The following is a 226153-nucleotide window of genomic DNA, read 5'->3' on the forward strand; positions in this document are numbered from 1 at the left end:
CGGGTCGTGGCCGCGTGGGTCGAGCACCAGGTGGCCCAGTGCGGCTATTGCCAGTCTGGCCAGGTGATGGCGGCGACCGCGCTGCTCAAGCACACGCCAAGGCCCAGCGACGAGCAGATCGACGCCGCGATGGTCAACCTCTGCCGCTGCGGCACCTACAACGCCATTCATGCCGCCATGCATGACCTGGCCCAAGGGGGTAAGGCCTGATGAAGACGCGCATCGACACCCCTGAAGACCTGCTGCACCTGCCCGTGGGCGAAACCGTCAACCTGTCCCGCCGACGCTTTCTCGCCGGCACCGCCGTGGGTGCGCTGGTACTGGGTTTCGGCCTGCCACTGGGGTCGGCCCGTGTGCAGGCCGCCGCCGCGACCACCGAGCGTGGCACCCAGGTGCCTGCCTTCCTGGAGATCCGCCCGGACAACACCGTGCGCCTGCTCAGCCCGTTCATGGAGGGCGGCCAGGGGACCTACACCTCGATGGCGCAGATCGTCGGCGAAGAACTGGATGCCGACCCGGCCACCTTCCTGGTCGAGAGTGCACCGCCCGGCGAGGCCTACGTGGTCATGGAGAACGGCATGCGCATCACCGGAGGCAGCATGTCAGTACGCATGAGCTACCCGACCATGCGCCGCCTCGGCGCCCTGGCCCGGAACATGTTGCTGCAGACCGGCGCCGAGCACTTCGGCGTGCCGCTGGGTGAGCTCTCCACCGAGCCCGGCAAGGTGGTCCATGCCGCCTCGGGCCGTACCATCAGCTATGGCGAACTGGCCGAGCGCGCCATGGACCTGCCCGTGCCGGACCCGGCCACCGTCAAGCTGCGCGACCCCAGCCAGTTCCGCTGGATCGGCAAGCCGGTCAAGCGCGTCGATGCCTACGACAAGTCCACCGGCAAGGCCCAGTACAGCATCGACATCAAGGTCGACGGCATGCTGCATGCCGCCGTGCAGCACGCACCGCGCCTGGGCATGACCGTCGGCGGCCTGCGCAACGCAGCGCAGGTCAAGGCCATGAAGGGCGTGCATTCGGTGCACCAGTTGCCAGGCGCGGTGGCGGTGGTCGCCGAACGCTGGTGGCATGCCAAACGCGCAGCAGAGGCGCTGCAGGTCGACTGGCAGGAGCCGGGCCCGGACTCGAAGGTGCGGCCGATGCCCAAGGACTTTTCCAGCGACGCCTGGCGCGAGCACCTGGCCGCCCAGCCCGGCCCAGGGCGCGACGACGAGAAGGAAGGCGATGTGGCTGCTGCCCTGGCCAGCGCCAAGACCACGGTCGAGGCCACCTACCATAACCAGTACCTCAACCATGCCCAGCTGGAGCCACCGTCAGCGACGGCACGCTTCAACCCTGACGGCTCGCTGGAGGTCTGGCTGCCCAACCAGGCGCCAGACATGTTCCGCGACGACATCGCCAAGCGCACCGGGCTCGAGCCTGCGCGGATCACCCTGCACTCGCCCTTGCTGGGGGGCTTCTTCGGCCGGCATTTTCTTTACGACTCGGCCAATCCCTACCCGCAGGCGATCACGCTGGCCAAGGCGGTCGGCCGCCCGGTCAAGGTGATCTGGAGCCGCGAGGAGGAGTTCTTGCGCGATGTCCTGCGCCCCATGGCCGTGGTCAAGTTCCGCGCCGGGCTGGATGACAAAGGCCTGCCGGTGGCCCTGGAAGCCGTGAGCGCCACCGAAGGCCCTACCGAAGCCATCGCCGGCAAGCAGGGCGAGAAACTCGACCCCAGTGCGCTCGAAGGGCTGGCGGGCAAGGCCTATGCCATCGCCAACAAGCGCATCGCCCAGGTCTACGTCAAAGGGCCTGCCATGCTCGGCTACTGGCGCTCCGTGGGTAACTCCTTGAACGACTTCTTCTACGAGGCCTTTCTCGACGAATTGGCCGACAAAGGCGGTCACGACCCCTTCGAGCTGCGCCTGCACCTACTGCGCGACAACCCGCGCCTGAGCGACCTGCTGCAGGCGGTCGGCGAGCTGTCCGGGGGCTGGAAACGCGGCCCGTTCACCGCCGAGGACGGCAGCAAGCGCGCCCGTGGCGTGGCCATGGCCTCGCCGTTCGGCTCGGAGGCGGCGGTGATCGCCGAGGTGTCGATCGACGACGGCCAGGTCAAGGTCCACGACATCTGGCAGGCGATCGATCCGGGCAGCATCGTCAACCCAGCGATCATCGAGGCCCAGGTCAACGGGGCCGTGGCCCTGGGCCTGTCGCAAGCGCTGCTGGAGGAAGCGGTGTGGCGCGATGGCATGCCGCGGGCACGCAACTACGACCAGTACCCGATCCTGCCGCCGTCGCGCATGGCCCGGGTGCATGTGCGTATCGTCGAGAGCGGCGCGAAGATGGGCGGCATCGGCGAACCGCCGCTGCCAGCGGTGGCGCCCGCCGTGGCCAATGCGGTGGCGCAACTGACCGGCCAGCGTATTCGCAGCATACCGCTGAGCCGCCATACGTTCGGCTGACGCGCTGGACGATCGCTGATGCGCAAGATCCGCTGGCAGGCCGCGCAAGCCAGCACAGACACCATAGAGGCTTCGCGACACCCATGGAAAGCATCGACCTGCTCGTACTGCGCACCACCCGCGACTGGCTCGCCGCTGGCGAGCGCGTCCTGCTGGCCACCGTTGCCCGCACCTGGGGCTCGTCGCCACGGCCTGTCGGCTCGATGATGGCGCTGCGCAGCGATGGGCGCGTGGTGGGCAGCGTGTCCGGTGGTTGCATCGAGGACGATCTCATCCACCGCCACACCACGGCCTATGGCGGGCCCGGCATGCACGGCGACCTGCCGCAGGTGGTCCGCTATGGTGTCAGCGCCGACGAGGCCCATCGCTTCGGCCTGCCCTGCGGCGGTACGCTGGAGCTGGTCCTGGAGTTCCAGCCGGCCGTGGACAGCCTGGACGAACTCCTCGCCAGCCTCGACACGGGCAACCTGGTACGCCGCGAACTGGACCTGGCCAATGGCGAAGTCAGCCTCACCCCGACCCCGGTTCCAGACCAGTTCAGCTTCGACGGACAGCGCATGGTCAATACGCTCGGCCCAGGGTATCGCATGCTGCTGATCGGTGCCGGTGCGCTGGCCGAGTACCTGGCGACCATGGCCCTGTTCAACGGTTTCAACGTGTCGGTCTGCGATCCCCGCCCCGAACACCAGGCCGGCTGGCACCTGCCGGGCGTCGAGCAGATCGTCGGCATGCCAGATGACGTGGTCAGGGCCTTCGTCCCGGACCAGCGCACCTGCATCATCGCCCTCAGCCACGACCCCAAGCTCGACGACCTCGCCCTGCTCGAAGCCCTGCACAGCCCGGCGTTCTACATTGGCGCGATTGGCTCGCGGCGCAACAGCCAGCTGCGCCGCGAGCGCCTGATCGAGCATTTCGGCGAAACCGAGGCGTCGCTCAAGCGCCTGCATGGCCCTATCGGCATCTACATCGGCAGCAAGACACCGGCCGAGATCGCGGTCAGCGTCATGGCCGAAGTCCTTGCCAGCAAGAATGCCGTCGCCCTGCCCGGTGAAATCAGCGTGTCCAGGGCCAAGCGCGCCAGGGAGCGCCAGGTGCTGACGACCTAGCGAATGCCGGTCAGTTAACTTTCAGCCGGCATTTTTGGGGCCGCTTCGCGCCCCATCGCCGGCAAGCCCCACAAGGTTCGGCGCCAGTCATGAGTTGAGCGCTGTCCCTGTGGGAGCGGCTTCGGCAAGTCCGCGTGCTTCCCGTTGCCATTGAGGTCGGCCATGTCGATGGCCAGCGGCAACATCGCGGCGAAGGCATGGGCCGCCTCGGTATCGGCCAAGGTAATGGCAAAGCGGCGTTCGCCGCCGGTCATCCACATGGGTGATTCCTTGGTAATCTCGGGCATTGCCCCCGCCAGCGGGGCTCAGGCGACCTTGGGCGCTGGCGCGCGCGAGGTCAGGAAGGTCAGCAAAGCCGCAAGCAGCAGCACGGCCGCACTCACGACGAAGGTGCTCTGGTAGCCGCTGGCATCGAACAATACGCCGCCCATGGTAGACCCCAGGGCAATGGCCAGCTGGATGACCGCGACCATCAGCCCGCCGCCAGCCTCGGCATTGTGGGGCATGGCCTTGGCGATCCAACTCCACCAGCCCACCGGCGCCGAGGTCGCTATCAGGCCCCACAGGCCCAGCAGCGCCACGACCGCCGCAGCCCAGCCACCGAGTGGAATCAGCGTCAATGCAATGGCCGCCATCACCACTGGAATGACCATCAGCGTCCCGTACAGGCCGCGCCGCAGGACGCTGCCGATCAACAGGGTCCCGATGAAACCGGCGACGCCGATCACCAACAGGATGAGCGACAAGGTGGACACGCCGACCTGCGTCACCTTCTCGAGGAACGGCCGCACATAGGTGAACAAGGCGAACTGGCCCATGAAAAAGGCACCGCAAGCAGCCATGCCCAATGCCACGGCCCGGTTCTTGAGCACCGTGAAGACATTGCTCGCAGCCGACGGGCGCTGCGGGACCTGCATGGCCGGTAGGCTCACCCATTGCCAGACCAGGGCAATCGCCGCCACCGGCACCAGGCAGAAGAACGCACCACGCCAGCCCATGATCGACCCCAAGTAGCTACCCAGCGGCGCCGCGATCACCGTGGCCAGCGCATTGCCGCCGTTGAAGATCGCCAGGGCACGCGGCACCTGGTGGGGCGACACCAGGCGCATGGCCGTTGCCGCCGACAGGGACCAGAAGCCACCGATGACCACACCGATGAGCGCACGGCCGACCATATAGACCAGGTAGTTCGGCGCCAGCGCGACGACGGCACCCGACAGGGCCATCACCCCGGTCAGCAGCAGCAACAACGTCTTGCGGTTCATGCCGCCGGCCAACGCGGAGATCGACAGGCTGGTCAACACGGCGAACACGCCGGAGATGGCGATACCTTGCCCGGCCATCCCCTCCGTGACCTGGAGATCGGCCGCGATTGGCGTCAGCAGGCTGACGGGCATGAACTCGGAGGCGATCAGCGCGAACACGCACAGCGACATCGCGAAGACACCGCTCCAATGGGCAATGGGTGCCTGCGTCTGGTCGTTTGAGGATAGGGTTCTCTCGATGTTTTCAGTCATCTGCTACAGCTGGAATAGTCAGGAAAAAGGAGCCCGGTGATGGCAGGCGTTGGAAATGGTGGAACATGCCGGGCCCCATTACTAGCTAATGAATGCTTAAAGGGGATATAAGACCTACTAATCAGTCAAGTGTGGGACGCAGCAGCCATGGTCAGACGAAACCTCAACGATCTGTTGTCATTCGTGACCGTTGCCCGGGAAGGCAGTTTCACCCGCGCCGCCTCGCTGCTGGGCGTGACCCAGTCCGCCCTGAGCCAGGCAATCAGCGGGCTGGAAGCGAGGCTGGACATCCGCCTGCTCACCCGCACCACGCGCAGCGTGTCGCCTACGGCAGCCGGCGAGCGCCTGTTGAAGGCGATTGGTCATCGCTTCGACGAAATCGAAGCAGAGCTCGACGAGTTGACCGAGATGCGAGACAAGCCTGCAGGTACCGTGCGGATCACCTGTGGCGAGCATATTCTGCGCACCTACCTGCTTCCCAAGCTCACGCCCCTCTTGCGCGAGTACCCCGACATCAAGATGGAGTTCGACATCAACTACGGCTTTCGCGATATCGTTGCCGACCGTTTCGACGCGGGCGTGCGCCTGGGCGATACCATCGACAAGGACATGATCGCGGTTCCCATCGGCCCACCCTTGCGCATGGCCGCTGCAGCCTCCCCGGCGTACTTTGAAAGTCGCCCCGTTCCCAAGACCCCACGCGACCTGCTCAAGCACAGCTGCATCAACCAGCGCATGCAGTCGGCAGGTGGGCTGTACGTCTGGGAGTTCGAGCGGCGTGGCCAGCCGTTGAATGTGCGGGTGGATGGCCAACTGGTATTCAACACCTCGCCCAGCATGGTGGATGCTGCATTGGCAGGCCTGGGCATCGCGTTTCTTCCCGAGGAGGAATTCGCCCCGCACCTGGAGGATGGCCGTCTGGTTCGCGTACTGGAAGACTGGTGCGCGCCGTTCCCGGGTTATCACTTGTATTACCCGAGTCGTCGGCAGCCATCCCATGCGTTTACCTTGGTCGTCAATGCACTGCGTATGTGACAGGCCGCTTTTGAAGGCAGAGGATGCATACCGATGCAGCGGCCATTGGCGCTACAAGAAGTAATGCACACTCTGCAGGGCAGTGAAAAGAAAGCGATTGCAGCCACCAACGTGACTTAGGCGGTAGGGCGACTACCTACAACCCAGAAACGAAAAAGCCCCGCAGATCTTAATCTGTGGGGCTTCTCTATGTATGGCGGAGAGATAGGGATTTGAACCCTAGGTACCCGCGAAGGTACAACGGATTTCGAATCCGTCCCGTTCGACCACTCCGGCATCTCTCCAGTGGCGCGCATCATACCAGCGATTTCGCGAAAGGCAAACCCTTCTTTGAAAAAATTCGCGTGGTATCAGGCGCTTGCGTGCGCGTAGCGCTTAGAGCGGCACGCCCAGGCGCTGGGCCACTTCTTCGTAGGCTTCGATGACACCACCGAGGCCCTGGCGGAAGCGGTCCTTGTCCATCTTCTTGCGGGTTTCCTTGTCCCACAGGCGGCAGCCGTCGGGGCTGAACTCGTCGCCCAGGACGATCTGGCCGTGGAACAGGCCGAATTCCAGCTTGAAGTCGACCAGCAGCAGGCCGGCGTCGTCGAACAGCTTGCTCAGCACTTCGTTGACCTTCAGCGACAGCTGCTTCATGGTCGCCAGTTGCTCGGCGGTGCCCCAGCCGAAGGCGATCACGTGGGATTCGTTGATGAAGGGGTCGCCTTTCTCGTCGTTCTTGAGGAACAGTTCGAAGGTCGAAGGCTCGAGCTTGATGCCTTCCTCGACGCCCAGGCGCTTGACCAGGCTGCCAGCGGCATAGTTACGCACCACGCACTCGACCGGGATCATGTCCAGCTTCTTGACCAGGCTCTCGTTGTCGCCCAGCAGCTTGTCGAACTGGGTCGGGATGCCGGCTGCTTCGAGCTTCTGCATGATGAAGGCATTGAACTTGTTGTTCACCATGCCCTTGCGGTCGAGTTGTTCGATGCGCTTGCCGTCGAACGCCGAGGTGTCGTTACGGAACAGCAGGATCAAGCGGTCGGCGTCGTCGGTCTTGTAAACCGATTTGGCCTTGCCGCGGTAGAGTTCTTCGCGTTTTTCCATGATGGGCTCCGCTTGCTTGAGTGGGTGGGCTAGGCGATTTCACGCCAGTCGAGCCCGTGTTCCTGGTTCGCCACCTGGAGCCAGTCCGGGTCGCACCCCAGGGTGTCGACGAAGCACTGGCGGGCCAGTTGTGGCCGGTTGTTCTTGCTGCTGAGGTGGGCCAGCACCAGGTGCTGCAGGTGTTGCCAGCCCAACTCGGCCACCAGGCTGGCGGCCTGGTGGTTGTTCAAATGTCCCTGGCTGCCGCCGACCCGTTGCTTCAGGAAGTACGGGTAATGTCCGCGGGCCAGCATGTCACGGCAGTGGTTGGCTTCGATCAGCAGTGCATCCAGGCCTTGGTAGCGGTCCAGCAGGCGCCCGTCGTAGGAGCCCAGGTCGGTGAGCATGCCGAAGCGCCGACGCCCGTCGCTGAGCACATATTGCAGCGGCTCGAACGCATCGTGCTCGACCCGCGCCGCGCTGACCTGCAGGTCGCCGATGCACAGGTTGTCGCCACAACCGAGAAAACCGGCCACCTCCACCGGCTTGCGCATGCCGCGCAAGGTACCCTGGCTGAGGTAGACCGGTACATTGTAGCGCCGTGCCAGCAATCCGACGCCATGCACGTGGTCGGCATGTTCGTGGGTCACCAGCACGGCGCTCAGTTGCGTCGCCGATACGCCGAGCAGCGCCAGGCGCCGCTCGGTCTCGCGCAAGGAAAAACCGCAATCGACCAGGATGAAGGTATCACCACTGGCGATCAGCGTGCCGTTTCCCTGGCTGCCGCTTCCAAGTACCGCGAAGCGCACTTAGCCCAGGTGGTCCTGGATCATGCTCAGCACGCGGCGAGCCACATCGGCCGGGGCCACGGTGTTGATGTCCTTCTCGACAGTGACCTGGACGCTCTCGGCGACCTTGCTCAGGCGCACCTGGTAGCGTTCGGCGCGGGCTTCACGCTCTTCCTGGGTCGGCGCGCTGCCGAACAGGCGGCTGAAGAAGCCAGGCTCGTTCTGCTTGTCGTCGGGCTTCTCGGACAGGTTGATGTAGTAGAGGCCCAAGCTGCGGTTGATGTCCTCGACCCGCCATTCGCCCTGCTCCAGGGCACGGCCCACGCTGGACCAGGCGCGGTCCAGGTCGGCGCCCAGGTACAGCACCGGGTTGCCGCTGCCGTCCTCGCTCAGGCTGACACGGCTCGGCGCGTCGAAGTCGCGGGCGGCCAGCAGCGAGACCGAACCGCCCTTCTCGGCGCTGCGGTTCATGCTGGCCAGCATTTCGTCGACCAGCAACGCATCGGCACCGGTGTTGGTGGAGCTGGACGGGAAGTCGGGCTCGGCAGTGCTGCCAGCCGGACGCTCGACACTGACGATGTAGACCTCGGAGGTATTGCGCTGCACGCCAGGCTCCATGCGCACACGGACGCGCACTTCACTGTCACCGCTGCTGGCGGTGCTGGCCAGGCGCTGGCCGAGGGAGGCGGACAGCTCGTCGAAACGCTGCCAGGTGGTATTGAATTCACCGGTCTGCGGACGCTCCTCGGCGATGCGGAAGCCGTTGTCCTCGAAGAACTGGTGGGCCACCGGCCAGACTTCGGCAGGCGAGCGCTGGGCCAGTACCCAGCGGCTGTTGCCGCTGCGCTGCAGGCTGAAGTCGCTGACCTCGGCGGCGGTCGACAGCGGCTGCGGCCGGGGTACCTCGAACTCGCCGGTGACGCGGTCGTCGGCGACGTTGCGCGGGATCGGCAGCAGCGGGTCGAGACGCTTGACGTTGCTGGCGTCCGGCGGCAGTTGCATCGGCGCGGTCGGGTGCGCCTGCAGGTAATCGCTGCCGCGGTCGCGGAAATAGCCATCCTCGCCCCACAGCCAGCCGCAACCGCTGGTGCTGGAGATGATCAGGGCGAGGGTGGAAAGGCCAACCAGTCGCTTCATGCGGTGTACTTCCTCGATTAAACCAGCACGCCGGACTGGCGCAGGGCCTGGCGGACAACGTCGTGGCAGGATTCGCTCAGCCAGGTCAGCGGCAGGCGGATGCCCGGTTGCATCAGGCCCATCTCGACGAGCGCCCACTTCACCGGGATCGGGTTGGCCTCGCAGAACAGGTGCTTGTGCAGTGGCATGAGTTTTTCGTTGATCGCGCGGGCCTTCTCGGCATTGCCCGCAAGGGCGGCCTCGCACAGGTCGGCCATTTCGCGCGGGGCGACGTTGGCGGTGACGGAGATGTTGCCCTTGCCGCCCAGCAGGATCAGCTCGACGGCGGTCGGGTCGTCGCCGGACATGACGATGAAGTCGTCGCTCACGCCCTCGAGGATCGCCTTGGCGCGGGCCAGGTCGCCGGTGGCTTCCTTGATGCCGATGATGTTCGGCACCTTCGACAGGCGGATCACGGTCTCGGCCTGCATGTCGCAGGAGGTGCGGCCGGGCACGTTGTAGAGGATCTGCGGGATGTCGACGGCTTCGGCGATGTGCTTGAAGTGCTGGTACAGGCCTTCCTGGGTCGGCTTGTTGTAGTACGGCACGACGAGCAGGCAAGCGTCGGCGCCAGCGTTCTTGGCGTTCTGGGTCAGGTGGACGGCTTCGGTGGTGGAGTTGGCGCCGGTGCCGGCGATGACCGGGATACGGCCATTGACGCGCTTGACCACGAATTCGATGACCGCGATGTGCTCCTCGACGTCGAGGGTGGCCGACTCGCCGGTGGTGCCGACGGCGACGATCGCATGGGTGCCTTTTTCCAGGTGGAAGTCTACAAGTTTGCCGAGGCTGTCCCAATCAAGACGCCCTTGTGCATCCATGGGTGTGACCAATGCCACCATACTGCCCGCAATCATGTAACTGCTCCTGCCGGAAAAAGAGAGCCGTAATGGTACTGGCGCCATCGGCCTTGCACAAGCGAAGCAGGCGGGCGGAGCATTCCCCTTCGCGCCGCTTTTCGCTACCCTTGATCCTTTGATCGGTGCAACGCGGCCCGCCGGGCCGTCGACGGTGCTCCCCGCCAGCGTCCACGACCGCCAAGCCGGCTCCTGGCCCTGGCGCAACCGGAGGCTTGTCCCCGTCCTGCGCCGACCGCTCATCGCTTTAGGAATGCTGCATGTCCACCCCCACCGTCCGCGAACAATTCCTCGTCATCAGCGCCCTGGGCCCCAACCCCATGGAGCTGGCCAATGTCCTGAGCCGTGCCGCCTTCGACAATCGTTGCGCGGTGGTCACCTCGCGCCTGACCCGCCACGGCGAGACCAGCGCCCTGGTGCTGCAGGTCGGCGGCAGCTGGGACGCCCTGGCGCGCCTGGAGACAGCCCTGCCGAGCCTGGGTAAAAAGCACGGCCTGACCCTCGACGTGGTACGCAGCGCCGACCAGGAGGTCCGCCCGCAAGCCCTGCCCTACGTGGCCTATGTCAGCGCGGCCTATCGCCCGGACATCGTCAGCGAGCTGTGCCAGTTCTTCCTCGACCACCGCGTCGAGCTGGAAAGCATGACCTGCGACACCTACCTGGCACCGCAGACCGGCAGCAGCATGCTCAATGCCCAGTTCACCGTGATCCTGCCGGCCGGCACGCAAATCAGCTGGCTGCGCGACCAGTTCCTCGACTTCGCCGACGCCCTGAACCTGGACGCGCTGATCGAACCCTGGCGCCCACAGAACCCCATGTAAGGAAGCTCCCATGGCCGTAGCACTCGACCAACCCGTTGCCGATTTTCAGGCCCAGGCCACCAGCGGCCAGGCCGTCAGCCTTTCTGCCCTCAAGGGCCAGCAGGTGGTGCTGTATTTCTACCCCAAGGACAGTACCCCCGGCTGCACCACCGAGGGCCAGGGTTTCCGCGACCATCACGAGGCGTTCAAGGCCGCCAACACCGTGGTGTTCGGTGTGTCCCGCGATGGCATCAAATCCCACGAGAACTTCAAGGCCAAGCAGGGCTTTACCTTCGAGCTGATCAGCGACAAGGACGAGGCGCTGTGCCAGCTGTTCGACGTGATCAAGCTCAAGAAGCTCTACGGCAAGGAATACATGGGCGTGGACCGCAGCACCTTCCTGATCGACAAGGACGGTGTGCTGCGCCAGGAATGGCGCGGCGTGAAGGTCCCCGGCCATGTCGAAGCCGTACTGGCGGCAGCCCAGGCCCTGAACCAGCGCTAGGGCCGAGCTGCAAGCTACAAGTAAAGCGGCGTCAACGCGATCTGCTTTTACTTGCAGCTTGCGGCTTGTAGCGTGCAGCTAGAGCATCGGCGCGACCGAGGGCTCCTGCCGCGGCCAGGCATCGAGCACGGCCTTGAACAGGGTCGCCAGCGGGATGGCGAAGAAGATCCCCCAGAAGCCCCACAATCCGCCGAACAGCAGCACCGCGCAAATGATCGCCACCGGGTGCAGGCTGACCGCCTCGGAGAACAGCAGCGGCACCAGCACGTTGCCATCCAGCGCCTGGATGATCGCGTACACCATCATCAGGTAGATGAACTCATCGCCCCAGCCCCACTGGAACAGCGCGATCAAGGTCACCGGCACGGTCACCACCACCGCGCCCACGTAGGGCACCACCACCGACAGCCCCACCAGCAGCGCCAGCAAGGCGGCATAGTTGAGGCCCAGGCTGATGAAGGCGATATAGGTGGCGATACCACAGATCAGTATCTCGATGCCCTTGCCGCGGATGTAGTTGGCGATCTGCCGGTTCATCTCGTCCCCCACCCGGTTCAGCAAGGTGCGCTCGCGGGGCAGGTAACCGCTGACCCAGCGGGCGATCAGCTCGCGGTCCTTGAGGAAGAAGAACACCAGGATCGGCACCAGCACCAGGTAGATCATCGCATTGACCAGCAAGGGCAGGCTCGACAGGGAGAACGTCAGGGCCCACTGGCCGAACTTGCCGATCTCGCCGCGCACCGACTCGATGGCGCGCAGCACCTGCTCGTCGGACACCAGGTGCGGGTAGCGCTCCGGTAGCAACAGCAGCAGCGACTGCCACTTGCCGAGCATGCCCGGCAGCTCGTTGAACAAGGTGATCAACTGGTGCCAGAGCAACGGCACCAGCACCAGCAGGAATACCGCCAACGCGCCCATGAACAGGGCGAACACCAGCCATACCGCCAGCCGGGTCGGCACCTTCAGGCGCTCCAAAGCATTGACCAGCCCCTGCATGAGGAACGCCAACACCATCCCGGCCAGGACCGGCGCGAGCATGCCACCCAGGGTCAGCACAGCAGTGAAGGCCAGGAACAGCAGGACCGCCAGCACCACTGCCTCCTCATCGGAGAAGTAGCGCTGCATCCAGTCACGAAGCACTTTGAACATTGACGATCCTTGGGAAAAGACTCAGGCCTTGCGCAGCCAGTAGGTGTAGACGCCCGCCTCGGCCGTTTCACGCAGCAGCGTATGACCGGCAAGCTGGGCAAAGGTGCGGAAGTCGCGCTGGGAGCCGGCATCGGTGGCGACCACCTTGAGCACCGCGCCGCTGGCCAGGCGGTTGAGCTCCATCTTCGCCTTGAGCAGCGGCAGGGGGCAATTCAGGCCGCTGGCGTCGAGTTCGGCGTCGCAGGTCGGGGTGTCGCTCATCGAGGGTTTCTCCAAGGGCATGGCGGGGCAATCCGCTAGGATAGCGCCACTGGTCGTCAACGTGCGAGCCGGCTACAGTAGAGCTCTTTGACCGACGCGAGCTTCGTGCATGAATCTACTGCGCCCTACCCTGTTGACGCTGGCCTGCCTGATGGCCCTTCCCGGCCATGCCGACGACCTGCCGTCACTGGGTGACGCCAGTTCCGCGATCGTTTCGCCACAGCAGGAGCATCAACTGGGCCGGGCCTGGCTGAGTCTGCTGCGCGGCCAGGTCAACCAGTTGAACGACCCCCAGCTCAAGGACTACGTCGAGACCAGCGTCTACAAGCTAGCCGAAACCAGCCAGCTGCAGGACCGGCGCCTGGAATTCATCCTCATCGACAGCCGCGAGCTCAACGCCTTCGCCGCGCCCGGCGGCATCGTCGGGGTCAACGGCGGCCTGTTCCTCAACGCCCAGACCGAGGGCGAGTACGCCTCGGTGCTGGCCCACGAACTGGCGCACTTGTCCCAGCGCCACTTCGCCCGCGGCGTCGAGGCCCAGCAGCGCATGCAGTTGCCGATGATGGCAGCGCTGCTGGCCGGTATCGTGCTGGCGGCAGGGGGCGGGGGCGATGCCGGCATCGGCGTGATCGCCGGAACCCAGGCGGCGGCCATCCAGGAGCAGCGGCGCTTCTCCCGGCAGAACGAGCAGGAAGCCGACCGCATCGGCATCCAGAACCTGGAGCGTGCCGGGTATGACCCACGCAACATGCCGACCATGTTCGAGCGCCTGGCCCGCCAGTATCGCTACGACGCCAAGCCACCGGAATTCCTCCTTACCCACCCGGTCACCGAGTCGCGTATCGCCGACACCCGCAACCGTGCCGAGCAGGCGCCCAAGGGGGGCATCGAGGACAGCCAGCGCTACCAGTTGATCCGCGCCCGCGTGGCACTGATCTACGAAGGCACGCCGGGCCTGGCGGCCAAGCGCTTCCGCGCCCAGCTCGATGAGAATCCGAACATGGATGCGGCGCGCTATGGCCTGGCGATCGCCCAGATCAAAGGCGGCCGGCTCAACGAAGCGCGGGAGAACCTCAAGCCCCTGCTGGCCAAGGCGCCCAATGACCTCACCTACAACCTGGCGCAGATCGATCTGGAGATCACCAACAACCGCCTGACTGATGCCCAACAACGTGTCGAGCGGCTGCGTGCGCTGTACCCGAGCAGCTACCCGCTGCAGCAGGTGCGCGCCGACCTGCTGGTCAAGCAGAACCGTCCGGCCGAGGCGGAGAAGGTGCTGGACAGCCTGGTCAAGAGCCGCCCCTATGACCCGGACGTGTGGTACGACATCGCCGAGGTGCGCGGTCTGTCTGGCAACACCATCGGCCTGCACCGGGCCCGGGCCGAGTACTTCACCCTGGTGGGCGACTTCGACCAGGCCATCCAGCAACTGGATTACGCCAAACGCCGCGCAGGCGGCAACTTCCCGCTGGCCTCGCAGATCGATGCGCGCCAGCGGGAGATCCTCGAGCAGCAGCGGATGGTCAAGGAGATGATGCGCTAAGGTGTAGCGCGTGTTCAGCCGCCATTTGGGGCTGCCTTGCAGCCCCTTGCCTCACGCGTTGCCGGATAGCTTAAGCCGTGCCGCCTGGGTGAAGTCGAGCATACGGTTGAGCGGCTTGATCGCCTTGGGGATGAGCGCCGGATCGACGAAGATCTCGTTGCTGCCCTTGCGCAGGCAATCCAAGGTGCGCTCCAAGGTGTTCATGGCCATCCACGGGCAATGGGCGCAACTGCGGCAGGCGGCGCCATTGCCGGCGGTGGGGGCCTCGACGAATTCCTTGTCCGGGCACAACTGCTGCATCTTGTAGAAGATGCCACGGTCGGTGGCGACGATGAAGGTCTTGTTCGGCAGGGTCTGGGCAGCCTTGATCAACTGGCTGGTGGAGCCCACCGCGTCGGCCAGTTCGATCACCGACTCAGGCGACTCGGGATGGACCAGGATCGCCGCGTCCGGGTACAGCGCCTTCATGTCCGCCAGCTGGCGCGACTTGAATTCTTCGTGGACGATGCAAGCGCCATCCCAGAGCAGCATGTCGGCACCGGTCTGCTTCTGGATGTAGCGGCCCAGGTGCTGGTCCGGGCCCCAGATGATGGTTTCGCCGTTGTCCATGAGGCTCTCGACGATCTCCAGCGCGCAACTGGAAGTCACCACCCAGTCGGCCCGCGCCTTCACCGCTGCCGAGGTGTTGGCATACACCACCACGGTACGCTCCGGATGCTGGTCACAGAAGGCCGAGAACTCTTCCACCGGGCACCCCAGGTCAAGGGAGCAGGTGGCGTCCAGGGTCGGCATCAGCACACGCTTTTCCGGGGTGAGGATCTTCGCCGTCTCGCCCATGAAGCGCACCCCCGCGACCACCACGGTGCTGGCCGAGTGGTTCTTGCCGAAACGGGCCATCTCCAGCGAGTCGGATACGCAGCCACCGGTCTCCTCGGCCAGTGCCTGGATCACCGGGTCGCAGTAGTAGTGGGCGACCAGAACGGCATTCTGGGCCTTGAGTTCGGCAGCGATGGCCGCACGGTATTCGGCCTCCTGCTCGGGCGTCAGCGGATTGGGCTGCTTGGCATCAAGATGGGCTTGAACCAACAGGCGTTCGGAAATCTGGGTCATGATCGCTGGACCTGCGGGCGCATGTGCGCGTCAATCGAGTGTAACACCCGGCCCTGGCAGATCGGCTAACAGGTGCCGGATGGCCAGGCGGGCCATCGCGGCCCATCTGCGGGCACGGATTATTATCGGACGCCGAAGGCTACAGACAATCGAGACAATTCAAAAGCGCTTTTTACCGGGCGAGTGGGTCAGGGCAATCTTCCTGGTCTATTCGTGGCGGTTCGGCGCCTCGACAGGCCTGCTCCCACAAACTGGCGCTGTTTTGTCATCAGCGCTGTGTGGGAGCGGCCTTGTGTCGCTAAAAGGGCGCAGAACACCACCGGGGGTATCAGCCCTGCGGCGCCAACGCAGCCAGGTGGGCATTGAGAAGCATGGCGAACTCCTCGACGGTCATCTTCCGGCCGTTGAAATCGACCATGCCATCGGCATAGTGCAGGCTCGATACCACATCGTCGCCCTCGACCGTGGCCATGCCGCTCTGCAGCGCCATCATGCCGACCATTTCGCCCGCCTGGCTGGACTGCCGGGCGATGAACTGGGCATCGGTCTGGCCCTCGAGCAGCGCCTGCAGGGTCGCCAGGTCGCCGATCATCGGCTTGGACAGTGTCAGCTTGCCCTGCAAGCGGGTGACCAATTGCTTGCCCAACTGCTCAGGCGGCAAGTCGAAGGACGTGGGGCTGGCCAAGTCGACCGCCAGGTTGAAACGGCTCTCGCCATTGGCTGTCTTGAACGACAGGTTCTCCAGGGCCAACTGTGGCTTGGCGGCGAGCATCTTCTGCAGATCGGCCTGGACCTTGGCCTGCTCCTGGGCAGTCATGTCGAGCGACGGCAGGGGCTCACCCTGGGCGGCAGCCTGCTGCACCTGCGGCATCTTGGTCTGGTACCAGGCGAGCAGCGCTTGCATGGCCGGGATATCCAGGGACTTCATGGTCCAGACCATCTCCCCGCTGCCCACGGCACGGCCGGCATAAGTGATATCGGCGACCTTGTATTCCAGGCGGCCGGACAGCTTGTCCTGGCCTTCGGCGTCGTAGCGGTTGTTCTGCTCCAGCCCCTTGAGCACCAGTACATCCTGCTGCGGCCCGAGGGTGACCTGGGTCTCGGCCAGGGCCAGGTCGAGGTTGCCCACGTAGATCATGTCGTGGCCGATCCCGGCCAGGTCACCATCGACCTTGAAGCCGTTGAGCAGGAACTTGATCGGCGGATGCTCGTCACCGGCCAGGTTCATCTCCAGCCTGTCAGCGTGACCGTCGATCTTCACCACCTTGCCGTCGCGATCGCCACGCAGCAGCAGTTGCATGCCAGAGAAGTCGAGGGTGCTGCCGTTCTCCTCGCTGAGCTTGAGTGGCGCCAGGCGGATGTCGCTCTCGATGCCGCCGCCATAGCCCAGGCTGACCTGGCCGGCCAATGGTGTCTTGTCGCCAGCGGCAGTGAACCAGGCTGCGGTGAAGTCGTCCTTCTCCAGCACGCTGTTGCTGGTGGCCATGACCGGCATCAGCTTCAGGGCCTTGATCCGCGACCAGGGAAACGGGCCGTGCTCGATCTGGTCAACGATACCGAGATCGAAGTTCAGCGGCTCGCCCTCGCCCAGCCAGACATCCTTGGCCTTGAGCCGGTAGTGCGCGGTACTGGTGAAAAAGCGCTGCTCGAGCGAGGCCAGTTCGAGGGTCATGCTGCCACCGGTGCCGGCCATGGTCTTTTGCAACTGCTCGTTGCCACGGGCGACGGAGCGCTCCAGTTCCGCGGGCAGGTGCGTGCCGGTGTACCAGGCGCCAGCAGTGGTTGCGACGGCGATGACAACGGCCAGGCCGGAAAGAATGCCTACTGATTTCTTCATGAATAGAACCGATTGCTGTCCATAAGGGCGGGATGCGTGGCACAGGGCGCGACGCGGTGCACCAAGATTACCATTGTCCGCAGCACGGGCGGCGGCCCTGCCTGGGAAATTGCACCTTGCGTCGCAATCGTTAATTTTTTTGAACGCAAAAATCTATATAAATCACCTTTTACATGCAAAAACCCCTAATTAAATCGTTAAACACACCGATAATTTTCTGTAAAAGTAATAATTTGTCGTATTACACTTGACACATAGACACCTTTCGTTTTTTATTTTTCCCACCCAGCTCCGCGCCCAACATAACGAAGAAGAACAGCGCTGCCATGACCCCCATCCGCCCCTGCCCTCACGCGCCACCTCCTACGTTGACCCCCTGCCAGCCCTGATACAGGCAAACCCGCCGCGCCAGCTCCCGCTCCTACAAGAAAGGTGAACAACATGGAGCCCACCCGCTCGCCCTTGCCGCGCCCGTCACCCGCCGCAGAAGGTGATCCCCGGCGGCTGTTCGCCCGCCTGCACCCGCGCCACAAGACGCCGGCAGTGAATATCGTCGTGGTTGGCGTGCTATACCTGACCTGGCTGACAAAGGCCTTCCGGGTAGCGCCACCGAGCTATATCGCCGAATGAGACCCTGCCGACAATGCCCGCGCCAGAGCGCGGGCGTTGTCTTCGATCGAGAAGGAAAGCCCCATGCCCCTGCGCCGCCTCTCCATCCAATGGAAGATCACCCTCCTCGCCGGCCTGTGCCTGGTGGCCATCGTCGCCCTGCTGGTGGCCACGTCGCTGACCCAGGCCCGGCGTAGTGCGGTGCAGGTCTTCCAAGCCAACACCGAGCTACTCGACCATGGTGCCCGCCTGCGCCTGCAGGCCCACGCCGAGACCCAGGCCCTGCGCATCGAGCGCTACTTCATGGATGCCTATCAGTACGGCAACGGCTTCGCCCGCCTGGTGCAGGTACTCAAGGCGCATGGCAATACCGACCTGCGCAGCGAACTGGTCACCCAGGCGCGCGCCGCACTGGCCGCGAACCCGGAGCTGATCGGCCTGTACCTGGTATTCCAACCCGACGCCCTGGACCAGCAGGACGCCCGCTTCATCGGCCAGGACGCACTGGGCAGCAACGACAGCGGCCGCTTCTCGCTGTACTGGTCGCAACCCCGCCCCGGCACCCTGGAGGCCGAGGCCATGCCCGAATCGATGCTCGCCGATACCAGCCCCGCCGCCAACGGCTCGCCCTACAACCGCTGGCTGACCTGCCCCCAGGAAACGGCCAGGGCCTGCGTGCTCGACCCGTATTTCGACGAGGTCAACGGCCACCAGGTACTGATGACCAGCATCGCCCTGCCCTTGCTGGAGGGTGGCAAGGTGATCGGCGTGGTCGGCCTGGACATCGGCCTGGACAACCTGCAGCAATTGAGCCTGGCCGGTCGCCAGGAACTGTTCGACGGCCGGGGAGAGGTCAGTATCGTCAGCCCCACAGGCCTGCTGGCCGGGCACAGCCGCGACAATACGCAATTGAGCAAGCCGCTGGAGCAGGCCTTCGACGACCGCTCCCTGGCCGACACCCTGCGCACCGGCCAGGCGCTGGAGCGCCTGGATGACGGCCTGATGCACATCTCCCGGCCATTCGCGCCGATCCCCGACGCAGCGCCCTGGCAGGTGCTGCTGGAACTCCCGGAGTCCGTGCTGCAGGCGCCAGCCATCGCCCTCAACCAGCGCCTGGACGCGCACAACCAACAGGCCAACCTCACCAGCCTGCTGATCGGCCTGGCCGCCGCCGTGCTCGGGCTGTTGCTGGTCTGGCTGACCGCCCGGGGCGTGACCCGGCCGATTCTCGCCGTGGCCGAGCGCCTGCGCGACATCGCCAGCGGCGAAGGCGACCTGACCCGGCGCCTGGACTATGCCAGGGACGACGAACTGGGCCAGTTGAGCGCGTGGTTCAACCGCTTCCTCGACAAGCTCCAGCCGGTGATCGCCCAGGTCAAGGGCTCGCTGCAGGAAGCCCGCGGCACCGCCGACCAGTCTGCCGCCATCGCCAGCCAGACCAGCAGCGGCATGCAACAGCAGCAGCGGGAGATCGAGCAAGTAGCCACCGCCGCCAACGAGATGAGCGCCACCGCCCACGACGTCGCCCATAACGCGGCCCAGGCGGCCCAAGCCGCGCGCGGTGCCGACCAGGCCACGCGCGAGGGCCTGGAACTGGTCGCCGCCACCCGCCAGGCCATCGACCGGCTGGCGGACGACATGGACACGGCCATGGGCCAGGCCCGTTCGCTGGCAGGGCGTAGCGAGCAGATCGGCTCGGTGCTCGAGGTGATCCGGACCATCGCCGAGCAGACCAACCTGCTGGCGCTCAACGCCGCCATCGAGGCTGCCCGTGCAGGCGAAGCCGGCCGTGGCTTCGCCGTGGTCGCCGACGAAGTGCGCAGCCTGGCCCAACGTACCCAGGTCTCGGTGGAGGAGATCCGCCAGGTGATCGAAGGCCTGCAACAAGGTACCCATGACGTGGTCGGCGCCATGAACGAGAGCCAGCGCCAGGCTCAGGACAGCGCCACGCGAATGGAACAGGCCCTGCCCGCCCTGCAGCGTATCGGCGAGGCGGTGGCGGTGATCAGCGACATGAACCTGCAGATCGCTTCGGCCGCCGAGGAACAGAGCGCCGTGGCCGAGGAGGTCAACCGCAACGTGGCTGGCATCCGCGACGTGACCGAGTCGCTGTCTGGCCAGGCGGACGAGTCGGCACGGATCAGCCAGGCACTGAACCGCCTGGCCAACCAGCAACAGGCATTGATGGAACAGTTTCGCGTCTAGCCTGTAGCGGCCCATTCGCGGACAAGCCCGCTTCCACAGGCTCGGTACCGCTCTCAGGAACGGCGCGGTCTGCGTGGGAGCGGGCTTGCCCGCGAATGGACCAGTACAAGCACCCCGGCACCACCTGAATGAGCCCGATCATGGAAACACCGAGCAAAACCCCACTCTTCGACCTGAATAGCGAACAGGGCCTGCTACGCATGTCCATCGCCGTGACCCTGTTCATCGCCAGCATCGGCATCGCTTTCGGTCTGGCCTCGGGCTCGTTCTCGATCATTTTCGACGGCGTGTATTCGCTGGTCGACGCCAGCATGAGCGGCCTGTCCCTGGTGGTGGTCAGGTTGATCACCGCCCACGCCAGGGCCACGCAGCTCTCACGCAAGCTGCGCGAACGCTTCACCATGGGGTTCTGGCACCTGGAGCGGTCCTGGCACTCAATGGCATCCTGCTCACTGGCGTGGCCATCTATGCCTTGATCAACGCCGTCAGCAGCCTGCTCGAAGGCGGCCGTGACCTGGAATTCGGCGTGGCGCTGGTCTATGCGCTGGTCACCGTCGCCGCCTGCGTGGCCATCGCCATCGTCGGGGCCCGCGCCAACCGTGGGATCGGCTCTGACTTCGTGCGCATGGACGTCAAGGGCTGGGCGATGTCGGCCAGCATCACCGCCGCGCTACTGGTCGCCTTCTGTTTCGGCTATGCGGTGCAGGGCACGAAGTGGCAATGGCTCTCGCCGTACATCGACCCAGCCGTGCTGGCCCTGGTCTGCCTGGTCATCATCCCGCTGCCGATGTCGGTGGTGCGCTAGGCGCTGGCGGACATGTTCCTGGTGACCCCGAGCGACCTGAAGCAGCATGTCGACGAAGTCGCCCAGACCTTCGTCAGCCGGCACGGCCTGCAATCCTATCGTGCCTATGTCGCCAAGGTCGGACGCTCGCGGGAGATCGAACTGTACTTCATCGTACCGGCCACCCTGGCAGCCAGGACGATCGCCGAGTGGGACGCCCTGCGCGACGAGATCGGCGCGGCCATCGGCGGCGAAGGGCCGGATCGCTGGCTCACGGTGGTGTTCACCGGCGACCCGGAATGGGCCGAGTAGAACACCGGCAATCGCGAGCGGCTTGCGGGGAGCACGGGCCTCACCGTACAGGCCCATCCGTTCTTCGACAGGGAAAATATTTCAGTTGCCATTTTGGGGCTGCGTTGCAGCCCCCCCCCCCGAGAAAGATCAAATGGACCTGGAATCGGGGAACACAATACAGCAGCCATCACCCGCCGCATGAGCCCAAACCATTGATTTTTCTGAAGCAGAAATGAAATAGCCCACCATGATAGGTGGGCTATTTCATATATATGGTGGGTCGTGAAGGACTCGAACCTTCGACCAATTGGTTAAAAGCCAACTGCTCTACCAACTGAGCTAACGACCCGTTGGATGGCGCGTATAATACTGATTTCTAACGGGAAATCAACACCCCATCGCAACTTTTTTCAAAAATAGTTCGTCGGATCCTCGACACCGGCCGCCTTGAAGCCTTCGGCGCGCAGGCGGCAGCTGTCGCATTTGCCGCAAGCGCGGCCCTGATCGTCGGCCTGGTAGCAGGAAACCGTAAGACTGTAGTCCACGCCACGGGCGATACCGGCCTGGATGATCTGCGCCTTGCTCAAGTTCTGCAGCGGTGCCTGGATACGGAAGCCCTGCCCCTCGACCCCGGCCTTGGTCGCCAGGTTGGCCATGCGCTCGAAAGCCTCGACGAATTCCGGGCGGCAGTCCGGGTAACCGGAGTAGTCCACGGCGTTGACACCGATGAAAATGTCACGGGCCTCCAGCACCTCTGCCCAGCCCAGGGCCAGGGACAGGAACACCGTGTTGCGGGCCGGCACGTAGGTCACCGGGATGCCGTCGCCCGGCGCCTCGGGCACGTCGATGCTGCTGTCGGTCAGGGCCGAACCACCGATACCGTTGAGGTTCAGACCGATCACCTTGTGCTCGATCACGCCCAGGTCACGGGCGACCCGAGCCGCGGCGTCGAGTTCGGCGCGATGGCGCTGACCGTAGTCGAAACTCATGGTGTAGCAGCTGTAGCCTTCGGCCTTGGCCATGGCCACCACAGTGGCCGAGTCCAGGCCACCGGAAAGCAGGATTACCGCGCGTTTTTCTGTCATGTCTTTTTCTCCTGTCAGCGGCCCGGCTCGTCATTCCACAGCAGCTTGTGCAACTGCAACTGGAAGCGCACGGGCAGGTTGTCGGCGACGATCCAGTCGGCAAGCGCCGTGGCATCGACCTGGTGATGGCTGGGCGAGAACAGCACCTCGCCGGCCCGCTGGTCGAGGTTGTACTGGATCAGCTTCGATACCGCCCAGTCGTAGTCCTCGCGGGAACAGATGACGAACTTGACCTGGTCGTTGCGCGTCAGGTGCTCGATGTTCTCGTAGCGGTTGCGGTGCGCCTCCTCGGAGCCGGGCGTCTTGAGATCGACCACACGGCTCACGCGGCTATCGACCCGGGAGATGTCCAGGGCACCGCTGGTTTCCAGCGATACCTCGTAGCCGGCATCGCACAGCTGCTCGAGCAAGGGCAGCGCGTTGGGCTGGGCCAGCGGTTCGCCGCCGGTGACGCAGACGTAGCGTGGCCGGAAACCGGCCACCTGCTCGAGAATGGAGTCGAGGGTGCGAATGCTGCCGCCACTGAAGGCATAGGCACTGTCGCAGTACTGGCAGCGCAGGGGACAGCCGGTCAGGCGCACGAAAACGGTGGGCAGCCCAGCCGTTCGCGTTTCACCCTGCAAAGAGTAAAAGACTTCGGTGATGCGTAATGTGTCTTGCATGGTCGCCACGGGCGTGACAGCTGAACAGGCCATCCGCCTCCGTCAGGCACTGTCGCGGACTCGACATGGCGTTATCCGCGGCAGCGTGTTTACGTAAAAGGGCCAAGATTCTAACGAAAAAACCCGCGACGAGCGCGGGTTTCTTTCGAACGGCGATGCTCAGAGCTTCTGCAGGTCGCGCTGGGCCAGTTGCGCGGCGGAGGTGCCGGGGTACTGGGTGATGACCTGCTGGAGGATGCCCTTGACCTTGTCGGTGTGGCCGAGGCGACGTTCGACATCGGCCAGCTTGTACAGCGAGTCAGGCACCTTGCTGTGCTTGGGGTACAGCTGGCTGACCTTGGCGAAGGCCTGGCCGGCGCCTTGCAGGTCGCCTTTGGCCAGGTTCACCTCGCCGAGCCAGTACTGGGCGTTGCCGGCGTACTGGCTGTTGGGGTACTTGCGCAGGAAGGCGTTGAAGGCCTGGCTGGCCTTGTCGAAGTCCTTCTGCTTGATCAGGTCGAAAGCCGCGTCGTAGTAGAGCTTCTCTTTCGCCGGATCACCTGGTTCGCTGCTGGCGGCCGGTTGTTGGGCGGCGGCGCCAGCGGCAGCACCGGCGGCGGCACCCGGTGCGCCGCCAGTGGAGGAATTCTCGGGAGTCGCGGCAGGTGCGACACCACTGTTGATGCGACGGTCCAGATCCTGGTAGCGCTCCAGGTTCTCCTGCTTCATGCGGGCCACATCGTTCTGCAGCTCTTCGATGATGCCCTGCTGGCGGGAAATCTGGTCCTGCATCTGCTGCAGCTGCATGAACAGCTGGCCCTGTGCAGAGGCGGGAGTCGAAGCCCCCACCCCGGCATAGGCGCCGCTCGTGCCATAACCCGCAGGCGGATAGCCGCCCGCGTTGTCATCTACTACGGGAACCGCAGCCCATGCCGAAAGCGGCAGGCTGAGTGCGAGGACGGTTACAGCACGACGGCACATACGCATGGCAAATTACTTGCGCAGCTCTACGCGACGGTTCTGAGCCCAGGACTGCTCGTCGTGGCCGGTGGCAACCGGACGCTCTTCACCGTAGGAAACCAGTTCCAGCTGGGCAGGGGAAACGCCCTGCAGGACCAGGTAGCGCTGAACGGCCTTGGCACGACGCTCACCCAGAGCCATGTTGTACTCGCGGGTGCCGCGCTCGTCGGTGTTGCCTTCCAGGACAACGCGGTTGCCGTTGGCTTTCAGGTCCTTGGCGTGAACGTCCAGGGCGCGCATGGCTTCCGGCTTCAGGTCCGAGCTGTCGTATTCGAAGTAGAAGGTGGTGATTGCGCGCAGGGCGGCTTCTTCGCTCAGGCTGCCATCGACAGCACCGGTGTTGGCGCCGTAGCCAGCGTTCGGGTCGACAGCACCTTCGCCAGAATCGTCACCGCCCTTGGAGGAGCAACCTACAGCCACGGCCATGGCCAGGGCCAGCGCAGCGAATTTACCAAACTTCAGCATTTCCATCGTGAAACTCCTAATGAAACCCCAGTGTGTTAAGCAAAAATGTTACGCCGCAATCAGTTCAGGTAAGGGGACCAGGACGGTTCTCTGACTTCGCCTTGAGCGGTGGGAAGTGGGAGCCTCACGCGTCCATTGAGCGAGACGAGCATCAAGACTCCCCGGCCCTGCTGGCGGGTGGCGTAGATTAGCATGGTGCCGTTTGGCGCAACAGTGGGGGACTCGTCGAGACTGGTCTCGGACAGAATCTTTACACTTCCGCGCTGCAGGTCCTGGGCCGCCACCTTGAAGTTGGTGAAACCCTGCTGGCGATGGATCATCACCAGGGTCTTCTCGTCCGCCGAAAGTTTCGGGTTGGCGTTGTAGTTACCCACGAAGGTCACGCGCTCGGCACCACCGCCACTGACCGACGTCTTGTAGATCTGCGGCTTGCCGCCACGGTCGGAGGTGAAGTACAGGGTGTTGCCATCCTTGCCCCAGAACGGCTCGGTGTTGATGCCCGGGCCGGCGGTGACGCGGCTGATCTGGCGCGAGGCCACGTTCATCACGTAGATGTCCGGGTTGCCGTCCTTGGACAGCACGAACGCCAGGCGCGAACCGTCAGGCGACCAGGCCGGGGCACCATTGAGGCCCTCGAAGTTGGTGACCTGCTCGCGGCGGCCGGTGTCGATGTGCTGGATGAAGATGCGCGGCCGGCGCTGTTCGAACGACACGTAGGCGATGCGCTTGCCATCCGGGGCGAAACGCGGCGACAGGATCGGCTCGCGGGACTGCAGCAGGGTCACTGCACGGGCACCGTCGTAGTCCGAGCGCTGCAGGGTGTAGCGGGTGTTGTTGGTGGAGAAGCGCTCGGCGGTCACATACAGCATGCGGGTGGAGAACGCCCCCTTGATGCCGGTGAGCTTCTCGAACGACTGGTCGGCGATGTAGTGGGCCATGTCGCGCAACTGGTCGACACCGCCGGCGACGCTGCCGGTCAGCACTTGCTGCTCGGTGGCGACGTTGAACAGGGCGTACTGCACCTGCAGGCGGCCACCGGCCGGCACGATGTTGCCGACCATCACGTACTGGGCGCCCAGGGCCTTCCAGTCGCGGAAGATCACTTCGCTGGCCTGGGTCGGCTGGCTGATCATGTTCTGCCGTGGAATCGGCGCGTAGTAGCCAGAGTTGCGCAGGTCGTTGCCGATGATCTCGGCCATGTCTTCCGGTAGCACGCTACCGCCCTGCAGGCCGAACGGCACCACCGCGATAGGCGTTGCCCGGTCGCTGCCGCTGGTGACCAGGATGTTCTTTTCCTCTGCCACGGCCATGCCTGCCACGCAGCAGAGCATGACCAGCAGTCCTCGAAGGAGTTTAATCACAACGATAGATCCTCAGGTGTAAATGTCATCTTGAATGAACGATACGGATTGAACTCGTTCGGCTTCAAGCCCTGCATCTCGGTCAGTCGACCAATGTTCCTCACTGCCGCCACCGCCGAACTGTCGAACGGGCCGTCGCCGCTTGAGCGGGACACGCTGACGTTGGTGATGGTGCCATCCGGCAGCATGTTGATCTGCAGGACTACCGTCATGCCCCTGCGTGCGGATGGCGGACGCGCCCAACCTTCGGCCGCGCGCATGCGGATCAGGTCGTCGAAATCGCCGGCCACCTGGTCGCCCTGCTCGTCGGCCAGCGCCTGCTGCCGCTCGGTGGTGTCGGACAGAAGCTCGGCCAGGGCCTGTGCCTTCTTGTCCTCGGCCGCCTTGCGAGCCGCTTCCTGTGCCTTTTTCTTCTGGGCTTCTGCCGCGGCCTTCTTCTTGGCCTCTTCAGCTGCCTTTTTCTTCGCTTCCTCGGCCGCCGCTTTCTTCTTGGCGTCCTCGGCCGCTTTCTTCTTGGCTTCTTCGGCGGCCTTTTTCTTGGCCTCCTCGGCAGCCTTCTTCTTTTCTTCCTCGGCTTTCTTCTTGGCGATGTCGGCCTGCTGCTTCTCGGCGGCCTTCTTCGCCTCCTCGGCCTTCTTGGCTTCGGCGGCCTTCGCCGCTTCCTCGGCCTTCTTCGCCTCGGCGGCCTCACGGGCCTGCTCGGCCTTTTGAGCAGCCTCAGCTTTCTTTTGTTCCGCGGCCTTCACGGCCTCCTGCTCGACCTTCTTCTGCTCCAGCTGTTCGACTTCGGTCTGGCGCGAGGCGGTTTTCTTCGCCTCCCCGGCAATCTTCTGATTGGTCTGGGTGGTCGCCTGGCTCTTGGACTTGAGCTGGTAGAGCGTGGCCTGGACGATGGGCTTGGAGGGCGGCAGCTCAGGCGTCATGGCAAAGCTGACGAACAGCATGGCGAACACCAGCACATGCAGGCCGATGGCCCAGACACTGGGCCAGAAGTAGCTTTCCGAGGCGGATGGCTCTCGCTGTTGCATCAGGGCGCCTCGGTAATCAGGCCAACGTTTCCGACACCGGCCTTCTGCAACCCGCCCATGGCGCCCATGACAGCACCGTAGTCGACAGCCTTGTCGCCACGGATGAAGACCTGGGTCTGCTTGCCCTGGTCACGGCCGGCGGCAATGATCTTGGTCACGGCGTCGGTCATTTCCGGCAAGGTCATGGCCTTGTCCATCTGCTTGTCGGTATCGACTTCGCTGCCGAGGTTCCAGTAGTAGGTCTTGTCGGCCTTGATCGAAATGGTCAGGATCTGAACGTTGTTGTCCTGCGGCAAGGCTTCGCTGGAAACCTTGGGCAGGTCCACCTTCACGCCCTGGTTGAGCATGGGGGCGGTCACCATGAAGATGACCAGCAGCACCAGCATCACATCGATGTAGGGCACCACGTTCATCTCGGCGACCGGCTTGCGTTTGTGGCGAACTCGGGCCATGGGCTTCTACCTGATCACTCTTCGCTGGTGTGCACTTTGCGGTGCAGGATCGCCTGGAACTCGTCGGCGAACGTGTAGTAACGGCCGATCAGCACTTCACTGCGCGCGGAGAAGCGGTTGTAGGCGATGACCGCCGGGATCGCGGCGAACAGGCCGATCGCGGTGGCGATCAGGGCCTCGGCGATGCCCGGTGCGACGGTGGCGAGGGTGGCCTGTTGGGCACTGGCCAGGCCGCGGAAGGAGTTCATGATGCCCCAGACGGTACCGAACAGGCCGATGTACGGGCTGGTGGAGCCGACGGTGGCGAGGAACGGCAGGCTCTGCTCGAGCTTCTCTTCCTCACGGGAAATGGCCACGCGCATGGCACGGCCCACGCCTTCCATCACCGCATCCGGATCGACGCCAGGTTGCTGGCGCAGGCGCGAAAACTCCTTGAAGCCGGCCCGGAAGACCTGCTCGACGCCCGAATCCGGATCGGGGTTGCTGCCGGCCTGGCGGTACAGCTTGGACAGGTCGATACCCGACCAGAAGCGCTCCTCGAAGGTATCCAGCGCACGACGACCGGCGCGCAGCATGTTGCTGCGCTGGAAGATCATGATCCATGAGGTGACCGAGGCTGCCACCAGGGTCAGCATCACCAGCTGCACCACGATGCTGGCATTGCTGACCAGACTCCACATGGAGGTATGGTCGACGACGTTAGCTTCCACGCTTATTCTCCTGCGTTCGATTGAGTACCCGTGCCGTCCGCCAGGAAGGCGTCGCGCAGTTCTGGGGGTATGGCCCGGGGTTTGAAAGTGTCGGCGCGCACGGCGGCCACCAGGAACTGCCCTTCGCAGAGCAGCACTTCATCCTTTTCCCGCCAGACCTGCTGCACGAAGCGCAGGCTGGCGCGATTCAATTCAAGCACTTGCGCGGTCACCCGCAGCGTATCGTCCAGGCGTGCCGGCGCGTGGTAGCGCGCTTCGCTGGAATGGACCACGAACAACAGGTTCTGGCCGGCCAGTTCGGCCTGGGAGAAGCCCAGGTGGCGCAGCCGTTCGGTACGCGCTCGCTCCATGAATTTCAGGTAGTTGACGTAATACACCACGCCACCTGCGTCGGTGTCCTCGTAATAGACGCGACAGCGGTGTGCGAACGGTTCCAGGCCATTTTGCGCGCGCATACTCTAGTGCTTACTCCTCAGCTTGCCAATCCGCCCCGGCAACTGTTTTTTCATCGATAATGTCGTATTGCCAGCAGGCCAATGGCATGCCAGCGGTAGGACCACGAAAAACCCGATTCGATCTGTCATTCATCGCCCGGGTCGGAAAAATCTCCACCCTCGGCCAGGCGTCCGGGAATGTTCAGGCCGAAGTGCAGGTAGGCGTGCCGGGTGACCACACGGCCACGGGGTGTGCGCATGATGTAGCCCTGCTGGATCAAGTACGGCTCGAGCACGTCCTCGATGGTATGGCGCTCCTCGCTGATGGCTGCGGCCAGGCTGTCGACCCCCACCGGGCCGCCATCGAACTTCTCGATCATGGTCAGCAGCAGGCGCCGGTCGGAATGGTCGAAGCCGCGCTCGTCCACGTCCAGCAGGTTCAACGCCATGTCGGCCACTGCCTTGGTGATCTGCCCCTTGCCACGCACCTCGGCGTAATCGCGTACACGGCGCAGCAGGCGGTTGGCGATCCGCGGGGTACCGCGGGCGCGGCGGGCGATCTCGAAGGCGCCCTGCTCTTCGATCGGCAGGCCGAGGATGTTGCCGGAACGGCTGACGATGGTGGCCAGGTCGGCGTTGTTGTAGAACTCCAGGCGCTGGACGATGCCGAAGCGGTCGCGCAGCGGGTTGGTCAGCATGCCCGCCCGGGTGGTGGCGCCGACCAGGGTGAAAGGCGGCAGGTCGAGCTTGATCGAACGCGCCGCCGGCCCCTCGCCGATCATGATGTCCAGCTGGAAGTCCTCCATGGCTGGGTACAGCACCTCCTCGACCACCGGCGACAGGCGATGGATCTCGTCGATGAACAGCACGTCATGGGGTTCGAGGTTGGTCAGCAGGGCTGCCAGGTCGCCAGGGCGCTCGAGGATCGGCCCCGATGTGCTCTTGATCGACACGCCCATCTCTTGGGCGATGATGTTGGCCAGGGTGGTCTTGCCCAGCCCGGGCGGGCCGAAGATCAGGGTGTGGTCGAGGGACTCGCCACGGGCGCGGGCGGCCTGGATGAACAGCGCCATCTGCTCGCGCACCACCGGTTGGCCGATGTACTCCTCCAGGCGCAACGGACGGATCGCCCGATCCTGGACTTCCTCGCGGTCACGCCCGCTGGCGGCGATCAGTCGGTCGGCTTCGATCACTTGGCGATCATCCCTTTGAGGCTACGGCGGATCAGCTCTTCGCTGCTCAGGCTGGCCTTGCCTTCGATGGCCGAGACGGCCTTGCTCGCTTCCTGGGGCTTGTAGCCCAGGGAGATCAGCGCACTGACCGCATCGGCCTCGGCGTTGGAGAGACTGGACACCGGCAGCGGGCCGTCGGCGACCAGGGTGAACATGGCCGGCGAGGTTTCCCAGGCCTTGAAGCGGTCCTTGAGCTCGACCAGCAGACGCTCGGCGGTCTTCTTGCCGACACCAGGCACGCGCACCAGCGCCGAGGTGTCCTGGGCCTGGACGCAACGCACCAACTCATCGGCCTCCAGGCCCGACATCAGGGCCAGGGCCAGCTTGGGCCCCACGCCGTTGAGCCGGATCAGCTCACGGAACAGCTCGCGCTCGCGCTTTTCGAAGAAGCCATACAGCAGATGGGCATCCTCGCGCACCACCAGATGGGTATGCAGGGTCACCGTCTCGCCCACCTTGGGCAAGCGATACAGGGTCGTCATGGGGACTTCCAGCTCGTAGCCCAGGCCATTGACATCGACTATCAGGTGCGGCGGCTGCTTTTCCGCCAGGGTGCCGCGCAAACGTCCAATCACGTTCCGATCCTTCCTCTCGGGCGCCGGTCGGCGACCGGACAACCCTATCAGCAAATGCAACGGGTGAACGCTTCACCCGGACAAAATGTGTATCAGGGCATGAAGCCGCTACAGACGCAAGCGCCCGCCGCGTCGTCGCGCCGTGGCCAGGCCGTGGGGCACCAGGCTGGAACGGGTGTGGGCATGACACAGGGCGATGGCCAGGGCGTCGGAGGCATCGACCTGCGGCTTCTGGGTCAGCTTGAGCAAGTGCATGACCATCAGCATCACCTGCTCCTTGTTGGCACCGCCGGTGCCGGCCACTGCCTGCTTGACCTGGCTGGCGCTGTATTCGGCGATCTCCAGCCCCTCTTCCACCGCCGCGACGATGGCCGCGCCCCGGGCTTGACCGAGCTTGAGCGCCGAATCGGCGTTGCGCGCCATGAACACCCGCTCGATGCCCATGGTCACAGGACCATGCAGGCGAATGATCTCACGCACGCCACGAAACACGATCTGCAGCCGCTCCTGCAGCTCGCCGCCACCGGTGCGGATGCAGCCCGACGCCACGTACTCGCAGCCATGCCCGACCTGGCGCACCACGCCGTAGCCGGTAATGCGCGAGCCGGGGTCGATACCAAGAATCAAAGTCATAAGGCCTGCAATGCCGGGGAAATAGGGAAGCCAGGGCTTCGGGAATGGCCAGGGCCCGTCGCTGTCAGTGCTGAGCCTGTACGGGCAGGTCAGGCGGTGCTGGGTCTTGGGGCTGACCGGGACGCCAGGCCGCCGCGAAGGGTCAGCAAGAACGCCTGGCATCCACGCGGCTGGCCCGTGCCTTCCCGACCACCTTAGCCGAGTTTTTCCATGATCTCGTCGGAAATCTCGGCATTGGAGTGGACGTTCTGCACGTCATCCAGGTCTTCGAGCATATCGATCAGCCTGAGCACCTTCTCGGCGCCGTCCTGGTCCAGCTCGGCGGTGGTGCTCGGCTGCATCACGATCTCGGCGTCGGAGCTCTTGTAGCCGGCCTCTTCCAGTGCGCTGCGCACGGCGTAGAAGTCCTGGAACGAGGTGAAGACCTCGAACGAGCCGTCGTCATTGGCCACCACGTCCTCGGCGCCAGCCTCCAGGGCCGCCTCCATCAACGCGTCCTCCTCAAGGCCCAGTTCGGCGGCAAAGCTGATCTGCCCCTTGCGCTCGAACAGGTAGGCCACGGAGCCGTCGGTGCCCAGGTTGCCGCCACACTTGGTGAAGGCGTGGCGCACTGCCGCCGCGGTACGGTTGCGGTTGTCGGTCATGGCCTCGACCATGATCGCCACGCCGCCGGGGCCGTAACCTTCGTAGGTCAGTTCCTCGACATTGTCGTTCTCGGCGGTCCCGGCGCCGCGAGCGATGGCGCGATCGATGACGTCGCGGCTCATGTTGGCGCTCAGGGCCTTGTCCTGGGCCAGGCGCAGACGCGGGTTGGACGCCGGGTCAGGGCCGCCCTGCTTGGCGGCGACGGTCAGTTCGCGGATCCATTTGGTGAAGATCTTGCCTCTCTTGGCATCCTGGCGCCCCTTGCGGTGCTTGATGTTCGCCCATTTGGAATGACCAGCCATATCGACTCCGAATCCTTGAAACACAAACAGGTTCCGCCCCGGAGGGCGGAACACGAGAAATCCTGCGCAAAAGCGCAAGGGCACCCGTCGAGGGTGCCCGGGGTCCGCTTACTCGACCTTGGTCTGCTCGCGCAGGCGGATGTGCAGCTCGCGCAGGGCCTTGGCATCCACCATGCCAGGAGCCTGGGTCATGACGCAGGCAGCGCTCTGGGTTTTCGGGAAGGCGATCACTTCACGGATCGACTGGGCGCCGGTCATCAGCATGACCAGGCGGTCCAGGCCAAAGGCCAGGCCACCATGGGGCGGCGCACCGAATTTCAGGGCGTCGAGCAGGAAGCCGAACTTCTCCTGCTGCTCGTCGGCGTCGATGCCCAACAGACGGAAGACCGCCTGCTGCATTTCCTTGCGGTGGATACGGATAGAACCGCCACCCAGCTCGGTGCCGTTGAGCACCATGTCGTAGGCACGCGACAAGGCGGCGGCCGGGTTGGCCTCCAGCTCCTCGGGGGTGCACTTGGGCGCGGTGAACGGGTGGTGCAGGGCAGTGAAGCTGCCGTCGTCGTTCTCTTCGAACATCGGGAAGTCGACGACCCACAGCGGTGCCCATTCGCAGGTCAGCAGCTCGAAGTCGTGGCCCAGGCGGATACGCAGCGCACCCAGGGCCTCGCTGACGATCTTGGCCTTGTCGGCGCCGAAGAACACGATATCGCCATCGACCGCACCGACGCGATCGAGGATCACGTTCAGGTTGGCCTCGGGGATGTTCTTGACGATCGGCGACTGCAGGCCCTCGACGCCCTTGGCGCGCTCGTTGACCTTGATGTAGGCCAGGCCCTTGGCACCGTAGATACCGACGAACTTGGTGTATTCGTCGATGCGGCTGCGCGGCATGCTGGCACCGCCCGGCAGGCGCAGGGCGGTGACGCGGCACTTCGGATCGTTGGCCGGGCCGGCGAAGACCTTGAACTCGACGTCCTTGAGCTGGTCGGCGACGTCGACCAGTTCCAGCGGGATGCGCAGGTCAGGCTTGTCGGAGCCGTAGCGGCGCATGGCCTCCTCGAAGGTCATGTGCGGGAACTCGCCGAACTCCAGGTCCAGCACTTCCTTGAACAGCTTGCGGATCATGCCCTCGGTCAGGCCCATGATCTCGGCTTCGTCGAGGAAGCTGGTCTCGATGTCGATCTGGGTGAATTCCGGCTGGCGGTCGGCACGCAGGTCTTCGTCGCGGAAACACTTGGCGATCTGGTAGTAGCGGTCGAAGCCGGCGACCATCAGCAGCTGCTTGAACAGTTGCGGCGACTGCGGCAGGGCGAAGAAGCTGCCGGCGTGGGTACGGCTCGGCACCAGGTAGTCACGCGCGCCTTCCGGGGTGGCGCGGGTCAGGATCGGCGTCTCGACGTCGAGGAAGCCGTTGTCGTCCAGGTAGCGGCGGATGCTGCTGGTGATACGCGAACGCAGGCGCAGCTTGTCGGCCATTTCCGGGCGACGCAGGTCGATGAAGCGGTAGCGCAGGCGGGTTTCCTCGCCCACGTCGGAATATTCGTTGAGCGGGAAGGGAGGCGTCTCGGCCTCGTTGAGCACCTTCAGCTCGTAGCCCAGCACCTCGATGGCACCGGAGGCCATGTTCGGGTTGACCGCACCGGCCGGACGCAGGCGCACCTTGCCGGTGACCTGCACCACGTATTCGCTGCGCACGCGATCGGCAGCGGCGAAGGTCTCGGCGCGATCCGGGTCGAAGACGACCTGGGCCATGCCTTCGCGGTCACGGATATCGAGGAAGATCACCCCGCCGTGGTCGCGGCGACGATGGACCCAGCCGCAAAGGGTGACTTCCTGGCCGTCCAGGCGCTCGTTCAGTTGGCCGCAATAATGGCTGCGCATCATGATGGTGGTTTCGCTTCTCGTGATTCGTGTATTCGGTGGAGGTCTTGGCCGCCCAAGGGGCTAATACTGCAAGACCTGGTCACAGCAATTCAACTCAGTCGGCCTTGTCGCCGCCTGCCAGATTCTTTTTCGCCCCGGTCTTGAAGTCGGTCTCGTACCAGCCGGTGCCGCTCAGTCGAAAGCCTGGCACCGACAACAGTTTCTTCAGTGCCGGCGCCTGGCATGCCGGGCAATCGGTCAGCGGCGCGGCGCTGATCTTCTGCAACACCTCGAGCCGGTGATCGCAGGATGCACATTGATAGTCATACAGGGGCATGGGTGTCTCTCGTCAACCACAACAACGCTGGCTGCCGGGGCAGCAAAAAGCGGGATTATATATGGTTAACGAGAGCAGTGCAGCCCGCCCGCGATCAGCGCACACTGGGCGGATCGAGCAACCAGGCGACGCAGATGACGCGGACCAGCCCGCTGAAGTTCCTCGCCCCGCCGTGGCGCAGGTGGACCTCGCGATCCACGTACGACAACACGGCGCTGACCGTGCAGCGATTGGCCTCGGCGATACGCTCCAGGATCCGCCAGTAGACCGCCTCCAGGCGCAGGCAGGTGGCCAGGCCGTTGAGCCGTACGGAGCGAGAGACCGGCCGCACCTGCATCATGTCGAAATCAGCCCTGAATGGGTCCATACAGTGCTTGTCTGGCCATTTTCCTGGGCGAACGCTCCGCTTGCCGCTCTGTAACAGGTTCTCCACCGCATCACTCCATCGCCATGGGACATGGCCTTAATGAAGCGCCGGCAAGCCCTCGCAAAGCAGCGGCAAAACCTTCCCCGCGCACCATGAAAAAGCCCGGATCCAGCGACTGGATCCGGGCTTGCACAGCGTTCGGGGCCGGGAGGACGATCACTTGCCGTCGAGCAGCACCCGCAGCATCCATGCCGTTTTTTCATGCACCTGCATACGCTGGGTCAGCAGGTCGGCGGTCGGTTCGTCGCTGACCTTGTCCACCACCGGGAAGATACTGCGTGCCGTGCGCACCACTGCTTCCTGCCCCTGGACCAGCTGGCGGATCATCTCTTCTGCCGGCGGCACACCCTCCTCCTCTTCGATCGAGGAGTGGCGTGCGTAGAACGCATAGGAGCCCGGCGCCGGGAAACCCAACGCCCGGATGCGCTCGGCGATCGAGTCGACGGCCAGGGCCAGTTCGTTGTACTGCTCCTCGAACATCAGGTGCAGGGTACGAAACGAAGGGCCAGTGACGTTCCAATGGAAGTTATGGGTTTTCAGATACAGCACGTAGGTATCCGACAACAGGCGGGAAAGCCCTTCGACGATGGACTTGCGATCTTCTTCACTGATACCGATATCGATTGCCATGACGCTCCCCTTTCCATAAGGCTTGATCATCAAGCGGGCACGAAACACTGTATCAGACTCGTCCGATCCTGCATGTGACCCAAGGCAACACATCGCCCGGTAGTTTGAGAAGCCACTGTCTTTGCGGTTAAATAGCAGGGTGCCACCCGTGCGGACTGTCATTGCCGGGTGCATAGGCTGGCCAGCCGCGTGATCGCGCCCTATACCTCATGCGCACCGCGCGGCCAGCTCTTCCTGTGATCGGCCTTATCAACGTGAGCCAACCCAAATGTTCAAGATCGTCCACCTGGTGACGGGCGTTGCGGCTTTGCTGCTATCGCTCATACCCAGCCTGAAAACCGATGCGACACCCTTCCTGCAGCAACCCGAAGCCGTCTACCTGGCCTTGCTCGGCCTGCTCAACCTGCTCCTGGCGCCCGTGCTGCCGCTCTACTACAAAGGCGCTCGCCAGCAACTGCAATACGCGGCCTGCGCCCTGCTGGTAGTGGCGGTGATCCTGCAGACCGTCACGCTCCTGGCGCGCCCGGAACTGGGCGACATCCCCGCCCTGCTCTGCGCCACGCTGGCCGTGGCCCTGCACCTGGGCGCGGGCTTTGCCCGCAGCACCCGGAAGGCCCGCGCAAGCCAGGGCACCGTGCAAGAGGGCGGCCGGCGCGATACCGGCACCGTCAAGTGGTTCAACACCTCCAAGGGCTTCGGCTTCATCTCCCGTGACAGCGGCGACGATATCTTCGTGCACTTTCGCGCCATCCGCGGCGAAGGGCATCGCGTGCTCGTCGAAGGCCAGCGCGTGGAGTTCTCGGTGATGCACCGGGACAAGGGCCTGCAGGCCGAAGACGTGGTCGCGGTCTCCCGCCGCTGATCCCTCGCGGCCCTGGCGCAGCGGCCTCCCGCCGCACCAGGGCCGACGCCTCCTCAATAATGCGGCGGCGGTGGTTCCTCGCCTTCCTCACCGACCTGTCCGACCATCTCCTCGTAACGCTCGATCAGTTCGGTCATCTGCAATTGCAGGCGCTCGATCACCCGGCCCTGCTCGACCAGCACATCGTTGAGCGCCTGGATGGTGTCGTCCTGGAACGCCTGGCGGCTTTCCAGCTCGATGATTCGCGACTCCAGTGACATAACCTCATACCTCCTTGAAGTCATCGCTCAAGACCGCCCGCAAACGCTGGCGTACCGCCTCGACCTGTTCGTCGGTGTAGGCCACGGCCGGCTGCCGCCCCCAGACCGGAGCCGGCCAGGCAGCATCGTCGCGACGGCGCACGATCACATGCACGTGCAACTGGCTGACCACATTGCCCAGGGTCGCCACGTTCATCTTGTCGGCGGCGAAGCTGTCCTTGAGCGTCTCGGCCAGGTAGGTGGTTTCCTTCCAGAGCTGGCGCTGGTCGGCCTCGTCCAGCTGGAACAGCTCACTGACATCGGCACGCCGTGGCACCAGGATGAACCAGGGATAGTTGGCATCCTTGCTGAGCAGCAGGCGGCACAATGGAAAATCCCCCAATACCAGGGAATCCTGCTGCAGACGTGAATCCATGACGAACACGACGAACCTCCTCGAGACCAACAGCCCAGCGAATGCGGGCAACATGGCTAAAGGATACCCTGCTTCGCCCAGGCAAGCATGCAATCGCCTCACATGCCCAGGCGCGGTAACACAGCGCTACTTTTCGCACCAAAATGAGGCCTTGGCGTGAAACAAGCCACATTTCTCCCCACTTGGACCACTCAGGATGAACAGTCGCCGGTAACACATTGACTTTCATGGCAGCTCTTTCGCATCACACCTTGCTCGATCCTGGCACACCATCAGACAGCCATTCCCCCGTGTTTGCGGCGGTTTTCCGACCAATCGCCAGGCAAATGTGAAAATTTCATGAATCGGCGGCAATTTTGAGCACGCTTGTTGCATTCCTTTCCGACCAAGTCGGCACGCCACCTGCACGGCAGATGGACGCGACAAATAACAACAGCGATATGGACACCCCAGGGAGTTTCACCAACCGACCGATGTTTACACATTTGTTACGGCTGCGAGAAACAGCGCTGGCGTTGTGCGTCCCAAGAAAAAAGGGACGTGATTTGCGACATGGAAAACACTAATTGCGACAGGGGAAAAAAGTTAGCGAAAGATTGTTTTCCCCATATCGCCAAGAACAGTCAGCGTGATATACATTTTCGCCGACATAACAAGAAAGAGCTGCCCCTATAACTAAAAAACCAGGGTGCAGCGGTACTCTTCCTAAAAACCAAAGGAGCAAATCACGATGCGCGTGATGAAGTGGAGCATGATCGCCCTGGCCGTTGCGGCAGGGACCTCGCAGTTGGCCGTGGCCTCTTCGCAGGATGAATCCAAGGGTTTCATTGAAGACAGCAAGCTGAACGTCAAGACCCGTATGCTGTATTTCAGCCGTGACTTCCGTAACAACCCCAGCGGCACCCAGAGCCGCGTGGAAGAAACCGGCCTTGGCTTCCTCGGCACCTTCGAGTCCGGCTTCACCCAAGGCACCATCGGCGTCGGTGTCGATGCCATCGGCATGCTCGGCCTGAAACTCGACAGCGGCAAGGGCCGCGCCGGTACCGGCCTGTTCCCGGAGGGCTCCGATGGACGCTCCCAGGATGACTACTCCGAAGGCGGTGCTGCGGTCAAGTTCCGTATCTCCGATACCGTCCTGAAAGTCGGCAACCAGTTCACCGAACTTCCGGTCTTTGCAACCGACGACAGCCGCTTGCTGCCAGAGGTTGCCGAAGGCGCATTGATCACCTCAAACGAGATCTCGGGCCTGACGCTGCATGCTGGCCGTTTCACTGGCATGAACGCCCAGGAGCAAACCCATCATGACAGCCTGCACCTGAAGGAGGCCAAGGTATTCGGTGGTACCTACGCCTTCAGCGACAACCTGAGCACCAGCCTGTACTACTCCAAGGTCGAGGACTACTGGCGCAAGTACTACGCCAACATCAACTGGGCATTGCCGATCGCCGACAACCAAGGCCTGACGTTCGACTTCAACATCTATGACACCAAGAGCGATGGCGCTGGCTTGCAGCGTGCCGCCAAGGATGACGAAACCAAACTCGACAACCGCGCGTTCAGCCTGTCCGGCGCCTACAACATCGGCGCTCATACCTTCACCCTGGCCTTCCAGCGCGTGACTGGTGACGGTGACTACGGCTACGGCGTCGACGGTGGCGGTACCGTGTTCCTGGCCAACTCCATCGCCCGCTCCGACTTCAACGCTGAAGACGAGAAGTCCTGGCAGGCCCGCTACGACCTGAACTTCGCCGAATACGGCATTCCAGGCCTGAGCTTCATGACCCGCTATGCCCGTGGTACCGGCGCCAACACCGCCACCACCAACAACGGCAAAGAGTGGGAGCGCGACATCGACATCAAGTACGTCCTGCAGGAAGGCCCGGCCAAAGACCTGAGCTTCCGTATCCGCCAGGCCACCTACCGCTCCAGCGATGGCGTCTACTACGGCTCCCCATCCCTGGACGAGCTGCGCCTGATCGTCGAGTACCCGCTGAGCATCCTGTAAGCCTGGCTTGCAGTGCCCTGCACTTGAAGAAGCCCGGCGATCGCGCCGGGCTTTTTCTTGGCTGACACCCTTCAAGGCCTGCTGCATTCTGTACGGAGATAAACCATCCCCGTACAATGCGGGGTCATTTCAACGTCTTAGGCAATCGACACGGCTCACCATGCGCACCAGTCAATATTTGCTCGCCACCCAGAAAGAAACCCCCGCCGACGCGGTGGTCATCAGCCATCAGCTCATGCTGCGTGCCGGCATGATCCGCAAGCTGGCCTCGGGCCTGTACACCTGGCTGCCGATGGGCCTGCGGGTGATGCGCAAGGTCGAGGCCGTGGTACGCGAAGAGATGAACGCCGCCGGCGCTCTGGAAGTGCTGATGCCGAGCATCCAGCCCGCCGAGCTATGGCAGGAATCCGGCCGCTGGGAACAGTACGGCCCGGAGCTGCTGCGCCTGAAGGACCGCCATGACCGCGACTTCTGCGTAGGCCCGACCCACGAAGAGGTGATCACCGACCTGGCGCGCAACGAGCTGTCCAGCTACAAGCAACTGCCGCTCAACCTGTACCAGATCCAGACCAAGTTCCGTGACGAGATCCGTCCGCGCTTCGGCCTGATGCGCGGCCGCGAGTTCATCATGAAGGACGCCTACTCCTTCCATGCCGACCAGGCTTCCCTGCAGGAAACCTACGACCGCATGCACCAGGCGTACACCAACATCTTCACCCGCCTGGGCCTGGACTTCCGCCCGGTGCAGGCCGACACCGGCTCCATCGGCGGCAGCTACTCCCATGAGTTCCATGTCCTGGCCGAGTCCGGCGAAGACGATGTGATCTTCAGCGACAGCTCCGACTACGCGGCCAACATCGAGAAGGCCGAGGCCATCCCGCGCGAAACCGTGCGCCCGGCCCCCACCGAGGAGCTGCGCCTGGTCGACACGCCGGACGCCAAGACCATCGCCCAACTGGTCGAGAACTACGGCCTGCCGATCGAGAAGACCGTCAAGACCCTGATCGTGCGCGGTGCCGAGGAAGGCAAGCTGGTCGCCCTGATCGTGCGCGGCGATCACGAACTGAACGAGATCAAGGCCGCCAAGCTCGAGCAGGTCGCCGACCCACTGGTGATGGCTACCGACGCCGAGCTGCGTGCCGCCATCGGTGCCGGCGCAGGCTCCCTGGGCCCGCTGAACCTGCCGCTGGAGTGCATCATCGACCGCTCGGTCGCCCTGATGAGCGACTTCGGCATCGGCGCCAACATCGACGACAAGCACTACTTCGGCGTCAACTGGGAACGCGACCTGCCGGTCCCGCAGGTCGCCGACCTGCGCAACGTGGTCGAAGGCGACCCGAGCCCGGACGGCCAGGGCACCCTGGTGATCAAGCGCGGCATCGAAGTCGGCCACATCTTCCAGCTCGGCACCAAGTACAGCGAAGCGCTCAAGTGCCAGGTACTGGGCGAGAGCGGCAAGCCGGTCACCCTGTCCATGGGCTGCTACGGTATCGGCGTATCCCGCGTGGTCGCCGCGGCCATCGAGCAAAGCCATGACGACAAGGGCATCATCTGGAACGACGCCCTGGCGCCCTTCCACATCGCCCTGGTACCGCTGCGCTACGAGACCGAAGCCGTGCGCGAGGCCACCGACAAGCTGTACGCCGAGCTGACCGCTGCCGGTTACGAGGTACTGCTGGACGACCGCGACAAGAAGACCAGCCCCGGCATCAAGTTCGCCGACATGGAACTGATCGGCATCCCGCACCGCATCGTGGTCAGCGACCGCGGCCTGGCCGACGGCAACCTGGAGTACAAGCATCGCACCGAGCAGGATGCCCAGCCCGTACCGCTCGCCGAGGTGCTGACCTTCCTGCAAGCCCGCGTCCGTCGCTGATAGCCAATGCCCGAGTGAACATGTCCAAGCGAAGTACCTTTACCCTGGGGGGCGCCGCACTCTGCGGCGCCCTGCTCGTCAGCGGCTGCGCCAACCAGATGTCCCAGCGCAGCGAACATGAGGAGCGCGTCGAGCGCAAGTTGCTCGAACACACGCTGCAGATCGACGTCGGCGAGCCGAAGGTGATGGCGCTTCCCCAGCGGCGCGTGCGGGTTCACGAGCAGAAGCGCTTCGAGGTCACCGAGTTCGAGGTCACCCGTCGCTACGACCGCTACACGCCCTACCAGCCCTGGCGGGAAATCTACGAGATCCCCCTGGGCGCGGTGGCCGTGGTCGCCGGGGTCGGTGCCAACGTGGTCAACGTGTTCACCCTGGGCAACCTGCCACACAGCGTCACCCACGACTGGCTCGACTACGGCGTGGCCGGGCTCAACCCTTTCATGAACGTACAGTCCAACGGCCGTGCCCAGCAGAACCTGGCCGGCATCAGCGAAGTACAGAAAGGCAAGCGCGAGGAGTACACCAGCCTGCCGTGGAGCGAGCGACTGGTCGAGGTCAAGGCCGGCAAGCTGACCCATGAGCTGACCACTGACCGCAACGGCGTCTTGCGCCTGAATCTGCTCGACAGCCCGTTCTCCGAACAGAACCTCAGCCATATCGGCACCCTGCACCTGCAGGTCGTCGACGAGGACAACGGCGTGCGCGGCGATGCCAGCCTGCTGGTCAGCGGTAACCTGCGCAGCAAGCTGCTGGAAGCCCATGACCTGATCTTCGATGACCTGGAGGACGACGATGTCGGCCAATGGGTCCACCGGGTCAAGCGCCTGTCGGAGCTGGGCCTGGAAGAGGAAGCCAGCGAGCTGGAACAGAGCCTGATCGAGCTGACCCGCAACGATCCGGAGCTGCAGCAGGAATTTCTGCATACGCTGACCAAGGACACCGGGCGACTGGTGGCCGATCCAGGCGTGCATTAAATCTGCTGGGCCTTGTTGGGCTGCTTTGCAGCCCCAGGATCACAAAGCCAGAAGATGAGCGCACTACTACAGAAGCTGAGGCGGAAAAAGCTCCAACTGCTCATGGGTACCCCGCAAGTCGCGCAGCCGCACCCCCACCCCCAGCAACCGCACCGGTTTGCCGCCCCGGGCAAAGGCCTGGCTGAGCAACTGTCGGTAGCTCTCCAGGTCACGCCCTGCCCCTGCCTGCTCCAATGTGGTCTGGCTGAAGTCGTGGAACTTGACCTTGACGAAGGGCTTTTCCGGCTTGTAGCTGCTGTCCATGCGCGCGACCCGCTCGTTCAGGCTGTCCAGCAACCGGGGTAGTTTCTCCAGGCAACTCGACAGGTCCGGCAGATCCGTATCGTAGGTATTTTCCACACTGACCGACTGACGCCGGCTGTCGTTCTGCACGAGCCGCTCGTCGATGCCCCGTGCCAGGCCCCACAGACGCTCGCCGAAACTGCCGAACTCACGCACCAGGGTCAGGCGCGGCCATTCGCGCAGCGTCAGGCAGGTGTCGATGCCAAGGCGCGCCAGCTTGTCTGCCGTGACCTTGCCCACGCCATGCAGCCTGGCGACCGGCAAGGCGGCGACAAAATCCTCCACCTGCGCCGGCGTGATGACGAACAACCCATCGGGTTTGCGCCAGTCGCTGGCGATCTTGGCCAGGAACTTGTTCGGCGCCACGCCGGCCGAGACGGTGATGTGCAACTGCTGCGCGACGCGCCGGCGTATGTCTTGGGCGATCCGCGTGGCACTGCCGGCGAACCACTGGCTGTCGCTGACATCCAGGTAGGCCTCGTCCAGCGACAATGGCTCTATCAACTCGGTGTAGTCACGGAAGATCGCCTGGATTTCGCGGGACGCTTCGCGGTAGGCCTCGAAGCGCGGCTTGACGATCAACAAATCGGGGCACAGCTTGAGCGCATGCCGGGACGACATGGCCGATCGCACCCCATAGGCCCTCGCCTCATAGTTGCAAGTGGCAATCACCCCACGCTGCTCCGGCGCCCCGCCGACCGCCATCGGGCGGCCAGCCAAACGCGGGTCGTCACGCATCTCGATGGCGGCATAGAAGCAATCGCAGTCGATATGGATGATCTTGCGCAAGGACATGGATGGCCGTCAGCACTGTAAATTCATACAGATATTACTCCACTGGATGGAGACAGGACAGCCCACGGACAGGGTCAACGGGAAAACCACCGACAAACGCCATACAAGCCCCGCCATTACTGAGCCGCAGCCCATATGGAAGCGCTAAGGGATTGAACGAAAAAGGATTTTTTCCATAAATCGCTTGACACAGAGAAGGATATCCGTAGAATTCATTTCAACAGGCGCGGGATGGAGCAGCCTGGTAGCTCGTCGGGCTCATAACCCGAAGGTCGTCGGTTCAAATCCGGCTCCCGCAACCAGATTCAGAAAAAGGCCACTGTCGATACAGTGGCCTTTTTCATTGCCTGCGGAAAATTCCAACGAAAAATCAACGATTAACGCTTGACAGCCGTTCGGAAAACCGTAGAATGCGCAACCACTGACGCGGGATGGAGCAGCCTGGTAGCTCGTCGGGCTCATAACCCGAAGGTCGTCGGTTCAAATCCGGCTCCCGCAACCATATTCGTCAGAACAAACCCCGCCTGTTTACAACAGTGCGGGGTTTGTTGCTTTTACACCTCCAGCTATCCCCCCTGCCCGCCCTCTTCCACTACCCGGCCCGCTTGACTGGATGAACTATCTTTAACCGTGCCGAGCGGCTGAAAGCGACTTCACCCGGAGTAACATTCGGATACGTTTTCCGAAGAGACTTTCACTTGGCCGCACCTCTCCCCTACCTCGCGCGGCACGCCCGAGGTTATCCATGACCGCCCACCCTTCCGAGTCCCGGGCACCGCTAGACGAAGAGCCGCCCCGAGCGCAACCACTGCCCTGGCGGGAGCGACTGATGCGCTATCGCCAGCCCCTCGGCCTGGCCCTGACCCTGCTGCTGTTCGCCCTGGCCCTGGTCGCCTGCCGGCACTTGCTGAGCGAACTGGACCTCTACGCATTGCGCGATGCCGTGCTCAGCGTCCCGCCCCCCTCCTTGCTCGGCGCCCTGCTGGCCGCGATAGTCGGGTTCGTGATCCTGCTCGGCTACGAATGGTCGGCCAGCCGCTACGCCGGGGTACGACTGCCCGGTCGCACCCTGGCACTGGGCGGGTTCAGCGCCTTCGCCATCGGCAACGCCATTGGCCTGTCGATGCTCTCCGGCGGTTCGGTGCGCTATCGCCTGTATGCCCGCCATGGTCTCGGGGCTGTCGAAGTCGCCCGCATGACGGCGTTCGCCAGCCTGTCGCTCGGCTGTGCCCTGCCACCGTTGGCGGCACTGGCCAGCCTCGGCGACCTGCCGGCTGCGGCCAATGCCCTGCACATACCGCCTGTACTGCTGGCCAGCCTCTCCCTGGCGGTGCTGGCGCTCAGCGCCGCGCTGGTGATCGGCCTGTACCGTCGGCGCCTGGACGAACAGCCCCTGGCCGACACTCTGCGGGTACGACTCGGCCGGCGCACCCTGCGCCTGCCGGGCGCTCGGCTGGCGGCCCTGCAATTGCTGATCACCGCCCTGGACGTCATCGCCGCCGCCACCGTGCTCTACCTGCTGCTGCCCGAAACGCCGCCCTTCGCGGTCTTCGTCCTGGTCTACCTGCTGGCGCTGGCGGCTGGGGTGCTCAGCCACGTGCCAGGCGGTGTGGGGGTGTTCGAGGCCATTCTCCTGGCTGCCTTCGCCAACCCGCTGGGTGCCGCGCCGCTGGCTGCAGCCCTGCTGCTGTACCGCCTGATCTACGTGGTCCTGCCATTGCTGCTGGCCTGCGTGCTGCTGCTGGCCAACGAGGCCCGGCGCCTGCGAGCCGCGCGCCAGGCGATCAGGGCGGCCTCGGGGCTGGCCGCGCCAGTGCTGGCGATCCTGGTGTTCCTTTCCGGGGTGGTCCTGCTGTTCTCGGGGGCCACCCCGGAAATCGACACCCGTCTGGAGCACATGGGCTTCCTGGTACCCCATCGGCTGATCGACGCCTCGCACTTCGGCGCCAGCCTGATTGGCGTGCTGTGCCTGCTGCTGGCCCAGGGGCTGCGGCGACGCCTGTCCGCCGCCTGGCTGCTGACCACGGTCTTGCTGCTGATGGGCGCGCTGTTGTCGCTGCTCAAGGGTTTCGATTGGGAAGAGGCCGGCATCCTGACGTTCACGGCGGCCCTGCTGGCGATGTTCCGTCGCGCCTTCTACCGCCCCAGCCGCCTGCTGGAGCCGCCATACTCGCCGGTGTACCTGATGGCCAGCACCTGCGTGGTCGGCGCCTCGGTCTGGCTGCTGCTGTTCGCCTACCAGGATGTGCCCTACCGTCACGAACTGTGGTGGCAATTCACCCTGGACGCCGACGCCCCTCGCGGCCTGCGCGCGGCCATGGGCAGTGCCGTGCTATTGGTGATCGTCGCCCTGACCTGGCTGCTGCGTACCGCAAGGCCGGTGATCCACCTGCCGGACGCAGCAGAGCTGCAGCGCGCCAAGCGCATCCTGCTGGCCTCGGATCAGCCCGACGGCGGCCTGGCACTCAGCGGCGACAAGGCGCTGCTGTTCCACCCCAGCGACAGCGCCTTCCTCATGTATGCCCGGCGCGGCCGCAGCCTGGTCGCCCTGTACGACCCGATCGGCCCCGCCCAAGAACGCGCCGAGATGATCTGGCAGTTCCGCGACCTGTGCGACCTGCACCATGCCCGCCCGGTGTTCTACCAGGTGCGCGCGCAGAACCTGCCGTTCTACATGGACATCGGCCTGACCGCCCTCAAGCTCGGCGAGGAGGCCCAGGTCGACCTGCGGCGCTTCGACCTGGAGGCCAAGGGCAAGGAGATGAAAGACCTGCGCTACACCTGGAACCGTGGCACTCGCGACGGCCTGGCCCTGGAGATCCACGCGCCCGGCCAGGCCCCGCTGGACGAGTTGCAGCAGATCTCGGACGCCTGGCTGGAGGGTAAGCACGTGCGCGAGAAAGGCTTCTCCCTGGGCCGTTTCAGCCCCGCGTACCTGCAGCATTTCCGCATCGCCCTGGTGCGTTTCCAGGGCCGCCCGGTGGCCTTCGCCAACCTGCTGGAAACCCACGGTAACGCACTGGCCAGCCTGGACCTGATGCGTGCCCACCCGCAAGCGCCCAAGCTGACCATGGAGTTCATGATGATCGGCCTGATCCTGCACTACAAACGCCACGGCCATGCCCGCTTCAGCCTGGGGATGGTCCCGCTTGCCGGGCTGCAGCCCCGGCGTGGCGCGCCCCTGACCCAGCGCCTGGGCTCGATGGTGTTCCAACGCGGCGAGCAGCTCTACAACTTCCAGGGCCTGCGACGCTTCAAGGACAAGTTCCAGCCCGACTGGGAACCCCGCTACATGGCCGTGCCGGCCGGGCTCGACCCGCTGGTGGCATTGGCCGACACCGCTGCCCTGATCGCAGGCGGCCTGACTGGACTGGTGAAACGCTGATGACCCGACGCTACTGGCTGTACGTATTGATTCCCCTGCTCCTGGCCCTGCTGGCAGGCACCATGGTCTTCTGGCTCTGGGCCCGACCGACGCCAGCGGCGCATCTGCAACACCTGGCCCTGGCCGACGGCAGCAGCCTGCTGCGCGCCACCCCAGGCGTACAGGCCAAGGCCCGGGTCGCCATTGGCGTGCCCCAGGGCCAGGCCCTGAGCGACAAGCAACTGCTGGACCTGAGCCAGGCCGGTGCAGCCCAGCTGGTCCAGGTGACCCTGCCGCCGGCCGACTGCACCAGACAACGACAGGCACTCGAGCAGGCCATCGCGCAGCTGTCGGGCAAGCCGACGCTGGTTGCCGGCATCGGGCCGGGCGCCGCCCAGGCCTGGCGCTGGCTGGCCGGCCAGGCCGACGACACGGCACGCGCCATCTCCGTGGATTTCAGCATGGACCAGCCCGGCTGCCAGGCGCTGCCGAAATCCGCCGCCCATGGCCACTGGCAGGTGGCCTGGAACGACAACCCGGACGACGCCAGCGCCGCCTTCGTCCGCAGCCAGGCCAACGCCGAAACCAGCATCAGCGACTACGACATTCACCTGCCCGAGGTGCTCAGGGCCCAACTGGCCCAGGCCCTGGTCGGTCGTGACGGCAACGTCCCGAACCTGCCAGTGGTGGAGGTCCCGGCCGGCCAGGCCAGCGACACCGTCACCCTGTTCCTCTCCGGCGATGGCGGCTGGCGTGACCTGGACCGCGATGTGGCTGGCGAGATGGCCAAGCTCGGCTACCCGGTGGTCGGCATCGACACCCTACGCTACTACTGGCAGCACAAGACCCCGGAGCAGAGTGCCGCCGACCTGTCCGCGCTGATGCAGCACTACCGACAGAAATGGGGCACCAAACGCTTCGAGCTCACCGGCTATTCCTTCGGTGCCGACGTGCTGCCAGCGATCTACAACCGCCTCCCGGCGCAAGACCAGCAGCGCATCGACGCGGTGATCCTGCTGGCGTTCGCCCGCAGCGGCAGTTTCGAGATCGAGGTCGAGGGCTGGCTGGGCAAGGAGGGCCAGGAAGCGCCGACCGGGCCGGAGATGGCCAGGTTGCCGGCAGCGAAGGTGGTGTGCGTCTATGGCGTGGAAGAAGCCCACGAGAGCGGCTGCACCGACAAGACCGCCGTCGGTGAGCGCCTGGAGCTGCCCGGTGGCCATCACTTCGACGAGAACTACCCGGCGCTGGCCAAGCGCCTGATCGGCGCGATCGATGCGCGCCAGGGCAAGACCAGCATGGCCGCGCAGCCGTGAAGGCATGGGTGTATGCCCGTCAGGTAAGCGGCCCCAAGTGATCGGTTCGGCCCCGGCAGCGCTTGCCCCCGAAGGGGTAGCGAAGCACGACGCAGCGTTCGTCGCTTTTGTGCTGGTCAAGCGACCTTGCGCTCGCTAGAATTGCGCACTTTTTGATCAGAGGCGCCACAAGCGTCCATCAGGACCGCCCCCGTCACCGGCTGGGCGGCCTGCATTCAATACCGAGGTTAGCCATGTCCACCACTCCCGCCACTCCCAAGGTAGGATTCGTTTCCCTGGGCTGTCCGAAGGCCCTGGTCGATTCCGAACGCATCCTGACCCAGCTGCGCATGGAAGGCTATGAAGTCGTGCCCACCTACGAGGATGCCGACGTGGTGGTGGTCAACACCTGCGGCTTCATCGACAGCGCCAAGGCCGAGTCTCTCGAAGTGATCGGCGAGGCGATCAAGGAAAACGGCAAGGTCATCGTCACCGGCTGCATGGGCGTCGAGGAAGGCAACATCCGCGAAGTGCACCCCAGCGTGCTGTCGGTGAGCGGCCCGCAGCAGTACGAACAGGTGGTCAGTGCCGTCCATGAAGTGGTACCTCCACGCCAGGACCACAACCCGCTGATCGACCTGGTACCGCCCCAGGGCGTCAAGCTGACCCCGCGTCACTACGCCTACCTGAAGATCTCCGAAGGCTGCAACCACAGCTGCAGCTTCTGCATCATTCCGTCCATGCGCGGCAAGCTGGTCAGCCGCCCGGTCGGCGAAGTGCTGAGCGAGGCCGAACGCCTGGTCAAGGCCGGGGTCAAGGAGATCCTGGTGATCTCCCAGGACACCAGCGCCTATGGCGTCGACGTCAAGTACAAGACCGATTTCTGGAACGGCCGCCCGGTCAAGACCCGCATGCTCGAGCTGTGCGAGGCCTTGAGCAGCCTCGGCGCCTGGGTGCGCCTGCACTACGTCTACCCGTACCCGAACGTCGATGACGTGATCCCGCTGATGGCCGCCGGCAAGATCCTGCCGTACCTGGACATCCCCTTCCAGCACGCCAGCCCCAAGGTGCTCAAGGCCATGAAACGCCCGGCCTTCGAGGACCGCACCCTGGCCCGCATCAAGAAATGGCGCGAGCAGTGCCCGGAACTGGTGATCCGCTCGACCTTCATCGTCGGCTTCCCCGGTGAGACCGAGGAAGACTTCCAGTACCTGCTCGACTGGCTGACCGAAGCCCAGCTCGACCGCGTCGGCTGCTTCCAGTACTCGCCGGTCGAAGGGGCCCCGGCCAATGACCTGGGCCTGGAGGAAGTGCCGGACGCCATCAAGCAGGAACGCTGGGATCGCTTCATGGCGCACCAGCAGGCCATCAGCGCCGCGCGCCTGCAACTGCGCATCGGCAAGGAAATCGAGGTGCTGATCGACGAGGTCGAAGAGCAGGGCTCGGTCGGGCGTAGCTTCTTCGATGCCCCGGAAATCGACGGCAGCGTGTTCATCGATGGCAACCACGGTTTCAAGCCGGGGGACAAGGTGCGTTGCCGGGTGGTCGATGCCGACGAGTACGACATGTGGGCAGAGCCGGTCTGAAGCCAGATGTCAGGGCTGCCTTGCAGCCCATCGCGCCCCGTCCACTGGCGGGGCATTTTTTTGCATCTATGTTGTGAGGGAGACGGCCCGTTCGCGGGTACCGGAACGTCCCCCATGGAGGATCACGACATGCCGCCGGCACTGACGCTGCGAACCCCACACCTGAGCGACTACCCGGAGCTGGTCCGGGTCTGGGAGGCGTCGGTGCGCGCTACCCACGACTTCCTTCCCGAGTCCTACATCCTGTTGCTGCGCGAGCACGTGCTGCGCCAGTACCTCGATGCGGTGATGCTGATCTGCTGCAAGGACGGCAACGGACATATCCTTGGTTTCGCCGGTGTGGCCAACGGCCGGGTGGACATGCTCTTCGTCGCTCCCGAGCACCGCGGGCAGGGAGTCGGCAAGCGTCTGCTGCGCTATGCCATCGACGAGTTGAATGCCGAGCGCCTGGACGTCAACGAGCAGAACCCCCAGGCACTGGGCTTCTACCTGCACGAAGGCTTCGAAGTGACCGGACGCTCGGCCACCGACGGCTTGGGCCAACCCTATCCCCTGCTTCACATGAGGCTTATTCGTACAAACTCCTAGGGCTTGTTCCGAAGAGACAGTGCGCTTTCTCCGAAATGGCGCAGATTCCCAGCCCCAAGGTCGCCCGGGCGGGTACAATGGCAGCCTTTCCCTGCCCTCTTGCGAATCGTCTCCATGTCCGAACCCGTGCGCCTGTCCAAACGCCTCATCGAGCAGCTCGGCTGCTCCCGCCGCGAGGCCGAGTTGTACATCGAAGGCGGCTGGGTCACGGTCGACGGCGTAGTGATCGAGCAGCCCCAGTTCAAGGTCCTGTCTCAGCGGGTCGAACTGCTACCGGGCGCCCGTGCCGAGCCCCTGGCCCCGGTCACCCTGCTGCTCAACCAGCCCGCCGGGCTGGATGCCGAAGCAGGTCGGGCCAGCCTGGGCATGGCCACCCTCAGCGCGTCCCATGGCCAGCCGGTGCGGCCGCTGCATGGCCATTTCACCCGGCTGTCCTGCGTCGCCCCCTTGCAGACCGGCGCCAGCGGCCTGCAGCTGTACACCCATGACTGGCGGGTAACGCGCAAGATCGACGCCGACTTGCATCGGCTGGAACAGGAATACATCGTCCAGGTCGACGGCGAGGCCTCCACCGAGGCCTTGCAACGCCTGGCCCGCGGCATCACCCGGGGCGGCCGTGAGCTACCACGGGCCAAGGCCAGCTGGCAGAACGAAAACCACCTGCGCCTGGTCCTGAAGAACCCCTTGCCCGGGCAGGTCGACGCGCTCTGCACCAGCCTCGGCCTGACCGTGCTGGGCATGCGCCGCATCCGCCTCGGCGGAGTATCCATGGGCAAGCTGCCCCTGGGCCAGTGGCGCTACCTGGCCGTCAACGAACGTTTCTAACGGACCACAGGCAATACCGCCACGCCAGCTCCGGCGTGGCACCTGAACAGGATCACCCAGCATGAACCACAACGATGTCCTGCGCAGCCTGCGCTACATGCTCAAGGTCAGCGATGCCCAGATGGCCGAGATCATCGGGCTGACCGGCCTCGAAGTCTCCGCCGAGACGGTCGCCAGCTACCTGAAGAAAGAAGAGGAGCCCGGCTACGTGCGTTGCCCCGAGCGGGTCATGGCGCATTTTCTCGATGGCCTGGTGATCCACCGCCGCGGTCGTGACGACAGCCGCCCTCCTCAGCCGATCGAGGTGCCGGTGAGCAACAACACCATCCTCAAGAAGCTGCGGGTGGCCTTCGAGCTCAAGGAAGAAGACCTGCACGCAGTGCTCAAGGCGGCCAACTTCCCCGTGTCCAAGCCCGAGCTCAGCGCCCTGTTCCGCAAGGTCGGCCATGACAACTACCGCCCTTGCGGCGACCAGTTGCTGCGCAATTTCCTCAAGGGCCTGACCCTGCGCGTGCGTGGCTGAACGACCATGCAGCATACGGTTTCGCCGGTCGGTATCGTGCGCTCCTGCTTCAAGGAGAAGTTCGCCATCCCCCGCCAGCCTCGCCTGGCGCCAGCGGCACGCGGCGTACTGGAACTGTTGCCGCCGTTCGACCAGGGCGATGCGGTGGCGGGGCTGGAACAGGTGAGCCATATCTGGCTGCTGTTCCTGTTCCACCAGGCACTGGAAGACAAGCCCCGCCTGAAAGTGCGCCCGCCCCGCCTGGGTGGCAACAAGAGCATGGGGGTGTTCGCCACCCGCGCCACCCACAGGCCCAACGGCATCGGCCAGTCGGTAGTGCGCCTGGAGGGCGTCGAGCCCGGGCGCCTGCTGCTTTCGGGGATCGACCTGCTCGATGGCACGCCGGTGCTGGACATCAAGCCCTATGTACCCTATGCCGACAGCATCGCCGAGGCCAGCAACCAGATGGCCGACGACGCGCCAGAAGCGATCGGCGTGATCTGGAGCGACAGCGCCCTACCCCAGGCCAAGGCGCATGCCTTGCGCCTTGGCGAGCCGCTGGTGGAGTTGATCGAGCAATGCCTGAGCCAGGATCCGCGGCCGGCCTACCAGGTGCCGCCGGTGGAGCGGGTGTATGGGGTGAAGTTCTGGGATGTACAGGTGCGCTGGCACTACCCGCGGCCTGGGCAGATCCGTGTGCTGGAAGTGGTGCAGGATCGCTGAGTTTTTCGGCGCCAGCGGCGACCCAAAGGCAGAATAAAAAAACGCAGGCCAAAACCAAGGCCTGCGTTTTTTTGCATTCGCCTTACTTCTCGACGAAGGCACGCTCGATCAGGTAGTCACCCGGCTCGCGCATGCGCGGGGAGATCTTCAGGCCGAAGCTGTCGAGGACCTCGCTGGTCTCATCGAGCATGCTCGGGCTGCCGCAGATCATCGCACGGTCGTCCTGCGGATTGATCGGAGGCAGGCCGATGTCGCTGAACAGCTTGCCGCTGCGCATCAGGTCGGTCAGGCGGCCCTGGTTCTCGAACGGCTCACGGGTCACGGTCGGGTAGTAGATCAGCTTGTCGCGCACCGCGTCGCCGAAGAACTCGTTCTGCGGCAAGTGCTCGGTGATGAACTCACGGTAGGCCACCTCGTTGACGTAGCGCACGCCGTGGACCAGGATCACCTTTTCGAAACGCTCGTAGGTTTCCGGGTCCTGGATCACGCTCATGAACGGTGCCAGGCCGGTACCGGTGCTCAGCAGGTACAGGTGCTTGCCCGGGTTCAGGTCGTCGAGGACCAGGGTACCGGTGGGCTTCTTGCTGATGATGATCTCGTCGCCTTCCTTCAGGTGCTGCAGCTGGGAGGTCAGCGGGCCATCCGGCACCTTGATGCTGAAGAACTCCAGGTGCTCTTCCCAGTTCGGCGAAGCGATGGAATAGGCGCGCATGAGCGGACGGCCATTGGGCTGTTGCAGGCCGATCATCACGAACTGACCGTTCTCAAAGCGCAGGCCCGGATCGCGGGTGCACTTGAAGCTGAACAGGGTGTCGTTCCAGTGATGCACACTGAGGACACGTTCGTGGTTCATGTTGCTCATCTAAGGGGCTCCTGAAGAAAGACGCAGCGCGGACCAAGCGCGCAGTTGCGCGATAGTTTAGGGGCAGCGACAATATCTGTTAAATGAATTATCAAGATATGTCTTATCGGTTATATAGATATGCGATTCACCCTACGCCAGCTCCAGGTCTTCGTTGCCGTGGCCCAGCACCAGAGCGTGTCGCGAGCGGCCAGCGTGCTGGCGTTGTCGCAATCGGCCGCTAGCACCTCGATCACCGAACTGGAGCGCCAATCCAGTTGCCAGCTGTTCGATCGCGCCGGCAAGCGGCTGAGCCTCAACGCCCTGGGCCATCAATTGCTGCCCCAGGCCGTCGCCCTGCTCGACCAGGCCAAGGAAATCGAAGACCTGCTCAATGGCAAGTCAGGCTTCGGCTCGCTCTCGGTCGGCGCCACCCTGACCATCGGCAACTACCTGGCCACCCTGCTGATCGGCAGTTTCATGCAGGGCCACCCGGAGAGCCAGGTCAAGCTCCATGTGCAGAACACCGCACATATCGTGCAACAAGTCGCGCACTACGAAATTGACCTGGGTCTGATCGAGGGCGATTGCAACCACCCGGACCTTGAAGTGCAGCCCTGGGTAGAAGATGAGCTGGTGGTGTTCTGCGCGCCCCAGCATCCCCTGGCCAAGGTCGGCCGGGCAGACGTCGAGACGCTCTCCCATGAGGCGTGGATCCTCCGCGAACAGGGCTCCGGCACGCGCCTGACCTTCGACCAGGCCATGCGCCACCACCGCGCCAACCTCGACATCCGCCTGGAGCTGGAGCACACCGAGGCGATCAAGCGCGCCGTGGAGTCAGGCCTGGGCATCGGCTGCATCTCGCGCCTGGCGCTGCGCGACGCCTTCCGCCGCGGCAGCCTGGTGGCGGTGGAAACCCCCGAGCTGGACCTGGCGCGACAGTTCTACTTCATCTGGCACAAGCAGAAGTACCAGACCTCGGCCATGCGCGAATTCCTCGACCTGTGCCGCAGTTTCACGGCGGGGGTCAGGCGCAGCGACGAGATCGTCCTGCCGCCCATCGCCTGATCACAACAGGATCACGCCCCAGACCAACGCCACCATGCCCAAGGCCACCAGTTGCGCGGCGCTGCCCATGTCTTTGGCATTCTTGGACAGCGGGTGGCGATCCAGGGAAATGCGGTCGATGGCGGCCTCGACCGCCGAATTGAGCAGCTCGACGATCAGCCCCAGCAAGCAGACGGCAATGAGGATCGCCCGCTCCGCGCGGCTGACCGGCAACCAGAAGGCCAGCGGGATCAACAGCACGTTGAGCAGCACCAGTTGCCGGAAGGCGGCCTCGCCCTTGAAGGCGGCACGCAGGCCGTCCAGCGAATAGCCGGCAGCGTTGAGGATACGTTTGAGGCCGGTCTGGCCCTTGAATGGCGACATGGAGAGTCACTTCACCGGTAAAAGGCCAGCAGACTAGTCCAGCCCAGGTCAAAAAAGCGTGAATACACGGGGACTTAGCCGCCTGAGACCGACTCGAGCTGCTGGAGCAGCAACGCTGCCTGGGTCCGGGTGCGTACACCCAGCTTGCGGAAGATAGCGGTCACGTGGGCCTTGATGGTTGCCTCCGAGACATTCAGTTCGTAGGCGATCTGCTTGTTCAGCAGCCCCTCGCAGACCATGGTCAGGACCCTGAACTGCTGCGGCGTCAGGCTCGCCAGGCCTTCACTGGCCGCCTTGGCCTCGGCCGACACGTCGACCTTGTCGAAAGCCTGCGGCGGCCACCAGACGTCGCCGTCGAGGACCTTCTTCACCGCGTCCTGGATCACCTCTAGGTTGCTCGACTTGGGAATGAAGCCACTGGCGCCGAACTCGCGGGACTTGACCACCACGGCCGCCTCTTCCTGGGCCGAGACCATCACCACCGGAATCTGCGGGTACTGCCCGCGCAGCAGGACCAGGCCGGAGAAGCCATAGGCGCCAGGCATGTTCAGGTCCAGCAGGACCAGGTCCCAATCGGCCTTCTCGTTCAGGCGGACTTCCAGCTCGGCGATGCTCGCCACCTCGACCAGGCGTACATCCGCCCCCAAGCCGAGGGTAACGGCCTGGCGCAGGGCGCTGCGAAACAGTGGGTGGTCATCGGCAATCAGGATTTCGTATGTGGCCATCGATCTATGGATCCTGTTCTGTGCCAGGCGCAGGAAGGGATAAAAAGCAGTGCCTGGCGGGCAACTCAAGGCGCGAACGGCAGGGCCGCCGGCCGTGACGGCGCGGCGAAGTCCTGGGTAACGGCATCTTCGTCATGCCCGAATCGGCGCCAAGGATGCCGAGCACGGTCCGGGCGGTCAAGCCAATTGCCCGGTCGCCCCCGCCCCCAGGCTGTCAGCCCCGACAGTATGAACCAATCCGCCCCGCCTGCCCCTTGGACTATAGGAAGGTATGCAAACGCTGGTGGATGTCGTCCTGCAGGTCGAGCGGCAGGTGCCGCTTGGCGCTGAGGTAGTGCAGGCTGAACACGTCCAGATAGGCATCCAGCGCCTGGGCGGCGTGCTGGTCGCCCGCCAGTTCCAGGCACATCGCCGCCACTTCGGCGGTGCAGAAATGGTCGTCGCGCTTGGAGCGGCGCAGGCGGTAGCGGGACATCTGCTCGGCCTGCAGGCTCAATACCGGGAAACGGTCCAGGTACGGACTCTTGCGAAACATCTTGCGCGCTTCGGTCCAAGTGGCGTCGAGCAGGATGAACAGCGGCCGCTTGCCCGGCTCGCACTGTACATCGCCCACTACCCGCTGCGGGGCGACGAACTCGCCCGGGAAGACAATATAGGGCTGCCACTGGGGCTGCTCGAGCAGCGCCAGCAAGCGTTGGTCGACCTCGGTGCGCTGCCAGCCGAACGCCGAGGTGTCCTCGACCAGGTCGGCGATCAGCCAGCCGGTATTGGTCGGCTTGAGCGGCTCGGTGTCGTGCATCAGCAGGCACACGCCCGAGTTGGCCTGCACCCTGGGCTTCAAGGCACACAGGCAGTGACTGGCGATGACCCGGCAATCCGGGCAGCGGACCGCACGCGAGCCGCGGGCGATGAAGGGTTTGTTGCTGCGGGCCAGGCGTTCGGCGCGCAAGCGCGCTACCGCATGGCTCATGCTTGCAAGCCTCTGGACAGGGAAGGAATGGACACTGCGACGACTCGGCGGGAAACAAAGCGCCAGTCTACCAGAGGCCGAGCCATTTGCCGTGCAGAGCGGCAATCCGGTCCCTTATAATCGCCACCTGGCACAGATGCGCCGTCATGGAACGCAGCCCGCCGGCGCAGGTCAAAGTGCCAGTTATCGAACCAGGAGAGATTCATGCCGCGCCTTATCATCCCGACACTGAGCCTGCTGCTCGCCCTGCCCTTGGCGGCCCAGGCGGCTTCCAAGCAGGAATACGAGCTGAACCAGATGCTGGAGAAGGTTGCCAAGGAAAGCAGTGTCGGCACACCGCGCGCGATCAACGAAGACATCCTCGACCAGGGTTACACCGTCGAGAAGGGCAAGGCGTTGATCAACCACCTGAGCGTGCGCGAAAGCCATGCTGCGCAGATGCGCGCCAATCCGGAGCAGGTGCGCAGCCAGCTGGGTGACAGCGTGTGCCGTAACACGGGGTTCCGCCAGTTGATGTCCAAGGGGGCGGTGATGGTCTACCGCTTCACCGTCTACAAGACCAACCAGCCGGTCATGGACCAGGCCTTCGATGCCGCCAGCTGCGTGGCCGGCAACAAGAGGAAGTAACTCAGGCGATCCGACCGTTGTCATTGGCGCGCCGCTGTTCTTCATCGGCGCGCAGCTCGGCCAGCAGGGCCTGGAGGTAGCGTGAATGTCGCTCTGCTCCTTCCAGCCTGCGCCGGCATTCGGCCTCCAGGCTCAGGTGATTGGCCCGGGCCGCATTCTCCAGCAGCTGGTACAGCCGCCCGTCCACCTCGATGACCAGCCGACGCATACTGCCACCTCCTGCATCGAGACCTTTTCGCACTCCCAGTTAACCAAAGCCCCACGGTAGTTGGATCCCTTCCGACCAGTGGTCAGGGCGACGCAGGTGCCGAAGGTAAGCGCCGTGGTGTCGTGCACACCTTCCCCGGCACGATCAGGTGCCAGGGTCTAGATTGATAGCGAATACCCGTACATTTTCCGGCGTGCGAGGAGACGTCGAGGACGCGGTATGCTGGCCCTGGGACAACGACAACATGATGGACTTCCTACCACTGCACCATGGCCTTGAAGGCCTACTGCAATGCTCGGGATGCACACTCGAGCCACAGCAGCCGGCGACACACGCAGTGTCGCGATCGGAGCACGCCATCGGCCCGGTCAAGAGGTGTTGCTGCAGAAGGAGACGTTGAATGCCTTACCAACCGAACGAACTCTTGTTCAACCATTTCAGGGACAACGGCATCGACCTGAGCAAGATCGAGGAGCAATTGCAACTGGTCGCGCCGAACAGCCCCAACCTGCCGCTTTACCGCGACATGATGCTGACCATCCTGCGCATGGCCCACGACGACAGCAATCGCTGGAACGCCAAGATCACCCTGCAAGCCCTGCGCGAACTGGACCATTCCTTCCGTACCCTGGAGCGCTACAAAGGCCGGCGCAAGGTCACCGTGTTCGGCTCGGCCCGTACGCCCCTGGAACATCCGATGTACGCCTTGGCACGGGAGCTGGGCGCAACCCTGGCACGTTCCGACCTGATGGTCATCACCGGTGCCGGCGGCGGCATCATGGCGGCGGCCCACGAAGGCGCGGGCACAGAACACAGCCTGGGCTTCAACATCACCCTGCCGTTCGAGCAGCATGCCAATGCCACTGTCGACGGTACCGACAAGCTGCTGCCCTTCCATTTCTTCTTCATCCGCAAGCTGTTCTTCGTCAAGGAAGCCGATGCCCTGGTGCTCTGCCCAGGCGGCTTCGGCACCCTGGACGAGGCGCTGGAGGTGCTGACCCTGATCCAGACCGGCAAGAGTCCTCTGGTACCGGTGGTACTGCTGGATTCGCCGGGCGGCACCTTCTGGCGCGATGCACTGGATTTCATCAGCCGCCAGTTGGAAGAGAACCGCTACATCCTGCCCAGCGACCTGAAGCTGCTGCGCCTGGTGCACAGCGCCGACGAAGCGGTGGAGGAAATCAACCAATTCTACAGCAACTACCACTCCAGCCGCTGGCTGAAGAACCAGTTCGTGATCCGCATGCACCATCCGCTCAGCGAGGCTGCACTCTACGATATCCAGGAAGGCTTCGCCGACCTGCGCCTGAGCGGCAAATACCACCAGCAGCCTGACAGTGGGATCGAACACGAGGTGGGTAATTTCAGCCACCTGACGCGGCTGACCTTCGCCTTCAATGGCCGCGACCAGGGGCGCCTGCGTGAGCTGGTGGACTTCATCAATGTTCCGGAAAACTGGGCCAAACCCCAGCCAATGCATACGACCCAGCGCGCCAGGGAGGCCTTGAAAGTCAGTTGAGCCAGCAGGCTAATCGTCGAAACCTCGGCCGCTGAGCAGGCGGCCGATCATCTCCATGGAAAAGCCACGGTAGGCGAGGAATCGGGTCTGCTGGGCCCGGCTGCGGGGATCATGGGGACGCTGCCCGGCGAACTTGCGCTGCCAGACATCCTGCAACCGGGCTGCCCAGTCCACCCCACTTTCACGCAGGGCCTGGTCGATATCGCCACGGTTCAGGCCACGCTGGCCAAGTTCCTCGCGAATACGCGCGGGGCCATAGCCGGCATTGGAACGATGGGAAATGAAGCTCTCGAGGTAGCGGGCTTCACTGAGCAGCCCTTCTTCGGCAAGCCGATCGAGCGCCTGCTCGATCAGCTCATCCGGTGCGCCACGCTGACGCAACTTGCGTGTCAGCTCGACGCGACCATGCTCGCGACGAGCGAGTAGGTCCATGGCGGTCCGCCGGACGGCGACGGGGGTGTCGAGTACGGCGGACATAGGGCCAATCAATAACCGGCGTCGGCGTCAGCCATGTCGTCGGCATCGGCTTCGGCAGCAGCGGCCTTGCCAGCAGCGGCGACGGCACCGGCGTTGAGCAGCTTCTCGCGGATCTGCTTCTCGATCTCGGCGGCGATGGCCGGATTCTCTTGCAGGTACTTGGCAGCGTTGGCCTTGCCCTGGCCGATCTTATTGCCCTGGTAGCTGTACCAGGCACCGGATTTTTCCACCAGGCCCTGGGACACGCCCAAGTCGATGATCTCGCCGTTGCGGTAGATGCCCTTGCCATAGAGGATCTGGAACTCGGCCTGACGGAACGGAGGCGAGACCTTGTTCTTGACGATCTTGACGCGGGTTTCGCTGCCCACCACTTCGTCGCCTTCCTTGACCGCACCGGTACGGCGGATGTCCAGGCGCACCGAGGCATAGAACTTCAGGGCGTTACCGCCGGTGGTGGTTTCCGGGCTACCGAACATCACGCCGATCTTCATGCGGATCTGGTTGATGAAGATGACCAGGCAGTTGGCGTTCTTGATGTTACCGGTGATCTTGCGCAGCGCCTGGGACATCAGGCGGGCCTGCAGGCCCACGTGCATGTCGCCCATCTCGCCTTCGATCTCGGCCTTGGGTACCAGGGCCGCCACGGAGTCGACGATGATCACGTCCACGGCGTTGGAACGCACCAGCATGTCGGTGATTTCCAGGGCCTGCTCGCCGGTGTCCGGCTGAGATACCAGCAGGTCGTCGACATTGACGCCCAACTTGCCGGCGTACTCGGGGTCGAGGGCGTGTTCGGCGTCGACGAAGGCGCAAGTGGCGCCGTGCTTCTGGGCTTCGGCGATGACCGACAGGGTCAGGGTGGTTTTACCCGAGGATTCCGGACCGTAGATCTCGACGATACGGCCTTTCGGCAGACCGCCAATGCCCAGGGCGATGTCCAGGCCCAGGGAACCGGTGGAGATGGCCGGGATGGCCTGGCGCTCGTGGTCGCCCATGCGCATGACCGCGCCCTTGCCGAATTGGCGTTCGATCTGACCCAGGGCCGCAGCCAAGGCGCGCTTCTTGTTGTCGTCCATTGAAATCCTCACGTGATCGACTGGCCCTGATCGGCCGGAATAACTGTATAAGTAGCCAGTATTATTCCACAGCGGTGCGTTCGAGCAAACCCCCAGTCGACAATTACTCCGCGCCAAGCTGTAACAAGCCGTCTAACGCGGCGATCACCGTCTGTCGGCGTACCGCTTCGCGGTCGCCATCGAAGTGCCGGCGCTCGCTGGTCACGTGCTCACCATCGGCCCAGGCCAGCCACACGGTACCCACCGGCTTTGCCGGCGAGCCGCCGTCGGGCCCGGCCACACCACTGACCGCCACGGCGAAGCGCGCCCCACTGGCGGCCTGGGCGCCGCGGACCATGGCTTCGACCACTTCCTGGCTGACCGCCCCGACCTGGGCGAACAGCGCCTCGGGTACGCCCAACTGGCGGGTCTTCTGGGCATTGGAATAGGTCACGTAGCCGGCCTCGAACCAGGCCGAACTGCCGGGAATACGGGTGATCGCCTCGGCGATGCCGCCGCCGGTGCAGGATTCGGCGGTGCTCACCTGGGCATTGAAGCGCCGCAGGTGTTCGCCCAGACGGGTGGAGAGAACGGTGATCGGGTCCATGGCGGGCTCCTTGAAGACTGCGCATTACCCTACCACCCTGGCCTCCCCAGGCAAGGGTTCGCCCCTCAGTGGGTAGCGGACGATCTCGCGCAAGCGTCACCTGCCGGCTCCATGGCCTTCCCTCTATGGTTCGTCAGCCTGGGACGCCTCACGCAACCCCAGCCGCCTGGCCACCCAGCGCTCGTAGAACCCAATGACTACATCGGCTCCCGACATGGCGGTCATGCAGCCGAAGGCGCAGGCGGTCCAGGTCGACACGCCGCTGGCGTAGAGCAACATCACCGCCGAAACCCCGCACACCATGCAAGCTCCAGAGCGCAACGCCAACCGCCGCACCAGCGACCAGCCGCGCGCACCGGCCTTGTCGGCTCGCCACATCTCGCCGCAAAGACCACCCACCACCGCCAGGACGATTACCAGCCAGAGCGGGAGCTCCAGCAACACCTGCTGCTCGTTCGCCACTGTCCTGCCTCCTTTGCAAGGCCCATCGGCATTGCCCACGGGCCGGTTGTGTTTCGAACTCGGCGTAACGACGCCTGGCCTGTAGCCGAGGCAATTCCCCCAGCGGTCGAGCCCCATGTAACAACCGATGTCAGCTGATGCGAAACAAATCTATGCATTAACGCATATACAGTCAATGCATTTCATCATATTTACAGGCGCGATATCGGCCCCCCTGGAGACGAAAAACCCGCCGAGGCGGGTTTTCAGGAAGTGGGAGGGAGTCAGCGGGCGTACATGCCCCACCAGAATACATGGCCGAGCAGGCTGATCTGCTCCTCCTGCATCTGCTGGAAACTGTAGTCCTCATCGGGGTGTTCGTCGCGGTTGAAGCTGCGCAGGCGGATGCCCGTTGGCAGGCGATAGACCTGCTTCACGCGCAACTGGCCGTTGTGGTTGATGGCATAGAGGTCGCCATCGATGATGTCGCCGATCGCGCACCTGCCGGTGTTGACCCCCACCGTGGCGCCATCACGCAACACCGGCAGCATGCTGTTGCCCCGCACCGTCACGCACTTGGCCTGGTCGAACTGCACGCCGTTGTGGCGCAGGCTGCGCTTGCCGAAGCGCAAGCGGGCCTTCTCGCTTTCCTCGATGACGAATCTCCCTGACCCTGCTGCCAACTCGACCTCACGAAGAAAAGGAACGGACACCTCGTCATCCTCGACAGGGGTCTCGTCGTCCCACAGGCGAATGTCGCTCAATTGCGCATGGCCATGGATCGGCAGCGCTGGCGCACGGGGCTCGCCCAGTTCGGCACGACCACGCAACTGATCGGTGCTCACGCCGAAGTAGCTGGCGATCTTCGACACATGCCTGTCGGACGGATCGACGATCTTCTCGCTGAGGATGCGCGACAAGGTGGATTGAGGGACGCCCGTGCGCCGGTGCAGCTCCGTCGGTGACAGGCCGTGGCGGTCGAGCAGTGCTCTGAGTACGGTGGCTACGTTGCGTTTTTGCATACCATGCATGATGGATGCGCTGCCGGGCAAATGCAATCCATGCAGGCGATTTCCCGCCTCGCACCCCACAACCGGAGAATTCCCTGTACGCTCGGTACCCGATGCCGTCCCAGGAAGAGAGGACAAGAACAACAATGATCGGCTTTACCTTCCGTCAACTCGAATACTTCGTGGCTACCGCCGAACAAGGCAGCGTCAGCGCCGCAGCGCGAGCCAAGCATATCTCGCAACCCTCGGTGTCGCTGGCGATCTCCCAGCTCGAGGCGATCCTTGGCGAGAAGCTGTTCCTGCGCCAGGCCAGCCGTGGCCTGGAACTGAGCCCGGCGGGGCGCCAGTTGCTCGAGCAGGCCCGCGAGATCCTGGCCATGGCGGCAGGCATAGGTAGCGCCGGAGACGAGCCGCAAGTGCTGCGAGGCAACCTGAGCCTGATCTGCTTCCAGGACCTCGGCCCCTGGTACGCGCCGCGCCTGCTCAGCGGCTTTCGCCAGCGCCACCCGGACGTCGCCATCACCCTGCTCGAGACCGACCTGGCCGGGGTCAACCGGCGCCTGAACGATGGCAAGGCGGAATTGGCGCTGACCTACGACGTGGGCCTCGATCCACAGGTCGAGCGGCGAGTGCTGGCGCAAGTGGCGCCCTACGCCCTGCTACCGGCCGATCATCCCTTGGCCCGCCAGGAGCAGGTGTCGTTGGCCGACCTGGCCGAGGAATGCCTGATTCTCGAAGACATCGCCAGAACCCGCGAGTACTTCCTCTCGCTGTTCTGGGCCCATGACCTGCAACCACGCTCCCAGCAGTTGACCCAGACCTTCGAGATGCAGCGTGGGCTGGTCGCCCATGGCTATGGCGTGGCGTTGTCGTGCACCCGACCGGCGGGAGACCAGAGCTACGATGGCCGGCCACTGGCGTGCCGGCCCTTGCGCGAGGCGGTCAGCCCGCAGTCGGTGGTGCTGGCGCAATCCGGCGCCATGCGCCCCTCGCCTGCGGCCCAGGCATTCCTGCGCTGGGCCAGCGAGCTGTTCGCGATCTAAGGCCTGTATGGCTGATGCCTGCAGGCTACGCCTTCATGCGCTGGCTGGCGCCGGGCGTGGCTGGCGCGCACCCCACAGCCAGTAACCCAGGGACAACAGGGCCAGCCAGCCAAGCCCGACGTACATGGCCATGCGGGTGTCCGGGAACCAGCCCAGCACGACGAAGATGAACAGCATGAACACGATGGCGCAGGCCGGGCCGACCGGCCACAGCGGCACCGGGAAGTCCAGGGCGGCGACCTCTTCGCGGCTCATGCCACGGCGCATGGCCACCTGGGAAAGCAGGATCATCAGCCAGACCCAGACGATGGAGAAGGTCACCACGGCGGCGAGCACCAGGAACAGGTTCTCAGGCACCAGGTAGTTGAGCACCACCCCCAGCAGCAGGGCGACGCCCATCACCAGCACGGTCATCCAGGGCACGCCGAAGCGCGACAGACGGGCGAAACCAGCGGGTGCCTGGCCGTTCTGGGCCATGCCGTACATCATGCGTCCGGCGCTGAAGATATCGCTGTTGATCGCCGACACCGCCGCCGAGATCACCACGATGTTGAGCAGGGTCGCCGCCGACTCGATGCCCAGGCCGCTGAAGATCTGCACGAAGGGGCTGCCTTGGCTGCCGATGTTGGTCCAGGGATAGATGGCCATCAGCACCAGCAGGGTCAACACATAGAACAGCAGGATACGCAGCGGCACCGAATTGATCGCCTTGGGCAGCACACGCTTGGGGTCCTTGGCCTCGCCGGCGGTGATGCCGATCATCTCGACGCCACCGAAGGCGAACATCACCACGGTGAACGAGGCGATCATCCCGCCGACGCCATTGGGGAAGAACCCGCCATGGCTCCACAGGTTGGAAAACCCTGTCACCGCCTCGGCGCCATTGCCCAGCTGGATGCCGAACAGCAGTACCGCGCCGCCGGCCAGGATCATCGCGACGATGGCCGTGACCTTGAGCAACGACAGCCAGAACTCCATCTCGCCGAACACCTTGACGCTGCACAGGTTCAGCGCGCCGATGAAACAGACGATGCCCAGCACCCAGATCCAGCGCGGCGTATCGGGGAACCACAGGCCCATGTAGACACCGAAGGCCGTGACGTCGGCCAGGCACACCACCAGCATGGAGAACGCATAGCTCCAGCCGGTGAGAAAGCCCAGGTAGCGGCCCAGGTACTGGCTGGTGTACAGCCCGAAGGAACCGGACACCGGGTTGCGTACCGCCATTTCGCCGAGGGCACGCATCATCATGTAGATGGCCGCGCCACCGATCAGGTAGGCCAACAGTACCGATGGCCCGGCCAGCTTGATCGCCGACGCCGAGCCGTAGAACAGCCCGGTGCCGATCGCCGACCCCAACGCCATGAAGCGGATATGCCGGGTGCTCAGGCCCCGTCGCAGGTTGTTGTGCTCGTTCATCCCAGGAGCTCCTCATTGTTCTTGTTCTTGGCCGGCAGCGCGGGCTGCCGTGGAAGGCGTCACGCAAGGCCCGGAAACCGCAGGGCGCAGGGCTATTAACCGGCCAATCGGGAGGCAAGACAACAAGGCGGGGCATACAGAATAGCTATAGTGGCGAATAGGAATTCTGTGATTTACCCAGCCCTCTCCGGCACCCGATGCTGGTGCCACGACCACAACGAGAGGGTTGCCCCGTGAATCCCCATATCGAAGATTTCCAGCGTGATGGCGCAGTGATCCTGCGCGGTGTCTTCAAGGACTGGGTCGAACGCCTGCGCGAAGGCTTCGAGCAGAACCTGGCCGAACCCAGCGCCTTCGCCATCGAGAACGTCGACGCCGGCGAGGGCGGACGGTTCTTCGAGGACTACTGCAACTGGCAGCGCATTCCCGCCTTCACGGACTTCGTGATCAACTCCCCCGCGGCAGCGCTGGCCGGCGAACTGATGGGCGCGCAGCAGGTGCAGGTATTCCACGACCACATCCTGGTCAAGGAGCCCGGCACCGCCAAGCCCACCCCTTGGCACCAGGACCTGCCCTACTACTGCGTCGACGGCCTGCAGACCGCCAGTTACTGGATCCCCCTGGACCCGGTCACCCGGCAAAACACCCTGAGCGTGGTGCTCGGCTCGCATCGCTGGCCCAAGCCGGTGCGTCCCAAGCGCTGGGCCAGCAACCAGGACTTCTACGGCGCCACCGATGCCGACGGCCAGAACCTGTTCATGGACATGCCCGACGTGGAGAACGGCGAATACCAGATCCTCTCGCCGGAGCTGGAGCCTGGCGACGCCATCGTCTTCGACTTCCGCACCGTGCACGGCGCAGCGGGCAACGCCGGGACGGGCAGGCGACGGGCGTTCTCCACCCGCTTCCTGGGGGATGACGTGCGCTATGTACAGCGCCCGGGCCGCACCTCGCCGCCCTTCCCCGGTATCGGCCTTACCGATGGCGAGCGCATGCGCGAGGACTGGTTCCCGGTGGTATGGAAGCGAGGCTGAAGTCTGCTACGGGGTCAGGCTGCAGGTGGTGGATGCCAGGTCTGGCCCTACCTGGCGACGAGGATGCTTTTCTCGTTGCCATCCGCCGCCTGATCCTGATTAGGTGCATAAAAGAAATCCCTGTGCGATCGATGCCCCAGCCCAGGCTGAGGCATTCGCTTTCTTGCCAGGCAGATGGACGCACGCCTGGGTTTCCCGTGCTGAAATTGGCGCTCCCGTGGTAACCTCCCTACCCTGCAAGGCAGCGGAGATAATCCCTCCCGCCATCAGCATCATCGTTGCCTGATGAACCGGCTGAACCCATCATCGTGAAGGGCAATATCGCCTTCGATGCAAAGCCCCAAATTTGCCCCACACATTTGAGACAAGCTTCATAAGCCCTTGATGAACAAAGCAATTTCAGATTTTTCCGCACATACCCCGATGATGCAGCAGTAGCATTAAAATTCGAGTGCAGGCCGCCAGACATGCGGCCTACACTATTTCCACGTCTAATACTTTTTCTCAAGTTTCGTCCGTTTTCGCCCAGTAATGGCAAGGGCCATCAGCGCTGTTTTAGACGCCTCCCCCGACACTCTGCCAACCTTCAATCCCGCCCCCGAAAACAATGTCTAGCCGCAATCTAGTGGCGAACCAAATCCTGATGCCCCAGCGCGTACAACTGATAGTCCGTCACGGCCTGATACAGCGACTCTGCCAGCAGCCGTAGGCGCTCGACCTCCTCCGACGCCGCACCAGAGTCCTCGGCTTCGTGATACCGACGCAACGCATCGATCGCCTGCTGCATTAGCGGTTCGCCGGCGAGAATCATTCCTTCCAAGGTGCGCTTCACGGGTGACTGCTCCGTCCAGACGGTCTGGGGAGTATAGGCTGCGGCATGCGCTCTCAGCGGCCTAAGCTGCTCTCATGCCTAATCAGCTACCGGTGCAGCCACCCCCAACACCACCCGCCTCCTAACGTCCTACGAAACCTCTCCCCCGTGATGGATTGGACATAGCTTCCTCGCAGGCCATTATTTACAAGGGCTGCAGCCGACGGCTTTAATTACTAGTACCACTTTTGTACCAATCGAGACACCGTCATTGCAGGATTCTGCTCGGGAGACCTACACTCCACTCTGATCAAGCAACAGCCGCTAGCCCTTTCAGGGCATTGCTTGAATTCTGACCTGAACCTCTACGCCCGCGGCTGATATCAACCCCTCCGAAGGCACGGGATACCTATGGACGAACAAGCCAAAGCATTGCAAGAGGTTGCAAAGACAACCAGTCAGGCTATCGAGGCCGCTCGGGAAGTAGGAGGTTTTATCTCAAAGTTCATTTCCGGCTCTCTTGAGCAAGGACTTGGAATTTTTGAAGACAAATTAAAATACCTTCGCTGGGAGCGCTCCATTCGATTAGCGCAAAGGGCCGAGGAACTAATGGCCCAAGCGGGGCTTACAACTCCCAGCCGTCCTGTTCCTCTGAAGCTCATGCTCCCGTTGCTGCAGGGAGCCACACTGGAGGAAGACGACGATATCCAAGATCGGTGGGCCGCGCTGCTCGTGAATGCAGCAAACGAAAACTTCGATGGCGAGATACGACGCTCCTATACAGTGATACTAGAGCAGCTGACTAGTCTTGATGCTCGCGTGCTAGACGCAATTTACTCACTATCCTTCGAGGACAGTCAACACACGGGCGTAATTACAAGCGACCTACCTGATCAAGCGCGAATAGCAGAGGACTCCACAACAGAGTCTGCCCCTCCCGGACGAGAGGTACTGCTATCTCTCAGTAATCTCGCTCGCTTGGGCTGCATAACTCCAGCACTCACCTGGGGTGGCGGGGAAAGTTATAATCGAATAAATCCAACCATAGCAGGAAAGGCATTTGTGGACGCCTGCCGCATATCCCCTCTGTAGACCATGCACAGGCTAAGCCTAGGGCAGATGAACTGCACACCCCGATTGTGCTGCAGCAAGAACGAGAAAATGCGCCCAAGCCCTATAAATATAGGGCTTGGGCGCTTCTGGAATTCAACTGAGTGACTGATCTATTGCGGGTTGAACTTCAGCGCCAAAAGCTGCCAACTGCGCGGATCCGCATCACTCCCAGACTTGTATTGAATCGTGCAATCGTACCAATTGCGCAACTGGGCGCCATAAGAATTTTGTGCGTCCACATAGGAGCGGACCAAATACTTCTGATCACCCAGCGACCTAGTACCACCCGCCGCTTTATCCCATGGAAAATCCGCACTCTTGGGCGCCTTTAGCGATTGCTCAACGTAGTTTCCGCAGATGATAGCCGCCACGTCTGATCGGTCCTTGTTCTTCTCAGCCTCAGCCCTTTCTACCTCCCGCCTGGCCTTTTCGGCTGCATCTTGCTCATCGCGAAGACGCTGCGCCTCGACTCGAGCCTGGAGTTGCTCAGCACTAGGCTCCGGCATTAACACCCCAGCAAACACCGCAAATGCCACAAACCCAGCAATCGCGCCCACCAGGTTCGCAGCGAATAGACCCATCTTCTTTCTACGTCGCACGATCAGTACCCAGACGCCAATCCACAGCGCAAAGCCGACCAGCGAAATTACTCCTTCCACTTCAATTGCTCCTTTGTCGAAAGTGGCAAAATGCTACCGCAACAAGATGGCTCACAGGAAGGATGGCCGGGCTGGATGTTGGCGCATCCACCCGGCTCGCCTCTTTATTACTTGGTGACTTCACGCACGTAGGCCTGGCAGGCCTGCAATGCGATCAGCCCCCGGTCGCCTTCGTCGGTGATGGCGACAATTCGTTGAGCATGCGCTCGGTCAAGTTCGGCACGTACGGCTCCATGAACCAGGCTTCCGGCGCCGGTGGCTTCTCGCAGCCCACCGTCACAACCCTGGGCGACAAGGGATCCGGCGTCGAGAAGGACTGACAGCCGCAGGTCAGCAGTAGCAAGCCTGTCACGCAAGCGAGCCTGAGTTTGTTGAGCATCGTTCATCTCCTTCCAGTGTGCCTGGTTCTGTTCCTGCAGGCGGGCTTCCAGGGCGCGACGGGCGCCCTGCTGTTCTGCCAGCTGATCGAGCGCCGCCGCAGCGGCCTCCTCACGCTCACGGCTGTGATCGCGGTCCTTTGCCGCCAGCTGGCGGCCGTAGTCCGCCGCCTGGTCGGCGAGCTGCTTGCCGTAGGTGTTGGCCTGCCACAACCAGGCGCCACGCCCACCCAGGGCCAAGCCCAGCAGCAGCGCCAGGCAGGCCAGACGCCAATCCAGCGCCCTCACTGCAGCACCTGTAGCGCTCGCTGGTAGAGCGCCTTGCGATCCTCCAGGCCGTTGGTACCGCCATTGATGCGCTTCGTGATGGCCAGGAAGTCGGCCTTGTCGGCCAAGCTGTTGAGGCCGTTCTTGTGCCAGTACCAGCCAGCCGACATCGCGGCGTACACCGGGTGCTCGAGCAGCTCAGGCGTGCTGAGCAGGCGACTGTCACCGAACAGCGCTTCGCTGCAGGCTTCGTAGTTGGCCCGCCCAGTGACCTGGATCAGGCCGCGACCTCGATACTTCTGACCATCACCGTCGGCCTCGGGCGTGTTGCCCAGGCGCTGGGCCAGGCGGCCGGTGTCGTACTTCGACAGGTACTTGTCGTTGCCCAGCTCACGCACGTACAGGAGCTGGCCCGACTCATGGCCGACCTGGGCAATGAACGCTGCCATCCGCAAGCGAGTGACGATGCCGTACTTGCCCATCGCAGCGTTGAGGCCAGGAACAAAAACGCCGGCTTGGCGGCCGGCGTTGGGAAGGATCTGCTGCAGCTGTTGAATCGTGATAGACATGCTTGCTCCGATTAAAGAGCCCGCATCACAGGAAATGCGGGCACAAAAAAGCCGCTCTAGGCGGCCCGGGGTGGCACGTGACCGAGGATCACACGGCAATGTTGAGTCGAGCCATGCGCCGACGCATCAACGCCGCTACCTGAGCCAACTCGTCATCAGTCAGCGCAACTGAGTAGATCGCCACCGCCGAGATATCAACCTCACCCGCATAGCCGGTGGTGGCGCTACCAATACGAAACAGCGTGTCAGCAAGGACGCGTCCCCGATTGTTAGCGCCGTTGAATACAGAATTCTTGGTGAAGTTCAAATTCTGGTTGAACTCACCAGACTTCGCCCGAAGCGCACGAATAGCCCAGTTGGTCGCGAAATCACTAGTGTCCGTCACAGGTGATGAAGTTTGCCCGCCAGCGGCATTATCACGGGTGGCGGCAGCCACCATTCGCGAGCTGACGGCATACACGCTTGCACCGTAGGAGTTACCCGTATAACCCGGCGTTGCCGCGTTACCGATGTAGTTGCTGACCAACATCACACCATCGGCCGTATCGGTTGGCTCCACAACAGCACGCCCCACAGTAATAATGGTCAACTCATCGGAGTCAGGCACCTTGGTTTTGAGATAGTTAGTCAAGCCCTTGAAGCGACCATGGGTCGGGTACGCCACCGGAGCACCGACCATTTCGGCATCAGCTTTGCCGATGGCGCGGTTGAAGGTGAAGCGCGAAGCATCGGTGTCGAAGGTGAACCAGGCTTCGAGACCACGTGTCACCGGCGGAACAACCTTAGTGTTCCAGGGAGCGATAGCGTCATTTGCAATCAGTTTCAGGCCCATAACTGTATTCCTTGTTCAGATGAGGTTGAGTGCTGCCGCCGCCACATAAGGAGCGAAGGCTTTGTAGAGATTGATGCGCGCTGCACCGATGGGATGAATGGCGTCGCTCCAATTGATATCGCGGAAACCATCAAGACCCGTCTGGCCGGCCGGATAGGCATAGCCGCCTTCAGGATCGGTCATGGCCCAGAGTGGCGCGATGACCAACTTGCTATCGCCACGGTCAGCTGCGGACTGCTGGATGGCCCGCAACATGGGCAAGTACTTCCGAAGCCACTGCTCGTTGCGGAAGCTCTCGTAGGCAGTACCCGGGAACGTTCGAATGATCTTTGCGTTTGGCCAGGCCGAACGAATCTGGTTGTGCATTAACGTGTCGTTGGCGAGTACAACGTCATAAATCGAACCGGCTGCACGGTCGCGCACGTCATTGGTCCCCAACGCATTGATGACGATGTCAGGCGTCGGCAATGCAAAACGCGCCTGGTAGAAAGCAGGGTCGAACACATAGCCATTACGGACGATATCTGCAGAGTCTGACTCCACGGCCGCACGCAGGAATGGATTGCGTGGCCACTTATCAGGCTTCGACATGCTCTGGTAGGCGGCCTCTTCTCCAGGCTGAACCACAATGACTCGGTCAGTGATGGCATTGGTGAAGTCACCCGTTTCCCAGCCCTCCCGCGCCTCGCCCAGTTCACCGCTGGTGTCATTGGCAGTATTGGACTTCGCCGAGCCCGGCAGGGTACCAATAAAGGTGGGTGCGAAGCCGAGCAGCTCCAGGAACTGCCTCAAGAACTGTCCGCCCTGACGGTTTGCGATACTGTCACCAATGATCAAAATCTTGACCGGCACCACCGGGTTCTGGACCGGGACATTGACCAGCTTCAACGGCATGATCCTGGACGTGCTGTCGACGCTCCGCTCCCGCAGCTTGAGCACGGCTGCAGCCCCGAAACGGGCAGCGCTCAACTTGAGACACTCGCCGGACTCAATCGCATCGGTGGTCGTACTGGCCACATTGGCCAGCACCTCATCAGCACGCGTACGCTCAGGAATCATGTTTCGCACGTAAACGGGCGTATCGTAGATCTCAGCGGTTGCGATGGTTGGCGCAAACATCAACCCGCTGGCAAATGGTGACAAGGGCTGCTCCGAGGCCTCCCCGGCTTGCTCCAGAAGACTGGGCATCAGCAGCGCCCCTTCTCCATCCACCGAAAACAAGCCAGGAAGGTCAGTGGCTTGAATCTCAAGCGGGCCGACAATGGTTCGCCGATCATCCGAATACAGGGTTACCGCCCCTTCACCATCACCGATCACCGTGGCATTGCTGTCACCCCGAATATCGAACGCCGGAGTGCTAAACCGTTTGTCGGTTAACTCCACCATCCGCGCTTCTTGATCACCATCCGCGATGAACAACAACTCTTGCTCGACCGCAGTGGTGACCACTTGCGACAGCATCTTGCCGATAGCATCCAGGGCCTGAACAGACGGATAGGTCTTGATCAGCAAGGCTGTTCCGTTGCTGTTACGGTACAGGTTGATGTACTGGGTGCTTTGCTCGGATGGCACACTGAAGTAGCCGCCATTGACCGACGCGGCGAGCCCCTGGGCGATCGTTGCGTACACCATGGCACCAGCCATCTGGACAGCAACATCCTCGAGTGCAGCGGCTACCTTTTTCTGCGACAGCACCGCCTGCTTAGCCAGTGAGGGCACCAAGCCCGACTCAGTTAGCACATCGGTTTGCTCATCGCCGTGGGCAACCTGATGCTGGATAGCTGCAACAGCTGTGGCTTTCGCCGCCGCTTCCGACAACTGGCCAGCGTAGGCCTCCATCGATACAACGTCTGTCATTCATGCCTCCCAGGCACAAAAAACCCGCCGAAGCGGGTTGGTGTTGGAATAGGTCACGCGGTACGCCGCCACATGTGCACAGCTAGATAGGGCGGCATGTTGTTGTGCGCCTGACTACCGCCGGTCGATCCTGATGGCGGGTTGGTCGCCACCTGGCTAGTCATGTCATCACCAGAGGTGTATTCACCCGACGGCCCGGCGGTGACGCCTTGCGGGACGGTATGGTCGTGCTCCGGCATTTCGGCAATGGTCAATACATGGCCGTACTCACCGCCGGTGCTGCCGAGGGCAAACGCCCTTTCCTCGCCTCGGGCATCAGTCCCGCTACCGGCACTAATCAGCATGCGACCAGTCCCCAAGGCCGCCCAGGTGCCGAATCCCAGCAGCGTGGCCGGGTTGGTGGCAACGCTCGCGTTCATGTAGATCGAACCCACGGGGTACACCACTGCCAGCATCGAGGGCTTGTTGCCAGTGTGGTATGGCGCATGAGCGCCATCGATGACCAGGCTGCCATCGCCTCTCAGGCGCAGCACCTCCGCACCATCGACCACCAGCACCAGGGCCGAGCCGTCTGCGTCGGTCCCACCGACAGCGTACAAGCCCGTATCACCGTCACCGGAAAAGCCATAGCCGACCTCGCTGGCATTGCCGGCTGCCGGCAACCCCTTGGCCGTTCGTACGCCTTTGGTGGCCCGGAGAAGGCCCGTCAAGGTACCGCCCGACAAGGGCAGGTATGCCCCGATCATCTTGACGATCGCCTGTTTGAGCTGGTCTTCCTGCTCGGCATCCAGCTCGATGCCCGCCGCCAGAACAACATGGGCAATCTCTTCCTGGACCATGTTCAGCCACTCGGCCTTGAGCGGTGTCGGCGGCACACCACCGACAACACTGCCGTAGCGAAAGCGGCCAAGCGCTGCGACCAGGTCCGTCCAGCTTGAAATACGCTGCATAACTAATCCCCGAGGCCGGCCACAGCGGCCGGCATCACGTAATGAACCGCATGGAAAAATTGATCGATGTTGGCGGCGATTCCCTCCAACTCGGCGCGCCCGAAGCCGATCTCAACGTCGGTGTATTCCGGTGCTTCCAGGCGCAGGCGGCACTCCATGGCAGCCGCCTCGGGCGTGCCGTAGGCATCCAAGGGGGCCGACGCCAGCCATGCCCAAGACCACCCGGAGCCATAGAGAAAATCGCCGGTGACGGTCGGCCCTACCCTTGCGGGACGGAACTCCTCGATCGTTACCGTCACGCCGGCCTGCGCGGCCAACCGACGGTAATAGGCCACCTGCGGCGCGCCCGAGGCAGTCAGCTTGTCCAACACGGCCTGCCGGCGCTGGGCCAGGGTTTGCGAGCCCGGCACGGTGCAGGCATCTGGCAAGCCTAGATAGTCCTCCCAGTCAGTCAGCAGCGCGCTGACCGTCGCCGGGTTCATCTCCAGTTGCAGACCATCCAGGGCCTGGTCGACCCGGGCCAGTTCGGGCGCCAGGCTGGCCAGCAGCTGCGCCCAGTCCGCCTGCAGCTCAGGGTCGAATGCTGGACCTGGCGGCAGCAGATCGCGCAAACCCTCGCGGTAATCGTCCTCAGTCATAGCCATGTGATTCCCCCCAGCACAGCCACCTGGTTGGCCGCCACCACCACATCCTCGGTCGGCGCATCCAGCCGGTGGTCGGTCTCACCCGGCGCGTTGCTGATCGCCGCACGGATGTGACTCAACGGAATGACAGAATCAGAACCGCCTTCGTCGCTGATCAGGCCCGCCAGGGCTTTCCCCACGGCCTGGCGCACGGCCGTAGTGTCCGGGGTCAGTTTGATGCGCAGGTCCACAGCAAGGCGCTGCGCAGCGAACACATAGACCTCGCTGGTCACCGGCCGCTTGCGCTCCAGGTAGGCTTGCACCTCGGTCACCTTCGCGGCGCTCGGGAAGATGTCGGCGTCACCGTCACAGACGAAGGTCAGACCGAACGTGCCCGGGCCCATCCATCGCGGCAGCGCCCAGGCTCGGGTCACACCCGGCACCTCCAACGCCCACTCCACGAAATCGGCCGCGTTACCCACCTTGCTTGGGTTCTTGAAGGCCGCCCGCACCCTCGCACGCAGCGCCTCGATCTCCTCTTGATCGGTGCCGCCGACAATGCCGTCGGCGCCGATGGTGGCGGTGGGGTTCACCCCCAGGACTGGCTTGACCGCAGTCAACTGCCCGCCTTCAATGTTGCCGCTCGGCCCCGCCATTTCCGCCACCAGCTGCAGCTGGGCAGCGCCATCAACCAGCGTGGCGCCCACCTTGACCACATAGCGGCGACCATCACCGGCTTGGTATACCGTCCCGGCATCTACCAGGAAGCCGCTGGACCCGGTGACCGTGGCCACACCAGTGGCAGCCACGGCAGGCTTGCGGCCGTCTTCCAGGCGCCAATCCGCCCAGCGCAACAGCTGCTCTTCATCGCAGGTGGCCGGGTGTGCCTGCTTGGCCACCCAGCTCTGATAACCGAACAGCTGGAACACCGCCCCGCTGAGCGCACGAGCGGCAACCTTGGCGTCCGAGCGACGCAACGCATCCGGAGCGTTGCGTTCGAAGTCGGCCTCGGTGCGCGTGATCAGCGCCGGTAACGTCGGGATTTCATATGGCATTGATCAAGCTCCACGTATCTTCAAACGCCAGCTGCAGGGTTTCGCCGTTGGCCTCAGTCAGCAGTACCTGCAGGTTGACCCGCTCGTTGCCTTGCCGCTCGACCGTTACCGTAACGGAGGTAACAATCTCGTCGTCGGTCAGCCAGCGCAGTGCCTCCTCTGCATATTCCCGGGCATCGCGCAGCGTGCTCGGGGTAATCGAGCGCCGCCGCAGTAACCACAGCCGGGAGCCGATCTGATCGCCTGCCACGGTCGGCGCACAATCCCCCCACCAACCCTGGCGGTCGGCATCATCGACCGGATCGTCAGCACCGGCCCGCCGCCAACTGAACAGGCTGATGGTCACAGCCCGGCGCAACAGGGCCTCACGACTCATCCAGCACCCCCCACCGGCTTGTTGCTGCTGGCCTCGCCACGCATCACGCCATCATGCACATGCTCGATCTGGCTGATGCCGGCGGCCACCTGATCGCCGACCGACTCGATGCGACCGTTGGTGCGGATCACCGGTGTGTTGAACTCCACAGCCGCTTCGGCGTTGACCTTGAACGTGGCCGTGTCGACCTCGACCACCCGGCCGCGTTTGAAGTGCAGCCGATCGCCTTCGTCGGTGTACAAGGCCACTTCGCCCGGCTTGAGGCTCTGCAGGCGAAAACGGCGGTCAGACACCATGATCACCACCCCGTGACTGCGATCGCCGATAAACCCGGCCAGGGCCTCGGCGCCGTCCTTGGGGCAGGAGGTGAAGCCGTAGGGCTCCAGGTGCTCCACGTCGTCTTTCACCTCGCCAGCCGTGATACGCAACTGCAGGCTCTGCAGCTTGCGCGCCGAGTTGGCCAGCACCACCACACCACGGGCCAGCACGCCCGCTATTGGATTTCTCATGGTTTGTAGTCCGCTGGAATGAGGTATTCGAAGTTGTCTGTTTTCTTGCCTTTCTTGAGCTTGCGCCGCTCGTAAGCGTCGTTCGGCTCGGGCAGGAAGCCGTCAGGCGGGGCTACGGTCATCCGGGTCAAGGTGCCCTCCTCGCCCAGCTCGTAACTGATCTCGCTGATCAGCATGTCGCGATCCAGGCCGATCAGCGGATCCACCACGCGCACAATCATGTTGTGCCGCCACAGCTCGCCGCTGCTCTGCCGCCAGCCTTGCACCACGTAGTTGATTGCCAGGGCGCGACTGATGGCGTTGGCCCGCTCCCACTCCACGCGATCACGCGCCATCTTGGTGGTCATCTGGCCCGACTGGTGAATCACCTTGACTCGCCGGCGCGTCACCCGCTCATCCTTCACGCTGGCCTGCACTTCAGTCGCGGCCGTACCGAATGAGTCGTCGGTACCACTGCGCTGACCGCGGCTGATGTACTCGGAAAACACGTTGGAGAAGTCCAGGGCGGTATCCCCGTCGAGGATGTTCTTGCCCAGCTCCAGCTTGTCCACCGCACGCCCCGCCGTGCCCGGACTGGCGATGACCAGGCGACCGCTGCCGTCATCGGTACTGAACAGCCGCGAAAGGGTCAGCAACCGGTCGATACTCTCGAAAGCGGTTTCGCCCGGCTCGATGGTGTGATCGTCGAGCCCCAGGGTGATAGCGGCCTCATTGACGACCTTGATTCCGTACTCACCTGCCAGAGCCTCCACGATCTTCTGCACACTCTGGCCGCGCCATTGCCCCGGCGAATTGATCGCCGCACAGTCCACCAGGTCAGCCGTTTTCGAACGACCGGCAATGCTCAAGGTGATCGACCTGGCGTCGTAGCGGATCGGCGTACTGAACACGTAACCGGTCAGCAGCAGGTCACGCCCTATCCACACCTCGACCAAGTCGCCCTGGCGGATCCGCACTGGCACATCACCGCCGCCCGGCCACTTCCAAGTGATCGACACACTGAAATCCCGCGCCTGCCGCTCGAGGCCCGCGCTGATACTGACGTCTTTCCAACCGGCGTAGTCGTGCCCGCCAGCGCTCAGGGTGACGGTATTATCTGGCTCCATGGCTTAACTCTTGGCGACTTGCAGTTCAGTGGCGGGCACGAAGCCCGGGTGGCGAATCGCATTGCGCGAGACGATCTCGGCGCTGCGCAGTGCGTCGCCGTACAGCCGGTGCGCCAGAACCAGCGACGAGACCGTGGTCCGTGGCTGATAGGGACGCAGCCAGACACCGCTACGCGCCACCTCGGTCAGGTGTCGATCCAGGGCCAAGCGGGCATCACTGAGCACGCCGAAGTGCTCCGGCAGGCTATCCCCCGCAATGGCCCACATCGCTTCGCTGATGGCGTCACGGAGCGCCAGAATGTCATCAGCCACTGGCACTCCGGTATCCATGACGCTACCCGCCTCGACGGTTGAACCATCCTGCTCGAGCTGGACGCTCAGCGCAGCCGGCTGATCAACGCTTTGCACGCTGGCCACCGGGACTTCCACCATGTCCAGCAGCAAGTCCACCAGGGCTGCGTCCTGGACCAAGCCGATGACGGCCGCCTGGATCGCCGCGACTTCTGGATCATCAGCAACCGGCGGCTCGGCCGACAGCGCGGAAATGGCCCGTGCCCTGGAGCGTGACGACTGCAGCGAACCACTGGACCCGTAGCCGCTGAACCAGCGCTCCACGCTGGCTATGTCACTCAGCAGGCTGGCTGCCAAGGCGCCTGGAGCGTTGATGACCGATTGCACCAGGGCGCCGAGGTCACCGGCCAGCGAGGTCAGCGGCTTGAGGAAGTTGATAGCGAAGGCATAGGCGCTGGAAAGGGCCCGGCGCACGGCATTGACCCGCTGCCGGGCCAGGTCCACCTTCGCCATTGCTGCATCAAAGCGCGCCTTGGCCGACTCCAGCAGCGTCGGTACATGGGCCGCCAGTTGCCGCCGGGTGTTCACCCGCTGCACTGGGAACATCAGCATGCCGTCGATGAACGTCAGGTTGAAACGCACCATCCCAAGCTCGTTTCGGGCATGCGCGATGTCGCAATCACCGGCGGTCACCGTCAGACGGCCGAACCAGGGGTGCACCAGCTCGCCCGGGCCGGGCTGGTCCAGCGCAGCCAGCAGGCGGTCGCGCTGGCTGATGAAGTCAGCGCCAATGATGAAGCCGACAAACTTGTACTCACGCGTGCGCCGGCCCATGTCTTCGACCAGAGGCTGGTCCCGCTTGGGGTATTCGTGCAACTGGGTACGCCGGCCAACCGGCACACTGTCGCTGTCCACCCAGAACGGCACGCCGCGAAACGATGCTTCGCGGCGCAGATCGCGCCATTCACTCATTGGTACCTCCCATTGTCCTGCGACCAACCTTCGGCGTCATCGTGACGCCGGGCTGGCTGCTCTTCGTCGACTCCACCCGCAGGCCCGGCGGCGGGTTGTCGAAGGTGAAACGCATCTCGCCCTCTAGCTGGGCCTTGCTGGCCAACGCCGACTGGCGCAGCAAGGCCCCCGGCTCCGGCAACTGCCCCGGCGCCTGCAACAGCGTGCCCGGGTTGATGCCGAACTGCCTCGCGTTGTGCTCTTGCCGGTTCCGCGCCGCCGTGCCGGCCCCGGCCAGCACCAGTTCACCGCTACCGCCACCGGCGCCGGCGTTACGCTGCCGCTGTTCCTCTGCCATGCGCTGCACGCGCCCGGTCAGGCCTTCGCCCTCCTCACCGCCGAACAGCTTGAGGATCGGTTGCAGGTAAGGGCTGACCCGCTCCCACAGGTTCTTGAACCAGCCGACGATGGGCTCCCAGTTCTTGACGATCTGCACCAACGGGTTCCAGGCGAACAGGCTCTTCATGAACTCCATGAAAGGCGTGCTATAGGCCTTGATCAGTTCCCACAGAGCACTGAAGAACGGCCCGACCTTCTCCCAGTTGGCGACGATAAGGCCGGCCGCAGCAGCGATGCCGACGGCGATCAGGCCCACCGGGGTTGCCGCGAAGGCCACACCCAGTACTCGGGTCGCCACCGTGGCGGCAAACACCGCTGCGCGCAGGGCGGTAAAGGCCGCCCCGGCGATGACGATGCCGCGTACCAGGTGCGGGTTGTCGCTGATCATCTGCGCCACCTGGGAGATCCAAGGACGCAGCTGATCGAGCACCGCGTTGATACCTGGCAGCAGGGCATTGCCGATGGCACGACCCACGCTGTCGACCCCGTTACGCAATAGCTGCAGATTGTTGGCCGTGGTGGCCGCCCGAGCGGCGTATTCCTGTTCCATGGAGCCGGCAAACTTACGGCTATCACTGACCTTGTCCAGGTTGCTGCGCAACAGTTCCAGGTTGGTCAGCAGCGGGGTGATAGCCCCGATGGACTCGGTGCCGAACAGCTCGGCCAACAGCGCCGGCCGCTTCGCCGCATCGACCTGGGCGATACGCTTGAGCAGATCCAGGGTCGTGCCCTGGGCGTCTTTCTGCATGTTTTCGGCGACCGTCTTGGCATCCAGGCGCAGCGACTTGTAGGCCTGCGCCTGGGCCTTGGTGGCCGCTGTGCCCTTGGTCAGGGCCAGCATGAAGTTCTTGATGCCAGTGGCCGCCACATCCTGCTTGACGCCCACACCGGCCATGGTCGCGCCGATAGCCGCAATCTGCGCCGAAGACAGACCGGCGACCTCGCCCAAGGCACCGACCTCGGTCACGATGCCGGAAATCTGCTTGGTGTTGGCCGGGCCCGTGTTGCCCAGGTAGTTGATGCGGTCGGCCAGGCCGACCACTTCATCTTGGCTCATACGGAACGCCGTACGCCACTTGGCCATCATTTCGCCGCTTTCGTCGGCGGTCTGGTCAAAGGCAATACCCATTTTCACTGCAGCCTCGGCAAAGCCCAGCAGCTCATCCTTGGCAATACCCGACTGGCCACCGGCCGCAACGATCTTGGCGATATCCGTCGCCGCCATCGGCAGCCGTTCGGACAGGCGCCCGATGTCGTCGCCCATCTCCTTGAACTGCTGTGGCGTGTCGAAGTCCACCACCTTGCGCACGTCGGCCATCTGCGACTCGAAGTCGATGGCCGCCCGAGCACCGGCAATGAAGGGAGCCGCCATAGCCCCGCCGGTGACAATGTCGCTCCAGCCGATCTTGCCGAGGCCAGTGCTTTCCAGGCTCTTGCGGAAGGTCGCAATGTTCTTGCGTACCCCACGTAGCGTCGGTGACAGCTTATCGACACCGGTGATCAGCGCCTTGAGCTGAAACTTGTCAGCCATCCTCCCCCCTCAGCGTTTCCGCGATGCGCTGGCTGTGCATGGTGGCTTCCAGAATGACGTCCAAAGTCCGACCCATTACCTGCTCGGGATCGGACTTCCAGAACCACGCCAGGTCGTATGCGGCTGCAATCAAGCCGTCAACGTCGCTGACGCCGGCGTCAAGAAAAAACCGGCGACAATCCAGGCCAGGTTGTTCAGGTCCGACAGGTCCAACTGATTAACCGAGGAGGACGGGATCGCTGCGCACACGGCGATGTACTTGGCCGCCACATCCATGTCGAGCGTCACCGCTTCGTCCTTGTCCATCTTGTAAGGCAGCGCCTTGATGTTGCGCACCTCCTGAACTGTCGGGCGTCGCACCTCCAGTTCAGCGACCTCTTCGCCGTGCGCCTGGATCGGTACCGACAGCTTGACGACTTCTTTCATTGCCATCCCCCCTTGGTGCCTTCCCACTTGAGATCGATGGTGCCGTCGTCGCCCTTGGCGGCGGGCTCATCCACGACGTAACCACCGGACAGCACGTAGGTGCGACCATTGGCAAAGTCGACAGTCACGGTCGCATCAGTCGCGGCCATGATTTGTGCGATCGGCAAGTCGGGATCATCGACTACGGTCACTGCGACATAAGGCACCAGGTCTTCTTCCTTAAAATAGCCTGGCGCAACCGATTCGCGTTTTTTGTCACTGAGCGGCGCCTCGGCCCCGCCAGTCACGGTGAACTGGGTACCGTCTGCCTTGATATAGACAGTACCCGCAACTTTCTTGCCCATGGGCGTCTCCTACAAAAAAGCCCGCACTGGGCGGGCTCTGGTGGATCGATTGGTTACACCGGGTACTGCAGACGGAACTGGTACTGCAGCGCGAACACACGCAGCTGGTTCACCAGGTCCGGCGGGTACAACACGTCCAGTCGGTTCGGATTAGTGCTCGAGCGCTCCACCACCAGGTACTGGGCGAAGGCATCGGCGTTCTCGACAATGCCCAGCAGCTCCAGCGCCTGATAGCCGGCAATCAGTTCGGCGCGGATGACCTTCGGCGTGACGATGGCCTGGCCGGCGCCGAATCGGGTACCGTCGTTGGCCAGCTTATGACGGCCGTATTTGCTGGTGACCCGCGCCTTAAGGCTGTTGATGACATACGCCGACTGGTGCAGCGTTTCGCTGTCCAGGAAGGAGTTGTCGGGCTGCCCCAAGGCGTTTTCTCGATAGGTCGTGATGCCCCGCTCGATGCGCTGAACGCCACCGGTGGAGTAGGCCGTGGCGATACCATGGCTCAACAACGACTGCCGCTCGGGCTGAATGAAGCGCTCGCCAGCCGGCGCCGGCGTGATACCAGTCAGCTCGCCGGTTTGCGTAGGCAGCGCCGGGTCCGCCGAAATGAATACAGCGGTGCGCGCCGCATAAGCAGCAGCTTGACGCCACACCGGATCCGGGCAGGCCCTCTCGAAGCCATACACCGTGACGTGCGGATCGTTGCGCGAATCGCCCAACGCCACCAGCTCACCCAGGGTGCCGCGCTTGGCCGAGTACACATGACCGTACAACTGCCGCGCCCAGCTCCAGCGACCGCTGCTGTCATCCATGAAGGCTTGCCAGGCATCCAGCGATGCGGCATCGGCCCAAGGCGCACAGATGAACTCGAACGGCTCATCGCCCAGCGCCGCCAGGGCTTGCGCCACGTCTGGCGTACCCACCCCACCGGCCATCGGCGTGACAGTCACCGTCAGCCCGGCCGGGGTGAATTCGCCACCATTGCGCCCCTGGCGGTTCAGCTCCAGCTGGATGTCGTTGCCGCTCAGGCCCGACCAGCGACAGGTCAGCGTGACCTCTCCAGCCTCTGTGATCGCCGCCACAGACAAGCCGGCGGCATTGACGGCCGCCGCCAGGGCGGTCGCCGCTTCGGCTGCCGTGGCGCCGCTGACCACCGTGGCGCGCACGCGTTGGCCGGCCACGTACAGGTTGAGCTGCCCGCCTGCCGTCGCCGCGCCGGCGATGGTCAGCTTGCCGCTGGCCTGGGTCCCGGTAGCCTTGATCGGCAGACACCAGACCTCGCCCATCGGATCGCTGCGCCGCCAAGTGTCGTACATCTCGGCGAGCATCGAGCCCACGCCGCCGATGCTCTTAGCCAAGCTCAGGCTCGACACCAGGGTCAGCTTGCCGATTTCATCGGCCTCGGCATCATCGTTGACCTGGCCAACGATCAGGCGCTGCAAGCTGCCGGCGGCGCTGTTGGCCTGGCTGTTGTCGACCTCGGCATAGAACAGCGGGACCCTGATGTCGCTGGGGATGCTATTGAAACTGACGGCCATTACTCAGCGCTCCCAGTGTCAGTGGTTTTCGTTTTCGCCTTGACCTTGCTTGGCTCGGCGGGTTTCCGGTCGGTCACGTCGCCGTCACGCAGGCGGCGCAACCAGTACGCGTCTCGGGGCACGGCACGCCCGTCGGGGCCCAGCGTGCCGCCTAGCTCCGGGTCGGGCACGGTGCGGCCCTCGACCGGGTAAACGGTGATTCGAGTCATGGGGGGGTCACTCTTGCGAAAGTTCGGTGGAAAAATGCACTTCTACCCGGCCATCCGGGCCAGGCGCTGTGTGGTTGGGGTCTTTCGGGTCCAGGCTGTCAAAGTTGAAGTCGATGCCCCGTAGCGGCGGCAGGCCGTCCAACTTGTACTCTTGCCAGGTTTCGGCGGGGTCACCCGCCCTGCTGCGGCCGATCTGGCTTTCCGCTTCGAAGCCATAGCGGTACACCACTTTCGCCCGGTCGATCACCATCAAGCTGCCGCCGACATAGGTGATCGGTTCGTGATCATCCGACTCCAGGCCGACCAGGGCCCGGAACAGCTCAGCACGCAGGTCATGCAGCACGTCCACCGCCTGCTGCCCACGTTCATCGCGGGTCTGCAGGACCAACACCACGTCGAACTGGTCGACAAGCGTCTGCCGCGCTTTGTTCTGAGCGAGGTTTTCACCCGCTTCGTCACCAGTGCAGATCACATAGCACGCCGGCGTGACCATCTTGGCCGATGCCATCACGGCATCCATGTCGATGCCGCCGGCAACCCGACCGCCCAGCGAAGGGCAGTGGCGTTTCAAGTGTTCAATCAAGGGGGACAATCGCATAGCTCAACCTCCCAGCGCCCGAGCGAAGGCCGCCTTCAGGATCCGCTGCACATCCGCTCGGCTGTCCTCGAGCGCATCGGCCATGTAGTTGGCTCGCGGCGTGATCCGCCACCCGCCAGAGGCACGCAGGGCAATCAGCTTTGCCCGGGCGCCGCGCCGGCGACGCTTCCCCGGACCAAGGCCGCGGACCCGGGCACCTCGCTTCACCCCGTAGTTCAGATAGGCGGGGTAGTACTCCTTCATTCCACTGGTCTTCTGCGGCGCGATACGCACCAAGAATCCCGACCGGGATAGCTTGACCCGAATGGAATGCACCAGTTCTCCCGTACGGTTTACCGGGTAGTCGCTCGCTCCCCGGGACAGCGCAATCGCTAACTGCGCACGGGCTGCCACCAGGCGGCCCGACTTGCGCATACCCGCACGCACCTTGCGCTTGTCGAAGAAGTCCTTGGGCAGGTCATCGAAGCCATCAATATGCAGGTACGGCTGCACGCTCAAGCTAGTAGCCATAGATCCCTCCACCCTGCTCAGCGGCCAGGCCCAGCTCCTCGACCTCCAGCACCAGAAATCGGCGGTTACTCAGATCACTGGACCGGCGCACGCGATAGACAATCTCGTTGCCCCGGTACTTCGCGACCACTTCGTGGGACTCGGTGATGCCCGGACGGAAACGCAGCGTTACACGGTGCGTGACCACTGCACCGGACTGCACAGAGCCGCTGTAAACAGCACTGCCGACAGGCTGGATCTTGGCCCAGCAGTCGAATTCACCTTCGTATTCGGAATCGAGACCAACACCGTCGCCCTGGGGAAGGTCGCGCCGAAGCCGCAGTCGAACGCGGCGGTTTAGCTCCCCCGAGGCAGGCTCTTTAAGGATCATGGCTAGAACCTCGGCGGAACGGTGATGTCCGCCAGCAGATGATCGAGGTAGGTGCCAGGAAGCGGTGACAAGGACTGCCCCACCACCATGACACCCCGATGGGTGAAAGCCGTTTCAGCGGCCATCAGCAACCAGCTGAGTACACCCGGGTGCGCCTCCAGGTCCGTACCGGCGCGGTAACGGATCCGCAAACGCCCCTCGGGACGGCCTGCCGGGAACTCCAGGTAACTCTCCTTGCCCCCCAGGTGAAGCACCACTTGCCCTTCGTAGGGCGTCACCTGCCCGGCGTCTCCCAGCACCACCACGGACTCGACGGCAACCACCTGGCCAACGTCCAGCGAATGGCCCGACGGATACGCCGCCGGCCAGTCCTCCTCGTAGATCGCTTCACGAATCGCCGCCCCCGTCCTCGATTCGCCCTGGGCGGTCACCCCAGGGATGATGATCTGGTCGATCAGCTCAGGCTGCAGGTCTTCTGGTTCAGCCCGGCATTGAAAGGCCACCTGCTCCAACGTCAGCACGGGCGCCCCCGTGTAGGCTATGCGGCGAGCCATCAGGGTTTTTCTTCGTCGTCATTTGGATCGGTGTTGTTCGGACCCGAATCCGGTGGCGGCTCCGTCGATGGGCCGGACTGGGCGGGCCCTTTCGCCGCCGGGGCCGCCTTGCCCTTACCACCACCGGACTTGCCAGCTTTCTTGCCTTCGTACAGCTCAGCGCGACCACCATCGATCAACGACTGCGCCACGCCTTCCTCGAAACCCGCCACTTCGCCCTTGCCATAGCCACGCCAAGAGCCAGTGAACACAACAATTACCTTTGCCATAACGTCCATCCAGTTGAGCGGCCCCGGACCATCCGGGGCCGGGGATTACATGCCTGCGCCCCACTTCACGGCGACCGCTACCACGATGCTTTCGACGTGACGCGGGCCGAAGTCATGCTTCGCGATCACGCGCAGCAGGGTCTGGTCACGCTGGAAGGCACTGATCACCTCGCCCTGAGCATCCTTGTAGGAAGCCTCGTTGCTGAAGCTCAGGGTGAGGTCCATGTCTTCACCGATCATGCAGTCGGCGAAGTTGACGAAGTAGATCTCGGTTTCGTCGCCATCGACGCCGAGGTTCACCGGGATCTGGTTACTGAGGCCCACCGGGTAGCCCTTGAGCATGCCCTGATCGATTTCGGGGTACGCCTTATTGCCATTACCGTCACGCAGCGCCTGCAACCAACGCAACACACGTGGCGCCATCAGCCAGCCGCACGACTTCATCATCACGTTCGCCGTTTCCAGGCGCAGCATCATGCTGCCCAGGAACAGGTCGATCTTTTCCAGCGTCAGGCCATCGACCACAGGCGCCGTCAGGACGTTGAAAGGCAGCGCCCAGTGCCGCATACCTTTGGGCATTGAGCCAGAGCCATCAGCCCGGATGAAATGCAGATCTTCCGACAGGCCCATGCTCACAGTCAGGTCATTGAGCACCAGGCTATCGACGCGTGGGTTCACCCCGCTCATGGCCAACAGGTCGTTGGAAATCGGCACGATGGCGGCAGCCTTTTTCGCCGACAGCTTGGTGTCAGCGAAGGTCATGCCTGTGATCGAGATATCGGTATCGCTACCGATGTACGTCACCACGGTGTTGCCAGTGATACGCGGCTGGGTCAGGTTGCCGTTGTTCAGCGGCAGGCTGGTGACGCCCATCTTGCGGACGATGGACACTGGGCGAAGCGACTCGATGACTTCGGTCGCGAAGTTTTGCGGCACCAGCACACCGCCAGCACCCGGGGTTACGACGCTCAACGCCATGTGGACATCAGCGGGGAAACCGCCGTCCTTCGCCATCTGAGCGGCCGTCTGCTGGTTCCCCTGGGCAGACGCCAGCAACCGCGCCATCTGCGCCATGCCGGTACCAGGCTTGGCTTGTTCGCTGAACGGGCCGGAAATGCGGCCTTGTGGCGGGCTGATCGCACCCTGAGCCGACTCGTTGACCGGTACCGCGCTGGCAGCAGCCAACTGCTCGGCCGATTCTGCGCGCTTGATCTTGGCCGTCAGGTCGTTGATCTGCGTTTCCAGGCTGGTGAACTGCTGCAGTTGCTCAACACTCAAGCTACCGCCTTCAGCCTCGATCTTGGCCAGGGCCTGCACCTGGGCGACCAGGCCGGCGCGCTCGTTACGCATTTGAAGTACAAGGGACATGCTGCCTCCTGGGCATAAAAAAACCCGCACTGGGCGGGTCGAGATTCAGTTGATGCGGCTGGGTCAGGCGAACGCCTGCATCGCTAACGCTGCTGCCCGCACGCTGATGCGGCTCGACTGGCGTGTTGCGCGGTTCTGCGCAACAGCCCGCGACAACTCGTCAACGGTGTGCTGGGGGCTCTGCAGGCGGTCAGCCAGCCCCGCATTGATTGCCGTCTGACCGCGATACAACGCGGCCTCGGTGGCGATCACTTTGGCGACCGGCAGTCCGCGATACTCGGCAACAGCATTGACGAACATCTGGTAGCTCTCCTGCACCAGTTCATTGAGGAAGGCCAGCGACTGCTCGGTGATGGGCTCATGCGGCGAGAGGTCGTTCTTGTGCGCCCCGGCATACACCGTGGTCACCTTCACGCCCATCCCCTCCTCCATCTTCGAGCGGTCCATGTGGCTGGCAATCACGCCGATGGAGCCAACACCGCTAGTGCGACTCACCACCAGTTCGCTACACGCCGAACCGATCAGATAGCCACCGCTGTACGCCATGAAGTTGACCAGGCCGGTGATGGGCTTCTGCGCGGTCATCGCCCGGATGTCCTCGGCCAGCTCGAAAGCCCCCACGGCAGAACCGCCTGGGCTGTCGATATCCAGCACGATGTGCTCGACCAGCGGATCAGCCACAGCGCGCTGCAGCTGGGAGCGCAGCCCTTCGTAACTGGTCATGGTCTCGCAGGCGTTGAGGTGACTCCCGCGACTGACCAACAAGCCGCTGACCGGGACAACCTCGATCCCGGTCTGGGCAATCGCGTTGCGACGCTGCTCGTCCGCGAACGCCACGCGGTCGACGGGATCGTCATCCTTCCAGAGCTGGGCCGAGCTGCCGCCAAGGTTGATGATGTTGAGGCTCATGGTCTGGTTGGCCCAGCGCACGCCCAGGTCGAGCATGTCCGGTGTCACCAGGAGGGGTTGATTGAACAGCAGGCTGGATGCCCGCAGATGACGCTTACTCATTGGGCAAGGATCCTCCCGATCTCGGCGTGCTGCAGCTCCAACTGGGCGCGCACGGTGGGGTTGTTCAGGTCGGGCTGTTTGCCCGCGTCGACCATGTTGAGCGGCTGTAGGTAGATATCCCCCCCCTGCACGGGCGGCATGTTCTCCAGGCGCCGGATGTCGTTCACGCTCAGCCAGCCCCACTGGCGACCGATGGCGTAGGCCTCATAGCGACTCTTCTGGTCGCCACGCAGCAGGCCGGACAGGTTGAACTCGATGAAGTAATCCCGCCGATCCTTCGCCAGCAGGAAGTCGCGCATCATCGCCTGCTCATGGCGCTTCACCCAGGGCAGCAAGGCGAACACCACAAACTGGATCATCAACTGCTCAAGGGTGTTGTAGTTCGACTTCTCCAGGTCGTTCACCATGGGCAGCGGGATCTTGTAGATCCGCGCAATGTCCAGGCCGGTCAGCTTCATGATGCCGACGATCTCGGCATCGACGTTGGTCATCGACACTGGTTTGAAGGTCATGCCCTCCTGCAGCAGGGCGACTTTCTTGGCATTGTCCATTCCGCCGAACTTCTGCCCCCATTGGTCGACGATCTTGTCGATGGCCCCCTGGTCCTTGATCGCCGGAGCCTCACGGGGGCGCTCGATCACACCGGACACGGCCACGCCGTTGGCAAAACTTTTGCCCGTGTACTGGCGTACCGCCTGAGTCAGCCCAATCGCGTCAGCGTGCAACTCAATGGGCGACAGCCCAACGTAGGGATTGGTACCGAACCAGCGAACGTGGTGCACCATCCGCATCGGCACTGCCTCGGCGGTGCCGATTCTGTAGTACGGCAGCAGGTCAGCCCCCTTGAGTACCTGCACCTGGTCGTTTTTGAGAGACCAGAGGGCCGTAACATTGCCGTCTTCCCGACGCTCGATGAGGCTGAAGGAATTACCCCGCAGGCCCGCCGCGCCCTGGTGCCGTTCCATGTATTCGCAGGGCGTCTGGAACGGATTGGGCTGATAGCGCAGCACGTCGTACAACGGGTGATTGATCGCCGACTCCCGCTGCCCTTTCTCCTTGCGCTGATACAGCTCCAGCGGCAGTTGCGCTACCGTCTCTGCCAGCAAGGTCACGCAGTTCTGCAGGATGGGCAAGGCAAGCGCGGTTTCTGGCGTTACCGCTACGCCCGCAGAACTTCGACCGCGCCCCAGATGACCACGCCAGAAACCGCCGTCCGGGTTGGTCAATGTGCCCGCGCCCGAGGCGCGTAAGCTGGAAAAGAACATGGTCAGCCCCCTTCCCTAGCCACTTGGCGCTTCGCCAGACTCGTTGCTGCCAGACTCGCCGCCGCCTGATCGGCCAGCTTGGCCCAGACCAACAGCCCCACCCCCGCGACGATGAATGCGGCAGGTCGATGCACCATCCAGACACCCGCGACCAGCAGCGCGAAGCCCAGCAGGCCCGCCACCCAGGACGCAATTACCAACTTCATATACCTACCCCTTCGTCGTAAACCGACGTGCCTGATGCCTCGGAAATGTCACTGCTGATGCCCACCGCCATCACGGCGGCGACGATGCCGTCGATACGGCCCGTGGCCTTGGATTTGTCGACCTTCCGGTTGTTGGCGGGGTCGAACACGATCACCGCGTTGCCCGCGTTCCAGGTCATCACGGGGTTGTCATCGTGCAGCAGGGTCTCGACCACCTCGGTGGCCGTGTCGACTTCAGCCACGACCTCATAGTCGGCCGGGTCCAGCTCAATGACGTCGGCCGGCTCGACCTTGCGGCCCAGCAGGCGCCGCTCGAACTCATCCACAGCCGGCCCCATGTCCTTGAAGCCCTGGCCGAAGGGTTTGAGCTCGGGCAACGTGATGCCGTTGTCGTTCATCAACTGCAACAGATCCTCGATCCGCCAGCGGTCGTAGGCTATCCGTCGCACGTCGAAGTAATCACAGATGGTCTGCAGGCGCCGGAGCACATGCAGCTTGCTGATCGCCCGTCCTGGTGTGGTCTCCAGATGGCGCTCCTTGACCCATTGCGGGTACGGCACGCGGTCGCGCTTTTCCCGGCCCGACAGGTCATCGTCAGGGATCCAGAAGTACGACAGCGAGCGCCAGTGCGGGTCGGATGGTATCGGACTGAACATCAGCACGAACGCGGTCAGGTCCGTGGTACTGGAAAGGTCGAGTCCACCAACGCATGGTCGGTTGCGCAGAACGCGCATCGGTACCCGTTCGGCAGCACCGCGCCAGATCTCCCAGGACAACCAAGGCGATGTCGCCTGGGTCCACTCGCAGAAGTTCAGGCGCCTGACCACAGCCTCTTTCGCCGGCAGCCCTCTGGCCTCGGCCACCTGCTCCCGCAGGTATTTGCGGCCCGGGATGCCATCGGTCTGGCCCTCCAGGATGAAGTCCAGCGAGGGGTTCACCTTCGGCCAGCACGACTCATCCTTGAACGGGTCATCACCCTTGTCCAGCGAGCAGATGAAGGCGAAGAACGCATCGTTCTCCTCCTTGCCCTCGCAGATCCGCACGCCCAGGTCGTGATACTGACCACACACCGAGCCCTTGTCGGAGCCGCTGTTGGTGATCATCACGATCAATGCACGGCGCCGGAACTTGGTACCAGCCCGCATCATGTTCACCGCGCTTGCCGTCTTGTGCTCGTGCAGCTCATCGATCAGCGCCACATGGGGCCGAGGGCCGGACTGGCCATCGTCGGAGCTGATCGGACGGAAGAAGCTGTTGGTCTTGGGATAGAACAGGTTCCAGACCTTCTCATCGCGTCCCGACTGCACCAGGCGCGCAGCGAGATGTGGCGCCATGTTCACCATCGCGACCGCGTCACGGAACAAGATCTGTGCTTGGTCCTTCTTCGTGGCGGCGGCGTACACCTCCGCACGCTGCTCGTCATCGGCGACAAGGCCATACAGGCCGATCCCGGCGACCAAGGGCGACTTACCCGAGCCCTTGGCGGTTTCGATATACGCCTGGCGAAACCGGCGATACCCATCATCGGTGTACCAGCCAAACAGGCTGCCGACGATGAACGCCTGCCACGGCGCAAGGCGGAACGGCAACCCCTCGAAGTCGCCGCCGTTCAAACGCAGCACATCCTCGAAAAAACCAATGGCACGCTGGGCCGCGTCGGCGTTCCAGATCAGCCCACGCTCATGCCCCTTTTCCAGATCCAGCAGATGGCGCCGCGCAGCGTTGCGAACAGCTGGCCCGGCGATGATTGAGCCGGCCAGCACCCTGTCAGCGAAGCCCTTTACCCGGCAGTCAGCTGAAATACTTTGCGGCAGCGTCTTGTCCTGCATTGGGGAACAATTCTCCTTGCCCAGCCGGGGCGGCGGCTCTCATGTTCCGGCGCGCCAGGGGAGACAACCCGAACTGTGCACCGGCAGCGTTGGCACGCTTCTCGGCGTCGTTGGCCAGCTGCCGCAGCACGTGGGTCTGCTGGGCGCCGGTCTTGAAGGTCTGAACCTCGCCGCCCAGGCCGTCCTGCGACCCAGCATTGCGCTCAGCGATCAACCGCTGGAAGCGCAGCCAGTCGCCGTAGGCCTGGCAGTATGTGGCGAGCGCCATCTGGTCGAGCCGCGAAACCCACCCCAGCGCCAACAGCGCCTCGGTGATCCGGGTCCACTCGGCGGCTGCGTCGCCGGTGAGGAAATCCGGCATGGGCGGTACACCCACCGGTACCGCAGGATCTTTGATTTCGTTCATCAGCTGCGCGGGCGAGAGCTTGCTGCGATTGCCGTTGAGCAGGTGCACCGATGCGGGCAGAGATGGTCGCCCGGAGTTACCGTTTCCAGCCATGGAAACCTCCTATTCGCATACCCCCCCCTCCCCATTTTTCCCGGTTTTGCACAGAGAGGGGGGCATGCGGTCAACGAGTGAGTCGGGAAAAAGTTTTTAACCCCCCCTACCCCAGCAGGACAGGGCGGGCGCGGCACCTGGGTCAGCGCCTGTTCCAGTGATGATTCGGATCGAGCGGCAGGCCGGAGGCATCGCAGCCCGCAATCCGCCCGCTGCGCTCCAGGCGCTGCTTCACCGAGTCGTGGCACAACTTGCACAGCGGCTGCCAGTTGTCCTGGTCCCAGAACAACTTCCAGGCAACACGCAGTTTCTCGGGATCGCCGCTTTCCTTCGCCTCTTGCAGGCGGGGCGCGATCTTGTGGTCCACGACCGTCGATGCAACGGGACGGCGGTTGGTCGAGCACATGACACAGAACGGGTTGTTCGCCAGGAAGACTTCGCGAGCCAGACGCCAGCGGTGACCATAGCCACGGGAAGCGCTGTTGCCCCGCCTGCCGTTAACCTTCATGGCTAGCAGGCGGCACGTCGCAAACACCCAGGCGCTTCGCGGCCCAGCGCTCATACAACCCGATGGCCACGTCGGCGCCGGCCATCGCGGTCAGGCAACCGAATGCCGCCGAGGCCCAGATCGAAGCGCCGGCGGAGTACAGCAGCATGATGGTTGCCATCCCGCAAACCACGCAGGCCCCCGAACGCAGGGCGATGCGCCGAACCAGCGCCCAGCCTCGAACACCCGCCTTGTCCGCCCGCCACATCTCACCCGACACCCCGCCGACCAGGGAAAGTACGATCACCATCCAGATCGGCATCTCAACTAACGCTTGCTGCTCACTATTCATGAAGGCCTCTTGGCAAAGCACGGCACCAGAAACAGAAAACCCCGCCAGATGGCAGGGTTCTCGGTGCGCCGACAGGTCGGAGCGATTGCACAGCACAGTGCTTGTGGGGGAAGCGCCTAAGCGCACTTTTCATATCGTGGCGACTTTTTACCTGTCACCGGAAAAACCGAAAAGGGGCAATTTTCGGTTCGTCGCTTCGGCGCTACTTCGGCGCATCCTCGGCGCACGCTCGGCGCATATTGACCCGACGAACGGTATGCAGCCGCACCCGCCCCGCACGCGCAGCAAGGACGGACAGCACCTGTAAGTGCAGCGCCTTGACCCAGTTGCGATAGGTACGGTCAGCGGATTCCGCCAACCCCACCTCACGCATTTGCTCCCGCACGGTTGTGCGGTGGATGTAGCGCAGCGTGGCCAGCTGGGCCAAGGTCGCCCCCCGTTCATCCCGGCGCGCCAGCGCGGCCACAGCCGCATCAACTTCGGCCGCAGCGTGATCTAGGCCAGCCCCGCTCACCAAGATCCGCGCCCCCGAAGCACCACCCCTCGGTGCGGCGCCCTTCCATTCCATGATGGTCCCCATCTGACTGCCGATGCTGGATGTCAGCCCGAGTTGTGACCGCTGTTCTCCCCAATGCTGCATCAGCTCGCCAACCATCCGCAGACGCTCCGACGGATCCAGCAGGTCGGCCATCTCAATGCGGTGTAGTGCGAGCTGAGCCGAACGGCGGCAGCGACTTTCCTGGTCTTGATTCATATCCACGCCCTCGAAATTGACACCCAACACACATTCAGCCAACCCAACACAAACCCAACACAGTTAAATCCCAATAAAATCAGTTGATTATGAGGTTGTGTGTTAGGTGTGTTGGGTTTGTAAGGTTTTATGAGCCTCGCATGGGTTTCTTTTCTGAGGCTGGAAGACGCTAACAAAACGACGCGCACGCGCGTGCGCGTACACAAACCCAACACACCCGACACGGACAGGCGCCAGCCCAAGAAATTAGGGCCCCATACCTGTGTTGACCCCGAGCAAGTGACCCGACACAAACCCAACACACCCAACACGCAAGTAGATGTATTCATGCCGCGAGCACCTTGATGTGGTCCCAAGAGTCGACATTCCAGCCGGCAAGCTTCGCCCGTGCACGCCACTCGACGACGTTCGCGCCCAGCTCGGCCGCTTTCAAGGATGGGGGCAGGGAAGGATCACCATCGCTGGGGAAGAAGAACGCCGCGAATCGCCGCGTATTGCCATCCGTCCAAGGGATCGCCCGCGTCTTCTCCACCGTCGCGCTGATCATCAACGAGAACTTCGTCTGGCTCATCGAGTGCTCCTTGTTGCGCGAACACCACTCAAGGAACAGGGCATAAAGGTCCGTGCTCAGGCAGCAGCCCCATAGGCCGTGCCCGAGTTCACCAGTTCGCCAGAGATACAGGAAGGTCTGCCATGCCGTTCGGCTCAGTGCGACAAGCCGCTGGCGAGCCTCGGTCTTTGGCGGTCGCGTGCGTTGGTTGAACTCGCCCAGGTCGACGTCCAGCAACCAGCCATACAAGGCCGCAACGCCACCGTTCGCCAGTTCACGACTGATCGCCTTCTGCCGCTCGACCGGCAGCGTCTCCATCGGCCACATCACCAGCATCCGGCGATCATCATCGCTGATCGGCCACGGCATGATCTCGTTGCTCAGGAACACCGCGTTCATATGGTTGGCTTCTTCCCAACCGTTGATGAACTTGGACTCCATGCGCACCGTCTTGCCGGTGATCATGTGCTTGATCTTGCCCACCTGGTTGTAGCGCTGGTCCCGGCTGACAACCTCCTCGAACACAGCCCACAGCTTGCGGCTCTGCCAAGCATTGAAGCTGCCTTCCAGCTGCGTCTGGCCGACCGTCGCGGCGTACTGCCCATACAGCTGGCCGAACACATCGGCAAACAGCAGGCTCTTACCCGAGCCCTCCATGATCGAGTGCATCAAGACGGCGGTATCCATCTTGGCACCCATATGCTGAAGCGGGTACGCCAGCCACTTGGTCAGCCAGTCCAAGGCTTCCTCATCGTGGTTGCACAGGAAAGAGATCAACCAACGCAGGTTCTCGCATGCGCTGTCATCCCGCACCGGCTCCAGGGGCAACCCTTCGAACGTGTTGATGTAGATTGCGGGATCCTTGGTCATGGTCGGGTCGAACACAATGTGGTCGACATCCACCACACGCCGATCCTGGCTGTTCAGCCACCATTTGTACTCCTCTCCCAGGGCCATCTTCACAGCCCCTTCGGGGATTCGTCGTTTCTTCTCACGGTCCCAAACATCCTTGGTGCCGTCGATGTACACGTAGCGCTCAATGGGATCGAGCTTCAGCGCCCCACCCTTTTTACTCGCCAGGCGACGCGCCTCATCCAGCTCCTGAGCCTGCTCTGGAGCAATGAGCTTTTTATCTGTCCGGTCCATCCACTCCTTGGCCAAGGGCTTACCTACCAGCGCCTCGAAGCCTGACTTCTTCATCGGCTTCGCCCTGTCCATGTCCCAAACGTGCGTGGTGCCTTCAATCAGCGCGAAGCGTCGCATGGCGCCTTCAATGTCCAACGCGCTATCCCCCTCCCCCCCGGCGGCCGAGGAGCAGGCCGAACTGGGGGCGCTGTTGGCAGATGGGGTGCGGGGAAGCTCATCTTGTTGCTCAGCAGGCTCTACCGCCGGTTCGCCGGCTTGCTCATCTACCGATGGGGTATGGGGAAGCTCACCGATAGGGGGCGGCGATGGCGGGCGCGAGGCAGCATCCAACCCGAGCATCTGCGCCGCAGCCCGGGTGGCTGCACGCTGGTCACCGTTGTGCACCAGGATGCAGAAGACGTCGAACGCATCATTCTTGTGGCCGTTAGCCAGCGGGTCGGAGCTGTGATGCGAGAACAGCTTGCCGTCGGTGATAGTCACCCCAGGCATACCGCTGCTGCTCTGCGGGCACAGCCATTTATCCCCTTTTCGCTCGTAGCCATGCGCCTCGATCAGCGTCGCGATGTCATGGCACCGGTTGAACTCGGGAATCACATCGGGCAGCGGTGCGCCGGAACGCACCGTCGCTGCTCGCGGCCGAGGAGCAGCGGGACGCGGCGCAGGCGCAGCCTTCGGCAACCAAGGGCAGATCGCCTCGGCTTTCGGCTTGAACTGATCCCATTCTTGCCAGATGGCAAGCAGTTCGGGCGGCAGCTCAGGCAGACCGTCCGCGGATGGAGGCGTTCGCCAGGTGTATGGCTTTCCGGTACCGGGATGGATCGAGGGCGGCAGCACGTCCTGCACCAGGCCAGCGCGCAGTTCGAACACCGTAATTTTCTTGAATGGCTCAGCAGCCATGCGCAGGGCAGCCTCCCGGCTGGCATCGCCAGCGGCCTTGGCGGCCTTCACCTGGGTCATGAGGGCCTTGAGGATGGAGCCGTCCGGGTCGGCCTGGTTGGGCCACACCAGTGAATGTCGGCTCAAGTCAACGCCATCCGGCGCCCGGAACATAATGCGAAAACGCGCCGGGTTGCCTACCGTCGTCGGGTAGGCATCCGCGAGCGCGTCCACATTCATACCCAGCAGGTCTGCCAGGACTTGCCGGGTCCACTGCACGTCATCGACGTCGAGCGAGCAGACCCGACCGGGCCCCAGCACCACACCAAGGTTGTGGGTCGGATGGGACTGCCAGAACGCTTCGGCAACATCAGCATCGGTGAAGTAGCCACCCGGCTGGTTCCAAGCGTGCCCCTTCGGCCCCTTCTCGCCTGGCTCGATCGGAACCAGGGCGAGGCCGAAGGTTTCGATGTAGCGCCGCGCCCATGCGGCGGTAGTCGGTCCTTGACGCTCACTCATCGGCACCGCTCCCGCAGCTCTTGGCAGCTGACGCAGGTTTCACAACCTGCGACAGCTTGCTGCCGCAGGAGCGGGATCGGCTCGTCGCAGTCCTCGCAGAACTGCGCGCTGGGCCCTGCCTGCTTGCCGGCCTGGTGACGGAGGGCAGCCTGCAGAAAGTACTCGGCCTGGTCGTTGGCCATATCGACTGCGTCAGCCATTGGCGCGGTCCTCCATGGCCTGACGGGCACCGGCCATGATGGCCAGCACCTGCCGAATGACGTCCATACCGCGCTTCTCGAGATCCAGCACTTCGTGCAGCTCCCACACGTTGTCGGCAGCACCGTCGTGCATGCTGCTGACGAACTCGCCGGCCTCATCCAGCAGCTTGCCGACTGCCCTCAAGGCCTCGTTGGTAGCAGGCACCGGCTGGGGACGGTACCAAACCACCCCAGCGGCACGCCCCAGGGCGTCGAGTACCCGAGAGTCCTTAGTCCACTGAAGCACTTCCTCCAGCTCGTCCGGCGACAGCCAACGGCGCTCTTCGTCGTGCTTGAGCTTCTTCTGCAGAGCATCGATGTCGATGCCCATGTCGTAGGCGAGCTTGGTGATGCCGCCCGGATAGTCACGACCGGCGCGATAGAGCGACTGTCGCAGGGAGAGGACCAGGCCGGTGCCTGACAGAGTGTCGATGCGACTCATAACCGTTAAACCTCGGTTAACGGTGTAGCCATAGGCGCGGGCAAGCCCTATCCTACGACCACGACCGATATGTTGTGCTTTGCGTGCTGTGGGGCACGACATGCGGTTGTAGTCATCCGGCCATTCTTTTGGTGAGAGGCCGCCGGACGACGGGAGTGATGGTGTTCTGCACTGTCATAGCTGAGCTGGGAGGTGAGAGGCCCGGCTCAGCGTTCTTTACTCCTCCTTTGGCTTTCGCTTCCTACCAACTGGGCGGATCTCAATAAATTCGTACCCTCCACAGCCATCCTCGCGAACACGAATATCACGACCAGAATTGAGCATCTGTGATACAGCGCTTTGCGAAACCCCCAGCAGATCAGCCAATTGCGGCTGGGTTTTCCCCTGCGCGAATTCGCGCAAGGGCCTTCCTAATTCATTCATGATGCACACCTATGTGCTTGTGGGCCCCGGGAATATTAGTGTTACTTTTGATCCGTGACAAGCAGAAAAATGCGCATCACGATTTATAAAAAATCAGGTTTGCTTATAGATTGTTCTGATGAACAGAACTCACCCTCACCCCCAAGGCAACACTGCTGATGACGCCCCCAAGGACGTAGATCAAGCCGTTCGCGACGAAGAAGCCAGGAAGCTGAAGCAGATCTACAGGGAAAGGAAACGAGACAACCCGTCCTTAACCCAGGAGCACATCGCTGATCTGTGCGAGTGGTCCGGCCAGAGCGTCGTCAGCCAGTATCTCAACGGAAGGATCCCCCTAAACCTTCCAGCATTGCTGAAGTTCTCCAAAGTGCTCGGCTTTAATATTTCCGACGTCAGCCCCAGGCTTGCCGCGCCGCTCCCCCCTGCCTGGACGTCTGACGCACAGCATCCCAAGAACGAAGAAACACCCCCCAGACGCCACGCGCCAGATCTACAACCCATAGAGGTTTGGGATGACGAAACCCCCTTAGGGGAGGATGAAGTAGAGCTGCCCTTCTTCAAGGAGGTCGAAATTTCTGCTGGCAAAGGATCCCAAGTGACGCTCGAAATTCATGGCCGAAAGCTCCGGTTCGGCAAGCGCACCCTCAACAGGAAGAACATAGATCCTCAAGCTGCTGGGTGTGTCCCTGTAACAGGCAACAGCATGGAACCGGTCCTTCCTGATGGAAGCACCGTTGGGGTCGACACAGCCGCAGTCGCAGTCCAAGACGGAAAAATGTACGCCATCGACCATGACGGGCAGCTTCGAGTAAAACTGCTCTATCGCATACCTGGCGGGGGTCTCAGGCTTCGAAGCTACAATGACGCAGAGCACCCAGATGAGCGATACGCAAAGGATTACGTTGACCAGCACATTCGAATTATCGGAAAGGTATTCTGGTATTCGGTCCTGCTCTGAACACCCAAGGCCGCTTATGCGGCCTTCTTTTTGGACAAAAATATGCGTAACAGTGTTGACCTTATAAATCAGTAGAACTAATCTCCGCCTCGTACCGCCTCTCACTGAGTACGAGCTATGCAACCCACACAGTACAAGTCCGACTGCAAGATCTTCTTGCATCCAACCACCTGTAGCCGCCCAGCCATCATCGATGCCTTCCAGCGTCGCACCGGCCTGCACGTCATCACCACCCACAACGGCCCAGCTCGCGCTGTCCCTGCTGGAGGTGCTGCATGAGCGAATACACCCTCTCCCTCAAGCGCGTGATGCTGCTACAGCAGGTCCTGGAACAGGGCGGCTCGACCATCTGCCCCCTGCGCCGTCCAGAAACCACCGTCGACGCCCACATCGAGATCGAGAACGACACTCGCACCCACCAGGTGAAAGTGAAGTTCGGTCCCGTTGCAGGCTCGATCACACTGCATCGCGGGGACTCATCCAAGTACATGGCCCTTCGCGACTTCCTGCAGGATCTGGCGAATGGCCGGACTGAATCGGGACAACAGTCCGCACAGGCCATCGCCATGAGGGAAGCGCTCGAACGTGTGAATGAAGTGCTCGAGCCCGACCAGGTGGCCTACATCAGCCCCACCACGGACCCGGAGCAGCCCTTCCGCGTGATCGTGCTGGATGCGCTCGGCGACATCTGCGCCCGCACCAAGGGGCACTGTAAGGATCACCTTGCCGAGGTCGTGCGCCACCAGCTCCGGCCCGTTCTGGAGGGAGCGGGAGGGCACCCATGACCGACACGCTGGCCCAGCTACGCAAGCAGTTCGCTACGCCATGCCCAACGATCACGGCAGTTCGGGAGCAGTACTTTTCGCACATCAAGACTGATCGCCGCTTTCGCGAGCTGATCAATGCAGGCCGCATCGATCTTCCACTGAAGAAGGTGCACGACTCTGCTCGAGCGAAGCACGTGATCTACCTGTACGACCTGGCCGACTACCTCGACGCCCAGGCGCAGCAACCGGTTTAGCAACAAGGCGGCCCCGGCCCGCAGGGGCAACAAGTCCCGGTACCAGCCTCTCACCGTCTTTTTCAGTCCTGGTACCGGGCACCTTTGGAGCAACAGCACATGCAACCACAACACTACATCCTGGCCATGGGCGTCCTCTGGCTGTTCACTCTCGCCACCCTGCCCTACCTGTTCGCCCTCACTCGCCGCCGAGCATACGACGACGGCTACAACGCCGGTTTTGCAGAACATCAACGTATGTTCAACAGCTATTCCGCCGCCCTGAACAACGACATCACGCACCTGGCTACTGCACGCGAGGAAGATCAACGCAAACACCAACAGGCGCTAGCGGCACTCAAAGCCACCATCGCCGAGCTAGAAGCGCGAATCATGTCCTACACCGGCATGCCGGTGACCAGGGCCGACTATGACCTGCTGAGCAGTGCCGCCGAAACGTTGCGACTGGCCGAAAAGACGTGGAAAGCCGCCCGCGGCACTGAACCGTGGCGCAACCGCGCCACCCGGCAAATGCAGGACATTCAGGCGCTCGCCATGCGCGTCCACTCCCAACTGCGCAGCACCCCGGCCAGCGCCTCTACTGCAGGGGAAGCAGCATGATCCATCACAATGACAACCCTGACCGCGAGCGGATCATCCGCAAGATCCAGCGGTGCCTCGATCTCAGCAAAAGCCCGAACGAGCATGAAGCCGCCGCCGCTCTGCGGCAGGCCAAGAAGCTCATGCAAATGCATCGCCTGACAGAGATGGACGTGCAACTCAGCTCCGTGGGCAAAGCCTTTAGCGGGAAAGCTAAGGCGCGACTCGCCCGCTGGGAACGACACCTGGGCACCACAGTAGCAAGGGCGTTCAATTGTGAATGCATCCTCTGGTACGACGACGCCCCACGCCACAGCCAGAAACTCAGGGTTCTGTTCATCGGGATGTCGCCCGCGCAAGAAATTGCGAAGTACGCCTATGACACCCTGCGAACAAAGGCTGCGACCGCTCGACGCCAGTACATCAAGAACCTGAAGACCTCCCAGCAGAGCAAGGGCGCAACCCATGAGACTCGGGGCAACCACTTCGCCGAGGCGTGGGTTGGGCAGGTCTACCAAAAGCTCGTCGCCATCGCTCCTGCCTCTGACGACCTTCCGCTGCCAGAGCGCAACGCCTTAGCGCTCACTGAGGAGAAAGAGAAGAACCTGATTGCCGCCTTCATCAAACAACTAACAGAAGGTTACGAGCTTTCCAAAGGGCGCAACAGCAGTTCCGGGCCAGTAAATCCGGCAGACATTATGGCCGGTAGACGCGCCGGGAGCACCGTCGAGCTGCACCACGGGGTAACTACAGGTGGCACTACCGCGCAGATGACGTATCAGAGAGGAGCGGCAGCATGAACGACACCACTCCCCTGCTGCCCTGCCCCTTCTGCGGCGGCGAAGCCCATCGCTTTACCATCGAAGACGACCAAGACCCCAATCATGGTGGAGACGTGATCGTCTGCAGGAAGTGCGAGGCATGTTCGCGAGTCGAGTTCGGCGAAAAGGAAGGCCTCGAAGAGGCTTGGAATCAACGCGCAATCAGCGATCACGCTTGGCTCGGCCAGGCCGGGCTGTACCGCACTCGATTGGAAGCCGTGCAGAACGGCGAGCAGCACTTGGAACCAGTGTCCCCCGAGCAGCTGTTCCAACTCGCCCGCAACCACGTTCGAGAGGCCGGCATCCATGCCTAACCCAGCACGCACCTGGCAACTGCTCAGCCTTGCTCTCGCCGTGGCACTGATTACCGCCCTGGTCGAGCTGCATCGCAGCAACAACGCCCGACGTCCTACGACAGGCACGTTACCGACCGTAAACAGCGCCACGAACCTTGGGCACCTGGCCATGAGCCCGAACGCTCGCCGAGTCCATGAGAGGTATTCGCTGTGACCAACACACTTACCTACGAACCGAACCCACGCGGTGCCAAGGGCGTGCAGACCTTCATGCGCCCCGCCATGGGGGTGTACTGCGACGTCTGCAACATCCCACGCACCCGTGGCAACCATGAGCGCTGCAGCAAGATCCGCCAGGCGGCGGGCTTCGTTACTCAACAGGAGCGCAAGGCATGACTATCAACCTAGCCAAACTGAAGGCACTTGCTGAAGCCGCCAAGCGCGACCCATATGATCACGTAGCCGCGAATGACTATGGCATGTCTATGCCGCCCGCGATGGCCTTGGAGCTGATCGCCGAGATTGAGCGCCACCGCCTGGTAGACGCCGAGGGCTGTAAGCCCGACCTCATCACTTCTCCACCCCAGATAGTCAGCTGCATGGAAGTTGCCCTCGCCGACTTCCTGCGCGGCAAGATGCAACGCCTGCGCAACAGCTACACCCTCGCCTTCGAGGCGGGCTGGAAGGCACGGGAAGCTGCCAACCCAGTCGAACAGCATCAGGGCAAGCCGGTGGCGTGGCAGGTGATGGCTGATGCCTGTGCAAAACAGGCTATCCAGCAAGGCATCAAGAACTACGCTGGCGCCACGTATACGGTGACGCGCCCCTCGGGCGAGCAGTTCGAGGTCGTTGTTACCGTTCAGAGAGCCGCCGCGAAGTCGGTACAGGAGATAAACGAAGACCTGCGCGCCCTGCTGGCCGAGCGGGATGCGCTGCTGGAGTCTGCCGCAGAAGGCGCTTCGATCCTGCGATCGCTGATCGAGAACATCAAGGTAAAGGACAACTACAGCCCGGAGAGCACGGTGAGCTTCCTGGAACAGGCGCTGCACTGCGTCTCGCCGGCATTGTCGCCATCCGCCAGCACAGAGCCAGTCGACTATCTATGCACTGAAAGTGCCCATAAATTCGTGCCTTTCCAGCGCGAAGACCGCTACATCGTCATCAAACGTAGCGACCTGACCAAGCTGTCTCCCATTGATCGTGACTTGGTACTGTCCAGCCTCGAACACGTCGACTCCATCATGGCGACGTGGGATTGTCCGGCGCGCCAGTTCCTAGTCATCGAAAGTGACTGGCCTGAGTATGAGCCGGCTTGGGAAGCTATCCAGGCACGGGTCACCGGCAAGCCAGCCGAGCAGCACCACGAGCCCATCATGCTGACTGCCGTGGCAGAGCTTGTAGACGATGGTGATGGCGGCCTTGAGGCCCTCTGGCTCCTTGAGGGCGGCACCGCCGAGCTGTTCGCCGGCATGACGCTGCTGGTCGCAGATAACGCCCCTGACCTATGCAGCGAGAATGGAAGCGCCGAGGTCTACACCCACGCCGATCCTGGCGAGGTTGAGCGCTTAAAGAGCACCACTGAGCACTTCACCGGTGTCAGCATCAAGGCTGCCGAAGAGGTGTCGAGGCTGCGCCGCAAGCTGGCCGAGCTGATCGACGCCGCTCTATCCGCCAGCGCAGACCTGACGGCGCGAGATGAGCGCATGGACCGAGCACAGAAACGATCCGCCGTTACAACTGACCTGGAGGGAACACCATGTTCATGACTCCTGATGAGGTGGCCGACATGACCGGCTACCTCCGCCCAAAGGACCAGGTCCGTTGGCTGGAGAAATGGAAGTTTGGTTATGTGATCGGTGCCGACGGCAAGCCGAAGGTACTGAGGCAAGTCGTGCTCGCCCGCCTAGGCGGACACGCAGAGAAGAAAGGGCCGGAACTCCGGTTTTGACAGAAGGGACGAGCGATAGCGATGAGGCCGCGAAAGAAGGACAGGCACCTGCCGCCGTGCATGTACATGAAGCACGGCGCGTACTACCTGGTGAGGAAAGGAAAGTGGGAACGCCTCGATAAGGATTATCAGGGCGCCCTGCTGGCATATGCCAAGATCATGGGCGGAAGGGGCCAAGGCGCAATGCCGAAGCTGATTGATGATGCCCTGGACTCGATGCGCAAGCGCCTCGCTGAGAACACCATCAAGCAATACGAGGCTGCCGCAGCAAAACTGAAGCACCACCTGGCCGAATTCGAGCCGCGCCAGGTACTTCCTCGGCATGTGGCGGCCCTCAAGCTGCATATGTCCGACACGCCGAACATGGCAAACCGGGTGATATCGTTCCTGCGGATGGTGTTCGCCTACGCCCTAGAGCAGCAGATCGTCGACTCGAACCCCTGCACCGGCATCAAGCGGCACGCAGAAAAGAAGCGGGACCGGTACATCACGGACGAGGAGTTCGCCGCGATCTGCGACGCATGCTCGCCGTACATTCGATCTATCCTGGAAATGTGCTACCTCACGGGACAACGCATTGGCGATGTGCTGGCCATCAAGCTGTCGGACATCAGCGACAAGGGCATTGCTTTCAACCAGCAGAAGACCGGTGCAAAGCTCATCGTGGGCATGACCCCGGACTTGGAACAGCTAATCGCGAGGACCAAAGCCCTGCCCCGGAAGGTGCGCGGGCTCACGTTATTCTGCACCCGGGGCGGGGGCAAGCCGGTCTCCTACGAGACCGTGAAGGATGCCTTCAGGAAGGCTTGCAAAAAGGCAAAGGTCACCGACGCAACCATCCACGACCTGCGGGCCAAGTCGCTGACCGACACCGATAAGCAGGGCAACGATGCTCAGAAGCTCGGGGGGCACGCGGACGCACGGATGACAAAGCGGTACCTAAGACTCCGTGAAATTGACGTAGCACAGCCCCCAGCAATGCCGAAAAAAAGCCTGTAGTATTAGACGTTTCGCATTTGTCTAATAGACGTACAGCTTCAAGGCCTTGAATGTCTGACCTTTCCCAACATACCCCGATGATGCAGCAGTACTGGAAGCTGAAGAACCAGCACCCAGACCAGCTGATGTTCTACCGCATGGGCGATTTCTACGAGATCTTCTACGAAGACGCGAAGAAAGCCGCCAAATTGCTGGATATCACCCTGACTGCCCGCGGACAGTCCGCCGGCCAGTCGATCCCCATGTGCGGAATCCCGTTCCACTCGGTGGAGGGCTACCTGGCCAAGCTGGTCAAGCTCGGCGAGTCGGTGGTGATCTGCGAGCAGGTCGGCGACCCGGCCACCAGCAAGGGGCCGGTGGAGCGCCAGGTGGTGCGGATCATCACCCCCGGCACGGTCAGCGACGAGGCCCTGCTCGACGAGCGCCGCGACAACCTGATCGCCGCCCTGCTGGGCGACGAGCGGCTGTTCGGCCTGGCAGTGCTGGACATCACCAGCGGTAACTTCACCGTGCAGGAGATCAAGGGCTGGGAGAACCTGCTGGCCGAGCTCGAACGCATCAACCCGGTGGAACTGCTGATCCCCGACGACTGGCCCCAAGGCCTGCCGGCGGAAAAGCGCCCGGGCTGCCGTCGTCGCGCCCCGTGGGACTTCGACCGCGATTCGGCGCGCAAGAGCCTGTGCCAGCAGTTCGCGACCCAGGACCTCAAGGGCTTCGGTTGCGACAAGCTGACCCTGGCCATCGGCGCGGCCGGCTGCCTGCTGACCTACGCCAAGGAAACCCAGCGCACCACCCTGCCTCACCTGCGCAGCCTGCGCCACGAGCGCATGGACGACACGGTGATCCTCGACGGCGCCAGCCGCCGCAACCTGGAACTGGACGTCAACCTGGCCGGTGGTCGCGACAACACCCTGCAATCGGTCATCGACCGTTGCCAGACCGCCATGGCCAGCCGCCTGCTGACCCGCTGGCTGAACCGCCCGTTGCGCGACCTCAAGGTACTCAAGGCACGCCAGGACTCGATCCGCTGCCTGCTGGACGACTACCGCTTCGAGAAACTGCAGCCGCAGCTCAAGGAAATCGGCGACATCGAGCGGATCCTCGCCCGCATCGGCCTGCGCAACGCCCGCCCACGCGACCTGGCGCGCCTGCGTGATGCCCTCGGTGCCTTGCCCGAGCTGCAGAACGCCATGGCCGAGCTGGAGGCCCCGCACCTGGCACGCCTGGCCGCGATCACCGGTACCTACCCGGAGCTGGCCAGCCTGCTGGAGCGAGCGATCATCGACAACCCGCCGGCGGTGATCCGCGACGGCGGCGTGCTCAAGACCGGCTACGACAGCGAGTTGGACGAGTTGCTGGCCATGAGCGAGAACGCCGGCCAATTCCTCATCGACCTGGAGGCCCGCGAAAAGGCGCGCACGGGCCTGGCCAACCTCAAGGTCGGCTACAACCGGGTGCATGGCTACTACATCGAGCTGCCGACCAAACAAGCCGAGCAGGCCCCGGCCGACTATATCCGCCGCCAGACCCTAAAGGGCGCCGAGCGCTTCATCACGCCGGAGCTCAAGGCCTTCGAAGACAAGGCGCTGTCGGCCAAGAGCCGCGCCCTGGCGCGAGAGAAGATGCTCTATGACGCCCTGCTCGAAACCCTGATCGGCCACCTGGCGCCGCTGCAGGACAGCGCCGCCGCCCTGGCCGAGCTGGACGTGCTGAGCAACCTGGCCGAGCGCGCCCTGAACCTGGACCTGAACTGCCCGACCTTCGTCGACGAGCCCTGCCTGCGTATCGAACAGGGCCGTCACCCGGTGGTCGAGCAGGTGCTGACCACGCCGTTCGTGGCCAACGACCTGGCGCTGGACAACAGCACACGCATGCTGATCATCACCGGTCCGAACATGGGCGGTAAGTCCACCTACATGCGCCAGACCGCACTGATCGTGCTGATGGCGCACATCGGCAGCTTCGTCCCCGCGGCGCGTTGCGAGCTGTCGCTGGTCGACCGCATCTTCACCCGCATCGGTTCCAGCGATGACCTGGCCGGCGGGCGCTCGACCTTCATGGTCGAGATGAGCGAGACAGCGAACATCCTGCACAACGCCACTGACCGCAGCCTGGTGCTGATGGACGAAGTCGGCCGAGGCACCAGTACCTTCGACGGCCTGTCACTGGCCTGGGCCGCCGCCGAGCGGCTGGCCCAACTGCGCGCCTATACCCTGTTCGCAACGCACTACTTCGAGCTGACCGTGCTGCCGGAGAGCGAACCGCTGGCGGCCAACGTGCACCTGAACGCCACCGAGCACAACGAGCGCATCGTCTTCCTGCACCATGTGCTGCCGGGCCCCGCCAGCCAGAGCTACGGCCTGGCCGTGGCGCAGCTGGCCGGCGTGCCGACGGCGGTGATCCAGCGTGCTCGCGAACACCTGGGGCGGCTGGAAACCACCAGCCTGCCTCACGAGCCGCCCGCGACCAAGGCCAAGGGCGAGCCGCAGGTACCGCACCAGAGCGACCTGTTCGCCAGCCTGCCACACCCGGCCATCGAGAAGCTGGGCAAGCTGGACCTGGACGACATGACGCCGCGCCAAGCTATCGAAACGCTATATCAACTGAAAAACCTGTTATAACGGCTACCCGCGCAAGCTGGTAGAATCCGCCGCGGTTCCCGCTCGGGTGCAGGTTCATTAGCCTGGCCTGCTGCCACCGGGAACCGCGCTGCCCTGCAAGGAAGGGCACGCTGCCGTCGCCTGAGGAGAAAATTAGAAATGTCCTTCGTCGTCACCGACAACTGCATCAAGTGCAAATACACCGACTGCGTGGAAGTCTGTCCGGTGGACTGCTTCTACGAAGGCCCGAACTTCCTGGTCATTCATCCGGACGAGTGCATCGACTGCGCGCTGTGCGAACCGGAGTGCCCTGCCCAGGCCATCTTCTCGGAAGATGAAGTACCTGCGGGCATGGAACAGTTCATCGAGCTGAACGCCGAACTGGCGGAGATCTGGCCGAACATCACCGAGAGGAAGGATGCCCTGCCGGATGCCGAGGAGTGGGACGGCAAGCCCGACAAGATCGAGCACCTGGAACGCTAACGCGTCTGAATCACGAGAAGGCCCTTTACGGGCCTTTTCTTTTAGCTCTTTTGGCCACCAGGTTTGCCTGGCGATGCTTTATCGCAGGCAAAAAAAGGGGCGGTTTGACCCGCCCACATTTTTTCCATAGTCCCTGATTGTCCCGTTCATCATCCTGATGAATCGCATCCTGCGATGTCCTTGGCCGTCATCCGTGAAAGCCTGTGCCAATCCGTCGGCACAGTTCGAATACTAGCCATTCCAGCTGGCCAGGCAAGGGTGAAAGCTCTCAAAACAATACGGTGGACATACTTCTTCACATCCAAAATATTCATATTTATCAGCAAGTTAAAAACACTCAACGTTTGAAAACGACAATGATTTACTGATCCCTACGGCAAAGGCTTACACAAGCTGTGAGCAATCTCCTACATGCAACGCCACGAGGGTAGCGAAAGAAACATTGGCTGATAGAGCCGCTGATTGATAGAAACAAAAACGCCCCGTCGTGTCGGGGCGTTTTTCATGACGGTCGCGGTTACTGGAACAGCGACTCGCTGGACAGGCCATTCTTCTCGAGGATCTCGCGCAGGCGCTTGAGGCCCTCGACCTGGATCTGCCGTACTCGCTCACGGGTAAGGCCGATTTCCAGGCCCACATCCTCCAGGGTGCTGCTCTCATGGCCCCGCAGGCCGAAGCGACGTACCACCACTTCACGCTGCTTGTCGGTCAGCTCGCCCAACCACTGGTCGATGCTCTGGGAGAGGTCGTCGTCCTGCAGCAACTCGCAAGGATCGGTGGGACGATCGTCGGTCAGGGTATCGAGCAGGGTCTTGTCGGAGTCCGGCCCCAGGGAAACGTCCACCGACGAAACCCGTTCGTTGAGCCCCAGCATGCGCTTGACCTCGGCCACCGGCTTCTCCAGCAGGCCGGCGATCTCCTCCGGCGAAGGCTCGTGGTCGAGCTTCTGGGTCAGTTCCCGCGCAGCACGCAGGTAGACGTTCAGCTCCTTGACCACGTGGATCGGCAGGCGAATGGTGCGGGTCTGGTTCATGATCGCCCGCTCGATGGTCTGGCGGATCCACCAGGTCGCATAGGTCGAGAAGCGGAAGCCGCGTTCCGGGTCGAACTTCTCCACGGCGCGGATCAAGCCGAGGTTGCCCTCCTCGATCAGGTCGAGCAGCGACAATCCGCGATTGACGTAGCGGCGGGCGATCTTGACCACCAGGCGCAGGTTGCTTTCGATCATGCGCTTGCGACCGGCGGGGTCACCTTTTTGCGACAGGCGCGCAAAATGCACTTCCTCTTCCGGAGAAAGCAGTGGTGAAAAGCCGATCTCGTTGAGATACAGCTGGGTGGCATCGAGCGCCCGGCTGTAATCGATGTACTTGTGTTGCTTGAGCGATGAGCCTTGTTTGGCCCTGGTCCGAACCGAAGGTACAGCAGGTTCGTCTGACACCACATCCGTTTCCAAAACGATGCCCGTCTCCATCAGGAGGACGTCATCGTCGATGTCAAACTCCGGCACTTCTTTGCTGAGAGCCATTGTTATAGTCCTTTGCTGAGTTCGAACTCAGGCTCGAGCGACACCTGTTCCCTGGTAACGCTGGAGCCTGTCCCCTCTACGTCAAAGGAACAGGCTGGGTACAACGATCAACGGCGTGGCAGGAACTGGAGCGGATCGACGGGTTTGCCCTGACGGCGAATCTCGAAATGCAGCTTCACCCGATCAGTGCCCGTGGACCCCATTTCAGCGATCGTCTGCCCTGCCTTGACCTGCTGCCCCTCCCGAACCAAAAGCCTGCGGTTGTGGCCGTAGGCGCTGACGTAGGTATCGCTGTGCTTGATGATGATCAACTCGCCGTAGCCCCTCAAGCCACTCCCGGCGTAGACCACTGTACCACCAGACGCAGCAAAAACAGGCTGTCCCAAATCACCGGCGATATCAATGCCTTTATTCAAACTACCGTTTGAAGCGAATTTACCAATCAGCACACCGTTGGCCGGCCAGGTCCAGCCCCCGGCGGTACGCTCTGCGGCGGGCACCGGCGTCACCACCGGCTTGCTCGCGGCAGGGGGTGGCGTGGCAGGCCTGGCAGTGCCCCCAGACGGTGGCGTGGTGGTCGCGACAGGGCGGCGGATGACGGTGGTCTTGCTCGATGAGGACGGGCTGGATACCACCCTGGTGCTGCCGCCCACGCCGCTGCTGAAACGGATGGCCTGGCCCGGGCGGATGGTATAGGGCGCACCGATGTTGTTGCGCGCGGCCAGTTCCTTGTAGTCCCAGCCGTAACGGAACGCGATGGAATACAGGGTATCGCCGGGCCTGACGATGTACTGACCCGACGTCACGGTCGGGCGCTTGGGGACCGCGTTGCGATCGACCACACGGGCGCCGTTCGAGCCGCTGCTGGAGCAACCCGCGAGCAAGGCCCCCATGGCCAGCGCAATCACCAGAAGCTTGAAACCCGACCGATCCTTGCGCTGCCGAATGATTGTGTGACCCACCCGCGCTCCCCTTATGGTGCCGATAACCGATATGACGCTACGCAATGCAATATTGTTGCAATTATAAACGAGGCCACCCGGCTTGGGTGGCTTCATGCTCCGGGCCTTCGCCGCAGAGGCAGCCAGATAGACAGGGCCAGGGCCCGAGAATTCGTCGCCGCAGCAAATATTCCGCGTCCCCTCAGGCCAGCGGACCGTTGAGCAGCGGCACGAAACGCACGGAACCCAGGACCCGGCGGGAGAAACCGTGCTCCTCGCGCACGATGAGCATCAGTTGCTGCGCCTCGCCGGCCGCCCCCACTGGAATCACCATGCGCCCTCCCGGGGCCAACTGGTCCAGCAGGGCCTGGGGCACTTCCGCGGCCACGGCAGTGACGATGATGCCGTTGTACGGCGCCAGCGCCTGCCAGCCTTCGCAACCGTCGCCCCAGCGGAACACCACGTTGCGCAAGTTGAGCTCGACCAGGCGTTCCTTGGCCCTGTCCTGCAGGACCTTGATCCGTTCCACCGAGAACACCCGCTCCACCAGTTGGGCGAGGATCGCAGTCTGGTAGCCAGAGCCCGTGCCGATCTCCAGCACCTTGTCCAGCGGCCCGGCCTCCAGCAGCAGCTCGCTCATGTGCGCGACCATGAACGGCTGGGAGATGGTCTGGTTATGCCCGATCGGCAGCGCCGTATCCTCGTAGGCCCGGTGCGCCAGGGCCTCGTCGACGAACAGATGGCGTGGCGTGCGGCGGATGACCTCGAGCACATGGGTGTTCGAGACCCCTTCCTCGTACAGCCGCTGGATCAGCCGCTCACGCGTGCGCTGGGAAGTCATGCCGATGCCACGGCGCAGCAGATCGTCCTGTTCGCGCATCAGAGCAGTCCCTCCAGCCAGCCGTCCAGACGCTCGAAGGCGTCGTTGAAGGTGCGGTCCAGCTGCAACGGCGTGATCGAGACATAGCCCTGCATCACCGCATGGAAGTCCGTGCCCGGCCCACCGTCCTCGGCATCGCCGGCCACGGCGATCCAGTAGCCTTCCTTGCCCCGGGGGTTGACCACCTTGGTCGGCGCCGCCGCGCGCGCGCGGTGGCCGAGGCGAGTGAGCTGGATACCCCGGATGTGCTCCAAGGGCAGGTTGGGGATGTTGACGTTGAGCACGGTACGCGGCGGCAGCTCCAGGCGCGCCTGGGCCTCTACCAGGCGGCGGGCGATGTAGGCGGCGGTGGGCAGGTTGTCCGGCTGGCGCGACAGCAGCGAGAACGCCAGCGACGTGCCACCGAGGAAACGCCCTTCGAGCGCTGCGGCGACCGTGCCGGAATAGAGCACGTCGTCGCCCAGGTTGGCGCCCAGGTTGATGCCGGAGACGACCATGTCGGGCGTTTCCGGCAGCAGGCCGTTGAGCCCCAGGTGCACGCAGTCGGTGGGCGTGCCGTTGAGGCTGATGAAACCGTTGGCCAGGGTCTGCGGGTGCAGGGGCCTGTCCAGCGTCAGCGAACTACTGGCGCCGCTCTTGTCTTGATCCGGGGCAATCACCACGCACTCGGCATGATCCACCAGCGCAGCGTGCAGCGCGGCGAGGCCGGGTGCGGTAACACCGTCGTCATTCGAAATCAGAATACGCATGGGCTGTCCGTCTGCCCCGCCGGCACCAGATCGACAAGCTCGCGCACCACAACGGTGGCGAAGCATCCGGCCGGAAGGACGAATTCCAGTTGCAGGATATCAGGCTCGGGATAATGCCACGTCAGCCCGCCAATAGGGAGCCGCAGGATACGCCGCTCGTGCTTCATGTCCGCCAGGGCCAGCCACTGGCACAACGCCGGGTGCCGCTCGCCGATGGCGGTTTCCAGTGCCGCGCCAGCCCCGCCAGCAGGTGTAGAACCCGCGCCCCAGAGCGGCCCGGTGGGGTGAAGATCGAGAATGTCCAGGCGCGGATCGGCGCACTCCTGTTCGCCTGCCGCGAAGAAACTACGGCTGTCGGTGAAAGCCAGCAAATCACCGACCTGGGCCCGCTGCCAGCTGCCGTCGGCGACCCGTGCGGCCAAGACCTGGTTGAACAGGTAGCTGCGCGCCGCCGACAACAGGCGCGAACGCAGGTTGCGCTGCTCCGGCAGGGCCGCGCGGGCCGCCCAGTCCTGGGCGTCATGGACATTGCCACCGGCATGGCCGAAGCGCTGGCTGCCGAAGTAGTTCGGCACGCCCTGGCGCTTGAGTTGCTCCAGGCGAGCATCCAGGGCCTGGCGATCCGCCACCAGGGCGGTCAGGCGCAGGGTGAAGCCGTTGGCTGAATGGGCGCCACGCTGCAGCTTGCGCTGGTGGCGCACCCGCTTGAGCACGCGCAGGCTGGCGTCCTCGGCACGCGACAGATCAGGGTCGGCCTTGCCCGGCAGGTGCAGGCTGAACCACTGGCGGGTCAGGGCCTGGCGGTCCTTGAGCCCGGCGTAGCTGATGGCGCGCAGGGGCACGCCGGCAGCACGGGCCAGGCGGCGGGCAGCCTCCTCGGTGTTCAGGTCACGCTTTTCGACCCACAGCCAGAGGTGCTCGCCCTGGCCGGACAAGGGAATGTCCAGCACTTCGTCGACCTGGAAGTCTTCGGCCACCGCCTTGAGCACCGCGCTGCCCAACGCCTCGCCCGATGCACGCGGACCCAGCAGTTCCAGTTCGGTCATGCTGGCAGCAACAGGGCCACCGCGTGCACGGCGATGCCCTCCTCGCGGCCGGTGAAGCCCAGCTTCTCGGTGGTGGTGGCCTTGACGTTGACCTGGTCCAGTTGCACCTGCAAGTCTTCGGCGATCAGCTGGCGCATGGTCTCGATGTGCGGTGCCATCTTCGGCGCCTGGGCGACGATGGTGGCGTCGACGTTGCCGACCTTCCAGCCCTTGGCCTGGACGATGCCGACCACATGGCGCAGCAACACGCGGCTGTCGGCGCCCTTGAACTGCGGGTCGGTGTCGGGAAAATGCTTGCCGATGTCGCCCAGCGCCGCGGCGCCGAGCAGCGCATCGCTCAGGGCGTGCAACAGCACATCGCCGTCGGAATGGGCCAGCAGGCCGTACTTGTGGGGGATACGTACCCCACCCAGGGTAATGAAATCGCCGTCGCAGAAACGGTGCACATCGTAGCCGTGGCCAATACGCATAGAAAAACGCCCCGATTTGAGTCAGGGCGTGATTCTACCTGCTTTGCTCGACCTTGCGCGGATGCTCTTCCCTGCTCTGAGCTGCAAGCAAAAGCACATCGGCGGCGGACTGCTTTTCTTGCAGCTCGCGGCTAGACCCGGCCCAGCGCTACGGCGTGGTGGCGCAGGTGCTCGTCGATGAAGCTGGCGATGAAGTAGTAGCTATGGTCATAACCTGGCTGCAGGCGCAGGGTCAGCTCGTGGCCGGCCTTGCGTGCGGCTTGCTCCAGGGCCTCGGGTTTGAGCTGCTTTTCCAGGAAGTCGTCCCGGTCGCCCTGGTCCACCAGCAACGGCGGGCACTGGCCGGACGGTGTCTCGGCCAACAGCACGCTGGCATCCCACTCGCGCCAGCGTGAACGATCCTCGCCCAGGTAGCGGGAAAACGCCTTCTCGCCCCAAGGGCAGTCCATCGGGTTGCTGATCGGCGAGAACGCCGACACCGAACGATAGCGCCCCGGATTGCGCAAGGCGCATACCAGGGCGCCATGGCCGCCCATGGAGTGACCGCTGATACTGCGCTGGTCGGACGCCGGGAAATGCGCCTCGACCAGGGCGGGCAGCTCCTCCACCACATAGTCGTGCATGCGGTAGTGCTGGGCCCAGGGTTGCTGGGTGGCATTGAGGTAGAAGCCAGCGCCCAGGCCGAAATCCCAAGCGCCGTCCGGATCGCCCGGCACCTGTTCGCCACGCGGGCTGGTGTCGGGGGCGACGATGATCAGCCCAAGCTCCGCGGCCAGGTGCTGGGCGCCGGCCTTCTGCATGAAGTTCTCGTCGGTGCAGGTCAGGCCGCTGAGCCAGTACAGTACCGGCAGCTTCTCGCCCTGCTCGGCCTGCGGCGGCAGGTAGACGGCGAACACCATGTCGCAGCCCAGCACCTTGGAACTGTGTCGGTAGCGCTTGTGCCAGCCGCCGAAGCTCTTCTGGCAGGAGATGTTTTCCAGGCTCATGGCAGACCTCAGAAGTGGATCACGCTACGGATGCTCTTGCCTTCGTGCATCAGGTCGAAGGCTTTGTTGATGTCCTCCAGGCCCATGGTGTGGGTGATGAAGGTGTCCAGCGGGATCTCGCCCTTCTGCGACATTTCCACGTAGCTCGGCAGTTCGCTGCGGCCACGCACGCCGCCAAAGGCCGAACCGCGCCAGACACGGCCGGTGACCAGCTGGAACGGACGGGTGGAGATCTCCTGGCCGGCACCGGCCACGCCGATGATCACCGACTCGCCCCAGCCCTTGTGGCAGCATTCCAGGGCCGCACGCATCAGTTGGACATTGCCCACGCATTCGAAGGAGAAGTCCACGCCGCCGTCGGTGAGGTCGACGATGACCTCCTGGATCGGGCGGTCATAGTCCTTGGGGTTGACGCAATCGGTGGCACCCAGCTGGCGGGCGATCTCGAACTTGGCCGGATTGATGTCGACGGCGATGATGCGCGAGGCCTTGGCCTTGACCGCGCCGATGATCGCCGACAGGCCGATACCGCCCAGGCCGAAGATGGCCACGGTATCGCCGGGCTTGACCTTGGCGGTGTTGAGCACGGCGCCGATACCGGTGGTCACGCCGCAGCCGAGCAGGCAAACCTTCTCCAGGGGTGCGTCCTTGGCGATCTTGGCCACGGAAATTTCCGGCAGCACGGTGTACTCGGAAAAGGTCGAGGTGCCCATGTAGTGGAACAACTGCTGGCCCTTGTAAGAGAACCGGGTGGTGCCATCCGGCATCAGGCCCTTGCCCTGGGTGGCGCGGATCGCCTGGCACAGGTTGGTCTTGCCGGAGCGGCAGAACTTGCACTGGCCGCATTCGGGGGTATAGAGCGGGATCACATGGTCACCGACCGCCACCGAGGTCACGCCCTCGCCCACCGCCTCGACGACCGCCCCGCCCTCGTGGCCGAGGATCGACGGGAAGATGCCCTCCGGGTCGGCGCCAGACAGGGTGTAGGCGTCGGTGTGGCAGACACCGCTGGCCACCACGCGCAGCAGCACCTCGCCGGCCTTGGGCATGGCCACGTCCACTTCGACGATTTCCAGGGGTTTCTTGGCCTCGAAGGCAACGGCAGCGCGGGACTTGATCATCAAGGGTCTCCAGACAAGGGGAAGGATTCACGCTGGCAGTGTAATTCAGGGGCTTTTCGTGAATAATCCGGCTTGAGTCAAAACATTATTGCCATACAGGGATAATCCATGAGCAGTCGCTGGGAAGGCATCGACGAATTCGTCGCGGTGGCCGAGTCGGGCCAGTTCACCAGCGCGGCCGAACGCCTGGGGGTTTCCTCCTCGCATGTCAGCCGCCAGATCGCCCGTCTGGAGGAGCGCCTGCAGACCCGCCTGCTGTACCGCAGTACCCGGCGCGTGACCCTGAGCGAGGCCGGGCAGACCTTCCTGCAGCATTGCCAACGGCTGCAGGATGGCCGCGAGGAGGCCCTGCGTGCCATGGGCGACCTGGCCAGCGAACCCAAGGGGTTGCTGCGCATGACCTGCGCGGTGGCCTACGGCGAGCGCTTCATCGTGCCGCTGGTGACCCGCTTCCTGGCGCTCTATCCACAATTGCGGGTAGAAGTGGAGTTGAGCAACCGCACCCTTGACCTGCTGCATGAAGGCATGGACCTGGCGATCCGCCTCGGCCGCCTGCAGGACTCACGCCTGGTAGCCACCCGCCTGGCGCCGCGGCGCATGTACCTGTGCGCCTCGCCGGCCTACCTGGAACGCTACGGGCGGCCCCACAGCCTGTCGGAGCTGGCCCGGCACAACTGCCTGATCGGCAGTTCGGACATCTGGGTCCTGCAGCAGGACGGACGCGAGCTGAGCCAACGCGTCCAGGGCAACTGGCGCTGCAACAGCGGGCAGGCGGTGCTGGATGCGGCATTGCTGGGGATGGGGTTGTGCCAGTTGCCGGACTACTACGTGCTCGAGCACCTCAACAGCGGGGCACTGGTGTCGTTGCTGGAGGCGCACCAGCCGCCGAATACCGCAGTATGGGCACTGTATCCGCAACAGCGGCACCTGTCGCCGAAGGTGCGCAGGCTGGTGGACTACCTCAAGGAAGGCTTGGCGCAGTTGCCGGAGTACCGGGCGGCATGAGGTGCAGTTCGGCAAATGCTGCGAAGCGGCCCCAAACGCAGCTAAAGATCTTAACTGACCCGCCAGAGGCTCGATCAGCGCCGGCTGGCCCAGCGCTGGCGCAACCATTCCAGGTCTTCCGGACGGGTCACCTTGATGTTGTCGCTGCGCCCCTCGACCAGTCGCGGTGCGTGGCCGGCCCACTCGATGGCGGATGATTCGTCGGTGACGACCACATCCGCCACCAGGCACTCGGCCAGCGCCCGGTGCAAGGCGCCGAGGCGGAACATCTGCGGGGTATAGGCCTGCCAGATGGTGCTGCGGTCCACCGTGGCGCTGACCCGCCCATTGCCATCGGCACGCTTGAGGGTGTCGCGCGCGGGTACCGCAAGTAAACCTCCCACAGGGTCGCCAGCCAATTCCGACAGGAGCCGGTCCAGATCGCTGCGTGCCAGGTTCGGTCGCGCGGCGTCGTGCACCAGTACCCAATCGTTGTCCGACGCCCCCTGGGCATGCAACAGCAACAACGCATTGAGCACCGAGTCGGCCCGTTCGCGGCCACCGGGCGCTCGCTGGATGCGCGGATCGCCGGCACAGCGCAAGCCGGGCCAGTACGGATCGTCGGCGGCGATACTGACCACCACGCCCTTGAGCGTGGGATGGTCGAGGAAACAGTCCAGGCTATGCTCGAGCAGGGTCTGCCCCCCCAGTTGCAGGTACTGCTTGGGGCGGTCGGCAGCCATGCGGGCGCCAATGCCCGCGGCGGGAATCACGGCCCAGAAGGCCGATAGTGTCTGGGTCATTTCTGCGGCAGCTGGTAGAGGGTTTCGCCCTCCTTGACCATCCCCAGTTCGTGGCGGGCCCGTTCTTCCACGGTTTCCATACCTTTTTTCAACTCCAGGACTTCGGCGTCGAGCACACGATTGCGCTCCAGCAGCCGCTCGTTCTCCGCTTGCTGCTCGGCAATCTGCTGCTTGAGCTCGGCCACGTGCGCCAGGCTACCGTTACCCACCCACAGGCGATACTGCAGGCCACCGAGCAACAGGAGCAGGACGAGGAACAACCAATAGGGACTGCGCATCAAGATATCCAGAGGTAAAAGGCCGCCGCAGCGAACTTCCAATAGCACGAAGCCTGGCCGAGGCCAGGCTTCGTCGACAGAAACCCGTAAGAAGCGTCTGACTGTTCAGTACGAACGTTCAGACAGCCTCGGCTGCTGCCTTTTTACCATCTCTTGCTCAGCCGCGAAACTCGGCACGACCGCGGTACACCGCCTTGGCACCCAGTTGCTCTTCGATGCGCAGCAGTTGGTTGTACTTGGAGACGCGGTCGGAACGGCACAGCGAGCCGGTCTTGATCTGGCCGGCAGCGGTACCGACAGCCAGGTCGGCGATGGTCGAGTCCTCGGTTTCGCCCGAACGGTGCGAGATCACCGCGGTGTAGCCGGCGGCCTTGGCCATCTGGATGGCTTCCAGGGTCTCGGTCAGCGAGCCGATCTGGTTGAACTTGATCAGGATCGAGTTGCCGATGCCCTTCTCGATGCCTTCCTTGAGAATCTTGGTGTTGGTCACGAACAGGTCGTCACCGACCAGTTGCACCTTGGCGCCGATCTTGTCGGTGAGGATTTTCCAGCCAGCCCAGTCGGACTCGTCCAGGCCATCTTCGATGGAGATGATCGGGAAGCGCTCGGTCAGGCCCTTCAGGTACTCGGCAAAGCCTTCGGCGTCGAACGACTTGCCTTCGCCGGAGAGGTTGTACTTGCCGTCCTCGTAGAACTCGGAAGCCGCGCAGTCCAGGGCCAGGGTCACGTCGCTGCCCAGCTTGTAGCCGGCCTTCTCGACGGCTTCGGCGATGGCGCCCAGGGCGTCTTCGTTGGAGGTCAGGTTCGGTGCGAAACCACCTTCGTCACCCACGGCGGTGTTCAGGCCACGGGCCTTGAGCACGGCCTTGAGGTGGTGGAAGATCTCGGTGCCCATGCGCAGGGCGTCGGAGAAGGTCTTGGCGCCGACCGGCTGGACCATGAACTCCTGGATGTCGACGTTGTTGTCGGCGTGCTCGCCACCGTTGATGATGTTCATCATCGGCACCGGCATGGAGTACTGACCCGGGGTACCGTTGAGGTTGGCGATGTGTGCGTACAGCGGCAGCTCCTGGTCCTGGGCAGCGGCCTTGGCGGCGGCCAGGGAGACAGCCAGGATGGCGTTAGCGCCCAGCTTGGCCTTGTTCTCGGTACCGTCCAGCTCGATCATGGCGCGGTCCAGGGCTTTCTGGTCGGCCGGGTCCTTGCCCAGCAGCAGGTCGCGGATCGGGCCGTTGATGTTGGCGACGGCCTTCAGCACGCCCTTGCCCAGGTAACGGCTCTTGTCGCCATCACGCAGCTCCAGCGCTTCGCGCGAGCCGGTGGAAGCACCGGACGGCGCGCAAGCGCTGCCGATGATGCCGTTGTCGAGCAGAACATCGGCTTCCACGGTGGGGTTGCCACGCGAATCGAGAACTTCACGACCTTTGATGTCGACGATTTTTGCCATTGTTGTAAGCACTCCAAAATTGACGAAAACAACGCAGCTTAGGAAATCCGGCCGTTCGCCAGGCAGTTCGTGAACGGGCAGGCCTGGCGAAGGCGACCCCTGACTCATCGGTCAGGGGTGGAACGTGCGGTACTTTACCGGAGAAATGGGCTTTACGCGGTTTCTACCGTCGGAAAACTTTTCACCAGGTCGTCCAGTTGCTTGAGCTGGGCCAGGAACGGCTCCAGCTTGTCCAGGCGCAGGGCGCAGGGACCATCGCACTTGGCGTTATCCGGGTCCGGGTGGGCTTCGAGGAACAGGCCCGCCAGGCCCTGGCTCATGCCAGCCTTGGCCAGGTCGGTGACCTGGGCGCGGCGCCCGCCGGCGGAGTCGGTGCGACCGCCCGGCATCTGCAAGGCGTGGGTCACGTCGAAGAACACCGGGTATTCGAACTGCTTCATGAGGCCGAAGCCGAGCATGTCCACCACAAGGTTGTTGTAGCCGAAGCTCGAACCACGCTCGCAGAGGATCAACTGGTCGTTGCCGGCCTCCACGCACTTGTCCAGGATGTGCTTCATTTCCTGGGGCGCGAGGAACTGTGCCTTCTTGATGTTGATCACCGCGCCGGTCTTGGCCATGGCCACGACCAGGTCGGTCTGGCGCGACAGGAAGGCCGGCAGCTGGATGATGTCGCAGACCTTGGCGACGGGCTCGGCCTGGTAGGGCTCGTGCACGTCGGTGATCACCGGCACCTTGAAGGTCTGCTTGATCTCCTCGAAGATCTTCAGCCCTTCTTCCATGCCCGGGCCACGGAAGGATTTGACCGACGAACGGTTGGCCTTGTCGAAGCTGGCCTTGAACACGTACGGGATGCCGAGCTTCTCGGTCACCCGCACGTATTCCTCGCAGACCTTCAGGGCCAGATCACGGGACTCCAGGACGTTCATGCCGCCGAACAGGACGAACGGCTTGTCGTTGGCGATCTCGATGTTACCGACGCGAATGATCTTCTGGGTCATGGATCAGGCCTTGTTCTTCTGTGCCAGGGCCGCCTTGACGAAGCCACTGAACAGCGGATGGCCGTCACGCGGGGTCGAGGTGAACTCCGGGTGGAACTGGCAGGCGACGAACCAAGGGTGGTCCTTGGATTCGACCACTTCGACCAGGGCACCGTCGCCGGAGCGGCCGGACACCAGCAGGCCAGCGTCGATCATCTGCGGCAGCAGGGTGTTGTTGACCTCGTAGCGGTGGCGGTGGCGTTCGACGATCACGTCCTTGCCATAGCATTCATGGACCTTGGAGCCACCGACGATCTGGCACTCCTGGGCACCCAGGCGCATGGTGCCGCCCAGGTCGGAGGCTTCGGTACGGGTCTCGACGGCACCGGTGGCATCGGCCCACTCGGTGATCAGGCCGACCACCGGATGGCCGCTGTTGCGGTCGAACTCGGTGGAATTGGCGTCTTTCCAGCCCATGACGTTGCGGGCGAACTCGATGACCGCGACCTGCATGCCCAGGCAGATGCCCAGGTACGGCACCTTGTTCTCGCGGGCGTACTGCACCGCGGTGATCTTGCCTTCCACGCCGCGCAGGCCGAAACCGCCAGGCACGAGAATGGCGTCGGCGCCCTCGAGCAGGCTGGTGCCCTGGTTCTCGATGTCTTCGGAGTCGATGTAGCGCAGGTTGACCTTGGTGCGGTTCTGGATACCGGCGTGGCTCATCGCCTCGATTAGCGACTTGTAGGCATCCAGCAGTTCCATGTACTTGCCGACCATGGCGATGGTGACTTCATGCTCGGGGTTGAGCTTGGCGTCCACCACCTTGTCCCACTCGGACAGGTCGGCGCTGCCGCACTGCAGGCCGAAGCGCTCGACCACGAAGTCGTCCAGGCCCTGGGCATGCAGCACGCCCGGGATCTTGTAGATGGTATCGACGTCCTGCAGGGAGATCACCGCACGCTCTTCGACGTTGGTGAACAGGGCGATCTTGCGGCGCGACGAGGCGTCGACCGGGTGGTCGGAACGGCAGATCAGCACGTCCGGCTGCAGGCCGATGGAGCGCAGTTCCTTGACCGAGTGCTGGGTCGGCTTGGTCTTGGTCTCGCCAGCGGTGGCGATGTACGGCACCAGGGTCAGGTGCATCAGCATGGCGCGCTTGGAGCCCACTTCGACGCGCAACTGGCGGATCGCCTCGAGGAACGGCTGCGACTCGATGTCGCCGACGGTGCCGCCGATTTCCACCAGGGCCACGTCGGCATCGCCGGCGCCCTTGATGATGCGGCGCTTGATCTCGTCGGTGATGTGCGGGATGACCTGGATGGTCGCGCCCAGGTAGTCACCACGGCGCTCCTTGCGCAGCACGTGCTCGTAGATACGGCCGGTGGTGAAGTTGTTGTTCTGGGTCATGGTGGTGCGGATGAACCGCTCGTAGTGGCCCAGGTCGAGGTCGGTCTCGGCGCCATCGTGGGTGACGAACACCTCGCCGTGCTGGAACGGGCTCATGGTGCCGGGGTCGACGTTGATGTACGGGTCCAGCTTGAGCATGGTGACCTTGAGCCCCCGCGCCTCCAGGATGGCCGCCAAGGAAGCCGAGGCAATGCCTTTCCCCAATGAAGAAACAACACCGCCCGTGACGAATATGTAGCGCGTCATGAAAAACCCTAGAAGTCTGCGTTAAAGCGGCCAGCGCCGCCGGAGAAAGCGAAGGAAGGCCGAAGCCCCCGATCACCTGCGTCAATCACAGTGCATCTCGAAAAACTGCCGCGTCTGTACAGACCGGGGGCATCCCCGGCATGGAGCTCGCTCGTCATTTTAAGAATCAGCCCAGCAAAAAACTGCTTGGTAATCGGCAACTCCCGTGTTTTCGATGAACCCACAGAAGCTGTATCAAGAAGGGAGGGTAGTCTACCCGAATGTACCCTTCAGCTCAAACCTTGCACGTTCGTCGGCGGCTGCCAGCACAGGCGCACCGCGCCCTGCCCCGGCAAGGGCAGGTTGGCCAGCGCCAGCAGGCGCTCGCCCTGGTACAGCAGCGGCAGGCGCGGGCGCACGAAGTGAGGTACCTGCAGCTCGTTGAGCAGGCGCTTGAGGTCTCGTCGGCCACGGCCAGGCAGGTCGAGCACCTCGCCGCCCTGACGATAGGCGATGGACAATTCGCCAGGCGGGGCCTCGCCTGCCAGGTGCACGCTGCCGTTGCCGGGCAGCGGCAGCACCCCACCAGGATCGTCCCAACCATGCCGGCCCTGCACCGGCGCCAGCCAGGCGCCGCTCAACCACCAGATGCGGCCGTGGCTACGCTGCACCACCCCGTCGGCCAGGCACCATAGCGGCTGGCCGTCCGCCGCAGCGTCACGCAGGCACTCCCAGCCGGCCCAGTGCCGGCTGTCGGGCAGGCGTGTGCGGCTGCTCAGCCAGTACTGCAGGGCATTACGCTGGCGTGCGGGTGACAATGCTGCCAGCGTGGCCAGGTCGAGGGAGTCCAGGCCGAGCCAGGCGAATGGCGCCTGGCCGTGGGCCGCCACCAGGTCGGCGGCGGCCAGGTCGTCCAGCAGACCCAGCGCTTCGCCCAGGTGCTCGGCCGTGCGCGCCAGATTGGCGGCGGCCTGGGGCCAGCGCTGGCGCAGCAGCGGGAAGACCTCGCCACGCAGGTAGTTGCGGGCGAAGGCGGTGTCGGCGTTCGAAGGGTCCTCGATCCATGACAGCCCCCGTGTTCCGGCATATTCAAGCAACGCGGCCCGCGTCACCGCCAGCAGCGGCCTGGCCAACCTGCCCTGCCCCAGCGGCCGCTGCACAGGCATGGCCGCCAGCCCGCGCAGGCCGGCACCGCGTAGCAGGCGAAACAGCAGCGTCTCGGCCTGGTCTTCGCGGTGCTGGCCAGTGAACAGCACCTCGCCCGGCCCCAGTATTGCGGCGAAGGCGGCATAGCGGGCATCGCGGGCGGCCTGCTCGAGGCTGGCGCCAGGGGCGACCTGGACGCGGATCACCTTCAGTTCGATACCCAGGGCGGCGCAGATTGCCTGGCAATGCCCCGGCCAATCGTTGGCGGCGGGCTGCAGGCCATGGTGGACGTGCACGGCACGCAGCGGTGGCGCGTCATGGGTACGGCGGTAGTCGGCCAGCAAGTGCAGCAAGACGGTGGAGTCGAGGCCGCCGGAGAAGGCGACGCACCAGGCAGGGGCATTGAGCCAGGGAGAGAGGGAAGCGGTAAGGTCGATCATGAAGGCCTCGCACGTGAGCGGGGTAGCCCCATTACGCTGCCATTGGGGGCCGCTTCGCCCCTCGCCGGCAAGCCGGCTCCCACAGGGGCCAGCGGTGTTCAAACATCACCTGCCTGGCAGAAGCGCTTGTGGGCGCTTGGGGTTCACACATCGAGTGCCGGGCAGAGGATTCTGTGGGAGCCGGCTTGCCGGCGAGGGGCTGCAAAGCAGCCCCAGTGCCGCTCGACGGCTGGCCTTAGACGCCGTAGCTCATCAGGCGCTCGTACCGGCGCTCCAGCAGGGCGTCGTAGTCGAACTTGCCGAGCATGTCCAACTGCTCGACCAAATCGGCGCGGATGCTCTCGGACATCTTCGCCGGGTCGCGGTGGGCACCGCCCAGCGGCTCGTTGATGACTTTGTCGACGATGTTCAGGCTCTTCAGGCGCTCGGCGGTGATGCCCATGGCCTCGGCAGCATCGGCAGCCTTGTCGGCGGTCTTCCACAGGATCGAGGCGCAGCCTTCCGGCGAGATCACCGAGTAGGTGGAGTACTGCAGCATGTTCAGCTGGTCGCACACACCGATGGCCAGCGCGCCGCCCGAGCCACCTTCACCGATCACGGTGGCGATGATCGGGGTCTTCAGGCGCGCCATCACGCGCAGGTTCCAGGCGATGGCCTCGCTCTGGTTGCGCTCCTCGGCGTCGATGCCCGGGTAGGCGCCCGGCGTGTCGATGAAGGTGAGGATCGGCATCTTGAAGCGCTCGGCCATTTCCATCAGGCGGCAGGCCTTGCGGTAGCCTTCCGGACGCGGCATACCGAAGTTGCGGCGCACCTTCTCGCGCACTTCACGGCCCTTCTGGTGGCCGATGACCATCACCGGCTTGCCATCCAGGCGCGCGGTACCCCCGACGATCGCGGCGTCGTCGGCGAAATGACGGTCGCCGTGCAGCTCTTCGAACTCGGTGAAGATGTGCTGGATGTAGTCCAGGGTATAGGGGCGGCGTGGGTGACGGGCCAGGCGGGCGATCTGCCAGCTGGTCAGGTTGCCGAAGATGCTTTCGGTGAGGGTGCTGCTCTTGTCTTGCAGACGGGCAATTTCATCGCTGATGTTCAGCGAGTTGTCGTTGCCCACCAGGCGCAGCTCTTCGATCTTGGCTTGCAGGTCGGCAATCGGCTGTTCGAAATCCAGGAAATTCGGGTTCATAGGCATCCGTCTTGGGTCTACGGCCAGGCGGCCGGCCGGTTGATCCGTTTGGCGCCCTACCTTAAGGGATCAGGCGCATTCAGGTCGAGATTAAAATTGGTCGATTCAGCGGTATTGCAGGAAGACGTTCTCACGCCCGAACTGGTCACGCAGGGCCTGGATCAGGCCATCGGCCGGGTCGATCGACCACTCGTCGCCGAATTGCAGCATGGCCCGCGCATCGCTGCCGGTGTACTCCAGGGTGATCGGGCAGCCCCCGCGATGGCGGGTGATCAACTCGCCGAGCCAGGCCAGGCGATCGCCCTTGAGGGCATCATGGGCCACCTTCAGGCGCAGGCTCTCGGCCAGCTTGGTGCGAGCGTCCTCCATGGTCATCACTTGCTTGACCCGCAGGCGCAGGCCACCGGAGAAATCGTCGTGGCTGACCTCGCCCTCCACCACCACCATGGCGTCGGTCTGCAGCAGCGCCTGGGCGGCCATGAAGGCATCGGCGAACAGCGAGGCCTCGATGCGCCCCGAACGGTCGTCGAGGGTGATGAAGCCCATCTTGTCGCCCTTCTTGTTCTTCATCACCCGCAGGGCAATGATCATCCCCGCCACCGTCTGGGTGTCACGCGACGGCTTGAGGTCGACGATGCGCTGGCGGGCGAAACGGCGGATCTCGCCCTCGTACTCGTCGATCGGGTGGCCGGTCAGGTACAGGCCAAGGGTATCCTTCTCGCCACGCAGGCGTTCCTTGAGGGTCAGCTCGCGGACCTTGCGGTGGTTGGCATAGACATCGGCGTCCTCCTCGACGAACAACCCGCCGAACAGGTCGGCGTGACCACTGTCGGCGGTGCGAGCGGTCTGCTCGGCGGCCTTGATCGCCTCTTCCAGGGCCGAAAGCAGCACCGCGCGGTTGCGGTCGATATTGGCCTGGTAGGCCTTGAGCTCGTCGTGGAAGTACGGGCCCAGGCGATCCAGCGCACCGCTGCGGATCAAGGCATCGAGGGTACGCTTGTTGATGCGCTTGAGGTCGACCCGCTCGCAGAAGTCGAACAGGTCCTTGAACGGCCCGCCCTCGGCACGCGCCTCGACGATGGCCTCCACCGGCCCCTCGCCGACGCCCTTGATCGCACCCAGGCCATAGACGATGCGGCCATCGTCGTTGACCGTGAACTTGAAGTCGGAGCTGTTCACATCCGGCGCGTCCAGGCGCAGCTTCATGCTGCGCACTTCCTCGATCAGCACCACCACCTTGTCGGTGTTGTGCATATCCGCCGACAGGACCGCCGCCATGAACGGCGCCGGGTAGTGCGTCTTGAGCCAGGCGGTCTGGTAGGAGACCAGTCCGTAGGCGGCCGAGTGCGACTTGTTGAAACCATAGCCGGCGAACTTTTCCACCAAGTCGAAGATGTTGCCCGCCAGCTCGGCATCGATGCCGTTCTGCGCGCAGCCCTCGATGAAGCCACCGCGCTGCTTGGCCATCTCCTCGGGTTTCTTCTTACCCATCGCCCGGCGCAGCATGTCGGCGCCACCGAGGGTATAGCCAGCCATCACCTGGGCGATCTGCATCACCTGTTCCTGGTACAGGATGATGCCGTAGGTCGGTGCCAACACCGGCTTGAGGCCGTCGTACTGGTAGTCCGGGTGCGGGTAGGCGAGCTCGGCGCGGCCGTGCTTGCGGTTGATGAAGTCGTCCACCATGCCCGACTGCAGCGGGCCGGGGCGGAACAGCGCCACCAGTGCGATGAGGTCTTCCAGGCAGTCGGGCTTGAGCTTCTTGATCAGCTCCTTCATGCCACGGGATTCGAGCTGGAACACCGCCGTGGTCTCGGCCTTCTGCAGCAGGTCGTAGGTCTTCTTGTCATCCAGCGGGATGAAGTCGATGTTGACCTCGGGCAGGTTCTTGCGCGCCTGGTCGCGGTTGATGGTCTCCATCGCCCACTTGATGATGGTCAGGGTTCGCAGGCCGAGGAAGTCGAACTTCACCAGGCCCGCGGCCTCCACGTCGTCCTTGTCGAACTGGGTCACCAGGCCGCCGCCCTCTTCGTCACAGGCGATCGGCGAGAAGTCGGTCAGTTTGGTCGGCGCGATCACCACGCCACCGGCGTGCTTGCCGGTACCCCGGGTGACGCCCTCGAGCTTGAGGGCCATGTCCCAGATCTCACGGGCGTCCTCGTCGCTCTTGAGGAAGTCGCGGAGCATCTCTTCCTGCTCGTAGGCCTTCTCCAGGGTCATGCCGACCTCGAAGGGGATCATCTTCGACAGGCGGTCGGCCAGGCCGTAGGACTTGCCCTGGACCCGCGCCACGTCGCGCACAACCGCCTTGGCGGCCATGGTGCCGAAGGTGATGATCTGGCTCACCGCATTGCGCCCGTAGGCCTCGGCCACGTAGTCGATCACCCGGTCGCGGCCGTCCATGCAGAAGTCGACGTCGAAGTCGGGCATGGAAATACGTTCAGGGTTGAGGAAGCGCTCGAACAGCAGGTCGTAGGCCAACGGATCGAGGTCGGTGATCTTCAGCACGTAGGCCACCAGCGAACCGGCACCCGAACCCCGGCCGGGGCCGACCGGTACGCCGTTGTTCTTGGCCCACTTGATGAAGTCCATAACGATCAGGAAGTAACCGGGGAAGCCCATCTGGATGATGATGTCCAGTTCGAACTTCAGGCGGTCCAGGTAGACCTGGCGCTTCTCTTCGTAGTTGGGCGTGGTCTCCTTGGGCCAGAGCACCGCCAGGCGCTCCTCCAGGCCTTCGTGGGCGACGTGGCGCAAGTAGTCGTCGATGCCCATGCCGTTGGGCGTGGGGAAGTCGGGGAGGAAGTACTTGCCCAGCTGTACCTGGATGTTGCAGCGCTTGGCGATCTCCACGGTGTTGGCGATCGCGTCCGGCAGGTCGCTGAACAGCTCGGCCATTTCCTCCGCGCTCTTGAGGTACTGCTGATCGCTGTACAGGCGCGGGCGACGCGGATCGTCCAGGGTCCAGCCCTCGCCGATGCAGACGCGGGTCTCGTGGGCGTCGAAGTCCGACTGCTTGATGAAACGTACGTCGTTGGTCGCCACCAGCGGCGCGCCGAGGCGATCGGCCAGGGCCACGGCGGCATGCACGTATTCCTCGTCGCCCGCGCGGTTGGTGCGCTGCAGCTCGACGTAGAAGCGCTCGGGGAACATGCCCATCCAATCGCGCAGCAGGGCTTCGGCCTCGTCGATCTTGCCCGCCAGCAGGGCCATGCCGATGTCGCCTTCGCGGGCTGCGGACAGGCCGATCAGCCCTTCGCTGGCCGGGGCGATCCACTCGCGCTGGATGACCACCAGACCGTTGCGCTGGCCTTCGACCCAGCCACGGGAGATCAGCTCGGTGAGGTTGCGATACCCCTTGGGGTTCATGGCCAGGAAGCAGATGCGCGAGAGCGGTGCCTCCGGGTCGGTGCCAGCCAGCCACAGGTCGGCACCGCAGATCGGCTTGATGCCGGCCCCCATGGCGGTCTTGTAGAACTTCACCAGCGAGCACATGTTGCTCTGGTCGGTGATCGCCACCGCCGGCATGTTCATCCCGGCCAGGGCCTTGGCCAGCGGCTTGATCCGCACCAGGCCGTCGACCAGCGAGAATTCGGAGTGCACACGAAGATGAACGAAGGAAACCGGCATGGATGATCCTGTGGCAGTGCGGAACGACAAGGGCGGGATTGTAACCCAACAGCCGGTCGAGTGAGTGTCGGGGGCAGGTAATTAGGCAGTGCGCACGGGCTTTTCGGGGGATGGCAATCTTGGGGCCAATCAAGGCTCGAGCAGAGACCCGGTGATACCGTCGCGGGCTTCCCAGGCTGCGCGCACCGGTGCGAAGGAGCGCCGGTGGATCGGCGTCGGCCCGAGCCGCGCCAGGGCTTCCAGGTGCACCGGCGTGGGATAGCCCTTGTGTCCGCCAATACCATAGCCAGGGTAGATCAGCTCGAAGGCGCTCATTTCCCGGTCACGGGTGACCTTGGCCAGGATCGAGGCAGCGGCGATGGCCGGGACCTTGGCATCGCCCTGGACCACTGGCGCAGCCGGCACGGCCAGTTTTGGGCAGCGGTTGCCATCGATCAACGCCAGCTTCGGCGTGATGCTCAGGCCCTCCACCGCGCGCTGCATGGCCAGCATGGTCGCGTGGAGGATATTCAGGCGGTCGATTTCCTCGACCTCGGCACGGGCGATACAAAATGCCAGGGCCTTTTCGCAGATCTCGTCGAACAGCACCTCACGCTTGGCTTCGGTGAGTTTCTTCGAATCGTTCAGGCCGAGGATCGGCCTGTGCGGGTCGAGGATCACCGCAGCGGTGACCACCGCTCCGCACAGCGGGCCACGGCCGACTTCGTCGACACCGGCGACCAGCTCCTCGACCAGGTTGAAATCCAGTCCCATTTGCATCCTATCGGGCTCCCAGCAAGCTCAACACCGCATCGGCCGCCTGGTTGGAGGCGTCGCGACGCAAGGTACGGTGGATCTGGTCGAAGTGTTCGGTCTGCTGGCTGCCGTCGGTGATCAGCGGCGCCAGGGCCTGGGCGAGGGCTTCGCTGGTGGCGGCGTCCTGCAGCAACTCCGGCACCAGCAAGCGCTGGGCCAGCAGGTTGGGCAGCGACACGTAGGGGCTGCGCACCATGCGCTTGAGAATCCAGAAGGTCAACGGCGCCAGGCGATAGGCGACCACCATCGGCCGCTTGTACAGCAAGGCTTCGAGGGTCGCGGTACCGGAGGCGATCAGCACCGCATCGCAAGCCGCCAGGGCCTGGTGCGACTGGCCGTCGAGCAGGGTCAGCGGCAGGTCGCGGCCTTGCAGCATCTGTTCGAGCTGGGCACGTCGCGCCGGATTGGCGCACGGTGAAACGAAACGCACGTCCGGCACCCGTTCGCGCAGGCGCTGGGCGGTGTCGAGGAACAGTTCCCCCAGGCGCCCCACCTCGCCGCCCCGGCTACCGGGCATGAGCGCCACCAAGGGGCCGTCGCCGAACCCGAGCGCGGCTCGGGCAGCCTGGCGGTCGGCCTCCAGCGGTATGGTGTCGGCCAGCGGATGGCCGACGAAACGCACCGGCACACCCTGCTCTTCGTAGAACTTCGCCTCGAACGGGAGCAGGGTGAGCATCAGGTCGCAGCCTTCGCGAATCTTCAGCACACGCTTCTGCCGCCAGGCCCAGACCGATGGGCTGACGTAGTGCACGGTCTTGATCCCGGCCTGGCGCAGCTTCAGTTCGATGTTGAGCGTGAAGTCCGGCGCATCGATGCCGATGAACACGTCCGGTTTCTCGGCAATCAGGGTCTGGATCAGCGCCTTGCGCCGCTTGAGCAGCTCGCGCAGGCGCCCCAGCACCTCGACCAACCCCATGACCGCCAGGCGCTCCATGGGGAAGTAGGAAACCAGACCCTCGGCCTCCATCAACGGGCCACCCACGCCAATGAAGCGTACGTCGGGATGGCGCGCCTTGAGCGCGCGCATCAGGCCGGAACCGAGAATGTCGCCGCTGGCCTCGCCCGCGACCAGCGCTACGCAGAGTTGGGCCATGTCAGCGCGTGATGCCGCGGGCGGAGCCGAGGATCGACTGGCGGAACAGCTCGACCTCCGGGAACTGGCCGGCCAGCTCCTCCAGTTCCTTGAGCGCCTCTTCCACGGTCAGGCCCTGGCGATAGACGATCTTGTAGGCGCGGCGCAGGGCGTGGATCACCTCGTCGCTGAAGCCACGACGGCGCATGCCTTCGAAGTTCATGCTGCGCGCCTCGGCCGGGCTGCCGAACACGGTGACGAAGGCCGGGACGTCCTTGCCGATCGCCGTGCCCATGCCGGAGAAAGCGTGGGCACCGATATGGCAGTACTGGTGCACCAGGGTATAGCCAGACAGGATCGCCCAGTCGCCCACATGCACGTGCCCGGCCAACGCCGTGTTATTGACCAGGATGCAGTGGTTGCCGATGACGCTGTCATGCCCGATATGGGCATAGGCCATGATCAGGTTGTGATCGCCAAGGGTGGTTTCCGAGCGATCCTGGATGGTGCCCCGGTGAATGGTCACGCCTTCGCGGATCACATTGTGATCACCGATCACCAGGCGCGTCGGCTCGCCCTTGTACTTGAGATCGGGGGTGTCTTCACCGATGGAGGAAAACTGGAAAATGCGGTTGTGCCTGCCGATCCGGGTCGGCCCCTTGAGCACCACGTGCGGACCGATGACGGTGCCCTCCCCGATTTCCACATCGGGGCCAATGATCGACCAAGGGCCCACCTCGACGCCGTCGGCCAGCCTGGCCGCAGGGTCGATGATCGCCCGAGGATCAATCGAACTCATAGTTCACGTTCCGCGCAGATAATCTCCGCCGAGCAGACCTGCTTGCCATCGACGGTGGCCTGGCACTCGAACTTCCAGATCGAACGCTTGCGGCTGAGGAACTTGGCCTCGAGGATCAACTGGTCGCCCGGCAGCACAGGCTGGCGGAAGCGCAGGTTGTCCGAGCCGACGAAGTAATAAAGGGTACCGTCCGCCGGCTTGGCATCGAGCATCTTGAAACCGAGAATCCCGGCCGCCTGGGCCATCGCCTCGATGATCAGCACGCCCGGCATGATTGGGTGCGCGGGAAAATGGCCATTGAAGAACGGCTCATTGATGCTGACATTCTTGTAGGCACGAATGCTCTGGGCCTCGAAGTCCAGGTCCGTCACCCGGTCCACCAGCAGGAACGGGTAACGGTGAGGCAGGTATTCGCGAATCTCGTTGATGTCCATCATTTCGGGGGGAAGCCTGTAGTAAGAATAGGGAGCGCAGGTGCTGACCACACGCTCCTTTTACAATCCAAAGAGGAGCCAGCTAGCGACGGTTCACTCTTGCTCAGGGAATGGTATCAGCCTTCTGATGCCGGCTGACCACCTGAGGTCACGGTATCGACACGTTTTTCCAGCTGCTGGAGACGCTTGGACATCTCGTCCAACTGGCGAATACGCGCGGCGCTCTTGCGCCATTCGGCCAAGGGTTGCATGGCCGTGCCGGAGGAATAGGCGCCCGGTTCGGTGATCGAACGGGTCACCATGGTCATCCCGGAAACGAATACGTTATCGCAAACATCGATATGACCGACCATGCCGACACCGCCAGCGATGGTGCAATGCTTGCCGATGCGGGTGCTGCCGGAGATCCCCACGCAGGCCGCCATGGCGGTGTGCTCGCCGATCTGCACGTTGTGGGCGATCTGGATCTGGTTGTCCAGTTTGACCCCATCGCTGATCCGCGTGTCCGACAGCGCACCACGGTCGACGGCGGTGTTCACGCCGATCTCCACGTCGTCGCCGATGGTCACCCCGCCGATCTGGGCGATCTTGCGCCAGATGCCCTTCTCGTTGGCGAAGCCGAAGCCCTCGCCACCGATCACCGCACCCGACTGGATCACCACGCGCTTGCCGATGGTCACGTCGTGGTACAGGGTTACCCGCGGCGCCAGCCAGCCACCTTCGCCGATCACGCAGCGCGCACCGACGAAGCAGTGGGCACCGATGGTCACGTTGGCGGCGATCCGCGCGCCGGCCTCGATCACCGCGAACGGGCCGATGCTGGCACTGGCGTCCACCTGTGCATCCTCGGCCACCACGGCGCTGGGATGAATACCCGCCACAGCCTTGGGCTTGGGATCGAACAGGTGGGAAATGCGCGCGTAGGCCAGGTACGGGTCGGCGACGATCAGGGCATTGCCGGCAAAGCCTTCGGCATCCGCGGCCTTGAGCAGCACCGCGGCGGCCTGGCTGTTGTCCAGGTACTTGCGATACTGCGGGTTGGCCAGGAAACTCAATTGCCCGGGCCCGGCCTCCTGCAAGGTGGCCAGCCCGGTGATCTGCAGCCCCTCGGGCCCCTTGAGGGTGGCCCCGAGGGCCTCGGCCAGTTGGCCAAGCGTCATGGTCACGGTCATATCAACGAGCTTGGTTCATACGCTCGATGACTTGGCGGGTGATGTCGTACTGCGGCTTGACATCGATCACCGCACCACGCTCGAGCACCAGGTCGTAGCCACCACGCTTGATGACCTCCTCGACGGCGCCGTCGAGCTTGGGCTTGAGTTGCTTGAGCATGTCGCGGTCGGCGACGGCCTTGGCTTCGTTCAGCTCCTTGGACTGGAACTGGAAGTCACGGGCCTTCTGCTTGAATTCGAGTTCCAGGCGCTCGCGCTCCTGCTGGGGCATCTTGTCGCCACCCTTGATCAGGCGGTCCTGGATGCCCTTGGCGCTGCTTTCCAGATTCTTCAGCTTGGTCAGCTGCGGGCCGAACTTCTTCTCGGCATCGACCGCGTACTTCTTCGCCGCGTCCGATTCGAGCAGTGCCATCTGGTAGTTCAGCACGGCGATCTTCATTTCGGCGAAAGCCGGGGTGGCGACCAGCGCCGCGGCCAAGATGGCCAGTTGAGTCAACTTACGCACGATGCACTCCTGGATAAACCGTTTTCGTTGAGCGAGGGCCGACCTCAGAAGGTCTGGCCCAGAGAGAATTGGAACACCTGGGTATCGGCATCGTCCGGCTTCTTGACCGGCATCGCCAGGCTGAAGCTCAGCGGGCCCAGCGCAGTGATCCAGGTGACGCCCAGGCCAACCGAGCTGGCCATGCCCGAGAAGCCGACCTTCTCGCAGTCCGGCTTGCTGCCGCAGTTGGTGTCGAACACGTTACCGACGTCCCAGAACACCGAGGTACGCAGCGAACGCTGGTCCTTGACGAACGGCAGCGGGAACAGCAGCTCGACACCACCCTGGACGAGGACGTTGCCACCGAACGGCAGCGGGTCCTGGTCCGGGTCGCGGATGGTACCGGGGTTGTTGCCCTGGCTCGGGGTACTGCGAGGGCCCAGGCTGCTGTCCTTGAAGCCACGGACAGAGTTGAAGCCACCGGCATAGTAGTTCTCGTAGAACGGCAGGCCCGAGGTACCACCGAAACCATCACCATAGCCCAGTTCGGTGTGCAGGCGCAGGGTGTAGTCGTTGGTGATCGGCTTGAACAGCTGGCCACGGTAGTCGAGCTTGTAGAACGACAGGTCGCTGCCCGGCACGGTGGTTTCCAGGGTCAGGCTCTGGGAATGACCACGGGTCGCCAGCACGCCCTTGTTCAGGGTGGACTCGGACCAGCCCACCGACGCCTTGAAGTTCAGGAAGCTGTCGCCCTCCTCCTCGAGGAAGTCGAAGATCTCGTCGACGGTGTAGCGGCCGGTCTTGATCTCGTCCCGCTGCACGGAAAGGCCGTAGGTCAGGCGCGAGGTCTCGCTGATCGGGTAGCCGATGCTGACACCGGCGCCCAGGCTGTCCACCGCATAGCTGGCCACGTCGACGTCGAGGTCGTCGTAGTCGGTGCTGCGGTAGAAGGCGTTGTAGCCCAGGCTGACGCCATCGGCGGTCCAGTAGGGGTCGACGAAGCCGAAGTTGTAGCGGGTCTGGTACTCGCTACGGGTCAGGCCGATGGAGACCTTGTTACCGGTCCCCAGGAAGTTGCTCTGGCTGATCGAGCCACCCAGGATCAGCCCCGCGCTCTGGGCGAAACCGACGCTGGCGGTGATCGAGCCGGAGGCCTGCTCCTCGACGCTGTAGTTGACGTCGACCTGGTCGTCGGTGCCCGGCACCGGCGGGGTCTCGACGTTGACTTCCTTGAAGAAGCCCAGGCGCTCCAGACGGGTCTTGGACTGGTCGATCAGGTAGGTCGAGGCCCAGCCGCCCTCCATCTGGCGCATCTCGCGACGCAGCACTTCGTCTTCGGTCTTGGTGTTGCCGCGGTAGTTGATGCGGTTGACGTAGGCGCGCTTGCCCGGGTCGACCACGAACATGATGTCGACGGTATGGTCTTCGTCGTTGGGTTGCGGCACGCCGTTGACGTTGGCGAAGGTATAGCCCTCGTTGCCCAGGCGACGGGTGATCAGGTCGGAGGTGGTGGTCATCACCTTGCGCGAGAACACCTGGCCCGGCTGCACCAGCAGCAACGACCGGACCTGGTCTTCCGGTACCTTGAGGTCGCCGGAGAGCTTCACGTCGCGAACGGTGTACTTCTCGCCTTCGTTGATGTTGACGGTGATGTAGACGTGCTTCTTGTCCGGGGTGATGGACACCTGGGTCGAGGCGATGTCCATGTTGATGTAGCCGCGGTCCAGGTAGTAGGAACGCAGGCGCTCCAGGTCACCGGAGAGCTTCTCGCGGGCGTACTTGTCATCGTTCTTGAAGAACGACAGCCAGTTGGTGGTCTTGAGCTCGAAGAGCTGGGTCAGGTCTTCGTCGCTGAAGACGGTGTTGCCCACCACGTTGATGTGCTGGATGGCGGCGACGGTGCCTTCGTTGATCTTGATCTTCAGGCCGACCCGGTTGCGCGGTTGCGGCACCACCTCGGCGTCGACCTCCGCCGAATAGCGGCCCTGGGCCACGTACTGGCGCTGCAGCTCGTTACGCACACCCTCGAGGGTGGCCCGCTGGAAGATCTCGCCCTCGGCCAGGCCCGACTGCTTCAGGCCCTTCATCAGGTCTTCGGTGCTGATGGCCTTGTTGCCCTCGATCTCGATGCTCGAGACCGACGGACGTTCGACCACGTTGATGATCAGGACATTGCCGTCGCGGCTCAGCTGGATGTCCTGGAAGAAGCCGGTCTTGAACAGCGAGCGGGTGGATTCCACCAGACGCCGATCGTCGACCTGGTCGCCCACGTTCAGTGGCAGGGCCCCGAACACGCTGCCTGCGGAAACCCGCTGCAGACCATTGACACGAATATCGGAGATGGTGAAGGACTCGGCGTGAACTTCAGCGATCATCAGTGCGGAGAGGACCGCAGTTAGCAGCAGACGTTTCATGAAGTCCTTTTATTCCAACTGGCAATAAACAACCCGCCGCGAGTGGGGCGGCAGGTTCGCAATTGAGCGAAGCTTTTTATAGTCGACCCAGATCGTTGATCAGGGCGAGCAACATCACCCCAATGACTAAACTGATACCGATCTGGACCCCCCAACCTTGCACCCGATCCGAGAGCGGACGACCGCGCGCCCACTCGATCAGGTAGAACAGCAAATGCCCCCCATCCAGTACTGGGATGGGCAGCAGGTTAAGAACCCCCAGGCTTATGCTCAGGTAGGCCAGGAAATTCAGGAAATCCCCCACGCCCGACTGGGCTGAAGCGCCCGCCACTTTAGCAATGGTTATCGGTCCGCTCAAGTTTTTTACCGAGAGCTCCCCGAACAGCATTTTCTTCAGCGATTCGAGGGTCAGGACGCTCATGCTCCAGGTTCGCGACAGGCCCTCGCCCACCGCTTCCAGGGGGCCATAGCTGACTTCGCGAAGCATGCTGGCGGGCCATTCGACGCCCTTGACACCTGCCCCCAGGTAGCCACCCTCGCCCTGCCGGGCCAGGGTGACCGGGACCTCCAGCTGCGCCCCGTCACGCTCCACGCGCAGCAGCACCTTGGCCTCTGGACGGGCACGCACGCCGTCGACCACCTGCTGCCAGTCGCTCAGCGCGACCCCGTCCAGGGCCAACAATTTGTCGCCACTCTTGAGCCCGGCGGCGGCAGCCGGCCCCTTGGGATCGATCTGCGCCAGCACCGGCGTCACCGCCGGGCGCCAGGGGCGCAAGCCGAGGGAGCGGATCGGGTCGGGCTCGTCGACGCCCTTGAGCCATTGATCCAGGCGGATATCGTGCTGGCGCTCGACCGAGCCGCCCTCGTCACGCACACCGACCCGCAGGGTCCCGCTCTCGCCCAGGCGACGAACCAGCTGCAGGTTGACCGCCGACCAGCCATTGGTCGGCTTGCCGTCGACGGAGACGACTTCCTGACCGGCGGCCAGGCCGGCGGATGCCGCCAGGCTGCCCGACTCGACCGCGCCGATCACCGGACGGACCTGCTGGGTGCCGAGCATGGCCAGGAGCCAGAAGAACAGGATGGCCAGGAGGAAGTTGGCGATGGGGCCGGCCGCGACGATAGCGATGCGCTGGCGCACCGGCTTGCGGTTGAAGGACTGCTCCGCCAATGCCGGCGGCACGTCGCCCTCGCGCTCGTCGAGCATCTTGACGTAGCCACCCAGGGGAATCGCCGCGACCACGAACTCGGTGCCATGACGGTCGTGCCAGCGCAGCAGTGGCGTGCCGAAGCCCACGGAGAAGCGCAGCACCTTGACGCCACAACGCCTGGCCACCCAGAAGTGGCCGAATTCATGGAAAGTGACCAATACACCCAAGGCAATCAGGGTGCCGATAATCATGTAGAGCGCTGTCATATCTATCTCCAAATGACGTTCAGCCCAGCCCTGGACCTTGTACGAAAAGTGCCGGAGCGGCGACTTTTCGTACAAATCTCACCATCAGCGACCGTGGCGCCTCAGCCATTCCCGGGAAAGCTCCCGGGCGCGCTGGTCGGCGGCGAACACCGCGTCCAGCGACGGCAACGGCACCACGGACTCCTGGTCGAGCACCTGTTCGATCATACCCGCGATCTCCGGGAAGCGGATACGCCGCTGGAGAAATGCCTCCACCGCCACTTCGTTGGCCGCATTGAGTACCGCCGGGGCGCTGTTGCCGGCCTCGGCAGCCTGGCGCGCCAGGCGCAGGCAGGGGAAGCGCTGTTCGTCGGGCGCCTGGAAATCCAGGCGGGCGATGGCGAACAGGTCCAGCGGCGCGACCCCGGAATCGATCCGCTCGGGCCAGGCCAGGGCATTGGCGATCGGCGTGCGCATGTCCGGGTTGCCCAGCTGGGCGAGCACCGAACCATCCACGTAGTCCACCAGGGAGTGGATCACACTCTGCGGGTGCACCACCACTTCCACCTTGTCCGGCGCGGCATCGAACAGCCAGCAGGCCTCGATCAGCTCCAGGCCCTTGTTCATCATGCTCGCCGAGTCGACCGAGATCTTCCGCCCCATGGACCAATTGGGGTGAGCGCAGGCCTGCTCCGGCGTGACGTTCGCCAGGGCGGCTGCCGGCGTCTCGCGGAACGGCCCGCCCGAGGCGGTCAGCAGGATGCGCCGCACACCCACCGGGGCCAAGCCACGGGCGTAGTCGCCTGGCAGGCACTGGAAGATCGCGTTGTGCTCGCTGTCGATCGGCAGCAGCACGGCACCACTGCGCCGCACCGCCCCCATGAACAGCGCACCGGACATCACCAGGGCTTCCTTGTTGGCCAGCAGCACCTTCTTGCCCGCCTCGACGGCCGCCAGGGTCGGGCGCAGGCCCGCGGCACCGACGATGGCCGCCATCACCGCGTCCACTTCGGCCGCGCGGGCCACCTGGCACAACCCCGCCTCCCCTTCCAGCACCTCGGTGGCGTAGCCGGCCGCGGCCAACCCCTCGCGCAGGCGCGTGGCGGCCTCGGCGCTCGGCACCACGGCATAGGCCGGGCGGTGCCGCTCGCACAGCGCCAGCAACTGGTCGAGACGGGAATAGCCACTCAGGGCGAACACCTGGTAGCGCTCAGGATGACGGGCGATGACATCCAGGGTGCTCAGGCCAATGGAGCCGGTCGCCCCCAGCACGGTAATGCGTTGCGCGCGACTCACATCACACCCCACTCGGCCGCCCAGAGCAGCACGGCGAACATCGGGATCGCCGCGGTCAGGCTGTCGATGCGGTCGAGCACGCCGCCATGGCCGGGCAGCAGGTTGCTGCTGTCCTTGATGCCTTCGCGGCGTTTGAACATGCTCTCGGTCAGGTCACCGATCACCGAGGACATCACCACGACCACGGCGCCCAGCAGGCCCAGCAGCAACTGACCGATACCCCAGTCGCGGGCCAGGCCCACGCCCAGGGCGATCAGCAGGCTGACCGCCAGGCCGCCATAGACCCCTTCCCAGCTCTTGCCAGGGCTGACCTGTGGCGCCAGCTTGCGCTTGCCGAACGCGCGTCCCGAGAAGTAGGCGCCGATATCGGCGGCCCAGACCAGCACCATGACCGCCAGGATCAGCCCGTTGCCCAGCGGCCAGTGCTTGAGCAGCACCAGGCCCTGCCAGGCCGGCAGTAGCACCAGCAGGCCGATCAGCAGGCGACAGGCAGCGCTGGCCCACAGCTCGCTACTGCGTGGGTAGGTGAGCACCAGCCAGGTGGCCAGCCCCCACCAGATCACCGAGGCGCCAAGCACCCAGGGCGCAAGGTCCGGCATCAGGTAAAGCAGCATCAGCGCCCCGGCGACCACCGCGGCATAGGCCAGGCGCAACGGCTGGGCCACGAGCCCCGCCAGGCGCGCCCACTCCCAGGCGCCGACGGTCACCACGAAGCCGATGAACAAGGCGAAATCCCCGCCGTGGAGCAGGAAGAATCCACCCAGCGCGATCGGCAGCAGGATCAGCGCAGTAATGATGCGTTGTTTAAGCATTAAGCACGAGCTCCAGCCTCGACCTGCTCGCTGGTCTTACCGAAGCGGCGCTGGCGCGAAGCGAAATCGGCCAGGGCGTTGCGCATGGCCTCGTGTTTGAAGTCCGGCCAGTACAGGTCGGAGAAGTACAGCTCGGCATAGGCCAACTGCCACAGCAGGAAGTTGCTGATGCGATGCTCGCCCCCGGTACGGATGCACAGGTCGGGCAACGGCAGGTCGCCGGTGGCCAGGCAGGTTTGCAGCAGCCCCGGGGTGATGTCGTCCGGACGCAGGTGGCCAGCCTGGACTTCCCGCGCCAGGCGTTGGGCGGCCTGGGCGATGTCCCACTGGCCACCGTAGTTGGCGGCGATCTGCAGGATGAAGCGATCGTTGCCGGCGGTCAGGGCCTCGGCCTCGCGCATGGCGGCCTGCAGCTCAGGGTGGAAGCGCGTGCGGTCACCGATGATGCGCAGGCTGATGCGGTTCTCGTTGAGGCGCTTGGCCTCGCGGCGCAAGGCCGAGAAGAACAGCTCCATCAGGGCACCGACCTCCTCGGCCGGGCGCTGCCAGTTCTCGCTGGAGAAGGCGAACAGGGTCAGCACCTCGACCCCCGCCTCGGCACAGACTTCGATCACCGCGCGCACGGCGTCCACGCCAGCCTTGTGCCCGGCGACGCCGGGCAGCAGGCGCTTCTTCGCCCAGCGGTTGTTACCGTCCATGATGATCGCGACGTGACGCGGCACCGAAGGCGATGCCGCTGGCTTGGTCTTTTCCATGAAAAAGTCCCGGCCTCAGACGGCCATCAGGTCCTTTTCCTTGGCTTCGAGGGCCTTGTCGACCTCGCCGACATACTTGTCGGTCAGTTTCTGCAGCTCGTCGGCGGCACGACGCTCTTCGTCCTCGCTGATCGCCTTGTCCTTGGACAGCTTCTTCAGGTCAGCCAGGGCGTCACGACGCACGTTGCGCACGGCGACCTTGGCTTCCTCGGCAACGGCACGGGCCTGCTTGGTGTAGCCCTTGCGGGTTTCCTCGGTCAGGGCGGGCATCGGCACGCGGATGGTGGTGCCGGCACTGGACGGGTTCAGGCCCAGGTCGGAGGTCAGGATGGCCTTCTCGATGGCAGCGCTGAGGTTCTTGTCGTGGGCGACGATCTTCAGGGTGCGGGCGTCCTCGACGGTGATCGCGGCCACCTGGTTCAGCGGCATCTCGCTACCCCAGGCCGGGACCTTGACGCTGTCCAGGATGCTCGGGTGCGCGCGACCGGTGCGGATGGACGCCAGGTTGCGGCCAAGGGCCTCGATGGACTTGCCCATGCGCTCCTGGGCGTCTTTCTTGATGTCGTTGATCATGCTTCGCCTTCCTCGATCAAAGTTCCTTCAGCGCCACCCACTACGATGTTCAGCAGGGCGCCAGGCTTGTTCATGTTGAATACCCGCAATGGCATCTTGTGGTCGCGGCACAGGCAGATTGCGGTCAGGTCCATGACGCCGAGCTTGCGATCCAGGACCTCGTCGTAGGTCAGGTGATCGAACTTCTCGGCATGCGGGTCCTTGAATGGATCGGCAGTGTAGACACCATCGACCTTGGTCGCCTTCAGCACGACATCGGCATCGATCTCGATAGCGCGCAGGCAGGCAGCGGAGTCGGTGGTGAAGAACGGGTTGCCGGTACCGGCGGAGAAAATTACCACATCCCCGGAGTTGAGGTGACGAATAGCTTTGCGACGATCGTAATGATCGGTGACGCCAACCATGGAAATGGCCGACATGACGATGGCCGGGATGTTCGAACGCTCGAGGGCGTCACGCATGGCCAGCGCGTTCATCACCGTGGCCAGCATCCCCATGTGGTCGCCGGTGACGCGGTCCATGCCAGCCGCGCTGAGGGCGGCGCCGCGGAACAGGTTGCCACCACCGATCACCAGGCCGACCTGGACACCGATGCCGACCAGTTGGCCAACTTCCAGGGCCATGCGATCCAGGACTTTCGGGTCGATCCCGAACTCTTCCGACCCCATCAGGGCCTCGCCGCTAAGTTTGAGCAAAATGCGTTTATAGCGAGGTTGGCGACCACTCACCTGCTGGGCCATTCGAGTCTCTCCTGCGGCGTTCTTTGAGAAAATTCCGTGCGGGCTGTGTGCAGCCTGCTAACTGTAGCGTGGCGCCGCTTCGGCGCCAGCGGACAGGAGCGGGATAAACCCCCGTCCGGTTTGACAAAGAGGCTGCGCGCGTGAGCGGGCAGCCTCTTCGGGGCGACAGATGAAAATCCGTCTTATTGCTTCTGGGCAGCAGCCACTTGAGCAGCAACTTCTTCGGCGAAGTTGTCTTCTTTCTTCTCGATGCCTTCACCGACTTCGTAGCGAACGAAGGAAACGATCTCGGCACCGGCTTTCTTGGCCAGCTCGCCGACCTTGACTTCCGGATCCATGACGAAGGCTTGCTCGACCAGGCTGGCTTCGGCCAGGAACTTGGTGATACGGCCCTTGATCATGTTCTCGACGATGTTTTCCGGCTTGCCGGCGATCTTGTCGGCGTTCAGCTGCAGGAAGATTTCCTTTTCCTTGGCAACCAGCTCTTCGGAAACGTCTTCCGGACGAACGACTTCCGGCTTCGAGGCCGCCACGTGCATGGCGATCTTCTTGGCCAGTTCTTCGTCGCCGCCTTTCAGGACGACCAGGACACCGATGCGGTGGCCGTGCAGGTAGGAACCGATCACGTCACCCTGGACAGCGGTCAGGCGACGGATGTTGACGTTCTCGCCGCACTTGGCGACCAGGGCTTCACGCGCCGATTCACGCGAGGCGATCAGCGGAGCGGCGTCGGTCAGGTTCTGCTCGAACGCTTCGTTCAGGCTGTCCTTGACGAAGCCTTTGAAGTCGTCCTGCAGGGCCAGGAAGTCGGTCTGCGAGTTGACTTCGATGATCAGGCCACGGCCGCCTTCGGCGCGAACGGCGATCGAACCTTCGGCAGCGATGTTGCCGGCCTTCTTGGCGGCCTTGATGGCGCCGGAGGCGCGCATGTCGTCGATGGCCTTCTCGATGTCACCGCCGGCAGCAACCAGTGCTTTCTTGCACTCCATCATGCCCTGGCCGGTACGCTCACGCAGTTCCTTGACCAGCGCTGCAGTAATTTCTGCCATTTCAAAATCCTCGTTGGATAGGTTTTCAACCATTCCACCCGCGCGCGGCGGGCGTTCAATTCTGCGAATCACTGCCTTCATGCCAGCGAAGCACGATGATGCGGCGCTCTTTCTGACAGCAGGATTTCAAGGTGGCAAAAAGGGGGCCAAGCCCCCTTTTCGCGTGCCAAGTCAGACGCTAGGCGTCAATCACTCGGCAGCTGGTGCAGCCGCTTCTTCAGCGTAAACTTCGGTGCCGCCGGCAACGTTGTTGCGGCCGCGGATGACCGCGTCGGCCATCGAAGTCATGTACAGCTCGATGGCGCGGATGGCGTCGTCGTTGCCTGGGATGACGTAGTCAACGCCTTCCGGGCTGCTGTTGGTATCGACAACGCCGATGACCGGGATGCCCAGCTTGTTGGCTTCGGTGATGGCAATGCGCTCGTGCTCGACGTCGATCACGAACAGTGCGTCCGGCAGGCCGCCCATGTCCTTGATGCCGCCCAGGCTGCGATCCAGTTTTTCCAGGTCGCGGGTACGCATCAGGGCTTCTTTCTTGGTCAGCTTGGCGAAGGTGCCGTCTTCGGCCTGGGTTTCCAGGTCGCGCAGACGCTTGATCGAAGCGCGGATGGTCTTGTAGTTGGTCAGCATGCCGCCCAACCAGCGGTGGTCAACGTATGGCGAACCGCAACGAGCAGCCTGCTCGGCGACGATCTTGCCGGCGGAACGCTTGGTGCCGACGAACAGGATCTTGTTCTTGCCCTGGGCCAGGCGCTCGACGAACGACAGGGCGTCGTTGAACATCGGCAGGGTTTTTTCCAGGTTGATGATGTGGATCTTGTTACGAGCGCCGAAAATGAACTTGCCCATTTTCGGGTTCCAGTAACGGGTCTGGTGGCCGAAGTGCACACCGGCCTTCAGCATATCGCGCATGTTGACTTGGGACATGATAGTTCCTTGATAAGTCGGGTTGGGCCTCCACGTATCCCAATGACCAACCCGCGAACCCAGCGAGTTCGGGGCACCCAGGTCATCGTGTCGACACGTGTGTGGGTTTGGGCTTGCGGGGGACCTCCCCCGAAAGCGGCGCATTTTATACCACAGACCGCGGGCGAACGGAACCCGGATGGTGCTTCGTCCGTCAGCGGCTTTTGCAGCATGCCGGCAATCGCGCCAGAATGCTCTCGGTAGACACCGGATTTGCCGGTTTATCCCGACAGATGGGCGCCTCGCTCTGGTAGAATCCGGCCTTTCCCGTTCGTTCGCGCCCTTCCCGGCGCCGTAGAGAGCCTGTAATGACCGTCACCATCAAGACCGCAGAAGACATCGAGAAGATGCGCATCGCCGGCCGCCTGGCCGCCGAAGTCCTCGAGATGATCGAGGAACACGTCAAGCCCGGTGTCACCACCGAGGAACTGGACCGCCTGTGCCACGACTACATCGTCAACGTCCAGCAGGCCATTCCGGCGCCGCTGAACTACAAGGGCTTCCCCAAGTCGATCTGCACCTCGATCAACCATGTGGTCTGCCACGGCATCCCCAATGAGAAGCCGCTGAAGAAAGGCGACATCATCAACATCGACGTCACTGTGATCAAGGACGGCTACCACGGCGACACCAGCCGCATGTTCTACGTCGGCGAGGTGCCGGAGTGGGCCGAGCGCCTGTGCAAGGTCACCCAGGAGTGCATGTACAAGGCCATCGAACTGGTCAAGCCGGGCTGCCGCCTGGGCGACATCGGCGAGGTGATCCAGAAGCACGCCGAGAAGAACGGCTTCTCGGTGGTCCGCGAGTTCTGCGGCCATGGCATCGGCAAGGTGTTCCACGAGGAGCCGCAGGTCCTGCACTACGGCAAGGCCGGCACCGGCATGGAACTCAAGGAAGGCATGACCTTCACCATCGAGCCGATGATCAACCAGGGCAAGGCCGACACCAAGGTCCTGGGCGACGGCTGGACCGCCATCACCAAGGACCGCAAGCTCTCGGCCCAGTGGGAACACACCATCCTGGTGACCGCCAGCGGCTACGAGATCTTCACCCTGCGCAAGGACGACACCCTTCCACGCATTTCGGCCTGAGCCAGCCCCGGGCAGACCAACGACAGGAACGCGACCCGATGACCCAGGTGGATCCGGAGCTGTTCGACCGTGGCCAGTTCCAGGCGGAACTGGCGCTCAAGGCGAGCCCTATCGCCGCCTTCAAGAAAGCCATCCGCCAGGCCGGCGCGGTGCTCGACAGGCGTTTTCGCGAAGGCGGCGAGATCCGCCGGCTGATCGAGGACCGCGCCTGGTTCGTCGACAACATCCTGCAACAGGCCTGGAACCAGTTCGACTGGTGCGACCAGGCCGGTATCGCCCTGGTCGCCGTCGGCGGCTACGGCCGTGGCGAGCTGCACCCCTGGTCGGACATCGACCTGCTGATCCTGCTGGACGCCGCCGAGCATGAGCAGTACCGCGAGGCCATCGAGCGCTTCCTCACCCTGCTCTGGGACATCGGCCTGGAAGTGGGCCAGAGCGTGCGCACCGTCCAGGAGTGCGCCGAACAGGCCCGCGCCGACCTGACGGTGATCACCAACCTGATGGAAAGCCGTACCATCGCCGGCCCCGAATCGCTGCGCCAGCGCATGCTGGAAGTGACCAGCACCGAGCACATGTGGCCGAGCAAGGAGTTCTTCCTGGCCAAGCGCGCCGAACTCAAGGCCCGCCACCACAAGTACAACGATACCGAGTACAACCTCGAGCCCAACGTCAAGGGCTCCCCGGGCGGCCTGCGCGACATCCAGACGGTGCTGTGGGTGGCCCGTCGCCAGTACGGCACCCTGAACCTGCATGCCCTGGCCGGCGAGGGCTTCCTGCTGGAAAGCGAGAACGAGTTGCTGGCCTCTTCGCAGGCCTTCCTCTGGCGCGTGCGCTATGCCCTGCACATGCTCGCCGGGCGTGCCGAGGACCGCTTGCTGTTCGACCACCAGCGCAGCATCGCCGCGCTGCTGGGCTACAGCGACGAAAACCCCAAGCGCGCCATCGAGCAGTTCATGCAGCAGTACTACCGGGTGGTGATGAGCATCAGCCAGCTGTGCGACCTGATCATCCAGCACTTCGAGGAAGTCATCCTCGCCGACGACGACAGCGGCACCACCCAGCCACTGAATGCGCGCTTCCGACTCCACGACGGCTATATAGAAGCGGCTCACCCGAACGTCTTCAAGCGCACCCCATTCGCCATGCTGGAGATCTTCGTGCTGATGGCCCAGCACCCGGAGATCAAGGGCGTGCGCGCCGACACCGTGCGCCTGTTGCGCGAACATCGGCACCTGATCGACGACAGGTTCCGCCACGATATCCGCAATACCAGCCTGTTCATCGAGCTGTTCAAATGTGAGATCGGCATCCACCGCAACCTGCGCCGGATGAACCGCTACGGTATCCTCGGCCGCTATTTGCCGGAGTTCGGCCTGATCGTCGGGCAGATGCAGCACGACCTGTTCCACATCTACACGGTCGACGCCCACACCCTCAACCTGATCAAGCACCTGCGCAAGCTGCAGTACACGCCGGTCTCGGAGAAGTTTCCGCTGGCCAGCAAGCTCATGGGCCGCCTGCCCAAGCCCGAGCTGATCTACCTGGCCGGCCTGTACCACGATATCGGCAAGGGCCGCCAGGGCGACCACTCCGAGCTCGGCGCGGTGGATGCCCAGGCCTTCTGCGAGCGCCACCAGTTGCCGGCCTGGGATACCCGGCTGATCGTCTGGCTGGTGCAGCAGCACCTGGTGATGTCCACCACCGCCCAGCGCAAGGACCTCTCCGACCCGCAGGTGATCAACGACTTCGCCCTGCTGGTGGGTGACGAGACGCGCCTGGACTACCTCTACGTCCTGACCGTGGCCGACATCAACGCCACCAACCCCAGCCTGTGGAACTCCTGGCGCGCGAGCCTGCTGCGCCAGCTCTACACCGAGACCAAGCGCGCCTTGCGCCGGGGCCTGGAAAACCCGCTGGACCGCGAGGAGCAGATCCGCCAGACGCAGAACGCGGCGCTGGACATCCTGGTCCGCGAGGGCACCGACCCGGACGACGTGGAACAATTGTGGGCGCAACTGGGCGATGACTACTTCCTGCGCCACACCGCCGCCGACGTGGCCTGGCACAGCGATGCGATCCTCCAGCAACCGGCCGACGGCGGCCCGCTGGTGCTGATCAAGGAAACCACCCAGCGCGAGTTCGAGGGCGGCACGCAGATCTTCATCTATGCCCCCGACCAGCACGACTTCTTCGCCGTGACGGTGGCCGCCATGGACCAGCTCAACCTGAACATCCACGACGCGCGGATCATCACCTCCAGCAGCCAGTTCACCCTCGACACCTACATCGTGCTGGACAACGACGGCGGCGCCATCGGCGACAACCCGCAGCGGGTCAAGGAGATCCGCGAAGGCCTGACCGAGGCCCTGCGCAACCCCGAGAACTACCCGACCATCATCCAGCGCCGGGTGCCGCGCCAGCTCAAGCACTTCACCTTCGCGCCCCAGGTGACCATCCTCAACGATGCCCAGCGGCCGGTGACCATCCTCGAGATCACCGCCCCCGACCGCCCGGGCCTGCTGGCGCGGCTGGGCAAGATCTTCCTGGAGTTCGACCTGTCGCTGCAAAACGCCAAGATCGCCACCCTCGGCGAGCGTGTGGAAGACGTGTTCTTCATCACCGACGCCGACAACCAGCCGCTGTCCGACCCGCAACTGTGCAGCCGCCTGCAGGAGGCCATCATCCAGCAGCTGCAACCCAGCCCGGCCAGCGAACCCAGCACCACCCGCGTGACTTTCTAACGATTGACGAGACCTTGCGCCGATGAACCATGCCTTGACCCAGCTTCAGCCCTACCCGTTCGAGAAACTCCGCGCCCTGCTGGGCAGCGTGAAGCCGGCTGCGGACAAACGCGCCATCGCCCTCTCGATCGGTGAACCGAAGCACGAATCGCCCGCCTTCGTGGCCCAGGCCATGGCCGACAACCTCAAGCAACTGGCGGTCTACCCGAGCACCATCGGCCTGCCCGCCCTGCGCCAGGCCATCGGCCAGTGGTGCGAGCGGCGCTTCGGCGTGCCGGCCGGCTGGCTCGACGCCGAGCGCCATATCCTGCCGGTCAACGGCACCCGCGAGGCACTGTTCGCCTTCACCCAGGCCGTGGTCAACCGTGCCGATGACGGCCTGGTGGTCAGCCCCAACCCGTTCTATCAAATCTATGAAGGCGCGGCCCTACTGGCCGGCGCCACCCCGCACTACCTGCCATGCCTGGCGGACAACGGCTTCAACCCGGACTTCGACGCCGTGCCGGCCGAGGTCTGGCAGCGCTGCCAGATCCTCTTCCTGTGCTCCCCGGGCAACCCCACCGGCGCCCTGGTGCCGATGGACACGCTCAAGAAACTGATCGCCCTGGCTGACGAGCACGACTTCGTGATCGCCGCCGACGAATGCTACAGCGAGCTGTACTTCGACGAGGACGCACCGCCGCCCGGCCTGCTGAGCGCTTGCGCGGCGCTTGGCCGCAGCGACTTCAAGCGCTGCGTGGTGTTCCACAGCCTGTCCAAGCGCTCCAACCTGCCAGGGCTGCGCTCGGGCTTCGTGGCCGGTGACGCCGAGATCATCAAGCCGTTCCTGCTGTACCGCACCTACCATGGCTGCGCCATGCCGGTGCAGACCCAGCTGGCCAGCATCGCCGCCTGGCAGGACGAAGCCCACGTGCGCGAGAACCGCGACCAGTACCGGGCCAAGTTCGACGCCGTGCTGGACATCCTCCAGCCGGTCATGGACGTGCAGCGCCCGGATGGCAGCTTCTACCTGTGGGCCAAGGTGCCGGGCAGCGACGCCGACTTCGCCCGCGACCTGTTCGAGGCTGAGCATGTGACGGTGGTGCCGGGCTCTTACTTGTCGCGCGAGGTGGATGGGGTCAACCCGGGGGCCGGGCGCGTGCGGATGGCACTGGTCGCGCCACTGGCCGAGTGCATCGAGGCGGCCGAGCGGATTCGTGACTTCCTGAGCGAGCGCTGATGCCTCGGGGGCCGCTTTGCAGCCCCCGGCGATCTACCTGACCTGCCCCAGGTTCGCCTCGCTCATGTCCAACTCCCCGAGCACCTGGCGCACCACCTCGTCCCCGACCAGATGCTGGCGGTGCAGGTTGTAGAGCTCCAGGCGCTGGGCCCGCAACGCGCGTATGCGCAGGCGGCGCTCCAGTTGATCCATCTGCTCGGCCAGGGCCCGCGCCTCGGCGCTGTCGTTGTAGCTGGCCAGCTCATCGCGATACTCGGCCATCAGGCGCGCCTTGAGTTCGGTGGCCAAGGTCGCCTGGGCCGCATCCTGGGGGGCATTGGCATCGATGACCTCCTCGGCCTCCAGGGCGTGGATGGCCGCCTCCGCCGTACGTCGCCAGGCGTCCTGGACTTCCTGGCGCAAGCGCTCGTCCGGGCTCTTGGTCACGCCGCGCAACAACAGCGGCAAGGCGAGGCAGGCACTGACCAGCGACATCAGGATCACCCCGGCCGCGATGAAGATCAGCAGGTCACGCTCGGGGAACGCCTTACCGGCACCGATCAGCAACGGCACCGACATCACACCGGCCAGGGTCACCGCTCCCCGCACCCCGCCGAGGGTCAGCAGCAGGCAGGAGCGTGTGGTCGGCAACAGCACCAGGTCCGGCTTGCCACGCCAACGCCGGATGACACCGATCGCACGCCAGATGCTTTGCACCCAGACGAAGCGCAGCAGCACCAGCGCCACGAAGATCGCCACTACGTCCAGGCAGCGCCAGGCCAGCGTCGGCCACAACGAAGTCTCGTGGCTGACCACCGCCTTGATGATGTCTGGCAGTTGCAGGCCCAGCAGCAGGAAGATCAGGCCGTTGAAGGCGAACTCCAGCAACGACCAGACACTGCGGTTGAGCAAGCGCGTACTGGTCTGCCGCGGCAACAGGTCGAGCCAGCTCTGCATCATGCCGGCAGCCACCGCAGACAGGATGCCGGATACGCCCAGGCGCTCGGCCACCACGTAGGCGGCGAACGGCAGCAGCAGCATGAACACCACATGGGTCGCCGGGTCGTCCCAGCCACGGGCGATCATCCAGGCCCGCAGGCGACCGACCAGCCAGCTCAGGGCGACACCGACAGCCAGGCCGCCGAGCGCCACCAGGACGAAGGTCAGGCTCGCTTCGGCGAGGGAGAACACCCCGGTGATCGCCGCTGCCAGGGCGAACTTGAAGGTCACCAGGCCCGAGGCATCGTTCATCAGCGCTTCGCCCTGGAGCATGTGCATCAAGGGCGTGGGCAAACGGTCCTGGGTAATGGCCGAGACCGCCACGGCATCGGTGGGCGACAGTACCGCCGCCAGGGCGAAGGCCACCGCCAGGGGGATGCTCGGCAGCAACCAATGGATGAAGTAGCCTGCGCCGACCACGGTGAACAGCACCAACCCCACCGCCAGCGCCACCACCGGCCCGCGCAGGCGCCACAACTCGCGCTTGGGCATGCGCCAGCCATCGGCGAACAGCAGCGGCGGCAGGAACAGGAAGAGGAACAGCTCCGGGTTCAGGGTCACATGCAGGCCCAGGGTCGGCCAGGCCAGCAAGGCGCCGGCGGCGATCTGCACCAGCGGCAGGGGCAACGGGATCATCCGCCCGACCAGTTTCGACACGCTTACCAGCGTCAGCAAGATAAGGACGGTATAGGCTGACTGCATCGGCAAAGCTTCCTGTGTGATCCGAACAAAGCGACAGCGGGGCGAATCATCGCCATTGAAACAATATGTTAGCGATGTCCCGGGAAGAAGGAACGCTGCACGAAAGTCGCAGCTGGCTGAAGAATATGTAACACAATACTACCCGCACCTGATTGACCCGCCTGGCCAAAGCTCGTCCACTGGCACGCTGGCGGCGCCCGATCAAGGCTCAATGGCACCTGGGCTGTCTATGGGCCGTGAGGGCCGGAAGACGTTGAAATTGTCGATTACCACTGAGGTGCATCATGCTCAAGAACGGCATGCGTCCAATACATCCTGGCGAAATCCTGCGCGAAGAGTTCCAGCGGGAGATGGTTTTCAGCGCGGCGGCGTTTCGGCCGACATGGCGCTACGGCTATCCATTTGCCTGAACACCACTGCGCAATTCTGGCTCGACTTGCAAATGGCCTATGACCTGCGCAAGGTCGAGCAGGAGCATGGCGTGCAAATCCTGCGAACCGTGCACCCCCTGGTCGCCTGACCTGGCTGCGCCAGCCGTGGCGCTGAGGGGAACGATGTCGCATAATCCGGCGACTTATTTTCGGGAGAACAGGGGGAGGATTGGGGAAGCCAACGATCCCCGATGAATTCAATGGCTTACACTCTCTACGGCATCAAGGCCTGCGACACCATGAAAAAGGCCCGTACCTGGCTTGACGAAAAAGCCATCGGCTACCAATTCCATGACTACAAGACCCAGGGCATCGACCGCGACAGCCTCAACCGCTGGTGCGACGAGCACGGCTGGGAAGTGGTCCTCAACCGCGCCGGCACCACCTTCCGCAAGCTCGACGACGCCAGCAAGGCCGATCTCGACCAGGCCAAGGCCGTCGAACTGATGCTCGCCCAACCGTCGATGATCAAGCGCCCGGTGCTCGACCTCGGCGAGCGCACCCTGGTCGGCTTCAAGCCCGACCTGTACGCCGCGGCGCTGGCCTGAGCCCGCCTTCGCTTCAACCCCTTATTCGCATGAGGTAACTGCATGTCCACTACCCTGTTCAGCCTGGCCTTCGGTGTCGGCACCCAGAACCGCCAGGGCGCCTGGCTGGAAGTCTTCTACGCCCAGCCCCTGCTCGCCCCGAGCGCCGAGCTGGTCGCCGCCGTGGCACCGATCCTTGGCTATGAAGGCGGCAACCAGGCCATCACCTTCAGCACCGCCCAGGCCGCCCAGCTGGCCGAAGCGGTCAAAGGCATCGATGCCGCCCAGGGCGCGCTGCTGACCCGCCTGGCCGAAAGCCACAAGCCGCTGGTGGCCACCCTGCTGGCCGAGGACGGCGCCCTGGCCTCCACTCCCGAGGCCTACCTGAAGCTGCACCTGCTGTCCCACCGCCTGGTCAAGCCCCACGGCGTGAGCCTGGCCGGCATCTTCCCGCTGCTGCCGAACGTCGCCTGGACCAACCAGGGCGCCATCGACCTGGCGGAACTGGCCGAGCAGCAGCTGGAAGCGCGCCTGAAGGGCGAGCTGCTGGAAGTGTTCTCGGTGGACAAGTTCCCCAAGATGACCGACTACGTGGTCCCGGCCGGCGTGCGCATCGCCGACACCGCCCGTGTACGCCTGGGCGCCTACATCGGCGAAGGCACCACCATCATGCACGAGGGCTTCGTCAACTTTAACGCCGGCACCGAAGGCCCGGGCATGATCGAAGGCCGCGTGTCGGCCGGCGTGTTCGTCGGCAAGGGTTCCGACCTGGGTGGCGGCTGCTCGACCATGGGCACCCTGTCCGGCGGTGGCAACATCGTCATCACCGTCGGCGAAGGCTGCCTGATCGGCGCCAACGCCGGTATCGGCATCCCGCTGGGCGACCGCAACACCGTGGAAGCCGGCCTGTACATCACCGCCGGCACCAAGGTGCAACTGCTCGACGAGCAGAACCAGTTGGTCAAAGTGGTCAAGGCACGCGAGCTGGCCGGCCAGGCCGACCTGCTGTTCCGCCGCAACTCGGTTTCCGGCGCCGTGGAGTGCAAGACCCACAAGTCGGCCATCGAGCTGAACGAGGCGCTGCACGCCCATAACTGAGAACCTTCCGCGGTTCGAAGTGATAAGATCGGGTCTGGCCCTGTGCCAGGCCCGTTTTTATTTCCAGGTCTCAACACCATGTTCCAGCCCTCCCCCTGGCGTGCCGACTTTCCCGCCATCGCCGCCCTGCAACGGCAGCACCAGACCTACCTGGACAGCGCCGCCACCACCCAGAAACCCCAGGCGTTGCTCGACGCCCTGAGTCACTACTACGGCCATGGTGCAGCCAACGTGCACCGTGCCCAGCACCTGCCTGGCGCACTGGCCACCCAGGCCTTCGAAAGCAGCCGCGACAAGGTCGCTGCCTGGCTCAATGCCGCCGATGCACGGCAGGTCATCTTCACCCATGGCGCCACCTCGGCACTGAACCTGCTGGCCTATGGCCTGGAAGCGCACCTGGAGGCCGGCGACGAGATCGCCGTCAGCGCCCTGGAACACCATGCCAACCTGCTGCCCTGGCAACAGCTGGCCCGGCGGCGCAACCTGCGCCTGGTGGTGCTGCCGCTGGACGAGCACGGGCGTATCGACCTGGACCATGCCCTGCAACTGATCGGCCCACGTACCCGCGTGCTGGCAGTCAGCCAGTTGTCGAACGTGCTCGGTACCTGGCAGCCCCTGCCAGCGCTGCTGGCCCACGCGCGGGCCCAGGGCGCCCTGACCGTGGTCGATGGCGCCCAGGGCGTGGTCCATGGCCGCCATGACGTGCAACAGCTGGGCTGCGACTTCTATGTGTTCTCCAGCCACAAGCTGTACGGCCCCGAGGGCGTCGGTGTGCTGTATGGCCAGCGACAGGCGCTGGAGAAGCTACGCCATTGGCAGTTCGGGGGCGAAATGGTGCAACTGGCCGACTACCACAGCGCGAGCTTCCGCCCCGCGCCGCTGGGCTTCGAGGCCGGCACCCCGCCGATCGCCGGGGTCATCGGCCTGGGGGCGACCCTCGATTATCTCGCCAGCCTCGACGCCCAGGCCGTGGCCAACCATGAAGCCAGCCTGCACCAGCAGTTGCTGCGCGGGCTCGCCGACCGCGAGGGTGTCCGCCTGCTCGGCACGCCCCAGGCGGCCCTGGCCAGCTTCGTCGTCGAGGGCGTGCACAACGCCGACATCGCCCACCTGCTGACCGAGCAGGGCATCGCCGTGCGCGCCGGGCACCATTGCGCCATGCCGCTGCTCAAGGGGCTGGGGCTGGAAGGGGCGATCCGCGTGTCGCTGGCCCTGTACAACGACAGCGACGACCTGCAGCGCTTCTTCGAGGCTCTCGACCAGGGCCTGGAGCTGCTGCGATGAGCCTGCCGGAAGCTGCCAGTCAAGCGCTGGAAAGCTTCGCGCAGGCCCGTGGCTGGGAACAGCGCGCGCGCCTGTTGATGCAGTGGGGCGATTGCCTGGCGCCGCTGGAGGATTCGGAAAAGACCGAGGCCAACCGTGTGCATGGCTGCGAGAGCCTGGTCTGGCTGGTGGCCGAGCAGCAGGACGGCCAGTGGCGTTTCAAGGCCAGCAGCGATGCCCGCCTGTTGCGAGGCCTGCTGGCCTTGCTGCTGGTGCGGGTGCAAGGGCTGGACAGCGCGCAGTTGGCGCAGGTCGACCTAGGCGGCTGGTTCGCTTCATTGGGGCTGGAGCGACAGCTCTCGCCCTCGCGCAGCAATGGCCTGCATGCGGTGCTGCAGCGCATGGCGGAATTGGCATCCGGCCATTGAGTCGGTGGTGAATCCATTCGCGGGCGGGCCGCAATGCCAGACAAGTCAAGCAGCCCCAAGGACAGCTGAAAAGCTTGAGAGCTGACCCTCACAGGAACCTGACGGTCGCCCCCTCACTCGGCCGCTGGTACCGCCTTCACCCGCTCCGACGGCCGCCGGGCGCCGCCCACCAGTTTTTCCACCGCCTTGCTCGCCGCGACCATGCCGAAGGTCGCGGTGACCATCATCACCGCACCGAAGCCCCCGGCACAGTCCAGGCGCACGCCCTCGCCGACGAAGCTCTTCTGCAAACACACGCTGCCATCGCCCTTGGGGTAGCGCAGTTGCTCGCTGGAGAACACGCAAGGCACACCGTAGTTGCGGCTGACATTGCGCGAGAAGTTGTAGTCGCGGCGCAAGGTGGAACGCACCCGCGAGGCCAGCGGGTCATTGAAGGTCTTGTTCAGGTCGCCGATCTGTACCTGGGTCGGGTCGATCTGCCCGCCAGCGCCACCGGTGGTGACGATGGTGATCTTGCGGCGCCGGCACCAGGCGATCAGCGCGGCCTTGGCCATCACGCTGTCGATGCAGTCGATGACGCAGTCCATCTGCTCGGTGATGTACTCGACCATGGTGTCGCGGGTGACGAAGTCGGCCACCGCATGCACGCGGCAGGCCGGATTGATCGCCCGCAGGCGCTCGGCCATGACCTCGACCTTGGGCCGGCCCACCTGGCCATCCAGGGCATGAGCCTGACGGTTGGTGTTGCTGACGCAGACGTCGTCGAGGTCGAACAGGGTGATCTCGCCCACACCGCTGCGCGCCAGGGCCTCTGCCGCCCAGGAGCCGACGCCGCCGATGCCGACGACGGCCACATGGGCCTGCTGCAGGCGCTGCAACCCCTGGTCGCCGTACAACCGGGCGACGCCAGCGAAGCGTGGATCTTCTGTGCTCATCTTCATACCCCGCGAAAAACGGCGCGCATTATATGCCAGTGGAGCCGCTGCGCGCCCCTTTCGCGACACAAGGGCCACCACCTGACGCAGCCGAGCGCCCCGAATTGGTAAAGAATCCGCCAATCCTGTTTTAATGTCCCACCCAATAATCGGACCTGGACGACAACCGAGCGGGCCCAGACCTCATCTTCAGCCGACCATCCACCCCACTACCGGCACCTGGCAAGCGAAGGACCCACGCCCCGCTCCTCTCCTCGGAACCTCGAATACACGTATGTCATCACGCAAATTCGGTCTCAACCTGGTGGTGGTGCTGGCCATCGCCGCGCTGTTCACCGGCTTCTGGGCATTGGTCAACCGCCCTGTCTCGGCCCCCGCCTGGCCCGAGCAGATCTCCGGCTTCTCCTACTCACCGTTCCGCCTCGGGCAAAGCCCGCAGAAGGGGCAGTTTCCGAGCGAGGCGCAGATCCGCCAGGACCTGGAGCAGTTGAGCGGGTTGACCGACAGCATCCGCATCTACACCGTCGAAGGTAGCCAGGCACAGATCCCGCGCCTGGCCGAGGAGCTTGGCCTGCGGATTACCCTGGGCGTGTGGATCAGCCCGGACCTGGAGCGCAACGAGCGCGAGATCGCCAAGGCCATCGAGCTGGCCAACACCTCACGCAGCGTGGTACGGGTCGTGGTGGGCAACGAGGCGCTGTTCCGCGAAGAGATCACCCCCGAGGCGCTGATCCAGTACCTGGACCGGGTACGCGCCGCCGTCAAGGTACCGGTGACCACCAGCGAGCAATGGCACATCTGGAAGGCGAACCCGCAACTGGCCCGGCACGTCGACCTGATCGCCGCGCACATCCTGCCCTACTGGGAGTTCGTGCCGATGCAGGACGCCGTGCAGTTCGTCCTCGAACGCACCCGCGAGCTCAAGCAACAGTTCCCACGCAAGCCGCTGCTGCTGTCGGAAGTCGGCTGGCCGAGCAATGGCCGCATGCGCGGCGGCGCCGATGCCACCCAGGCCGACCAGGCGATCTACCTGCGCACCCTGCTCAGCACGCTCAATCGTCGGGGCTACAACTATTTCGTCATCGAAGCCTACGACCAGCCCTGGAAAGCCAGCGACGAAGGCTCGGTGGGCGCTTACTGGGGCGTGTTCAACGCCGAACGCCAGCAGAAATTCAACTTCGAAGGCCCAGTGGTGGCGATCCCGCAGTGGCGCGCCCTGGCCGTGGCCTCGGTGGTGCTGGCGATGATCGCCCTGGCGGTGCTGCTGATCGACGGCTCGGCCCTGCGCCAGCGTGGCCGCACCTTCCTCACCTTCATCACCTTCCTCTGCGGCTCGGCCCTGGTGTGGATCGCCTACGACTACAGCCAGCAGTACAGCACCTGGTTCAGCCTGACCGTCGGATGCCTGCTGGCCCTGGGCGCCATCGGCGTGTTCATCGTCCTGCTCACCGAAGCCCATGAACTGGCCGAGGCGGTGTGGATCAGGAAACGCCGCCGGGAGTTCCTGCCGGTGCAGGCCGATACCGCCTACCGGCCCAAGGTCTCGATCCACGTGCCCTGCTACAACGAACCACCAGAGATGGTGAAGCAGACCCTCGACGCCCTCGCCGCCCTCGACTACCCCGACTACGAAGTGCTGGTGATCGACAACAACACCCGGGACCCGGCCGTGTGGGAGCCGCTCAAGGCGTATTGCGAGCGGCTCGGCGAACGCTTCAGGTTCTTCCACGTGGCGCCCCTGGCCGGTTTCAAGGGGGGCGCGCTGAACTACCTGATCCCGCATACCGCCAAGGACGCCGAAGTGATCGCGGTGATCGACTCGGACTACTGCGTCGACCGCAACTGGCTCAAGCACATGGTGCCGCACTTTGCCGACCCGAAGATCGCCGTGGTGCAATCGCCCCAGGACTACCGCGACCAGCACGAAAGCACCTTCAAGAAGCTGTGCTACAGCGAGTACAAGGGGTTCTTCCATATCGGCATGGTCACCCGCAACGACCGTGACGCGATCATCCAGCATGGCACCATGACCATGACCCGCCGCTCGGTCCTGGAAGAACTGGGCTGGGCCCAGTGGTGCATCTGCGAGGACGCCGAGCTGGGCCTGCGGGTCTTCGAGCGGGGCTATTCGGCCGCCTACGCCCACCACAGCTACGGCAAGGGCCTGATGCCCGATACCTTCATCGACTTCAAGAAACAGCGCTTGCGCTGGGCCTACGGCGCCATCCAGATCATCAAGCACCACGCCGGGGCGCTGCTGCGCGGCGAGGGCAGCGAGCTGACCCGTGGCCAGCGCTATCACTTCCTGGCCGGCTGGCTGCCATGGATCGCCGATGGCATGAACATCTTCTTCACCGTCGGTGCCCTGCTCTGGTCGGCGGCGATGATCATCGTCCCGCACCGGGTCGACCCACCGCTGATGATCTTCGCCATCCCGCCGCTGGCACTGTTCTTCTTCAAGGTCGGCAAGATCATCTTCCTCTACCGCCGCGCCGTGGGCGTCGACCTCAAGGACGCCTTCGCCGCCGCCCTGGCGGGGCTGGCGCTGTCGCACACCATCGCCAAGGCGGTGCTGTATGGCTTTTTTACCAGCAGCATGCCGTTCTTCCGCACGCCGAAGCATGCCGACAGCCACGGCCTGCTGGTGGCGATCGCCGAGGCCCGCGAGGAACTGTTCATCATGCTCCTGCTGTGGGGGGCGGCGCTGGGCATCTATCTGGTCCAGGGCTTGCCCGGCACGGACATGCGCTTCTGGGTGACGATGCTGCTGGTGCAGTCGCTGCCGTACCTGGCGGCGCTGGTGATGGCCTTGCTGTCGTCGCTGCCCAGGCCGGCGACCAAGGCAGCCGAGGCCAAGGCGGCCTGATACCGGGGCCGCTTCGCGCCCCATCGCCGGCTTGCCGGCGATGGGCTGCAGCCCAATGTCCCGTGCCCGCCGGCACCGTTTGATATAAGATAACGCCCCTGTTTCCCGCCCTGCCTTGCCCCCGGAGTCCTTCATGACGGCCCCAGCCGAGCTCTCGCCCACCCTTCAACTGGCCTGCGACCTGATCCGTCGCCCCTCGGTCACCCCCGTCGACGCCGACTGCCAGGCCCAGATGATGCAGCGCCTGGAGGCCGTCGGCTTCCAGCTCGAGCCGATGCGTATCGAGGAGGTCGACAACTTCTGGGCCACCCATGGCACCCAGGACGGTCCGGTGCTGTGCTTCGCCGGCCACACCGACGTGGTTCCCACCGGCCCCGTGCAGGCCTGGCAGCATGAGCCGTTCGACGCCTTGATCGACGCCGAAGGCATGCTCTGCGGCCGTGGCGCCGCCGACATGAAGGGCAGCCTGGCGTCCATGGTGGTGGCCAGCGAGCGCTTCGTGCGCGACTACCCCAACCACCGTGGCAAGGTCGCCTTCCTGATCACCAGCGACGAGGAAGGCCCGGCCCACCACGGCACCAAGGCCGTGGTCGAGCGCCTGGCCGCGCGCAACGAGCGCCTGGACTGGTGCATCGTCGGCGAACCGTCGAGCACCAGCCTGCTCGGCGACGTGGTCAAGAACGGCCGCCGCGGCTCGCTCGGCGCCAAGCTGACCGTACGCGGCAAGCAGGGCCACGTGGCCTACCCGCACCTGGCGCGCAACCCGATCCACCTGGCCGCGCCGGCCCTGGCGGAATTGGCCGCCGAGCACTGGGACGAGGGCAACGCCTTCTTCCCGCCGACCAGCTTCCAGATCTCCAACCTCAATTCGGGAACCGGTGCGACCAACGTGGTGCCGGGCGAACTGACCGCGCTGTTCAACTTCCGTTTCTCCACCGAGTCGACGGTCGAAGGCCTGCAGCAACGGGTCGCGGCGATCCTCGACAAGCACCAGCTCGACTGGTCGATCGACTGGGCGCTGTCGGGCCTGCCGTTCCTCACCGAGCCGGGTGAACTGCTCGATGCGGTGTCGTCGAGCATCACGGCGGTCACCGGTCGCCAGACCCAGCCGTCCACCAGCGGCGGCACCTCCGATGGCCGCTTCATCGCCACCCTGGGTACCCAGGTGGTGGAGCTCGGCCCGGTCAACGCCACCATCCACCAGGTCAACGAGCGCATCCTGGCCAGCGACCTCGAGCTGCTGACCGAGATCTACTACCAGACCCTGGTACGGTTGCTCGCCTGATGCTCGCCTGCCCTCTCTGCCAGGCCGCCCTGACCCGGCTCGACAACGGTGTGCTGTGTCCGGCCGGGCACCGCTTCGACCGGGCCCGCCAGGGCTACCTGAACCTGCTGCCGGTACAGCACAAGAACAGCCGCGACCCAGGCGACAACCAGGCCATGGTCGAGGCGCGCCGGGACTTTCTCGACGCCGGCCACTACGCACCGGTGGCACGCCGCCTGGCCGAACTGGCCGCCGAGCGCCAGCCCGGCAGTTGGCTGGACATCGGCTGCGGCGAAGGCTACTACACAGCGCAGATCGCCCAGGCCCTGCCCGGCAGCGACGGCTATGCCCTGGACATCTCCCGGGAGGCGGTCAAGCGCGCCTGTCGCCGCGCCCCGGCGGTGACCTGGCTGGTGGCGAGCATGGCCCGGGTCCCCCTGGTCGATGCCAGCTGCGACTTCATCGCCAGCGTGTTCAGCCCGTTGGACTGGCAGGAAGCCAAGCGGCTGCTCAGCCCCGGCGGCGGCCTGCTGCGGGTCGGCCCGACCAGCGGTCACCTGATGGAACTGCGCCAGGTGCTCTACGATGAAGTGCGGCCCTACGCCGACGACAAGCACCTGGCCCTGGTGCCCGAGGGCATGGCCCACGCCCATGGCGAGGTGCTGAAGTTCACGCTGGCCCTGGCGGCGCCCAAGGCCCGTGCCGACCTGTTGGCCATGACCCCGCACGGCTGGCGAGCCAGTGCCCAGAAACGGGCGCGGGTGATCGACCAACCCGAGCCGTTCGAGGTCACCGTATCCATGCGCTATGACTATTTCGTGCGCCAAGACTGAGCACACCCGGAGCCCTTTATGCGCCAACCCGATATCGAGATCTACCTGAAGGACACCGACGTCGACCACAAGCAGATCGCCGCGTGGCTCGGCCAGGCATTGGGCCCTTGCAGCGAGTGGCAGCAGAAAGGCCAGACCTGGAAGTGCACGGCCGGTAACATTCCAGTCACCTGGGTACCCAAGGCTGTAGGGAAATGGAACAGCCTGTTCCTGGAAAGCGACCAGACCCCATGGGACGACGACATCGCCTGCGCGCGCGCCGCCTATGCCGCACTGGGCGTCGAAGTGCGTTGCGCGCCGGGCAGTTGGGTCGAGGAAGATGGGGAAGAAGATGCCGATCGCTGGATCCGCATCAGCGCCGACGGTGAACAGGAAATCACCTGGCGCACGGGTTGAAGCTGCAAGCTCAAGCTGCAAGACAGATCGCATCAAGCTGCAAGTCACACGGTCAACTTGCAGTTTGAAGCTTGTGGCTTGCAGCCCGGAGCGCGCCTCAGAGGCCGACTACGTCCTCGGCTTGCAGGCCTTTCTGGCCCTGCACCAGGGCGTATTCCACCCGCTGTCCTTCGACCAGGGTCCGATGCCCCTCACCGCGGATCGCCCGATAGTGGACGAACACATCCGCACCACCTTCGCGCTGAATGAAGCCATAGCCTTTGGCATCGTTGAACCACTTCACATTCCCAGTCTCACGAGACGACATCTGAACTACTCCGGATTTTTATTTTGAAGATCGCCGTGCAGGCACAGGGTCATCACCCCATGCCGACGCAGCTTGCCGAAATATCCTGCAAGCTGCGGACCGAGTATATGACAGGGAACAAAAAAATTTCATGACTGGGGCGCTAATTGGCGGATTTTGCCGAACTTGCGCGGATACGGCAGACTAACTGGCTGGAATATCACCCGAAAAATCTCATCCAGGGCACACACCCCATGACCCGTTCCCCCCTGCGCCGCCTGATCTTCGGCGCCTTGCGTCGCCTGTTGTACCTGTGGGTGCGCTCCGAGACCATCAACCAGTCCTCCCTGACCCTGCAGCTCGACCGTGGTCGCCCGGTGTTCTACGCCCTGCCCTCGCCGTCGCTCACTGACCTGGCCGTGCTGGACCGCGAATGCACCAAGGCGGGGCTGCCACGCCCGGTCCTGCCCGTCGCCGTGGGCTCGCTGCAGGAGCCGGCAGGCTTCTTCTACCTGACGCCCGACCCTGACTGGCTGGGCCGCCACGACAAACGCGGTGCGCCACCGACTCTCGAACGCCTGGTCGCCGCGGTGAGCCAGCACGCCGAGGAAGACGCGCAGGTCATCCCGGTCAGCGTGTTCTGGGGCCAGTCGCCGGCCAGCGAGTCGAGCCCGTGGAAGCTGCTGTTCGCCGACAGCTGGGCGGTGACCGGGCGCCTGCGCCGCCTGCTGACCGTGCTGATCCTGGGGCGCAAGACCCGAGTGCAGTTCTCCGCACCGATCCACCTGCGCGAACTAGTGCAGCACAACAAGGGCCATGAGCGCACCGTGCGCATGGCCCAGCGCCTGCTGCGGGTACACTTTCGCAACCTCAAGACCGCGGTGATCGGCCCGGACATCTCCCACCGGCGCAATCTGGTCAAGGGCCTGGTGCACGACCCACTGGTACGCCAGGCCATCGCCGACGAGGCCGAACGGGCGCAGATCCCCTACGCCAAGGCCGAAGCCCAGGCGCTGCGCTATGGCAACGAGATCGCCTCCGACTACACCTACACCGCGATCCGCTTCCTCGAAGTGGTGCTCAGCTGGTTCTGGAACAAGATCTACGACGGCATCAAGGTCAACCACATCGAGCAGGTACAGGGCATCGCGCCGGGCCACGAGGTGATCTACGTGCCCTGCCACCGCAGCCACATCGACTACCTGCTGCTGTCCTACCTGCTGTTTCGCAACGGCCTGACGCCACCGCACATCGCCGCCGGCATCAACCTCAACATGCCGGTGATCGGCGGCCTGCTGCGCCGTGGCGGGGCCTTCTTCATGCGCCGCACCTTCAAGGGCAACCCACTGTACACGGCGGTATTCAACGAATACCTGCATACCCTGTTCACCAAGGGCTTCCCGGTGGAGTACTTCGTCGAGGGCGGGCGCTCGCGCACCGGGCGCATGCTGCAGCCACGCACCGGCATGCTGGCGATCACCCTGCGCAGCTTCCTGCGCTCGTCACGTACACCGATCGTCTTCGTACCGGTGTACATCGGCTACGAGCGAGTGCTGGAGGGCCGCACCTACCTGGGAGAACTGCGCGGTGCGAGCAAGAAGAAAGAGTCGATCTTCGACATCTTCAAGGTCATCGGTGCGCTGAAGCAGCGCTTCGGCCAGGTCTACGTCAACTTCGGCGAGCCGATCCGCCTGGCGGGCTTTCTCGACCAGCAGCAACCCGGCTGGCGTGAGCAGGTGCTGGCCCCGCAGTTCCGTCCGGCCTGGCTCAACGAGACCACCACGCGCCTGGGCGAGACCGTGGCCCGGCACCTGAACGAGGCGGCGGCGATCAACCCGGTCAACCTGGTGGCTCTGGCGCTGCTCTCCACCAGCCGCCTGGCCCTGGACGAGCGGGCTTTGACCCGGGTCCTGGACCTGTACCTGGCCTTGCTGCGCCAGGTGCCCTACTCGCCCCACACCACCCTGCCCGAAGGCGACGGCAAGGCGCTGATCGAGCACGTGCGGCGCATGGACCTGCTGGCCGAACAGACCGATGCCCTGGGCCGCATCCTCTACCTGGACGAAGCCAACGCGGTGCTGATGACCTACTACCGCAACAACGTCCTGCACATCTTCGCCCTGCCGGCCCTGCTGGCGAGCTTTTTCCAGAGCAGCTCGCGGATGAGCCGCGAACTGGTCGGCCAGTACGTCCGGGCGTTGTATCCCTACCTGCAGGCGGAACTGTTCCTGCGCTGGGCACCGGAACAGCTCGACGAGGTCATCGATCAATGGCTCGAGGCGCTGGTCGGCCAAGGCCTGCTGCGCTTCGAGAACGGCGTCTACCTGCGCCCGGCGCCCAGCTCCCGGCAGTTCGTCCTGCTGACCCTGCTGGCCCGTGCCATCACCCAGACCTTGCAGCGCTTCTACATGGCCACGTCGCTGTTGCTCAACAGCGGCCAGCACAGCCTGACCGCCGAGGAGCTGGAAGACCTGAGCGTGATGATGGCCCAACGCCTGTCGATCCTGCATGGCCTGAATGCCCCCGAGTTCTTCGACAAGACCCTGTTCCGCCACTTCATCCAGACCCTCGTCCAACAGGGCGTGCTGCGCCCGGACGGCAACGGCAAGCTGGGTTACCACGACAAGCTCGGCGAACTCGCCGAAGGCGTGGCCAAGCGCGTGCTGTCGGCGGAACTGCGCCTGTCGATCCGCCAGGTGGCGCTGCACCGCGAGGAAACCCTGGAAGCCGTGGCCAGCTGAGGCTTCGCCCCGGGCGAAAATCCGTTAAAGTCCTTGGGTTGGCCAAAAGCCGGCCCCAAGGACACCGGAGATTCCATGAAAAAACTCTTCATGCTGTGTTGCGCATCCCTGCTTGCAGCCTGTTCCAGCCATACCCCGTCGAACCAGGCCAGCCTGGAGGGCGAAGTCTTCTACCTGCAACGCATGGCCCTGCCGCCGAGCGCGACCTTGAGCGTGAGCCTGCAGGTCGTGTCGCTGATGGACGCCCCGGCGGTGACCCTGGCCAGCCAGGCCGGCCCGGTCAAGGGCAATGTCCCGCTGCCGTTCCACCTCACCTACGACCCGGCCCAGGTCAAGCCCGGCCACCGCTACGCGGTCAGCGCACGCATCGAGCTGGACGGCAAGCTGCTGTTCATCAATACCGAGCACCATGGCGTCAAGCTCGACGGCAGCGACCCGCAGCCGGTGCGGATCAAGGTCGATCCGGTGCGCTGACCCCTGTTCATGTTCAACCATAAGGAAATCCCCATGATTCGCTCCTCCCTGCGCCTCACCACCCTGTGCGCCGGCCTGCTGCTGTCGGCCAGCGCCCTGGCCCTGTCGCTCGGCGACCTGACCCAGAAGGACGCCACCGGTGGCCTGAAGGACGCCCTCACCCAAGGCACCCAGATCGCCGTCAAGCAACTGAGCACGCCGGGTGGCTTCAACGACAACCCGGACGTGCGCATCGAGCTGCCGGGCAACCTCGGCAAGGCTGCCAAGGCCATGAAGATGTTCGGCAAGGGCGAGCAGGTCCAGGCCCTGGAAGACAGCATGAACAAGGCCGCCGAGGCCGCCGTGCCACAGGCCCAGACGATCCTCGTCGACGCGGTGAAGAAGATGACCGTGACCGATGCCAAGGGCATCCTCAGCGGCGGTGAAGACGCCGCCACCCAGTACCTGAACAAGAGCAGCCGCGAAGAGATTCGCGCCAAGTTCCTGCCGATCGTCAAGCAGGCCACCGACAAGGTCGGCCTGGCCCAGCAATACAACAACTTCGCCGGGCAAGCGGTGGCCCTCGGCGTGGTCGACGCCAAGAGCGCCAACATCGAGAACTACGTGACCGAGAAGGCCTTGGACGGCCTGTTCGAGATGATCGCCAAGCAGGAGCAGAGCATTCGCCAGAACCCAGCCGAGGCGGCGACCAGCCTGGCCAAGAAGGTCTTCGGAGCACTCTGACGCAGCCGCAAGCTGCAAGCTGCAAGCTGCAAGCTGCAAGCAAGAGCGAGACCGCGCCGCGATCCGCTTTTACTTGCAGCTACCCCTTCCGCACCCTGAACCACGCCGCATATAGCGCCGGCAGGAACAGCAGGGTCAGCACCGTGGCCACGATCAGCCCCCCCATGATCGCCACCGCCATCGGCCCGTAGAACACGCTGCGCGACAGCGGGATCATCGCCAGCACCGCCGCCAGGGCAGTCAGCACGATGGGCCGGAAACGCCGTACCGTGGCCTCGATGATCGCCTGCCAACGCTCCAGGCCGCTGGCGATGTCCTGTTCGATCTGGTCCACCAGGATGACCGAGTTGCGCATGATCATCCCCGCCAGGGCGATGGTGCCGAGCATGGCGACGAAGCCGAACGGCTGGCGGAACACCAACAGGAACAGGGTCACGCCGATCAGCCCCAGCGGCGCGGTGAGAAACACCATCACCGTGCGCGAGAAACTGCGCAGCTGGATCATCAGCAGGCTCAACACCACCACGATGAACAGCGGCATGCCAGCGTTCACCGATTTCTGCCCGCGCTCGGCATCCTCCACCGTGCCACCGACCTCCAGCAGGTAGCCATCCGGCAATGCGTCGCGCACCTGCTGCAGGGTCGGCAGGATCTGCTGCACCAGCGTCGCCGGCTGTTCCTTGCCGTAGATATCGGCGCGCACGGTGACCGTCGGCAGGCGATTGCGGTGCCAGATGATGCCTTCCTCGAAACCGTACGCCAGGGTCGCCACCTGCGACAGCGCCACGCTCTGGCCATTGTCGGTGGGCACGGCCAGGCTGCCCAGGTTGCCCAGCTCGCTGCGCTCCTGCGGGGTGCCGCGCAGGAGAATCTCGATCAGTTCGTTGTCTTCGCGGTACTGGCTGACCGTGGTGCCGGTCAGCGAGCTCTGCAGGAAACTCGACAGGTGCGCGGTGCTCACGCCCAAGGCCCGCGCCCGGTCCTGGTCGATCTCGAGGAACACCGCCTTGCTCGGCTCCTCCCAGTCCAGGTGGACGTTCACCAGGTGCGGGTTCTCGCGAACCTTGGCCGCCACCTCGCGGGCCAGGGCACGGACCTTCTCGATATGCTCGCCGGTGACCCGGAACTGCACCGGATAACCCACCGGCGGGCCGTTCTCCAGGCGCGTGACCCGTGAGCGCAGGTCGGGGAACTGCTCGTCGAGCGTGGCGATCAACCAACTGCGCAGCGTCTCGCGATCCTCCAGGCTCCTGGCCAGCACCACGAACTGGGCGAAGCTGGCGGCTGGCAACTGCTGGTCCAGCGGCAGGTAGAAGCGCGGCGAGCCGGTGCCGACATAGGCCACGTAGTTGTCGATGCCCTGCTGCTGGCGCAGCAGAGCTTCCAGGCGCTTGACCTGCTCGGCGGTGTTGCTCAGGGAGGCGCCCTCGGCCAGCTTGAGGTCGATCATCAGCTCGGGGCGCCCCGAGGCCGGGAAGAACTGCTGCGGCACGAAACGGAACAGCAGGATGCTGCCGACGAAGGCGGCGATGGTCAGCACGATCACCGTCTTGCGCCGGCGCACGCACCATTCCACCACACGTCGCACACGCTGGTAGAACGGCGTGGCGTACGGGTCCGGCGCATGCGCGCCACTGCCCTGGCGCGCTGCGTGGCGCTTGGCCAGGTCGGGCAACAGCCGCTCGCCCAGGTAGGGCACGAACACCACCGCGGCGACCCAGGAGGTGAGCAAGGCGATGGTCACCACCTGGAAGATCGACCGGGTGTACTCGCCGGTGCTCGACGCCGCCGTGGCGATCGGCAGGAAACCCGCCGCGGTGATCAGGGTGCCGGTGAGCATCGGGAAGGCCGTGCTCGTCCAGGCGTAGCTGGCCGCCTTGAGCCGGTCGAAGCCCTGCTCCATCTTGATCGCCATCATCTCCACGGCGATGATCGCATCGTCCACCAACAGGCCCAGCGCCAGTACCAGGGCGCCGAGGGAGATCTTGTGCAGGCCGATGCCGAAGTAGTGCATGGCCGCGAAGGTCATGGCCAGCACCAGCGGGATCGCCAGCGCCACCACCAGGCCCGTGCGCAGCCCCAGGGAGAAGAAACTCACCAGCAGGACGATGGCCAGGGCCTCGACCAGCACCTGGACGAACTCGCCGACCCCGGCCTTGACCGCCGCGGGCTGGTCCGACACCTTGCGCAGTTCCATGCCCGCCGGCAGGTTGCGCGCCAGGCGGGCGAACTCCGCCTCCAGGGCCTTGCCCAGCACCAGGATGTCGCCGCCGTCCTTCATCGACACCGCCAGGCCGATGGCATCCTCGCCCATGAAGCGCATGCGCGGCGCGGGAGGGTCGTTGAACCCCCGGTGCACCTCGGCGACATCGCCGATGCGCAAGGTGCGGTCGCCGACACGGATAGGGAACTGGCGGATCTGCTCGACACTGTCGAAACGCCCGCTGACCCGCAGTTGCAGGCGCTCGCTGGCGGTCTCGAAGAACCCTGCGGTGCTGACCGCGTTCTGCTCCTGCAGCGCCTGCTGCACCACCTGCAGGGGCACGCCGAGGGTAGCTAGCTTGATGTTCGACAGTTCGATCCAGATCTTCTCGTCCTGCAAGCCGACCAGCTCGACCTTGCCCACGTCCTTGACCCGCTGCAGCTGGATCTGGATGCGATCGGCGTAGTCCTTGAGCACGGCATAGTCGAAACCGTTGCCGGTCAGCGCGTAGATATTGCCGAAGGTGGTGCCGAACTCATCGTTGAAGAACGGCCCCTGGATCTCCGGCGGCAAGGTGTGGCGGATGTCCGCGACCTTCTTGCGGATCTGGTACCAGAGCTCGGGGATGGCATCGGAGTGCAGGGAGTCGCGGGCCATGAAGGTCACCTGGGACTCGCCAGGCCGGGAGAACGAGACGATCCGCTCGTATTCGCCGGTTTCCATGAGCTTCTTCTCGATGCGCTCGGTGACCTGGCGCGAGACCTCCTCGGCGGTGGCCCCTGGCCACAGGGTGCGGATGACCATGGCCTTGAAGGTGAAGGGGGGATCCTCGCTTTGCCCCAGCTTGGTGTAGGACATGGCACCGACCGCCGCCAGCAGGATCATCAGGAACAGCACGATCTGGCGGTTGCGCAGCGCCCAGGCGGAAAGGTTGAAACCCATCGGGACTTACTCCTTGGCCGCCAGGTTCACTTCACGGTTGCTACGGTCCACAGGCCGCACCTGCTGGCCTTCGCGCAGCACATGACCACCGGCGGCGACCACCCAGTCGTCCGCCGCCAGACCCTCCAGCACCGGCACGCTATCGGCACCGTAGGGGCCGAGGCGAACCACCGCGCGCTCCAACCGACTGTCTTTGTTCACCCGCCAGACATAGGCCTGGCCCTGCTCGGCGGTGACGGCCGAGAGCGGTACCGACAACGGCGAGCGTTCGGCATGGGCGATGAATACCCGGGCGCTCTGGCCCAGTTCGGCCGGCGCCTTGGCCGAGGTGAAGGCGATGCGCGCGGCGAAGGTCCGCGAGCGTGGGTCGGCCGCCGGCGACAGCTCGCGGATGCGCCCTTCGTAGCGCTGGTTGGGGTGCGACCACAGCTCCACGCTGACCGTCTGCCCCACGGCAAAACGGGCGAACTGCTGCTCCGGCAGGCCGATGGCCACCTCACGCTCACCGTCGGCGGCCAGGGTGAACACGGTCTGCCCGGCCGCCACCACCTGGCCGACCTCGACCTGGCGCTTGGCGATGACGCCTGCCTGGGGGGCGCGCAGCACGGCGTATTCGGTCTGGTTGCCGGCGACTTCGAACTCCGCACGGGCCTGCTTCAGGCGCGCCAGCCCCGCGCGGTAGAGGTTCTCGGCATTGTCGAACTGGGAACGGCTGACCATCTGCCGCTCGAGCAGCTTCCGGTAGCGGTCACGCTCGGTACGCACCAGCGCCAGGTTGGCCTCGGCGGCAGCCAGTTGGGCGCGGTTGGCCTCCAGTTGCAGGCGCACGTCCTGTGGGTCGAGCTCGGCCAGCGGCTGGTCGGCCTTGACCCGCTGCCCCTCCTCCACCAGGCGCTTGCTGACCTTGCCGCCGATGCGGAAGGCCAGCTCCGGCTCGAACCGCGCCCGTACCTCGCCCGGGTAGCTGTCGGCAGAGGCACCGGTTGGCTGGGGCTGGACCACCAGCGCCGGACGTGGGGCGGCCGGTGCCGCGGTTTCCTGGCCACAGGCGGCCAGCAGCAGGGCCACGGCGGCGGACAGAGCGATGGGCAAGGCATGACGCAACATGGTGAATGACCTTTCGCAAGGAACGCATCGAATATTTATACTGGCGAGTATATTAAGTCAGGGAAGCGGGGTGTGGAAGCAGGCACAGCGGCGAAAACGCAACGACGTCGCGACATCCAGAGCAGCGGTATGACCCACGACCCGGTAAGATGGTCGCTCCTCCAACCAGATACGGATTCCAATGCCCAACGACGCACCCATCGGCCCCGGCCGGCCCAAGGACCTGGCCAAGCGCGAGGCCATCCTCGAAGCGGCCAAGACGCTGTTCCTCAGCCTTGGCTATGCCAACACCAGCATGGATGCGGTCGCTGCGGCGGCAGGTGTTTCGAAGCTCACCGTCTACAGCCACTTCACCGACAAGCAGACCCTGTTCGGTTCGGCGGTCATGGCGACCTGCCAGACCCAGTTGCCCGACCTGATCTTCGAACTGCCCGAAGGCGTGCCGCTGGAGCAGGTGTTGCTGAACATCGCCCGGGGGTTCCACGCGCTGATCAGCAGCGACGAGTCGGTCAAGCTGAGCCGGCTGATCATTGCCCTGGGCAGCCAGGACCCAGGGTTCGGCCAGTACTTCTGGGAAGCCGGGCCCAAGCGGGTGCTGGGTGAAATGGAGGCATTGCTGCGCTGCGTCGGCGAGCGGGGGCTGTTGCGCATCGACAACCCGTGGCGCGCGGCCGAGCATTTCTTCTGCCTGGTCAAGGGGGCGCCGGACTATCGCCTGCTGCTGGGCTGCGCGCCGCCCCTGCAAGGAGATGAGGCCGAGGCGCATGTGCGGGAAGTGGTCGGGTTGTTCATGCGGGCCTATCGAATCCAGTAGCCCGCAGCAGCGGCGGCACGGGACAAGTGGGGGTGGGAGGCACCCCTCATACTCGGTTATACTCGCGGGCTTTTCACCGAATTCGCACGAGAGCCGCGCACCCATGGAAATCCAACCGATCCTGAACACCATCAAGGACCTTACCGAGCGTTCCCAGTCCATTCGGGGGTATCTTTGACTACGATCAAAAAGCTGACCGCCTGATCGAAGTCAACCGCGAACTGGAAGACCCTGCCGTCTGGAGCAAGCCCGAATATGCCCAGGGGCTGGGCCGCGAGCGCGCCATGCTGGCGCAGGTCGTCGAGACCCTGGACAAACTGTCCGGCGGCCTGGCCGACTGCAAGGACCTGCTCGACATGGCCGTCGAGGAAAATGACGAAGGCGCCGTAGGCGACGTCGTGACCGAGCTGGAGGGCCTGGAAGAACGCCTGGCACAGCTTGAGTTCCGTCGCATGTTCAGCGGCGAGATGGACATGAACAACGCCTACCTGGACATCCAGGCCGGCTCCGGTGGTACCGAGGCGCAGGACTGGGCCAACATCCTGCTGCGCATGTACCTGCGCTGGGCCGACAAGCGCGGTTTCGACGCCACCATCATGGAACTGTCCGAGGGTGAAGTCGCCGGTATCAAGGGCGCCACCGTGCACATCAAGGGCGAATACGCGTTCGGCTGGCTGCGTACCGAGATCGGCGTGCACCGCCTGGTGCGCAAGAGCCCGTTCGACTCCGGTGCCCGTCGCCATACCTCGTTCTCGGCGGTGTTCGTGTCGCCCGAGATCGACGACAAGGTCGAGATCGAGATCAACCCGGCTGACCTGCGCATCGATACCTACCGCTCCTCCGGTGCCGGTGGCCAGCACGTAAACACCACCGATTCGGCAGTGCGTATCACCCACGTGCCGACCAACACCGTGGTCAGTTGCCAGAACGAACGCTCCCAGCACGCCAACAAGGACACCGCCATGAAGATGCTGCGGGCCAAGTTGTACGAGATGGAGATGCAAAAGCGCAACGCCGCCTCGCAGGCGCTGGAAGACAGCAAGTCGGATATCGGCTGGGGCCACCAGATCCGCTCCTACGTACTCGATGACTCGCGTATCAAGGACCTGCGTACCGGCGTCGAGCGCAGCGACTGCCAGAAGGTCCTGGATGGCGACCTCGACCAATACCTGGAAGCGAGCCTCAAGCAGGGGCTTTGAACCGCACACCGATACCGCGATGCAAGCTACGGCCCGTTCCCCGAGCGGGCCTGCCCAGGCCACCGAAGCGCCGCGATCCCTGCCTGGCAGGGGCAACGAACCCGTGATGGAAAGATTGACGACATGAGCGACCTCAACACCGCACCGCAAGACCTGCAACAGGAAGAAAACGCCCTGATCGCCCTGCGCAAGGAAAAACTTGCCGCCGAGCGCGCCAAGGGCCAGGCCTTCCCCAACGACTTCCGCCGCGACAGCTATTGCGACGACCTGCAGAAGCAGTACGTCGACAAGACCAAGGAAGAGCTGGAAGCTGCAGCGATCCCGGTCAAGGTCGCCGGCCGCATCATGCTCAACCGTGGCTCGTTCATGGTCATCCAGGACATGACCGGGCGCATCCAGGTCTACGTCAACCGCAAGACCCTGCCGGAAGAAACCCTGGCCGCGGTCAAGACCTGGGACCTGGGCGACATCATCAGCGCCGAAGGCACCCTGGCCCGTTCCGGCAAGGGTGACCTGTACGTCGAGATGACCGACGTGCGCCTGCTGACCAAGTCGCTGCGCCCACTGCCAGACAAGCACCACGGCCTGACCGACACCGAGCAGCGCTACCGCCAGCGCTACGTCGACCTGATGGTCAACGAGGACACCCGCAAGACCTTCCGCGTGCGTTCCCAGGTGATCTCGCACATCCGCAACTTCCTGGCCAAGCGTGACTTCCTCGAAGTCGAGACGCCGATGCTGCAGACCATCCCCGGCGGCGCCGCGGCCAAGCCGTTCGAGACCCATCACAACGCCCTGGACATGGCCATGTTCCTGCGCATCGCGCCGGAGCTGTACCTCAAGCGCCTGGTGGTCGGCGGCTTCGAGAAGGTGTTCGAGATCAACCGCAACTTCCGCAACGAAGGCGTCTCGACCCGGCACAACCCCGAGTTCACCATGCTCGAGTTCTACCAGGCCTATGCCGACTACAAGGACAACATGGACCTCACCGAGGAGCTGTTCCGCGAGCTGGCGCAGTTGGTCCTGGGCAGCACCGACGTGCCGTACGGCGACAAGGTGTTCCATTTCGGCGAGCCATTCGCCCGCCTGACCGTGCTCGAGGCCATCCTCAAGTACAACCCGGACATCACCGAGGCCGACCTGCAGGACGTCGACAAGGCCCGTGAAATCGCCAAGCGAGCCGGCGCCAAGGTGCTGGGCCACGAGGGCCTGGGCAAGCTGCAGGTGATGATTTTCGAGGAGTTGGTGGAGAGCAAGCTGGAGCAGCCGACCTTCATCACCGAGTATCCGTTCGAAGTCTCGCCGCTGGCCCGTCGCAACGACCAGAATCCGAGCGTCACCGACCGCTTCGAGCTGTTCATCGGTGGCCGCGAGATCGCCAATGCCTACTCCGAGCTCAATGACGCCGAGGACCAGGCCGAGCGCTTCATGGCCCAGGTGGCCGAGAAGGACGCCGGCGACGACGAAGCCATGCACTACGACGCCGACTTCGTCCGCGCCCTGGAGTACGGCATGCCGCCGACCGCCGGCGAAGGCATCGGCATCGACCGCCTGGTGATGCTGCTGACCAACTCGCCGTCGATCCGCGATGTGATCCTGTTCCCGCACATGCGTCCACAGGCCTGAGCATCCTGAACAAGCCGCCTTTCGAGGCGGCTTTTCTTTGGGCGGCAAGCGACAAGTTGCACGCCACAGGAAAGCGCCATTCGGCATGCACCGCGCCGGTCAGTTAAGATTTCCAGCTGTCATTTGGGGCCGCTTCGCTGCCTGGCTGCGCACAGGCTTTTTCTTGTAGCTTGACGCTTGCAGCTTGCATCCCACCGCTTCCACTTTCAGAGGTACCCGACGTGACACCCGCAATGGCCCAACAAGGCGCGGCAGGCGTGGCCACCGCCGTCGCCGAAAGCGTGCAGTACCAAGGGCGCAAGACCGCCCGCCAGGGCAGCGAACAGCGCCGCCAGCAGATTCTCGACGCCGCCATGCGCATCGTCGTGCGCGATGGCGTGCGTGGCGTGCGCCACCGGGCGGTGGCCGCCGAGGCGGGAGTGCCACTATCGGCCACCACCTACTACTTCAAGGACATCGAGGACCTGCTCACCGATACCTTCGCCCAGTACGTCGAGCGCAGCGCCGCGTACATGGCCAAGCTGTGGGCCAATACCGAGGTGGTATTGCGCCAGTTGCTCGCCCAGGGCGACGGCAGCCCGCAGTCGCGTGCACGCTTGGCCGACGAGGTGGCACGCATGACCGCCGACTACGTCAGCCGCCAGTTCCACAGCCGCCGCGACTTCCTCATGGCCGAACAGGCCTTCCGCCAGGAGGCGCTGCTGTGCCCGCGCCTGGCCGAGCTGGTGTGTGCCCACGAGCAGATCCTCCTGCAGGGTGCGCGGCAGATGCTCCAGGTCGTCGGGTCGCGCCATCCCGAGCAGGATGCCCAGATGTTGACGGCGATAATCGAGCAGATGGAATATCAGTGCCTGCTCAAGGACGCGAATTCTCAAGCCGATGGGCAGATGCTCGCTATCCTTACCCGGTACCTGCATCTGGTGCTGGCATCGGCCTGAGCTGCGAGCGGCCCGGGCTGGCCCCGACCTTTTCAAGGAGAACCCGATGAAAGCCTGGCGTGTGGTGTTGTTGACCTTGTCATTCCTGCTGCTGGGCGGCTGTCTGGTGACCTTCCACGAACCCTTGCCCAGCAACCAGGCCGCGCCCAGGGAACTGCTCGGCAAATGGAGCAGCAAGGACGCCTGGGGCGAGCCCCTGACACTGGCCATCAGCCGCAGCGGCGCCGATGCCTACCGGGCAGTGGCCACGGCCAAGGGCAAGGCCCCCGAGGAATACGTCTTCACCGTCTCCCGCCATGGCAACCGCTGGTACCTGTCGGCAGGCGTGCCCAAGCGCCTGGGTGGCAACTTCCTGATCGGCGGTTTCGAAGTGATCGACGGCAAGGAACTGGTGGTCTACAACCTCGATGTCGACCAGGTCCAGGAGGCGGTGGGGCAGAAGGAACTGAGCGGGCGCAGCACCGAGGGGCTGGAGGACAACGGCCCGGGCGTGCTGATCGACAGCCCGGCGGAGCGGGTCCTGGCCTACCTGGACGATCCGGCCAATTCCGACCTGTTCGTCGAAGTGGCGCGTTTCCAGCGCGTGGGCAGATAAGCGATCCGAGCAAGGAGTCCCGGGGTGGACGAGTACCAGCAGACCATACGCACGCTGTCCGATCGCATCGTCGCGGCGCAGACCCCCATCCGCGTACTCGATGCGGTGAAATGGGACGACAACATCCGCCAGGGCTTCCTCAAGGCCAAGGGCAAGGAGCCGCCGGCGGTGGACCGTGCCTACTACCAGGGGCGGCCCCTGTCGTTCGACTCCGCCGCGGTGAAGTCGGAATTCCAGAGCATCGAGCGTGACATCACCCGCCAGCTCGGCCAGTTCAATCCGGTCGGCCAGATCATGCGGCGGATGTGCAAGGAGTACCGCATGGTGGTGCGCATGCTCGAGGCGCGCGGCACCGAAGACTTCGGCCTGATCTCCCAGGAGCTGTATGGCGCGGCCTCCGATGCCTTCCATGCCGGCGACCCGACGCTCGCCGACCTGGGCCTGATGCTCTCGGACTACCTCAACAACATCGACGGCCGCGGCGACCTCAAGGACGAGCCGAAGAACCTGACCGCCAAGGAAGCCGTGGAGATCCTCCAGCGACGGCTGAACAAGGTGTTCGGCGAGGCCGAAGAGACCATCCGCGTGTTCGAGTCCGACGGCATCGTCGCCGATGCCGCGGCCGGTGCCGACTACATCAAGGTGCGCGCCGACGCCCTGTTCAACAATCGCGACGTGCGCGCCCTGGAGGTGCACGAGGGGTTGGTGCACGTGGGCACCACCCTCAACGGCCTCAACCAGCCGATCTGCACCTTCCTGGCCAAGGGGCCGCCCTCCTCGACCGTGACCCAGGAGGGCCTGGCCATCCTCATGGAGGTGATCGCCTTCGCCTCCTACCCCAGCCGCCTGCGCAAGCTGACCAACCGCACCCGGGCCATCCACATGGTCGAGGAAGGCGCGGACTTCCTGCAGGTCTACGAGTTCTTCCGTGGCCAGGGCTTCGAGATGGCGCAGAGCTACAGCAACGCGAGCCGGGTGTTCCGTGGCTCGGTGCCCGATGGCCTGCCGTTCACCAAGGACTTGTCCTACCTCAAGGGCTTCATCATGGTTTACAACTACATTCAGTTGGCCGTGAAGAAGGGCAAGCTGGAGCAGATCCCCCTGTTGTTCTGCGGCAAGACCACCCTGGAAGACATGCGTACCCTGCGCCAGCTGGTCGAGGAAGGCCTGGTGGAGCCGCCCAAGTACCTGCCGGAGCAGTTCCGCGACCTCAATGCGCTGTCGGCCTGGATGTGCTTCTCCAACTTCCTCAACCACCTGAGCCTGGACCGTATTGAAGCCGACTACGCGAACATTCTCTGACGCCTGCCGCGGCCTGTGCCTGGGGCTGCTGTTGCTCGGCGTGGGCGGCTGCAGCAGCCTGCTGTTCTACCCGGAACCGGGCCAGCCGTTCACCCCCGAGAAGGCGCGCCTGGCCTTTCGCGAGGTGTCGCTGGTCACCGCCGACGGCGTGCGCCTGCACGGCTGGTGGCTACCGGCCAAGGCGGGGGTCGAGGTGAAGGGCACGGTGCTGCACCTGCACGGCAATGGCGGCAACCTGGCCTGGCACCTGGGTGGCAGCTACTGGTTGCCGGAACAGGGCTACCAGGTGCTGATGATCGATTACCGCGGCTATGGCCTGTCCCAGGGCAAGGCGCGCCTGCCGGATGTCTACCAGGACATCGCCGCAGCCCTGGACTGGCTCGACAAGGCGCCCGAGGTCGAGGGCAAGCCGCTGGTGCTGCTGGGCCAGAGCCTGGGCGGGGCCATGGCCATCCATTACCTGGCTGCCCACCCCGAACAACGCCAGCGTTTCAGTGCGCTGGTGTTCGACGGTGTGCCGGCCAGCTACCGCGAGGTGGGGCGCTTCGCCCTGGGGACGTCCTGGCTGACCTGGCCGTTGCAGGTGCCGTTGTCCTGGCTGGTTCCGGACGGTGACAGTGCGATCCGCTCGATCGAGCGCCTGGACAGCCCGCCCAAGCTGTTCTTCCACAGCATCGACGACAACCTGGTGCCCATGGACAACGCCATCCGCCTGTACCAGCACGCCCCCCCGCCACGGGTGTTGCAACTGACCCGAGGTGGCCACGTACAGACCTTCGCCGACCCGACGTGGCGCCAGGTGATGCTGCGTTTTCTTGACGATCCGAGCCATTTCAACGGCCTTCGGCGCTTGGCCGAAGTCCCCAACTACCCTGACGAGAAGAACGCGCAATGAGTGAAGAACGCAACGCCATCCCGCTGATCCTGACCGCCGTCGGCAGCATCATCGTGACGGTCGGGACCCTCTGGTACTACGGCTACGTGCATTTCGCCAAGCCCGAGGATGCCCTGTTGCTGCAGGACTACACCATGCTCAAGACCATCCCCGGCGAGGACTACAAGGTCTCCCTCGCCCCCGCTCCCCAGGTCGCCCAGTGCATCGACGGCGTGCTGGTGCTGTTCGACACCCAACAGAAGGGCCTGACCGGCGTGCTGGTGGACAACCGCAAGCGGGCGATCCGCTGCATGGGGCAGGAGACGCCGCAGCAGGTGCAGTGATCGAGGTATCCCAGGCCGCTTCGCCCCCACAGGCCCCCGGCAATGCCCACGAAGCATGTGTCATGCAGTGGGTGCGGCCTTGTGTCGCGAAAGGGCCGCAACGCGGCCCCACGCTTTCGAGGCGCTACAAGCTTCAGCGCACGTGGCTCACCGAACGCGGCTGCACCGGTTGGTTGTCGTTGGAGATGGTCACCTCCACCCGACGGTTCTGGGCACGGCCGGAGTTGGTGGTGTTATCGGCCACCGGGTATTCCTTGCCATAACCCTGGGCGACGATGCGTGCCGGATCGACCCCGGCGCGTACCAGCGCCATGCGCACACTGTTGGCACGGCGCTCGGACAGGCCCTGGTTGTAGCTGGCCGAGCCGACGCTGTCGGTGTAACCCTCGACGATCACCTTGCGCTCAGGGTTTTCCTGGAGGAACTGGGCGAGCTTGGTGATGTTGGGGAAGGCGCTGCTCTTGAGTTCGGACTTGTTGAAGTCGAACAGCACGTCGCCGAAGGTCACCAAGGTCCCGCGATCGGTCTGCTTGGCGTTGAGGCTCTCCTGCAGCTTGCGGATCTGCGCGTCGCGGGCGTCCAGGCGGGCCTGGGCGCGATGGGCAGAGGCATTCTTCAGTTCGTTCTCGGCCGAACGCAGGGCGATGGTCTGCTTGGCCACTTCGACGCGCTGGTTGGTCAGGTAGGCCAGTTGGTCGACCTTCTTCTCGTCCTCGCGGTCCAGGTAGGCCTTGTCGGCCTTGTTCAGCCAGTCCTGGGCGTCCTTGGTCTCGAGGGCCGCCAGCTTGCTGGCCTGCGGATCGCTCTGCAGCGCGGAGAAGTTGGTGCGGGCCGACTCAAGGTTCGGGTTCGGGTCATGGGAGCAGGCAGCCAGGCCTACGCTCAGGGCCAGCAGGGCGGGAATCATGACGTAGTTGCGCATAGTGTTCATCCTTTGATCGTTAGCGAAGGCTCAAGGTGGCGGGACAACGCTCATTCAGCGCTGCGCAGGCCTTCCTCACGCAAGTCCTGGACACCCTGGCGGGCATCCTGCAGGGCCTTCTCGGCCTTGGCGGCCTGCGCCTTGCGTTCGGCGACGCGGGCGTCCCACTCGGCCTGTTCGGCCAGGCGCCTGGCTTCGTCGTACTTCTTGTCGTGCATGGCGATCTCGGCCTGCTTGAACTTGTCCTGGGCCGCCTTCATTTCCACCGCTGCGAACTCGGTGCCACCGGCACTGACGGCGGAATTCACCGCGGACTGGGTGACGGCATACTGCTCGGTGGGCGGGTTGCCCGCGCAGCCGGCCAGCAGCAGGCTGCTACCCAGCGCCAGCGCAGCCAGCCTGAGCCCGCGCAGGTGAGTGGGTGAAGGTTTCAACGTGCGGGTCTTCATGGTGGTCAGCTCCATTGGATCACTCCTGATAACGACGATGTCCGTAGCACTCCATCGCTCTTTCCCTGTCATCCGCGAGCACTCAGCCGAACTGTGCACAACGCCAGGTGTGCAGGGTTTTAGCGTGATGGCTATTGGCTGTGACTGAGGCGTTTTTCGAATAGTTCAGAAAAAATCACCCAAAACGGGTGACTTTTTCTGACTGACAAGTCAGTGTTTTTTCCGGGAACTTCCAGGCCGCGCGGCGGTATCCAGGGCGCCTGGCGCGCCGCTGGAACTCAGCCCTGGTTGTCTTCGCCCGCCTTGCCCAGCGCGGCTTGCAGGTGACGCCGGGACAGGGCCAGGAAGCGTGGCGTGGGGCCGATGTCTTCGTACAACGGGTCGCCTTCTTCATCCGTGGCGATCACCTGTTGGCCCTTGACGTAGGGGAAGCTGGCCTCCAATTCCTCGAGCGCCGCGGCGACCAGTTCGCCGAGCAGCTCCTCGGTGCTGCGCTTGGGGTACATCTCGGTCAGCGCGGCCAGGCGCGCCTCGGATTCCAGGTCCAGATGCAGGACGTGCCCGGTGGGGCTCAGCCGGCCCGTGGCATCTTGTTCCCAGCGCTGGACGAGTTCGCGGATTTTCATGATGACCTCTGCACGCAACCTGAAATGAGGCATCGCCTGGGATGCCCTGCATTCACTTTAGTCGCTGAGCGCAAGCTTCGAGCGGCAAGCGAATCATGCACGGGCCGCTTTTACTTGCAGCTTGCCGCTTGTCCCCATCGCCCGGCTTGCCAGGCCGGCCCCGCTGTAGGCACTCTTGGGCAAGAGTTCCTGGGCGATGCGCGGGCCGACCGCGCCGGAGAGAGGGCCGATGACCGATATCGATGCACGCTTGCGAGAGGATGTCCACCTGTTGGGAGAGCTGCTCGGCGAAACCATTCGCCAGCAGCATGGCGATGCCTTCCTGCAGAAGATCGAGGACATCCGCCACAGTGCCAAGGCCGACCGCCAAGGCGGGGCCGAACAGTTGAGTTCGACCCTCGCCGACCTTGCCGACGACGACCTGCTGCCGGTGGCGCGGGCCTTCAACCAGTTCCTCAATCTGGCCAATATCGCCGAGCAGTACCAGTTGATCCGGCGCCGCGACGCTGGGCGCCCCGAGCCCTTCGAGGCACGCGTGCTACCTGAGCTGCTGGCGCGCCTGAAGCAGGCCGGGCACGGCGACGAGGCCCTGGCCAGGCAACTGGGCAAGCTGGACATCCAGCTGGTGCTCACCGCCCACCCCACCGAGGTGGCACGCCGGACCCTCATCCAGAAATACGACGCCATCGCCGGCCAACTGGCGGCCCAGGATCATCGCGACCTGACGCCCGCCGAGCGCGGCCAGGTGCGTGAGCGCCTGCGCCGGCTGATCGCCGAGGCCTGGCACACCGAAGAGATCCGGCGCAGCCGGCCGACCCCGGTGGACGAGGCCAAGTGGGGCTTCGCGGTGATCGAGCATTCGCTCTGGCAGGCCATTCCCAACCACCTGCGCAAGGTCGACAAGGCCCTGTTCGAGGCCACCGGCCTGCACCTGCCGCTGGAGGCCGCGCCAGTCCGCTTCGCCTCGTGGATGGGCGGCGACCGCGACGGTAACCCCAACGTGACTGCTGCGGTGACCCGCGAGGTCCTGCTGCTGGCCCGCTGGATGGCGGCCGACCTGTTCCTGCGCGACATCGACTACCTGGCCGCGGAATTGTCCATGCAGCAGGCCAGCGAGGCCCTGCGTGCGCAAGTGGGCGACAGCGCCGAGCCCTACCGCACCCTGCTCAAGCGACTGCGCGAACGCCTGCGGGCTACCCGCGCCTGGGCCCAGGCTTCGCTGGGCGCCAGCCAGCCGGTCACCACCGAGGTGCTGGTGGACAACCGCGAGCTGATCGCCCCGCTCGAGCTGTGCTACCAGTCGCTGCACGCCTGCGGCATGGGCGTGATCGCCGATGGCCCGTTGCTCGACAGCCTGCGCCGGGCGGTGACCTTCGGCCTGTTCCTGGTGCGCCTGGACGTGCGCCAGGACGCTGCCCGCCACCGTGACGCGCTGTCCGAGATCACCGACTACCTGGGGCTGGGGCGCTACGCCGAGTGGGACGAGGAGCAGCGCATCGAGTTCCTCCAGGCCGAACTGAAGAACCGCCGTCCCCTGCTGCCGGCGCACTTCCAGCCCCAGGCCGAAACCGCCGAGGTGCTCGCCACCTGTCGCGAGATCGCCGCCGCACCGGCGGCGTCGCTGGGCTCCTACGTGATTTCCATGGCGGGTTCGGCCTCGGACGTGCTGGCGGTGCAGCTACTGCTCAAGGAAGCCGGCCTGACCCGGCCGATGCGCGTGGTACCGCTGTTCGAGACCCTCGCCGACCTGGACAACGCCGGCCCGGTGATGGCGCGCCTGCTCGGCCTGCCGGGCTACCGGGCCAGCCTGCGTGGCCCGCAGGAGGTGATGATCGGCTACTCCGACTCGGCCAAGGATGCCGGCACCACGGCAGCGGCCTGGGCCCAATACCGGGCGCAGGAGGAGCTGGTGCGCATCTGCCGCGAGCACCAGGTCGAACTGCTGCTGTTCCATGGCCGTGGCGGCACCGTCGGCCGTGGCGGCGGCCCGGCCCACGCCGCGATCCTGTCGCAGCCGCCGGGCTCGGTGGCCGGGCGTTTCCGCACCACCGAGCAGGGCGAGATGATCCGCTTCAAGTTCGGCCTGCCGGGCATCGCCGAGCAGAACCTCAACCTGTACCTGGCCGCGGTGCTCGAGGCCACCCTGTTGCCGCCTCCTCCACCGCAACCCGCCTGGCGCGAACTGATGGACCAACTCGCCGCCGATGGCGTCAAGGCCTACCGTGGCGTGGTGCGCGAGAACCCGGACTTCGTCGAGTATTTCCGTCAGTCCACGCCAGAACAGGAATTGGGCCGCCTGCCCCTGGGCAGCCGCCCGGCCAAGCGCCGCGCCGGTGGTATCGAGAGCCTGCGCGCCATCCCCTGGATCTTCGGCTGGACCCAGACGCGCCTGATGCTACCGGCCTGGCTGGGCTGGGAGACCGCCTTGAACAACGCGCTGGCACGTGGCCAGGGCACGCTGCTGGAGCAGATGCGCGAACAGTGGCCGTTCTTCCGTACGCGCATCGACATGCTGGAGATGGTCCTGGCCAAGGCCGACGCCGAGATCGCCAAGGCCTACGACGAACGTCTGGTGCAACCGCAGCTGCGTCCGTTGGGGGTGCATCTACGCGACCTATTGTCGCAGTCGTGCCAGGTCGTGCTGGGGCTGACCGGGCAGCCGGTGCTACTGGCGCACAGCCCCGAGACCCTGAAGTTCATCAGCCTGCGCAACACCTACCTGGACCCGCTGCACCTGCTCCAGGCCGAGTTGCTGGCGCGTTCGCGCAGCCGCGAAGCCGCTCTGGACAGCCCGTTGGAGCAAGCCTTGCTGGTCACCGTGGCGGGGATCGCCGCTGGCCTGCGCAACACCGGTTGAAGTGTCGCAAGCAGGGTCGCGCCCGGGGGGCATAGGCCCTTCGAGCGAGGGAGGCGAAGCCGGTTGCGCCGGGCGCAACCCGCTCGCCCCCAGGGGGCAAGTGGCGATTTCCTGCCACCTGGCGGCGCTTGTCTGCTTGCCGGGCGCTGTGTATCTTGAGCAGCCTTTTGACCGATTTTCGGTCTCACCCGATTTTTCGGAGTTGGCCCTGAGCGCCGAATCCGTTGATTCACATAGAAAAATATGAGGAGCACAAGATGCGCGTAATTCTGCTGGGAGCTCCCGGGGCCGGTAAAGGTACTCAGGCAAAGTTCATCACCGAGAAGTTCGGTATTCCACAGATCTCCACCGGTGACATGCTGCGTGCCGCCGTCAAGGCCGGCACCCCGCTGGGCCTGGAGCTCAAGAAAGTCATGGATGCCGGCCAACTGGTCTCCGACGAGCTGATCATCAGCCTGGTCAAGGAACGCATCGCCCAGCCCGACTGCGCCAAGGGCTTCTTGTTCGACGGTTTCCCACGCACCATTCCGCAGGCTGAAGCCATGGTCGCCGCCGGTGTCGAGATCGACGCCGTGGTCGAAATCGCCGTCGACGACGAAGAGATCGTCGGGCGCATGGCCGGCCGTCGCGTGCACCTGGCCTCGGGCCGTACCTACCACATCCAGTACAACCCGCCCAAAGTGGAAGGCAAGGACGACGTCACTGGCGAAGACCTGATCCAGCGCGACGACGACAAGGAAGAGACCGTACGTCATCGCCTGTCGGTCTACCACAGCCAGACCAAGCCGCTGGTGGACTTCTACCAGAAGCTGTCGGCCGCCAACGGCGGCAAGCCGAAGTACAGCCACATCGAAGGCGTCGGCTCGGTCGAAGCCATCACCGACAAGGTGCTGGCAGCCCTGAGCTGATTCGCCTCGCAACTTCACGACGGCCCGCTTGCGGGCCGTTGTCGTTTATACTGCCGCTCTTTCACCTCTCGCCTGGAATACCGTTCGATGACCACCTTGCTGGCCCTGGATACCGCCACCGAAGCCTGTTCCGTCGCCCTGCTGCATGACGGCAAGGTGACCAGCCACTACGAGGTGATCCCACGGCTGCATGCGCAGAAGCTGCTGCCGATGATCAAGCAGTTGCTGGCCGATTCCGGCGTGGCCCTCAACGCCCTGGACGCCATCGCCTTCGGCCGTGGCCCAGGCGCGTTCACCGGCGTGCGCATCGCCATCGGCGTGGTCCAGGGCCTGGCGTTCGCCCTCGAGCGTCCAGTGTTGCCGGTGTCCAACCTGGCCGCGCTGGCCCAGGGCGCCCTGCGCGAGCGGGGCGCACAGCAGGTGGCCGCAGCCATCGATGCGCGCATGGACGAGGTGTATTGGGGCTGCTACCAGGCCTGCGACGGCGAGATGCGCCTGGTCGGCCAGGAGGCGGTACTGGCGCCGGAGCGGGCGGCGTTGCCGCAAGGCGCCAGCGGCCAGTGGTTCGGCGCCGGGAGCGGCTGGGGCTACGCCGAACGGCTGGGCGCCGCGGTGAATGCCAGCGACGCCAGCCTGCTGCCCAATGCCCTGGACATCCTCGGCCTGGCCGGTTTTGCCTGGGCCCGTGGCGAGGCGATCAGCGCCGAGCAGGCGCAGCCGGTCTACCTGCGCGATAATGTAGCCACGCCCAAGGCGCGTTGAGCGCTGTTCGTCGGCTATCGCCGATGACGATAAAACCTTTTGCGCGAACTGTGGTCCAGTTATCAATCGGGCATTAGCGACGGATCTCTGATGCTGCTAAATTGCCATCACTGACCCTGAGTGCCCATTCATGCGTATCGACGGCTTCTCCTCGCAGTCCTACCCGATCCGGCGCCCGCCGCGCCAGGCCCCTGTGCGCGACGAGTCGATCGAGGACGCCGAGCTGCTCGACGAAGCCGAAGCCTCCCAGCCGAACCGCGTCAATCGCCGCCCGGGCGGCCTGCCGGCGCGCCAGCAGGACATGATCTTCCCGCGTGCCCGTGACCGGCGCTCCGCCACCGCCGTGGCCAGTTACCTGGCCACGGCCGGCTTCACCGACTGGGAGATGGAAGTAGAGGGGCTGGACCTGTACATTTGAGGCATGAATCCATCGCCTCTGCCTTATTTCCTCGGTTGTCCCTCCTGGAGCGAAAACGCCTGGCGCGACTACCTCTACCCCGCCGATGCCCGTCCCACCGAATACCTCGGCCTGTACAGCCAGGTCTTCAATGCCGTCGAAGGCAACACCACCTTCTATGCCCGCCCTGCCCCTGCCACGGTGCAACGCTGGGCCCAGGTCATGCCGGCACACTTTCGCTTCACCGCCAAGTTTCCGGGTGATGTCAGCCATGCGGGGGACCTGGGCGAACAGCTGGAGTCGGCGATCGACTTCACCCGCCTGCTGGCACCGCTGGGCGAGCGCGTTTCACCCTACTGGCTGCAGTTACCGGCGCTGTTCGGCCCATCGCGCCTCGCCGAACTGACCCACTTTCTCGACCGGATCGGCAAGCCGATGGCCGTCGAAGTGCGCCATGGCGCCTTCTTCGCCCGTGGCGAGGAGGAGCGCCAGCTCAATCGCCTGCTGCACGAACGGAGTGTGGAGCGCATCTGCCTGGATCCGCGTGCGCTGTTCAGCTGCGCCTCGCGCGAGCCGGGCGTGTTGCATGCGCAAGCCAAGAAACCACGGGTACCGCCGCGCCCTGCGGCGTTCAGCCAGTCTCCCCAAGTGCGCTTCATCGGCCATCCGGAGCTGGAGGCCAACGAAAGCTTCCTTACCCCCTGGGTGGAAAAAGTCGCTGCCTGGATCGAGGAAGGGCGCAGCCCCTACGTGTTCCTGCACACCGCCGACAACCGCCTGGCCGCCGCCCTCGCCCAGCGTTTTCACCAGCGCCTGATGGCGCGCCTGCCTGGCCTTGCCCCGCTGCCGGAATTGCCGCGCGCTCCAGAGGTCGAACAACTGGGGCTACTCTGACGACTCCTTCATCTGCCGGAGGTTATGACCATGGATGTGCAAACCCTGCGAGCCGAAGCCTTCAAGGCACTGCACGAACGTGAAGGCACCTTCGTCATTCCCAACCCATGGGACGCAGGCTCTGCGCGGCTGCTGGCCAGCCTGGGCTTCGAAGCACTCGCCACCACCAGCGCGGGCCTGGCGTTCAGCCTGGGGCGACCGGATGCGGAAGGCGCCCTGACCCTGGACGAAACCCTGGAGAACGCCAGGGCGATCGTCGACGCCACTGCGCTGCCAGTGGCCGCCGACCTGGAAAATGGCTTCGGCGACCTGCCGCAGGACTGCGCCCTGGCCATCGCCCGTGCTGCCGAGGCCGGCCTGGTGGGCGGCTCGATCGAAGATGCCACGGGGCGCAGCGATACGCCGATCTACGACTTCGCCCTGGCGGTCGAGCGGGTACGCGCCGCAGTGCAGGCCGCGCGCGAGCTCCCCTTCCCCTTCACCCTCTGTGCCCGTGCCGAGAACCTGCTGCATGGGTGCCTGGACCTGGACGACACCATCCGGCGCCTGCAGGCCTATGCCGAGGCAGGCGCTGACGTGCTGTATGCACCGGGGCTGCGCAGCGTCGACGAGATCCGGGCGGTGGTCCAGGCGGTGGCGCCAAAGCCGGTGAACGTACTGATGGGCATGCCCGGGGTGCCACTGGGCGTGAACCAGTTGCAGGACCTGGGCGTGCGGCGTGTCAGCGTCGGTTCGTCGCTGGCTCGGGCGGCATTGGGGGCATTGCGGCAGGCGGCAATGGAGATTCGCGACCAGGGCACCTTCGGCTATGGCGAGCAGGCGCTGCCGTTCGCCCAGCTCAACGACCTGTTCCGCCGCTGAGGCCGCATGCGCGCAGCGCCGGTACTGCTGGGCGGCCTGCTGTTGGCAGCGGGCCTGGCCTGGTACCTCGGCTGGCGGCCGCCTGCGGCATGGAACCCTTGGGCAGCGCTGGACGTGCGCCAGCCGCCGAACCTGCTGACGCCCTACAAGCTATCGCGCCTGCGCGACGATCCCGGCTTGTGCCGCCAGGTGCTGGCGACCTCTGCCCTGCGCTATCGCCCACAGGCGGACAGCCCGGCGACGGCCTCCTGTCCGTTGCAAAATGTCTTGCGCATCGAAGGCGGCCAGGCGCGGCTGAGCAGTAGTTTCCTGGCCTCCTGCCCGTTGGCGGTGGCTTATGCGCTGTTCGAGACCCATGGCTTGCAACCTGCGGCGCAACGGGTGTTCGGCCAACCCGTGGTGCAGGTGGATCACCTGGGCAGCTTCGCCTGTCGCAACGTCTATCACCGCCAGCAGGGGCGCCTGAGCCAGCATGCCACGGCCGATGCTCTGGACATCAGCGGCTTTCGCCTGGGCGATGGCCAGCGCATCGTGCTGGCGCGCGACTGGCAGGGGGACGGGCAGAAGGCAGCGTTTCTACGCCAGGTGCGGGACGCTGCCTGCGACAGCTTCAACACGGTGCTGGGGCCCGACTACAACGCCGCGCACCATAACCATTTTCACCTGGACATGGGGTTCTGGCAGGTCTGCCGCTGAACTCAGGCGTGCAGGCGGACGTTGTTCAGCACCACCGGGCGCGCCCAGTGGGTGTCGAACGCCAGGTCGTTCTGCTGCTGGGCCAGGGTGGTTTCGTCGTAGGGTTCCGGGGCCTTGTCCAGCAGTTCCATCTCGAATTCGGCGATGGGCAGGAACAGCGGGCGTGGCGACGGCGCCGGCCCAGGCTCTGGGAGGGGATGGCCCTGGCTCATGACTACCGGGCGCAGCCAGCTGTTGTTCAGGTCGAGCTGACGCTGCTGCTCGATCAGCTCGGCGGTGCTGAAGGGCTCGGGGGCCTTTTCCAGCAGTTGCGGTTCGAATTCGGCCTTGGGCAGGAACAGCGGCTCGGGCGGCTTGACCTCCCTGTCCTGCACGTCGCATGCGCGCTGGAGGCGGATCTGCGCCAGGGCCTGCACGCCACCGATCGGCTCACCGCTTCGCTCGTCGTACTGCTCCAGGGCCTGGCGGGCGGGGTCTGCCTCCTGCCCTTGCTGCTCGGCCAGGGCGCGGGCGAAAAAATCCTGCCACAGGTGGCTGACGCCCCCGAGTGCCTGGGTGTTCTGCCGACCGTAGTTGCCGACGGGCGACAGATAGGTCAAGCCGATGGGAAGGGTTTCTGACATGGCAGTCGCGCGCGTTGTGCTCTGGCAGAATAGCGAGTACTGCGTATATCGGCCGTGGCCGGGGTTTCATTAATTTTTTCGGATGCGGGTACGGATGGTAGAGCAAGAGCAAGGCACAGGTATCAGGGTCGAGGCGTTGTCGGCTGAATTCCAGGCGCAGGCCGTGGCATGGGCCGAGCGCCTGGGCCTGCCGCTTGCGGACGATACGGCGGGTTTCGCCGTGCAGGTCGGTGCCAATGGCCTGCAGATCCAGCAACTGGGGCCGCAGGCGCCGGGGCCGGTGCGGGTGGACTTCGTCGAGGGCCAGGCAGCCCACCGGCGCCTCTATGGCGGTGGCAACGGGCAAATGATCGCCAAGGCCGTGGGCATCGCCCAGGGCATACGGCCGCAGGTGCTGGATGCCACGGCGGGGCTGGGCAAGGATGCGTTCGTCCTGGCCAGCCTCGGTTGCCAGATGACCCTGATCGAACGCCAGCCGCTGATCGCCGCGTTGCTCGAGGATGGCCTGGCACGGGCCCGGGACGACGAGGACGTGGCGGCGATCGTCGGGCGCATGCGCCTGCTCACGGGCAACGCCATCGAGCGCATGCGTGGCTGGGAGGGCGAGCCACCCCAGGTCATCTACCTCGACCCGATGTTCCCGCATCGGGACAAGAGCGCCCTGGTGAAGAAGGAAATGCGCGTGTTTCGGCCGCTGGTCGGCGATGACCTGGATGCGCCGGCGTTGCTCGAGGCAGCGCTGGCGTTGGCTTCGCACCGGGTGGTGGTCAAGCGGCCGCGCAAGGCCCCCATTATCGAGGGGCCCAAGCCTAGCCATAGCCTGGAGGGGAAATCGAGCCGGTATGACATCTACCCGAAGAAGGCGCTCAAGGCCTGATCGGGCTGGGCTTGGGGCTGCCTTGCAGCCCATCGCCGGCAAGCCCACCACACGGTTCTCTACATGGCACCCCATGTGTGAGCACCAGTGCCCCTGTGGCCGGCTTGCCGGCGATGGGGCGCGAAGCGGCCCCAATGCCGCTTAACCGACTGGCATTAGGCAAGCCCTCTATCACAGCATCACTGCCCGGCGGCAAGCCTGACCTGCTCCTCCAGCTCCTGGCGCAGGGTCGGCTCCAGGCGCAGCTGGCGTGCCAGTTCGTCCAGGTAGGCACGCTCCATGAAGTTCTCCTGGTCGACCATCATCACGCTGGCCAGGTACATCTCGGCAGCCATCTCCGGCGTCTGCGCGGCACTGGCCACCTCGGCCGGGTCCAGCGGCTTGTTCAGCTCGGCGTGCAGCCAGTGCTGCAGCTCGCGATCGTCGTCGAGCCTGACGAATTCGCCCTCGATCAAGGCACGTTCGCGCTCGTCGATGTGGCCATCGGACTTGGCGGCCGCCACCAGGGCACGCAGGACCGCCTGGCTATGCTGCTCGGCCTGGGCCGGCGGCAGGCGATCGAGGGTCCGGGGTTCCTGGGGCTGGCCTTCGCCCTGGCGCGCCTGCCAGTTGCCGTAGGCCTTGTAGGCCAGCACGCCGAGGGCGGCCAGGCCTCCGTAGGTCAGCACCTTGCCGCCGTACTTGCGCGCCTTCTTGTTGCCCAGCAGCAAGCCCATGGCACCGGCTGCCAGGGCACCGCCGCCGGCGCCCGAGAGCAGGCTGCCAAGGCCACCGCCCTTGCCCGCCTGGCCGCCGAGCAGGTCGCCAAGGCCAGGCACCTTGCCCGCCCCGCCCTTGCCTTGCTGGTTCTGCAACAGCGTCTGTCCGGACTTGAGCAGTTGGTCGAGCAGGCCACGGGTGTTCATCTGGCGTTACCTCCTGGGGAAAGGAAAACCCCAGAGTAGGCCCGGAGGCTGAATCCTCGCTTAACGCATTTGCATCCGAATGTTGCTCGATGTGTCATTTGTCGCCGGCGGCACCAGCTTCTAGTCTGGTGGATCACGGTCGTGCCGCGCCCACGTGGGTGGTCGTCGCGCGCAAACCCCCTACGGAGGATGGACGCATGCATACCCAAATGCTGATCAACGGTCGCCTGGTGGCCGGCGAAGGCCCCACCTGGACCGTGCTGAACCCGGCCCTGGGCAGCGCCCTGGCGCAGATCGGCGAAGCGACCGAAGCCCAGGTCGACGCCGCCGTGCGTGCCGCCGACCAGGCGTTCGACAACTGGTCGCAGACCAGCCCCAAGGACCGCTCCCTGGCCTTGCTGGCGCTGGCCGATACCCTCGAACGGCATGCCGAGGAACTGGCCCGGCTGGAGTCGCAGAACTGCGGCAAGCCTTTCGCCGCGGTGCTCGGCGACGAGTTACCGGCCATCGTCGACGTCTTCCGCTACTTCGCCGGCGCAGCCCGTTGCCTGGGCGGCTCGGCGGCTGGCGAGTACCTGCCGGGGCACACCTCGATGATCCGTCGCGACCCGCTGGGGGTGGTCGCCTCCATCGCGCCGTGGAACTACCCGTTGATGATGCTCGCCTGGAAGGTCGCCCCTGCCCTGGCGGCAGGCAACACCGTGGTGCTCAAGCCTTCGGAGCTGACGCCCCTGACCGCCCTGCGCCTGGCAGAATTGGCCAAGGACATCCTGCCGCCAGGTGTGCTCAACATCCTGTTCGGTCGCGGCCCGACCGTGGGCACACCGCTGGTCACCCATCCCAAGGTACGCATGGTCTCGCTGACCGGCTCGATCCCCACCGGCGCGCACATCATCGGCGCCACGGCCAGCAGCGTGAAGCGCCTGCACATGGAGCTCGGCGGCAAGGCGCCGGTGCTGGTGTTCGACGACGCCGACCTGGACGCCGCCATCGAGGGTATCCGCACCTTCGGTTTCTACAATGCCGGCCAGGACTGCACCGCCGCCTGCCGCCTGTATGTGCAGGACGGTATCTACGAGCGTTTCGTCGAACGCCTGGGCGAGGCGGTGGCCAGCCTCAGGCCTGGCCTGCAGGACGATCCCGAGACCGAGCTGGGGCCGTTGATCAGCGCCCAGCACCGCGACAAGGTCGCCGGCCTGGTGCAGCGGGCCATCGCCCAACCCCACATCCGCCTGGTGACCGGCGGCAAAGCCCTGCCGGGCGAGGGGTTCTACTTCGAGCCGACGGTACTGGCCGATGCGCTGCAGGATGACGAGATCGTCCGCCACGAAGTGTTCGGCCCGGTGGTCTCGGTGACGCGCTTCAACGATGAAGCCCAGGCCCTGGAGTGGGCCAACGACTCGGACTATGGCCTGGCCTCATCGGTATGGACCCGCGACACCGGCCGCGCCCACCGCCTGGCGGCACGCCTGCAGTACGGCTGCACCTGGGTCAATACCCACTTCATGCTGGTCAGCGAAATGCCCCATGGCGGGCAGAAACACTCGGGGTATGGCAAGGACATGTCCATGTATGGGCTGGAGGACTACACCTGCGTGCGGCATGTGATGATCAGGCATTGAGCCTGGGGCTGCCAAGCAGCCCCAGTGTCACCCGGCATTGGGGCTTGCCCACAAAGGCGCCGATACTATTCCCGCAGGTCTGACTCGTGGATCGGGTTCGCCCGGCTGGTGGCCCGCTGGTATTGCGCCGGCCACGTCGCCTTGTTGCCGCCCAGGTCATCGTCGGCGTGCAACGGCCAGTACGGGTCACGCAGCAGCTCGCGGGCCAGGAAGATGATGTCGGCCTGCCCGGTGCGCAGAATATGCTCGGCCTGGGCCGGTTCGGTGATCATGCCGACAGTGCCGGTAGCGATCTCCGACTCCTTGCGTACCCGCTCGGCAAAACGGGTCTGGTAGCCAGGGCCGGTAGGGATCTCGGCATTGACCGAGGTGCCGCCGGAGGAAACGTCGATCAGGTCCACCCCGATCGCCCGCAGGCGCCGGGCCAGTTCGACGGTTTCGTCCGGATTCCAGCCATCCTCGACCCAATCGGTGGCCGATACCCGCACGAACAACGGCAACTCCTGTGGCCAGACCTTGCGCACCGCCTCGGTCACCTCCAGGGTCAGGCGGATGCGGTTCTCGAAGCAACTGCCATAGCGGTCTCGGCGCTGGTTGCTCAGCGGCGAGAGGAACTGGTGCAGCAGGTAACCATGGGCGGCATGCACTTCGGCCACCTTGAAGCCTGCGCTCAAGGCGCGGCGGGCAGCATCGGCGAATGCCTGGACGATACCGCCGATCTCATCCTCGGTCAGTTCATGGGGTACGGTGTGTTCCGGATCGAAGGCGATCCTCGACGGGCCGACCGGCTGCCAGCCGCCCTCCTCCACGCTGACGCTGCCATGCTTGCCCAGCCAAGGCCGGTAGGTGCTGGCCTTGCGCCCGGCATGGGCCAGCTGGATGCCCGGCACGGCGCCCTGAGCGGTGATGAAGCGGGTGATGCGCTGCAACGGCGGGATCTGTGCATCGTTCCACAGGCCCAGGTCCTCGGCACTGATGCGCCCCTGCGCGGTCACGGCAGTGGCCTCGGTGAACACCAGGCCTGCGCCACCAACGGCACGGCTGCCTAGGTGCACCAGGTGCCAGTCGTTGGCCAGGCCGTCGACGGCGGAATACTGGCACATGGGGGAAACGGCGATGCGGTTGGGCAGGGTCAGCTGACGCAGGGTGTAAGGCTCGAGCAGCAGGCTCATGAGGGCACCTCCCAAGGACTCCAATGGTGATCCGGCCCGGACACTCAATTGCACGTCCCTGGCCCGGGTCCGGTCAATCTTCAGACTAGACCAGATTGGGTGGGGGAGTGGTTCCGTGGGATGTTGGGATCGAGCGCCGCCCGCCCGGCCGCATCGCACGCCATCGCTTTGGCTCGTGGCTCGACATCGAATCGTACCGGTTGTGCATAGAGCACTTTCGCAAAACCGCCGTTCCCGCAAAAATTGCCGTCAGCGCGGCTCCATGTGGGCAATCATCAACTGTACGCTTTCATTGCCACGGAACTCGTTCACATCCAGCTTGTAGGCCAACTCGACCCAGCGCACGGTCGGGTTCGGCCACACCTCGCGGTCGATGCCGAAGGCAATGCCGTCCAGCCGCACCGAGCCACACTCGCTCTTGAGCACCACCTTCAAGTGCCGCTCGCCCACCACCCGTTGCTCGACCAACTGGAACACGCCGTGGAACAGCGGCTCGGGAAAGTGCTGCCCCCAGGGCCCGGCATGGCGCAGGGCACGCGCCAGGTCCAGGTGGAACTCCTCCACTGCCAGGGTACCGTCGGACAGCAAGCGCCCGGTCAGGTCCTCCTCGCGCAGTTGGCGGCGCACCTCTTCGTCGAAGGCCTGGGCGAAAGCCGGGAAGTTGTCCGCTGGCAGCGACAGGCCGGCGGCCATGGCATGCCCGCCAAACTTGCTGATCAACTGCGGATGGCGCGCCGCCACCGCATCCAGCGCATCGCGGATGTGAAAACCCGGCACCGAGCGCGCCGAGCCCTTGAGCATGCCCTCCCCGGCATCGGCGAAAGCGATGGTCGGGCGGTGGTAGCGCTCCTTCAGGCGCGAGGCGAGGATGCCGATCACCCCCTGGTGCCAGTCCGCATCGAACAGGCACAGGCCATAGGGCATGGACTCTACCGGCAGGTCCTTGAGCTGGGCCAACGCCTCGCGCTGCATGCCCTGTTCGATGGACTTGCGGTCCTGGTTCAAGGCATCCAGCTCGCGTGCCATGTCCAGGGCCTGGGCCGGGTCATCGCTGAGCAGGCATTCGATACCCAGGCTCATGTCGTCCAGGCGCCCGGCGGCGTTCAGTCGCGGGCCGAGGATGAAGCCCAGGTCGGTGGAGGTGATGCGCCGATGGTCACGCCGCGCCACCTCGAGGATCGCCTTGATCCCGGGCCGGGCACGGCCGGCGCGGATACGCTCCAGGCCCTGGTGGACCAGGATGCGGTTGTTGGCATCCAGCGGCACCACGTCGGCCACGCTGCCCAGCGCCACCAGGTCGAGCAGCTCGCCGATGTTCGGCTGCGGCTGGTTGTCGTAGCGCCCCAGATCGCGCAGGCGCGCGCGCAGCGCCATGAGCACGTAGAAGATCACCCCGACCCCGGCCAGGGCCTTGCTCGGGAAATCGCACCCCGGCTGGTTCGGGTTGACGATGGCGTCGGCCTGCGGCAACTGCTCGCCGGGCAGGTGGTGGTCGGTGACCAGCACCTTGAGCCCGGCGGCCTTGGCTGCGGCCACCCCCTCCACACTGGAGATGCCGTTGTCGACGGTGATCAGCAACTGCGGCTCGCGCTGCAAGGCCACCTGGACGATCTCCGGGGTCAGGCCATAGCCGTACTCGAAGCGGTTGGGCACCAGGTAGTCGACCTGGGCCGCGCCCAGCAGGCGCAGGCCGAGTACGCCGACCGTACTGGCGGTGGCGCCATCGGCATCGAAGTCACCGACGATGAGGATACGCTGGCGCTGGTCGAGGGCTTCGACCAGCAACTGCACCGCAGCGTCGATGCCCTTGAGCTGCTGGAAGGGCAGCAGGCGTGCCAGGCGCTTGTCCAGCTCGGCTTCGGACTGCACGCCACGGGCGGCATACAGGCGGGTCAACAAGGGAGGCAGGTTGCCCAGGAACGGCAGGCTCGGCGGCAGGGGGCGAGGTTCGATACGCATGGGATCTTCGGCAGTCAGGTAGGGAACAGGTCAGCCACGCTCACCGAGCAGCCACTCCAGCTGCACTTCGTGCTGGCCGCGGTCGTCGGTGACGTATACCGTGCCTTCGCTGATCATCACGTCCCACTTGATCGAGCGGGGCATGTCCGTGGCCAGGGTCTCCAGCACCTCCTGGGGCACGGCGGCGATGCTGAGGTTCTTCAGGCCCTTGACCGCATCCACCACCTTGTTCTGCCACACCCGCAGGCTGCCGTAGGCCAGCAGGCTGGTGCGCTCGGTGCGACGCGAGCACCAGGTCAGGCGCTCGGCATCCGGCTGGCCGACCTCGATCCAGTGCAGGACACGGTCATCCAGGCTCTTTTCCCACAGAGCTGCTTCATCCACATCCGACAGGCCACGGCCAAACGCCAGGTTCTCGTTGTACCAGAGCGCGTAGGCCAGCAGCCGTACGGCCAGGCGTTCCTCGGTCTCCGAGGGGTGACGGGCGATGGTCTGCCTGACGTTTTCGTACACGCCGCGGTCGAGATCGGTCAGGTTCAGTTCGAATTTGTAGGTGGTGGACGGCTGGGCCATGGCGACGGGCTTCTTGCAAAGAAAAGTTGCACAGTCTAACCGATCGTGGACAGTCGCGGGGCGCTGACGGCCTTCTTCGCGGGCTTGTCCCAATGCTGGGCCTGGCAAGACATTCGGCGTCCATTCAGGGCCGCTTCGCGCCCCATCGCCAGCAAGGCAGCCCCACCCTGGCAGTACCTGCCATGCACCACCTGTGATACAACCAAGGGCCAAACCCATCGCCACGGACGCCCCATGCCCACGCCCAGCAAACCCCTCGCCGGCCTGAAAGTCATCGAGCTCGGCACCCTCATCGCCGGCCCCTTCGCTTCCCGCATCTGCGCCGAATTCGGCGCCGAGGTGATCAAGGTCGAGTCGCCCGATGGCGGCGACCCGCTGCGCAAGTGGCGCAAGCTGTACGAGGGCACCTCGCTGTGGTGGTTCGTCCAGGCGCGCAACAAGCAATCGCTGACCCTCAACCTCAAGCACCCCGAAGGCCGCGAGATCCTCAAGCGCCTGCTGGCCGAGGCCGACATCCTGATCGAGAACTTCCGCCCCGGCGTGCTGGAAAAGCTTGGCCTTGGCTGGGACGTGCTGCACGCCCTCAACCCGCGCCTGGTCATGGTGCGCCTGTCAGGCTTCGGCCAGACCGGCCCGATGAAGGACCAGCCCGGTTTCGGCGCGGTCGGCGAATCCATGGGCGGCCTGCGCTACATCACCGGCTTCGAGGACCGCCCGCCGGTGCGTACCGGGATTTCCATCGGCGACTCGATCGCCGCCCTGTGGGGCGTGATCGGCGCATTGATGGCCTTGCGCCATCGCGAAGTCAACGGCGGCCAGGGGCAGGTGGTGGACGTCGCGCTCTACGAAGCCATCTTCGCCATGATGGAAAGCATGGTCCCGGAGTTCGACGTGTTCGGCTTCATTCGCGAGCGCACCGGCAACATCATGCCGGGGATCACCCCCTCCTCCATCCACACCACCGCCGATGGCCGGCACGTGCAGATCGGCGCCAACGGCGATGCCATCTTCAAGCGCTTCATGCAGGCCATCGGCCGCGACGACCTGGCCAACGACCCTGGCCTGGCCACCAACGATGGCCGCGACCTGCGCCGCGACGAGCTCTATGGGGTGATCGACCGCTGGGCCAACGGCCTGCCACTGGCCCAGGTAATGCAAGTGCTCAACGATGCCCAGGTGCCCGCCAGCCGTATCTATTCGGCCGAGGACATGTTCAGCGACCCGCAGTTCCTGGCCCGCGAGATGTTCCTCCAGGCCCGCCTGCCGGACGGCAAGCCGTTCAGGATGCCAGGCATCGTGCCCAAGCTCTCCGACACCCCAGGCTCCAGCGAATGGGTGGGGCCGGGCCTGGGCGAACACAACGAATCCGTGCTCGGCACCCTGGGCTACGATGCCACGGCCATCGCCCGGCTGCGCGAAGCCGGCGCGATCTGATCGCGCGCAACACGCCATGCACATGCCCGGCGGACGCCTGCTTGGCCTCCTGATCCTGCTGTGCGGGTTGCTGCCGGCCATGACCGAGGCCAAGGAGCGCCTGCTGTGGCTGGTGCGCGACCTGCCACCGTTCACCATCTTCGAAGGCTCGGAGAAAGGCCAGGGCGTGATCGACCGCATGCTACCGGAACTGATCGCGCAGATGCCCGAGTACGACCACAGCATCGTCCGGGTCAACCGTGCCCGTGGCCTCCAGATGCTCCAGAGACCCAACCTCACCTGCGACCCGACCCTGCTATGGACGCCGGAGCGGGCCAGGTTCGTGCAATTTTCCACGCCCTTTCTCGGCGTGCTGAGCAGCGGGCTGGTAGTGCGCCGCCAGGACCAGGCCCTGCTGGCGCCCTTCCTGGAGCGCGGCAAGATCGACCTCCAGCGCCTGCTGGCGCAGACCCGGCTCAAGCTCGGCATCGTCGCCGAGCGCAGCTACAGCGCACAGGTCGACGATATCCTGCGGCAATTGCCCGACAGCGCCTTCAGCCGCCACTACGGCAACGACGCCACCGCCAACCTGCTGCAGATGCAGCGCCTGGGGCGCCTGCAACTGGTGCTCGGCTACTGGCCGGAGGCGCGCTACATGATCCAGCAGCAAGGCGGATCTCTGGACGAATACGTGTTCCATCCGATCCAGGGGGTGGACCGTTACCAGTTCTTCCACGTGGGCTGCTCCGACACGCCGCTCGGACGCGAGGCCATTGGCCATATCGACCCGTTGTTGGCCACCTTGCGCCACGCCCCATTGCCCGAGCAGTATGCCCAGTGGCTGGACCCGGGCCTGCGCGAGGACTATCTGGAACAGAGCCAGCGCTTCTTCGAAGGCAAGCAGCACCCGCCCCGCTGACAGCCTTCGTGGCCGGACGGACAAAAAGAAGCCCCGGATGCCGGGGAGAGCGTCCGGGGTCGAGCGAAAGCCCTGAAGGACTCCCGGGACAGCCCGCAGCACCGGAGCAGAGTGCCGTCAGCCTGCCCTCACTGTGTCAGATAAAGCGCTCAGGCGAAGGTTCCCGGCAATGACTGCTGGTGCTGCAAGGCCGCGATCACACAGGGCTGCAGGCGGCCTTCGACGATCTGCAGGTCACGGTGCAGGCCATCCACCAGGTCGACCAGCAGTTGTTGCTCCTGCAATTGGCGCGGGCTTACCGCACGCCTGAGGATCACCGCCCCCTGGTTGTCGATCACTGTCAGCTGGCGCTTGCCGCTGGCGTCTGTTTCGCCGAGTTGGGCTTGGTACGGGGTCAGGGCATCATTGAGCAGTTTGCAGATTCTTTCCATCCGGCGTACTCGCTGTTCTTGGAACCTATCGGAACTGACCTTGGGGAGCGGAGGAAGTTCGTCTAGCCGCCCCCGTATCAATGAGCATGCTCAAGGCAGATGACCGTTTGAGTATCCCTTGCGCCGCATGCTCCAGGAATGGGTCGCAAGCGCCGCACGGCATCGTGCAGGGCGGCCATCGACAACGGCCAGCGCAGTTCAGCGATGACCCACAGGCCCTGTTGTCGGGCTTGCTGGGCCAGGTCCGCCTTGCCCGGTGACGGCTGGCCGACGAACAGCAGCGCGCGTGGGCGCCGTGTCTGCAGCACATGCCGGAGCAGGGCCAGGCCGCTGGCCTCGGGCATGGCATGGTCGAGGATCAGCAGGTCGGTGGCGTCTCCCTGGGCCAAGCTTGCCTGGGTATCGGGCAGGCCCTGGGTGAGGCGCACATTGAAGATGCCCAGGGCATTGCAGGCCTGGTGCAAGAGGATCCGATGGGAAGGACGTGCCTGGTGGATGAGCACGTTGAGCCGGTGCATGGGCCGCTCCTGGGGCTTCGCGCGCCCTGGTGGATAGGGGCGGTTACTCTAGGGAAGTCACCTGACGACTCATATAGGAAAAGTCTGAAACCGCAGTGGGAACGGTCTGCGGATAATGGGTGGATAGACATTGGGGCCGCGAAGCGGCCCCAATCAATCACTCGTCTTACAGCGGCTTGCCACGATTCCCGTGCTGGCTGACGAACGCCTGCACCGCTTTCAAGTCGTTGGCCAGGACCGTGCAACGCTCCTCGCGCTCGAACAGGTCGCTCAGGTGGGCCGGCAGCTCCAGGGCCTTGCCGACGCCGGCCTTCTCCACCGCTTCGGGGAACTTGACCGGGTGCGCGGTGCCCAGCACCACCATCGGCGTATCCAGGCTGCGGCGGCACTCGCGGGCGGCCTTGACGCCGATCGCGGTATGCGGGTCGAGCACTTCACCGGTACTGGCGAACACTTCGGCAATGGTCTGGCAGGTCTGCTCGTCGGTCACCGCCAGGGAATCGAACAGCTTGCGCGCTTCGGTCCAGCGGTCCTGCTCGACGCTGAAACCACCGCCCTGCTTGAAGCGTTCCATCAGCTCGGCGATGGCGGCGCCACTGCGGCCATGCAGGTCGAACAACAGGCGCTCGAAGTTGGACGAGACCATGATGTCCATCGAGGGCGACAGGGTCGGGTGCAGGGTGTCCTTGACGTACTGGTTGCCGCTCATGAAGCGGTGCAGGATGTCGTTGCGGTTGGTCGCCACTACCAGTTGGCTGATCGGCAGGCCCATGTTGCGGGCCAGGTAGCCGGCGAAGATGTCGCCGAAGTTGCCGGTCGGTACCGAGAAGGCCACCGAGCGCGCCGGGCCACCCAGTTGCAGCGCGGCGTGGAAGTAGTAGACGATCTGGGCCATGATCCGCGCCCAGTTGATCGAGTTCACCGCCACCAGGCGGGTGCCCTTGAGGAACGACTGGTCGGCGAAGCTGGCCTTGACCATTTCCTGGCAGTCGTCGAAGTTGCCTTCGATGGCGATGTTGTGGATGTTGTCGCCGAAGATCGTGGTCATCTGCCGGCGCTGCACTTCCGAGACGCGCTGGTGCGGGTGCAGGATGAAGATGTCGACGTTGTCGCAGCGGCGGCAGCCTTCGATGGCGGCCGAACCGGTGTCGCCGCTGGTGGCACCGATGATCACCACGCGCTCGCCACGCTTGGCCAGCACATGGTCGAGCAGGCGGCCGAGCAGTTGCAGGGCGAAGTCCTTGAACGCCAGGGTCGGGCCGTGGAACAGCTCCATGACCCACTCGTTGCTGTCCAGCTGGCGCAGCGGCGCCACGGCGGCATGGGCGAACTCGCCGTAGGTTTCCTCGAGGATCTTCTTGAAGTCGGCGTCGGCGATGCTGCCTTCGACGAACGGGCGCATCACCCGGAAGGCCAGCTCGTGGTACGGCAGGCCGGCCCAGGAGGCGATCTCTTCCTGGGTGAAACGCGGCAGGTTTTCCGGCACGTACAGGCCGCCGTCGCTGGCCAGGCCAGCCAGCAGGACATCTTCGAAGTTCAGGGCCGGTGCCTGGCCGCGGGTACTGATATAGCGCATGGGTGCAAACCTTTGGTTCGAGCGGCAAGCTTCGAGCGGCACGCTACAAGAAAAAGCCGATCGGCATCGTTCCTGTAACTCGCGCCCCACCCTTGCCGCATGTGTCATCTGTTCCAAGCCTCAACGCCGAACTGCCTTTATCTTGCAGCTCGCTGCTTGAAGCTTGCCGCTTAATTGAGCTGTTCGACGCGAATACGCACGACCTTGCCGACCACGTCCTGCAGGGCTTCCAGGGCGACGATGGCGTCGTCGATACGCTGCTCGACCACGCGATGGGTCAGCAGGATCATCGGTACCAGGCCGTCCTGCTCCTCGGCTTCCTTCTGCATGATCGACTCGATGTTGATGCCGCGCTCCGAGAGGATGCTCGCCACCTGGGCCAGCACGCCCGGATGATCCTTGGCCTGGATGCGCAGGTAGTAGGCGCTTTCGCAGGCTTCGATCGGCAGGATCGGGTGGGCCGACAGTGAATCGGGCTGGAAGGCCAGGTGCGGCACGCGGTTCTCCGGGTCGGAGGTCATGGCGCGGACCACGTCGACCAGGTCGGCGACCACCGAGGAAGCGGTCGGCTCCATGCCGGCGCCGGCACCGTAGTACAGGGTCGAGCCGGCGGCGTCGCCGTTGACCATCACCGCGTTCATCACACCGTTGACGTTGGCGATCAGACGGTCGCTGGGGATCAGCGTCGGGTGCACGCGCAACTCGAAGCCGTCGTCGGTGCGACGGGCCACGCCCAGGTGCTTGATGCGGTAGCCCAGGGCCTCGGCGTAGTTGACGTCGGCCGTGGTCAGCTGGGTGATGCCCTCGGTGTAGGCCTTGTCGAACTGCAGCGGGATGCCGAAGGCGATGGAGGCCAGGATGGTCAGCTTGTGCGCCGCGTCGATGCCCTCGACGTCGAAGGTCGGGTCAGCCTCGGCGTACCCCAGGGCCTGGGCCTCGGCGAGCACGTCAGGGAAGGCACGGCCTTTGTCGCGCATCTCGGTGAGGATGAAGTTGCCGGTACCGTTGATGATGCCGGCCAGCCAGTTGATGCGGTTGGCCGACAGGCCCTCGCGGATCGCCTTGATCACCGGGATGCCACCGGCAACCGCGGCTTCGAAGGCGACGATGACGCCCTTCTCGCGGGCCTTGGCGAAGATCTCGTTGCCGTGCACGGCGATCAGGGCCTTGTTGGCGGTGACCACGTGCTTGCCGTTTTCGATGGCCTTGAGCACCAGGTCACGGGCGACGGTGTAGCCGCCGATCAGCTCGATGACGATGTCGATCTCCGGGTTGCTCGCGACCTCGAACACATCAGCGGTAATGGGGGTACCGGTAATCTGGCAGTTCGGGTTCTGCGAGCGCATGGCGATCTGTGCCACTTCAATACCGCGCCCGGCACGGCGGGCGATCTCCTCGGCGTTGCGCTGAAGTACATTGAAGGTTCCGCCACCGACGGTCCCCAACCCACAGATGCCTACTTTGACCGGTTTCACTGTGAACTCCCCATTGAACGGCCGGCCTCTGCGCCGACCGTGAAACATGCCGTCTCCCCATGGTGACGGCGTACTGATTGAATTACTTGGCTGCGCTGCCTTCGCTGGCCAGGGCCAGCTTGGCCACCTGCGGCGCCGGCTGGTAGCCCGGAATCACCTGGCCGCTCTGCAGGACGATCGCCGGCGTGCCGTTGACACCGATCGACTGGCCCAGCTGGAACTGCCTGCCGACCGGGTTGGCGCACTTGGCGGCCTTGATTTCCTTGCCCTCGATCATCTTGTCCAGCGCCGCGCGACGGTCGCTGGAGCACCAGACCGCCTGCAGTTGCTCGTCGCCCGGCGAGCCGAGCCCCTGACGCGGGAAGGCGACGTAGCGCACCTCGATACCGCGGCGGTTGAGCTCAGGCACCTCGGCGTGCAGCTTGTGGCAATACGGGCAGGTGGTATCGGTGAAGACGGTGATGTGCGACTTGGTCTGGCCCTTGGCAGGATAAACCACCATCTCGGCGGCTGGAATGCCGTTGATGAGCTTGGCGATGCCTTGGCGCTCGGTCTTCTCGGTGAGGTTGACCGGCTTGCCGTCCTGGATCTGGAACAGGTAGCCCTGCATGACGAACTGCCCATCGGCACTGGCGTACAGCACGCGGCCGCCCTGTAGCTTGACTTCGTAGAGACCGCTGACCGGGCTGCTGGCGACGCTCTCGACCGGCACTTCCAGCTCGAGGGTCTGCAGGGTCTTGCGGATCGCCTGCTCGGCGCCGGCACTGGCGTCGCTGGTCGCGGCAACGGCAAAGGTACTGGCCAGCGCCAGGGCGGCGGCGGCGAAAATCTGGGTCACGCGCATGGGAACTCCTGAAGGCGGACGGGGCCGGCGGGGCGTCGGGCGCGGGGGAAATCGCGGCGAGCGGGCAGCCCTTGGTGCAAACCGTCCAAGCCTACCACAACAGGCCGCTACTGGAGGGGTTCGCAGGCACCGGTCGGCGGAACATGAAAACCATTCATCCACGCGGATGGTGCTGGGCATGCAGTTGCTGCAGGCGCGCCTTGGCCACGTGGGTATAGATCTGTGTGGTCGACAGGTCGCTATGGCCCAGCAGCATCTGCACCACCCGCAGGTCGGCACCGTGATTGAGCAGGTGGGTGGCGAAGGCATGGCGCAGGGTATGCGGCGACAGTGGCTTGTCGATGCCAGCGACCCGGGCATGGTGCTTGATACGGTGCCAGAAGGTCTGGCGGGTCATCTGCTCGCCGCGCTGGCTGGGGAACAGCACGTCGCTGGGGCGGCCATTGAGCAGCTCGGCACGCCCATCGCGCTGGTAACGCTCCAGCCAGAGCACCGCCTCCTCCCCCATCGGCACCAGGCGCTCCTTGCTGCCCTTGCCCATGACCCGCAGCACGCCCTGGCGCAGGTTGACCTGGTCCAGGGTCAGGCTGACCAGTTCGGTCACCCGCAGGCCGCAGGCATAGAGCACTTCGAGCATGGCCCGGTCGCGCTGGCCGATGGCCTCGCCTAGGTCCGGCGCCTGCAGCAGGGCCTCGACGTCGGCTTCGGACAGGGACTTGGGCAACGGGCGGCCCAACTGCGGCATCTCGACCTGCAGGGTCGGGTCGACGTCGATCAGCCTTTCCCGCAGCAGGTAGCGGAAGAAGCCGCGCAGGCCAGAGAGAAAACGCGCCGTGGAGCGTGGCTTGTAGCCTTGCTCGAAGCGCCAGGCGAGGTGATCGAGAATCAGCTCGCGGCCCGCCGCCGGCAGGGCCACGCCGTGCTCCTGCAACCAGCCGTTGAACAGGGCCAGGTCGCTGCGGTAAGAGGCGCGGGTATTGTCGGACAGGCCTTTTTCCAGCCAGAGGGCATCGAGGAACTGGTCGATCAGGGGGTGGTCGAGAGCGGACATGCGGGGCTGCTGGGCGTTGAGAGGGGCCTAGTGTTTCACAGCAGGTGACAGGTTGTCAGGTCTGGCACTTTCGCGGGCAAGCCCGCGCCCACATGGCCCTGCAAACCGCATCACTTGCGATCGACTCGCCCCCTGCAAGAGCGGGCTTGCCCGCGAACAGGCCGGCGCAGGCGCCGGAGCGTCCTCAGGCCTGCGGCAACACCGGCACCGGGCGCTTGTCCTCGTCGATGGCGACGAAGCTGAACACACCATGAATGGCCCGCTCGCGGCCATCGAGGTACATGTTCTCGACGAACACATCCACCTGCACCTGCAGGCTGGTGGTACCGACCTTGATCACGGTCCCCACCAGCTCGACGATCGAGCCCGCCGGGATCGGGTGCTTGAAGTCGATGCGGTCGGTGGACACGGTCACCAGCGGCAGGCGACAGAAACGGGTCGCGGCGATGAACGACACTTCGTCCATCCAGGCCAGGGCGGTGCCGCCGAACAGGGTGTTGTGGTGATTGGTGGTGCTGGGGAAGACAGCCTTGGTCACGCGGGTCACCGACAGTTCGGTGCGGCGTTGGATTTCCTGGTCTCGGGTGATGGTCATCGCTTACTCACATCGCAAGGGGCCGGGGCGGCCCCGGTACATCATTCGACAAAACGCAAAAAAGCAGCCCGAAGGCTGCTTTTTCTCTCGCAAGGCGGCCTCGGCCACCGGTCAAACTGCACTCAGGACAGTTTTTCCTTGATGCGAGCGGCTTTGCCGGACAGGTCGCGCAGGTAGTACAGCTTGGCCTTACGCACGTCACCACGACGTTTCACGGACAGGCTGTCGATTTGCGGGCTGTAGGTCTGGAAGGTACGCTCGACGCCAACGCCGCTGGAGATCTTGCGCACGGTGAAGGCGCTGTTCAGACCGCGGTTGCGCTTGGCGATGACGACACCTTCGAACGCCTGCAGACGGGAACGCTCACCTTCCTTCACTTTCACCTGGACGACAACGGTGTCGCCCGGGGCGAAGGCCGGGATTTCCTTGTTCATCTGCTCGGCTTCGAGCTGCTGGATGATCTTGTTGGTCATGCTGTGCTCCTAAGGCGGATAACTCGATCCACCATCGATACGTTAACTATCGTCCCGCTCGCGGAGGTATTCCTCGAGCAGCTTCTTCTCTTCTCCAGAAAGCGAGCGACTTTCCAGAAGATCGGCGCGCCGTTCGAAGGTCCGACCAAGGGACTGCTTCAACCGCCAACGCCGGATGTGTGCATGGTTGCCACTGAGCAACACGTCGGGAACGCGCAGATCCGCATACACCTCCGGTCGGGTGTAGTGCGGGCAATCGAGCAGACCGTCGGTGAAGGAGTCTTCCTCCGCCGAGTCCACATGCCCTAAAGCTCCGGGCAGCAGCCGCGTAACCGCATCGATCAGCACCATGGCCGGCAGCTCGCCACCGGAAAGCACATAGTCGCCAATCGACCACTCTTCATCGACATGAGCCTCGATAAAACGCTCGTCGATGCCTTCATAACGACCGGCGATCAGGATCAACGATTCCTGTTGCGCCAGCCCTTTGACCGCCTGCTGGGTCAGCTTGCGGCCTTGTGGCGAGAGGTAGATCACCTTCGCCGCAGCCCCGGTCGCCTGCCTGGCACTGGCCAGGGCGTCTTCCAGAGGCTTGATCTTCATCACCATGCCCGGACCACCGCCAAAAGGCCGATCATCCACCGTGTGGTGGCGATCCGTGGTGTAGTCCCGCGGATTCCAGCAGGTCACTTGCAGCAACCCCTGTTTCACCGCGCGGCTGGTAATGCCGTACTCCGTGATGGCCGAGAACATCTCGGGGAACAGCGTGACGACTTCTACGCGAAGGTTACCCATCGGTCAGAAATCCGCGTCCCATTCGACCCGCATCACGCCTGCTTCCAGGTCGATGGCCAGCACGCACTGCGCCGTATAGGGCAGCAAGCGCTCGCGATCGTCCAGGCTGCCTGCGCAGGGCCGGACCACCAATACATCGTTCGCGCCGGTCTCCAACAAGTGATCAACCTTGCCGAACAGCTGTTCGTCCTGGTTGACGACCTTCAGACCCACCAGCTGGTACCAGTAGTACTCGCCGTCGGTCAGGTTGGGCAAAAGGCTCTGCGGTACGCAGATCTCGTAACCGCTCAGAAGCCGTGCTTCGTCACGATCGTCGAGGCCCTTGAGCTTCACCACCAACCCCTTCTGGGAAAGGCGGCCCTTGACCAGCTCGACCTGCTTTACCACGCCTTCGTGCCGAAGCGTCCAGCGGGGATAATCCAACAGGTTGTCAATCGGATCGGTAAAGGAAAACACCTTCACCTCGCCGCGAACGCCGTGAACCGAAAAGATCTTGCCGACAACGATGAGGTCGTCAGCCTTGTCTGGCGTCGCGTTCATACTGCTCAGGCGGCAGCCTTGGCAGCGTCCTTCAGCAGCTGAGCAACACGCTCAGACGGCTGCGCGCCCTGGCTCAGCCAGTACTGGGCACGTTCCTGGTTGACCGACAGGCGAACTTCGGCGCCGGAGGCGATCGGGTTGAAGAAACCGATACGCTCGACGAAACGGCCGTCACGGGCGTTACGGCTGTTGGTCACGGTCAGGTGATAGAAAGGGCGCTTCTTGGAGCCGCCACGGGCAAGACGGATGGTTACCATGTGAACATCGTTCCTATAGTCGGTGCTGCAAATCTGAATGCCCAATGGGCACAGGGTGCCCAAAAGGCCGCATATTCTCGGGGAATACACGGACATTTGCAAATGCCTTTTTCGGCAAGGCTACGCCTCACCGTCCAGATCTGCCGGTTAAGCCGCTGTTTGCGGCGCTATTCCCGCCGAGGCGGGGCTCCGGACGACCGCCTCACGACAAGGCGGCCACCTCGAAATCGGTTACAGCTTCGGCATGCCGCCACCCGGCAGCATCCCGCCCAGGCCACGCATCATCTTGGCCATGCCGCCCTTGGCGGAGAATTTCTTCATCATCTTCTGCATCTGCTTGTGCTGCTTGATCAGCCGGCCGACGTCCTGCACCTGGGTGCCGGAGCCGAGGGCGATGCGGCGCTTGCGCGAGCCGCTGATCATCTCTGGGTCGCGGCGCTCGGCCGGGGTCATGGAGTTGATGATCGCCTCCATCTGCTTGAACTGCTTCTCGGCCGCGCCCTGGGCGTTGCCCATCTGCGACAGGTTGACCCCGCCGATGCTCGGCAGCTTGTCCATCAGGCCACCCAGGCCACCCATGTTCTTCATCTGTTGCAACTGGTCGCGGAAGTCCTCGAGGTCGAAGCCCTTGCCTTTCTTGAGCTTCTTGGCCAGCTTGTCGGCCTTGGCCTTGTCGATGGTCTGCTCGGCCTGCTCGATCAGGCTGAGCACGTCGCCCATGCCGAGGATGCGCGAGGCGATACGGTCGGGGTGGAACGGCTCCAGGGCCTCGCTCTTCTCGCCCATGCCGATGAACTTGATCGGCTTGCCGGTGATGGCGCGCACCGACAGCGCGGCACCGCCACGGGCATCGCCGTCGACCTTGGTCAGCACCACGCCGGTCAGCGGCAGGGCGTCGCCGAAGGCCTTGGCGGTGTTGGCGGCATCCTGGCCGGTCATGGCGTCGACCACGAACAGGGTCTCGATCGGCTTGACCGCGGCGTGCAGGGCCTTGATCTCGTCCATCATCTCGGCGTCGATGTGCAGGCGACCGGCGGTATCGACGATGACCACGTCGATGAACTTGAGCTTGGCCTCGCGGATCGCCGCCTCGGCGATGGCCACCGGCTTCTGGCTGATGTCGGACGGGAAGAAGGTCACGCCGATGTCGTTGGCGAGGGTTTCGAGCTGCTTGATCGCCGCTGGGCGGTAGACGTCGGCCGAAACCACCATCACGCTCTTTTTCTTGCGCTCCTTCAGGAAGCGCGCCAGCTTGCCGGCGGTGGTGGTCTTGCCCGCGCCCTGCAGGCCGGCCATCAGTACCACGGCGGGCGGTGCGGCATTGAGCGCCAGGTCTTCGTTGGCCGCGCCCATCAGGCCTTCCAGCTCGGCCTGGACGATCTTCACGAATGCCTGGCCCGGGGTCAGGCTGCGCGACACCTCGGTGCCGACCGCACGTTCCTTGACGCTGTTGACGAAATCCTTGACCACCGGCAGGGCGACGTCGGCCTCGAGCAGGGCCATGCGCACTTCGCGCAACGTGTCCTTGATGTTGTCTTCGGTCAGCTTGGCCTTGCCGGTGACATGGCGCAGCGTCTGTGACAGGCGGTCGGTCAGGTTTTCGAACATGGTGATCCTTTCAGGCCCAGTGAAGCCGAGGTTGTTCAGGCGCCCTGGCGGATATGCGCACGCGTGGGGCACAGCAAGCCGGGCATTATAACGGAGAGCGGCGGTGGCGCACACCTCGTGCCGTGCCTCCCATCGCGGCGGGGGCAAGCTGCAAGAAAAAGCAGATCGTGCAGCGTTCTGCTTTTTTAGGAACAGAACATTATTCAATGGGCCGCTTCGCACCCCATCGCCGGCAAGCCCACAGAGTTCTCTGCATGCCACAAGATTGATGAACACCGCCACCTTGTGGGAGCCGGCTTGCCGGCGATGGGCTGCAAAGCAGCCCCAAGACCACTGGACTGGCCGGCATTGGTGCAATGCCCCCTCCCCCACTCCTTCTGCCCTCTGCCCTCTGCGCGGATGGGAGGGCCTTCATCTGTCAAGCTTGCAACTTGTGGCTTGTGGCTGTGGCTCGAAGCCGCCCCCGGTCTTCCTAGGCTGCCGCGTTCTATGCCACACTTCGTTCCTTTAGGGCTTGCCTACCTGGACTTATGCTCTCGTCACCCAGCCTCATCCCCAACCTGCTCGCCGCCGGGCTGTACATCGTCGCCGCCCTCTACCAGGGCAGCCGCCTGGCCCAGGGCAGTCGCGCCGACAAACGGTTGCTCGGCCTGCTCGGCGCACTCGCCGTGGTCGCCCAGAGCGGCGCCCTGTTCTTCCAGCTGATCACCCCGCTGGGCCTGAGCCTCGACTTCTTCAGCGCCGCCAGCCTGATCGCCGCGGCCGTGATCGCACTGACCCTCGTGGCCTGCCTGCGCATCCCGGTCGAGAACCTGCTGGTGCTGCTGTTCCCGCTGGGGGCCATCACCGCCCTGCTGGCCCAGTTCGCCCCCGCGGGCACCGTGCCGCTGATCAACGAGAAACCCGGCATCCTGGCGCATATCCTGTTGTCGATCCTCGCCTATGGCCTGTTCACCATCGCGGTGTTCCAGGCCCTGCTGCTGCTGCTCCAGGACCACCAGCTCAAGCACAAGCACCCATCCGGGCTGATCCGCAACTTCCCGCCCTTGCAAACCATGGAAAGCCTGCTGTTCGGCTTCCTCTGGGCCGGCTGGTGCCTGCTCTCGCTGTCGTTGATCTCCGGTTGGCTGTTCCTCGACAACCTGTTCGCCCAGCACCTGGTGCACAAGACCTCCCTCGCCTGCGTCGCCTGGGTGGTGTTCAGCGTGCTGCTGTGGGGCCGCACCCGCCTCGGCTGGCGCGGGCACAAGGCGATCCGCTGGACGCTTGCCGGTTTCTGCCTGCTGATGCTGGCCTATTTCGGCAGCAAGCTGGTCCGCGAATTCATCCTGCACGTCTGACGGCCGCCCATGGACACCCTGCCGTACGCGCCCTTGCTCGGCACCCTGACCCTGGCACTGCTCTGGTCGGCACTGTTCAGTGCCGTCGACGCGGCACGCCAGCAACTGAACGGCCAGCAGCGGCCCGCTGAAACCAGCGAACCCACCCTGCCCGCCCAGGCCCTGGTGCTCTGCGCCAGCCTGGGCAAGCTGCTGGTGCTGGGCCTGGCCTGCCTGCTGGGCCAGCGCTACGACGGCGAACACGGTTTCTGGCTCGCCGGCCTCGCCGCCGCCCTGACCCTGCTGGTGCTGGCCGAGTACCTGCCGCGGCGCATGGCCCGGCGCAATCCGCAGGCGTTCGTCAGCCTCGGCGCCAGCCTGCTGAAATGGCCCCTGGCTACCCTGCAGCCGCTGGCTTGCCTGCTGGACGGCTGCGCCCGGCTGATCCTGCGGCCGTTCCGCGCACAACCCACTGCCGTGGCCCTGCACCCACAGGAAGACGATCGCTTCGACGAGGACGAACCACTCGAACCACCCCGCCCTGGCCTGCCGGAAGGGCTGCAGGCGCTGGACAAGATCACCGTCAACGACATCCTGGTACCGCGCAACGAAGTGGACGGCATCAACCTGGACGAGCCGATGGAGCGCATCGTCGAGCAACTGATCGTCAGCCGCCATACCCGCCTGCCGGTCTACCACAGCGACATCAACCAGGTCGAAGCCATCCTCAACACCAAGCTGATCAGCCATCTGCTGCCCAGGGCCGAGTTGACCCTGCAAGCGCTGCGGGCCGCCTGCTACGAGCCCTACTTCGTGCCCGAGAGCACGCCGCTGCAACTGCAACTGCTGAACTTCCACAAGCAACAGCGCCGCCTGGGCGTGGTGGTCGACGAATACGGCGAAGTGCTGGGCATCGTCACCCTGGAGGACATCCTCGAGGAGATCGTCGGCGAGTTCGAGGACGAGCAGTCGCTCGACAACCCCCACATCCACCCCCAGCCCGACGGCCGCTACGTGATCGAGGGCACCGCTTCGCTGCGCGAGCTCAATCGCAGCCTGGGCTGGCACCTGCCCTGCGACGGCGGGCCGAAGACACTCAACGGCCTGGTCACCGAGGCCCTGGAAAGCATTCCGGAAAGCGCCGTGTGCCTGAAGATCGGCCGCTATCGCCTGGAAATCCTCGAAACAGAGGACAATTGCGCCAGCAAGGTACTGGTATGGACCGTGACCCGATAGCTATACTCGGGTCACGCTTACCCAGCCCTGCCGTCCCGCCCGCTACCCGCACCCGGCGTCACACGGCCAGTCCGCTCCACTGACACGCCCCGCGGTCCTGCTTCACCACCCCGAACAGCGCCCGCTCCCGATCCTATCCCCTGGGGCCCTCGTCAGCGGGCGAACCACAACAAACGCTCCGGCGTCCGTGTGCCCATGCCTGCCTGGGCAGCGCGCGGCCATGCCCAGGATGCATCCGACTGTCAGGGACCTATGCAATGACAACCAGCAGCACCTATGCCGATTCGACCCCGGCGACGCCCGTCAACTCGCCTGCGCGGGTCGCCACGGCGAGTTTCATCGGCACCGCCATCGAGTTCTACGATTTCTACGTCTACGCCACCGCCGCCGCCCTGGTGATCGGCCCGGTGTTCTTCCCGTCCGGGTCTGGTACCGCGCAGATGCTCGCGGCCTTCCTCACCTTCGGTATCGCCTTCCTCGCCCGGCCGCTGGGCTCGGCCCTGTTCGGCCACTTCGGCGACCGCATCGGACGCAAGTCGACCCTGGTCGCCTCGCTGTTGCTGATGGGTGTCTCCACCACCCTGATCGGGGTGCTGCCGGGCTACGACAGCATCGGCATCTGGGCCCCGATCATCCTCTGCCTGCTGCGCTTCGGCCAGGGCCTGGGGCTGGGCGGCGAATGGGGCGGCGCGGCGCTGCTAGCCACCGAGAACGCCCCGCAGGGCAAGCGCGCCTGGTTCGGCATGTTCCCGCAACTGGGCCCGTCGATTGGCTTCCTGGCCGCCAACGGCCTGTTCCTGACCCTGGCCCTGGTGCTCAGCGACGAGCAGTTCCGCGAGTGGGGCTGGCGCATCCCCTTCCTGCTCAGTGCGGCGCTGGTGATCGTTGGCTTGTACGTGCGCCTGAAGCTCGAGGAAAGCCCGGTGTTCGCCAAGGCCGTGGCGCGCCATGAACGGGTGAAGATGCCGGTGGTCGACCTGTTCGCCAAATACTGGCTGCCGACCCTGCTGGGTGCCGCGGCGATGGTGGTGTGCTACGCGCTGTTCTACATCTCCACGGTATTCTCCCTCAGCTATGGCGTATCGACCCTGGGCTACAGCCGCGAGAGCTTCCTGGGCATGCTGTGCTTCGCGGTGGTCTTCATGGCCCTGGCCACCCCGCTGTCGGCCTGGCTGAGCGACCGCTACGGGCGCAAGCCGGTGCTGATCGTCGGCGGCCTACTGGCCGTGGCCTCGGGCTTTACCATGGAGCCACTGCTGACCTCGGGCTCGACCACTGGCGTGGCGCTGTTCCTGGCCATCGAGCTGTTCCTGATGGGTGTGACCTTCGCGCCGATGGGGGCATTGCTGCCAGAGCTGTTCCCGACCCACGTACGCTACACCGGCGCCTCGGCAGCCTACAACCTGGGCGGCATCGTCGGTGCCTCGGCGGCACCGTTCTTCGCCCAGCAACTGGTGAGCATGGGGGGATTGAGCTGGGTGGGGGGCTATGTGTCGGTGGCGGCGGTGATCAGCCTGATTGCCGTGCTTTGCCTGAAAGAGACACGCAACAGCGAGCTTTGAATTTCCAGCTGCAAGCTTCAAGCGGCAAGTAAAAGCGGGATCGTGCACGACCTGCTTTTTCTTGCCGCTTGCCGCTTTAAGCTTAGAACTCGACCTTGACTGCCTGGGAGGCGCGGGTCGCCTTGGCACGAGCGGCTTCGATCGACTCGTCTCGCGCCAGGCAGACGCCCATGCGGCGCTGGCCGTCGATCTGCGGCTTGCCGAACAGGCGGATGGCAGTGTCCGGTTCGCTCAAGGCGGCGCCGAGGTTGGCGAAGGTGGTCTGCTGGGACTGACCCTGCGGCAGGATCACCGCCGAGGCCGACGGCCCGAACTGGCGCACCACCGGGATCGGCAGGCCGAGGATGGCACGGGCATGCAGGGCGAACTGCGAAAGATCCTGGGAGATCAGGGTCACCAGGCCCGTGTCGTGCGGGCGCGGCGAAACTTCGCTGAACCACACCTGGTCGCCCTTGACGAACAGCTCCACACCGAACAGGCCACGCCCACCCAGGGCATCGGTGACCGCCTTGGCCACCCGTTGCGATTCCGCCAAGGCCTTCGGGTTCATCGCCTGGGGCTGCCAGGATTCCTGGTAGTCGCCCTTCTCCTGGCGATGGCCGACCGGCTCGAGGAACGTGGTGCCGCCCACGTGGCGCACGGTCAGCAGGGTGATCTCATAGTCGAAATCGATGAACCCTTCGATGATCACCCGGCCCCGGCCGGCGCGGCCACCTTCCTGGGCATAGTCCCAGGCCTTTTGCAGGTCGGCTTCGCCGCGCAGCAGGCTCTGGCCCTTGCCCGACGAACTCATCACCGGCTTGACCACGCAGGGGTAGCCCAGGTCGGTGACCGCCCTGGCGTACTCCTCGAAGGTATCGGCGAAGTGATACGGCGAGGTCGGCAAGTCCAGTTCCTCGGCGGCCAGGCGGCGGATGCCTTCGCGGTTCATGGTCAGTTGGGTGGCGCGGGCGGTGGGCACCACGTTGAAGCCCTCGTTCTCCAGCTCGACCAACGTGGCGGTGGCGATAGCCTCGATCTCTGGGACGATGTAGTGCGGCTTCTCGGCTTCGATCACCGCGCGCAGGGCGGCGCCATCGAGCATGTCGATGACATGGCTGCGGTGCGCGACCTGCATGGCCGGGGCGTTGGCGTAGCGGTCCACGGCGATCACCTCGACACCCAAGCGCTGCAGCTCGATCACCACTTCCTTGCCCAGCTCGCCGCAGCCACACAGCAGTACACGGGTCGCGGTGGGCGACAATGGGGTTCCGATACGGGTCATTTCAGGTCCTCGAAGGCGTCGGGGCCGCGCCATGCTGGCTGCCGCCCGCTGAAAAAGGACCGCTATTCTACACTGGCCGGTGAACGCGGGGCTGCTCCTTGCAATCAGCCAACGACAGCCGCACGCCGTGCCCGCCAGGCCATGCCCAGCCACACCACGGTGACTCCGGCGAACTTCGACCCCAGGGCGGTGCCGACCACCGTTGGGGTCAGGGCGCCGATCATGCCGAAGAAGATGAAGGTATCCACCGGGATGCTCAGCGCCGAGCTCAGCCACAGGCGGTCGCGCAGCGGCCGGCGGGTGATGCTGAACACCAGCCAGTCGATCAGTTCGGAGACGAAGAACGCCGTGGCGCTGGCCAGGGCGATGGCCGGCTCGGAGGTGACATAGGACAGCACCAGCGCCACCAGCATGGCCAGCAGCGCACCATGGCCATGGCGGGTCTGCACCATGTCGCGCAGGATGAACACCAGCCCGCCCCAGGCGGACCAGATCACGTCCAGGTGCGGGGCACTGGAAAAGGCGTAGTTGATCAGCACTACGCTGCTGATGTAGGCGATGAGATAGAACATGGGATCACACGTTGGGCAAGCGGCACAGATTACTTGATTTTTGAGTCAACCGCAGCTGTTGGGGCCGCCTCGCGCCCCAGCACTTACCAAGCCCAACGTGTACGCAGATGCCCCACCGTTCACATCCCGATGATCAACCCCGCGGCCACCGCCCGCTCATGACACAGCTTCAGCACCTGGCGCCGCTCCTGGTTGTCCATGCGCCCCCAACGGGTGATCTCCGCCACCGTCCGCTGGCAGCCGACGCAGATGTCCTGCTCGTCCAGGGCGCAGACGCTCACGCAAGGCGAGGCGACGGGGCGTTCGGCATCGCTCATGTCAGTCCTCCTGGGGCGCCAGGTCACGGGCGTAGCGCTCGGCATTGTGCACGTAGTGGGCCGCGCTGGCCTCGAGCATGCGTTTCTGCGCGTCGGTCAGCTCGCGTACCACCTTGCCTGGCGAGCCCATCACCAGCGAGCCATCGGGGATTTCCTTGCCCTCGGGAATCAGCGCATTGGCGCCGATGATGCAGTGCTTGCCGATGCGTGCACCGTTGAGGATCACCGCGTTGATGCCGATGAGGCTGTAGTCGTCGACGCTGCAACCATGGAGCATGGCATTGTGGCCAATGGTCACGCCCTTGCCGATGGTCAGCGGCGAGCCCATGTCAGTGTGCATCACCGTGCCGTCCTGGACATTGCTGCCCTCGCCGATGTCGATCAGCTCGTTGTCGCCGCGCAGCACCGCGCCGAACCAGACACTGGCGTGGGCCTGCAGGCGTACCTTGCCGATCAGCGTGGCAGTGGGGGCGGCCCAACTGGTGGGGTGGGTCTCGACCCGCAGGTCGCCCAGGCGATATTTCATGGTTGGCTCCTCAAGGTTTGCCGGGGTGGCGGGGTGGGCCCCACTCAGTTCTGGATGAAGCGTTCGGGGGGCTGGTGCAGGCTGATACCGGCGTCGTACAGCAGGTTGACCAGCTCGACGATCATGATCGCCGACAATCCCCAGATCTTGTAGTCGCCATAGCGGTAGCTGGGCACGTACCAGCTGCGCCCCTGGTAGTCGATGCGATGGGTATGGTCGCGCGGGTCCTGGCGGAAGAACTCCAGCGGCACACTGAACACCGCGGCGATCTCCGCGTCGTTGGCGCGGTACTCGACGTAGTCCGGGATCAGGCCGACGAATGGCGTCACCTTCAGGCCATGCAACGACACCAGCGGGCTGAGCGGGCCGATCACTTCCACCAGGCCAGGCGGCAGGCCGATTTCCTCCTCGGCTTCGCGCAGCGCGGTGAACACCAGGTCCGGGTCTTCCGGGTCGCGCCGCCCGCCAGGGAAGGCCACTTCGCCGCCATGGGTGGACAGCCCCTTGGCGCGCAGGGTCAGCACCAGTTCGGGCTCTTCGCTGCGGGTGATGGGCAGGAGTACCGCCGCCTCGGGGAAACGGTGGTCCGTCTCCAATGACGCGGGGGTATGGTTGCTCATTCGGCGAAGAAGCTCGTCCAGCATTACACACTCTCGATTCCAAGGCCTGTCTTGCATGATGCACCAAAGCCGCGAAGCACCCAAGCCCCGCCAGATGGCGGCTTGCGGGCGAGCCGCCAGGCGCGCCAAGATATCCCGACCTCAAAGGAATAAAAGCATGAAATTCTGCAGCGCGTGCGGCCACCCGGTCATCCAGCGGATCCCCGAGGGCGACAGCCGCCCGCGGTACGTCTGCGAACACTGCCGGACCATCCATTACCAGAACCCCAACATCGTCGCCGGCGTGCTGCCCACCTGGGGCAGCCAGGTGCTGCTGTGCCGTCGCGCGATCGAGCCGCGCCGTGGTTTCTGGACCCTGCCTGCCGGCTTCATGGAGAATGGCGAGACCCTCGACCAGGCCGCTCGTCGCGAAACCGTGGAGGAGGCCTGCGCCCGAGTCGGGCAGATGAGCCTGTACCAGCTGTTCGACCTGCCGCACATCAACCAGGTGCATGTGTTCTTCCGCGCCGAGCTGGCCGACCTGGACTTCGCCGTGGGCATCGAGAGCCAGGAAGTGCGCCTGTTCGAGGAACACGAGATTCCCTGGGACGCGCTGGCTTTCCGCACCGTCGCTCGCACACTAGAATGCTATTATCGTGACCGCATCGGGCAGCACTACCCCATAGGCCATGAATACCTGCCACCGATGAACGTCTCGTCGTCCACCACCTAGCTTTCAGGGATAAGGTTTCATGCGCTGGTTGTTCGCCCTCTTCTGCCTCTGCGTTGTATCGGTGTCCCAGGCGGCCTTCACCGAAACCATCATCCGCAAGCCCCTGCCCGCTACGCAGCCACCGTCCCACTCCCCGGCCCAGGTTCCCACCCAGCCATTGATCGACAAGGTGCTGGTGCTCAAGTCCGAACGCCGCCTGCAATTGATCAGCCGCGGCGAGCCGCTCAAGACCTACCGCATCTCCCTGGGCAAGCAACCCAAGGGGGCCAAGGAGCGCGAGGGCGACAAGAAGACTCCCGAAGGCCTCTACTGGCTCGACTGGCGCAAGGTCAGCGACCGCTTCAACCTGGCCATGCACATCTCCTACCCGAACATCAGGGATGCCGCCCGTGCCCGCCGCGAAGGCGTCAACCCGGGCAGCATGATCATGATCCACGGCACGCCGATCGACGAGGAATACCCGGAGTGGTACTTCCATACCCTGGACTGGACCGAAGGCTGCATCGCCATGCGCAATGACGACATGCGCGAAGTCTGGAGCATGGTCAAGGACGGCACCCTGATCGAGATCCGTCCCTGAAAGCGTACGATCCAGGATATTTCCTCAGAATTTCCCGACACTAATTCCGCATCTGCCTGACACGCAGGTGGGCACGGGCTCGCATCCAGACGACCAGTCGCATTCTTAGAATCCTCGCAAACGAGTACTGAACCGTACGCACTTTGCAGATTTCTTCCATGCCGACCGCCTCGCTCCGCTTCCACACCGCCAGGTGGCTGCTGGCTGGCCTGTTGTCCGGTCTCCTGGCCATGCCCCAGGCCCTGGCCGACGACCCGGCCAGCCAGCAACTGCGCGAACAACAGCGCACGCTCCAGCAACTGGAGCACCAGCAGCGGCTGCAGCGCTGGCAGCAACGCGAGCGCCCCAGTGCCACGCCGACGCCTTCCTCCTCCCCCCATGAGCCGGACACCCACTGCTGGCCTGCCCCAGGCGTACGCCTGGCTGGCAACCAGTCGCTCTCCACCCCAGCGCTGGAGCGAACCCTGCGGCCACTGCTGCGTCCCTGCATGGGCGTGGCTGACATCAACCGGCTGCTGAAGGCCATCACCGAGCGTTACGTGCAGGCCGGCTATCCGACCAGCCGTCCCTACCTGGCCCGGCAACCCGAACCGGGGGAGCCGCTGGAGATCGTCATCGTCGAAGGCTTCGTCGAGTCGATCGAACTGGCTGGCGCCGACCTGCCGCTGTCCCTGCAGGGCGCCTTCCCCGACCTGCTCGGCCATCCCTTGTACCTGCCGGACCTGGAACAAGGGCTCGACCAGCTCAATCGGCTGCGCGCCTATGACGTCGTCGCCGACCTGTCGCCAGGCGAGCTGCAAGGGGGCACCCAGGTGCTGCTCGGAGCGCGCCAGGTCAGCTCGCGCTGGCACCTGGACGGGCGCCTCGACAACCGCGGCAGCGAGCTGACCGGCCGTCATCGCCTGAACCTGAGCCTCGGCCTGGACAGCCCGCTGAACCTCAACGACGACCTGCGCCTGTCGCTGGTCTCGACGCTCTTCGGTGCCCCCGGCGAAAGCCGAGGCGCCAGTCTCTACTACAGCCTTCCCTACGGCCCCTGGACCTTCGCCCTGAACGCCAGCGAGATCGCCTATCGCTCGCCCATCCCCCACGGGCGCCAGGTCAGCAGCGGCAACAGCCGCTTCCTGGGCATGAGCGCCGAGCGCGTGCTCTGGCGCAACCCGCAGGGCATGCTAAGCGCCAGCGCCCGCCTGGACCACAAGCGCCTGGTCAACCGCATAACAGGCGTGGTCGCGGGCGTGCAGAGCCCTACCCTCACCACCCTAGAGACAGGCATCAACCTACTCTGGCTCGATGGCGGCCTGTGGAACGCCTACCTGGGCATCGCCCAGGGGCTGGACGGGTTCGGCGCCGACCGCAAAGCCCAAGGGACGCTCGCCCCAGCGCCGCAATTTCGCAAGTACCGCGCCAGCCTGCTGCACCTGCGCCAAGGTCCGGCACAACGGCCCTGGCGCTGGCAAAGCGAACTCAACCTGCAATACAGCCGCGATGTCCTGTTCGCTGTCGAACAGCAGTTGCTCAGCGACGACTCTGCCGTGCGCGGCTTTCGCCAATACACCGTCGCCGGTGCCAGCACTGGCGTCTGGCGCAACACCCTCAGCCAGCCCCTGCCCCTGTCGCTGCCCTACGGCCTGGAGGTCCGCCCGGTCGTCGGCCTGGACCTGGGCTGGGCCCGCCTCTTCCATGGCCAGCCCTCCCAACGCCTGGCAGGTGCCGCCGGGGGCGTGGAGCTCAGCATGCCGGGCTCGCGGCTGCGCCTGGACTACCAGCATGCGCTCTACGCCAGCGACCTCCCCCGCCGACGCCTGGAGCCAGGATTCTGGGTACTGGACTGGACCCTGAACATCTGATTCACCCACAACAAAGAGAACGAAGACGTGAAGAAAGATCCCAAGCAACCGGCACCACGGCCCAATACCTTGCGCTGGGCCATCTCCCTTGCGCTGCTCACCTCCTCCACGGCCCTGGCCCAGGGAGGCCTGCAACCCGCCCCCGGCCCAGGCGGCACGCCCATCATCAACAATGGCCACGGCGTACCGGTGATCGACATCGTCGCCCCCAACCCCCACGGCCTGTCGCACAACCAGTTCCTCGACTACAACGTCGGCAAGCCCGGCGTGGTCTTGAACAACGCCCTGCAAGCGGGCCAGTCGCAACTGGCCGGGGCCCTGGCCGCCAACCCGCAGTTCCAGGGCCAGGCCGCCTCGACCATCCTCAACGAGGTGATCAGCCGCAATGCCTCGCTGATCGAAGGCCCACAGGAAATCTTCGGCCGCCCGGCCGACTACATCCTGGCCAACCCCAACGGCATCACCCTCAACGGCGGTAGCTTCATCAACACCACCCGCGCCGGCTTCCTGGTCGGCACGCCAGTCGTCCAGGAGCAGCAGCTCAAGTACCTCGACACCCTGCAGGCAAGCGGCTCGCTGCAGGTGCTCGGTGGCGGCCAGAGCAACGCCGAAGGCGCCCTGGGGCTGATCGCGCCGCGCATCGACAGCCAGGGCCTGCTCAGCGCCAAGACGGACCTCGACCTGACCGTTGGCCGCAACCGCATCGACGCCGCCAGCGGGCACGTTTTGCGGCACCTGCCCGGCACCCCGTCGAGCATCGATGCCAAGCTGTTCGGCGCGATGCGTGCCGGGCGTATCCGGGTGCTGAGCACCGCCGAAGGCGCCGGCGTGCGCATGGGGCCGATAGAGGTGGCGGCACGCGACGGTATCAGCATCCGTTCGGCCGGTGATCTGCAGATCGACGCCAGCGCCACCCAGGGCGCACGCTTGCACAGCGAGCACGGCGCATTGTCCCTCAGCGCAGCGGATGACCTGCGCCTGCTGGCCGTCGACGGCAAGGCGCAACGGATCGAGGTGAAGGCCGGCAAGAAGCTGACGCTCGATGCCAGTACCCGGGAGAACATCGAACGCGACAATGAAAAATGGAACAAGAAAGCCTGGTTCATCACCACCGAGACCTACGACCGCGAACGCACCGTCACCACACGCACGCGGCACGGCACACACCTGCAGGCCGGCGACGACCTCACACTGCAATCCGGCAGCGACATGCGCCTGGTGGCGGCCACCGTGCAAGCCGGTGGCGACCTTGACGTGGCCAGTGGCGGCAAGCTCGACATCGAGGCCGGTATCGACAGCCGGCGGGAGCAGGAACAGGTACGCCATCGCAAGCACCTGTGGCGCGGCGACCGCGATACCGACGACTACAAGGAGACCGCCAAGGCCAGCGCCCTGGGTGGCGAGCGCGTGACGGTGAAGGCCGGCGATACGCTCAGGGTACGGGGCAGCCGCCTGGAAAGCCGGGGCGAGATGGAACTCTCGGCGCGGCAGGTGGAGGTGACGACTGCCGCCCTGCAGGAAAACGGCAAGCAACGCGATTACCGTGGCGACCTGGTGTCCGGCACCTTCTTCGGCGACCGCAACGGCAACGACCGCCAGGGCCAGGCCGTCGCCGGCAGCGTCGTTGCAGCGGTGGGCGACCTGCATGTCAGCGCCGAGCAGGTCGTCATCAAGGGCAGCAGCGTGACCAGCGAGGGCGATGCCGTGCTCTACAGCGAGAAGGGCCTGCTGGCGATCGAGGCCGACCAGGGCAGTTCCACCTCCAAGGAGCAGCAGAGCGACAGCAAGCTGTTCGGGCTGATCGGCAGCAAGCGCGATCGCAGCGTGCGCGAGGAACAGGTGCTGGTCAGCGACGTGACCGCCAAGAGCAACCTGCGCCTGGCCAGCGCCGCGCAAATGAAGCTTCGCGGCGCCAAGCTCGAAGCTGGCGGGCATCTGCAGCTCGAGGCCAAGGGCGACCTGTCGATCGACAGCGCACAATCGCGCCTGGATGCCGACACCGTCAGCCAGCAACGAGGCTTCACCGCCAACGCCCGGCAGACCCAGGAAGCCCAGGACGGCAAGCCCGATTCGCGGCAGTTCGAAGCCACTGCCGGCTACCAGGTCGCCACGACCACCACCCGCGAAAGCGAAACCACCCAGGTCGCCAGTGAACTCAAGGGCGCCAGCGTGGCGTTGAACAGCGGCGAGCACCTGCAGGTCAACGGCTCCAAGGTCACGGCCAGCGCAGGCGACCTGAGCCTGCAGGGCAAGCAGGTCACCCTCGGGGCCACTCGCAACGAGCGCAACACCCAGACCGACACCCGCACCAGCGGCGCAGGCCTGACTGTCACCGGTGGCATCGACAGGCTCGGTAGCGCCTTCACCGGCGAGCATGTGCAAGACACCCAGCGAGAACGTGACAGCCAGGTGCAACGCAGCGAGCTGCAGGCCAGCGGCGATGTGAAGATCAACGCCACGAACCTTGTCACCGAAGCCGCGAAAGTCGATGCAGGCAAGCAACTGCTGGTGGAAGCCGAGCACATCGACAACCGCGCCGTGCAGGACATCCAGGAGCGCGAACACAATACCGAGCAATGGCGTGGCAGCCTCGGCGCCGACGTGGAATACCGCGACCTGACCCGCCCGATCGAACGCCTGGTACAAGGCCAGGAAGCCGCCCGCTTCCAGCAGGCGTCCCCCGAAGACGCCATGGCACCGCCCAGCGTGGGCGCGCAGATGACCGTCGACCACCTCAAGCGCCTGGAGAACCAGCGCCGGGGGCACGCCCAGGTCAGCGAACTGTCGGGCGCCACGGTCGCCGTCAAGGCCAACACCCTCGATGACCAGGGCACGGCCTGGCGCGCCAAGGGCGGCCAGCTCAAGATCGACGCCGACCGCCATCACGCCAGGGCGGCCGAGAATGTCGAGCAAAGCAGCGTGCAGCGCCTGGCCTACGGTGGCGAACTGCGCGTCGACACCAGCACCGGCCAGGACATCAACGTGCGCGCAGCCGGCAAGGGCGGCTCGCTGGACAAGCAGGCCAGCGCCAGCACCGCGCGTCCCGTCAGCCTCCAGGGGCATACCGGCGTCCAGATACAGCTCGGCAGCGATGGCCGCTACGAAGGCACCACCATCGATGGCGGCAACGGCGATGTATCGATCAATAGCGCCGGACGGCTGAGCCTGACCCAGGCCAACGATCGCAGCAGCGAACAATCGCGGCAACTCGATGGCAATGCCTGGGCCAAGGGCGGCAACCGGCCCACCAGCACCGGCCTGGACGCCCGTGGCTACCTCGACCACGCGCAGCGCCAGAGCCAGGACAGCAAGACCAGGGTCGCGCAGATCGACGCCAAGGGCGATGTCGTCCTGAGCAGTGGCGGCGACATGCTGCTCGAAGGCACGCGCATCGGCAGCCGCGAACGCAAGGTCGACGACATCCGTCTCGACAGTGGGGGCGTGCTGCAGGTCAAGGCCGCCAGCGACGCCCACCAGGCCAGTGGCAGCAAGCTGGGCGGCGGCCTGGAACTGTCCGCCAAGACCGGCAGCAGCAAGGGTGGCGGTATTGGCGGCCACTTCGAGCATGGCAAGCTGGACGAACGTGGCCGCCAGGCCGTCGATGCCCATTTCAATAGCGCAGGCGCCCTGCAAATGAACAGCCGCGCGCGGGAGGACATTGCCCTGCACCTGCAAGGCCTGCAGGCCTCCGCCGCGCAGATCGCCCTGAATGCGGCCAACGGCGGCATACGGATCGAGGCCTCCGGCAACCAGGAGTACCGCAACAACCTGGCGATCACCGCCGGGGCCGGGTTCAACACCTCCAAGGGCGAGACGCCGGACAAGGACGTGCGCGGGCTGCATGGCCGCGTACAGGTTGACCTGGACAAACGCGACAACCAGACCTGGAACGGCAACACGTGGCGGGCAGAGCGGATCAGCCTGCACAGCCGGGGCGACACGCGCATCGAAGGCGCCAGCCTGGAGGCCGGGCAGATCCAGGGCAATATCGGCGGCGATTTGCGGGTGGCCAGCCGCAAGGACCGCGTCGATAACCTGAGCCTCAAGGTCGATGCGCGCCTGAGCAAGGAGAAAAACCCCCAGGGCTACGTCAATGCGGCCAGCGCCGTGGCAGGGCCGGCGGGGGGCAAGGTCAGCGAGAAAGTCGGCCCGACGCTGAGCAAGGCCGAGCCTGGCCTGTCGCCGACCTTCAAGCTCGACCTGTCGCATGAGCAGCGTGACACCGTGGCCCACCAGGCGTCCCTCAGGGGCAGCGAGGGCATCGACCTCAAGGTGGGCGGCGACGCACACCTGGTCGGCGCCCGGTTGCAATCGGCCGGTGGCACTGTCGACCTGGCAGCGGCCTCCGTCAGCCGAGAGACCCTGACCGGTCGCGATTATCGACGGGATGTGTCGGTCGATGCGTCCAACTCACCGGTCGACCTGGGCACCGGCGTGGCCGAAGTGGTCAAGGACAAGGGGGCGGCCGACGGCGAGAATGCCCTGGACCTGGGGCTGTTGCGTACCAGCGGGCATGACCGCCGTGAGCAGTGGTCCTCAAGCGTTCAGGGCAAGGTCGAGCGTTGAGTCGATCTCCATGATTTGGGGGCGTGGGGCTGCAAGGCAGCCCCACGCCACTCGATGGACCGACATCGAGGACCGTCCCGCGCCGAAGCCTCCGTTAACATTTCTGCCAAAAAATCATCATATTGACGCACTAAAGTCGCGTCTTTCTTACTCACAACAAAAGGACACCCGATGAGTCGAGAAACCGGCGACAACCTTGACCGGAACCTGAGCGACAACCCACCGATGGCCAGCGTCATGGACGCCTACCTGAGCCGTCGCAGCGTGATGCGCGGCAGCCTTGGCGCGGCGATCGCCATGATCGCGGGAACCGGCCTGGCCGGCTGCCTCGACGGCATTGCCGCCGCCCGCCAAGATGCGCCGCGCCCGGCCAGTGCGCAGCCCTCGAAATTGAAACTGGGCTTCGAATCCATCGCAGGCTCGCGCACCGATGCCTGCGTCGTCGCTGCCGGCTACAGCGCCTATGTGCTGGCCCCCTGGGGCACGCCGCTGAACAGCAAAGCCAGCCCATGGAAGGCCGACGGCAGCAACACCGCCCTCGACCAGGCCAACGCCACGGGCATGCACCACGACGGCATGCACTTCTTCCCCATCGCTGGCAGCACCGACGACGGCCTGCTGGCGATCAACTTCGAGTACATCGATCCCGCGGCCCTGCACCCGAACGGCCCGACCACCGACGCCAACGGCAAGCGCCCAGCCGAAGAAGTGCGCAAGGAAATCAATGCCCACGGCGTCGGCGTGGTGCGCCTGAGCAAGGTCGACGGCCGCTGGCAGGTGGTCGAGAACGACCCGCTCAACCGCCGCTTCACCACCGCCTCGCGGATGAACATCTCAGGCCCACTGCGCGGCACCGACCACGTCAAGACCCGCTTCTCGCCCGACGGCAGCCAATGCCGCGGGACCAACAACAATTGCGGCAACGGCCATACCCCGTGGGGTACCTACCTGACCTGCGAAGAGAACTGGCCGGGCATCTTCGTCAACAAGGGCGCCCTCCCCGCCGACCAGTCGCGGATCGGCGTGGTGACCTCCAGCGGCCTGTACCAATGGGAAAGCGCTGCTGGCGACAGCAGCGAGGTCGACGGCGAATTCGCCCGCTTCGACGTCACCCCGACCGGCGCCAGCGCCACCGACGACTATCGCAACGAAGCCAGCACCTACGGCTACATCGTCGAGATCGACCCGTACGACAGCAGCACCCTGGCGGTGAAACGTACCGCCCTGGGGCGCTTTCGCCACGAGGGCTGCTGCCCGGGCCTGGCGGTGGCCGGCAAGCCGCTGGTCTGGTACAGCGGCGACGACTCCAACAACGAGTACCTGTACAAGTTCGTCTCCGACGCCCTGTGGGACCCGGCCGACGCCAACCCGGCCGACCGCCTGGCCACCGGCGACAAGTACCTGGACCAAGGCACGCTCTACGTGGCCCGCTTCGATGCCGACGGCCGTGGCAGTTGGCTGCCCCTCGACGTCGAGACCGCCACCACCGACGGCAGCACCCTTGGCGCCCGGTTCGGCGACCTGCCGGGTATCCTCCTCAACACCCGGGGTGCGGCCGATGCCGTGGGCGCAACGCCCATGGACCGGCCGGAATGGACGGCGGTCAACCCGCTCAACGGTGACGTCTACCTGACCCTGACCAACAACAGTGCGCGCACCCCGGCAACGGTAAACGCCGCCAACCCACGCGGCCCGAGCCGTCACGGCCATATCATCCGCTGGCGCGACAGCGACGATCAGCGGGGTTTCACCTGGGATATCTTCGTGTTCGGCGCCAACGCCTCCGGTGCCGCCGAGATCAACCGCTCGGGCCTGACCGAACTGAACCAGTTCGCCAGCCCCGACGGCATGTGTTTCGATAGCCGCGGCGTGTTGTGGTTCGAGACCGACAACAGCGAGCCGAGCGTGGCCGACTACACCAACGACCAGTTGCTGGCAGTGATTCCGTCCGACCTGATGGATGCCGATGGCAGGCAGATCCCGGTCAACGCCCGCAACCAGGTGGACCTGCGCCGCTTCTTCGTCGGCCCGAACGGCTGCGAGGTGACCGGCATCGCCTTCACACCGGACAACAAGACGTTGTTCATCAACATCCAGCACCCGGGCAACTGGCCGTACAGCGACATTGCCACCGATGCCACCCCGGCGGGCACGACAGTGCGCCCACGGGCTTCGACCGTGGTGATCCAGCGTAACGATGGAGGGGAGATCGGGACGGCCTGATGGGCTGTCCTTTCAGGTTTCTGGGGCCGCTTCGCGCCCCATGCCACCTAGCTAACAAACATTCGCGGGCTTGCCCCGCGAATGGCTCCAGCGCGGTCTAGAACTCGGCGAGCCGCCAGACCTCATAGGCCGGCGTCTCGTACGGGTGGCTCGCCTTGAGCGCAGCGACGACCTGGACAACCAGGTCGTCAGCCACCACCAGCTCCACCTTCCACTCGTCCACCTGCTCGACCTGCCCTGCCCGCCCCAGGTACGGCTGGCTGCCGTCCAGAGGCCGGAACTGGCCCTGGCCCAGGGTCTGCCAGGCACAGTGGTCGTAGTCGCCGATGCGCCCGCCACCGGCTGCGAACACAGCGGCCTTGACCACGTCCACATGGCTCGGTGGCACGAAGAAGGCGAGCTTGTACACCGTCAGTTCACCCAGACCCGCGCATTGCGGAACATGCGCATCCAGGCGCCATCTTCCTGCCACTCGTCCGGACGCCAGGAGTTCTGCACGGCGCGGAACACCCGCTCAGGGTGCGGCATCATGATGGTCACGCGACCGTCACGGCTGGTAAGGCCGGTGATACCACGCGGCGAGCCGTTGGGGTTGGCCGGGTAGGCTTCGGTGACCTTGCCGTGGTTGTCGACGTAGCGCAGGGCCACGCAACCGGACAGGTCGGCTTCCAGCAGCGCTTCCTCGCTGGCGAACTCGGCATGGCCCTCGCCGTGGGCGATGGCGATCGGCATGCGCGAACCGGCCATGCCCTGCAGGAAGATCGAATTGGACTTCTGCACCTCGACCATGGCCACGCGCGCCTCGAACTGCTCCGAGCGGTTGCGCACGAAGTGCGGCCAGTACTCGGTGCCCGGGATCAGCTCGTGCAAGTTGGACATCATCTGGCAACCGTTGCACACGCCCAGGGCGAAGCTGTCGTTGCGCTCGAAGAACGCCTGGAAGGCATCGCGGGCGCGGCGGTTGAACAGTGCCGACTTGGCCCAGCCTTCGCCGGCCCCCAGCACGTCGCCGTAGGAGAAACCACCGCAGGCCACCAGGCCCTTGAAGTCGGCGAAGTCGACCCGGCCGGCGAGGATGTCGCTCATGTGCACGTCGATGGCGGCGAAGCCGGCACGGTCGAAGGCTGCGGCCATCTCGACCTGGCCGTTGACGCCCTGCTCGCGCAGGATCGCCACTTGCGGGCGCACGCCCTTCTTGATGTACGGCGCGGCGATATCGTCGTTGACGTCGAAGCCCAGCTTGACCGACAGGCCGGGATTCTCTTCTTCCAGCAGCACGTCGAATTCCTGGTCGGCGCACTCGGCGTTGTCGCGCAGGCGCTGGATCTGGTAACTGGTCTCGGCCCACTGGCGCTGCAGCAGACGGCGCTGGTCGTCGAACAGCACCTCGCCGCCCAGGCTGATGGACACCTCGCCGTTGTTGACCGGCTTGCCGATGACCGCGACGCAGTCTTCCAGGCCGGCGGCGCTGAACTGGGCCAGCACCTCGGGGGTGGCATCCTGGCGCACCTGGATGACCGCCCCGAGTTCCTCGTTGAAGAGGATCGCCGGGACTTCGCCACGCTCGTCGGTCAGCGGGTCCAGGTGCAGGTCGAGGCCGCAGTGGCCGGCGAAGGCCATTTCCAGCACGCTGACCAGCAGGCCGCCGTCGGAGCGGTCGTGGTAGGCCAGCAGGTGGCCGTCGGCATTCAGGCCCTGGATCACCGCGAAGAAGGCCTTGAGGTCTTCGGCGTCGTCGACGTCCGGGGCCTGCTGGCCGAGCTTGCCGTGCACCTGGGCGAGGATCGAGCCGCCCATGCGGTTCTTGCCACGGCCCAGGTCGATCAGGATCAGGTCGGTCTCGCCCTTGTCCATGCGCAGTTGCGGGGTCAGGGTGTCGCGGATGTCGACCACCGGGGCGAAGCCGCTGACGATCAGCGACATCGGCGCGGTGACGCTCTTCTCGACACCGTCCTCGCTCCAGCGGGTCTTCATCGACATGGAGTCCTTGCCGACCGGGATGGTCAGGCCCAGGGCCGGGCACAGCTCCATGCCCACGGCCTTGACGGTGTCGTACAGGCGGGCATCCTCGCCGGGGTGGCCGGCGGCGGACATCCAGTTGGCCGACAGCTTGATGTCGGAGAGTTGTTCGATGCGGGCACCGGCCAGGTTGGTCAGCACCTCGCCGATGGCCATGCGACCCGACGCCGGGGCATCGAGCAGGGCCAGCGGGGTGCGCTCGCCCATGGCCATGGCTTCGCCGGTATAGACGTCGAAGCTGGTGGCGGTGACGGCGCAGTCGGCCACCGGTACCTGCCAGGGGCCGACCATCTGGTCGCGGGCCACCAGGCCGGTGATGGTACGGTCGCCGATGGTGATCAGGAAGCTCTTGCTGGCCACCGCCGGATGATGCAGGACGCGCTCGACGGCGTTGTCCAGGTCCAGCGCGCTCGGGTCGAAGTCATCGCCCAGCTCCGCCTCGCGGGTGACCGAACGGTGCATGCGCGGCGGCTTGCCCAGCAGCACGTCCAGCGGCATGTCCACCGGGGTGTTGCCGAAGTGGCTGTCGGTGACGGTCAGGTGCAACTCCTCGGTGGCCTCGCCGACCACGGCGAACGGGCAGCGCTCGCGCTCGCAGATGGCCTTGAAGCGCTCGAAGTCAGCGGCGCTGACCGCCAGCACGTAGCGCTCCTGGGACTCGTTGCTCCAGATCTCGTGCGGCGCCATGCCCGGCTCGTCGTTGGGCACGTTACGCAGCTCGAAGCGGCCACCGCGGCCACCGTCGTTGACCAGCTCGGGGAAGGCGTTGGAAATACCGCCCGCGCCGACGTCATGGATGAAGGCGATCGGGTTCTGCTCGCCCAGTTGCCAGCAACGGTCGATGACCTCCTGGCAGCGGCGTTCCATTTCCGGGTTCTCGCGCTGCACCGAGGCGAAGTCCAGGTCGGCGGAGCTGGCACCGGTATCGACCGAGGACGCCGCGCCGCCGCCCAGGCCGATCAGCATGGCCGGGCCGCCGAGCACGATCAGCTTGGCACCGACGGTGATCTCGCCCTTCTGCACGTGCTCCTCGCGGATGTTGCCCATGCCACCGGCGAGCATGATCGGCTTGTGGTAGCCACGGACCTCTTCACCACGCGGGGTGTCGATGGCCTGCTCGAAGGTACGGAAGTAGCCGGTCAGTGCCGGACGGCCGAATTCGTTGTTGAACGCGGCACCGCCCAGGGGGCCTTCGACCATGATGTCGAGGGCGTCGACGATGCGGCCCGGCTTGCCGTAATCCTGCTCCCAGGGCTGCTCGAAGCCGGGGATGCGCAGGTTGGACACGGTGAAGCCGGTCAGCCCGGCCTTGGGCTTGGCGCCACGGCCGGTGGCGCCTTCGTCGCGGATCTCGCCGCCGGAGCCGGTGGAGGCGCCGGAGAACGGGGCGATGGCGGTCGGGTGGTTGTGGGTCTCGACCTTCATCAGGATGTGCACCGGCTCCTGCACCGCGCCGTACTGGCGGGTCTCAGGGTTCGGAAAGAAGCGCCCGGCGACGTGGCCGACGATCACCGAGGCGTTGTCCTTGTACGCCGACAGCACGCCTTCGCTGTGCATCTGGTAGGTGTTCTTGATCATGCCGAACAGGCTCTTTTCCTGAGCCTCGCCGTCGATGTCCCAACTGGCGTTGAAGATCTTGTGGCGGCAGTGTTCGGAGTTGGCCTGGGCGAACATCATCAGCTCGATGTCGTTCGGGTTGCGTGCCAGGCCCTGGAAGGCGTTGACCAGGTAGTCGATCTCGTCTTCGGCCAGGGCCAGGCCCAGGTCGATGTTGGCCTGGGCCAGCGCGGCACGGCCGCCACCGAGGATGTCCACGGAGGTCATCGGCCGAGGCTGGGCGTGGCTGAACAGGTCGGCGGCTTCTTCGAGCTTGCCCAGCACGCGCTGGGTCATGCGGTCGTGCAGCTCGGCGGCGATGAGCCCGGCATCGGCCTCGGACAGCTCGCCGGCGACATAGTAGGCGATGCCGCGCTCCAGGCGCTGGATGGCCTGCAGGCCGCAGTTGTGGGCGATGTCGCTGGCCTTGCTGGCCCAGGGCGAGATGGTGCCCAGGCGCGGCACCACCAGGAACAGGCGGCCACTGGGCTCCTGCACCGGTACGCTCGGACCGTACTTGAGCAGACGGCCCAGCACCTGCTGCTGGTCGGCGGTCAGCTCGCCGCTGACGTCGGCGAAGTGGGCGAATTCGGCATACAGGCCGGTAACAGCGGGGACTTTCTGGCTCAGTTGCTCGAGTAGCTTACCGTGGCGAAAGGCAGAAAGGGCAGGAGCGCCGCGCAGGATCAACATCGTCGGGACAGCCTCAGGAAGGGGTGTGCTTAGAGGCCGTGCATTCTAGCCTAAATCCGCGGCTTTCGGCACCCGCCAGAGGGCAATGCTGCCGGGCGGCGGAACCGGACTTCGGGGTCAGGAAAGCGGCACGAAAAGCAGCTTCAAACGGCAAGCTACAAGCCGCAAGAAAAAGCGGGGCAGTGCACGGCTAATGCTGTTCACTTAAGCCTGATGTGACATCGATTGGGGCTGCCTTGCAGCCCTTCGCGGGCAAGCCCGCTCCCACAGGATCGTGCATTTGCAGCGTACTTGTGGGAGCGGGCTTGCCCGCGAAGGGCCGCAAGGCGGCCCCAATTGATTAAAGTGAACAGCATTAGGCAGTGCACGGCCTGCTTTCCCCTACAGCTCGCCGCTGGGAGATAAGTAGCTTGAAGCTTGCCGCTAGCAAACCTATGGCCCGTTGTCGAGATATGGCGCGACCGGTCCTTTGCGTATACTGCAAGCTATGTTCGCCCACACTGCTTTGCGCCAGCGCTGCGCCAGATGGCTCTTCGCAACCGGACTCTTCCTGATGCTCGGTGCCTGTGTTGAAAAACCCAGCACCCTCGAGCGCGTCAAGGAGGACGGTGTGCTGCGCGTGATCACCCGCAACAGCCCGGCTACCTACTTCCAGGACCGCAATGGCGAGACCGGCTTCGAGTACGAGCTGGTCAAGCGGTTCGCCGACGATCTCGGCGTGGAACTGGAGATCGAGACCGCCGACAACCTCGACGAGCTGTTCGACCAACTGGGCAAGCCCTCCGGTCCGGTGCTGGCCGCCGCCGGCTTGGTCAGCAGCGAGCGGCGCAGCGCCCAGGCGAAATTCTCCCACCCTTACCTCGAGGTGACCCCACAGGTCATCTACCGCAACGGCCGCTCCCGGCCCACCAGCGTGAAAGGCCTGATCGGCAAGAAGATCCTGGTGCTCAAGGGCAGCAGCCATGCCGAGCAACTGGCCGAACTGAAAAAGCAGAATCCCACGTTGGAATACGAAGAGTCCGACGCAGTGGAAGTGGTCGACCTGCTGCGCATGGTCGACGAGGGCCAGATCGACCTGACCCTGGTGGACTCCAACGAACTGGCCATGAACCAGGTGTACTTTCCCAACGTGCGCGTGGCCTTCGACCTGGGCGACACCCGCGATCAGCGCTGGGCAGTGGCCGCCGGCGAAGACAACAGCCTGCTCAACGAGATCAACGCCTTTCTCGACAAGGCCAAGAAGAACGGCACGCTGCAACGCCTGAAGGAGCGCTACTACGGTCATGTCGATGTACTCGGCTACGTCGGCGCCTACACGTTCGCCCAGCACCTGCAGCAGCGCCTGCCCAAGTACGAGAAGTACTTCAAGGCCAGTGCCAAGGTCGAGCAGGTCGACTGGCGCCTGCTGGCGGCGATCGGCTACCAGGAGTCCCTGTGGCAGCCGGAG

General features: G+C 64.5%; 221 protein-coding genes, 4 tRNA genes and 3 pseudogenes (2 of these 228 cut by a window edge). 86 read left to right on the forward strand and 142 right to left on the reverse strand.

Annotated elements, in window-relative coordinates:
- The 3 genes from ABFA30_RS17170 to ABFA30_RS17180 form a co-directional block, all read left to right on the forward strand.
- On the forward strand, positions 1-210 hold the end of the coding sequence (locus tag ABFA30_RS17170) for a (2Fe-2S)-binding protein (protein WP_225787422.1). It extends 246 nt beyond the left edge of the window; 210 of the gene's 456 nt are visible here — the last part of the coding sequence; its start codon lies off the left edge, out of view; the stop codon is at positions 208-210.
- Positions 210-2456, forward strand: a complete 2247-nt coding sequence (locus tag ABFA30_RS17175) for a molybdopterin cofactor-binding domain-containing protein (protein WP_410045714.1) — start codon at positions 210-212, stop codon at positions 2454-2456. The genes ABFA30_RS17170 and ABFA30_RS17175 overlap by 1 nt, the downstream gene beginning before the upstream one ends.
- A gap of 83 nt (positions 2457-2539) precedes the next feature.
- Entirely contained in the window at positions 2540-3562 is a 1023-nt protein-coding gene (locus ABFA30_RS17180; protein ID WP_225787420.1) for an XdhC family protein, read from the forward strand.
- 14 nt (positions 3563-3576) lie between these two features.
- Here ABFA30_RS17180 and ABFA30_RS17185 read toward each other — a convergent pair whose 3' ends face one another.
- Positions 3577-3849, reverse strand: a complete 273-nt coding sequence (locus ABFA30_RS17185; RefSeq protein WP_410045715.1) for a cyclophilin-like fold protein — start codon at positions 3847-3849, stop codon at positions 3577-3579.
- An 18-nt stretch (positions 3850-3867) separates the two neighbouring features.
- Complete coding sequence (locus ABFA30_RS17190; RefSeq protein WP_410045716.1) at positions 3868-5079, reverse strand: MFS transporter; 1212 nt, start codon at positions 5077-5079, stop codon at positions 3868-3870.
- Positions 5080-5226: 147 nt separating this feature from the next.
- Between ABFA30_RS17190 and ABFA30_RS17195 the strand changes: the two genes are divergently transcribed.
- A complete protein-coding gene (locus ABFA30_RS17195) occupies positions 5227-6114 on the forward strand; it encodes a LysR family transcriptional regulator (protein ID WP_368816250.1) in 888 nt (295 codons plus the stop codon).
- A 194-nt stretch (positions 6115-6308) separates the two neighbouring features.
- On the opposite strand, the gene ABFA30_RS17200 is transcribed toward ABFA30_RS17195, so the two are convergent.
- The 5 genes from ABFA30_RS17200 to dapA all read right to left on the reverse strand — a co-directional run bounded on the left by ABFA30_RS17200 (position 6309) and on the right by dapA (position 10000).
- A tRNA-Ser gene (locus ABFA30_RS17200) sits at positions 6309-6398 on the reverse strand.
- A gap of 91 nt (positions 6399-6489) precedes the next feature.
- The gene (gene purC, locus ABFA30_RS17205) at positions 6490-7200 is read right to left on the reverse strand and encodes a phosphoribosylaminoimidazolesuccinocarboxamide synthase (protein WP_225787416.1); all 711 of its coding nucleotides are present in this window, start codon (positions 7198-7200) and stop codon (positions 6490-6492) included.
- A 29-nt stretch (positions 7201-7229) separates the two neighbouring features.
- Positions 7230-7988, reverse strand: a complete 759-nt coding sequence (locus ABFA30_RS17210) for an MBL fold metallo-hydrolase (protein ID WP_253080962.1) — start codon at positions 7986-7988, stop codon at positions 7230-7232.
- Positions 7989-9104, reverse strand: coding sequence for an outer membrane protein assembly factor BamC (bamC, locus tag ABFA30_RS17215; RefSeq protein ID WP_225787414.1), 1116 nt, complete (start codon positions 9102-9104; stop codon positions 7989-7991).
- A 17-nt stretch (positions 9105-9121) separates the two neighbouring features.
- Positions 9122-10000, reverse strand: coding sequence for a 4-hydroxy-tetrahydrodipicolinate synthase (gene dapA / locus ABFA30_RS17220; protein ID WP_225787413.1), 879 nt, complete (start codon positions 9998-10000; stop codon positions 9122-9124).
- Between the two features lie 260 nt (positions 10001-10260).
- On the opposite strand from dapA, the gene ABFA30_RS17225 reads away from it, so the two are divergent.
- The gene (locus ABFA30_RS17225; protein ID WP_225787412.1) at positions 10261-10821 is read left to right on the forward strand and encodes a glycine cleavage system protein R; all 561 of its coding nucleotides are present in this window, start codon (positions 10261-10263) and stop codon (positions 10819-10821) included.
- A gap of 10 nt (positions 10822-10831) precedes the next feature.
- Complete coding sequence (locus tag ABFA30_RS17230; protein ID WP_225787411.1) at positions 10832-11305, forward strand: peroxiredoxin; 474 nt, start codon at positions 10832-10834, stop codon at positions 11303-11305.
- Positions 11306-11383: 78 nt separating this feature from the next.
- Here the strand turns inward: ABFA30_RS17230 and ABFA30_RS17235 are convergent, their stop codons facing one another.
- Together ABFA30_RS17235 and ABFA30_RS17240 are read right to left on the reverse strand one after the other, a co-directional pair.
- Positions 11384-12454 carry an AI-2E family transporter gene (locus ABFA30_RS17235; RefSeq protein ID WP_253080963.1) on the reverse strand — a complete coding sequence of 357 codons (1071 nt, stop codon included), beginning with the start codon at positions 12452-12454 and terminating at the stop codon, positions 11384-11386.
- 21 nt (positions 12455-12475) lie between these two features.
- Complete coding sequence (locus ABFA30_RS17240; RefSeq protein WP_225787409.1) at positions 12476-12715, reverse strand: sulfurtransferase TusA family protein; 240 nt, start codon at positions 12713-12715, stop codon at positions 12476-12478.
- Between the two features lie 109 nt (positions 12716-12824).
- Between ABFA30_RS17240 and ABFA30_RS17245 the strand changes: the two genes are divergently transcribed.
- The gene (locus ABFA30_RS17245; RefSeq protein WP_225787408.1) at positions 12825-14258 is read left to right on the forward strand and encodes a M48 family metalloprotease; all 1434 of its coding nucleotides are present in this window, start codon (positions 12825-12827) and stop codon (positions 14256-14258) included.
- Between the two features lie 51 nt (positions 14259-14309).
- On the opposite strand, the gene nadA is transcribed toward ABFA30_RS17245, so the two are convergent.
- Both nadA and ABFA30_RS17255 read right to left on the reverse strand, forming a co-directional pair.
- On the reverse strand, positions 14310-15368 hold the full coding sequence (gene nadA / locus ABFA30_RS17250) for a quinolinate synthase NadA (protein WP_225787407.1): 1059 nt from the start codon (positions 15366-15368) through the stop codon (positions 14310-14312).
- 328 nt (positions 15369-15696) lie between these two features.
- Positions 15697-17205, reverse strand: coding sequence for a YdgA family protein (locus ABFA30_RS17255; RefSeq protein WP_253079953.1), 1509 nt, complete (start codon positions 17203-17205; stop codon positions 15697-15699).
- Positions 17206-17646: 441 nt separating this feature from the next.
- Between ABFA30_RS17255 and ABFA30_RS17260 the strand changes: the two genes are divergently transcribed.
- The 4 genes and pseudogenes from ABFA30_RS17260 (at position 17647) to ABFA30_RS17275 (ending at position 21115) form a co-directional block, all read left to right on the forward strand.
- The gene (locus tag ABFA30_RS17260) at positions 17647-17835 is read left to right on the forward strand and encodes a hypothetical protein (protein WP_225787405.1); all 189 of its coding nucleotides are present in this window, start codon (positions 17647-17649) and stop codon (positions 17833-17835) included.
- Between the two features lie 282 nt (positions 17836-18117).
- Positions 18118-19161, forward strand: a pseudogene (locus ABFA30_RS17265) (HAMP domain-containing protein); the annotation flags it as partial.
- Between the two features lie 102 nt (positions 19162-19263).
- Positions 19264-20019 carry a methyl-accepting chemotaxis protein gene (locus ABFA30_RS17270; RefSeq protein WP_410046050.1) on the forward strand — a complete coding sequence of 252 codons (756 nt, stop codon included), beginning with the start codon at positions 19264-19266 and terminating at the stop codon, positions 20017-20019.
- Positions 20020-20159: 140 nt separating this feature from the next.
- Positions 20160-21115 (forward strand): annotated as a pseudogene (locus ABFA30_RS17275) (cation diffusion facilitator family transporter).
- Positions 21116-21370: 255 nt separating this feature from the next.
- On the opposite strand, the gene ABFA30_RS17280 reads toward ABFA30_RS17275, so the two are convergent.
- The 18 genes from ABFA30_RS17280 to ABFA30_RS17365 form a co-directional block, all read right to left on the reverse strand.
- A tRNA-Lys gene (locus tag ABFA30_RS17280) sits at positions 21371-21446 on the reverse strand.
- Positions 21447-21507: 61 nt separating this feature from the next.
- Positions 21508-22182, reverse strand: coding sequence for a 7-cyano-7-deazaguanine synthase QueC (gene queC / locus ABFA30_RS17285; protein ID WP_253090637.1), 675 nt, complete (start codon positions 22180-22182; stop codon positions 21508-21510).
- Between the two features lie 14 nt (positions 22183-22196).
- Complete coding sequence (gene queE, locus ABFA30_RS17290) at positions 22197-22844, reverse strand: 7-carboxy-7-deazaguanine synthase QueE (RefSeq protein WP_410045717.1); 648 nt, start codon at positions 22842-22844, stop codon at positions 22197-22199.
- A gap of 159 nt (positions 22845-23003) precedes the next feature.
- Positions 23004-23810, reverse strand: coding sequence for a tol-pal system protein YbgF (ybgF, locus tag ABFA30_RS17295; protein WP_225787400.1), 807 nt, complete (start codon positions 23808-23810; stop codon positions 23004-23006).
- Between the two features lie 6 nt (positions 23811-23816).
- Positions 23817-24314, reverse strand: coding sequence for a peptidoglycan-associated lipoprotein Pal (pal, locus tag ABFA30_RS17300; protein WP_225787399.1), 498 nt, complete (start codon positions 24312-24314; stop codon positions 23817-23819).
- 53 nt (positions 24315-24367) lie between these two features.
- Complete coding sequence (tolB, locus tag ABFA30_RS17305; protein ID WP_225787470.1) at positions 24368-25639, reverse strand: Tol-Pal system beta propeller repeat protein TolB; 1272 nt, start codon at positions 25637-25639, stop codon at positions 24368-24370.
- A gap of 26 nt (positions 25640-25665) precedes the next feature.
- Positions 25666-26697, reverse strand: a complete 1032-nt coding sequence (gene tolA / locus ABFA30_RS17310) for a cell envelope integrity protein TolA (protein WP_225787398.1) — start codon at positions 26695-26697, stop codon at positions 25666-25668.
- Positions 26697-27149 (reverse strand): protein TolR, encoded by a 453-nt coding sequence (gene tolR, locus ABFA30_RS17315; RefSeq protein ID WP_084854486.1) that lies wholly within the window; start codon positions 27147-27149, stop codon positions 26697-26699. The genes tolA and tolR overlap by 1 nt, the downstream gene beginning before the upstream one ends.
- Before the next feature lie 14 nt (positions 27150-27163).
- Positions 27164-27859, reverse strand: coding sequence for a protein TolQ (gene tolQ, locus ABFA30_RS17320; RefSeq protein ID WP_225787397.1), 696 nt, complete (start codon positions 27857-27859; stop codon positions 27164-27166).
- A gap of 2 nt (positions 27860-27861) precedes the next feature.
- A complete protein-coding gene (gene ybgC, locus ABFA30_RS17325; protein ID WP_225787396.1) occupies positions 27862-28314 on the reverse strand; it encodes a tol-pal system-associated acyl-CoA thioesterase in 453 nt (150 codons plus the stop codon).
- Between the two features lie 125 nt (positions 28315-28439).
- On the reverse strand, positions 28440-29486 hold the full coding sequence (gene ruvB / locus ABFA30_RS17330; protein ID WP_225787395.1) for a Holliday junction branch migration DNA helicase RuvB: 1047 nt from the start codon (positions 29484-29486) through the stop codon (positions 28440-28442).
- On the reverse strand, positions 29483-30100 hold the full coding sequence (ruvA, locus tag ABFA30_RS17335) for a Holliday junction branch migration protein RuvA (protein ID WP_225787394.1): 618 nt from the start codon (positions 30098-30100) through the stop codon (positions 29483-29485). Before ruvA ends, ruvB begins: the two co-directional genes overlap by 4 nt.
- A gap of 108 nt (positions 30101-30208) precedes the next feature.
- The gene (ruvC, locus tag ABFA30_RS17340) at positions 30209-30733 is read right to left on the reverse strand and encodes a crossover junction endodeoxyribonuclease RuvC (RefSeq protein ID WP_225787393.1); all 525 of its coding nucleotides are present in this window, start codon (positions 30731-30733) and stop codon (positions 30209-30211) included.
- A gap of 194 nt (positions 30734-30927) precedes the next feature.
- Positions 30928-31680, reverse strand: a complete 753-nt coding sequence (locus tag ABFA30_RS17345) for a YebC/PmpR family DNA-binding transcriptional regulator (protein WP_253090635.1) — start codon at positions 31678-31680, stop codon at positions 30928-30930.
- A gap of 108 nt (positions 31681-31788) precedes the next feature.
- Positions 31789-33564 (reverse strand): aspartate--tRNA ligase, encoded by a 1776-nt coding sequence (gene aspS / locus ABFA30_RS17350; RefSeq protein ID WP_225787391.1) that lies wholly within the window; start codon positions 33562-33564, stop codon positions 31789-31791.
- Positions 33565-33658: 94 nt separating this feature from the next.
- Complete coding sequence (locus ABFA30_RS17355; protein ID WP_225787390.1) at positions 33659-33880, reverse strand: FmdB family zinc ribbon protein; 222 nt, start codon at positions 33878-33880, stop codon at positions 33659-33661.
- Positions 33881-33974: 94 nt separating this feature from the next.
- Entirely contained in the window at positions 33975-34247 is a 273-nt protein-coding gene (locus tag ABFA30_RS17360; protein WP_225787389.1) for a ribbon-helix-helix domain-containing protein, read from the reverse strand.
- A 216-nt stretch (positions 34248-34463) separates the two neighbouring features.
- Positions 34464-34937, reverse strand: a complete 474-nt coding sequence (locus tag ABFA30_RS17365; RefSeq protein WP_225787388.1) for a Dps family protein — start codon at positions 34935-34937, stop codon at positions 34464-34466.
- 268 nt (positions 34938-35205) lie between these two features.
- Between ABFA30_RS17365 and ABFA30_RS17370 the strand changes: the two genes are divergently transcribed.
- On the forward strand, positions 35206-35799 hold the full coding sequence (locus ABFA30_RS17370) for a cold shock domain-containing protein (RefSeq protein WP_317235040.1): 594 nt from the start codon (positions 35206-35208) through the stop codon (positions 35797-35799).
- 53 nt (positions 35800-35852) lie between these two features.
- Here ABFA30_RS17370 and ABFA30_RS17375 read toward each other — a convergent pair whose 3' ends face one another.
- On the reverse strand, positions 35853-36059 hold the full coding sequence (locus tag ABFA30_RS17375; protein ID WP_225787387.1) for a SlyX family protein: 207 nt from the start codon (positions 36057-36059) through the stop codon (positions 35853-35855).
- A gap of 4 nt (positions 36060-36063) precedes the next feature.
- Positions 36064-36483, reverse strand: a complete 420-nt coding sequence (locus ABFA30_RS17380) for an HIT family protein (protein ID WP_253102858.1) — start codon at positions 36481-36483, stop codon at positions 36064-36066.
- Positions 36484-37204: 721 nt separating this feature from the next.
- On the opposite strand from ABFA30_RS17380, the gene ABFA30_RS17385 reads away from it, so the two are divergent.
- The 3 genes from ABFA30_RS17385 (at position 37205) to ABFA30_RS17395 (ending at position 41329) form a co-directional block, all read left to right on the forward strand.
- A complete protein-coding gene (locus tag ABFA30_RS17385) occupies positions 37205-38479 on the forward strand; it encodes an OprD family porin (protein WP_225787385.1) in 1275 nt (424 codons plus the stop codon).
- A gap of 160 nt (positions 38480-38639) precedes the next feature.
- Positions 38640-40355, forward strand: a complete 1716-nt coding sequence (locus tag ABFA30_RS17390; protein ID WP_225787384.1) for a proline--tRNA ligase — start codon at positions 38640-38642, stop codon at positions 40353-40355.
- A gap of 20 nt (positions 40356-40375) precedes the next feature.
- Complete coding sequence (locus ABFA30_RS17395) at positions 40376-41329, forward strand: hypothetical protein (protein WP_225787383.1); 954 nt, start codon at positions 40376-40378, stop codon at positions 41327-41329.
- Positions 41330-41395: 66 nt separating this feature from the next.
- Here the strand turns inward: ABFA30_RS17395 and dinB are convergent, their stop codons facing one another.
- A complete protein-coding gene (gene dinB, locus ABFA30_RS17400; RefSeq protein ID WP_225787468.1) occupies positions 41396-42460 on the reverse strand; it encodes a DNA polymerase IV in 1065 nt (354 codons plus the stop codon).
- 231 nt (positions 42461-42691) lie between these two features.
- Here dinB and ABFA30_RS17405 point away from each other — a divergent pair.
- The 9 genes from ABFA30_RS17405 (at position 42692) to tsaA (ending at position 51346) form a co-directional block, all read left to right on the forward strand.
- Positions 42692-42768: transfer RNA gene (locus tag ABFA30_RS17405), tRNA-Met, on the forward strand.
- A 123-nt stretch (positions 42769-42891) separates the two neighbouring features.
- Positions 42892-42968, forward strand: a tRNA-Met gene (locus ABFA30_RS17410).
- 243 nt (positions 42969-43211) lie between these two features.
- Positions 43212-45851 carry a bifunctional lysylphosphatidylglycerol flippase/synthetase MprF gene (gene mprF / locus ABFA30_RS17415; RefSeq protein WP_410045718.1) on the forward strand — a complete coding sequence of 880 codons (2640 nt, stop codon included), beginning with the start codon at positions 43212-43214 and terminating at the stop codon, positions 45849-45851.
- Positions 45851-47143: a virulence factor family protein gene (locus ABFA30_RS17420; RefSeq protein ID WP_253167802.1), complete on the forward strand. Its 1293-nt coding sequence runs from the start codon at positions 45851-45853 to the stop codon at positions 47141-47143. The genes mprF and ABFA30_RS17420 overlap by 1 nt, the downstream gene beginning before the upstream one ends.
- Positions 47144-47376: 233 nt before the next feature.
- Positions 47377-48708 (forward strand): 30S ribosomal protein S12 methylthiotransferase RimO, encoded by a 1332-nt coding sequence (gene rimO, locus ABFA30_RS17425; protein WP_225787381.1) that lies wholly within the window; start codon positions 47377-47379, stop codon positions 48706-48708.
- Positions 48709-48837: 129 nt separating this feature from the next.
- Entirely contained in the window at positions 48838-49296 is a 459-nt protein-coding gene (locus tag ABFA30_RS17430) for a GNAT family N-acetyltransferase (protein ID WP_225787466.1), read from the forward strand.
- Positions 49297-49410: 114 nt separating this feature from the next.
- Positions 49411-50121 carry an rRNA pseudouridine synthase gene (locus ABFA30_RS17435; protein ID WP_410045719.1) on the forward strand — a complete coding sequence of 237 codons (711 nt, stop codon included), beginning with the start codon at positions 49411-49413 and terminating at the stop codon, positions 50119-50121.
- Positions 50122-50182: 61 nt separating this feature from the next.
- The gene (locus tag ABFA30_RS17440) at positions 50183-50644 is read left to right on the forward strand and encodes a DUF1456 family protein (protein WP_225787379.1); all 462 of its coding nucleotides are present in this window, start codon (positions 50183-50185) and stop codon (positions 50642-50644) included.
- A 6-nt stretch (positions 50645-50650) separates the two neighbouring features.
- Positions 50651-51346, forward strand: coding sequence for a tRNA (N6-threonylcarbamoyladenosine(37)-N6)-methyltransferase TrmO (gene tsaA / locus ABFA30_RS17445; protein WP_225787378.1), 696 nt, complete (start codon positions 50651-50653; stop codon positions 51344-51346).
- Positions 51347-51428: 82 nt separating this feature from the next.
- Here the strand turns inward: tsaA and fpr are convergent, their stop codons facing one another.
- Positions 51429-52208, reverse strand: coding sequence for a ferredoxin-NADP reductase (gene fpr, locus ABFA30_RS17450; protein WP_225787377.1), 780 nt, complete (start codon positions 52206-52208; stop codon positions 51429-51431).
- A gap of 120 nt (positions 52209-52328) precedes the next feature.
- Here fpr and finR point away from each other — a divergent pair, with 120 nt between their 5' ends.
- Positions 52329-53255, forward strand: a complete 927-nt coding sequence (gene finR / locus ABFA30_RS17455; RefSeq protein WP_225787376.1) for a LysR family transcriptional regulator FinR — start codon at positions 52329-52331, stop codon at positions 53253-53255.
- Here the strand turns inward: finR and ABFA30_RS17460 are convergent, their stop codons facing one another.
- The 3 genes from ABFA30_RS17460 to ABFA30_RS17470 all read right to left on the reverse strand — a co-directional run bounded on the left by ABFA30_RS17460 (position 53256) and on the right by ABFA30_RS17470 (position 55313).
- Positions 53256-53618: a diacylglycerol kinase gene (locus tag ABFA30_RS17460; RefSeq protein ID WP_225787375.1), complete on the reverse strand. Its 363-nt coding sequence runs from the start codon at positions 53616-53618 to the stop codon at positions 53256-53258.
- Between the two features lie 74 nt (positions 53619-53692).
- Positions 53693-54343, reverse strand: a complete 651-nt coding sequence (gene erdR, locus ABFA30_RS17465; protein ID WP_225787374.1) for a response regulator transcription factor ErdR — start codon at positions 54341-54343, stop codon at positions 53693-53695.
- Between the two features lie 259 nt (positions 54344-54602).
- Positions 54603-55313 (reverse strand): tRNA-uridine aminocarboxypropyltransferase, encoded by a 711-nt coding sequence (locus ABFA30_RS17470; RefSeq protein ID WP_225787373.1) that lies wholly within the window; start codon positions 55311-55313, stop codon positions 54603-54605.
- A 204-nt stretch (positions 55314-55517) separates the two neighbouring features.
- On the opposite strand from ABFA30_RS17470, the gene ABFA30_RS17475 reads away from it, so the two are divergent.
- Positions 55518-55940 carry a quorum-sensing-regulated virulence factor family protein gene (locus ABFA30_RS17475; RefSeq protein WP_225787372.1) on the forward strand — a complete coding sequence of 141 codons (423 nt, stop codon included), beginning with the start codon at positions 55518-55520 and terminating at the stop codon, positions 55938-55940.
- 1 nt (position 55941) lies between these two features.
- On the opposite strand, the gene ABFA30_RS17480 is transcribed toward ABFA30_RS17475, so the two are convergent.
- Complete coding sequence (locus ABFA30_RS17480; protein ID WP_225787371.1) at positions 55942-56148, reverse strand: hypothetical protein; 207 nt, start codon at positions 56146-56148, stop codon at positions 55942-55944.
- A gap of 400 nt (positions 56149-56548) precedes the next feature.
- Between ABFA30_RS17480 and ABFA30_RS17485 the strand changes: the two genes are divergently transcribed.
- The gene (locus tag ABFA30_RS17485) at positions 56549-57667 is read left to right on the forward strand and encodes an LOG family protein (protein WP_225787370.1); all 1119 of its coding nucleotides are present in this window, start codon (positions 56549-56551) and stop codon (positions 57665-57667) included.
- A 9-nt stretch (positions 57668-57676) separates the two neighbouring features.
- On the opposite strand, the gene recX is transcribed toward ABFA30_RS17485, so the two are convergent.
- From recX to ABFA30_RS17510, 5 genes are all read right to left on the reverse strand, one after another.
- A complete protein-coding gene (recX, locus tag ABFA30_RS17490; protein WP_225787369.1) occupies positions 57677-58144 on the reverse strand; it encodes a recombination regulator RecX in 468 nt (155 codons plus the stop codon).
- Between the two features lie 8 nt (positions 58145-58152).
- A complete protein-coding gene (gene recA, locus ABFA30_RS17495; protein WP_225787368.1) occupies positions 58153-59220 on the reverse strand; it encodes a recombinase RecA in 1068 nt (355 codons plus the stop codon).
- Positions 59221-59323: 103 nt separating this feature from the next.
- Positions 59324-59806, reverse strand: a complete 483-nt coding sequence (locus tag ABFA30_RS17500) for a CinA family protein (protein WP_225787367.1) — start codon at positions 59804-59806, stop codon at positions 59324-59326.
- A gap of 123 nt (positions 59807-59929) precedes the next feature.
- On the reverse strand, positions 59930-60268 hold the full coding sequence (locus ABFA30_RS17505) for a phage holin family protein (RefSeq protein ID WP_225787366.1): 339 nt from the start codon (positions 60266-60268) through the stop codon (positions 59930-59932).
- Positions 60269-60531: 263 nt separating this feature from the next.
- Positions 60532-61278: a helix-turn-helix transcriptional regulator gene (locus ABFA30_RS17510; protein WP_225787365.1), complete on the reverse strand. Its 747-nt coding sequence runs from the start codon at positions 61276-61278 to the stop codon at positions 60532-60534.
- A 125-nt stretch (positions 61279-61403) separates the two neighbouring features.
- Between ABFA30_RS17510 and ABFA30_RS17515 the strand changes: the two genes are divergently transcribed.
- Entirely contained in the window at positions 61404-62300 is an 897-nt protein-coding gene (locus ABFA30_RS17515) for a LysR substrate-binding domain-containing protein (RefSeq protein ID WP_253102055.1), read from the forward strand.
- A 33-nt stretch (positions 62301-62333) separates the two neighbouring features.
- Here ABFA30_RS17515 and ABFA30_RS17520 read toward each other — a convergent pair whose 3' ends face one another.
- The gene (locus tag ABFA30_RS17520; RefSeq protein ID WP_225787363.1) at positions 62334-63719 is read right to left on the reverse strand and encodes an amino acid permease; all 1386 of its coding nucleotides are present in this window, start codon (positions 63717-63719) and stop codon (positions 62334-62336) included.
- Between the two features lie 233 nt (positions 63720-63952).
- On the opposite strand from ABFA30_RS17520, the gene ABFA30_RS17525 reads away from it, so the two are divergent.
- Positions 63953-64753, forward strand: coding sequence for a phytanoyl-CoA dioxygenase family protein (locus tag ABFA30_RS17525; RefSeq protein ID WP_253102052.1), 801 nt, complete (start codon positions 63953-63955; stop codon positions 64751-64753).
- A gap of 622 nt (positions 64754-65375) precedes the next feature.
- Here the strand turns inward: ABFA30_RS17525 and ABFA30_RS17530 are convergent.
- Positions 65376-65564, reverse strand: a complete 189-nt coding sequence (locus ABFA30_RS17530; protein ID WP_410046051.1) for a hypothetical protein — start codon at positions 65562-65564, stop codon at positions 65376-65378.
- Positions 65565-65975: 411 nt separating this feature from the next.
- Here ABFA30_RS17530 and ABFA30_RS17535 point away from each other — a divergent pair, with 411 nt between their 5' ends.
- The gene (locus ABFA30_RS17535) at positions 65976-66656 is read left to right on the forward strand and encodes an Abi-alpha family protein (RefSeq protein WP_410045720.1); all 681 of its coding nucleotides are present in this window, start codon (positions 65976-65978) and stop codon (positions 66654-66656) included.
- Positions 66657-66787: 131 nt separating this feature from the next.
- Here the strand turns inward: ABFA30_RS17535 and ABFA30_RS17540 are convergent, their stop codons facing one another.
- The 35 genes from ABFA30_RS17540 to ABFA30_RS17710 all read right to left on the reverse strand — a co-directional run bounded on the left by ABFA30_RS17540 (position 66788) and on the right by ABFA30_RS17710 (position 95813).
- Positions 66788-67336: a hypothetical protein gene (locus ABFA30_RS17540; protein WP_410045721.1), complete on the reverse strand. Its 549-nt coding sequence runs from the start codon at positions 67334-67336 to the stop codon at positions 66788-66790.
- A 107-nt stretch (positions 67337-67443) separates the two neighbouring features.
- Complete coding sequence (locus tag ABFA30_RS17545; RefSeq protein WP_410045722.1) at positions 67444-68001, reverse strand: lysis protein; 558 nt, start codon at positions 67999-68001, stop codon at positions 67444-67446.
- Complete coding sequence (locus ABFA30_RS17550; protein ID WP_410045723.1) at positions 67998-68549, reverse strand: glycoside hydrolase family 19 protein; 552 nt, start codon at positions 68547-68549, stop codon at positions 67998-68000. The genes ABFA30_RS17545 and ABFA30_RS17550 overlap by 4 nt, the downstream gene beginning before the upstream one ends.
- Before the next feature lie 88 nt (positions 68550-68637).
- A complete protein-coding gene (locus ABFA30_RS17555; protein ID WP_410045724.1) occupies positions 68638-69381 on the reverse strand; it encodes a hypothetical protein in 744 nt (247 codons plus the stop codon).
- A 15-nt stretch (positions 69382-69396) separates the two neighbouring features.
- Positions 69397-71238, reverse strand: a complete 1842-nt coding sequence (locus tag ABFA30_RS17560; RefSeq protein WP_410045725.1) for an SGNH/GDSL hydrolase family protein — start codon at positions 71236-71238, stop codon at positions 69397-69399.
- 53 nt (positions 71239-71291) lie between these two features.
- A complete protein-coding gene (locus tag ABFA30_RS17565) occupies positions 71292-72188 on the reverse strand; it encodes a phage baseplate protein (RefSeq protein ID WP_410045726.1) in 897 nt (298 codons plus the stop codon).
- A gap of 2 nt (positions 72189-72190) precedes the next feature.
- Positions 72191-72832, reverse strand: coding sequence for a YmfQ family protein (locus tag ABFA30_RS17570; RefSeq protein ID WP_410045727.1), 642 nt, complete (start codon positions 72830-72832; stop codon positions 72191-72193).
- Complete coding sequence (locus ABFA30_RS17575) at positions 72823-73866, reverse strand: baseplate J/gp47 family protein (RefSeq protein WP_410045728.1); 1044 nt, start codon at positions 73864-73866, stop codon at positions 72823-72825. Before ABFA30_RS17575 ends, ABFA30_RS17570 begins: the two co-directional genes overlap by 10 nt.
- Positions 73856-74242 (reverse strand): phage GP46 family protein, encoded by a 387-nt coding sequence (locus tag ABFA30_RS17580; protein WP_253090936.1) that lies wholly within the window; start codon positions 74240-74242, stop codon positions 73856-73858. Before ABFA30_RS17580 ends, ABFA30_RS17575 begins: the two co-directional genes overlap by 11 nt.
- A complete protein-coding gene (locus tag ABFA30_RS17585; protein WP_410045729.1) occupies positions 74239-74751 on the reverse strand; it encodes a phage baseplate assembly protein V in 513 nt (170 codons plus the stop codon). Before ABFA30_RS17585 ends, ABFA30_RS17580 begins: the two co-directional genes overlap by 4 nt.
- Positions 74748-75857, reverse strand: a complete 1110-nt coding sequence (locus ABFA30_RS17590) for a phage baseplate assembly protein (protein ID WP_253090934.1) — start codon at positions 75855-75857, stop codon at positions 74748-74750. Before ABFA30_RS17590 ends, ABFA30_RS17585 begins: the two co-directional genes overlap by 4 nt.
- A gap of 3 nt (positions 75858-75860) precedes the next feature.
- Positions 75861-77120, reverse strand: coding sequence for a DNA circularization protein (locus ABFA30_RS17595; protein WP_410045730.1), 1260 nt, complete (start codon positions 77118-77120; stop codon positions 75861-75863).
- Entirely contained in the window at positions 77113-79029 is a 1917-nt protein-coding gene (locus tag ABFA30_RS17600) for a phage tail tape measure protein (protein ID WP_410045731.1), read from the reverse strand. The genes ABFA30_RS17595 and ABFA30_RS17600 overlap by 8 nt, the downstream gene beginning before the upstream one ends.
- A 129-nt stretch (positions 79030-79158) precedes the next feature.
- Positions 79159-79455 (reverse strand): phage tail assembly protein, encoded by a 297-nt coding sequence (locus ABFA30_RS17605; RefSeq protein WP_253090931.1) that lies wholly within the window; start codon positions 79453-79455, stop codon positions 79159-79161.
- Entirely contained in the window at positions 79452-79799 is a 348-nt protein-coding gene (locus tag ABFA30_RS17610; protein ID WP_410045732.1) for a phage tail tube protein, read from the reverse strand. The genes ABFA30_RS17605 and ABFA30_RS17610 overlap by 4 nt, the downstream gene beginning before the upstream one ends.
- Positions 79800-79852: 53 nt before the next feature.
- Positions 79853-81337 carry a phage tail sheath subtilisin-like domain-containing protein gene (locus ABFA30_RS17615; protein WP_410045733.1) on the reverse strand — a complete coding sequence of 495 codons (1485 nt, stop codon included), beginning with the start codon at positions 81335-81337 and terminating at the stop codon, positions 79853-79855.
- On the reverse strand, positions 81337-81546 hold the full coding sequence (locus tag ABFA30_RS17620) for a DUF2635 domain-containing protein (protein WP_410045734.1): 210 nt from the start codon (positions 81544-81546) through the stop codon (positions 81337-81339). The genes ABFA30_RS17615 and ABFA30_RS17620 overlap by 1 nt, the downstream gene beginning before the upstream one ends.
- 7 nt (positions 81547-81553) lie before the next feature.
- Entirely contained in the window at positions 81554-82144 is a 591-nt protein-coding gene (locus tag ABFA30_RS17625) for a hypothetical protein (protein ID WP_410045735.1), read from the reverse strand.
- Between the two features lie 3 nt (positions 82145-82147).
- Positions 82148-82654 (reverse strand): hypothetical protein, encoded by a 507-nt coding sequence (locus tag ABFA30_RS17630; RefSeq protein WP_410045736.1) that lies wholly within the window; start codon positions 82652-82654, stop codon positions 82148-82150.
- Positions 82644-83024: a head-tail adaptor protein gene (locus ABFA30_RS17635; RefSeq protein WP_410045737.1), complete on the reverse strand. Its 381-nt coding sequence runs from the start codon at positions 83022-83024 to the stop codon at positions 82644-82646. Before ABFA30_RS17635 ends, ABFA30_RS17630 begins: the two co-directional genes overlap by 11 nt.
- Positions 83025-83026: 2 nt before the next feature.
- On the reverse strand, positions 83027-83578 hold the full coding sequence (locus ABFA30_RS17640; RefSeq protein ID WP_410045738.1) for a hypothetical protein: 552 nt from the start codon (positions 83576-83578) through the stop codon (positions 83027-83029).
- Positions 83578-83847: a hypothetical protein gene (locus ABFA30_RS17645; protein ID WP_410045739.1), complete on the reverse strand. Its 270-nt coding sequence runs from the start codon at positions 83845-83847 to the stop codon at positions 83578-83580. Before ABFA30_RS17645 ends, ABFA30_RS17640 begins: the two co-directional genes overlap by 1 nt.
- 45 nt (positions 83848-83892) lie before the next feature.
- The gene (locus tag ABFA30_RS17650) at positions 83893-85215 is read right to left on the reverse strand and encodes a phage major capsid protein (protein WP_410045740.1); all 1323 of its coding nucleotides are present in this window, start codon (positions 85213-85215) and stop codon (positions 83893-83895) included.
- A 63-nt stretch (positions 85216-85278) separates the two neighbouring features.
- The gene (locus ABFA30_RS17655) at positions 85279-86226 is read right to left on the reverse strand and encodes a S49 family peptidase (RefSeq protein WP_410045741.1); all 948 of its coding nucleotides are present in this window, start codon (positions 86224-86226) and stop codon (positions 85279-85281) included.
- A complete protein-coding gene (locus tag ABFA30_RS17660; protein WP_410045742.1) occupies positions 86223-87491 on the reverse strand; it encodes a phage portal protein in 1269 nt (422 codons plus the stop codon). Before ABFA30_RS17660 ends, ABFA30_RS17655 begins: the two co-directional genes overlap by 4 nt.
- A gap of 2 nt (positions 87492-87493) precedes the next feature.
- On the reverse strand, positions 87494-87697 hold the full coding sequence (locus ABFA30_RS17665; protein ID WP_410045743.1) for a hypothetical protein: 204 nt from the start codon (positions 87695-87697) through the stop codon (positions 87494-87496).
- On the reverse strand, positions 87694-89526 hold the full coding sequence (locus ABFA30_RS17670; protein WP_410045744.1) for a terminase large subunit: 1833 nt from the start codon (positions 89524-89526) through the stop codon (positions 87694-87696). The genes ABFA30_RS17665 and ABFA30_RS17670 overlap by 4 nt, the downstream gene beginning before the upstream one ends.
- Complete coding sequence (locus ABFA30_RS17675; protein ID WP_410045745.1) at positions 89489-90025, reverse strand: phage terminase small subunit P27 family; 537 nt, start codon at positions 90023-90025, stop codon at positions 89489-89491. Before ABFA30_RS17675 ends, ABFA30_RS17670 begins: the two co-directional genes overlap by 38 nt.
- A 142-nt stretch (positions 90026-90167) precedes the next feature.
- Positions 90168-90533, reverse strand: coding sequence for an HNH endonuclease signature motif containing protein (locus tag ABFA30_RS17680; protein WP_410045746.1), 366 nt, complete (start codon positions 90531-90533; stop codon positions 90168-90170).
- Positions 90523-90864 (reverse strand): phage holin family protein, encoded by a 342-nt coding sequence (locus ABFA30_RS17685; protein WP_410045747.1) that lies wholly within the window; start codon positions 90862-90864, stop codon positions 90523-90525. Before ABFA30_RS17685 ends, ABFA30_RS17680 begins: the two co-directional genes overlap by 11 nt.
- A gap of 202 nt (positions 90865-91066) precedes the next feature.
- Positions 91067-91618 (reverse strand): hypothetical protein, encoded by a 552-nt coding sequence (locus ABFA30_RS17690; protein ID WP_410045748.1) that lies wholly within the window; start codon positions 91616-91618, stop codon positions 91067-91069.
- Positions 91619-91943: 325 nt separating this feature from the next.
- Complete coding sequence (locus ABFA30_RS17695; protein WP_410045749.1) at positions 91944-94709, reverse strand: bifunctional DNA primase/polymerase; 2766 nt, start codon at positions 94707-94709, stop codon at positions 91944-91946.
- Positions 94706-94909, reverse strand: coding sequence for a TraR/DksA C4-type zinc finger protein (locus ABFA30_RS17700; RefSeq protein ID WP_410045750.1), 204 nt, complete (start codon positions 94907-94909; stop codon positions 94706-94708). Before ABFA30_RS17700 ends, ABFA30_RS17695 begins: the two co-directional genes overlap by 4 nt.
- The gene (locus ABFA30_RS17705; protein WP_410045751.1) at positions 94902-95390 is read right to left on the reverse strand and encodes a phage regulatory CII family protein; all 489 of its coding nucleotides are present in this window, start codon (positions 95388-95390) and stop codon (positions 94902-94904) included. Before ABFA30_RS17705 ends, ABFA30_RS17700 begins: the two co-directional genes overlap by 8 nt.
- A gap of 216 nt (positions 95391-95606) precedes the next feature.
- The gene (locus ABFA30_RS17710) at positions 95607-95813 is read right to left on the reverse strand and encodes a helix-turn-helix domain-containing protein (RefSeq protein WP_410045752.1); all 207 of its coding nucleotides are present in this window, start codon (positions 95811-95813) and stop codon (positions 95607-95609) included.
- A gap of 118 nt (positions 95814-95931) precedes the next feature.
- Between ABFA30_RS17710 and ABFA30_RS17715 the strand changes: the two genes are divergently transcribed.
- The 12 genes from ABFA30_RS17715 (at position 95932) to fdxA (ending at position 105518) form a co-directional block, all read left to right on the forward strand.
- Positions 95932-96771, forward strand: a complete 840-nt coding sequence (locus tag ABFA30_RS17715) for a S24 family peptidase (protein ID WP_410045753.1) — start codon at positions 95932-95934, stop codon at positions 96769-96771.
- Positions 96772-97046: 275 nt separating this feature from the next.
- On the forward strand, positions 97047-97556 hold the full coding sequence (locus ABFA30_RS17720; RefSeq protein WP_410045754.1) for a hypothetical protein: 510 nt from the start codon (positions 97047-97049) through the stop codon (positions 97554-97556).
- Positions 97553-97792, forward strand: coding sequence for a pyocin activator PrtN family protein (locus ABFA30_RS17725; protein ID WP_410045755.1), 240 nt, complete (start codon positions 97553-97555; stop codon positions 97790-97792). The genes ABFA30_RS17720 and ABFA30_RS17725 overlap by 4 nt, the downstream gene beginning before the upstream one ends.
- Before the next feature lie 99 nt (positions 97793-97891).
- Positions 97892-98392 carry a hypothetical protein gene (locus ABFA30_RS17730; protein ID WP_410045756.1) on the forward strand — a complete coding sequence of 167 codons (501 nt, stop codon included), beginning with the start codon at positions 97892-97894 and terminating at the stop codon, positions 98390-98392.
- Positions 98389-99171 (forward strand): DUF2786 domain-containing protein, encoded by a 783-nt coding sequence (locus tag ABFA30_RS17735; RefSeq protein WP_410045757.1) that lies wholly within the window; start codon positions 98389-98391, stop codon positions 99169-99171. The genes ABFA30_RS17730 and ABFA30_RS17735 overlap by 4 nt, the downstream gene beginning before the upstream one ends.
- Entirely contained in the window at positions 99168-99506 is a 339-nt protein-coding gene (locus ABFA30_RS17740; RefSeq protein ID WP_410045758.1) for a Lar family restriction alleviation protein, read from the forward strand. The genes ABFA30_RS17735 and ABFA30_RS17740 overlap by 4 nt, the downstream gene beginning before the upstream one ends.
- Before the next feature lie 192 nt (positions 99507-99698).
- The gene (locus ABFA30_RS17745; protein ID WP_410045759.1) at positions 99699-99884 is read left to right on the forward strand and encodes a hypothetical protein; all 186 of its coding nucleotides are present in this window, start codon (positions 99699-99701) and stop codon (positions 99882-99884) included.
- A complete protein-coding gene (locus ABFA30_RS17750; RefSeq protein ID WP_410045760.1) occupies positions 99881-101254 on the forward strand; it encodes a hypothetical protein in 1374 nt (457 codons plus the stop codon). Before ABFA30_RS17745 ends, ABFA30_RS17750 begins: the two co-directional genes overlap by 4 nt.
- Positions 101245-101436: a DUF4224 domain-containing protein gene (locus tag ABFA30_RS17755; protein ID WP_410045761.1), complete on the forward strand. Its 192-nt coding sequence runs from the start codon at positions 101245-101247 to the stop codon at positions 101434-101436. The genes ABFA30_RS17750 and ABFA30_RS17755 overlap by 10 nt, the downstream gene beginning before the upstream one ends.
- 21 nt (positions 101437-101457) lie before the next feature.
- Positions 101458-102435, forward strand: a complete 978-nt coding sequence (locus tag ABFA30_RS17760; protein ID WP_410045762.1) for a tyrosine-type recombinase/integrase — start codon at positions 101458-101460, stop codon at positions 102433-102435.
- A gap of 50 nt (positions 102436-102485) precedes the next feature.
- Positions 102486-105056, forward strand: coding sequence for a DNA mismatch repair protein MutS (gene mutS / locus ABFA30_RS17765; RefSeq protein ID WP_410045763.1), 2571 nt, complete (start codon positions 102486-102488; stop codon positions 105054-105056).
- A gap of 138 nt (positions 105057-105194) precedes the next feature.
- Positions 105195-105518: a ferredoxin FdxA gene (fdxA, locus tag ABFA30_RS17770; protein ID WP_225787361.1), complete on the forward strand. Its 324-nt coding sequence runs from the start codon at positions 105195-105197 to the stop codon at positions 105516-105518.
- Positions 105519-106035: 517 nt separating this feature from the next.
- Here fdxA and rpoS read toward each other — a convergent pair.
- The 8 genes from rpoS to ABFA30_RS17810 all read right to left on the reverse strand — a co-directional run bounded on the left by rpoS (position 106036) and on the right by ABFA30_RS17810 (position 113236).
- Positions 106036-107043, reverse strand: coding sequence for an RNA polymerase sigma factor RpoS (gene rpoS / locus ABFA30_RS17775; protein WP_253102049.1), 1008 nt, complete (start codon positions 107041-107043; stop codon positions 106036-106038).
- Between the two features lie 107 nt (positions 107044-107150).
- Positions 107151-108005 (reverse strand): peptidoglycan DD-metalloendopeptidase family protein, encoded by an 855-nt coding sequence (locus ABFA30_RS17780; RefSeq protein ID WP_253090653.1) that lies wholly within the window; start codon positions 108003-108005, stop codon positions 107151-107153.
- 181 nt (positions 108006-108186) lie between these two features.
- The gene (locus tag ABFA30_RS17785) at positions 108187-108825 is read right to left on the reverse strand and encodes a protein-L-isoaspartate(D-aspartate) O-methyltransferase (protein WP_225787463.1); all 639 of its coding nucleotides are present in this window, start codon (positions 108823-108825) and stop codon (positions 108187-108189) included.
- Positions 108826-108863: 38 nt separating this feature from the next.
- On the reverse strand, positions 108864-109613 hold the full coding sequence (surE, locus tag ABFA30_RS17790) for a 5'/3'-nucleotidase SurE (RefSeq protein WP_225787359.1): 750 nt from the start codon (positions 109611-109613) through the stop codon (positions 108864-108866).
- Positions 109601-110659, reverse strand: coding sequence for a tRNA pseudouridine(13) synthase TruD (truD, locus tag ABFA30_RS17795; protein ID WP_253079942.1), 1059 nt, complete (start codon positions 110657-110659; stop codon positions 109601-109603). The genes surE and truD overlap by 13 nt, the downstream gene beginning before the upstream one ends.
- Complete coding sequence (ispF, locus tag ABFA30_RS17800; RefSeq protein WP_225787357.1) at positions 110656-111129, reverse strand: 2-C-methyl-D-erythritol 2,4-cyclodiphosphate synthase; 474 nt, start codon at positions 111127-111129, stop codon at positions 110656-110658. The genes truD and ispF overlap by 4 nt, the downstream gene beginning before the upstream one ends.
- Before the next feature lie 131 nt (positions 111130-111260).
- Positions 111261-112115 (reverse strand): S-formylglutathione hydrolase, encoded by an 855-nt coding sequence (gene fghA / locus ABFA30_RS17805; RefSeq protein WP_253102046.1) that lies wholly within the window; start codon positions 112113-112115, stop codon positions 111261-111263.
- A gap of 8 nt (positions 112116-112123) precedes the next feature.
- Entirely contained in the window at positions 112124-113236 is a 1113-nt protein-coding gene (locus tag ABFA30_RS17810; RefSeq protein ID WP_225787355.1) for an S-(hydroxymethyl)glutathione dehydrogenase/class III alcohol dehydrogenase, read from the reverse strand.
- A gap of 108 nt (positions 113237-113344) precedes the next feature.
- Between ABFA30_RS17810 and ABFA30_RS17815 the strand changes: the two genes are divergently transcribed.
- Positions 113345-114241 (forward strand): LysR substrate-binding domain-containing protein, encoded by an 897-nt coding sequence (locus ABFA30_RS17815; RefSeq protein ID WP_225787354.1) that lies wholly within the window; start codon positions 113345-113347, stop codon positions 114239-114241.
- A gap of 74 nt (positions 114242-114315) precedes the next feature.
- Here ABFA30_RS17815 and ispD read toward each other — a convergent pair whose 3' ends face one another.
- The 23 genes from ispD to rpsB all read right to left on the reverse strand — a co-directional run bounded on the left by ispD (position 114316) and on the right by rpsB (position 140474).
- A complete protein-coding gene (ispD, locus tag ABFA30_RS17820) occupies positions 114316-115023 on the reverse strand; it encodes a 2-C-methyl-D-erythritol 4-phosphate cytidylyltransferase (RefSeq protein WP_253102043.1) in 708 nt (235 codons plus the stop codon).
- On the reverse strand, positions 115020-115301 hold the full coding sequence (gene ftsB / locus ABFA30_RS17825; protein ID WP_225787352.1) for a cell division protein FtsB: 282 nt from the start codon (positions 115299-115301) through the stop codon (positions 115020-115022). The genes ispD and ftsB overlap by 4 nt, the downstream gene beginning before the upstream one ends.
- A gap of 157 nt (positions 115302-115458) precedes the next feature.
- A complete protein-coding gene (gene eno / locus ABFA30_RS17830; RefSeq protein ID WP_225787351.1) occupies positions 115459-116748 on the reverse strand; it encodes a phosphopyruvate hydratase in 1290 nt (429 codons plus the stop codon).
- A 152-nt stretch (positions 116749-116900) separates the two neighbouring features.
- Positions 116901-117746 carry a 3-deoxy-8-phosphooctulonate synthase gene (gene kdsA, locus ABFA30_RS17835; protein ID WP_225787350.1) on the reverse strand — a complete coding sequence of 282 codons (846 nt, stop codon included), beginning with the start codon at positions 117744-117746 and terminating at the stop codon, positions 116901-116903.
- Positions 117747-117749: 3 nt separating this feature from the next.
- On the reverse strand, positions 117750-119378 hold the full coding sequence (locus ABFA30_RS17840; RefSeq protein WP_225787349.1) for a CTP synthase: 1629 nt from the start codon (positions 119376-119378) through the stop codon (positions 117750-117752).
- Between the two features lie 269 nt (positions 119379-119647).
- Positions 119648-120943: a tRNA lysidine(34) synthetase TilS gene (tilS, locus tag ABFA30_RS17845; RefSeq protein ID WP_253102040.1), complete on the reverse strand. Its 1296-nt coding sequence runs from the start codon at positions 120941-120943 to the stop codon at positions 119648-119650.
- 235 nt (positions 120944-121178) lie between these two features.
- Positions 121179-122126 (reverse strand): acetyl-CoA carboxylase carboxyltransferase subunit alpha, encoded by a 948-nt coding sequence (locus ABFA30_RS17850; RefSeq protein WP_225787347.1) that lies wholly within the window; start codon positions 122124-122126, stop codon positions 121179-121181.
- A gap of 105 nt (positions 122127-122231) precedes the next feature.
- Positions 122232-125756: a DNA polymerase III subunit alpha gene (gene dnaE / locus ABFA30_RS17855; protein WP_225787346.1), complete on the reverse strand. Its 3525-nt coding sequence runs from the start codon at positions 125754-125756 to the stop codon at positions 122232-122234.
- A 129-nt stretch (positions 125757-125885) separates the two neighbouring features.
- Positions 125886-126515 carry a ribonuclease HII gene (gene rnhB, locus ABFA30_RS17860; protein ID WP_225787345.1) on the reverse strand — a complete coding sequence of 210 codons (630 nt, stop codon included), beginning with the start codon at positions 126513-126515 and terminating at the stop codon, positions 125886-125888.
- Between the two features lies 1 nt (position 126516).
- Entirely contained in the window at positions 126517-127644 is a 1128-nt protein-coding gene (gene lpxB / locus ABFA30_RS17865; RefSeq protein ID WP_225787344.1) for a lipid-A-disaccharide synthase, read from the reverse strand.
- Between the two features lies 1 nt (position 127645).
- Positions 127646-128422 (reverse strand): acyl-ACP--UDP-N-acetylglucosamine O-acyltransferase, encoded by a 777-nt coding sequence (lpxA, locus tag ABFA30_RS17870; RefSeq protein ID WP_225787343.1) that lies wholly within the window; start codon positions 128420-128422, stop codon positions 127646-127648.
- Positions 128419-128859, reverse strand: a complete 441-nt coding sequence (gene fabZ, locus ABFA30_RS17875; protein ID WP_225787342.1) for a 3-hydroxyacyl-ACP dehydratase FabZ — start codon at positions 128857-128859, stop codon at positions 128419-128421. Before fabZ ends, lpxA begins: the two co-directional genes overlap by 4 nt.
- 113 nt (positions 128860-128972) lie before the next feature.
- Positions 128973-130028, reverse strand: coding sequence for a UDP-3-O-(3-hydroxymyristoyl)glucosamine N-acyltransferase (gene lpxD / locus ABFA30_RS17880; RefSeq protein ID WP_225787341.1), 1056 nt, complete (start codon positions 130026-130028; stop codon positions 128973-128975).
- Position 130029: 1 nt separating this feature from the next.
- The gene (locus ABFA30_RS17885; RefSeq protein ID WP_225787340.1) at positions 130030-130533 is read right to left on the reverse strand and encodes an OmpH family outer membrane protein; all 504 of its coding nucleotides are present in this window, start codon (positions 130531-130533) and stop codon (positions 130030-130032) included.
- 44 nt (positions 130534-130577) lie between these two features.
- A complete protein-coding gene (gene bamA, locus ABFA30_RS17890; protein ID WP_253079938.1) occupies positions 130578-132926 on the reverse strand; it encodes an outer membrane protein assembly factor BamA in 2349 nt (782 codons plus the stop codon).
- Positions 132927-133002: 76 nt separating this feature from the next.
- On the reverse strand, positions 133003-134343 hold the full coding sequence (rseP, locus tag ABFA30_RS17895; protein WP_225787338.1) for an RIP metalloprotease RseP: 1341 nt from the start codon (positions 134341-134343) through the stop codon (positions 133003-133005).
- A gap of 84 nt (positions 134344-134427) precedes the next feature.
- Positions 134428-135618: a 1-deoxy-D-xylulose-5-phosphate reductoisomerase gene (ispC, locus tag ABFA30_RS17900; protein WP_410045764.1), complete on the reverse strand. Its 1191-nt coding sequence runs from the start codon at positions 135616-135618 to the stop codon at positions 134428-134430.
- Entirely contained in the window at positions 135615-136430 is an 816-nt protein-coding gene (locus tag ABFA30_RS17905; protein ID WP_225787336.1) for a phosphatidate cytidylyltransferase, read from the reverse strand. Before ABFA30_RS17905 ends, ispC begins: the two co-directional genes overlap by 4 nt.
- Positions 136430-137185: a polyprenyl diphosphate synthase gene (uppS, locus tag ABFA30_RS17910; protein WP_225787335.1), complete on the reverse strand. Its 756-nt coding sequence runs from the start codon at positions 137183-137185 to the stop codon at positions 136430-136432. Before uppS ends, ABFA30_RS17905 begins: the two co-directional genes overlap by 1 nt.
- A 15-nt stretch (positions 137186-137200) precedes the next feature.
- On the reverse strand, positions 137201-137758 hold the full coding sequence (gene frr, locus ABFA30_RS17915) for a ribosome recycling factor (protein WP_253079936.1): 558 nt from the start codon (positions 137756-137758) through the stop codon (positions 137201-137203).
- Positions 137755-138498, reverse strand: coding sequence for a UMP kinase (gene pyrH / locus ABFA30_RS17920; RefSeq protein ID WP_225787333.1), 744 nt, complete (start codon positions 138496-138498; stop codon positions 137755-137757). Before pyrH ends, frr begins: the two co-directional genes overlap by 4 nt.
- Positions 138499-138680: 182 nt before the next feature.
- Positions 138681-139547 carry a translation elongation factor Ts gene (gene tsf, locus ABFA30_RS17925; RefSeq protein ID WP_225787332.1) on the reverse strand — a complete coding sequence of 289 codons (867 nt, stop codon included), beginning with the start codon at positions 139545-139547 and terminating at the stop codon, positions 138681-138683.
- Between the two features lie 189 nt (positions 139548-139736).
- Complete coding sequence (rpsB, locus tag ABFA30_RS17930; protein WP_084854358.1) at positions 139737-140474, reverse strand: 30S ribosomal protein S2; 738 nt, start codon at positions 140472-140474, stop codon at positions 139737-139739.
- A gap of 347 nt (positions 140475-140821) precedes the next feature.
- Between rpsB and map the strand changes: the two genes are divergently transcribed.
- The 3 genes from map to dapC are packed head-to-tail and all read left to right on the forward strand — an operon-like array spanning position 140822 to position 145564.
- Positions 140822-141604 carry a type I methionyl aminopeptidase gene (gene map / locus ABFA30_RS17935; protein ID WP_225787331.1) on the forward strand — a complete coding sequence of 261 codons (783 nt, stop codon included), beginning with the start codon at positions 140822-140824 and terminating at the stop codon, positions 141602-141604.
- A gap of 38 nt (positions 141605-141642) precedes the next feature.
- On the forward strand, positions 141643-144345 hold the full coding sequence (locus tag ABFA30_RS17940) for a [protein-PII] uridylyltransferase (RefSeq protein WP_368815599.1): 2703 nt from the start codon (positions 141643-141645) through the stop codon (positions 144343-144345).
- A gap of 22 nt (positions 144346-144367) precedes the next feature.
- Positions 144368-145564, forward strand: coding sequence for a succinyldiaminopimelate transaminase (dapC, locus tag ABFA30_RS17945; protein ID WP_225787329.1), 1197 nt, complete (start codon positions 144368-144370; stop codon positions 145562-145564).
- A 33-nt stretch (positions 145565-145597) separates the two neighbouring features.
- Here the strand turns inward: dapC and ABFA30_RS17950 are convergent, their stop codons facing one another.
- Positions 145598-147244: a Na+/H+ antiporter gene (locus ABFA30_RS17950; protein ID WP_410045765.1), complete on the reverse strand. Its 1647-nt coding sequence runs from the start codon at positions 147242-147244 to the stop codon at positions 145598-145600.
- Between the two features lie 299 nt (positions 147245-147543).
- Between ABFA30_RS17950 and ABFA30_RS17955 the strand changes: the two are divergent.
- The 5 genes and pseudogenes from ABFA30_RS17955 (at position 147544) to ABFA30_RS17975 (ending at position 150991) form a co-directional block, all read left to right on the forward strand.
- A pseudogene (locus tag ABFA30_RS17955) lies at positions 147544-147764 on the forward strand (HigA family addiction module antitoxin).
- Positions 147765-147875: 111 nt separating this feature from the next.
- Positions 147876-148223, forward strand: coding sequence for an ArsC family reductase (locus ABFA30_RS17960; protein WP_225787462.1), 348 nt, complete (start codon positions 147876-147878; stop codon positions 148221-148223).
- 42 nt (positions 148224-148265) lie between these two features.
- Positions 148266-149300 carry a 2,3,4,5-tetrahydropyridine-2,6-dicarboxylate N-succinyltransferase gene (dapD, locus tag ABFA30_RS17965; protein ID WP_225787327.1) on the forward strand — a complete coding sequence of 345 codons (1035 nt, stop codon included), beginning with the start codon at positions 148266-148268 and terminating at the stop codon, positions 149298-149300.
- Between the two features lie 78 nt (positions 149301-149378).
- Entirely contained in the window at positions 149379-150584 is a 1206-nt protein-coding gene (locus ABFA30_RS17970; protein WP_225787326.1) for a cysteine desulfurase, read from the forward strand.
- Positions 150581-150991, forward strand: a complete 411-nt coding sequence (locus ABFA30_RS17975) for a SufE family protein (protein ID WP_225787325.1) — start codon at positions 150581-150583, stop codon at positions 150989-150991. The genes ABFA30_RS17970 and ABFA30_RS17975 overlap by 4 nt, the downstream gene beginning before the upstream one ends.
- Positions 150992-151104: 113 nt before the next feature.
- Here ABFA30_RS17975 and tcdA read toward each other — a convergent pair whose 3' ends face one another.
- Positions 151105-151926 (reverse strand): tRNA cyclic N6-threonylcarbamoyladenosine(37) synthase TcdA, encoded by an 822-nt coding sequence (gene tcdA / locus ABFA30_RS17980; protein WP_225787324.1) that lies wholly within the window; start codon positions 151924-151926, stop codon positions 151105-151107.
- Between the two features lie 274 nt (positions 151927-152200).
- Here tcdA and ABFA30_RS17985 point away from each other — a divergent pair, with 274 nt between their 5' ends.
- The 4 genes from ABFA30_RS17985 to ABFA30_RS18000 all read left to right on the forward strand — a co-directional run bounded on the left by ABFA30_RS17985 (position 152201) and on the right by ABFA30_RS18000 (position 157285).
- Complete coding sequence (locus ABFA30_RS17985; RefSeq protein ID WP_225787323.1) at positions 152201-154792, forward strand: glycosyltransferase; 2592 nt, start codon at positions 152201-152203, stop codon at positions 154790-154792.
- A gap of 133 nt (positions 154793-154925) precedes the next feature.
- Complete coding sequence (gene dapE, locus ABFA30_RS17990; protein WP_225787322.1) at positions 154926-156077, forward strand: succinyl-diaminopimelate desuccinylase; 1152 nt, start codon at positions 154926-154928, stop codon at positions 156075-156077.
- Positions 156077-156889, forward strand: coding sequence for a putative RNA methyltransferase (locus tag ABFA30_RS17995; protein WP_253167808.1), 813 nt, complete (start codon positions 156077-156079; stop codon positions 156887-156889). The genes dapE and ABFA30_RS17995 overlap by 1 nt, the downstream gene beginning before the upstream one ends.
- Before the next feature lie 18 nt (positions 156890-156907).
- Positions 156908-157285: a hypothetical protein gene (locus ABFA30_RS18000; protein ID WP_225787320.1), complete on the forward strand. Its 378-nt coding sequence runs from the start codon at positions 156908-156910 to the stop codon at positions 157283-157285.
- 97 nt (positions 157286-157382) lie between these two features.
- Here the strand turns inward: ABFA30_RS18000 and ABFA30_RS18005 are convergent, their stop codons facing one another.
- Entirely contained in the window at positions 157383-157592 is a 210-nt protein-coding gene (locus ABFA30_RS18005; protein ID WP_225787319.1) for a cold-shock protein, read from the reverse strand.
- 233 nt (positions 157593-157825) lie between these two features.
- On the opposite strand from ABFA30_RS18005, the gene plsB reads away from it, so the two are divergent.
- The 3 genes from plsB to ABFA30_RS18020 all read left to right on the forward strand — a co-directional run bounded on the left by plsB (position 157826) and on the right by ABFA30_RS18020 (position 161509).
- The gene (plsB, locus tag ABFA30_RS18010; protein WP_253090625.1) at positions 157826-160312 is read left to right on the forward strand and encodes a glycerol-3-phosphate 1-O-acyltransferase PlsB; all 2487 of its coding nucleotides are present in this window, start codon (positions 157826-157828) and stop codon (positions 160310-160312) included.
- Positions 160313-160387: 75 nt separating this feature from the next.
- Positions 160388-160786 (forward strand): YbaY family lipoprotein, encoded by a 399-nt coding sequence (locus ABFA30_RS18015; protein WP_410045766.1) that lies wholly within the window; start codon positions 160388-160390, stop codon positions 160784-160786.
- Positions 160787-160819: 33 nt separating this feature from the next.
- Positions 160820-161509 carry a DUF4197 domain-containing protein gene (locus ABFA30_RS18020; protein WP_225787316.1) on the forward strand — a complete coding sequence of 230 codons (690 nt, stop codon included), beginning with the start codon at positions 160820-160822 and terminating at the stop codon, positions 161507-161509.
- 79 nt (positions 161510-161588) lie between these two features.
- On the opposite strand, the gene ABFA30_RS18025 is transcribed toward ABFA30_RS18020, so the two are convergent.
- Both ABFA30_RS18025 and ABFA30_RS18030 read right to left on the reverse strand, forming a co-directional pair.
- On the reverse strand, positions 161589-164654 hold the full coding sequence (locus ABFA30_RS18025) for an efflux RND transporter permease subunit (RefSeq protein WP_410045767.1): 3066 nt from the start codon (positions 164652-164654) through the stop codon (positions 161589-161591).
- A 6-nt stretch (positions 164655-164660) separates the two neighbouring features.
- Positions 164661-165761, reverse strand: coding sequence for an efflux RND transporter periplasmic adaptor subunit (locus ABFA30_RS18030; protein WP_225787314.1), 1101 nt, complete (start codon positions 165759-165761; stop codon positions 164661-164663).
- Positions 165762-165942: 181 nt separating this feature from the next.
- On the opposite strand from ABFA30_RS18030, the gene ABFA30_RS18035 reads away from it, so the two are divergent.
- The 8 genes from ABFA30_RS18035 to ABFA30_RS18070 all read left to right on the forward strand — a co-directional run bounded on the left by ABFA30_RS18035 (position 165943) and on the right by ABFA30_RS18070 (position 173453).
- Entirely contained in the window at positions 165943-166575 is a 633-nt protein-coding gene (locus ABFA30_RS18035; RefSeq protein WP_225787313.1) for a TetR/AcrR family transcriptional regulator, read from the forward strand.
- Between the two features lie 103 nt (positions 166576-166678).
- A protein-coding gene (gene prfB / locus ABFA30_RS18040; protein WP_225787312.1) for a peptide chain release factor 2 occupies positions 166679-167774 on the forward strand; the annotation gives its coding sequence in 2 pieces (ribosomal slippage) (positions 166679-166750 and positions 166752-167774; 1095 coding nt in all).
- A 123-nt stretch (positions 167775-167897) separates the two neighbouring features.
- Positions 167898-169400, forward strand: a complete 1503-nt coding sequence (lysS, locus tag ABFA30_RS18045; protein WP_253079931.1) for a lysine--tRNA ligase — start codon at positions 167898-167900, stop codon at positions 169398-169400.
- Between the two features lie 233 nt (positions 169401-169633).
- Positions 169634-170338: a TetR/AcrR family transcriptional regulator gene (locus ABFA30_RS18050; RefSeq protein WP_225787310.1), complete on the forward strand. Its 705-nt coding sequence runs from the start codon at positions 169634-169636 to the stop codon at positions 170336-170338.
- Between the two features lie 46 nt (positions 170339-170384).
- A complete protein-coding gene (locus ABFA30_RS18055; protein WP_225787309.1) occupies positions 170385-170933 on the forward strand; it encodes a hypothetical protein in 549 nt (182 codons plus the stop codon).
- A 24-nt stretch (positions 170934-170957) separates the two neighbouring features.
- Positions 170958-172235 carry a flavohemoglobin expression-modulating QEGLA motif protein gene (locus ABFA30_RS18060; RefSeq protein WP_225787308.1) on the forward strand — a complete coding sequence of 426 codons (1278 nt, stop codon included), beginning with the start codon at positions 170958-170960 and terminating at the stop codon, positions 172233-172235.
- Complete coding sequence (locus ABFA30_RS18065) at positions 172207-173130, forward strand: alpha/beta hydrolase (RefSeq protein WP_225787307.1); 924 nt, start codon at positions 172207-172209, stop codon at positions 173128-173130. The genes ABFA30_RS18060 and ABFA30_RS18065 overlap by 29 nt, the downstream gene beginning before the upstream one ends.
- Entirely contained in the window at positions 173127-173453 is a 327-nt protein-coding gene (locus ABFA30_RS18070) for a hypothetical protein (RefSeq protein WP_225787306.1), read from the forward strand. Before ABFA30_RS18065 ends, ABFA30_RS18070 begins: the two co-directional genes overlap by 4 nt.
- 133 nt (positions 173454-173586) lie before the next feature.
- On the opposite strand, the gene ABFA30_RS18075 is transcribed toward ABFA30_RS18070, so the two are convergent.
- The 3 genes from ABFA30_RS18075 to ABFA30_RS18085 form a co-directional block, all read right to left on the reverse strand.
- Positions 173587-174375 carry an OmpA family protein gene (locus tag ABFA30_RS18075; protein WP_225787305.1) on the reverse strand — a complete coding sequence of 263 codons (789 nt, stop codon included), beginning with the start codon at positions 174373-174375 and terminating at the stop codon, positions 173587-173589.
- A gap of 50 nt (positions 174376-174425) precedes the next feature.
- Positions 174426-174839, reverse strand: coding sequence for a DUF4398 domain-containing protein (locus ABFA30_RS18080; RefSeq protein WP_225787304.1), 414 nt, complete (start codon positions 174837-174839; stop codon positions 174426-174428).
- Positions 174840-175102: 263 nt separating this feature from the next.
- Positions 175103-175450 (reverse strand): pilin assembly protein, encoded by a 348-nt coding sequence (locus tag ABFA30_RS18085; protein ID WP_225787303.1) that lies wholly within the window; start codon positions 175448-175450, stop codon positions 175103-175105.
- 229 nt (positions 175451-175679) lie between these two features.
- Here ABFA30_RS18085 and ppc point away from each other — a divergent pair, with 229 nt between their 5' ends.
- The 7 genes from ppc to ABFA30_RS18120 all read left to right on the forward strand — a co-directional run bounded on the left by ppc (position 175680) and on the right by ABFA30_RS18120 (position 182825).
- Positions 175680-178307 (forward strand): phosphoenolpyruvate carboxylase, encoded by a 2628-nt coding sequence (ppc, locus tag ABFA30_RS18090; protein WP_225787302.1) that lies wholly within the window; start codon positions 175680-175682, stop codon positions 178305-178307.
- Positions 178308-178564: 257 nt separating this feature from the next.
- Positions 178565-179215 (forward strand): adenylate kinase, encoded by a 651-nt coding sequence (gene adk / locus ABFA30_RS18095; RefSeq protein WP_253079928.1) that lies wholly within the window; start codon positions 178565-178567, stop codon positions 179213-179215.
- Positions 179216-179302: 87 nt separating this feature from the next.
- Positions 179303-179977 carry a tRNA (adenosine(37)-N6)-threonylcarbamoyltransferase complex dimerization subunit type 1 TsaB gene (tsaB, locus tag ABFA30_RS18100; RefSeq protein WP_253079927.1) on the forward strand — a complete coding sequence of 225 codons (675 nt, stop codon included), beginning with the start codon at positions 179303-179305 and terminating at the stop codon, positions 179975-179977.
- A 130-nt stretch (positions 179978-180107) separates the two neighbouring features.
- The gene (locus tag ABFA30_RS18105; protein WP_410045768.1) at positions 180108-180395 is read left to right on the forward strand and encodes a hypothetical protein; all 288 of its coding nucleotides are present in this window, start codon (positions 180108-180110) and stop codon (positions 180393-180395) included.
- Positions 180396-180398: 3 nt separating this feature from the next.
- Entirely contained in the window at positions 180399-181268 is an 870-nt protein-coding gene (locus tag ABFA30_RS18110) for a DUF72 domain-containing protein (protein ID WP_410045769.1), read from the forward strand.
- A 30-nt stretch (positions 181269-181298) separates the two neighbouring features.
- A complete protein-coding gene (locus tag ABFA30_RS18115; protein WP_253090621.1) occupies positions 181299-182129 on the forward strand; it encodes an oxaloacetate decarboxylase in 831 nt (276 codons plus the stop codon).
- A gap of 6 nt (positions 182130-182135) precedes the next feature.
- Positions 182136-182825 carry an extensin family protein gene (locus ABFA30_RS18120; protein ID WP_253090620.1) on the forward strand — a complete coding sequence of 230 codons (690 nt, stop codon included), beginning with the start codon at positions 182136-182138 and terminating at the stop codon, positions 182823-182825.
- A 2-nt stretch (positions 182826-182827) separates the two neighbouring features.
- On the opposite strand, the gene ABFA30_RS18125 is transcribed toward ABFA30_RS18120, so the two are convergent.
- Complete coding sequence (locus ABFA30_RS18125) at positions 182828-183448, reverse strand: energy transducer TonB (RefSeq protein WP_225787295.1); 621 nt, start codon at positions 183446-183448, stop codon at positions 182828-182830.
- A 94-nt stretch (positions 183449-183542) separates the two neighbouring features.
- On the opposite strand from ABFA30_RS18125, the gene ABFA30_RS18130 reads away from it, so the two are divergent.
- A complete protein-coding gene (locus ABFA30_RS18130; protein ID WP_225787294.1) occupies positions 183543-184325 on the forward strand; it encodes a class I SAM-dependent methyltransferase in 783 nt (260 codons plus the stop codon).
- A 179-nt stretch (positions 184326-184504) separates the two neighbouring features.
- Here ABFA30_RS18130 and ABFA30_RS18135 read toward each other — a convergent pair whose 3' ends face one another.
- The gene (locus ABFA30_RS18135; protein WP_225787293.1) at positions 184505-185230 is read right to left on the reverse strand and encodes a tellurite resistance TerB family protein; all 726 of its coding nucleotides are present in this window, start codon (positions 185228-185230) and stop codon (positions 184505-184507) included.
- A gap of 197 nt (positions 185231-185427) precedes the next feature.
- Here ABFA30_RS18135 and ABFA30_RS18140 point away from each other — a divergent pair, with 197 nt between their 5' ends.
- Positions 185428-186852, forward strand: a complete 1425-nt coding sequence (locus tag ABFA30_RS18140; RefSeq protein WP_225787292.1) for a gamma-aminobutyraldehyde dehydrogenase — start codon at positions 185428-185430, stop codon at positions 186850-186852.
- Between the two features lie 65 nt (positions 186853-186917).
- On the opposite strand, the gene ABFA30_RS18145 is transcribed toward ABFA30_RS18140, so the two are convergent.
- The 3 genes from ABFA30_RS18145 to ABFA30_RS18155 form a co-directional block, all read right to left on the reverse strand.
- Positions 186918-188024 (reverse strand): NADH:flavin oxidoreductase/NADH oxidase, encoded by a 1107-nt coding sequence (locus ABFA30_RS18145; RefSeq protein WP_253079924.1) that lies wholly within the window; start codon positions 188022-188024, stop codon positions 186918-186920.
- 249 nt (positions 188025-188273) lie between these two features.
- Positions 188274-189983 carry a single-stranded-DNA-specific exonuclease RecJ gene (gene recJ / locus ABFA30_RS18150; RefSeq protein WP_253079923.1) on the reverse strand — a complete coding sequence of 570 codons (1710 nt, stop codon included), beginning with the start codon at positions 189981-189983 and terminating at the stop codon, positions 188274-188276.
- Positions 189984-190013: 30 nt separating this feature from the next.
- Positions 190014-190556 carry a YaeQ family protein gene (locus ABFA30_RS18155; RefSeq protein WP_225787286.1) on the reverse strand — a complete coding sequence of 181 codons (543 nt, stop codon included), beginning with the start codon at positions 190554-190556 and terminating at the stop codon, positions 190014-190016.
- Between the two features lie 234 nt (positions 190557-190790).
- Between ABFA30_RS18155 and ABFA30_RS18160 the strand changes: the two genes are divergently transcribed.
- Complete coding sequence (locus ABFA30_RS18160) at positions 190791-191990, forward strand: CaiB/BaiF CoA transferase family protein (protein WP_225787285.1); 1200 nt, start codon at positions 190791-190793, stop codon at positions 191988-191990.
- Between the two features lie 22 nt (positions 191991-192012).
- Positions 192013-192888, forward strand: coding sequence for a TIGR02285 family protein (locus ABFA30_RS18165; RefSeq protein ID WP_410046052.1), 876 nt, complete (start codon positions 192013-192015; stop codon positions 192886-192888).
- Between the two features lie 149 nt (positions 192889-193037).
- On the opposite strand, the gene ABFA30_RS18170 is transcribed toward ABFA30_RS18165, so the two are convergent.
- The 12 genes from ABFA30_RS18170 to ffh form a co-directional block, all read right to left on the reverse strand.
- Positions 193038-193319 carry a DUF3509 domain-containing protein gene (locus ABFA30_RS18170; protein WP_225787284.1) on the reverse strand — a complete coding sequence of 94 codons (282 nt, stop codon included), beginning with the start codon at positions 193317-193319 and terminating at the stop codon, positions 193038-193040.
- A gap of 77 nt (positions 193320-193396) precedes the next feature.
- Entirely contained in the window at positions 193397-193837 is a 441-nt protein-coding gene (locus ABFA30_RS18175; RefSeq protein WP_368815607.1) for a histidine kinase, read from the reverse strand.
- Positions 193838-194003: 166 nt separating this feature from the next.
- Positions 194004-195413 carry a threonine synthase gene (gene thrC, locus ABFA30_RS18180; protein WP_253079920.1) on the reverse strand — a complete coding sequence of 470 codons (1410 nt, stop codon included), beginning with the start codon at positions 195411-195413 and terminating at the stop codon, positions 194004-194006.
- Positions 195414-195583: 170 nt separating this feature from the next.
- Entirely contained in the window at positions 195584-196888 is a 1305-nt protein-coding gene (locus ABFA30_RS18185) for a homoserine dehydrogenase (protein ID WP_225787281.1), read from the reverse strand.
- A gap of 82 nt (positions 196889-196970) precedes the next feature.
- The gene (locus tag ABFA30_RS18190) at positions 196971-197732 is read right to left on the reverse strand and encodes a DsbC family protein (protein ID WP_225787280.1); all 762 of its coding nucleotides are present in this window, start codon (positions 197730-197732) and stop codon (positions 196971-196973) included.
- 154 nt (positions 197733-197886) lie between these two features.
- Complete coding sequence (xerD, locus tag ABFA30_RS18195; protein ID WP_253090617.1) at positions 197887-198783, reverse strand: site-specific tyrosine recombinase XerD; 897 nt, start codon at positions 198781-198783, stop codon at positions 197887-197889.
- Positions 198784-198967: 184 nt separating this feature from the next.
- Positions 198968-199378: an acyl-CoA thioesterase gene (locus tag ABFA30_RS18200; protein ID WP_225787278.1), complete on the reverse strand. Its 411-nt coding sequence runs from the start codon at positions 199376-199378 to the stop codon at positions 198968-198970.
- Between the two features lie 122 nt (positions 199379-199500).
- Positions 199501-199851: a 50S ribosomal protein L19 gene (gene rplS / locus ABFA30_RS18205; protein WP_225787277.1), complete on the reverse strand. Its 351-nt coding sequence runs from the start codon at positions 199849-199851 to the stop codon at positions 199501-199503.
- A gap of 42 nt (positions 199852-199893) precedes the next feature.
- Complete coding sequence (gene trmD / locus ABFA30_RS18210; protein ID WP_225787276.1) at positions 199894-200646, reverse strand: tRNA (guanosine(37)-N1)-methyltransferase TrmD; 753 nt, start codon at positions 200644-200646, stop codon at positions 199894-199896.
- 3 nt (positions 200647-200649) lie between these two features.
- A complete protein-coding gene (gene rimM / locus ABFA30_RS18215) occupies positions 200650-201186 on the reverse strand; it encodes a ribosome maturation factor RimM (RefSeq protein ID WP_368815608.1) in 537 nt (178 codons plus the stop codon).
- A 5-nt stretch (positions 201187-201191) separates the two neighbouring features.
- On the reverse strand, positions 201192-201443 hold the full coding sequence (gene rpsP, locus ABFA30_RS18220) for a 30S ribosomal protein S16 (RefSeq protein ID WP_225787274.1): 252 nt from the start codon (positions 201441-201443) through the stop codon (positions 201192-201194).
- Between the two features lie 231 nt (positions 201444-201674).
- Entirely contained in the window at positions 201675-203051 is a 1377-nt protein-coding gene (gene ffh / locus ABFA30_RS18225) for a signal recognition particle protein (protein ID WP_225787273.1), read from the reverse strand.
- Positions 203052-203581: 530 nt separating this feature from the next.
- Here ffh and ABFA30_RS18230 point away from each other — a divergent pair.
- The 3 genes from ABFA30_RS18230 (at position 203582) to ABFA30_RS18240 (ending at position 207168) form a co-directional block, all read left to right on the forward strand.
- Entirely contained in the window at positions 203582-204391 is an 810-nt protein-coding gene (locus tag ABFA30_RS18230; protein ID WP_225787272.1) for an inner membrane protein YpjD, read from the forward strand.
- Positions 204392-204400: 9 nt separating this feature from the next.
- The gene (locus ABFA30_RS18235) at positions 204401-205606 is read left to right on the forward strand and encodes a transporter associated domain-containing protein (RefSeq protein WP_253102013.1); all 1206 of its coding nucleotides are present in this window, start codon (positions 204401-204403) and stop codon (positions 205604-205606) included.
- A 257-nt stretch (positions 205607-205863) separates the two neighbouring features.
- The gene (locus ABFA30_RS18240; RefSeq protein ID WP_225787270.1) at positions 205864-207168 is read left to right on the forward strand and encodes an MFS transporter; all 1305 of its coding nucleotides are present in this window, start codon (positions 205864-205866) and stop codon (positions 207166-207168) included.
- Positions 207169-207250: 82 nt separating this feature from the next.
- Here ABFA30_RS18240 and purT read toward each other — a convergent pair whose 3' ends face one another.
- The 5 genes from purT to ABFA30_RS18265 form a co-directional block, all read right to left on the reverse strand.
- On the reverse strand, positions 207251-208432 hold the full coding sequence (gene purT / locus ABFA30_RS18245; protein WP_368816754.1) for a formate-dependent phosphoribosylglycinamide formyltransferase: 1182 nt from the start codon (positions 208430-208432) through the stop codon (positions 207251-207253).
- A 104-nt stretch (positions 208433-208536) separates the two neighbouring features.
- Complete coding sequence (locus tag ABFA30_RS18250; RefSeq protein ID WP_225787268.1) at positions 208537-209004, reverse strand: VUT family protein; 468 nt, start codon at positions 209002-209004, stop codon at positions 208537-208539.
- Between the two features lie 119 nt (positions 209005-209123).
- Entirely contained in the window at positions 209124-209321 is a 198-nt protein-coding gene (locus ABFA30_RS18255) for a DUF1289 domain-containing protein (RefSeq protein ID WP_253079916.1), read from the reverse strand.
- A gap of 1 nt (position 209322) precedes the next feature.
- Complete coding sequence (locus ABFA30_RS18260) at positions 209323-209847, reverse strand: gamma carbonic anhydrase family protein (RefSeq protein WP_225787266.1); 525 nt, start codon at positions 209845-209847, stop codon at positions 209323-209325.
- 44 nt (positions 209848-209891) lie between these two features.
- Positions 209892-210491: a CoA pyrophosphatase gene (locus ABFA30_RS18265; RefSeq protein WP_225787265.1), complete on the reverse strand. Its 600-nt coding sequence runs from the start codon at positions 210489-210491 to the stop codon at positions 209892-209894.
- Between the two features lie 133 nt (positions 210492-210624).
- Between ABFA30_RS18265 and ABFA30_RS18270 the strand changes: the two genes are divergently transcribed.
- The 5 genes from ABFA30_RS18270 to ABFA30_RS18290 all read left to right on the forward strand — a co-directional run bounded on the left by ABFA30_RS18270 (position 210625) and on the right by ABFA30_RS18290 (position 220398).
- Positions 210625-211179, forward strand: a complete 555-nt coding sequence (locus ABFA30_RS18270) for an NUDIX hydrolase (RefSeq protein ID WP_410045770.1) — start codon at positions 210625-210627, stop codon at positions 211177-211179.
- A gap of 19 nt (positions 211180-211198) precedes the next feature.
- Positions 211199-211759, forward strand: coding sequence for a murein L,D-transpeptidase family protein (locus ABFA30_RS18275; RefSeq protein ID WP_225787263.1), 561 nt, complete (start codon positions 211199-211201; stop codon positions 211757-211759).
- A gap of 158 nt (positions 211760-211917) precedes the next feature.
- Positions 211918-213609 carry a ShlB/FhaC/HecB family hemolysin secretion/activation protein gene (locus tag ABFA30_RS18280; RefSeq protein WP_410045771.1) on the forward strand — a complete coding sequence of 564 codons (1692 nt, stop codon included), beginning with the start codon at positions 211918-211920 and terminating at the stop codon, positions 213607-213609.
- 27 nt (positions 213610-213636) lie between these two features.
- Positions 213637-218175: a hemagglutinin repeat-containing protein gene (locus ABFA30_RS18285; RefSeq protein ID WP_410045772.1), complete on the forward strand. Its 4539-nt coding sequence runs from the start codon at positions 213637-213639 to the stop codon at positions 218173-218175.
- Positions 218176-218346: 171 nt separating this feature from the next.
- Positions 218347-220398, forward strand: coding sequence for a PhoX family protein (locus ABFA30_RS18290; RefSeq protein ID WP_410045773.1), 2052 nt, complete (start codon positions 218347-218349; stop codon positions 220396-220398).
- Between the two features lie 97 nt (positions 220399-220495).
- Here the strand turns inward: ABFA30_RS18290 and ABFA30_RS18295 are convergent, their stop codons facing one another.
- Together ABFA30_RS18295 and purL are read right to left on the reverse strand one after the other, a co-directional pair.
- Positions 220496-220807 (reverse strand): YqfO family protein, encoded by a 312-nt coding sequence (locus ABFA30_RS18295; protein ID WP_225787259.1) that lies wholly within the window; start codon positions 220805-220807, stop codon positions 220496-220498.
- Between the two features lie 2 nt (positions 220808-220809).
- Entirely contained in the window at positions 220810-224706 is a 3897-nt protein-coding gene (gene purL, locus ABFA30_RS18300; RefSeq protein WP_225787258.1) for a phosphoribosylformylglycinamidine synthase, read from the reverse strand.
- Positions 224707-225193: 487 nt separating this feature from the next.
- Here purL and mltF point away from each other — a divergent pair, with 487 nt between their 5' ends.
- Positions 225194-226153: the 5' portion of a membrane-bound lytic murein transglycosylase MltF gene (gene mltF / locus ABFA30_RS18305; RefSeq protein WP_225787257.1), read on the forward strand. 498 nt of this gene lie beyond the right edge of the window; only the first 960 of its 1458 coding nucleotides appear in the window; its start codon is at positions 225194-225196; its stop codon lies off the right edge, out of view.

The organism is Pseudomonas sp. HLMP, assembly GCF_046365545.1.
In the GTDB taxonomy this organism is placed as follows: Bacteria; Pseudomonadota; Gammaproteobacteria; order Pseudomonadales; family Pseudomonadaceae; genus Aquipseudomonas; species Aquipseudomonas guariconensis_B.

Bases quoted from the DNA above. Each gene is read 5' to 3' on its own strand.
- ABFA30_RS17175 (WP_410045714.1), top strand. From the start codon at position 210: ATGAAGACGCGCATCGACACCCCTGAAGACCTGCTGCACCTGCCCGTG.
- ABFA30_RS17180 (WP_225787420.1), top strand. From the start codon at position 2,540: ATGGAAAGCATCGACCTGCTCGTACTGCGCACCACCCGCGACTGGCTC.
- ABFA30_RS17185 (WP_410045715.1), bottom strand. From the start codon at position 3,849: ATGCCCGAGATTACCAAGGAATCACCCATGTGGATGACCGGCGGCGAA.
- ABFA30_RS17190 (WP_410045716.1), bottom strand. From the start codon at position 5,079: ATGACTGAAAACATCGAGAGAACCCTATCCTCAAACGACCAGACGCAG.
- ABFA30_RS17195 (WP_368816250.1), top strand. From the start codon at position 5,227: ATGGTCAGACGAAACCTCAACGATCTGTTGTCATTCGTGACCGTTGCC.
- purC (WP_225787416.1), bottom strand. From the start codon at position 7,200: ATGGAAAAACGCGAAGAACTCTACCGCGGCAAGGCCAAATCGGTTTAC.
- bamC (WP_225787414.1), bottom strand. From the start codon at position 9,104: ATGAAGCGACTGGTTGGCCTTTCCACCCTCGCCCTGATCATCTCCAGC.
- dapA (WP_225787413.1), bottom strand. From the start codon at position 10,000: ATGATTGCGGGCAGTATGGTGGCATTGGTCACACCCATGGATGCACAA.
- ABFA30_RS17225 (WP_225787412.1), top strand. From the start codon at position 10,261: ATGTCCACCCCCACCGTCCGCGAACAATTCCTCGTCATCAGCGCCCTG.
- ABFA30_RS17230 (WP_225787411.1), top strand. From the start codon at position 10,832: ATGGCCGTAGCACTCGACCAACCCGTTGCCGATTTTCAGGCCCAGGCC.
- ABFA30_RS17235 (WP_253080963.1), bottom strand. From the start codon at position 12,454: ATGTTCAAAGTGCTTCGTGACTGGATGCAGCGCTACTTCTCCGATGAG.
- ABFA30_RS17240 (WP_225787409.1), bottom strand. From the start codon at position 12,715: ATGAGCGACACCCCGACCTGCGACGCCGAACTCGACGCCAGCGGCCTG.
- ABFA30_RS17245 (WP_225787408.1), top strand. From the start codon at position 12,825: ATGAATCTACTGCGCCCTACCCTGTTGACGCTGGCCTGCCTGATGGCC.
- nadA (WP_225787407.1), bottom strand. From the start codon at position 15,368: ATGACCCAGATTTCCGAACGCCTGTTGGTTCAAGCCCATCTTGATGCC.
- ABFA30_RS17255 (WP_253079953.1), bottom strand. From the start codon at position 17,205: ATGAAGAAATCAGTAGGCATTCTTTCCGGCCTGGCCGTTGTCATCGCC.
- ABFA30_RS17260 (WP_225787405.1), top strand. From the start codon at position 17,647: ATGGAGCCCACCCGCTCGCCCTTGCCGCGCCCGTCACCCGCCGCAGAA.
- ABFA30_RS17270 (WP_410046050.1), top strand. From the start codon at position 19,264: ATGCAACAGCAGCAGCGGGAGATCGAGCAAGTAGCCACCGCCGCCAAC.
- queC (WP_253090637.1), bottom strand. From the start codon at position 22,182: ATGACAGAAAAACGCGCGGTAATCCTGCTTTCCGGTGGCCTGGACTCG.
- queE (WP_410045717.1), bottom strand. From the start codon at position 22,844: ATGCAAGACACATTACGCATCACCGAAGTCTTTTACTCTTTGCAGGGT.
- ybgF (WP_225787400.1), bottom strand. From the start codon at position 23,810: ATGCGTATGTGCCGTCGTGCTGTAACCGTCCTCGCACTCAGCCTGCCG.
- pal (WP_225787399.1), bottom strand. From the start codon at position 24,314: ATGGAAATGCTGAAGTTTGGTAAATTCGCTGCGCTGGCCCTGGCCATG.
- tolB (WP_225787470.1), bottom strand. From the start codon at position 25,639: ATGCTCTGCTGCGTGGCAGGCATGGCCGTGGCAGAGGAAAAGAACATC.
- tolA (WP_225787398.1), bottom strand. From the start codon at position 26,697: ATGCAACAGCGAGAGCCATCCGCCTCGGAAAGCTACTTCTGGCCCAGT.
- tolR (WP_084854486.1), bottom strand. From the start codon at position 27,149: ATGGCCCGAGTTCGCCACAAACGCAAGCCGGTCGCCGAGATGAACGTG.
- ybgC (WP_225787396.1), bottom strand. From the start codon at position 28,314: ATGCGCGCGCAAAATGGCCTGGAACCGTTCGCACACCGCTGTCGCGTC.
- ruvC (WP_225787393.1), bottom strand. From the start codon at position 30,733: ATGACTTTGATTCTTGGTATCGACCCCGGCTCGCGCATTACCGGCTAC.
- ABFA30_RS17345 (WP_253090635.1), bottom strand. From the start codon at position 31,680: ATGGCTGGTCATTCCAAATGGGCGAACATCAAGCACCGCAAGGGGCGC.
- aspS (WP_225787391.1), bottom strand. From the start codon at position 33,564: ATGATGCGCAGCCATTATTGCGGCCAACTGAACGAGCGCCTGGACGGC.
- ABFA30_RS17355 (WP_225787390.1), bottom strand. From the start codon at position 33,880: ATGCCCCTGTATGACTATCAATGTGCATCCTGCGATCACCGGCTCGAG.
- ABFA30_RS17360 (WP_225787389.1), bottom strand. From the start codon at position 34,247: ATGGACCCATTCAGGGCTGATTTCGACATGATGCAGGTGCGGCCGGTC.
- ABFA30_RS17365 (WP_225787388.1), bottom strand. From the start codon at position 34,937: ATGGCAATCGATATCGGTATCAGTGAAGAAGATCGCAAGTCCATCGTC.
- ABFA30_RS17370 (WP_317235040.1), top strand. From the start codon at position 35,206: ATGTTCAAGATCGTCCACCTGGTGACGGGCGTTGCGGCTTTGCTGCTA.
- ABFA30_RS17375 (WP_225787387.1), bottom strand. From the start codon at position 36,059: ATGTCACTGGAGTCGCGAATCATCGAGCTGGAAAGCCGCCAGGCGTTC.
- ABFA30_RS17385 (WP_225787385.1), top strand. From the start codon at position 37,205: ATGCGCGTGATGAAGTGGAGCATGATCGCCCTGGCCGTTGCGGCAGGG.
- ABFA30_RS17390 (WP_225787384.1), top strand. From the start codon at position 38,640: ATGCGCACCAGTCAATATTTGCTCGCCACCCAGAAAGAAACCCCCGCC.
- ABFA30_RS17395 (WP_225787383.1), top strand. From the start codon at position 40,376: ATGTCCAAGCGAAGTACCTTTACCCTGGGGGGCGCCGCACTCTGCGGC.
- mprF (WP_410045718.1), top strand. From the start codon at position 43,212: ATGACCGCCCACCCTTCCGAGTCCCGGGCACCGCTAGACGAAGAGCCG.
- ABFA30_RS17420 (WP_253167802.1), top strand. From the start codon at position 45,851: ATGACCCGACGCTACTGGCTGTACGTATTGATTCCCCTGCTCCTGGCC.
- rimO (WP_225787381.1), top strand. From the start codon at position 47,377: ATGTCCACCACTCCCGCCACTCCCAAGGTAGGATTCGTTTCCCTGGGC.
- ABFA30_RS17430 (WP_225787466.1), top strand. From the start codon at position 48,838: ATGCCGCCGGCACTGACGCTGCGAACCCCACACCTGAGCGACTACCCG.
- ABFA30_RS17435 (WP_410045719.1), top strand. From the start codon at position 49,411: ATGTCCGAACCCGTGCGCCTGTCCAAACGCCTCATCGAGCAGCTCGGC.
- ABFA30_RS17440 (WP_225787379.1), top strand. From the start codon at position 50,183: ATGAACCACAACGATGTCCTGCGCAGCCTGCGCTACATGCTCAAGGTC.
- tsaA (WP_225787378.1), top strand. From the start codon at position 50,651: ATGCAGCATACGGTTTCGCCGGTCGGTATCGTGCGCTCCTGCTTCAAG.
- fpr (WP_225787377.1), bottom strand. From the start codon at position 52,208: ATGAGCAACATGAACCACGAACGTGTCCTCAGTGTGCATCACTGGAAC.
- finR (WP_225787376.1), top strand. From the start codon at position 52,329: ATGCGATTCACCCTACGCCAGCTCCAGGTCTTCGTTGCCGTGGCCCAG.
- ABFA30_RS17460 (WP_225787375.1), bottom strand. From the start codon at position 53,618: ATGTCGCCATTCAAGGGCCAGACCGGCCTCAAACGTATCCTCAACGCT.
- erdR (WP_225787374.1), bottom strand. From the start codon at position 54,343: ATGGCCACATACGAAATCCTGATTGCCGATGACCACCCACTGTTTCGC.
- ABFA30_RS17470 (WP_225787373.1), bottom strand. From the start codon at position 55,313: ATGAGCCATGCGGTAGCGCGCTTGCGCGCCGAACGCCTGGCCCGCAGC.
- ABFA30_RS17475 (WP_225787372.1), top strand. From the start codon at position 55,518: ATGCCGCGCCTTATCATCCCGACACTGAGCCTGCTGCTCGCCCTGCCC.
- ABFA30_RS17480 (WP_225787371.1), bottom strand. From the start codon at position 56,148: ATGCGTCGGCTGGTCATCGAGGTGGACGGGCGGCTGTACCAGCTGCTG.
- ABFA30_RS17485 (WP_225787370.1), top strand. From the start codon at position 56,549: ATGCCTTACCAACCGAACGAACTCTTGTTCAACCATTTCAGGGACAAC.
- recX (WP_225787369.1), bottom strand. From the start codon at position 58,144: ATGTCCGCCGTACTCGACACCCCCGTCGCCGTCCGGCGGACCGCCATG.
- recA (WP_225787368.1), bottom strand. From the start codon at position 59,220: ATGGACGACAACAAGAAGCGCGCCTTGGCTGCGGCCCTGGGTCAGATC.
- ABFA30_RS17500 (WP_225787367.1), bottom strand. From the start codon at position 59,806: ATGGACCCGATCACCGTTCTCTCCACCCGTCTGGGCGAACACCTGCGG.
- ABFA30_RS17510 (WP_225787365.1), bottom strand. From the start codon at position 61,278: ATGCATGGTATGCAAAAACGCAACGTAGCCACCGTACTCAGAGCACTG.
- ABFA30_RS17515 (WP_253102055.1), top strand. From the start codon at position 61,404: ATGATCGGCTTTACCTTCCGTCAACTCGAATACTTCGTGGCTACCGCC.
- ABFA30_RS17520 (WP_225787363.1), bottom strand. From the start codon at position 63,719: ATGAACGAGCACAACAACCTGCGACGGGGCCTGAGCACCCGGCATATC.
- ABFA30_RS17530 (WP_410046051.1), bottom strand. From the start codon at position 65,564: ATGATTCTCGCCGGCGAACCGCTAATGCAGCAGGCGATCGATGCGTTG.
- ABFA30_RS17535 (WP_410045720.1), top strand. From the start codon at position 65,976: ATGGACGAACAAGCCAAAGCATTGCAAGAGGTTGCAAAGACAACCAGT.
- ABFA30_RS17550 (WP_410045723.1), bottom strand. From the start codon at position 68,549: ATGTCTATCACGATTCAACAGCTGCAGCAGATCCTTCCCAACGCCGGC.
- ABFA30_RS17555 (WP_410045724.1), bottom strand. From the start codon at position 69,381: ATGGGCCTGAAACTGATTGCAAATGACGCTATCGCTCCCTGGAACACT.
- ABFA30_RS17560 (WP_410045725.1), bottom strand. From the start codon at position 71,238: ATGACAGACGTTGTATCGATGGAGGCCTACGCTGGCCAGTTGTCGGAA.
- ABFA30_RS17565 (WP_410045726.1), bottom strand. From the start codon at position 72,188: ATGCAGCGTATTTCAAGCTGGACGGACCTGGTCGCAGCGCTTGGCCGC.
- ABFA30_RS17570 (WP_410045727.1), bottom strand. From the start codon at position 72,832: ATGGCTATGACTGAGGACGATTACCGCGAGGGTTTGCGCGATCTGCTG.
- ABFA30_RS17575 (WP_410045728.1), bottom strand. From the start codon at position 73,866: ATGCCATATGAAATCCCGACGTTACCGGCGCTGATCACGCGCACCGAG.
- ABFA30_RS17580 (WP_253090936.1), bottom strand. From the start codon at position 74,242: ATGAGTCGTGAGGCCCTGTTGCGCCGGGCTGTGACCATCAGCCTGTTC.
- ABFA30_RS17585 (WP_410045729.1), bottom strand. From the start codon at position 74,751: ATGAGAAATCCAATAGCGGGCGTGCTGGCCCGTGGTGTGGTGGTGCTG.
- ABFA30_RS17590 (WP_253090934.1), bottom strand. From the start codon at position 75,857: ATGGAGCCAGATAATACCGTCACCCTGAGCGCTGGCGGGCACGACTAC.
- ABFA30_RS17595 (WP_410045730.1), bottom strand. From the start codon at position 77,120: ATGAGTGAATGGCGCGATCTGCGCCGCGAAGCATCGTTTCGCGGCGTG.
- ABFA30_RS17600 (WP_410045731.1), bottom strand. From the start codon at position 79,029: ATGGCTGACAAGTTTCAGCTCAAGGCGCTGATCACCGGTGTCGATAAG.
- ABFA30_RS17605 (WP_253090931.1), bottom strand. From the start codon at position 79,455: ATGAAAGAAGTCGTCAAGCTGTCGGTACCGATCCAGGCGCACGGCGAA.
- ABFA30_RS17610 (WP_410045732.1), bottom strand. From the start codon at position 79,799: ATGGGCAAGAAAGTTGCGGGTACTGTCTATATCAAGGCAGACGGTACC.
- ABFA30_RS17615 (WP_410045733.1), bottom strand. From the start codon at position 81,337: ATGGCCGTCAGTTTCAATAGCATCCCCAGCGACATCAGGGTCCCGCTG.
- ABFA30_RS17620 (WP_410045734.1), bottom strand. From the start codon at position 81,546: ATGACTCGAATCACCGTTTACCCGGTCGAGGGCCGCACCGTGCCCGAC.
- ABFA30_RS17625 (WP_410045735.1), bottom strand. From the start codon at position 82,144: ATGCGATTGTCCCCCTTGATTGAACACTTGAAACGCCACTGCCCTTCG.
- ABFA30_RS17630 (WP_410045736.1), bottom strand. From the start codon at position 82,654: ATGGCTACTAGCTTGAGCGTGCAGCCGTACCTGCATATTGATGGCTTC.
- ABFA30_RS17635 (WP_410045737.1), bottom strand. From the start codon at position 83,024: ATGATCCTTAAAGAGCCTGCCTCGGGGGAGCTAAACCGCCGCGTTCGA.
- ABFA30_RS17640 (WP_410045738.1), bottom strand. From the start codon at position 83,578: ATGGCTCGCCGCATAGCCTACACGGGGGCGCCCGTGCTGACGTTGGAG.
- ABFA30_RS17645 (WP_410045739.1), bottom strand. From the start codon at position 83,847: ATGGCAAAGGTAATTGTTGTGTTCACTGGCTCTTGGCGTGGCTATGGC.
- ABFA30_RS17650 (WP_410045740.1), bottom strand. From the start codon at position 85,215: ATGTCCCTTGTACTTCAAATGCGTAACGAGCGCGCCGGCCTGGTCGCC.
- ABFA30_RS17655 (WP_410045741.1), bottom strand. From the start codon at position 86,226: ATGAGTAAGCGTCATCTGCGGGCATCCAGCCTGCTGTTCAATCAACCC.
- ABFA30_RS17660 (WP_410045742.1), bottom strand. From the start codon at position 87,491: ATGTTCTTTTCCAGCTTACGCGCCTCGGGCGCGGGCACATTGACCAAC.
- ABFA30_RS17665 (WP_410045743.1), bottom strand. From the start codon at position 87,697: ATGAAGTTGGTAATTGCGTCCTGGGTGGCGGGCCTGCTGGGCTTCGCG.
- ABFA30_RS17670 (WP_410045744.1), bottom strand. From the start codon at position 89,526: ATGCAGGACAAGACGCTGCCGCAAAGTATTTCAGCTGACTGCCGGGTA.
- ABFA30_RS17675 (WP_410045745.1), bottom strand. From the start codon at position 90,025: ATGGCTGGAAACGGTAACTCCGGGCGACCATCTCTGCCCGCATCGGTG.
- ABFA30_RS17680 (WP_410045746.1), bottom strand. From the start codon at position 90,533: ATGAAGGTTAACGGCAGGCGGGGCAACAGCGCTTCCCGTGGCTATGGT.
- ABFA30_RS17685 (WP_410045747.1), bottom strand. From the start codon at position 90,864: ATGAATAGTGAGCAGCAAGCGTTAGTTGAGATGCCGATCTGGATGGTG.
- ABFA30_RS17690 (WP_410045748.1), bottom strand. From the start codon at position 91,618: ATGAATCAAGACCAGGAAAGTCGCTGCCGCCGTTCGGCTCAGCTCGCA.
- ABFA30_RS17695 (WP_410045749.1), bottom strand. From the start codon at position 94,709: ATGAGTGAGCGTCAAGGACCGACTACCGCCGCATGGGCGCGGCGCTAC.
- ABFA30_RS17700 (WP_410045750.1), bottom strand. From the start codon at position 94,909: ATGGCTGACGCAGTCGATATGGCCAACGACCAGGCCGAGTACTTTCTG.
- ABFA30_RS17705 (WP_410045751.1), bottom strand. From the start codon at position 95,390: ATGAGTCGCATCGACACTCTGTCAGGCACCGGCCTGGTCCTCTCCCTG.
- ABFA30_RS17710 (WP_410045752.1), bottom strand. From the start codon at position 95,813: ATGAATGAATTAGGAAGGCCCTTGCGCGAATTCGCGCAGGGGAAAACC.
- ABFA30_RS17715 (WP_410045753.1), top strand. From the start codon at position 95,932: ATGAACAGAACTCACCCTCACCCCCAAGGCAACACTGCTGATGACGCC.
- ABFA30_RS17720 (WP_410045754.1), top strand. From the start codon at position 97,047: ATGAGCGAATACACCCTCTCCCTCAAGCGCGTGATGCTGCTACAGCAG.
- ABFA30_RS17725 (WP_410045755.1), top strand. From the start codon at position 97,553: ATGACCGACACGCTGGCCCAGCTACGCAAGCAGTTCGCTACGCCATGC.
- ABFA30_RS17730 (WP_410045756.1), top strand. From the start codon at position 97,892: ATGCAACCACAACACTACATCCTGGCCATGGGCGTCCTCTGGCTGTTC.
- ABFA30_RS17735 (WP_410045757.1), top strand. From the start codon at position 98,389: ATGATCCATCACAATGACAACCCTGACCGCGAGCGGATCATCCGCAAG.
- ABFA30_RS17740 (WP_410045758.1), top strand. From the start codon at position 99,168: ATGAACGACACCACTCCCCTGCTGCCCTGCCCCTTCTGCGGCGGCGAA.
- ABFA30_RS17750 (WP_410045760.1), top strand. From the start codon at position 99,881: ATGACTATCAACCTAGCCAAACTGAAGGCACTTGCTGAAGCCGCCAAG.
- ABFA30_RS17755 (WP_410045761.1), top strand. From the start codon at position 101,245: ATGTTCATGACTCCTGATGAGGTGGCCGACATGACCGGCTACCTCCGC.
- ABFA30_RS17760 (WP_410045762.1), top strand. From the start codon at position 101,458: ATGAGGCCGCGAAAGAAGGACAGGCACCTGCCGCCGTGCATGTACATG.
- mutS (WP_410045763.1), top strand. From the start codon at position 102,486: ATGTCTGACCTTTCCCAACATACCCCGATGATGCAGCAGTACTGGAAG.
- fdxA (WP_225787361.1), top strand. From the start codon at position 105,195: ATGTCCTTCGTCGTCACCGACAACTGCATCAAGTGCAAATACACCGAC.
- rpoS (WP_253102049.1), bottom strand. From the start codon at position 107,043: ATGGCTCTCAGCAAAGAAGTGCCGGAGTTTGACATCGACGATGACGTC.
- ABFA30_RS17785 (WP_225787463.1), bottom strand. From the start codon at position 108,825: ATGACTTCCCAGCGCACGCGTGAGCGGCTGATCCAGCGGCTGTACGAG.
- surE (WP_225787359.1), bottom strand. From the start codon at position 109,613: ATGCGTATTCTGATTTCGAATGACGACGGTGTTACCGCACCCGGCCTC.
- truD (WP_253079942.1), bottom strand. From the start codon at position 110,659: ATGACCGAACTGGAACTGCTGGGTCCGCGTGCATCGGGCGAGGCGTTG.
- ispF (WP_225787357.1), bottom strand. From the start codon at position 111,129: ATGCGTATTGGCCACGGCTACGATGTGCACCGTTTCTGCGACGGCGAT.
- fghA (WP_253102046.1), bottom strand. From the start codon at position 112,115: ATGAGCCTGGAAAACATCTCCTGCCAGAAGAGCTTCGGCGGCTGGCAC.
- ABFA30_RS17810 (WP_225787355.1), bottom strand. From the start codon at position 113,236: ATGATCAAGTCCCGCGCTGCCGTTGCCTTCGAGGCCAAGAAACCCCTG.
- ABFA30_RS17815 (WP_225787354.1), top strand. From the start codon at position 113,345: ATGAGCAGTCGCTGGGAAGGCATCGACGAATTCGTCGCGGTGGCCGAG.
- ispD (WP_253102043.1), bottom strand. From the start codon at position 115,023: ATGACCCAGACACTATCGGCCTTCTGGGCCGTGATTCCCGCCGCGGGC.
- ftsB (WP_225787352.1), bottom strand. From the start codon at position 115,301: ATGCGCAGTCCCTATTGGTTGTTCCTCGTCCTGCTCCTGTTGCTCGGT.
- eno (WP_225787351.1), bottom strand. From the start codon at position 116,748: ATGGCAAAAATCGTCGACATCAAAGGTCGTGAAGTTCTCGATTCGCGT.
- kdsA (WP_225787350.1), bottom strand. From the start codon at position 117,746: ATGACCCAGAAGATCATTCGCGTCGGTAACATCGAGATCGCCAACGAC.
- ABFA30_RS17840 (WP_225787349.1), bottom strand. From the start codon at position 119,378: ATGACGCGCTACATATTCGTCACGGGCGGTGTTGTTTCTTCATTGGGG.
- tilS (WP_253102040.1), bottom strand. From the start codon at position 120,943: ATGATCGACCTTACCGCTTCCCTCTCTCCCTGGCTCAATGCCCCTGCC.
- ABFA30_RS17850 (WP_225787347.1), bottom strand. From the start codon at position 122,126: ATGAACCCGAATTTCCTGGATTTCGAACAGCCGATTGCCGACCTGCAA.
- dnaE (WP_225787346.1), bottom strand. From the start codon at position 125,756: ATGCCGGTTTCCTTCGTTCATCTTCGTGTGCACTCCGAATTCTCGCTG.
- rnhB (WP_225787345.1), bottom strand. From the start codon at position 126,515: ATGCAAATGGGACTGGATTTCAACCTGGTCGAGGAGCTGGTCGCCGGT.
- lpxB (WP_225787344.1), bottom strand. From the start codon at position 127,644: ATGGCCCAACTCTGCGTAGCGCTGGTCGCGGGCGAGGCCAGCGGCGAC.
- lpxA (WP_225787343.1), bottom strand. From the start codon at position 128,422: ATGAGTTCGATTGATCCTCGGGCGATCATCGACCCTGCGGCCAGGCTG.
- fabZ (WP_225787342.1), bottom strand. From the start codon at position 128,859: ATGATGGACATCAACGAGATTCGCGAATACCTGCCTCACCGTTACCCG.
- lpxD (WP_225787341.1), bottom strand. From the start codon at position 130,028: ATGACCGTGACCATGACGCTTGGCCAACTGGCCGAGGCCCTCGGGGCC.
- bamA (WP_253079938.1), bottom strand. From the start codon at position 132,926: ATGAAACGTCTGCTGCTAACTGCGGTCCTCTCCGCACTGATGATCGCT.
- rseP (WP_225787338.1), bottom strand. From the start codon at position 134,343: ATGACAGCGCTCTACATGATTATCGGCACCCTGATTGCCTTGGGTGTA.
- ABFA30_RS17905 (WP_225787336.1), bottom strand. From the start codon at position 136,430: ATGCTTAAACAACGCATCATTACTGCGCTGATCCTGCTGCCGATCGCG.
- uppS (WP_225787335.1), bottom strand. From the start codon at position 137,185: ATGGAAAAGACCAAGCCAGCGGCATCGCCTTCGGTGCCGCGTCACGTC.
- frr (WP_253079936.1), bottom strand. From the start codon at position 137,758: ATGATCAACGACATCAAGAAAGACGCCCAGGAGCGCATGGGCAAGTCC.
- pyrH (WP_225787333.1), bottom strand. From the start codon at position 138,498: ATGGCCCAGCAGGTGAGTGGTCGCCAACCTCGCTATAAACGCATTTTG.
- tsf (WP_225787332.1), bottom strand. From the start codon at position 139,547: ATGGCAGAAATTACTGCAGCGCTGGTCAAGGAACTGCGTGAGCGTACC.
- rpsB (WP_084854358.1), bottom strand. From the start codon at position 140,474: ATGTCCCAAGTCAACATGCGCGATATGCTGAAGGCCGGTGTGCACTTC.
- map (WP_225787331.1), top strand. From the start codon at position 140,822: ATGACCGTCACCATCAAGACCGCAGAAGACATCGAGAAGATGCGCATC.
- ABFA30_RS17940 (WP_368815599.1), top strand. From the start codon at position 141,643: ATGACCCAGGTGGATCCGGAGCTGTTCGACCGTGGCCAGTTCCAGGCG.
- dapC (WP_225787329.1), top strand. From the start codon at position 144,368: ATGAACCATGCCTTGACCCAGCTTCAGCCCTACCCGTTCGAGAAACTC.
- ABFA30_RS17950 (WP_410045765.1), bottom strand. From the start codon at position 147,244: ATGCAGTCAGCCTATACCGTCCTTATCTTGCTGACGCTGGTAAGCGTG.
- ABFA30_RS17960 (WP_225787462.1), top strand. From the start codon at position 147,876: ATGGCTTACACTCTCTACGGCATCAAGGCCTGCGACACCATGAAAAAG.
- dapD (WP_225787327.1), top strand. From the start codon at position 148,266: ATGTCCACTACCCTGTTCAGCCTGGCCTTCGGTGTCGGCACCCAGAAC.
- ABFA30_RS17970 (WP_225787326.1), top strand. From the start codon at position 149,379: ATGTTCCAGCCCTCCCCCTGGCGTGCCGACTTTCCCGCCATCGCCGCC.
- ABFA30_RS17975 (WP_225787325.1), top strand. From the start codon at position 150,581: ATGAGCCTGCCGGAAGCTGCCAGTCAAGCGCTGGAAAGCTTCGCGCAG.
- tcdA (WP_225787324.1), bottom strand. From the start codon at position 151,926: ATGAGCACAGAAGATCCACGCTTCGCTGGCGTCGCCCGGTTGTACGGC.
- ABFA30_RS17985 (WP_225787323.1), top strand. From the start codon at position 152,201: ATGTCATCACGCAAATTCGGTCTCAACCTGGTGGTGGTGCTGGCCATC.
- dapE (WP_225787322.1), top strand. From the start codon at position 154,926: ATGACGGCCCCAGCCGAGCTCTCGCCCACCCTTCAACTGGCCTGCGAC.
- ABFA30_RS17995 (WP_253167808.1), top strand. From the start codon at position 156,077: ATGCTCGCCTGCCCTCTCTGCCAGGCCGCCCTGACCCGGCTCGACAAC.
- ABFA30_RS18000 (WP_225787320.1), top strand. From the start codon at position 156,908: ATGCGCCAACCCGATATCGAGATCTACCTGAAGGACACCGACGTCGAC.
- ABFA30_RS18005 (WP_225787319.1), bottom strand. From the start codon at position 157,592: ATGTCGTCTCGTGAGACTGGGAATGTGAAGTGGTTCAACGATGCCAAA.
- plsB (WP_253090625.1), top strand. From the start codon at position 157,826: ATGACCCGTTCCCCCCTGCGCCGCCTGATCTTCGGCGCCTTGCGTCGC.
- ABFA30_RS18015 (WP_410045766.1), top strand. From the start codon at position 160,388: ATGAAAAAACTCTTCATGCTGTGTTGCGCATCCCTGCTTGCAGCCTGT.
- ABFA30_RS18020 (WP_225787316.1), top strand. From the start codon at position 160,820: ATGATTCGCTCCTCCCTGCGCCTCACCACCCTGTGCGCCGGCCTGCTG.
- ABFA30_RS18025 (WP_410045767.1), bottom strand. From the start codon at position 164,654: ATGGGTTTCAACCTTTCCGCCTGGGCGCTGCGCAACCGCCAGATCGTG.
- ABFA30_RS18030 (WP_225787314.1), bottom strand. From the start codon at position 165,761: ATGTTGCGTCATGCCTTGCCCATCGCTCTGTCCGCCGCCGTGGCCCTG.
- ABFA30_RS18035 (WP_225787313.1), top strand. From the start codon at position 165,943: ATGCCCAACGACGCACCCATCGGCCCCGGCCGGCCCAAGGACCTGGCC.
- lysS (WP_253079931.1), top strand. From the start codon at position 167,898: ATGAGCGACCTCAACACCGCACCGCAAGACCTGCAACAGGAAGAAAAC.
- ABFA30_RS18050 (WP_225787310.1), top strand. From the start codon at position 169,634: ATGGCCCAACAAGGCGCGGCAGGCGTGGCCACCGCCGTCGCCGAAAGC.
- ABFA30_RS18055 (WP_225787309.1), top strand. From the start codon at position 170,385: ATGAAAGCCTGGCGTGTGGTGTTGTTGACCTTGTCATTCCTGCTGCTG.
- ABFA30_RS18070 (WP_225787306.1), top strand. From the start codon at position 173,127: ATGAGTGAAGAACGCAACGCCATCCCGCTGATCCTGACCGCCGTCGGC.
- ABFA30_RS18075 (WP_225787305.1), bottom strand. From the start codon at position 174,375: ATGCGCAACTACGTCATGATTCCCGCCCTGCTGGCCCTGAGCGTAGGC.
- ABFA30_RS18080 (WP_225787304.1), bottom strand. From the start codon at position 174,839: ATGGAGCTGACCACCATGAAGACCCGCACGTTGAAACCTTCACCCACT.
- ABFA30_RS18085 (WP_225787303.1), bottom strand. From the start codon at position 175,450: ATGAAAATCCGCGAACTCGTCCAGCGCTGGGAACAAGATGCCACGGGC.
- ppc (WP_225787302.1), top strand. From the start codon at position 175,680: ATGACCGATATCGATGCACGCTTGCGAGAGGATGTCCACCTGTTGGGA.
- adk (WP_253079928.1), top strand. From the start codon at position 178,565: ATGCGCGTAATTCTGCTGGGAGCTCCCGGGGCCGGTAAAGGTACTCAG.
- tsaB (WP_253079927.1), top strand. From the start codon at position 179,303: ATGACCACCTTGCTGGCCCTGGATACCGCCACCGAAGCCTGTTCCGTC.
- ABFA30_RS18105 (WP_410045768.1), top strand. From the start codon at position 180,108: ATGCGTATCGACGGCTTCTCCTCGCAGTCCTACCCGATCCGGCGCCCG.
- ABFA30_RS18110 (WP_410045769.1), top strand. From the start codon at position 180,399: ATGAATCCATCGCCTCTGCCTTATTTCCTCGGTTGTCCCTCCTGGAGC.
- ABFA30_RS18115 (WP_253090621.1), top strand. From the start codon at position 181,299: ATGGATGTGCAAACCCTGCGAGCCGAAGCCTTCAAGGCACTGCACGAA.
- ABFA30_RS18120 (WP_253090620.1), top strand. From the start codon at position 182,136: ATGCGCGCAGCGCCGGTACTGCTGGGCGGCCTGCTGTTGGCAGCGGGC.
- ABFA30_RS18125 (WP_225787295.1), bottom strand. From the start codon at position 183,448: ATGTCAGAAACCCTTCCCATCGGCTTGACCTATCTGTCGCCCGTCGGC.
- ABFA30_RS18130 (WP_225787294.1), top strand. From the start codon at position 183,543: ATGGTAGAGCAAGAGCAAGGCACAGGTATCAGGGTCGAGGCGTTGTCG.
- ABFA30_RS18135 (WP_225787293.1), bottom strand. From the start codon at position 185,230: ATGAACACCCGTGGCCTGCTCGACCAACTGCTCAAGTCCGGACAGACG.
- ABFA30_RS18140 (WP_225787292.1), top strand. From the start codon at position 185,428: ATGCATACCCAAATGCTGATCAACGGTCGCCTGGTGGCCGGCGAAGGC.
- ABFA30_RS18145 (WP_253079924.1), bottom strand. From the start codon at position 188,024: ATGAGCCTGCTGCTCGAGCCTTACACCCTGCGTCAGCTGACCCTGCCC.
- recJ (WP_253079923.1), bottom strand. From the start codon at position 189,983: ATGCGTATCGAACCTCGCCCCCTGCCGCCGAGCCTGCCGTTCCTGGGC.
- ABFA30_RS18155 (WP_225787286.1), bottom strand. From the start codon at position 190,556: ATGGCCCAGCCGTCCACCACCTACAAATTCGAACTGAACCTGACCGAT.
- ABFA30_RS18160 (WP_225787285.1), top strand. From the start codon at position 190,791: ATGCCCACGCCCAGCAAACCCCTCGCCGGCCTGAAAGTCATCGAGCTC.
- ABFA30_RS18165 (WP_410046052.1), top strand. From the start codon at position 192,013: ATGCCCGGCGGACGCCTGCTTGGCCTCCTGATCCTGCTGTGCGGGTTG.
- ABFA30_RS18170 (WP_225787284.1), bottom strand. From the start codon at position 193,319: ATGGAAAGAATCTGCAAACTGCTCAATGATGCCCTGACCCCGTACCAA.
- ABFA30_RS18175 (WP_368815607.1), bottom strand. From the start codon at position 193,837: ATGCACCGGCTCAACGTGCTCATCCACCAGGCACGTCCTTCCCATCGG.
- thrC (WP_253079920.1), bottom strand. From the start codon at position 195,413: ATGCGCTATATCAGTACCCGCGGCCAGGCACCGGCCCTGAACTTCGAA.
- ABFA30_RS18190 (WP_225787280.1), bottom strand. From the start codon at position 197,732: ATGCGCGTGACCCAGATTTTCGCCGCCGCCGCCCTGGCGCTGGCCAGT.
- xerD (WP_253090617.1), bottom strand. From the start codon at position 198,783: ATGTCCGCTCTCGACCACCCCCTGATCGACCAGTTCCTCGATGCCCTC.
- ABFA30_RS18200 (WP_225787278.1), bottom strand. From the start codon at position 199,378: ATGACCATCACCCGAGACCAGGAAATCCAACGCCGCACCGAACTGTCG.
- rplS (WP_225787277.1), bottom strand. From the start codon at position 199,851: ATGACCAACAAGATCATCCAGCAGCTCGAAGCCGAGCAGATGAACAAG.
- trmD (WP_225787276.1), bottom strand. From the start codon at position 200,646: ATGGGTAACCTTCGCGTAGAAGTCGTCACGCTGTTCCCCGAGATGTTC.
- rimM (WP_368815608.1), bottom strand. From the start codon at position 201,186: ATGAACGCGACGCCAGACAAGGCTGACGACCTCATCGTTGTCGGCAAG.
- rpsP (WP_225787274.1), bottom strand. From the start codon at position 201,443: ATGGTAACCATCCGTCTTGCCCGTGGCGGCTCCAAGAAGCGCCCTTTC.
- ffh (WP_225787273.1), bottom strand. From the start codon at position 203,051: ATGTTCGAAAACCTGACCGACCGCCTGTCACAGACGCTGCGCCATGTC.
- ABFA30_RS18230 (WP_225787272.1), top strand. From the start codon at position 203,582: ATGCTCTCGTCACCCAGCCTCATCCCCAACCTGCTCGCCGCCGGGCTG.
- ABFA30_RS18235 (WP_253102013.1), top strand. From the start codon at position 204,401: ATGGACACCCTGCCGTACGCGCCCTTGCTCGGCACCCTGACCCTGGCA.
- ABFA30_RS18240 (WP_225787270.1), top strand. From the start codon at position 205,864: ATGACAACCAGCAGCACCTATGCCGATTCGACCCCGGCGACGCCCGTC.
- purT (WP_368816754.1), bottom strand. From the start codon at position 208,432: ATGACCCGTATCGGAACCCCATTGTCGCCCACCGCGACCCGTGTACTG.
- ABFA30_RS18250 (WP_225787268.1), bottom strand. From the start codon at position 209,004: ATGTTCTATCTCATCGCCTACATCAGCAGCGTAGTGCTGATCAACTAC.
- ABFA30_RS18255 (WP_253079916.1), bottom strand. From the start codon at position 209,321: ATGAGCGATGCCGAACGCCCCGTCGCCTCGCCTTGCGTGAGCGTCTGC.
- ABFA30_RS18260 (WP_225787266.1), bottom strand. From the start codon at position 209,847: ATGAAATATCGCCTGGGCGACCTGCGGGTCGAGACCCACCCCACCAGT.
- ABFA30_RS18265 (WP_225787265.1), bottom strand. From the start codon at position 210,491: ATGCTGGACGAGCTTCTTCGCCGAATGAGCAACCATACCCCCGCGTCA.
- ABFA30_RS18270 (WP_410045770.1), top strand. From the start codon at position 210,625: ATGAAATTCTGCAGCGCGTGCGGCCACCCGGTCATCCAGCGGATCCCC.
- ABFA30_RS18275 (WP_225787263.1), top strand. From the start codon at position 211,199: ATGCGCTGGTTGTTCGCCCTCTTCTGCCTCTGCGTTGTATCGGTGTCC.
- ABFA30_RS18280 (WP_410045771.1), top strand. From the start codon at position 211,918: ATGCCGACCGCCTCGCTCCGCTTCCACACCGCCAGGTGGCTGCTGGCT.
- ABFA30_RS18290 (WP_410045773.1), top strand. From the start codon at position 218,347: ATGAGTCGAGAAACCGGCGACAACCTTGACCGGAACCTGAGCGACAAC.
- purL (WP_225787258.1), bottom strand. From the start codon at position 224,706: ATGTTGATCCTGCGCGGCGCTCCTGCCCTTTCTGCCTTTCGCCACGGT.